This window comes from Streptomyces sp. NPDC012769 (genome assembly GCF_042901205.1).
Classification (GTDB): Bacteria; Actinomycetota; Actinomycetes; order Streptomycetales; family Streptomycetaceae; genus Streptomyces.
Genome location: NZ_JBIBCP010000005.1, coordinates 365,335 through 589,073, shown reverse-complemented (window position 1 = coordinate 589,073; position 223,739 = coordinate 365,335). Strand labels below are relative to the sequence as shown.

Here is a 223,739-nt window from a genome sequence, read left to right as displayed (position 1 = left end):
GCCGGTGCCGCCCGACCCGCCCCTCAGGGCCGCCGAGCCGAAGGCGCAGGACTCCCTCTTCGAGCCGGCCTCCGCCGCCGCGCCACTGCCCTTCGACGCGCTCCTGCAGGTGTACGAGGAGCAGCAGCGACGGCACGACCGCGCCGAGCACCCGGGCCGGATGCGGCTGCTGACCGCCGCCGAGTCGGCCGGGATGCTGGTCGCGGCCGAGATGCACCGGGCCGGCGTGCCCTGGCGGGCCGACGTGCACCGGGAGGTGCTGCACGGGCTGCTGGGCGAGCGGTACGCGGGCGGGGGCGAGCCGCGCCGCCTCGCGGAGCTGGCGGACGAGGTGTCCGCGGCGTTCGGCCGCCGGGTGCGGCCCGATCTGCCCGCCGACGTGGTGAGGGCCTTCGCGCAGGCCGGGATCCGGGTGCGGTCCACCCGGCGCTGGGAGCTGGAGGAGATCGACCACCCGGCGGTCGCGCCCCTCGTGGCGTACAAGCAGCTGTACCGGATCTGGACCGCGCACGGCTGGTCCTGGCTCCAGGACTGGGTGCGGGACGGCCGCTTCCGTCCCGAGTATCTGCCCGGCGGCACGGTGAGCGGCCGCTGGACCACCAACGGCGGCGGGGCGCTGCAGATCCCCAAGGTCATACGACAGGCCGTGGTCGCCGACGAGGGCTGGCGGCTGGTCGTCGCCGACGCCGACCAGATGGAGCCCCGGGTGCTGGCCGCGATCTCCCGCGACCCGGGCCTGATGGAGGTCGCCGGACACCCCGACGACCTCTACACCCGTCTGTCCGACCGGGCGTTCTCGGGCGACCGCGCACACGCCAAGCTCGCGCTGCTCGGCGCGATCTACGGGCAGACCAGCGGCGACGGCCTGAAGAACCTGGCCGCGCTGCGCCGCCGCTTCCCGCGCGCGGTGGCGTACGTGGACGACGCGGCCAGGGCCGGTGAGGAGGGCCGGCTCGTCCGCACCTGGCTCGGCCGGACCAGCCCACGGGCGGCGGGCGCGGACGAGGACGGGGAGGCGGGCATCCCGCAGGGCCCCGGCCCGGCGCCGGGGGACGGCTCCGGCCGCTCCGGCGGCCTGGAGGGTTCCGCGCAGGACGGCGCGGAGTACGTGCCGGGGTACGCGTCGACCGACGCCCGTGCCCGGGGCCGCTTCACCCGTAACTTCGTCGTCCAGGGCAGCGCCGCCGACTGGGCCCTGCTGATGCTCGCCTCGCTGCGCCGCGCCACCGCCGGCATGCGGGCCGAGCTGGTCTTCTTCCAGCACGACGAGGTGATCGTGCACTGCCCCGCCGAGGAGGCCGAGGCGGTCGCGGAGGCGATCCGCGCGGCGGGCGACGAGGCCGGGCGGATCGTGTTCGGGGAGACGCCGGTGAGGTTCCCCTTCACGACGGCGACGGTGGAGCGCTACTCGGACGCGAAATGAGCGCTGCTCGGACGCGAAGGAGGAGCCGGAGGGCGGGTTACGGGAGCGGCCCGGGCCCCCGCCGGGGTCCGGACCGCCGTTCACGGGGCGTGACTACCTCGTGGGCAGCGCACGCCACTTCGGGCTGAGCGCGATCGTCTTCAGCTGCTCGGTGGTGAGCGCCGGTTCGGCGCGGGTGGCCGCCTCGTGCTGCGCGCCGGTGTTGAAGGCGGAGACGACGACGCGGAAGCCGTCCGCGGCCAGCGTGTCGGCGGTCCACCAGACGACGCCCTCGCCGCCCTTCTCGCCGGGCCGCTTCGACAGCTTCACCAGCGTGTTGTCGGCCGTGGTCTCGACGTCGCCGCCGCTGAAGAGATCGCCGCGGACGTCGCCCATGCCGTGCTGCACGTTGATCTGGACGAAGCTGCGGCCCTTGCCGTCGTCGACGACGAGGTAGGCGTATTCGCCGCCGCCGCCCTTGTCGACGACCTTCAGGTCCTGCCCCTTGGGCAGCAGTGAGCGGAGGGTGGCCTGGATGTCGGCGGCGTTCGGCTCGGGCGGCGGGGTGACGCGGGAGCCCTTGGGCTTCCCCTTCGGCGGCACGGGCTGCGGGAGCCGCTGCAGCAGCGGACGCCAGCCGTCCGCCGTGACCAGGGCCTTGAGCTGCGCCGGGTCGAAGGGCGGGGTGTCCCGGCTGATCGGGGAGTCCTTCTGGCTCGCCGCGTTCCACTCGCTCGCGTCGATGAGGAAGCCGTCCCCGGTGAGCAGCACGGCCCGCCAGCTCTTGGTCTCGACCCGCTTGTCCGGGTACTCGTACCCCTGGAAGACCATGAGCCGCCCGCCGCCGGCCACCCGCACGCTGCTGCAGTCGTCGTACGGGACGAACACCTTGTCCGGGCAGGTCACCTGCGCCAGGCTCGCCTCGCCGGTCCCGCCCGCGCGGGAGAGGCCGACGGAGACGGCGGCCTTGCCCTTGCCGTCGTCGTAGACGGCGGTGACGGACTCGCCCGTGCCCTCGGCGTTGTCGATCTGCCAGGTCCCGGCCGGTGTGTTGGCCTTCAGGACGGCGGCGATGTCGGCGACCATGAGCGCGGCCGTCTGGCGGCCGCTCTTGCCGGGAACCGGCTTCGGGCCCGCGACGGACACGTGCTCGACCCCGCCGTCGGCGCCGAGCAGGGAGCCGCCGTACACCCCGCCGACACCGATCGCGGCGAGGGCGAGGGCGCCGCCGACGGCGGCGAAGCGACGGCGCCGGACCCGGCGGCGCCCCCGGGCGAGGCCGCCGGTGACGAGCTCGCGGCGGTCGTCGGTCTCGAAACCTTCTCCGGTGCGGCGCAGAACGGCGCCCAGCTCCTCCTCGAATCGTCCGTCGGACGGGTCGTGCTCTTCGTGCTGAGGCATGGCGGATCACGTCTCCGGTCGTCACGTCGGGAAAGAAAGTCGGGAAAGAAAGATCAGGGGTGGGTGCCGGGACGGCAGGGGGCGGACCCGTCAGCGGGCGGCGAACTCGGTGATGCTGCCGCCGAGCCGCTCCCGCAGCTTCGCCAGGGCACGCACCGACCGGGTGCGGACGGCCGCGGAGCTGACGTGCAGCACGTCGGCGGTCTGCTCGACGCTGCGGTCCTCCCAGTACCGCAGCACCACGACCGCCCGGTCCTTGGGCGCGAGCCCGGCGAGGGCGTCGAGCAGGGCGATGCGCAGGGCCGGGTCGTCGCCGGTCTCGGGGAGCCGGTCCGGCAGCTCGCCGAGGGGGCGCTCGGTGGCCGAGCGGCGCCTCTGGTGGCTGAGGAAGGTCCGTACGAGCACGGTCTGGGCGTAGGCGGCCGGGTTGCCGATGCGGGCCACGCGGCCCCACAGGGCGTACATCCGGCCGAGCGTCTCCTGCACCAGGTCCTCGGCGAGATGGGTGTCACCGCTGGTCAACAGGCATGCCGAGCGGAACAGGTGCCCCGATCGGGCGGAGGCGAACTCCAGGAACTCGTCCACGCGGGACGTTCTCATGTCCCTTCCCTCCGTCGCTGTCACCCGTTCGCTCGCGTCGCTTCGCTCCCCTGGCGTGCGGCGCGCTTACACCTCACTGACGCGACGGCCCGCGCGAAATGTTTCAGACCCCTTCGGCCTCTTCGGCTCCGTGAGGCTTCTTCGGCTCGCTTCGGTTTCTTCGGCTCCGTTCGGCTCCCCCTCGGCCCGGGATTTTCCCCGGTCCGGTGGCGCGGGCCCCGATCGGCGGCGGCCCACAGGAACAAACGGTCGGAAACGGGGTAATCCTGGAGTATGAACACTTTCCTTGTGGATTCCGCTCAGGTCACCACGGCGGCCGGTGTCTGGCAGTCCGGGCTTGCCCAGGTCGTCGGCGGTCTGGTCGTGGTGGCCGTCCTCATCGGTGCCTTCGCGCTCGGGATCAGGATCAAGAACAAGGAACTTCCCCCACCCGACCCCGAGTCCCAGCCGCACCGGCCCGACACCGACCAGCTGCCCGGCGAGGTCTCGGAGTACCGCCGGCCCGCGGAGATGCCCCAGACCGACGGCGAGCACCGGCTCATGCCGTACCAGCTGAAGGACGGCGGCACCTCGGGCACCGAGACCTCCCCCGACCCGCCGAGCGAGGAGAAGCGCAAGTGGGGCGGCATCTCCAGCGGCGGCTTCGGCAGCGGCGGCCCCGGCCACGGCGACTGAATGAGCGATCCCGCCGTGCTCACCACGAGCGCCGAAGAGCACCGGACGCGGCTGAAGGCGGTCGCGTACCGGTTGCTCGGCGTGTACGACGAGCCGAATGAGGCGAACGAGCCGAACAAGGCCGATGAGGCGGAGGAGGCCCTGCGGGCGGCGGCGCCCCGGCTGACCGGAACGGCGGGCGACCGGGACGTGGTCGCCCGCGTCTGCCTGGAACGGCTGCGCGCCCGCGAGGTCCGGCGCGGCCGGCGTGACCGGGGTGACCGGGGTGACCGGCACCCGTACCGGTCCGTCACGGAGCGGCCGCGGGCCGAGGAGGCGGAGGAGGCCGCCCTCGACGCGCTGACCCCGTCGGAGCGGCTCGCCTTCGTGCTGCACGACGCCTTCGCCGTGCCGTACGAGGAGATCGCCCCGGTCGTGGAGCGCACCCCCGCCGCCACCCGGCACCTGGTCGCACGGGCCAGGCGCCGGGTGGAGGGCACGGAGGAGATGCCGGAACCGGACCGGGCGCAGCAGCGGGAGGTCGTCACGGCGCTCCTGGCCGCCGCTCGGGACGGCGACGCGGAGGCGCTGCGGGCGCTGCTCGACCCGGACGTGGTGCTGCGGACCGGGACCGGGGCGCCCGCTCGCGTGCCCGCCCACGGGGCGACGGCGGTGGCGCGCGCCCTCGCGGGCGCGGTGAGCGGGGCCCGGCCGGTCCTGGTGGACGGCGCGCCGGGCCTGGCGCGCCCGGGCCCGGACGGGAAGCCGAAGGAGGTCCTCGACTTCACCGTCCTCGACGGCCGGGTCACGGCCGTGGACCTGCTGGACGCCGACCACGACGACCTCGGCCGACTGGACCTGCGGCCGCCGGAGGACTGGGAGGTCCAGGAGGACTAGGACGGCGGCCAGGAGGACAGGAGGGCGCCGCCCGGAAGCCAGGCAGCCCGGGGAGCCAGGCAGCGCGGAAGCCCCTCGGTCTACTCGGCGGTCGCCCGCAGGCCGATCATGTTGCCGTCCGCGTCCTTCACGGTGGCGATCTGCAGGCCGCCACCGACGTCCTGCACGTCCTGCACGATCTCCGCCCCCGCGGCGAGGAGCGCCTGCAGCGCGCCGCGCAGGTCGTCCACGTCCCAGTAGGCCACGGCCCCGGTCAGCCCCTTGCCGTGCCCGTTGGGGTCGAGACCGAAGTGCTGCCCGTCGACGTCGAATCCGACGTAGTACGGCGCGTCCACGCTGGGCCCGGTCCCGAGCAGAGCGGTGAACAGGGCCTTGGCCCGCTCCAGGTCCTTCACCGGGTAGATCACCGTGTTCATGGTCATGACGTGCTCCTTCGGGGAGGGAGGGACGGGAGGTCTTCCCAGTCATGCCCCGCGGCCCGCCCGGAGCGCGGCGATCCGCGCCGAACGTGCTCCGTCCGGGCGAACCGCCGCGTCCCCGAGGTCCCTAGACGCGCACCTCGCCCACGCCCCCGGCCTCCGACTCCGGCTGCCCCACGGCCCGCCCCGCCCGCTCCGCGATGTGCGCGGGCGGCTCGATCCCGGCCGGCAGCAGCGGGTCGGCGACCGGCTGCCCGAACCGGGTGACGAGCGGCAGGACCCCGGCCCAGAGGCCCAGTTCGGCGTCCGGCCCCTCCCCGTCGTCCGGCGGCCCGCTCGCGATCTTCACCGAGGCCTCGGTGAGGTCGAGGGCCACGAGCGACGTCGCCGCCAGCTCCTTGCGGCTCGGCTGCCGCACGTAGTCCCACTGCCCCGGCGAGGACTGCTCGGTGAGCGCCCGCAGCCCGCGCAGCTTCTCCTCCGGATCGGTCACGATCCGCGGGACGCCGTAGATCATCGCGCTGCGGTAGTTCACGCCGTGCTCGAACACGGACCGCGCGAGCACCAGCGCGTCGACGTGCGTCACGCTGAGGCACACCACGCCGTCGGGCGCCCGCACGAGGCTGCGGCTCGCGACCGAGCCGTGCACGTAGATCCGGTCCCCCTCGACGCCGTACACGGTCGGCACCACCATCGGCGCCCCGTCCACGACCACCCCGAGGTGACACAGGAAGCCCGCCGCGAGCACGGCGTCCAGGTCCGCCCGCCGGTGGCTCCCCTTGTGTCGCATCCGCCTCAGTCGCGTCCGCTCGGTGACCACGAGCTCGTCGCCCATGTCGTCCCTCCCCCTTCTCAGCACGTATGTCGCGCGCAGACGCATCCTAAGAACCCCTCCTTCCGCTCAGGCGCCCCGGGCGACCCGCCGAGACACCCCGAGGCTCCATGAGGCGTCATGAGGCGTTCCGGGCCCCCGGCGGAGGTCACTCGTACGTGCGGCAGAGCCGGCGACAGGCACCGCCCGGGCGCCTTCGGGCCATAGGGTCGATGCACACGGCAGGAGTTCGACGAAGCCAGGGGCAGAGGACAGGGACATGGGCAACTCGGTGATCGACGCGCGATCCGACGGGCAGGGACCGGACGACGCTCCCTCCGACGAGGCGAACACCACCTCCGGGAAGCCGCCGAAGCCGCGGCGGCCGTTCTGGGTGGAGCTTCCGATCCTCGCGGGTGTCGCGCTGGGCCTGGCCTTCCTGATCAAGACCTTCCTGCTCCAGGCCTTCCTGATCCCCTCCGGCTCGATGCAGAACGCCCTCCAGGAGGACGACCGCGTCCTGGTCGACAAGCTCACCCCGTGGTTCGGCTCGGAACCCGCCCGGGGCGAGGTCGTGGTCTTCAAGGACCCCGCCGGCTGGCTCGCGGGGAACCCGGTGCAGGAACCCAACGTGGCGCAGAAGTTCCTGAGCTTCGTCGGCCTGATGCCCGCGGCCGGCGAGCAGCACCTGATCAAGCGGGTGATCGGCGTGGCCGGTGACACGGTCGAGTGCGCCGGCGCGGGCCCGCTGAAGGTGAACGGCAAGCCGCTCACCGAGCCGTACGTCTACCCCGGCAACACCGCGTGCAGCACGGACCCGAGCGGCCAGTTCAAGGTCACGGTGCCCAGCGGCAGCCTCTGGGTGATGGGCGACCACCGCCAGAGCTCGCTCGACTCCCGCTACCACCAGAACGACACCCACGGCGGCATGGTCCCCACCGCGGACATCGTGGGCCGCGCCGTCGTCGTCGCCTGGCCGATCGGCCACTGGGCGACCCTCCCCGTCCCGGACACCTTCGAGCAGCCGGGCCTCGCCCCGACGCGGTGACTCAGCAACTCCCCGTCTCCACCTGCCTCTGCTCCTCCCGCCCCTCCTGCTCCTGCTCCTGCGGCGCACGGCCCGGTCGGATGGTCACGCTGACCGGCCGGACGGGTGTACGCGAGCAGGAACGAAGCCATGACTTCCAGGCCGCGGCGATCGCCCGGCGGCCGTACAGCGGCGCGGGTTCCGGCTTCGGTTCCCCGCCGAACCGCCGCGCGAACTTCCGGTCCGCCCACATGACGGTCGCCACGAGCAGAACGACGTCGAGCAGCGGTGCGCACAGCAGCAGCGCCCCGCCCACTCCGCGCCACCCGGTGACGTTGCTCCAGGCACAGAGAAAGCCAGGTCAGACGAGGTCTGACCTGGCTTTCGACTGAGCCGCCTTCGGGATTCGAACCCGAGACCTACGCATTACGAGTGCGTTGCTCTGGCCAACTGAGCTAAGGCGGCATGCCGTGCGGTCCCATGGTGGGTGCAGCAGCGTCGCCAAGTCTACACAGTTTCCGGGGGTGCTCCGACCACCCCCGGAACGGGGCCGTCCGAGGGCTATGAGCAGCGCTTTCCGTCCTTCGGGACGGTGCCCTGGAGGAGGTAGGTGTTGATCGCCGTGTCGACGCAGTCGCTGCCGCGGCCGTACGCGGTGTGGCCGTCGCCCTCGTAGGTGAGGAGGACGCCGGAGGAGAGCTGGTCGGCGAGGGCGCGGGCCCACTTGTAGGGGGTGGCGGGGTCGCGGGTGGTGCCGACGACGACGATCGGAGGGGCGCCCTCGGCGGTGATGCGGTGGGGGCGGCCGGTGGCCGGAGTGGGCCAGTAGGTGCAGTTCAGGGCGGCCCACGCGAGGTTGCGGCCGAAGACCGGAGATGCCTCCTCGAAGGACGGCACCGCCTTCTCGACGGCCGCGGGGCCGGAGAACGCGGGCGGGAGGTCCAGACAGTTCACGGCCGCGTTCGCGGACATCAGGTTGGCGTACGAGCCGTCCGCCTCCCGCTCGTAGTAGGTGTCGGCCAGGGCGAGCAGCGCCGTCCCCTCGCCGCCCATCGCCCGGGTGAGCGCCTCCCGCAGCTGGGGCCAGGCGGCCTCGTCGTACATGGCCGTGATCACCCCGGTCGTGGCGAGGGACTCGCCCAGCTGACGGCTCCCGTCCGTCGGCACCGGCTTGGCGTCGGTCTCGCGGAAGAAGCGCTGCAGGGCGGCGAGGGCCGCCGGAACGGATTCCGTGCCCAGCGGGCAGTCGGTCTTCTTCACGCAGTCCGCCGCGAAGGCGTTGACCGCGGTCTGGAAGCCGGCGGTCTGCTCCCGGTTCAGCTCCTCGGCCGACAGGGACGGGTCCATCGCCCCGTCGAGGACGAGCCGCCCGGCCCGCTCGGGGAACAGCTCGGCGTACGTCGCGCCGAGGAAGGTGCCGTACGAGGCACCCACGTACGTCAGCTTCTCGTCACCGAGCACCGCCCGCACGATGTCCATGTCACGTGCCGCCTCCACGGTGGAGACGTGCGGCAGCACCTTGCCCGAGCGCTTCTCGCACGCCGCCGCGAACGTCTTGAACGAGCTCTCGAGGTCGGCCCGCTCGGCGGCGCTGTCCGGCGTCACGTCGACCTGTGTGTACGCGTCCATCTGCGGGCCGGTGAGGCACTCGACCGGCGCACTGCGGGCCACGCCCCGCGGGTCGACGCCCACGACGTCGTAGCGCGCCCGGACCGGGGCCGGGTAGCCGATGCCCGCGAAGCCCTGGACGTAACCGACCGCGGAGCCGCCGGGGCCGCCCGGGTTCACCAGGAGGGAGCCGAGCCGCTTGCCGGGGCCGGTGGCCCGGGACCGGGACACGGCGAGCTCGACCTCGTCGCCGCCGGGCTTGGCGTAGTCGAGCGGGACCCTCACGGTGCCGCACTGGAAGTCGGCGACACCGCAGTCCCGCCAGGTCACCTTCTGCGCGTAGTACGTCGCCAGGGCGGCGGACGGCGCCCCCGAGGCGGCGGGCGGGCTCTGGCTCCGCGAGGGCGCGGCGGCGCCGCTCCCGTCCGTACAGCCGGAGAGGACGAGGCCGCCGACCGCGAGGGCGGTGGCGGAGATGCGGAGGAGGCGCCTGGAGTCCATTCCCGGAGCGTATCGAAACGGGTACGGAACGTGTCCAATCGCCCCTGGGGACAACCGGGCTCGTGACGGTGGCGGTGCCGGCCGAGAGAGTCAGTCCCGCAGGGCCATCGCCATCGCCTCCACCGCCAGCAGCGGCGCCACGTTCCGGTCGAGGGCCTCGCGGCACGCCAGCACGGCCTCGATCCGGCGCAGGGTGCGCTCCGGGGTGGTGTCGCGGGCGATCTGCTCCAGGGAGTCGCGTACGTCCTCGTTGGCGAGAGGGGTCGTCGCGCGCAGCTGGAGGGCGAGCACATCGCGGTAGAAGCCGGTGAGGTCGGTGAGGGCGAGGTCGAGGCTGTCGCGCTGGGTGCGCGTGCGGCGGCGCTTCTGCCGCTCCTCCAGCTCCTTCATCGCCCCGGCCGTGCCCCGCGGCATCCGGCCGCCCTGGGCCGCGCCGAGCGCCGCCTTCAGCTCCTCGGTCTCCTTGGTGTCGATCTCCTCCGCGGCCTGCCGTGAGTCCTCGGCCGCCGCGTCGATCAGTTCCTGGGCCGCCCGCAGCCCGGCGCCGACGTCCCCCACCCGCAGCGGCAGCTTCAGCACCACGGAACGGCGGGCCCGCGCCCGCTCGTCGGTGGCGAGCCGCCGGGCACGGTCGATGTGCCCCTGGGTGGCCCGGGCCGCCGCGTGCGCCACCTCCGGCTCGATGCCGTCGCGGCGGATCAGCACGTCGGCGACGGCCTCCACGGACGGGGTGGTGAGCGTCAGGTGCCGGCAACGGGAACGGATCGTCGGCAGCACGTCCTCCAGGGACGGGGCGCACAGCAGCCAGACGGTGCGCGGAGCGGGCTCCTCCACCGCCTTCAGGAGCACGTTCGCCGCGCCCTCGGTCAGCCGGTCGGCGTCCTCCAGGACGATGACCTGCCACCGGCCGACGGCCGGCGACAGCTGGGCCCGCCGGACCAGGTCGCGGGTCTCCTTCACACCGATGGAGAGCAGGTCCGTGCGGATCACCTCGACGTCGGCGTGCGTCCCGACGAGGGCCGTGTGGCAGCCGTCACAGAAGCCGCAGCCCGGCACGCCGCCGAGGGCCCGGTCGGGGCTCACGCACTGCAGCGCCGCCGCGAACGCCCGCGCCGCCGTGTCCCGCCCGGCCCCCGGGGGGCCGGTGAACAGCCAGGCGTGCGTCATCTTCGACGCCTCGGGAGCGGGCTCGCCCGCGGCCTGCGCGGTCACGAGCGCGTCGGCGTCGCGCGCGGCGGCGGCCAGCTGCTCCTCGACCCGCGGCTGCCCCACGAGGTCGTCCCATACGGCCATGTCTGCTGCCCCTCCTCAGGTACGCCTCCCATTGTGGGGCACCCCACCGACAGTCCCGTCGACGGCGATGAGCAGGGCAGGCACGGGAGGGGACGGGCGCCGGCCGTCAGCGACGGCGGCGGCGGTCGTCCTCCTCGTCGTCGCCGAACGAGCCGAGCAGCTCGTCCGCGAGGGTCGGCAGATCGTCCAGCGGGGTCTCCTCGGCCCAGTCGGACCGGCGCCGCGGCCTGCCGTTCTCGTCGACCTGGGGCAGCTCGCGAGTGCGGTCGTTGCCGCCCTCCGATGCCGCGCCCTCCGATCCCGCGCCCTCGGATCCCGCCCCCCGGTCGCGCTCGTCGCGGAAGAAGCCCCGCGGCACCCGGTCGGCGGGGTCGGTGCTTCGTACGGGCGGGAGAACGGCGGTCTCGTCGGCGTCCCGGACGGGCGGCAGCACGGCCGTCTCGTCGACGTCCCGGATCCGCGGGATGACGGTGGTCTCCTCGTCGAGCCTGACGACCGGGGTGGGGACGGTGACCTCGTTCGGGGACACGGTGGGCGTGTCCTCCGAGGCCGAGGCGCCGGCCTTCCGGGGGTCCGTCCGCCCGGTCTCCGTACGGCCGGTCTCCGTACGGCCGGAGCCCGACTTCGCCGCGTCCGGCTGCACGATCGGCGTCTCGACCGTGACCTCGTTGGCGCCATCCGGCTGCACGATCGGCGTCGCCACCGTGATCTCGTTCGCCGACTGCTCCAAGGTCCTCGCCTCGGTGGCCCCGCGCCGGGCCTCCGCCTGCTCGGCCGCGGCCCTCTCCGCCGCGGCCTTCTCGGCGGCGGCCTTCTCCATCGCGGCCTTCTCGGCAGCCTTGCGGGCAGCCGCCTCCGCCGCCTCCGCCGCGGCCTTCCGCGCGGCTTCCTCCGACGCCTTGCGGGCAGCCTCCTCGGCCGCCTTCGCCGCCGCGGCCTCCGCGAGCCGACGGGCCTCCTCGGCGCGGATCAGCGCCTCCTCGGCCTTGCGCTGCTTCTCGCGGCGGCGCTCCTCGGCCTCGGCCCGCAGCCGGGCCTCCTCCTCGGCCTGCTTGCGGCGCCGTTCCTCCTCCGCGCGGCGGGCCTTCTCCTCGGCCTCGCGGCGCCTGCGCTCCTCCTCGGCGGCGATCCGGACCTCCTCGGCGCGCTGCCGGGCCTCCTCCGCCTGGCGCTCGGCCTCCAAGCGACGGGCCTCTTCCTCCTCGCGCCGCTTGCGCTCCTCCTCCTCGGCGCGGAGCTTGGCGAGCTGCTCCTGGCGCTCCCGCTCCAGGCGCTCCTCCTCGGCCTTGCGGGCGGCCTCGGCCTCGGCCCGCAGCCGGGCCTCCTCCTCGGCCTGCTTCCGTGCCTCCTCCTGGGCCTTCACCTCGGCCTCGGAGAGCGGCAGCATCCGGTCGAGCCGGTGGCGTACGACGGTGGTGACGGCCTCCGGCTCCTGGCCGGCGTCGACGACCAGGTAGCGGCCGGGGTCACCGGCGGCGAGGGCGAGGAAACCGGCCCGCACGCGCGCGTGGAACTCGGGCGGCTCGGACTCCAGCCGGTCCGGCGCCTCGGTGAAGCGCTCGCGGGCGGTCTCCGGGGAGACGTCGAGCAGCACGGTCAGGTGCGGTACGAGTCCGCCGGTCGCCCAGCGGTTGATGCGGGCGATCTCGGTCGGGGACAGATCGCGGCCGGCGCCCTGGTAGGCGACGGACGAGTCGATGTACCGGTCGGAGATCACGACCGCCCCGCGCTCCAGCGCGGGCCGGACCAGGGAGTCGACGTGCTCGGCGCGGTCGGCCGCGTACAGCAGCGCCTCGGCCCGGTTGGACAGGCCGGCGCTGGAGACGTCGAGCAGGATCGAGCGGAGCCGCTTGCCGATCGGGGTGGCGCCGGGCTCGCGGGTGACGACCACCTCGTGACCCTTGGCGCGGATCCACTCGGCGAGCGCCTGCACCTGGGTGGACTTGCCGGCGCCGTCGCCGCCCTCCAGGGCGATGAAGAAGCCGGTCGCGGACGGCGCCTGGGCCGGGTCGGCGCCGCGCAGCGCGTCGCGCAGGTCGCGGCGGAGCGGGACACCGGCCCGGTCGTCGGTCTTGGCGAGGACGAGCGCGGCGACCGGCAGCAGCAGCGCGCCGACCAGCATCAGGGTGAAGGCGGCGCCGCCGTGGGCGAAGACGAAGCTGCCGGAGGCGAGCCGGTGCGGGCCGATGGCGGCGGCGAGCAGCGGGGCGCCGAGCGCGCCGATGCCGATGCCGACGCGGACGACGGCCTGAAGGTGGTCGGTGACGCGGGGCCGGCGGGCCTCCTCGGTCTCCTGGTCGACCAGGCCGTGGCCGGTGCGCGCGGCGACGCCGGCCGCGTAACCGGCGAGTGCGGCGAGCGCGAGGACGGTCGCGGTGTCCGGCACGAGGCCCATGGCGAGCAGCGCGACGCCGGTGACGGCGAGCGCGAGCGCGAGCAGCCGGCGCCGGGAGAGCACGGTGAGGACGGATCCGGCGGTGCGGATGCCGACGGCGGTGGCGCCGCTGAGCGCGAGGATCAGCAGGGCGTACGTGACGGGCCCGCCGTCCAGGTCGTGGGCGTGGAGCACGGCGACGGCCGCGGCCGCGGCGATGGCGGCGGCGACGGTGGCGCACGCCAGGACGAGCAGCCCGAGCGCGCCGGTGCGGCCCTTGTCCCCGGGAAGTCGCAGACCCTCCAGGGGCGAGCGGGGCCGCGGGGTCTGGGCGCCGGGCAGTTCGAGGAACCACAGGACGGAGACGGAGGCGGCGAGGAGCCCGGCGGCGACGTAGGAGCCGAGGGCGGCCTGGTGCCGGCCGAACCAGTCGATGCCGCTGCCGAGCAGGTTGCCGACCAGCGTCGCGAGCAGCAGCACGCCGGCCGCGGCGGGCACCGCCAGGAACGCGGTGCGCAGGCTGAGCGTGCGCAGCGCGCCCAGGTGATCGGGCAGCGGCCTGACGGCGGCGCCCTCCAGGGGCGGGGCGGGCAGCAGCGCAGGGGCGGCGCCCTCCCTGGCGATGGTCCACACGCGCTCGGCGGCGCCGGTGACGAAGGCGGTGCCGAGCAGGAACCAGAGGGCGTCGTCGGGGGTCCAGTCGATCCACAGCGGGGCGACGACGAGCAGCGCGACCCGCAGTCCGTCGGCGCCGATCATGGTCCAGCGGCGGTCGAGCGGGCCGCCGGGCGCGGTCAGCGCGGTGAGCGGGCCGAGCAGGACGGCGCCGAAGAGGACCGCGGCGAACATCCGGGCGGCGATCACGGCGGCCACGGCGAACGCGGCACCCCGGTATCCGCCGCCGAGGGCGCCGGCGGCCACGGCCGTCTGATAGCCGAGCAGGATCAGGACGAGGAGGGCGAGTGCGTCGCCCGTGCCGCCGACGAGCTGGGCGCTCCACAGCCTCCGTAGAGGCTGATGGCGCAACAGGGCCCGTACGGCACGCTCCCGGGAATCGGCGACGAGTGCGGCGTCGGTGTCTGGCTGCTCTGCTCGCGTCATCCGTCCACCCTATCCGGACCCCCTTGCTCCCTGTGGCCGTCACCCGAACAAACAGACGGGGGGTGCGGGACCGGTGACGGCCCGCACCCCCCTTCTGTCGGGAAGGTCACCCTCGGCTCGACGGCCGCCGGGTCACTCCGGCTCGACGGCCGCGGTCACTCCGACGGCGCGGCCGTCGTCTTCTTCGCGGCGGTCGTCTTCTTGGCGGCCGTCTTCGCCGCGGTGGTCTTGGCCGCCGTGGTCTTCTTCGCGGCCGTCTTCTTGGCGGTGGCGGAGGCGGTGGTCTTCTTGGCCGCCGTCTTCTTGGTGGCGGTCTTCTTCGCCGGCGCCTTCTTGGCCGTCTTCTTCGCGGGGCCCTTGGCCCGCTTCTCGGCGAGCAGCTCGTAGCCGCGCTCGGGCGTGATCGTCTCGACGCTGTCGCCGGTGCGCAGGGTGGCGTTGGTCTCGCCGTCCGTCACGTACGGGCCGAAGCGGCCGTCCTTGACGACCACGGGCTTCTCGCTGACGGGGTCGGTGCCGAGCTCCTTGAGCGGGGGCTTGGCGGCGGCCCGGCCACGCTGCTTGGGCTGGGCGTAGATCGCCAGCGCCTCCTCCAGCGTGATCGTGAACAGCTGGTCCTCGCTGGTGAGCGAGCGCGAGTCCGTGCCCTTCTTCAGGTACGGGCCGTAGCGGCCGTTCTGCGCGGTGATCTCGACGCCCTCGGGGTCGGTGCCGACGACCCGGGGCAGCGACATCAGCTTGAGCGCCTCCTCCAGGGTGACGCTGTCGATCGACATCGACTTGAAGAGGGAGGCGGTGCGCGGCTTGACCGCGTTCTTGCCGGTCTTCGGGGTGTCCTCGGGAAGGATCTCCGTCACGTACGGGCCGTAACGGCCGTCCTTGGCGACGATCATGTTGCCGCTGACGGGGTCCTTGCCCAGCTCGAAGTCGCCGCTCGGCTTGGCGAGCAGCTCCTCCGCGTACTCCACGGTCAGCTCGTCGGGCGCCAGGTCCTCGGGGACGTCGGCGCGCTGGTGGCCTTCCTGGTCCTTCTCGCCGCGCTCGACGTACGGGCCGTAACGGCCGACGCGGAGCACGATGTCGTTGCCGACCGGGAAGGAGGAGATCTCCCGGGCGTCGATGGCCCCGAGGTCGGTGACCAGTTCCTTCAGTCCGCCGAGGTGGTCGCCGTCGCCGTTGCCGGCGTCCGCCGCACCGCCCTGCGCCTCCGCGGAGCCGCCCTCGCCGAAGTAGAAACGCTTCAGCCACGGCACCGCCTGGGCCTCACCGCGCGCGATGCGGTCGAGGTCGTCCTCCATCCTGGCGGTGAAGTCGTAGTCGACGAGCCGCCCGAAGTGCTTCTCCAGGAGGTTGACGACGGCGAAGGAGAGGAACGACGGCACGAGCGCCGTCCCCTTCTTGAAGACGTAGCCGCGGTCGAGGATGGTGCCGATGATCGAGGCGTACGTCGACGGGCGGCCGATCTCGCGCTCTTCCAGCTCCTTGACCAGGCTGGCCTCGGTGTAGCGGGCCGGGGGCTTGGTGGAGTGGCCGTCGGCGGTGATCTCCTCGGCGGAGAGCGCGTCGCCCTCGGCGACCTGCGGCAGGCGCCGCTCGCGGTCGTCGAGCTCGGCGTTCGGGTCGTCGGCGCCCTCCACGTAGGCCTTCATGAAGCCGTGGAAGGTGATCGTCTTGCCGGAGGCCGAGAACTCGGCGTCGCGGCCGTCGGCGGCGGTGCCGCCGATCTTCACGGTGACCGAGTTTCCGGTCGCGTCCTTCATCTGGGAGGCGACGGTCCGCTTCCAGATGAGCTCGTACAGCTTGAACTGGTCGCCGGTCAGACCGGTCTCCGCCGGGGTGCGGAAACGATCACCCGAAGGGCGAATCGCCTCGTGCGCCTCCTGGGCGTTCTTGACCTTGCCGGCGTAGACGCGCGGCTGCTCCGGCAGGTACTCGGCGCCGTACAGCTGCGTGACCTGCGCCCGGGCCGCCGCGACGGCGGTCTCGGACAGCACCGTGGAGTCCGTACGCATGTAGGTGATGAAGCCGTTCTCGTACAGCTTCTGCGCCACCTGCATGGTCGCCTTCGCACCGAAGCCGAGCTTCCGGCTGGCCTCCTGCTGGAGGGTGGTGGTGCGGAAGGGGGCGTACGGGGAGCGGCGGTACGGCTTCGACTCGACCGAGCGGACGCTGAAGCGGGTGTCGGCGAGGGAGGCGGCCAGCGCGCGGGCCTTCTCCTCGTCGAGGTGGAGCACGTTCTGCGTCTTCAGCTGTCCGTCGGCGCCGAAGTCACGGCCCTGCGCGACACGCTTGCCGTCGACCGCCGCGAGCCGCGCGACCAGGGACGACGGGTCGGACGGGTCGCCGGCGCGGCCGGTGGAGAAGGTGCCGGTGAGGTCCCAGTACTCGGCGGAGCGGAAGGCGATGCGCTCGCGCTCGCGCTCGACGACGAGCCGGGTGGCGACGGACTGGACGCGGCCGGCGGACAGGCCGCGCATGACCTTCTTCCACAGGACCGGCGAGACCTCGTAGCCGTAGAGACGGTCGAGGATGCGGCGGGTCTCCTGGGCGTCGACCATCCGCTTGTTCAGCTCGCGGGGGTTGGCGACGGCGGCCTGGATCGCGTCCTTGGTGATCTCGTGGAAGACCATCCGGTGGACCGGGACCTTGGGCTTCAGGACCTCCTGGAGGTGCCACGCGATGGCCTCGCCCTCGCGGTCCTCATCGGTGGCGAGGAAGAGCTCGTCGGACTCGGCGAGCAGCTCCTTCAGCTTCCTGACCTGTGCCTTCTTGTCGGCGTTGACGACATAGATGGGCTGGAAGTCATGATCGACGTCGACGCCGAGCCGCCGCACCTCGCCGGTGTACTTCTCCGGCACCTCGGCGGCGCCGCTCGGGAGGTCGCGGATGTGCCCGACGCTCGCCTCGACGACATAGCCGGGGCCGAGGTAGCCCTTGATCGTCTTCGCCTTGGCAGGCGACTCGACGATGACGAGTCGGCGGCCGCCCTGTGCGGTCTCGCTGGTCGGGGACAACTTCGCTCTTCTCTCCGGTCGACGCTCTCTGGCACGTACTGACTGCGATACGTACGGCGCAGCGTACGTACGGCGCTGGCACGCACGGCAGCGGCACGTACGGTGACACTGTCGTCGCTGCGGAGTGTGACGGTACAACCCGCCCCCGTGTCAAACGGCGAAAGCCCGCAACGGCCACTCGAACGGTAACCCGACTTCTGCCCTTCCTGCCGCCCGGACTCCCGGACCGGCGGGGCGTCCCTCCGGCCGGGCCCGCGTCACAGCCGTCCGAAGCACCAGATCCCGAGGAGGAGGAAGGCGGCCCCGAAGAGGGTGGTGAGCGCGGCGGCGGTGCGCGGTGCGACGCCGAGCGCGACGGGCTCGCCGTGCCGCACCCGGACGCCGGTCCAGAGCAGCAGCGCGGCTCCGAACAGCGTGAACGCCGCTCCCGCGAAGATCGCCGGCCCGCTCTCCATGCCCGTACCCCGTTCCGTCGCCCGTGGCTCTTCGGCCCCGCAGCCGAGGCTGGCACCTCGCGGCGTCGTAGGGGCGAATTCCCGGTGAACGGCACGGAGGGTCCCGAACGGTTTCACGAGGATGGCCGGTACTGCTGCTTCCTCCTCTCTTCTTTCGTCACGTCGCACACATCACGTCTCACACATCACGTTCGCGCCCGTCTCATCGCCCCGTCACGCCGCTCCCGCCCGGCGCTCACATGACGTCGAGCGTGGCGCGGCGCCTGCTGCCCCGCTCGAAGAGGGCGAGCAGCGCCACCGCGAGGACCGCGTAGCCGACGCCCACCAGGAGCTCGGCACCGAGCAGCCACCCGTCGAGGCCGCCGCCCGCGGTCAGCCGGCGTGCCGCGTCCGCCGCGTGGGTCAGCGGCAGCAGCTCGCCAGCGGTGCGCATCCACTCCGGCAGGGTGTCCCGGGGCACGGCGGCGCCCGTCAGCAGGAGCAGCATCGAACTCGCCACGTTCGACACCAGGAACACGTCACGGAAGCGCAGGCCGAGCGCCCCGAGCGCGAGACCGAACGCCGAGCAGGCGCCGGCCCCGGTGAGCAGGACCAGACCGAGCCCGGGCAGGGCGCCGGCCGGCACGGGCAGGTCGAGCACGGTCGCGGCGGCGGTGAGCACGAACGCGCTGACGAGCAGCCCGTTGAGGACATACGGCAGAGCGCGACCCGCCCACAGCGGGACCCGGTGCCGGGGCGAGAGCAGGACGGCTCCGAGGGTGCCGAACCGGCGCTCGTTGGCGACGGCCATCGTCCCGCCGTACACGCAGGAGGCGGAAGCTGCGAGCACGGCGTTGCCGACAAGATGGAAACGGTCGTCGGCGACCCCGAGTTCCCGCCCGAGGAAGACGAAGAAGAAAACCTGAAGGAGCGGCCCCACCAGCAGAGTTCCGATGAACATGGGCGGGGTCGTCCAGTTGAACAGGGCACGGTAGGACAGGGCCCCGCCGACCAGGAGCAGCCGGGCGGAGGCGAGGAAGCGGAACATCTCTGTCGGCCTTTCAGGCGAGGGCGAGGGTCGCGGCGGCGCGGGCCCGGCGCTCCACCCGGCCGAGGACGAGGACGGCGGCCAGGGCGTAACCGGCCCCGAGCGCCACGGCGCCGAGCAGCGGTCCGAGCACCTCCCCGCCGGAGGTCGCCGCGTGCACCGCCCGCGCGCCCCAGGTGGTGGGCAGCGCCCAGGACAGCGGGTGCGTCCAGGCAGGCAGCACGGTGACCGGCACGAGCAGCCCGGACAGCAGCCAGACCGGCGTGTCGAGCGGATTGGCCAGGGCGTTGGCGTTGCGCAGCAGGACGAAGGTGGCGGCGAGCAGCAGCCCCATCATCCCGAGGGAGAGCACGCAGACCGGCACGGCGACGAGGAACAGCAGCGGGTGCGCGAAGTCCAGGGGCACCCCGAAGAGGACCACGCCCCACAGCACGGTCGCGCCCATCGCGTACGTGCCGATGACGGCCGTGGCCAGCGTGATCGGCAGCAGCACCAGGGCGAGCGGGGTCGGGGCGACGACCAGGGTCTCCAGGGTGCCGAGCCAGCGCTGGTTCTGCACGGCGCCGCCCGAACCGAAGAGCACCGAGCCCCAGATGCCCATGAGCCCGGCGCCCACGGACGCGGTGAGCAGACGGTCCGGGTCGCCGGCGGCGCGGAAGAGGTAGACGGCGAGCGTCGCGTACACGAGGGGGACGAGGACGGCGAAGGTGATCTCGATCGGGGAGCGCGACATGTACGAGACATGGATGCGCACCCCGACGGCGATCAGCCGCAGCGCGCGGATCACGCCGTCACCTCCCGCCCGGCCGTCTCCGGGTCAGGTCGGCCCGCCGCTTCCGGGTCGGGCCGCTCCGCCGCATCCGCATCGGGTCTCGCCGCATCCGGATCGGGTTGGGTCGCCGCCTCCTCCACGATGGCGATGTAGGCGTCCTCCAGGGAGGGTTCGCGGCTGACGACCCGTCCGACGCGGATGCCGTCGAGCGCCGACAGGACCGGGGCGTGCAGCTCCGCCCCCCGATCGGTCTGGACGGTCAGCGCCTGCGCGGTGCCGCGCTCCTCCACGGCCGCGCCCCGCACCCCGGGGAGCCGCCGGATCCGTTCGAGCCGGTCCGCGTCCACGCCGTACGCCTCGATCTCCAGGACGTCCCGTTCCCCCACCCGGGACTTGAGGCTCTCGGGCGTGCCGAGGGCGCGGATCCGACCGGCCGCGACGACGGCGATGCGGTCGCACAGCTCGTCCGCCTCCGCCATGTAGTGGGTGGTGAGCAGCACGGTGGTGCCGGCGGCGGCGAGGCCGGCGACCGTGCGGCGCAGGTCACGGGCGGCGACCGGGTCGACGCCGATGGACGGCTCGTCGAGGAACAGCACATCGGGGCGGTGCAGCAGCCCGCGGGCGATGTGCAGCCGCTGCCGCATGCCGCGCGAGTAGCCCTCGACGCGCTCCCGCTCGCGGCCCGCCAGGCCCACCAGGTCGAGGAGTTCGGCGATCCTCCGCTTCTGGGCGCGGGCCTCGACCCCGTACAGCTCGGCGAAGTACCGCAGGTTGTCCAGCGCGCTGAGCCGGTCGTAGAGACCGCGGTCGCCGCCGAAGACGTAACCGATCCTCCTCCGTACGGCGACGGGGTCGCGGGCCACGTCGTGCCCGAACACCCGCGCCGTGCCGGAGGTCGGCAGGAGCAGGGTGTTGAGCATCTTGATGGTGGTGGTCTTCCCGGCGCCGTTCGGCCCGAGCAGCCCGAACAGCTCGCCGGGCGTCACGTCGAACGTGACGCCGCGCACGGCCTCGGTCTCGGTCCTGCGCGGCCGGAGCCACCCGGTCCTGCTGGTGTAGGTGCGGCGCAGCGCGTCCGCCTCGATCGCAAGCATGGCCGGAGTCTGGCCGTGGGCCATGGGGCGGGCCATCGATTCGGGAGCACCCGAATCATCAGGCGTCGTCAGGCGTCGTCAGGCGTCATCCGGCGTCCTTCGTGTCCGGCGGTCCGGCGTCGTCAGGCGACGGCGCCCAGCACTCCTTCGCCCGCGAGCAGGGCCAGGAGCGAACGCCCGGTGTCGGTCAGCTGGTAGTAGACGGAGCGGCCCACCCGGTGCCGGGTGACGACGCCCGCCCCGGTGAGCAGCGACAGGTGCTCGGAGACGGTGCTGGGCGCGAGGTGGAGCCGGTCGGCGAGCCCGGCCGTGGTCAGCGGACCCGCGAGCTCCCGCAGGACGGCCGCCCGGCCCCGCCCGAGCAGCAGGCCGAGCCGGTCCTCGGCGGCGGGCTCGGCCGGTTCGCGCAGCGCGGCGGCCCCCCGGGCCTGGAAGGAGACGGCCAGGACGTCGGGGTCGTCGGTCGAGTAGAGCCGGCAGCCCTCCGCGAAGACCAGCGGCACCAGCACGAGCCGCCGCTCCCCCGCCGCGTACTCCGCGTCCAGGTACTTGGTCAGTTCGAGCACCGGCCGCTCCCAGCGCGCCCGGCCCTCCAGGCCGCTGAAGAGCGCGTCGACGCCCTCGGTGGCGAAGGTCCTGGCCCGGACGAGGACCTCGTCCTCGACGAGCCGGCGCATCACCGGCCAGCACGGGGCGATGGCCTCCTCCCACCAAACGGCGTACGCGTCGGCCAGCGCCGCGCACGCGGCCTGCGGGTCCGTCAGATACGGCCGCAAGAAGGGCTCGTCGGCCATGCCCGGGTAGCAGACGGCCGCCTGCGCGCGGACGAACGCGGGGTCGGTGGCCCGCAGCAGGTCCAGCTCCTCGTGCACGTCGGGGGTGCCGACGGGCCGGGGCAGCAGGAAGTCGGAGACCTCGTACCGCCCGTCCGCGAACAGGTCCCACAGCGGTCGCAGCCGGTCGTCCTCGCGCCACACCTCACGCGCGCGCCCCACCCACTCCTGGTACGGCCAGGACGGGGAGCGGGCCGGCAGTTGGAGGTGCAGGGCGCAGAAGGCGTCCCGCAGCGGACTCATCGCGATCCGGGTCGCGCCGAGCGCGGCCTCGTCGAGCTCGATCCGTATCAAGCGGCGCCGCCCTCCCGCTCCCCGGCCGGCAGCAGGAAGCCCTCCTCGACAAGCAGCCTGATGGCCTGCGGGGTGCGGTCCCGCAGCATGACCGGGTCCTCGCCGGTGAGCTGCCCGATGGCGTCGAGGATCCGGCCGGCGCTCAGCGAGCCGTCGCACACGCCCGCGAAGCCGGCGGCGACGTGGTCGACGCGGGTGGCGCGGCGCATCCCGCGGTTCTGCCGGAGCAGCACGTGCTCGGGGTCCTCGGCGCCGGGCAGGCCGACCTGCTCCTGCACCACCTCGGGCGCGAGGACGAAGCGGTCGGCGAGGAGCGCCGCGTCGTCATGGGTGCGCAGGTAGTCCTGGCGCTCGAAGTGGGCCCGGACGGTGTCGCCGAGCGGCTGCTCGACGGGGTGCGGCCACTCCTCGAGGACGATCGACGGCTCGAGCGCGCCGGAGGCGACGGCCGCGTTCTTGCGCAGGGTGATCCAGCCGAAGCCGATGCCCTTGGTCCCGCGGGCCTCGAACTCGTCGAGCCACCGCCCGTACGCCCGGCGGTACTCCTCCGGGTCGCCGCGGTGCTCGCCGCTGTCGCGCAGCCACAGCTCGGTGTACTGCGTGACGTCCTGGACCTCGCGCTGCACGATCCAGGCGTCACAGCCGCGCGGCACCCAGGAACGCAGCCGGTCCTGCCACTCCTCGCCGTCGACGTGCTGCCAGTTGGCGAGGAACTGGGCGTATCCGCCGTCGTTCAGCCGGTCTCCGGCCTGCTGCACGAGCGTGCGGCACAGGTCGTCGCCGCCCATCCCGCCGTCCCGGTAGGTGAGCCCGGCGCCGGGGGAGATCACGAACGGCGGGTTGGAGACGATGAGGTCGTAGGTGTCTCCGTCGACCGGCTCGAAGAGCGAGCCCTGCAGCAGCTCGGCGCCTCGGGCGCCGGAGAGGGCGAGGGTGAGCCGGGTGAAGTCCAAGGCCCGCGGGTTGAGATCGGTGGCGGTGACCAGGGTGGCGTGCTGGGCGGCGTGCAGCGCCTGGATGCCGGAGCCGGTGCCGAGGTCGAGGGCGGTGGCGACGGGGGTGCGGACGGTGATGCCGGCGAGGGTGGTGGACGCCCCTCCGACGCCGAGGACGACCCCTTCGTCCTTCTTGCCGATGCCGCCGGCCCCGCCGACGGCGCAGCCGAGGTCGGAGACGATGAACCAGTCCTCGCCGTCCGGGCCGCCGTACGGCCGGACGTCGACCGTGGCGAGGACGCTGTCGTCCTCGCGGACCAGCCAGCCGTCGGCGAGCGCCTCCTCCAGAGGCAGCGCGGCGGCGGCCCGCTCGTGCTCGACCGGCTGCTGGAGCAGGAAGAGGCGGACGAGGGTCTCCAGCGGGGAGTCCCCGCGGGTGGCGCGGAGCGCGGGCACGGTCTCGCTGCGCGCGAGGGCCGCGTAGGCCTGCGCGCCGAGCAGGTCGAGCAGGCCGTCGGCGGTGAAGTCGGCGGCGAGCAGGGCCTCGCGCAGTCGGGCGGCGTGCGTGGGCACCGGAAGGCTGGGGGGCGTGCTGGTCGTACTCACGTGCCCCATTGTGACGGCCACCACCGACAACGCCCGCCACCGACGGGGCCAGGGCCGGGCGTGCCGGATGCACCGGGCTCGCCAGCTGCGCCGGACCGTCCCGGGCCGAACCGCCCGGACCGGACCGGACCGGGCTGGACCGGGGCGAGGTGCCGCCGCCGGGCTACTCCTCGCTCTTGGCCGAGGCGCTGGGCTTGCCGGACGGGGCGGTGGCAGGCTTGTCCGCCGGGCCGCCCGCCTTCGGGGAAGCGGTCGGCGGGGTGGACGCCTTGGGGGTCTGGCAGCCCGGCTGCTTGGCCATGGCCTGGCCGAGCTCGCCCGCCTGGAGCTTGGCGACGGCGTCCTGGTCCATGTTCTGGATCTTCGCCAGGTTGTCGGAGACGACCTTGAGCCCGTCGGCGAACTTCTGCTGGTTCGTCGTGTCGAGCGCGTCCACCTGCTTCTTCAGCCCGTCGTACGCGACGGCCGTGGCGTTGAGCTCTTTGATGGCGTCCTGCTGGATCTTCTCGCCGTTGTCGACGGGCGGCACCCCGGCGCTCTCGACGGCCTTCGCGAGGGCCCGGTCGGCGTCGGCGATGTCCTGGAAGGCCTTCGAGTCGGCCGCCTGGATCGTGGCGGGCTTGCTGTCGGCCGCCGTGGAGATGATCAGTTGGTTGGCGTTGGCCCGCTTCTGGATCTGCGGCTGCGCCTGGTCGCAGAACGTCTTGGCCCAGTCGTTGACCTTGTCGCCCTCGTCGTCGCCGCAGCCGGACAGCACGAGCACCAGTACCGCGCCGCCGGACAGTGCGGCCGCAAGCTTCTTGTTCACCGGATCGGTCCCTTCGAAGGCTCTCGGCCCCGGAACATACACGTCGTACGAGCGACTTCCATCGATCGTGCGACCGATTCATCCGATATTGAAGCCGTTTGCACCAAGGAGACAGGGGCGGACGTCACGTCAGAACGTGTCGTCCGCCCCCGTCATGACGGCGCGTCATCAAGCGCTACGGAGTGACCGCGGCGCCCGTCGAGGAGTCGTCCCGGTCGGTCGAGTCCGCCCCGACCGCCACCGACCGCCGCTTGGAGACCCGCACCGCAGCCACGATGACGCCGATCGCCACGACGGCGACCAGGGCCCGCAGCCAGGCGCTGGCGTCTTCCCCGTAACTGAACTGCACCACGGCGGGCGCGATCAGCAGCGCGACCAGGTTCATCACCTTCAGGAGCGGGTTGATGGCCGGTCCCGCGGTGTCCTTGAAGGGATCGCCGACCGTGTCGCCGATGACGGTCGCGGCATGGGCGTCACTGCCCTTGCCGCCGTGGTGACCGTCCTCGACCAGCTTCTTGGCGTTGTCCCAGGCGCCGCCGGAGTTGGCGAGGAAGACGGCCATCAGGGCGCCGGTGCCGATCGCCCCGGCGAGATACGAGCCGAGCGCGCCGACGCCGAGGGCGAAGCCGACCGCGATGGGGGCCATCACGGCGAGCAGCCCGGGCGTGGCGAGTTCGCGCAGCGCGTCCTTGGTGCAGATGTCGACGACCCGCCCGTACTCGGGCTTCTCCGTGTAATCCATGATCCCGGGGTGCTCGCGGAACTGCCGCCGCACCTCGAACACGACGGCGCCGGCCGACCGGGACACGGCGTTGATGGCCAGGCCGGAGAACAGGAAGACGACCGCGGCTCCGAGGATCATCCCGAAGAGGTTGTTGGGCTGGGAGATGTTCATGGAGAGGTTCGTCTCGCTCGCCCTCGCCCCGACGTCGGCGACGGAGGTCGCGATGGCGTCCCGGTAGGAGCCGAAGAGCGCGGCCGCGGCGAGCACGGCGGTGGCGATCGCGATGCCCTTGGTGATCGCCTTGGTGGTGTTGCCGACGGCGTCGAGGTCGGTGAGGACCTGCGCGCCGGCGCCCTGCACGTCGCCGGACATCTCGGCGATGCCCTGGGCGTTGTCGGAGACCGGGCCGAAGGTGTCCATGGCGACGATCACGCCGACCGTGGTGAGCAGCCCGGTGCCGGCGAGGGCGACCGCGAACAGCGCCAGCATGATGGAGGCGCCGCCCAGCAGGAACGCCCCGTAGACGGCGAGGCCGATCAGCAGGGCCGTGTAGACGGCCGACTCCAGGCCGATGGAGACCCCGGCGAGGACGACGGTGGCGGGGCCGGTCAGCGAGGACTTGCCGATGTCGCGGACGGGACGCCTGCTGGTCTCCGTGAAGTAGCCGGTGAGCTGCTGGATCAGGGCGGCGAGCACGATGCCGATGGCGACCGCGACCAGTGCCAGCACCCGCGGGTCGCCGCTGTGGGTGAGGATGCCGGGCTCGGTGACGCCCTTGAGGTCGGCGTAGGAGGACGGGAGGTAGGCGAAGACGGCGACGGCGACGAGGGCGAGCGAGATCAGCGCGGAGAGGAAGAAGCCCCGGTTGATGGCGGTCATCCCGCTGCGGTCGGCGCGCCGCGGGGCGACCGCGAAGATGCCGATCATCGCGGTGACCACGCCGATCGCCGGCACGATCAGGGGGAAGGCGAGACCGAGGTCGCCGAAGGCGGCCTTGCCGAGGATGAGCGCGGCGACGAGCGTCACGGCGTACGACTCGAAGAGGTCGGCGGCCATGCCCGCGCAGTCGCCGACGTTGTCGCCCACGTTGTCCGCGATGGTGGCGGCGTTGCGTGGGTCGTCCTCGGGGATCCCCTGCTCGACCTTGCCGACGAGGTCGGCGCCCACGTCGGCGGCCTTGGTGAAGATGCCGCCGCCGACCCTCATGAACATCGCGATGAGCGCGGCGCCGAGGCCGAAGCCCTCCAGGACCTTGGGCGCGTCGGCGGCGTAGACGAGCACCACGCAGGACGCGCCGAGCAGACCGAGTCCGACGGTGAACATGCCGACCACGCCCCCGGTACGGAAGGCGATCTTCATGGCCCGGTGCGACACCGTGGCCAGGTCCTTCTCCGGTTCCCCCTCGGCGGGTGTGGCCTCCCTGGCCGCCGCGGCGACCCGGACGTTCGCGCGGACGGCGAGCCGCATGCCGACATATCCGGTGACCGCCGAGAAAAGCGCGCCGACCAGGAAGAACAGCGAGCGCCCGGCCCGCTGGGACCAGTTGTCGGCCGGCAGCAGGAAGAGCAGGAAGAAGACGACGACGGCGAAGACGCCGAGGGTGCGCAGCTGCCGGGCGAGATAGGCGTTCGCGCCCTCCTGCACGGCGGCCGCGATCTTCTTCATGGTTTCCGTGCCCTCGCCGGCCGCCAGCACCTGGCGGACGAGGACCTGCGCCACGACCAGCGCCGCGAGGGCGACGGCCGCGATGACGACCACGATCACACGGTTCTCCTGAGTGAGCACCGCGGCTGCGAGACCCGCCATTCCGTCCTCCTTGACGTCGCGTGGTCAAGACAAGGCGGATTGTAAGGAGAGAAACCCGATCAAAACAGGTCGCCGCAATCGGAATTCACGAATAGCTCGCAAGTACCGCCGAATGCGGTAATGGCCCTAAAGCATTCGATGACGCCCGGGAACGGAAAAAGAGGCCCTGCGTCGCAGGGCCTCTTTTCGTACTGCTCGGCTCGCCGCGCGGCGTCCGCGCCCGCTGCGGAGCCGGTCGACGGGCGGCGCGCGGGCTGGGTCGTGGCCGACCCGCGGCTCACTCCTCGCCGACTCGTGGTCGGCGCTTCGTCGTGGCCGTCCGGTCGTGGCCGTCCGAGGGGTCCGGGGCGGGCATCGATGCGGTCCATGGGTCTGCGGGACCGCCTGAGGGCCCGTACGGCGTTCACGGGCTGACCAGCGCCTACGGGCCTGCCTGGCGCGTCTGCGGGTACGGCAGGCCGTCTGCGCGCGTGCGCAGGCGGCCGTCGCCCGCACGGCGGTCGTCCGCGGCCGGTCCGTAGCGGTCCGCGGGCGATCGCCGACGAGGTCGGGCCGCGAGGTCAGGCCGGCGCGGCGTCCGGGTGGGCGGGCCAGCTCATCCTGATGGTGCCGCCGTCCTCTCCGGCCCTCACCTCGACGTCGTCGACGAGCCCGCGGATCACCGCGAGACCCATCTCGTCCTCGCCGTCCGCGTCGTCGAACTCCTCGGCCGGCGCCGCGTCACGGGCACCGGGCACTCCGACGGCGTCCGCAGCCGCCACGCCCGCGCCCGGGACCTCGTCGCCGACCTCGATGGAGAAGGTCTTCTCCTCCTCGGTCAGCACGACTCTGACCGGCGTGGTGACGCCGTTGCTGCGATGCAGCCCCACCGCGCGCGAACATGCCTCGCCGACGGCGAGCCGGACCTCGTCGAGGACCGCCTCGTCGACCCCGGCCCTGCGCGCCACCGCGGCCGCCACCAGGCGGGCCGTGCGGACGTGCTCGGGCTGGGCGCTGAAGAGGAGTTCAACGGTGGCCATGCGATCGATCCCCCTGGGGTTCTCGGCGGCTGCGCGAAGCGAGGCGGGCGGAGCGACGGCTCCGCGTGGCCTCAGTCGGCGGCGTTGATGGCCTCGTCGACCGAGGTGTGGATCGGGAACACCTTGGTCAGGCCCGTGATCCGGAAGATCTTGAGAATGCGCTCCTGGTTGCAGACCAGACGCAGCGATCCCTCATGCGCGCGCACGCGCTTCAGACCGCCCACCAGCACGCCGAGGCCGGTCGAGTCGAGGAAGTCCACGCCTTCCATGTCGACAACCAGGTGGTAGCTGCCGTCGTTCACCAACTCGACCAACTGCTCGCGCAGCTTGGGCGCGGTATACACATCAATCTCGCCACCGACCTCGACGACCGTACGGTCGCCATTGGGGCCGGGCACAGTGCGAGTCGACAGAGACAGGTCCACGGGTCCTCCAGCACCTAGCTATCGAGCGGCCGTCCCTCGGGGTCTCCCGTGCGGAGCCACGGGACGGATCGCCGGCCGCGATGGCATTCAATCACTTACCGGCAGCCATGCACGACGCCTTGGGAGCATTGTCCGTCACGCCGGTGACACACTCGGTGCCGATGGCAAAGAATCACCGCCCCAGCCGACCCGCCGGAGAGACGGGCAGCCGCCCCTCTCCCGGCGAGATCCTCGACCGGCTCTCCCGAGGCGAGAGCCGGGCCGCGCGCATCACCCATACGGAGCATCTGCCCGCCCGTGCGGGCCGTCATGCCGTCTGGCCGCACCGCATCCGCGCGGAAGTGATCGCCGCCATCGAGAAGGCCGGCATCGAGCACCCCTGGGCCCACCAGGCCGAAGCCGCCGAGCACGCCCTGGACGGCACCTCGGTGGTGATCTCCACGGGAACCGCCTCGGGCAAGTCGCTCGCCTATCTCACCCCCGTCCTGTCCACCCTCCTGGACGGCGCCGAGGCCGCCAACGGGCGCGGCGCCACCGCCCTGTACCTGGCCCCCACCAAGGCACTCGCCGCCGACCAGCGGCGTGCCGTACGCGAACTGGCCGCGCCGCTGGGCAACCGGATCCGGGCCGCCGTCTACGACGGCGACACGCCGGTCGAGGAGCGCGAGTGGGTCCGCCAGTACGCCAACTACGTGCTCACCAACCCCGACATGCTGCACCGGGGCATACTTCCCTCCCACCCCCGCTGGTCCTCCTTCCTGCGCTCCCTCCGCTACGTCGTGATCGACGAGTGCCACACCTACCGGGGCGTCTTCGGCTCCCACGTCGCCCAGGTGCTGCGCCGGCTGCGCCGCGTCTGTGCCCGTTACGGCTCCGAGCCCGTCTTCCTCCTCGCCTCGGCCACCTCCGCCGAACCCGCCCTCGCCGCCGGCCGGCTCACCGGCCTGCCCGTCACGGAGGTCTCCGACGACGCCTCCCCGCGCGGTGACCTGGTCTTCGCCCTGTGGGAGCCGCCGCTGACCGAGCTGCACGGCGAGCAGGGCGCCCCGGTCCGCCGCACCGCCACCGCCGAGACCGCCGACCTGCTGACCGACCTGACGGTGCAGGGCGTCCGCTCGGTCGCCTTCGTCCGCTCCCGGCGCGGCGCCGAACTGATCTCGGTGATCGCCCAGGAACGCCTCGCCGAGGTCGACCGCTCCCTCGCCCGGCGGGTCGCCGCCTACCGGGGCGGCTACCTCCCCGAGGAGCGCCGCGCCCTGGAGCGGGCCCTGCACTCCGGCGAACTCCTCGGCCTGGCCGCCACGACCGCCCTGGAGCTGGGCGTGGACGTCTCCGGCCTGGACGCCGTCGTGATCGCCGGCTATCCCGGGACGCGCGCCTCCCTGTGGCAGCAGGCCGGCCGCGCGGGGCGCACCGGCGGGGGCGCGCTCGCGATCCTGGTGGCCCGTGACGACCCGCTGGACACCTTCCTGGTGCACCACCCCGAGGCGATCTTCCGGCAGCCGGTCGAGTCGACCGTCCTGGACCCCGACAACCCGTACGTCCTCGCCCCCCATCTGTGCGCCGCCGCCGCGGAGCTGCCGCTGACCGAGTCCGACCTGACGCTGTTCGGCCCGGCCGTGCCCGACCTGCTGCCCCAGCTGGAGGCCGCCGGGCTGCTGCGCCGCCGGTCCACCGGCTGGTACTGGACCCGCCGGGAGCGGGCCGCCGACCTGACCGACATCCGGGGCGGCGGCGGCAGTCCCGTCCGGATCGTCGAGTCCGGCACCGGCCGGCTGCTCGGCACGGTCGACGAGGCCGCCTCCCACGCCTCCGTGCACGAGGGCGCCGTCCACCTCCACCAGGGCCGCACCTATCTGGTCCGCGAGCTCGACCTCAAGGACTCGGTGGCCCTCGTCGAGGAGGCGAACCCTCCGTACTCGACCACCGCCCGCGACACCACCTCCATCTCCGTCCTGTCCACCGACACCGAGATCCCGTGGGGAGCCGGCCGCCTCTGCTACGGCTCCGTCGAGGTCACCAACCAGGTCGTCTCCTTCCTCCGCCGCCGTCTGATCACCGGCGAGGTGCTCGGCGAGACCAGGCTCGACCTGCCGCCCCGCACCCTGCGCACCCGGGCCGTGTGGTGGACGGTCACCGAGGACCAGCTGGACGCCGCCCGGATCAACCCGGAGATCCTCGGCGGTGCCCTGCACGCCGCCGAACACGCCTCCATCGGCATGCTGCCGCTCTTCGCCACCTGCGACCGCTGGGACATCGGCGGCGTCTCCGTCCCGCTCCACCCCGACACGCTGCTGCCGACCGTGTTCGTCTACGACGGCCACCCGGGCGGCGCGGGCTTCGCCGAGCGCGCCTTCCACACCGCCCGCTCCTGGCTCGCCGCCACCCGCGAGGCCATCGCCTCCTGCGAATGCGACGCGGGCTGCCCCTCCTGCATCCAGTCCCCCAAATGCGGCAACGGCAACGACCCCCTCCACAAGCGAGGCGCGGTCCGTCTCCTGACCGAGCTCCTCCGCGGAGCCCCCGAGGAGCAGGCCGGCCACAACGAGAACGGGCAGGACCACGGGAGCGAGGACGCCGAGAGGGAGTAGCCCTCGGCGAGTCGCCCTCTCAGGGCCGGAGGCCCTGCGGGACGGGTACGTGCCGGCGCCGTCCGTGGCGGCTCCGGACCGGGCTCCGGGCCGGGCTCGGGGCCGGGCTCCGGGCCGGCGACCGGGCGACCCTCCGGTCGCGGGGCTCGGATCAGCCGTACGGAGCGGTCGGCCCCGCCGGCGGGCCCTGAAGGGGTGAGGAGAGGGGTGGGCCCGCGCGGGATCTGATCGCGGTCGTCCAGGGGCCGAGGGTGACCTGAGCGGTGACGTCCGCGACGTCCTCTCGGACGTCACAGCGCACCAGCGTGGCGCCCTGGGCCATGGCCACGCGGCTCGCGGCCGCGCAGGCGTCCTCCTCGCCCCACAGCGCGCGGTCGGCGGCGGCGAGGGCGGCCAGGTCCGCCGCGCCGCCCGCGCGATGGCGGGCGGTGACGGCCTGACCGAGCGCGAGCACGGCACCGAACACCACACACAGGGCGCAGGCCGCGATCGCGGTCCACACCGTCGCCGCTCCCCGGTCGGCCCGGCCGGCGCCGCTCACACCGTCTCCTCGGCGAGCGCCACCGCGGCGGCCCGCAGGGTCAGCCCCAGTCCGCCGGGCCCGGGTGCCGTCGCCTCCACGGTGACGCGCCAGAGGTCGCCCTCCCGCGCGACGCCGACCCTGGCGCCCTCGGGGGCGGCGGCCCTGGCCGCGGCCTCGGCGGCCGGCGGCGGCTCGGAGCGGGCCACCGCCCGCGCCCCGGCCCTGGCCGCGTCGACGCACTGGATCTGCGCGGCGGCCGCGGCCAGCGCCCACAGCAAGGTCGCTGTGAACACGACCAGGGCGGGCAGCACGACCGCCGCCTCGGCGGTCACCGAACCCCGGTCAGAACGGCGCATCGAGGGCCTTCCCGATCACCGACTCCAGCGCGCTCGTGACCGCGCCGCTGGTGACGACCTTGTACAGCACGGCGGCGAAGCCCGCCGCTGCGATGGTGCCCATCGCGTACTCCGTCGTGCTCATTCCCGCGTCCCGCCGCGCCGCGGCCTTCCGCGTCCGCCACCACCCGCTCAGGCGGTTCCTGATCTCCATGTCCCGACTCCCGTTCTCGCTCGTGTCGTCGTCGTGTCGTGCCGTCGTGCCGTCGTGCCGTCGTGTCGGCGTGTTCGTGTCGCGTGTCGATGTCTTCGGTGCCTTCGGGCCTTCGGGCCTTCGGGGGCTTGGGGCTCGTCGAGCCGCGTGTGTCACCGGCCGCCGAGGAGCCCGCTCGCCAGACCGATCACCACCGGCGCCACGCCCACCGCCAGGAAGGCGGGCAGGAAGCAGAGCCCGACCGGCGCCGTGATCAGCACCTGTGCCCGCTGCGCGCGGGTCGTCGCGGCGCGGGCGCGGGCGGCCCGGAGACCCTCGGCGTGCCGCGCCACGGCCTCGGCCGCGGGCGCCCCGGAGGAGGCCGCGCGCTCCAGGCAGCGGGCGAGGCCCTCCGCACCGGGTATCGCCCCGAACCTCCGCCAGACCTCGGCCGGTTCGGCCCCGAGCCTCAGCTCGGCGGCGGTGCGGATCAGCCGCTCGCCGACCGGGCCGCCCAGTGACCGGCCGACCGCCTCGGCGGACTCGCCCGGTCCGGCTCCGGCGGAGGCGCAGGCGGCCAGCAGGTCGGCGGCGAGCGGCAGCTGCCGCTCCGCCTCCGTGTCGTCCACGCCACTGGCGCCCGCGCCTCGCGGTCGCCGCGCCCGCCAGTGCTTCAGTCCCCAGGCGGCGGCGATCCCGGCGAGGAGTCCGACGAGCCCGCCGATCAGGACGTACACGCCGAGACCCGCCAGGCAGGGCGCGCCCCAGGCCCGCAGCGGGGCCGGGAGTCCGCGCCGCCGTCTGCGGACCGGTGCCGGTCCCCCTCCGGGCTCCGGGCCTGCCGCGAGGAGTTCGCTGATCCGCCGGCGTGCCCGCCGGCAGCGGCGCCGGTCCGCCAGGGCCGTGCCCACCGCCGCCACGGCGCACAGCGCCGCGAGGAGCACCGTCATGGCCGCTCACCCGCCCGCACGATCCTGGCCGCCCACCACAGCCCCAGCGCCTCCAGAACGCCGCCGACGAGCAGACAGCCCAGGCCCGCGGGTGTGTGGAGCAGCACCCACAGCGGGCGGGCGCCGAGTGCCGCACCGAGGCCGAGTCCGGCGACCGGCAGGACGGCGAGGACCGCCACCGTGGCCCAGGCTCCGGCCATCTGGGCCCGCAGCCGCTCCCGCTGGTCCCGTTGGGCACGGACCGCGGCCTCCAGCCGGTCGAGGCCGGCGGCGAGGCCCGCGCCGCCGTCCACGGCGACCTGCCAGCAGGCGGCCAGTCCGGCGAGACCGTCGGCGCCGTCCCGCCGGGCCGCCCGGCGCAGCGCCTCGGGTACGTCCCCACCGAACCGGGCGGCGGCGAGGACCGCGGCCTCCTCCCCATCGAGCGCCCCGGTCGTCCGTGCCGCGAACGCGAGCGCCTGCGCGGGCTGCCGGCCCGCTCTGAGCTCGCCCGCGACCGCCCCGCACAGCGCCACCACCCGGTCGGCGCGCGCTTCCCGTTCCCGTCCGGCGCGGGCCGCCCGCAGCCTGCGCCCGACCAGTGGCACCGCGGCCGCCCCGGCGAGCAGGGGAAGGGGCGAGGAGCCGAGGAGCGCGAGCGCTCCCGCCACCGGCAGACACAGCCACTCCCGTCGGCCGCGCACCGCCGTCCACCACCGTCCGGCGGCCTCCGTCCACGGCGCCGCGCCGGAGCTTCCCGGCAGGGCCAGGACCGCCCGGGCCCTGCGGACCGCCCGCTCTCGCTGGGCCGTCCACCACAGCGCCATGACCGCGCACAGCGCCGCCGCGCCCTGCGCCGGAAGTCCGCCCAGCACCGTCATCACCGTCACCGCTCCCCTCCGATCAGCGACCGCAGCCGCCCCCAGCCCCGCTCCCGCTCGAACCCGTCCGCCGCCCAGCGCAGCGCGGGCACCGTCACCACCAGTCCCTCCCGGTTCCTTTCGAGGACGTGCACCTCGGCGATCCGCCGCCGCCCGGACCGGTCCCGCACCAGGTGCAGCACCGCCGAGAGACCGGCGCCCAACTGGCTGTGCAGGGCCGCCCTGTCGAGCCCGGCCGCCGTTCCCAGGGCTTCGAGACGGGCGGGGACGTCCGCCGCCGTGTTGGCGTGGACCGTCCCGCAGCCTCCTTCGTGGCCCGTGTTCAGGGCGGCCAGGAGATCGACCGCCTCGGCCCCTCGGACCTCGCCGACGACCAGCCGGTCCGGCCGCATCCTCAGCGCCTGCCGCACCAGGTCCCGGAGGGTCACGAGTCCGGCGCCCTCCTGGTTGGGCGGGCGCGCCTCCAGGCGCACCACATGGGGGTGGTCGGGGCGCAGTTCGGCCGAGTCCTCGGCGATGACGATCCGCTCCCGCGCGCCGACGAGGCCGAGCAGCGTGGACAGCAGGGTCGTCTTGCCCGATCCGGTGCCGCCGCTGACGAGGAAGGAGACCCGGGCCTCGACGAGCGCCTTCAGCACCGGCTCACCGCCCGGCGGGACGGTGCCCGCGTCGGTCAACTCCCCCACGGAGAAGGCCCTCGGCCGGACCACCCGCAGCGACAGACAGGTCGAGCCGACCGCGACCGGCGGCAGGACGGCGTGCATCCGGGTGCCGTCCGGCAGCCGGGCGTCCACCCAGGGGCGGGCGTCGTCGAGGCGTCGTCCTGCCACGGCCGCGAGCCGCTGCGCCAGCCTCCGTACCGCCGCCGCGTCGGGGAACGTCACGCCGGTCGGTTCGAGCCCCGCACCGCGGTCCACCCAGACGCGGTCGGGTGCGGAGACCAGGACGTCGGTGACCCGGGGGTCGGCGAGCAGGGGCTCCAGCGGTCCGGTGCCGACCAGTTCGGAACGCAGTTCCTCCGCGGCGCCGAGCACTTCGGCGTCTCCGAGCAGCCGTCCCTGGGCGCGCAGCGCCGCCGCGACCCGCGCCGGAGTGGGCTCGGCGCCGCTCTCCGCGAGCCGCTGGCGCACGGCGTCGAGCAGTCCCGTGCCGCTCATCCCGCACGCTCCGGGGTGAGGACGCGCTCCCAGAACGCGGTGCAGAACCGGGCGAGTCCGCCGCGCGTGTCGGCGCCGGGCGGTGCCCCGCCGTCTCCGGCCGTCGTCAGTTCGGGTTCGTAGGGGAGTTCGCCGGCGAGGGGCAGTCGCAGGGCATCGGCGATCCACCGCTCGTCGAGCCCGGGCGCGTAGGGCCCGCGCACCACCGCACGGAGGTCCCCGAGCACCGTGCCGACGGCCATGGCCACACGGTGGGCGGCGGCGACGGCCCGGAGTTCGCCGGGGACGAGCAGCAGGCCGAGGTCGAGCTGGGCCAGGGCCTCGGTGGCGGCGGCGTCGATCGTGCGCGGCAGGTCGACCACGACCACCCCGTCACGTCTGCGGGCGGCGGCGAGCACCGAGCGCATGGCCTCGGGCGGCACGCTGACCGGATCACCCCGGTCCCAGCTGAGGATCCGCAGTCCCCGTACCGAGGGCAGTGACTCCTCCAGGGCCCCGCCGGCGACGCGTCCCTTCGAGGCGGCGAAGTCGGGCCAGCGCCGCCCTTCGGTCCGCTCCCCGCCGAGCAGGACGTCGAGTCCGCCGCCGAGCGGGTCGCCGTCGACGAGGAGGGTGCGCTGCCCGGCGCGCGCCGCGGCGAGGGCCAGGGCGCAGGCGAGGGTGGAGGCTCCGGCGCCGCCGCGTCCGCCGATGACGCCGACGGTCAGCGCCTGCCCGTCGGCTCCTTCGACGGCGTCGGCGATCAGGTCGACGAGCCGGCCTTCGGCGTCAGGCAGGATCAGGACGCCCTCCGCGCCGATCTCGACGGCGTGCCGCCATACGCCCGGATCGTCCGGCGTGCGGCCGACGAGCAGGACACCGGGCCTGCGGGTGGCGTCGCGGCAGCGGGCGGCCGCGTCGTCGCCGACGAGGACGAGCGGCGGGTCGGTCCAGGCCGTCCGGTGCTCGGGCACGGTGTGGTGCACCTCGGGCTCGGCGCCGGCGGCGGCGCACAGCCGCAGGAGGTCGTCGAGGAGCACGAGGTCCTCGGTCACGATCAGCGGCCGGACCGGCCGCACCCCCACGTCCTCCGCCTCCGCGTCCTCCGCCCTCGTCTCCCCCGTACGCGCACCCGCGCTCCCGCCCGGGCCGACGCCCACGCCCCTGCCCGGGCCCGTGCCCCGGCCCGCGAGCGGGCCCCCGGCGGATCCGTCTCGCGGCCACGTCGCGGAAGCCTTCGTTCCCTCCACAGCACACACCCCTCACGTGATTCCTGCGGTCCGCGGACTTCGCGGCCGGAATCACCGTGCAGGCGTCTCGGAAATCTTGTGGATCTTGCTCGAAAACTGTGGATAACCCCCCGCCTGTGAATAACTTCGCCACCCAAACCGGTACCGCCCGGAGAGCAGTGCGTCGACTACGCTGAGTGACGAAACGGCGGAGCTCGCGGCCTCGTGCCGGACGTCGGCCACGACGCGGAGGGAGGGAGAAAAATGGTGGAACGATGGACGAAAACGCGTCCGGACATGCGACGACCCCCGCCGGGGGGGAGAGCGGGGGTCGTCTCTCCGGCCGACTCGGGGGGGGAGGAGCCGGTCCGGGTTAGCACGGTCGCGAACGATCCGTGACTTCCATGGTGTACCCGAGAGCCTTCTCAGGCAAACCCACACGCCCGAGCGTACGCCGAATGGCGGGCACCTATGCTCAGGCTCGTGGAAAACCACTCGATGCCGCGCGCAGCCGCCTTCTTTGACCTGGACAAGACGGTCATTGCGAAGTCCTCGACGCTGACCTTCAGCAAGTCCTTCTACCGGGGCGGACTGATCAGCCGCCGTGCCGCGCTGCGGACGGCGTACATCCAGTTCGTCTACCTGGTGGGCGGAGCAGATCACGACCAGATGGAGCGGATGCGCGAATATCTTTCCGCGCTCTGCAAAGGCTGGAACGTCGCTCAGGTCAAGGAGCTCGTGGCCGAGACCCTGCACGACCTGATCGACCCGCTCATCTACGACGAGGCGGCCTCGCTCATCGAGGACCATCACGCCGCCGGGCGCGATGTCGTGATCGTCTCGACGTCCGGGGCCGAGGTCGTCGAGCCCATCGGCGAGATGCTCGGCGCCGACCGGGTGGTCGCCACCCGGATGGTGGTCGGCGAGGACGGCTGCTTCACGGGCGAGGTGGAGTACTACGCGTACGGCCCGACCAAGGCGGAGGCGGTCCGGGAGCTCGCCGAGTCCGAGGGCTACGACCTGGCGCGCTGCTACGCGTACAGCGACTCCGCGACCGATCTGCCGATGCTGGAGGCCGTGGGTCATCCCTACGCCGTGAACCCCGACCGGACGCTGCGCCGGGAGGCGACCGCGCGGGACTGGCCGGTGCTGTCCTTCGACAAGCCGGTCCGGCTCAAGCAGCGGCTGCCGGAGTTCCGGATGCCGCCCCGCCCGGCCCTCGTCGCCGCCGCGGCCGTGGGAGCGGCCGCCGCCACCGCCGGTCTCGTCTGGTACGCCAGCCGCCGCCGGCAGGCCGCGCTGACACGGGCGGCCCTGGGCGCCTAGGCCGCCCCTCTTGCCGATCGCTTTGCCCGGATTTGAGAAGAAAGCAAAGAAGCGGGGTCAGGACTTTCGCTTCCTTCCGGACAGGAGTAGAAAGGAATCAGGCCCGCGAGACCTGGGACATCCGAGAGGATCACCTGTTGAGCAAGAAGGCCCCACGGACCTAAGCACGGAAACCTGGCACCCACGCGACGTCGACCCTTCGATTAAGGGCCAGCCGCACCAGGCGAAGGGCAAAGTTCCCCGCCTGATGGGCACATATCGAGGACGCTTGGTAACTGGGCGGACGTGCCAGCGGCGGTACCGAAGTCTGGTACCGCCGCAACCCTTTGTCGACAGGCGCCCAGCCCGAGGGGTCGGGACGTTCCCGGCCCCAGACCCCAGAGCCCGGACCTCAGGCCGCGCCGCGCTGCAGCGCCTCGCAGACCGCCGTCGACTCCCGCACCCCGAGTTCCACCGCGCGACCGCAGTGCGCGATCCAGGCGGCCATACCCTCCGGGGTCCCCGACAGATAGCCCTCGAAGGCGGCCAGATAGGCCGCCCGACCCAGCTCCGCGTGGCCGACCTCGGCCGGGCAGATCGCCTTCGGGTCGAGACCGCTGCCGATCAGCACGATCCGCTCCGCCGCCCGCGCGACCAGACCGTTGTGGGAGGTGAAGGGCCGCAGGGCGAGCAGCTCGCCGTGCACCACGGCGGCCGTGACCAGGGCCGGGGCGTCGCCGCCCGCGATGATCAGGTCGGCCAGCCCGTCGAGCCGGCCCGACACCTCCGCCGGGTCCGGCAGCGGCACCTCGATCAGTGGCTCGTCCACCGCCTCGCCCGCCTGGCGCGGCCGGCCCGTCGAGTCGCGCGGCTCGCCCTCGGCGACCAGGTGCAGCCGGGCGAGCACCCGCAGCGGCGACTGCCGCCAGATGGAGAGCAGCTGGCCGCACTCCGCGGTCAACCGCAGGGCCGCGCCGACCGTGCGGGCCTCCGCGTCCGCGCTGAAGTCGGTACGCCGGCGAACCTCCTCCAGGGCCCAGTCGGCACCCGAGAGGGCGGCCGAGCCGCGCGCCCCGCGCAGCGCCGCCTCGGCGGTGATCTCGTTGCTGCGGCGGCGCATCACGCGGTGGCCGTAGACCCGGTCGACGGCCTTGCGTACGGAGTCCACCGAATCGGCGACGCCCGGCAGGGAGCCGAGGGCGGCCAGGGGGTCAGAGGCGTGCGTACTCATAAGTAGGGAGGCTACGCGCCCGGGACCGCCACCCCACCTTGGAGTGGTCTTCTTCACGCAGCTTGACCACAGACCGCGAGCATGCCGCTACGCTAGGTGAACATGAAGATCGCTTTCGTTGGGAAGGGCGGCAGCGGCAAGACCACGCTGTCCTCGCTCTTCATTCGACACCTCGCCGCCGCCGGGGCTCCGGTCGTCGCGGTCGACGCCGACATCAACCAGCACCTCGGGGCGGCGCTCGGCCTCTCCGACGAGGAGGCCGCGGCGCTGCCCGCGATGGGCGCGCACCTGCCGCTGATCAAGGAGTATCTGCGCGGCTCCAACCCGCGGATCACCTCCGCCGACACGATGATCAAGACCACACCTCCCGGCGAGGGCTCGCGGCTCCTCCGCGTCCGCGAGGACAACCCGGTCTACGAGGCGTGCGCCCGGCCCGTACCGCTGGACGACGGCGGGATCCGGCTGATGGCCACGGGCCCGTTCACCGAGTCGGACCTCGGCGTGGCCTGCTACCACTCGAAGGTCGGCGCGGTGGAGCTGTGCCTGAACCACCTGGTGGACGGGCCGGACGAGTACGTGGTGGTCGACATGACCGCCGGCTCCGACTCCTTCGCCTCCGGCATGTTCACCCGCTTCGACATGACCTTCCTGGTCGCCGAGCCGACCCGCAAGGGCATCTCCGTCTACCGCCAGTACAAGGAGTACGCGCGGGACTTCGGGGTCGCCCTGAAGGTCGTCGGCAACAAGGTCCAGGGCACGGACGACGTCGAGTTCCTGCGCGCGGAGGTCGGCGACGACCTCCTGGTGACGGTCGGCCACTCCGACTGGGTGCGCGCCATGGAGAAGGGCCGCCCGCCCCGCTTCGAGCTCCTGGAGGCCGCCAACCGCACGGCCCTCCAGGCCCTCCAGGACGCCGCGGACGACTCGTACGCCCACCGCGACTGGGAGCGCTACACGCGCCAGATGGTGCACTTCCACCTGAGGAACGCGGAGAGCTGGGGCAACGCCAAGACGGGGGCCGACCTGGCGGCGCAGGTCGACCCCGGGTTCGTGCTCGGCGAGAGCCTGGCGGTGCCCCAGCCGAGCTGACGCCCGGCGCCGGCGGCGGACAACCGAAGAACCGGGGCCGGACCTCATGACGAGGTCCGGCCCCGGGCCGTGGCGGGAGGTGCCTCAGTGGCGCGTCCGGCGGGTCAGTGCCCGGCGGCGGCCGGCTTGGCCGCCGGGGCCGGGGGGCCCGCCGGTGCGGCGGGCGCGGGCGCCAGGAAGTTCTGCCAGCCGCCCGGAGGGGCCTGGCCGACCTTCAGGGTGCGCAGCTTGGCGATGACGTCCGGGTCCTGTGCGTCGAGCCAGTCGGCGAGCTGGCGGAAGGAGACGCACTTGACGTCCTTCTGCACACACACCGTCGCGATGGTCTCCTCGATGGCACGCATGTAGGTGCCGCCGTTCCAGGACTCGAAGTGGTTGCCGATGATCAGCGGCGCCCGGTTGCCCCGGTACGAGCGCTCGAAGGCCTGCACGAGGCCGTCGCGCATCTGGTTGCCCCAGTAGCGGTGCATCGACGGGTCGCCCTTGGTCGTCCCGGACTGGTTGACCAGGAAGTTGTAGTCCATCGAGAGCGTCTGGAAGGCGCGGCCCGGCACGGGGACGAGCTGCATCGACAGGTCCCACAGGCCCAGGTCCTTCTTGGGCCAGATCTGGTCGTTGACGCCGCTGGTGTCGTAGCGGAAGCCCATCTGCGCCGCCGCCCGGACGAAGTTCTTCCGGCCCTCGAGGCACGGTGTGCGGGCGCCGACCAGCTCCTTGTCGTAGTCGAACGGGAGCGGCTTCTCCGCCTTCAGGCCGGCGTTGGTCTTCCAGTTCTTGACGAAGGACTTGGCCTGGTTGATCTCGCTCTTCCACTCCTCGACCGACCAGGTGCCCACGCCCCCGTCCTTGCCGCAGAAGTGGCCGTTGAAGTGGGTGCCGATCTCGTTGCCCTCCTGCCACGCGGCGCGCAGTTCGCGCACGGTGTCGCGGATGCCCTCGACATCGTTGAAGCCGATGTCGGAGCGGCCCGGGGAGTGCCGCGGCGGGTCGTACAGCTCGCGCTTCTCCTGCGGCAGGAGGTAGACGCCGCTGAGGAAGTAGGTCATCGTCGCGCCGTACTTCCTGCCCACCCCGCGGAAGTGCGAGAACAGCTTCTGACTGTCCTCGCCGGCGCCGTCCCAGGAGAACACGACGAACTGCGGCGGCTGCTGACCGGGCTTCAGGCGCTCCCAGACCGGCTGGTGGGGCTGGGCGCCGGTGAAGGCTGTGGAGCCGTCGCCGATCAGCCGCATCGCGCTCTGCGGGGCGGCGGCGGGTCCCTTCTTGGCTCCGGCCGCGGCGCCCGGGGCGGAACCGCCGGAGCCCGAACAGCCGGCCAGGCCGGTGGTGAGCGCGACGGCGAGCGCGCCGACGGCGAGCGCCCTCTTCTGGACTGTGGTCCCTCTCGCGGCGGCTGACATCCGCACACCTCTCCTCGGATCCTCGGATTTCCGTACGAGCGGCGTCAAGGTCGCACCACGACGGCCGGGGAACGTCGACGACAAGCGGCATGCGCACGTTCTGTCACCGGAACCGGTGAATCATTGCCCTGTTTGCCCTGAAAATAATGCCGGAGTCTTTACTCTCCATTACTGTTCATTTACCGAGCGTTGATCGGTATCCCGCCGCTGCACCCCGCACGAGCCGCGACCGCGCTGCCCCCGGAGGAGACGGGAAGATGACTCTCTGCACCCCCGACCGCACGACCAGCCGACCCCGCGTCCAGCGCCCCCACAGCCCGCCGGACGGCGGGAAGGGCCACCGCCGCTTCCGCATCGCCGGCGCGGACCTGTCCGCGTCCATGACCGTCTTCCTGATCGCCCTGCCGCTCTCGCTGGGCATCGCCCTCGCCACCGGCGCCCCGCTCCAGGCCGGCCTGGTGGCCGCCGCCGTCGGCGGCATCGTCGCCGGCCGCCTCGGCGGCTCCCCGCTCCAGGTCAGCGGCCCCGCCGCCGGACTGACCGTGGTCACCGCGGAGCTGATCCAGCGCTACGGCTGGCGCACCACCTGCGCGATCACCGTCCTGGCCGGGCTCGCCCAACTCGGACTCGCCGCCCTGAGGGTGGCCCGCTCCGCCCTCGTCGTGTCCCCGGCGATCGTGCACGGGATGGTGGCGGGCATCGGCGTCACCATCGCCCTCGCCCAACTGCACATCGTGCTCGGGGGCAACCCCCAGAGTTCCGCCGTGGACAACGCCCTCGGCCTGCCCGCCCAACTGGCGGACGTCTCCCCCGCCGCACTCGCCGTCAGCGCCCTCACCGTCGGCCTGCTGCTGGTCTGGCCACGGCTGCCCGGCCGTACGGGACGGCTGCTGCGCCTGGTGCCCGCGGCGCTGGTCGCCGTGGCCGCCGCCACGGTGCTCGCCACGCTCGCCGGACTCGGTGTGCCGCGGGTCGATCTGCCGTCCTGGAGCAGCCACGCCCTGCCCGGCCTTCCGGACGGGCCGGTCCTCGGGATCGCGGCCGGTGTGCTCACGATCACGCTGGTCACCAGCGTGCAGTCGCTGCTGTCCGCCGTCGCCGTCGACAAGCTGGCGGCGAAGCGTGCCGCCGACACGGGCACCGCCGCCGTCCCCCGCTCCCGGCTCGACCGCGAGCTGGCGGGGCAGGGCGCGGCGAACATGGTCTCCGGGGCGCTCGGCGGTCTACCGGTCGCCGGGGTCGCGGTCCGCAGCGTCGCGAACGTCTCGGCCGGCGCGGTGAGCCGCCACTCGACGATGCTGCACGGCCTGTGGATCGTGCTCGCGGCCCTCTTCCTGGTCCCGCTGCTCGAGCTGATCCCGCTGCCCGCGCTCGCCGCCCTCGTGATGGTCGTCGGCGTCCAGATGGTCAGCATCACGCACATCCGCACGGTCACCCGCCACCGCGAGGTCCTGGTGTACGCGGTGACGGTGACGGGTGTGGTCTTCGTCGGCATCCTGGAGGGCGTGGCCCTCGGCATCGCGGTGGCGGTCGCCGTCGCGATGCACCGCCTCGCCCGCACCCGGATCACCCGGGAGGAGCGGGACGGGCGCCAGCTGGTGCGGATCCGCGGCCAGTTGACCTTCCTCGCGGTGCCCCGGCTGAGCCGGGCCCTGCACCAGCTCCCGCCGGGCTCCGACGTCGTCGTGGAGCTGGACGGCTCGTTCATGGACCACGCGGCGTACGAGACGCTGCACGACTGGCAGGCCGCGCATCTGTCCCGTGGTGGCAGCGTGGACATGACCGGCCCCTCGGGCCGCCGGATCACCGAGCCCACCCAGGGCCACGGACCGGTCGACGGCTTCGGCTCCGACGGCGACTACGAGGCGGGCGGCCACTCCTGCTGCCGCCCGTGGACGCCGTGGCGCAACCACCAGTGCCAGGAGCAGCCGGCCGATGCCGAAGAGGCGCCGAGCCCCACGGCGCACCGGCTGGCGAGCGGCATCGGCGCGTTCCAGCGGGACACCGCCCCACTGGTCAGGGACGAGCTGGCCCGCCTCGCCCGGGAGGGCCAGCAGCCCTCGCAGCTCTTCCTGACCTGCGCCGATTCCCGGCTGGTCACCAGCATGATCACGTCCAGTGGTCCGGGAGACCTGTTCACCGTGCGCAATGTGGGCAATCTGGTGCCGCTGCCGGGCGAGGAGAGCGGGGACGACTCGGTGGCGGCGGCGATCGAGTACGCGGTGGAGGTGCTGCGGGTCGAGTCGATCACGGTGTGCGGCCACTCCGGCTGCAGCGCGATGCAGGCCCTGCTGAACAGCGGCCCCGACGACCCGCCGAGCCCGCTGCGCCGCTGGTTGCGGCACGGCCGGCCGAGCCTGGAGCGGATGGCGAGCCGCCGGCACGCCTGGGCGAGGATCTCCGGGCGGCTGCCCGCCGACGCGGTCGAGCAACTGTGTCTGACCAACGTGGTGCAGCAGTTGGAGCACCTGCGCGCGTACGAGTCGGTGGCGCGGCGGCTCGCCGACGGCACGCTGACCCTGCACGGGATGTACTTCCACGTGGGCGAGGCGCAGGCCTACCTGCTGGCCGACACGGACGAGGTGCACAGCTACGACGACGTCTTCAACCACGTGCCGCCGACGGCGGCCGGGAGCGGCGGCCGGACCGGGGGCATGCCGGCGGCCGGGACGGGGACCGGCGACCGGGAGACCGCCCGCGCGTCCTGAACCTTCCGCTCCGTTCGTCCGTGAAAGTGTGTGGCCCCCGCTCCCCTCCGCTCGGGAAGCGGGGGCCACCTCCGCGTGTCGCTCACAGGTCTAAACCAATTGGCCGGAGGCTCTTGTCACCCGGGCCTCTGCCTGGTGAGCTATGACGCGGGACACACAGGCACGTAGGACGCCCTGGGAATGGGAGATGTCGTGAGCAACGAATCCTTGGCCAATCTGCTCAAGGAAGAGCGCCGCTTCGCGCCGCCGGCCGAGCTGGCCGCGCGCGCCAACGTCACGGCGGACGCGTATGAGCAGGCCAAGGCGGACAGGCTGGGTTTCTGGGCCGAGCAGGCCAGGCGGCTCACCTGGGCCACCGAGCCGACCGAGACCCTGGACTGGTCGAACCCGCCCTTCGCCAAGTGGTTCGCCGACGGCGAGCTGAACGTCGCGTACAACTGCGTGGACCGGCACGTCGAGGCCGGCAACGGCGACCGGGTCGCCATCCACTTCGAGGGCGAGCCCGGCGACAGCCGCGCGATCACGTACGCCGAGCTCAAGGACGAGGTGTCCAGGGCGGCCAACGCCCTGACCGAGCTGGGTGTCCGCAAGGGCGACCGGGTCGCCGTCTACATGCCGATGATCCCCGAGGCCGCCATCACCATGCTGGCCTGCGCCCGGATCGGCGCCGCCCACTCCGTGGTCTTCGGCGGCTTCTCGGCCGACGCCGTCGCCTCCCGCATCCAGGACGCCGACGCCAAGCTGGTCGTCACCGCCGACGGCGGCTACCGCCGCGGCAAGCCGTCCGCGCTCAAGCCCGCCATCGACGAGGCCGTCTCCCGCTGCCCGCAGGTCGAGCACGTCCTCGTGGTCCGCCGCACCGGCCAGGAGACCGCCTTCACCGAGGGCCGGGACGTCTGGTGGGACGACATCGTCGGCCGCCAGTCGGCCGAGCACACCCCGGAGGCCTTCGAGGCCGAGCACCCGCTCTTCATCCTCTACACCTCCGGCACGACGGGTAAGCCGAAGGGCATCCTGCACACCTCCGGCGGCTACCTGACCCAGGCCGCGTACACCCACCACGCCGTCTTCGACCTCAAGCCGGAGACCGACGTCTACTGGTGCACCGCCGACATCGGCTGGGTCACCGGCCACTCGTACATCGTGTACGGGCCGCTGGCCAACGGTGCGACCCAGGTCATGTACGAGGGCACCCCCGACACCCCGCACCAGGGCCGGTTCTGGGAGATCGTGCAGAAGTACGGCGTCACGATCCTCTACACGGCGCCGACCGCGATCCGCACGTTCATGAAGTGGGGCGACGACATCCCCGCGAAGTTCGACCTGTCGTCGCTGCGCGTCCTCGGCTCGGTCGGCGAGCCGATCAACCCCGAGGCGTGGATCTGGTACCGCGAGCACATCGGCGGCGGCACCTGCCCGATCGTGGACACCTGGTGGCAGACCGAGACCGGCGCGATGATGATCTCGCCGCTGCCCGGCGTCACCGAGACCAAGCCCGGCTCCGCCCAGCGCCCGCTGCCCGGCATCTCCGCCACCGTCGTCGACGACGAGGCCAACGAGGTCCCGAACGGGGGCGGCGGCTACCTGGTCCTCACCGAGCCGTGGCCGTCGATGCTCCGCACCATCTGGGGTGACGACCAGCGCTTCCTCGACACCTACTGGTCCCGCTTCGAGGGCAGGTACTTCGCCGGCGACGGCGCGAAGAAGGACGACGACGGGGACATCTGGCTGCTCGGCCGGGTCGACGACGTCATGCTCGTCTCGGGCCACAACATCTCCACCACCGAGGTCGAGTCCGCGCTCGTCTCCCACCCGGCCGTCGCCGAGGCGGCCGTGGTCGGCGCCGCCGACGAGACGACCGGGCAGGCGATCGTCGCCTTCGTGATCCTGCGCGGCACGGCGAGCGAGGACGAGAGCCTCGTCGGCGACCTGCGCAACCACGTCGGCGCGACCCTCGGCCCGATCGCCAAGCCGAAGCGGATCCTGCCGGTGGCCGAGCTGCCCAAGACCCGCTCCGGCAAGATCATGCGGCGTCTGCTGCGGGACGTCGCCGAGAACCGCGAGCTGGGGGACGTCACCACGCTGACGGACTCGTCGGTCATGGACCTCATCCAGACGAAGCTGCCGGCCGCGTCCAGCGAGGACTGAGCACCTGAAAGCGCAGGTCGGCGCCCGTCCCGGACCTCCGGGGCGGGCGCCTTCGCGTTGCCCACAGGCGGTTGTCCACAGGGAGTGCCGCTGTCCTCGTATGCACTTAAAGTGAAGATCGCCGGACGCCACCGAGCATCTTTAGGTAAAGTAAGGACCGCGTCAGTGACGCGACAAACGAACCCAGGTGCGCCGGGAAGTCTGGTCGGCATGTGCTTCGCGCTGCCCACCGACCGGAGGTTCTCACCGTGCCCGCGCCCACGACCACGCCCACCCCCACCCCCGACCGCCGCAGCTTCCTCGGTCGTCTCTCGCTGCCCGAGCGCCGGTTCGTCGCCGACGCGCTGCGCACCGAGACCGTCGGCGGTGTGCTGCTGCTCGTGGCCGCGATCGCCGCGCTCGTGTGGGCCAACACGCCCCTGAAGGACAGCTACGCGTCCCTCCGCGACTTCCACATCGGCCCCGCCGCCCTCGGGCTCGACCTGTCGATCCAGCACTGGGCCGCCGACGGCCTGCTGGCGATCTTCTTCTTCGTCGCCGGCATCGAGCTCAAGCGTGAGCTCGTCGCGGGCGAGCTGCGCGACCCCAGGGCCGCCGCCCTTCCCGTCATCGCCGCCATCTGCGGCATGGCCGTGCCCGCCCTGGTCTACACGCTGGTCAACACGATCGGCGACGGCAGACTCGACGGCTGGGCGGTGCCCACCGCCACCGACATCGCCTTCGCGCTCGCCGTCCTCGCCGTGATCGGCACCTCCCTGCCCTCGGCCCTGCGGGCCTTCCTGCTCACCCTCGCCGTGGTCGACGACCTGTTCGCCATCCTGATCATCGCGGTCTTCTTCACCGGCGACCTGAACTTCGCCGCCCTCGGCGGCGCCTTCGCCGGCCTCGCCGTCTTCTGGCTGCTGCTGCGCAAGGGAGTCCGCGGCTGGTACGTGTACGTGCCGCTCGCCCTGGTCATCTGGGGCCTGATGTACAACAGCGGGGTGCACGCCACCATCGCCGGCGTCGCCATGGGTCTGATGCTGCGCTGCACCACCCGGGAGGGCGAGAAGCACTCTCCCGGCGAGCACATCGAGCATCTGATACGTCCCGTCTCGGCGGGCCTCGCCGTGCCGCTGTTCGCGCTGTTCTCGGCCGGGGTCGCGGTCTCCGGCGGTGCCATCGGGAAGGTCTTCACGCAGCCCGTCACCCTGGGCGTGGTGCTCGGTCTCGTGGTGGGCAAGGCCCTCGGCATCTTCGGCGGCACCTGGCTCGCCGCCCGCTTCACCAGGGCCGAGCTCAACCCCGAGCTGGCCTGGCCGGACGTCTTCGCCGTCGCCTCGCTCGCCGGCATCGGCTTCACGGTCTCGCTGCTCATCGGCGAGCTCGCCTTCGCCGGCGACACCGCCCTGACCGACGAGGTGAAGGCCGCCGTCCTCATGGGCTCGCTCATCGCCGCCCTCCTCGCCTCGGTGCTGCTGAAGCTCCGGGTCCGCAGGTACCAGGCCCTGTGCGCGGAGGAGGAGCGCGACGACGACCAGGACGGCATCCCCGACATCTATGAGGAACACGACCCGGGGTACCACCTGAGGATGGCCGAGATCCACGAACGGAAGGCCGCCGAGCACCGCGAGCGCGCCCGACTCGCGGGGGCATCGCGCGATGAGGCCGACCGTCCGGCATGATCTGAGGTCGGACCGTACGGACCGTAGAAGAGGAGAGGGAACAGCCATGAGCGACCCGTTCGACGGAGCCGAGCGCAGCCTCGGCCAGCTGGTCGCCTCGGCGACCGCCGAGATGTCCGCACTGGTGCACGACGAGATCGCCCTGGCCAAGGCCGAGATCCGCCAGGACGTCAAGCGCGGCGCGATGGGCAGCGCCGCCGGGATGGCGGCGGGCGCGGTGCTGCTGTTCTCGCTGCCGATGCTCAGCTTCGCCCTCGCCTACGGCATCAACACCTGGACCGGCGGGCACAACGGCGACGGCGGCTGGAACCTCGCCTGGTGCTTCCTGCTGTCCTTCGCGGCGAACGTGCTGCTCGCCGGACTGCTCGGCCTGTTCGCCGTGGCGAAGTTCAAGAAGGTCAAGAAGCCGGAGAAGACCATCTCCTCGGCCAAGCAGACGGCGGCGATCATGCAGAACGTCAAGCCGCATCCCCGTCCGTCGGCCGACGCGCCCCAGCTCGCTCTGGACAAGGCCCCGTCTGTGGCACGCTCGTCTGCATGACCGTCCCTGAGAGCAGCAGCACCAACGGCGGAAGCCCCGTCCGCATCGACGGGCCGTGGACCCACCGCGACGTGGCGGCCAACGGCGCCCGCTTCCACATCGCCGAGATGGGCGACGGCCCGCTGGTGCTCCTGCTGCACGGCTTCCCGCAGTTCTGGTGGACCTGGCGCCACCAGCTGCCCGCCCTCGCCGAGGCCGGGTTCCGGGCCGTGGCGATGGACCTGCGCGGCGTGGGCGGCAGCGACCGCACGCCCCGGGGTTACGACCCCGCGAACCTGGCCCTCGACATCACCGGCGTGGTCCGCTCGCTCGGCGAGCCGGACGCGGCGCTCGTCGGGCACGACCTGGGCGGCTACCTCGCCTGGACGGCCGCCGTGATGCGGCCCAAGCTGGTGCGCCGGCTCGTGGTCTCCTCGATGCCGCACCCGCGCCGCTGGCGCTCGGCGATGCTCTCCGACTTCTCCCAGACGCGGGCCGGTTCCTACGTATGGGGGTTCCAGCGGCCGTGGCTGCCGGAGCGTCAACTCGTCGCGGACGAGGGTGCGCTCGTGGGAAGGCTGATCGACGACTGGTCGGGGCCGAACCCGCGGTCGGCCGCCGACGAGGAGGCCCTGGACGTCTACCGGCGGGCCATGTGCATCCCGTCGACGGCGCACTGCTCCATCGAGCCGTACCGCTGGATGGTGCGCTCGCTGGCCCGGCCGGACGGCATCCAGTTCAACCGGCGCATGAAGCGGCCCGTGCGGGTGCCCACCCTGCATCTGCACGGCTCGCTCGACCCGGTCATGCGGACCCGCAGCGCGGCCGGCTCCGGACAGTACGTGGAGGCGCCGTACCGCTGGCGGCTCTTCGACGGACTGGGACACTTCCCCCACGAGGAGGACCCGGTCGCGTTCACCACGGAGCTCGTCAACTGGCTCAAGGATCCCGAACCGGACCGCTGACACACCCGCGTCCTTCGAACTGCCATGTGCCCCGCGCATACGCCAATTGGCGGGCCCCGGGGAGGTTACCGACCTTGGGCCCCGGGCACACGTCCCGGTATGGGCTGGACGCACGACTACGGTGACACAGCACGCGACCGCCGCTCGATCGGCGGAACAGGCGCCCCGGAGCGGGGCGGTACGCGGGAGCAGAGCCATTCGCATCCCGAAGCGGCCATGGGGATCTCGCGCATCCTCCGGCGCCGGGCCCGCTGGGTCTCGGCGCGGCTGCGCCACACCCGTACATAGGGAGCGTCCGAGGGCGGGTCCCGCGGCCTTCAGGGCCTGTGGGACCCGCCCTCGGGCGCGGTTCGGGAGCCGGTCTCGGAGCCGGTTTCCGGGCCGCGGGTCCCAGGCGGTGTCTCGCCCCTCAGAGCGCGCAGCCCTGGCTGTCGACCTGCTGGTTGGCGGCGCGGCCCCGGTTGATGTCGTCCTGGATCTCGTCGACCGTCAGCGCGTAGCCCGTGTTGGCGTCGTCGAGGGAGCGGGCGAAGATCACGCCGTACACCTTGCCGTCCTCGGTCAGCAGCGGCCCGCCGGAGTTGCCCTGACGGACCGTCGCGTACAGCGAGTAGACGTCCCTGCGCACCTCGCCACGGCGGTAGATGTCGGGGCCGTCGGCGGTGATCCGGCCGCGCACCCGCGCCGAGCGGACGTCGTAGGCGCCGTTCTCCGGGAAGCCGGCCACGATGGCGTTGTCACCGCTGCGGGCGTCCCGGTCGGTGAACTGCAGCGGTGTGGCGTCCAGGTCGGGCACGTCGAGGACCGCGATGTCGCGCTCCCAGTCGTAGAGCACGACCTTGGCGTCGTAGAGCTTGCCCTCTCCGCCTATCTGCACGGTCGGCTCGTCGACGCCGCCGACGACATGGGCGTTGGTCATCACCCGACGCTCGGCGAAGACGAAGCCGGTGCCTTCGAGGACCTTTCCGCAGCTCGGGGCGGTGCCGACGACCTTCACGATGGAGCGCTTGGCGCGCGCGGCGACCGGGCTGCCGGCGAGCGCCGGGTCCGGCGGACGGACCTCGGTGATGGGCTCGTTGGCGAAGGGGTTGAAGACCTGCGGGAAGCCGTTCTGCGCGAGCGTGGAGGTGAAGTCGCTGAACCACCGGGAGGCCTGATCGGGCATCACCTGCTCGACGCCCAGCAGCACCTTGGAATTGCGGACCTGCTTGGCCCAGGTGGGCACGGCGGTGAGGGCGAGGGCGGAGCCGAGGAGCCAGGCGACCAGGAGCATCGCGACCACGTTGACCAGGGCGCCGCCGGTGGCGTCCAGGGCGCGCGCGGGGGTCCAGGTGATGTGCCGGCGCAGCTTGTTGCCGAGGTGGGTGGTGAAGGCCTGGCCGACGGAGGCGCAGACGATGACCACCATCACGAAGATGACCGTCGCGGTCGTGGTGACCTCGCTGTGGTCCGTCAGCTGGTTCCAGATGACCGGCAGCAGCAGGACGGCGACGAGACCGCCGCCGAGGAACCCGATCACCGAGAGGATGCCGACCACGAAACCCTGGCGGTAACCGATGATCGCGAACCACACGGCGGCGAGCAGCAACAGGATGTCCAGCACGTTCACCGTCAATAGCCTCGCACATTCGTCTTCGGTCGCCCCGGGGTCAGCCTGTCATGACCGCCAGTCGAGCGGGACCCGCTTCGACCGGTCCCAGGGGCGCTCCCAGCCCGCGTAATGCAGGATCCGGTCGATCACTCCGGCCGTGAAACCCCAGACCAGAGCCGATTCGACGAGGAACGCGGGGCCCTCGTGGCCCTTGGGGTGGATCGCGGTCGCGCGGTTCGCGGGGTCCGTGAGATCCGCCACGGGGACGGTGAAGACCCGGGCGGTCTCGGCGGGGTCGACGACGCCGACGGGGCTGGGGTCGCGCCACCAGCCGAGCACGGGCGTGACGACGAAGCCGCTGACCGGGATGTAGAGCCGCGGCAGCACGCCGAAGAGCTGGACGCCGGCCGGGTCGAGCCCGGTCTCCTCCTCGGCCTCGCGCAGCGCGGCCCGCAGCGGCCCGCCCTCGGCCGGGTCACCGTCCTCGGGATCCAGGGCGCCGCCGGGGAAGGAGGGCTGTCCGGCGTGCGAGCGGAGGCTGCCGGAGCGCTCCATCAGCAGCAGCTCGGGGCCGCGCGCGCCCTCGCCGAAGAGGACGAGCACGGCGGACTGCCGCCCCGCGCCGTCCTTGGGCGGCAGGAAGCGGCTCAGCTGCTCGGGTGCGACCGTGCGGGCGGCCCGGTCGACGGGCTCCAGCCAGTCGGGCAGCCCGCCCCGGTCGAGCAGGCCGCCCGCTCCGTGGATCTCTTCACCAGTGCGCGTCATAGGCACCCCCGTCGTTCACAACGCGGTCCGCGTGTGCGTTCGTTCCCCGCCCGGCCGTGTCCGGCGGCAGGGCCGGGCGGGGTCGGTCCTCATGAGCTCGCGCCCAGGGGCGGCGCCGGGCGGCCGGGGTAGTCCGGAGGCGGGTTGAGCCGCTGGCCCGGGAAGCCGCCCTTCTCGTACTTCAGCAGCTTCTTCGCCTTCTCCGGGTCGGTCTCGCCCTCCCCGTACGCCGGGCAGAGGTGGGTGATCGGGCAGGCGCCGCACGCGGGCTTGCGGGCGTGGCAGATGCGTCGGCCGTGGAAGATCACCCGGTGCGAGAGCATCGTCCACTCGCTCTTCGGGAAGATCTCGGCGATCTCCGCCTCGATCTTGACCGGGTCCTCCTGCTCGGTCCACTTCCAGCGGCGGACCAGGCGCATGAAGTGGGTGTCGACGGTGAGGCCGGGCACGCCGAAGGCGTTGCCGAGGACGACGAAGGCGGTCTTCCGGCCGACGCCGGGCAGCTTGACCAGGTCGTCCAGGCGTCCGGGGACCTCACCCCCGAAGTCGTCCCTGAGGGCGGTGGCGAGCCCCATGATCGACTTGGTCTTGGCGCGGAAGAACCCGGTCGGCCGGATCAGCTCCTCGACCTCCTCGGGGACGGCGGCGGCCAGGTCCTCGGGAGTCGGGTACTTCGCGAAGAGCGCGGGGGTGGTCTGGTTGACCCGCAGATCGGTGGTCTGGGCGGAGAGGACCGTGGCGACCAGGAGCTCGAAGGCGTTGCGGAAGTCGAGCTCGGGATGGGCGTACGGATAGACCTCGGCGAGCTCCCGGTTGATCTTCCTGGCCCGCCGCACCATGGCGAGGCGCGACTCGGGCCTGCCTTTGGCCGCGGGCTTGAGCACGGCCTTGGCGGCGGGCTCGGCCGCGGGCCGGGCAGCGGGCTTCTTCGCCGAGGTGGTCGCCGAAGGAGCCTTCGTCGTCCCGGCCGCCCCTTTCGGTGCGCGTTTCGTCGCTTTCGTCTGTTTCGACACGTCGTGTTCGCCCACAGCGGAATTACCCTCGACCCGCACTCTTCCAGCCCCCTTGGCCTGTGCTCTCACCGGCGAGTTGGACACCCGGCCAGCCTAGGCGTCGCCACCGACATCCGCCCCGCGCGCACCGGATCACGACCCAATCGGGCCCCTGACGTACGGAAAGGCCGTCCGGTGAGTCAAACTTGTTGTGATTGATCGCACTGAGGTCGACATAGGAGAGAACTCGTGGACGACGTTCTGCGACGTGCCCCGCTGTTCGCGGCGCTCGACGACGAGCAGGCCGCTGAGCTGCGTGCCTCGATGAGTGAGGCGACGCTTGCCCGTGGCGACGCGCTGTTCCACGAGGGCGACCCGGGCGACCGGCTCTACGTGGTCACCGAGGGCAAGGTGAAGCTGCACCGGACCTCGCCCGACGGCCGCGAGAACATGCTGGCGGTCCTCGGCCCCGGCGAGCTCATCGGCGAGCTGTCCCTCTTCGACCCGGGCCCGCGCACCGCCACCGCCACCGCGCTGACCGAGGTCAAGCTGCTCGGCCTCGGCCACGGCGACCTCCAGCCCTGGCTGAACGCCCGCCCCGAGGTGGCCAGCGCCCTGCTGCGCGCCGTCGCCCGCCGCCTGCGCAAGACCAACGACCAGATGTCCGACCTGGTCTTCTCCGACGTCCCGGGCCGTGTCGCCCGCGCGCTCCTCGACCTGTCGCGCCGCTTCGGCGTGCAGTCGGAGGAGGGCATCCACGTCGTCCACGACCTCACCCAGGAGGAGCTGGCCCAGCTCGTCGGCGCCTCCCGCGAGACGGTCAACAAGGCGCTCGCCGACTTCGCCCAGCGCGGCTGGCTGCGCCTGGAGGCCCGCGCCGTGATCCTGCTGGACGTGGAGCGCCTCGCGAAGCGCTCGCGCTGAGCACCACCTCGTACGTAGCTGAGCATCACCTCGTACGTCCGTGAAGGCCGTACGTAAGTGAAGGGGCCGCCCGGTTCGACCGGGCGGCCCCTTTCCTTGTCCGCTGCCGTCGCGGCTAGCGCTTCGTGCCGTCCACGATCAGCGGGTTCGAGCCGCCGCCACCGCAGGGCACCGCGTAGACCGGGTTCTTCGCGGCGGCCTCCTTGTAGGCGTCGATGCACTGGTTCATCAGGACCTTGTCGGTCAGCGAGGCGTTGAGGATCTTGTTGGCCCGGGCGATGCCCTCGGCCTCGATCCGGCGGCGGTCGGACTCCGCCTTGGCCGTACGGGCCGCCTCAAGGGCGCGCTCGGTGGCCTGCTGCTGCTGGATCTTGCGGTCGATCTGGTCCTGCAGGGCCTCGGAGGGCTTCACGTTGCGCAGGTTGACCGTGGTGACGTCGATGCCACGCGGGGCGAGGCGCTCCTTGATGAGGCCGGCGATCTCCGCGTTGATCTTCTCGCGGTCGGAGGCGTAGCCCTGCTCGCTCGTGTGGCGGGCGAAGACGTTGCGGACGATCTCACGGCTGTCCGGGTAGACGAGCCGCTGCTGGATGGCGTCCTCGCTGCCGGCGAGCTTGTAGAGCTCGATCGCCTTGGACGGCTGCACCGCCCACTTCACGGTGACCTCGGCGTACATCACACCGCCCTGCGAGGAGCGGACCTCGACCACGTCCTTGTCGGAGAGGTTGAGGTCCACGGGCCGGGTGGAGAACGTGGTGACGTTGGTGAACGGCGACTTCAGGTGCATGCCGGAGGACATCGGCGTACCGACCTTGCCGAAGGCGACCGGCACACCGACCTCGTACGCGCTGATCACGTACGTCATGCTCACGATCAGCGAGAACAGGCCGGCGAGCAGGGCGCCCACGGCGCCCAGCTTGAGGCCGCGGGTGTCGTTCGCGCGGCCGACGAAGTAGAGCACCACTGCGGCGATGACCAGCAGGATGGCTATGACGAACACGGGCTTCCCCCCGAGAGCTACGGCCAGATGTAAGCGGAGCGTAAGACACACCCCGGGGCGGGAAGGTTCCCGGGTCCGTCTAGAAGCCTCGCGGCCCGGCTCTGAAGCCTGCGTTCAGATCAGGCCGTGCTCCCTCAGGTAGTCCAACTGCGCCCGTACGGAGAGCTCGGCGGCCGGCCACAGCGAGCGGTCCACGTCCGCGTACACATGGGCCACGACCTCCGACGGCGTCCGGAGGCCGCTCTCGACCGCCGTCTCCACCTGGGCGAGCCGGCTGGCGCGGTGCGCCAGATAGAACTCCACGGCGCCCTGCGCGTCCTCCAGGACGGGACCGTGGCCGGGCAGGACCGTGTGGACCCCGTCGTCGAGGGTGAGCGACCGCAGTCGCCGCAGCGAGTCGAGGTAGTCGCCGAGCCGCCCGTCGGGATGGGCCACGATCGTCGTGCCGCGCCCCAGGATGGTGTCCCCGGTCAGCACCGCGCGGTCGGCCGGCAGGTGGAAGGAGAGCGAGTCCGAGGTGTGCCCGGGTGTGGGGACGACCCGGAGTTCGAGCCCGCCGGTGGTGATCACGTCCCTGGCCCCGAGGCCTTCGTCGCCGAGCCGCAGCGCCGGGTCGAGCGCCCGCACCTTGGTGCGGGTCAGCTCCGCGAACCGCACCGCCCCTTCGGCGTGGTCCGGGTGGCCGTGGGTGAGCAGGGTGAGGCCGACCCTCTTGCCGAGCCGCTCGGCGGTCTCCACGACGCGCCGCAGATGCCCTTCGTCGAGCGGACCGGGGTCGACCACGACGGCGAGGTCGGAGTCCGGCTCGGCCACGATCCAGGTGTTGGTGCCGTCCAGGGTCATCGCGGACGGGTTCGGGGCCAGGACGTTGACGGCGCGGGCGGTCGCGGGTCCGGAGACCGCGGCTCCGCGCGGCTGCCCGGGGAGGGCGGCGGCGTCGCTCATGAGGCACCTCCCGGGGTCTCGGGGGCCTTGGGGGTCTCGGGAGCGTCCAGGGTCTCCGGGGTCTCGGGAGCGTCCAGGGTCTCCGGGGTCTCGGGAGCGTCCAGGGTCTCCGGGGTCTCGGCAGCCGCGGGAACGTGCTTGGTGAACTCGTCGTGCCCCGGCCAGCTCAGGATCACCGCGTCGCCGTCCAGGCGCGCCTGGGCCAGGACGGGGGTCATGTCCTGGTCGACGGCCGCGGCCAGGGCCTCCTCGGCGCTGCGGAACCGCTGGAGGCCGCGCAGGGTCGAGATGGTCGGCGGCATCATCGTCAGCTCGCCGCGGTCGTAGCCGGCCGCCGCGTCCGCCGGGCGGATCCACACGGTGCGGTCGGCCTCCGTGGAGGCGTTCCGGGTGCGCTGGCCGGCCGGGAGGGCCGCCACGAAGAACCAGGTGTCGTAGCGCCGCGGCTCGAACTCGGGGGTGATCCAGCGGGCCCAGGCCCCGAGCAGGTCCGAGCGCAGCACCAGCCCGCGCCGGTCGAGGAAGTCGGCGAAGGACAGCTCGCGGGCGACCAGCGCCTCCCGGTCCTTCTCCCAGTCGTCGCCGGTGGTGTCGCCGACGACCGTGTCCGCAGTCTCCCCGGCGAGCAGGACGCCCGCCTCCTCGTATGTCTCGCGCACGGCGGCGCAGACGACGGCCTGCGCGTGCGCCGGGTCCGTGAGGCCGAGACGGTCGGCCCACTCCTCACGGGCGGGGCCCGCCCAGCGCACGGGATGTTCGTCGCGGGGATCGACCCCGCCGCCAGGGTAGGCGTACGCGCCGCCCGCGAACGCCATGGAGGCGCGGCGGCGCAGCATGTGGACGAGGGGGCCGCCGCCGTCCGTCCCGCCGGAGCCGTTCTTCAGGAGGAGCACGGTGGCGGCCCGCTTGGGTGTCGCGGGGACCAGCTCACCGGCGGTGAGGGCACGGATGCGGTCGGGCCACTCCGGTGGGTACCACTGACCGTTCGACTGACCATTGGGCATGGCCGGATGCTATGCGCAAGCATCGGAATGTACGAGGGCCGGTTTTCCCGCCTGTGGAAAACCGGCCCTGCGTGGGGCGCGCGTGATGCGCGTGGTGCTTGCAAAGCGTGTGGTGCGTGAGGTGCGTGTGGTGCGTGTGGTGCTGGACGGCCGGATCAGGCCTCGAGTTCCACCTGGACCTCGAGCTCGACGGGCGCGTCGAGCGGAAGGACCGTGACGCCGACGGCGCTGCGGGCGTGCACGCCCTTGTCGCCGAGGACGGCGCCGAGCAGCTCGCTGGCGCCGTTGATGACGCCCGGCTGTCCGGTGAAGTCGGGGGCGGAGGCGACGAAGCCGACCACCTTCACGACCCGCTTGACGCGGTCCAGGTCACCGGCGATCGACTTCACGGCGGCGAGCGCGTTGAGCGCGCAGGTCGCGGCGAGCTCCTTGGCCTCCTCGGCCGTCACCTCGGCGCCGACCTTGCCGGTCACCGGCAGCTTGCCGGCCACCATCGGGAGCTGGCCCGAGGTGTACACGTACACGCCCGACCGCACCGCCGGCTGGTAGGCGGCGATCGGCGGCACGACCTCCGGAAGGGTCAGGCCCAGCTCGGCGAGCTTCGCCTCGACGGCTCCGGCCCCGCTCACGAGGACTTCTCCCGCTTCAGGTAGGCCACGAGCTGCTCGGGGTTGTTCGGCCCGGGCACGACCTGGACGAGCTCCCAGCCGTCCTCGCCCCAGGTGTCAAGAATCTGCTTCGTCGCGTGCACCAGCAGCGGCACAGTCGCGTACTCCCACTTGGTCATGAGGCGACTGTAGCCGCTGCCGGAGGGCGGTCCTCCGAGGTGACCACCGAGGCGGCCTCCGGGGTACCCCCTAGGTGACGGTGGGGGCGCATTGGGGGGCGCGTCCGGGGCGGCCCTCTGATTGGGCCGGGCCGGCAGTGGTTAGGCTCGAAGGCGTGAGCAGGCTCCAGGTCGTCAGCGGCAAGGGCGGTACCGGTAAGACGACGGTCGCCGCCGCACTCGCGCTCGCCCTCGCGACCGAGGGCAAGCGGACCCTCCTCGTCGAGGTGGAGGGCAGGCAGGGCATCGCCCAGTTGTTCGAGACGGAGGCGTTGCCGTACGAGGAGCGCAAGATCGCCGTCGCGCCGGGCGGCGGCGAGGTGTTCGCGCTCGCCATCGACGCCGAGCGCGCGCTTCTCGACTACCTCCAGATGTTCTACAAGCTGGGCAGCGCCGGCCGGGCCCTGAAGAAGCTCGGCGCGATCGACTTCGCGACGACGATAGCCCCGGGCGTCCGTGACGTGCTGCTGACCGGCAAGGCGTGCGAGGCGGTCCGCCGCCGCGAGAAGCACGGCGGCTTCACCTACGACTACGTGGTGATGGACGCCCCGCCGACCGGCCGGATCACCCGCTTCCTGAACGTCAACGACGAGGTGGCGGGTCTGGCGAGGATCGGCCCGATACACAATCAGGCCCAGGCGGTCATGCGCTTCCTGAAGTCCCCGGACACGGCGGTGCACCTGGTGACGCTCCTGGAGGAGATGCCGGTCCAGGAGACCGCGGACGGCATCGCCGAGCTGCGGGAGGCCGAACTGCCCGTCGGCCGCGCCATCGTGAACATGGTCCGCCCGCACGTCCTCGACGAGGCGGCGGTACGGGCCGCCTCCGGCGACCACCGGGAGGCCATCGCCGGGACCCTGGCGTCCGTCGGCATCAAGGGGGGAACGAGGCTGGTCGAGCCACTGCTCGACCAGGCCGCGGAGCACGCCCAGCGGGTGGAGCTGGAGCGCGCCCAGCGGGAGGTGCTGAACGGCATCGGGGTGCCGACGTACGAGCTTCCCTTCCTGGGCGACGGGGCCGACATCGCCGGGCTGTATCGGCTGGCGAAGGAGCTGCGGAGGCAAGGGGTGGGCGAGGCGTGACGGAGAAGACGGCGGCGGCGGTCGAGGGGGCGGGGGCGATCGGTGAGGGAGCGATCGGTGAGGGAGCGATCGGCGGGGCAGGGGCCTCGAACGGGCTCGACACGGTGCCCGTGCTGGAGCTGGACCCGCTGATCGACGACCCGGGCACCCGCATCATCGTGTGCTGCGGCGCGGGCGGGGTCGGCAAGACGACGACCGCGGCGGCCCTCGGCGTACGGGCGGCGGAGCGCGGGCGTCGCGTGGTGGTCCTCACCATCGACCCGGCGCGCCGGCTCGCCCAGTCGATGGGCATCGACTCGCTGGACAACGTGCCGCGCAAGGTGGAGGGCATCAAGGGCTCCGACGGCGGTGAGCTGCACGCGATGATGCTCGACATGAAGCGGACCTTCGACGAGATCGTCGAGGCACACGCGGACGCCGACCGGGCCCGGGCGATCCTGGAGAACCCGTTCTACCAGTCCCTGTCGGCCGGCTTCGCCGGCACGCAGGAGTACATGGCGATGGAGAAGCTGGGCCAGCTGCGGGCCAGGGACGAGTGGGACCTCATCGTGGTCGACACGCCGCCGTCCCGCTCGGCGCTGGACTTCCTGGACGCGCCGAAGCGGCTGGGGTCGTTCCTGGACGGCACGTTCATCAAGCTGCTGATGGCGCCGGCGAAGGTGGGCGGCCGGGCGGGGATGAAGTTCCTCAACGTCGGCATGTCGATGATGACCGGGACGCTGGGGAAGCTGCTGGGGGGTCAGTTCCTGAAGGACGTGCAGACCTTCGTGGCGGCGATGGACACGATGTTCGGCGGCTTCCGGACCCGCGCGGACGCCACGTACAGGCTGCTCCAGGCGCCGGGGACGGCCTTCCTCGTGGTCGCCACGCCGGAGCGGGACGCGCTGCGCGAGGCGGCGTATTTCGTGGAGCGGCTGGCCGCCGAGGAGATGCCGCTGGCCGGTCTCGTTCTCAATCGCGTCCATGACAGCGGCGCCGCCCGGCTGTCGGCCGAGCGGGCGCGGGCCGCCGCGGAAAATCTTGACGAGGGGCGCATTGTGGATCAGGGGGGCGGGAAAGCTGCTGGAGGTGGCTCCCGAGCCACTTCCTCCGAGCCGTCAGACCCCACTGCGGACGCCGCAGACGACCTCGCCACCGCCGCCGCACCAGCCGAGTCCGAGGCTGCCCCCACAGCCGAAGCGGACACGGACGTTCAGCAACTGACCGCAGGACTGCTCCGTCTCCATGCCGAGCGGATGCAGGTGCTCGCGCGTGAACAGCGCACGCGCGATCGCTTCACCGCGCTCCACCCCGAGGTGGCGGTCGCCGAAGTGGCCGCCCTGCCCGGCGATGTGCACGACCTCGCGGGGCTGCGAGCCATCGGTGACCGTCTGACACTCGGACGTCTGCCGTGACGCCCCGGCCGCCGCACCACACGTGACGAGCTCACCGTGCGCGACGGGCTCACCGTGCGCGACGGGCTCGACAGGCCCGACCGGCTCGCCGGGCGCACACCGGCGCGTCCCGGCCTAGCCCACCGCCGCGTACGTCTCGTACGTCGCGTCGTCGTCCATCGCCACGGGCAGCAGGCCCGCTCCCCGCTCGTACTCCGTGCGCGCGGTCTCCAGGAGCCGGCGCCACGAGGTGACGGTCGGCCGCCGGCGCAGCAGGGCGCGTCGCTCGCGCTCCGTCATGCCGCCCCACACGCCGAATTCCACGCGGTTGTCGAGGGCGTCGGCGAGACACTCGGTCCGCACCGGACATCCGGTGCACACCGCCTTGGCCCTGTTCTGCGCCGCGCCCTGCACGAAAAGTTCATCCGGATCGGTAGTGCGGCAGGCCGCCTGCGCACTCCAGTCAGCTACCCAGCCCATACCGGCGCCGTCCTCTCCCGAATCGAGGCTCCCCCACGGCGGTAGCGGCATATTCACCGCTGCCAGTTGGGACGTTACGGAAGGTGGGGACAGCGCAACACCCCCTTCGGGCCCAATCTTGAATGGCCCGAACGGACTATGCGTGCGCGGGAGATCACCCAGGGGAGTGACCCCAGGACATCACGCCCTTATCGGACATGAGCCGGATTCGGGCATGAAGTCACCGCGCTTCGGGGACGCGGGAATTCATACCGACGTCACGCACGGGTCTTGATGCGCGACCACACTGCTGTGACAGTTGGGAGCAGCTTAGGCCAAGGCATATACGTGTGTCCGGCGAATGAGAACGTAGGCTGCCCCCATGGCAAAGAAGCGCTCGGGCGGAGGTCTGACCGGGACCCAGCAGGCCGCCAAGTTCCTCGGGGTCAGTGTGCTCTCCGGAGCCGTGCTGGCGGGCATCGCCCTGCCCGCGGCCGGTGCGCTGGGGCTGGCCGCGAAGGGCACGGTCGAGGGGTTCGACGAAATCCCGTCCAACCTGAAGACACCGCCGCTGAGTCAGCGCACCACGATCCTCGATTCAGAGGGCGGCCACATCGCCACCGTGTACTCGCGGGACCGCAAGGTCGTACCGATCGAGAAGATCTCGCCGTACATGCAGAAGGCGATCGTCGCGATCGAGGACTCGCGCTTCTACGAGCACGGCGCGGTCGACCTCAAGGGCGTGCTGCGCGCGATCAACCGCAACGCGCAGTCGGGCGGGGTCGCGCAGGGCGCTTCGACGCTCACCCAGCAGTATGTGAAGAACGTCTTCGTCGAGGAGGCCGGTGACGACCCGGAGAAGGTCGCCCAGGCCACCCAGCAGACCCTGGGCCGCAAGGTGCGCGAGCTGAAGTTCGCGATCCAGGTCGAGGAGGAGCTGGGGAAGAAGAAGATCCTGGAGAACTACCTCAACATCACGTTCTTCGGGCAGCAGGCGTACGGCATCGAGGCCGCCTCCCAGCGCTACTTCTCCAAGCACGCCGCCGACCTCAACCTGGAGGAGGCGGCGATGATGGCCGGCCTCGTCCAGTCGCCGAGCCGCTACGACCCGGTCAACGACCTCCAGGAGGCCACCAAGCGCCGCAATGTCGTCCTCCAGCGCATGGCCGAGGTCAAGGACATCAGCCAGGCGGAGGCGGACGCGGCGAAGGCCAAGCCGATCAAGCTGAAGGTGAAGTCGCCGAAGAACGGCTGCATCACCGCCGTGGACGGCGCCGGCTTCTTCTGCGACTACGTCCGCAAGACGATCCTGAGCGACCCGGTCTTCGGCAAGACGGCCGAGGAGCGCCAGAAGCTGTGGAACCTGGGCGGTCTGACCATCCGGACCACCCTCGACCCGCGCGCCCAGGGCGCCGCCAACGAGGCCGCCGTCGCCAAGATCGACAAGGACGACAAGGTCGCCGCCGCGGTGGTCCAGGTCCAGCCCGGCAGCGGCAAGATCCTCTCGATGGGCCAGTCCCGCCCGTACGGCCTCGACCAGAAGCTGCACCAGACGACGCTGAACCTGTCCGTCGGCAAGAAGATGGGCGGAACGACGTACGGCTTCCAGGTCGGTTCGACGTTCAAGCCGATCACGGCCGCGGCGGCGCTGGAGAAGGGACTGAGCCCGGCGCAGTCCTTCACCACCGGGTACAAGATCTCGGTCCCGATGAGCTCCTACCGCACGTGCGCGGGCGGCCCGGCCGGCTCCGGCAACTGGGACCTGTCGAACGAGGTCGAGTCCGAGACCGGCACCTGGGACATGACCAGCGCGCTCGGCAAGTCCATCAACACCTACTTCGCTCAGTTGGAGCAGCTCGCCGGTCTGTGCGAGACGGTGACGATGGCGCAGAAGATGGGGTACGAGCGGGAGCTCGGCAAGAAGCTGCAGGAACTGCCCTCCATCACCCTCGGCGGCCAGGAGTCCACCCCGCTGGACATGGCGGCCGTCTACGCGACCTTCGCCAACCGCGGCACGTACTGCACCCCCGTCGCCATCGAGTCGATCACGACGGCCACCGGCCAGAAGCTCAAGGTCCCGCGGACCGAGTGCTCCCAGGCGATGAGCCAGCGGACCGCCGACACCGTCAACCAGATGCTGAAGGGCGTCGTCGAGGACGGCACGGGTACGAAGGCCGGTCTGAGCGACCGCGACAACGCGGGCAAGACGGGTACCACCAACGACCGCAAGGACGCCTGGTTCGTCGGCTACACGCCGAACCTGTCGACGGCGGTGTGGGTCGGTGACGACGTCGGCGAGAAGACCTCGATGTACGACATCACCATCGGCGGCCAGTACTACGACAAGGTCTGTGGTGGCTGCCTCCCGGGCCCGATCTGGAAGATCGCGATGACCGGGGCGCTCGACGCCTCCCAGACGCCGTCCTTCGTCCCGATCAGCGTGCCGCGCGGCGCGACGCCCGAGGACAAGGAGAAGAACAAGCGCCCGGGCGACGACGGCAAGCCGGGCGGGCCCCGGCCGGGCACCACCCTCCCCGGCGGGATCGTGATCCCGCCGGACCTGATCGGCGGGACGAACGGCCGCGGCAACGGAAACGGCGGCCGCAACGGCTAGGCCGTTTCCTTCGGATCATCTGATCGTTGGTTGATGTGTGTCGTTGACTGACGCCCAGTGGGCACGCATCGAGCCGTTGCTGCCGGACCGCACGCCGAAGCGGGGTGGCCGGTGGCGGGACCATCGGCAGGTGATCGACGCGATCGCGTTCAAGTACCGCACCGGCACGCCATGGATGGACCTGCCCGAGCACTTCGGCTCCTGGAAAGGCGCCCACAACCGGCTGCGGAAGTGGGCCGCCGACGGCACCTGGGAGAAGGTCTTCACCGCCCTGCTCGCCCAGGCTGACGCCGAGGGTGACCTCGACTGGGTCGTCGCGGTCGACTCCACCATCGTCCGAGCTCATCAGCACGCCGCCGGGGCCCGTCAAAAGGGGGGCCCCGGCCGACGAGCCGCACGATCATGCCCTGGGACGGTCCCGCGGCGGACTGACCACCAAGATCCACCTCGCCGCGGACAGCCGATGCCGGCCGCTCGCGTTCGTCCTCACGCCTGGGCAGGCCGGTGACGCACCCGCGTTTCCCGAGGTCATGGCCCGCTTACGCGTGCCGCGGCCGATCGGCCGGCCCAGGACGACACCGGACGTGGTCCTGGCCGACAAGGCCTACTCGTCCCGCGCCATCCGAACCCGTCTGCGTCAGCGCGGGATTCGGGCGGTGATCCCGCAGCCCTCCGACCAGGCCGCGAACCGCAAACGGCGCGGCCGGCTGGGCGGCCGTCCGCCCGCCTTCGACCGCGAGGCCTACAAGCAGCGGAACACCGTCGAGCGGTGCATCAACAGGCTCAAGCAGTGGCGCGGCCTCGCCACTCGTTACGACAAGACCGCCACCATCTACCTCGCCGGACTCCACATCGCCGCCATCTTCATCTGGTCGGCAAGGTGATCCGAAGGAAACGGCCTAGGCCGACGGCTCCCACCGGAACGGCTGATCCGTCGGCCCCCGCCGTGAAGACCGGGGCCGACGGCTCGTACGGGGCCGACGCCTCGGACGGGGCCGACGGCTCGTACGGGTCCGACCGCTCGCACGGGTGCGGGCCGTGACGCAGGAATGGCGAAGGCGCCCCTCCGGATCCACCGGAGGGGCGCCTTCCTCGTTCCTGGGGCGTTCCTGGGGCCGCGCCCGCGAGGTGCCGTGCGGCGGGCGCTCAGCCCGCGAGCAGCTTCTTCACGGTGGCGGCGACCCGGCCGCCGTCCGCCTGGCCGGCCACCTTCGGGTTGACGATCTTCATGACGGCGCCCATGGCCCGCGGCCCCTCCGCACCGGCGGCCCTGGCCTCCTCGACGGCGGCGGAGACGATGCCCTCCAGCTCCTCGTCGGTCAGCTGCTTGGGCAGGTACGCGTCGAGGATCACGCCCTCCGCGCGCTCACGGTCGGCCTGCTCGGTGCGACCGCCCTGGGCGAAGGCGTCCGCGGCCTCGCGGCGCTTCTTCGCCTCCTTGGCGATCACCTTCTGCACCTCGTCGTCGGAGAGCTCGCGCTTGGTCTTGCCCGCGACCTCCTCCTTCGTGATGGCGGCGATGGTCAGCCGCAGGGTCGAGGAGCGCAGCTCGTCGCGCTCCTTGATCGCGGCGTTGAGGTCGTCCTTGAGCTTGGCCTTGAGCGTGGTCATGGGAGCAAGTGTGTCAGGTGGCACGCCCGTACCGCCCGCGCATTTCCGTGTCCGGGGTCTGCGACGATAGAGCGATGCGCGCACGGTACGGGATCCCCCTGAAGATCACGGCAGGCCTCACCGCGACGGCGGCGGCCGGACTCGTCTACGCGGCGGGCTTCGAAGCCCGCTCGTTCCGACTGCGCCGGGTGATCGTCCCGGTGCTCCCCCGGGGCATGCGTGACCTGCGGGTCCTCCAGGTCTCCGACATCCACATGGTCAGCGGCCAGCGCAAGAAGCGCGCATGGCTCCAGTCCCTCGCCGGGCTGCGCCCCGACTTCGTCGTCAACACCGGCGACAACCTCTCCGACACGGACGCCGTGCCCGAGGTGCTCGACGCGCTCGGGCCGCTGATGGAGTTCCCGGGCGTGTACGTCTTCGGCTCCAACGACTACTACGGGCCGCGGCTGCGCAACCCCGCCCGCTATCTGAAGGAGAAGGTGCAGGGCCGGCACGGCCTCAACGGCAACCCGCCGGCGGTGGGCGTCGTCCACAACCCGTGGGAGGGCATGCGGGACGCCTTCGACGCGGCCGGCTGGGTGAACCTGACCAACGCCCGCGGCCGGCTGAAGCTGCCCGACCTGGACCTCGCCTTCACCGGCGTCGACGACCCGCACATCAAGCGGGACCGCTACGAGCGGGTCGCCGGCGGCCCCGACCCGGACGCCGACTTCACGGTGGGCGTGGTCCACGCGCCGTACCTGCGCGCCCTGGACGCGTTCACGGCGGACGGCTACGAGCTGATCCTGGCCGGCCACACCCACGGCGGGCAGCTGTGCATCCCCTTCTACGGGGCCCTGGTCACCAACTGCGACCTGGACACCGACCGCGTGAAGGGCCTGTCCACCCACACGGTCGCCGACCGCACCTCGTACCTGCACGTCTCGGCCGGCTGCGGCACCAACCGCTACACCCCGGTCCGTTTCGCGTGCCCGCCCGAGGCGACACTCCTCACGCTGACCGCCCGCGACTGATCACGCCGGCCGCGACCGGACCGTACGGTGAGCGCATGGCTCATCCCTTCGTGACCGCCGTCGTCCGCGGTCTGATCGCCCTGGCCGCGGCGACCGGCATCGTGATCGAGTGCGTCGAGGGCGACCCGCTCGTCGTCTTCAGCTTCTTCACCATCTGGTCGAACACCGCCGTCGCCGTCGTCCTGGGCCTCGGCGCCGTTCGCGCCCGGCGGCGGCAGCCGCCGCTGCCGGCGCTGTGGACGGGTGGGGTGCTGCTCTGCATCGCGGTGGTCGGACTCGTCTTCCATCTGGTCCTGGACAACAGGGCGAGCGAGTTCAACCAGGCCGCCGAGATCGCCCGCCTCAGCGGCGCCAGGGCCGTCGCCAACCAGCTCCTGCACACCGTCACCCCGATCGGCGTGCTCCTCGACTGGCTCCTCCTCACCCGCCCCGGCGCCCTCCGCCCGCGCCACGCCGCCCAATGGCTCGCCGCGCCCGGCACCTACCTCGTCTTCGCCCTGACCCGGGGCGCCCTCGCCTCCCCCGACACGCCCGCCCGCTACACGTACCCCTTCCTCGACGTCCCCGCCCACGGCTACCTCGACGTCCTCACCAACGCCCTCGTCCTGGGCCTGGCCTTCTACGCCCTGGGCCTCGCCCTCGTCACCGTCGACCGCTTCCGACCTGCGGTGGGACGCGACGAAAACCGGATTTCGTCTCTGGGCGCGGGTGGGCTAAAGTAATCGATGTCGCCGCGACGTGAAGACAGAGCAGCGACATCGGGGTGTAGCGCAGCTTGGCAGCGCGCTTCGTTCGGGACGAAGAGGTCGTGGGTTCAAATCCCGCCACCCCGACAGCCAGTAAGACCAGATCAGGGGCCTGATCCGCGAGAGCGGGTCGGGCCCCTGAGTGGTTTTCCGGGCGTCTGGGAGCCGCTGGGGAGCGGCGGCACGAAGTCGGCCCTGGCCTTCGCGGGCAGACACGGGATCCGGACCTGGCCCGAGACGACCTGGCGAAGTGGGCTGACGGGTCGCTCACTCTGGCCGAGATCCTTGGCGAGGTACCCGCCAACTTCTGACGGAGTCGTACGGGGGAACCGCCGTCGCGGGCGGCGCCCTCCCGGGGTGACGTGGACGGAGCGGGCCGAGACGGAGCCGGTCTCCGTCCGGCCTGCCGGCCGTCTCTCTTCCGATGCGCCGCATTTGGAAACATGAATACTGTGTTCGCGGCCTGAGATTTTAACGACCATCGCGGAGAGAGTTTTTACCAGCGCCGCACAGGGGGAAATATTTAACGCACACAGACTACAGCGACGTGCTACTGTCGAACCCAGTTGCAGTTTTGGTACCCAAAAACTTCGAGCGCTCCTGACGGCCCCGTGCCACACGGAAGCGCCATGTATTTCCGGTCTTTTCCGGGCAGGGCATCATCGCGGCGACACGGCGTCCGTACGGTACGGATGTCGGCGTACTGCCCAAAGGAGATATGACATGGCTGCCGGCACCGTGAAGTGGTTCAACGCGGAAAAGGGCTTCGGCTTCATCGAGCAGGAGGGTGGCGGCCCTGACGTGTTCGCCCACTTCTCGAACATCGCCGCCCAGGGCTTCCGTGAGCTCCAGGAGGGCCAGAAGGTCTCCTTCGACATCGCGCAGGGCCAGAAGGGCCCGACGGCCGAGAACATCGTTTCCGCCTGACACTGACGCGTCATACGTAGCTGGGGCCCGCATCCCTCGGGGTGCGGGCCCCAGCTGCATGCGTTTCGCAGGGCCCTCACGCACCTGCGTCTCTCGCATGTATTTCACGCCTGCTTGTGCCGACAATTCCTTGTCCTGAGCCAAGCCGCCTGCTTTCGCCATTCATTCCGGCTCGTTCCTGTGATTCACCGCGCTGTTTCCTCCGCTGCGGGAATTCCTCGACGCGTGCCGTATCGAGGAAGGTTCTGAATGAACCGCACACGCACGAACAGTCGTTCCTCCCGCACCCGCCGCAACGGCGGCCACGCGTACGACTCCTCCGCCGGAACAGGCCGGGGAGGTCGTTTCGGTTCATCCGCGTCGAGCCGTTCGGGCGGTCCGAGCCGTTCGGGCGGTTCCGGCCGACGGCCCGCCCCGGTGCAGGGCGAGTTCGCCCTGCCGAAGACGATCACTCCGGCGCTGCCCGCCGTCGAGGCGTTCGCCGATCTCGACATGCCGAAGCCCCTGCTGGCCGCGCTCACCGCGCAGGGCGTGTCCGTCCCGTTCCCGATCCAGGGCGCGACGCTGCCGAACTCCCTGGCGGGCCGTGACGTCCTGGGCCGCGGCCGGACCGGCTCCGGCAAGACCCTCGCCTTCGGCCTGACGCTCCTCGCCCGCACCGCCGGACAGCTCGCCGAGCCCCGTCAGCCGCTCGCGCTCGTCCTGGTGCCCACCCGGGAACTCGCGCAGCAGGTCACGGACGCCCTCACCCCCTACGCCCGCGCCGTGAAGCTGCGCCTGGCCGCCGTCGTCGGCGGCATGCCGATCGGCCGGCAGGCGAACGCGCTGCGGAGCGGCGTCGAGGTCGTCGTGGCCACCCCCGGCCGCCTCAAGGACCTCATCGACCGCGGCGACTGCCGGCTGGACCAGGTCGCGATCACCGCCCTGGACGAGGCCGACCAGATGGCCGACATGGGCTTCATGCCGCAGGTCACCGCGCTCCTGAACCAGGTACGCCCCGAGGGCCAGCGCATGCTGTTCTCCGCGACCCTGGACCGCAACGTCGACCTCCTGGTCCGCCGCTACCTGACCGACCCCGTCGTCCACTCCGTGGACCCCTCACAGGGCGCGGTCACCACGATGGAGCACCACGTCCTGCACGTGCAGGGTGCCGACAAGCAGCGGCTGACGACCGAGATCGCTGCGCGCGACGGCCGGGTGATCATGTTCCTGGACACCAAGCACGCCGTGGACCGCCTCACCGAGGACCTCCTCGACTCCGGCGTCCGGGCCGCCGCCCTGCACGGCGGGAAGTCGCAGCCGCAGCGCACCCGCACCCTCGCCCGCTTCAAGACCGGGCACGTCACCGTCCTGGTCGCGACGAACGTCGCCGCGCGCGGCATCCACGTCGACAACCTCGACCTCGTCGTCAACGTGGACCCGCCGACCGACCACAAGGACTACCTCCACCGCGGCGGCCGCACCGCGCGGGCCGGCGAGTCCGGCAGCGTCGTCACCCTGGTCACCGCCAACCAGCGCCGCGACATGAACCGCCTCATGGCCGCCGCCGGCATCGTGCCCGAGACCACCCAGGTCCGCTCCGGCGAGGAGGCACTGACCCGGATCACCGGCGCACGGACCCCCTCCGGCATCCCGGTGACGATCACCGCGCCGCCCGCCGAGCAGCGCAAGCGCGGCACGACCTCCCGCGGCCGTCGCGGCCCCGCCTCGGCTGCCCGGCGCGCGGGCGGCGGACGGCGCTCCGCCGTCGGCGCGGCAGCCTGAGCGCCACGTGGCCAGGCAGCCGACCCACCTCCTCAGGAGGCGCGTTGTGACGCTGGTCCAGACGGGAGTCCCGCCCGGCGCAGGCCACCCGCGTGCACGGGACGGGGGGCGACCCCGTAGGCACGGCCGGACCCCAGGTCAGCGACGACATGACCGTCGAGGTGGCCCTCGCCGTCATGGCCGGAGCCCGCACGGGACACCTGCTCATCCGCGACGACGACGGCCGGTGCACCGGCCTGGTCACCCTGGCCCGGCTCACCGGCGTCCGCGACAGCCCCGCCTCCACCGACCGGCTCCGGCTACGCGATCTCTCCGGCGACGGCGGGCCGCTCGTCCCGGCCACCGCTCCGACGACCGGGCGGACGGTACGTCCCCGGGTCGTCACCCCGCCCGTCATGGGCGAGCGGGACGACGCCCGGGACGCTCCCGCGCCCGTCCTCGTCCTCGTCATCGCGTGAACCGCCTCACCACGGCGGCTCCCTCCCCTTCCTCTCCCTGTGAGGCATCGTGCGCTGTGTCATCGCCCGTTTCCCGTTCGACCTGACCAAGAGCGGTGTCCTGGAGACCATGCGGGGCGTCAAGCCCGAGGAGGTCGTCGGCGATTCCGTGATCATCGGCCGTCGCACCTACCCCGTCATGCAGGTGGGCCAGGCCGTCACCCGCCAGGACCGGCGCGACTTCAGCGCCGGTGAAGTCGTCCGGGCCATGACCAAGCTCGGCTTCACCTGCCGGAGCCTCCCTCGGAACACCGCGCCCGTCCGCGGCCTCGTCCGTCTCCAGCACGCCTCCGCGCTGCCCGGCGCCCCGACGGCGGCCTGAACCACAGGGGCAGAACGCGCTACTGACACCCGGGCAGCCGAGAGGGCCCGACCGGCACCCGCCGGTCGGGCCCTCTCGGCTGTCGGTGGAGAGCTTCCCCCACCGAATGCCATGCAACGGTGGCTGATAATCGATCATGGTGGCGCACAACAGAACTATCGCTGCCTTTCCATAGAGCTTGGGGGGTCGTATGGAGGCGTCGGTGTTGTCAGCCGCTGACGTGCCGTTGGCGGACAGGTTCGAGTGGTTCTCGGAGACGGTGTCGAGCGATCTGATGCCTGTCACGCTCAGCACCCGGCACACCGCCGACTTCCGTGCGCGGATCACAGACCTCGATCTCGGCGCCGTGCGGTTGTCCTCGTTCGCCTTCTCTCCAGTGCTGTCACGACGCACTTCGGCCCATGTCCGGCGCGGTGATCCCGAGCAGTTCCAGCTGGCGCTGGTCAGCAGAGGTGCCTTCAGGATCGCCCAGCGGGGCCACGAGTCGGTGGTCGGGGGCGGCCTGGTGCTGACGGACACCTCACGTCCGATGGAGAACGAGGGAATTTCCGCAGACGGGCAGGTCGAGGCGATCGTCCTGCAAATACCCCGCTCCACTTTGTCTCTGCGCGCAGACAGGGTGGACCGCCTCCTGGCACAGGACATAGGCGCACGCGGGGGATCGGCAGCGATCCTCGCCGACTTTCTGCATTCGCTTATCGGTCACGGCCCGAACTGTGGTCCCGAGGAGCTCCCACAGATGGGGTCCGTCGCCTTGGACCTGGCCACCGCGTGCCTGGCGCGGCAACTCGGCAATCCCGACGAAGCGCCGGCCGAGGCACGCGCGCAGGAGATGCTGCAACGGATCACCCGCTTCATCGACAACAACCTTGGCGACCCGGACCTGACCCCGCAGGCAGTCGCCGATCGACACGGCATCTCCCTACGCACTCTCTACGGCCTCTTCCGGGGGCAGCCCGCAAGCGTGGCGGCGCACATCCGCCAAGCCAGGCTCAAGCACGCTCACGCAGACCTCGCGCGGCGGGAACTGAGCGGTCTGCCTGTCCAGACGATCGCGGTCCGGTGGGGCTTTGCCAGCGCCACCGCGTTCAGCCGCGCTTTCCGCGGCGCATACGGCACCTCCCCCACCGAACACCGCGCGGCCAGCCTTGCTGCACGCAGTGTTGAGAAAACCCGCACGCCATGCACACCACCGTGCACTCCCTGAGCCTAGATTCAGCGCTGGCTTCGACGTGTAGTGGGCCGGTTGTCACCGGCTGTGTGATGGGGAACTTCTCGTGACGTTAAGTGTCGGCAGGTCAGTTCGCCTGGCTGTCCCGGTAGGTGCGACGGACTAGCTCGTTTCGCTGCGTTCTCTCGGGTAGTCGGCGGCCGCGGATCGGTGGTCTTTGAGGGACCGCCTGAACGTCAGGGGACCTGCCGGGCCTGTCCGGCCGATCACGGTGGGCGGTGCGGCGCGTTTCCCAGGCGCGCGTAGCACGCCTTCTCCGAGCACCGCGGTCCTCCGCCCCACAGACCAGAACAACTCGACCTCGGGAGACATCGCCTTGTCCGAGCACGTCCACGTCGTTCCCCTCCACAGCATCTCGGTCACCGAAGCCGACGCATGGCACCGGGTCGTCGCCGCCTCGATGGCCCACGACGTGCCCGCCGTACCGCCTCCGAGCCCCGAGCGGATCCAGGCCCAGCTCACCAAGCCCAGCCTGAACAGCCACCGGCTGACCTGGCTGGCCACCGGGCCGGACGGCAGCCCGGTCGGAGTCGCGGGCCTGCGGCTGTTCACCTCCTCGGGCCGGGATCACCTGGCCGAGCTGGAACTCCACGTCGACCCCGCGTACCGGCGCCTGGGCACCGGCTCCCTTCTGCTGTCGAAGGTCGTGGCGGCCTGCCGCGCCGAGGACCGGCGCAGCCTGATCGTCGAAGTGGCGGCCGACAGCCCGGGCGAAGCCTTCTGCGAAAGGCGGAACTTCCGTCAGGCACTGGCCCTGAACCATCTGATCCTGCGCCTTGACCAGTCGGACGAGGCCACCGTTCTCCGGGTCGCCGAGGCCGAGCACCCCGGCTATCGGCTGACGGGCTGGACCGGGACGGTGCCCGACGACCTCGCCGCCGCCTTCGCCACCGCCAAGAACGCGATGAACGACATGCCTGTCGGAGACCTGGACTACGGCACCGAGGAGTGGGACGCCGACCGCGTACGGGCCATGGCCCAGGTGATCGCCGACCGCGGCGACACCCTGCTGACCCTCGCCGCCGTTCACGACGACGGCGCCATGGCCGGATACACCGAGATCCTCCTCCCGCAGGGAGCGGTGACCCGGGCGCAGCAGTACGACACCGCGGTCGTGCCCGCGCACCGCGGCCATGGCCTCGGGCTGTGGCTCAAGACGGCCATGGTGCGCCGGCTGCGCGCCGAGCATCCCCGTGTCGTCGAGATCGAGACGGACTGCGCCGAGGCCAACGTCCACATGCTGGCGGTGAACCACGCTCTGGGTTTCCGATCCTACCGGCGCACCCGCGAGTTCCAGCTCGACGTGCCCGTGGGCTGACCCCCGTATGCGCCCTACCCCCATGCACCCTAGGGGTGTCTCGCCGATCTTGCCGAGCTCGCGACTCCCCCACGTCTTCGCCCGGGAGGCGCCCCCACCGCGTGGGCCCTCCTCCGCCTTGCGATCGCACGCACCAGCGCCGCTCCCTGCTGCGGCCTGACAAGACACCCCCCACTCCCCACTCGCCCGCAGCGCCCACCTTCCCAGGAGCTGTCATGCACGTATCCGCCTCCACCCTCTCCCTGACCGTCGTCGACGTCGACGCCTCCCGTGACTTCTTTCGCACCCACCTCGGCTACGAGGTGGCCATGGCTGACGACGGCTTCTGCTCGCTCACCCGCGAGGACGCCGCCGTCGGCCTCGTACTGCTCCGCAAGGGGACCGACGTCCTTCCCGCCGAGCAGCGAGACCGGGAAGCGGGCGGGCTGATCGTCGCGCTCACGGTCACCGACCTCGCCGCGGAGGAGGCCCGTCTCCGCGCGGCGGGCGCCCCCATCACCATGCCCCTGCGGGAAGAGCCCTGGGGCGAGCGGCTGTTCCAGATGACGGACCCCAACGGGGTCGTCGTCCAGCTCGTCGAATGGGCCGCCCCCGACTCCGGCACGGCGGGAAGCGACAGCGGGGACGGGAACGAGAGCACCGCCGTACGGGTGGTCACCCCCTCGGCCGACGACGTCACCGTCTCCCCGAACGCCACCATGACCGGCCTCGCCGCCCCCAGCCGCGGCAGCGCCGAACTCAGCACCTGGACGGTCGTGATGGAAGCCGGCACGACCGGACCCGAGCATTCCATCAGCCGCGAGCAGGTCTGGACGGTCACAGCAGGCACCTTGGAAGTGACCTGCGGCGACCGTACCGAGAGGGCGCAGGCCGGCCAGAGCCTGATCCTGCCGCCGACCCTCGTCCGCCGGATCCACGCTCCGGAACGGGCCGAGGCCCACGTCTCGATGCGCTCCGACGGAGTCGCCTCCGTGCCCGGCACCGAAGGCACCCGCGAGCTTCCGTGGGCTCGGTGACCGCGAACCACGGCAACGCGAGAGCTCGTCCACCGGCGGCCCCCGGCACGAGCCGGAACCGCCCCGCACCACCGCCGGCCGAGGTCGGAATCCACAGAAACGGGAATGACGAAATGCGTGTGCTGATCACGGCCTATGGGTCACGCGGCGACATCATGCCGCCGACCGCCCTCGCGGCACAGCTGCGGAAGCTCGGCGCGGAGGTACGGGTGTGCGCCCCTCCCGACGAGGAGTTCGCCCAGCTGCTGGCCGGTGTCGGCGTGGAGCACGTGCCGCTCGGCCGACAGGTACGGCCGCTGGTGACCGGCGCGCCGCCATCGCCCGGCTTCGCCACCGAGTTCGCGGCCGAGCTGGTCGCCGGGCACTTCGACACCGTCGCCAAGGCTGCCGAGGGCTGCGACGTGCTGGTGGCGACCGGCCTGATGCCGGCGGGCGCCCGGTCGGTGGCCGAGAAGCTGGGCATCCGCTACGTCTACGCCTGCTTCCATCCGTTCGAGATGCCGTCGACGCACTACGCGCCGTCGTCCCGGCCGGGCCCGGCGATCGCGACCGACGGCATCGACATGACCGACACGCGGGCGCTGTGGGATCTGGACGTCCAGAAGGTGAACGCGCTGTACCTCGCGCCGCTCAACGCCCACCGGGCGGAGATCGGGCTGCCGCCGGTGGACAACGTCCGCGACCACGTCTTCGGCGACCGGCCCTGGCTGGCGGCGGACCCGGTCCTGGGGCCGTGGCAGGATCTGACGGACCTCGACCTCGTGCAGACCGGCGCGTGGATCCTGCCGGACGAGCGCCCGCTGCCGGCCGACCTGGAGGCGTTCCTGGACGCCGGCACGCCGCCGGTGTTCGTGGGCTTCGGCAGCATGCCGATGCGCGCCGCCACGGACGTCGCCCGGGTGACCGTCGAGGCGGTCCGCGCGCAGGGCCGGCGCGTACTCGTCTCGAGCGGCTGGGCCGAGCTGGGTCTGGTCGACGACGCGGACGACTGCTTCGCCGTCGGCGACGTCAACCACCAGGCACTCTTCCCACGGGTGGCCGCCGTCGTCCACCACGGTGGCGCGGGCACGACGACGACGGCCGCCCGGGCCGGCGCACCGCAGGTCGTGGTGCCGCAGTTCGTGGACCAGCCGCACTGGGCGGCCCGGGTGGCCGAACTGGGCATCGGCGCGGCTCACGACGGCCCGGTCCCGACCTTCGACTCCCTGTCAGCCGCGCTCAGCACGGCGCTGGCTCCCGAGACCGCGGCCCGGGCGAAGGCCATCGCGGGCACGGTCCGGGGCGACGGGACGGCAATCGCCGCGAAGCTGCTCCTCGACCCGGCGCCCGCCGCGCCGGTGAGCCGCGAACAGATCTCCGACATCGCGCACGTCCACCACCCGATCAAGTCCCCGCTCGACGACGAGTCGGTGGCCACGCTGCTCGAACGTGCCCTCCCGAGCGGCGACGAGCGCGTGCTCGACCTCGGATGCGGCACCGCGGAATGGCTTCTGCGCGCCCTGGCGACCCGCCCGCGCCTGCACGCCGAGGGCGTCGACGTCTCCGAGGTCGCGCTGACCCGGGCCCGTCGGGCAGCGAGCGAGTCCGGGGTCGAGGAGCGCCTGGTCCTCCATCACCAGGAAGCCGCGGACTTCGTCTCCGAGCAGCCGTTCGACCTGGTGATCAGCGTCGGCGCCACGCACGCCTTCGGCGGTCTCCTCCCCACCCTCGCGGCGGCCCGCAAGCACCTGGCCCCTGGCGGACGCGTCCTGATCGGTGAGTCGTTCTGGGACCGCGCCCCTTCACCGGCGGCCGTCGAGGCGTTCGGTGACCTCGACGACCTGGCGACCACGGTGGACCGCGTCGTCGCCGACGGATGGACGCCTGTCCACGGCCATGTCAGCACCCGCGGTGAGCTGGACGCCTACGAGTGGGCCTGCTGGGGCTCGCTGGCCGACTGGGGCCTTGACCATGCTGCCGATCCGGCCGGCGCCCAGGTGCTGGAGACGGCCGGCGCTCAGCGTTCGCAGTGGCTGCACGGGTACCGGGACAGCTTCGGATTCCTCTGCCTGGTCCTGCGTCAGACGCCCGTGACCCCCGGAAAGTGAGGACACAGATGCGACCCACGTTCGTTCTGGTCCACGGAGCCTTCGCGAACTCCTTCTCCTTCGCGCCCCTCCAGGCCGAACTCGGCCTCCTCGGGCACCGCTCGGTCGCCGTCGACCTGCCCGGCCACGGCTTCCAGGCGACCTTCACCCGCGCCTACCAGTCGCCGCAGGACCCCGAGGCGCTCGCCACCGCGCCCGGCTCGATCAAGGGCGTGACGCTCGCCGACAACGCCGCGCACCTGATCGGGATCCTCGAACGGGCCAAGCGGAACGGCCCGGTGATCCTCGTCGCCCACAGTCGCGGCGGCGTCACCGTCACGGCCGTGGCCAACGCGCGTCCGGATCTGATCGACCGCGTCGTCTACGTCTCGGCCTGGTGCCCGGTCGACCTCGACGTCAACGACTACTACGCCGAACCGGAGATGACCACGGTCGATCCCGCCGCCTTCGCCTCGGCGCTGGCCGGAAACCCCGCCGAGCTCGGCCTGCTCCGCGTCAACTTCCGCACCGCGGATCCGGACTCGCTCTCGGCGCTCAAGGCGGCCTTCCTCGCCGACGGCACGGACGAGCAGTTCCTCACCTTCCTCAACACCTTCCAGCCCGATGAGAACCTGGACGTGGGTGGCTCCGCCGACCGGGCGCAGGCCGCCACCTGGGGCCGCATCCCGAAGACCTACATACGCCTGGCCGACGACGCGAGCCTGCCCCTCGCCCTGCAGGACCGGCTGATCCGCGAAGGCAACGAGCTGACGCCGGACAACCCGTACGACGTCCGCACCCTCGAAGGCAGCCACCTGAAGTGGCTGGTCGACCCGGCGCCGGCCGCCCGAGTCCTGGCCGACCTCGCCACGCTTCCGGCTCCGTCCGCCCAGGCGTGATCGGACTGGCATGAGCGCCTCGGCAGTGACGGGAGGACGGACAAGGAGCGAGGACGCCCGACCAGGGCGCACCCACGACCGCCACCGGCGCTGAAACCGGACGCCGCTACCGGGTGACGGCCTTCGCCCAGGCCGTCACCCGGCCCCCGTGCCGGGCTTGGGGATCCGGTGCTTGGGGGCGGTCAGGCAGCGGCAGCGCCGTCCGCTGCGGTCGGGGGCCCGCTCCTGTCGTCGAGGACGATCAACGCGGGGCCGCTCTCCTTCTCGGCCCGATGCGTCACGCGGTCGACCGCATGTGCCGTCCTGTTGTAGACCGCCGCGGCCAGTGCCCACGTGGCCAGATCCTCGTATCCGTCATCGGGCGACGTTCCGCCGGCCTCGTGTTCCCGGGCCACCTTCCGCATGGTGGTCAGCACGGCGAGCAGAGACCTTCCCGACAGGTACGTCTCGATCCGGCCGTCATCCGCGTCGTCGATCCGCTCAGGGAGCCGGAAGTGAGTGTGTCCGCTGATCTGCTCGGCGATGAAGTCCCACGTCTCCCGGTGACAGATCAGCGTCGCGGACGCGATCGACGCAGCCGACAGGAGCCGCTGGAAATGCGCGCGCTGGTCCTCCTGGCCGGTACGAGCGGGCTCCTGGGACGGCTCCGCGACCGGCGTCAGGCGTGGCCCGGTGACCTGCTTCGCTGCCAGGGCCCCGTGACCGTGGGCGATGCGGATTTCTTCGAGCACGTGGGGTTCCTTCTCATCGGATCGTTCGGCCGGCTCGGCGGTCTCGGCCGGCTTGGCCGGCTCGGCGGGCTCGGCGGGCTCGGTCGGCTCGGCGGGCGCCTCGGGCTGGGCCGGGCCCGGTTCAGCGGGCCCCTGCGCAACGGGCTCGGCGGTGGCCGGGGCGCCGGCGGCCAGGGGCCCCACCGCCTGGGGCTGCACCAGCGGTACCGCCTGCGTGCTCTCTTCCAGCCGCCGACTCAGGGCGTCCAGACTGCCGCGTGTCTCCGCCAGGTCGGTGAGCATCCGCTCTTGCCGCCTCCGAAGCTCGCGATTCTCCTCGCGCAGTCCCATCGTCCCCTGCGCCACGGATTCAAGGACCTTCTGGCGCGTTTGGTCCACCGTCACGTACAGCGCGCTCAGACCCGTCGCAGGATCCTCAAGTGCGCCTCGCACGGCCTCGAGTTGGCTGAGCGCCTTGGCCACCTCGACCCTCCACCGCATGCAAACCCTCCCTTCACTGCCAGTGATGACCGCTCATCTCTCCCCGACGCAGAGTCAGCTAATGCGATGATTTCCGGCCGAATCATGATTCCGCTTGTGCAGAAAACGTATGCCCGATGCGCGAACACCGGCACGGTGCTGAACCCCTAGGGAGCCTTGGACGCTCTGCGGCAGAGTAGGAGCATGGCTACCTACGGGACGATGACGTACCACCTGGAGACCGAGCGGCTGATACTGCGGCCGTGGGACGAGTCGGACGCCGAAGATTTCTGTGCTCTTCTCGCCGAGCGTGGCAAGGGGAAGCCTCCGGTCGAGCGCATCCGGAAGGCCATCGCGGAGCTGCTCACGGCGACGGAGGACACGGGGATCGCCTTGCTGCCCATCCAGCGCAAGGAGGAGGGCGACTTCATCGGCTATTGCGGGCTGATCATCGGCCGCGCCACCTTGGAGGAGCCCGAGATCGCGTACGAGCTGTTCCAGCACGCGCACGGGCGCGGTTACGCCACGGAGGCGGCCGGCGCGGTGCTCGAAGCGGCCGGGGCCACGGGGCGGAAGAGGCTCTGGTCGACCGTCGGCACGTGGAACGGGCCGTCGCTCCGTGTTCTCGAGAAGCTCGGGTTCGAGCGGGATCGCGTGTCCATGGAGGAGAACGGTGAAGTGGCGTGGCTGACCCGCTCGTTGCCCTGAGGTGGGTGGGAAAAGCCGTGGCGGGGGTGGGGCGGGGTTGTTAGCGTCGGGTTGGGTCGACCGTCGGCCCTGGTGTTCGTGGGGCATGCGTGTCCCGATGGGAGTGTCTTGATGTTCCGGACCGCGCCGAGCGCGCCTCGTCCGCTCGCGTAGTCACGCGACCGCGTCCTCCGTCGAGGCCGCTCGGCCTGCTCTTGCCTTCGTGATCCGTCTTTCGGCTTCCGGCAAGGAGCACCGGGTGTCCCACACCACCAGCCACGACCCTCTTTCGAATCACCGCTACACCGACACCGAACCTTCAGCGGGCGACTTCGCCTGCGGCTGGTGCGGTGCGGTCGCGTCCGCGTACCCGCCCGACGGCGGCCGGCGCGGGCACTGTCCGTCCTGTCTGCACGCGCGGCACGACACTCCCTCGTGCGACGCGCGGATGACTCCGATCGCCGTCGCCGTGCCGAGGGACGGCGACTGGAGGGTGATCCATCGCTGCGTACGTTGTGACGCGCTGAGCGACCGTCCCGTGAACGGGGACGACAACCAGCTCGTGGTGATGCGCATGGCCGTACGGCCCCTGGCGCAGCCGCCGTTCCCGCTCGAAGCGTTCGCGTTCGCGGTCGGGGCGGTGTGAACATGCCCCGACGCACGGGACGACCGGACGAACGAGGGAACGAACGACGGCAGGAGCGGCGGCGGCAGCGGCAGAAGGACGTCCTGCACCAGGGCGACGGGCATCGGGAGCGGGCCTTCCGTTGTGTGGGGTGCCGACTCGACGTGTCCGTGGACGCCCCCGGCACCGCCCATCGCAACCACTGCCCCACCTGCCTCGCCAGCCGCCATGTCGACGGGCGCGTGCCCGGCGACCGCGCCTCGGAGTGCCGGGGGCGGATGGAGGCGTACGGCATGGCGGTGCGACCGGACGGCGAGTGGCTCATCATCCACCGGTGTCTGTCCTGCGAGGAACTCAGCGCCAACCGCATCGCCGGGGACGACAACCCGCTGGCCCTGGTGCGTCTCGCGCTGCGGCCGCTGAGCGACTCGGGGTTCGCCGGGCGTGCGGGGACGATCTCGCCGTAGCGGCGGAGAGCTTGTCCGGACGGAGGAGCCGAAGGCTTCTCCGTGCCAAGTGGGCGGGCCGCGGCGGGCCGGTCACCGCCCGGCCCGCCGCGATAACCCTTCAAAAACCGCTCTACGATGAGGCGTCCAAGGGAAGGGTGGGTCTTCAGGTGCTGGTCGCGGACCGATATCGGCTCCAAGTGTGTGTCGGGCGTGGCGGCATGGGCGAGGTGTGGCGGGCGACCGACGAGGTGCTCGGCCGCGACGTGGCCGTGAAGCTGATGCTGGGCCATGACCACGACCCCTCGGCGGCCGACCGGTTCCGGATGGAGGCGCAGACCGCGGCGCGGCTGAGCCACCCGCATGTGGTCGGCGTCTTCGACTTCGGCACGTGGGACGGAAAGCTGTACCTCGTCATGGAGTTGGTGGACGGGGACAGCCTGGCCGGCGACCGGACCCGTCCGACAGCACTGTCCGCCGAACAGGTCGCGACGGTGGCCGCGCACGCGGCGGCCGGCCTCGCCGCGGCCCACCGGCAGGGCGTGGTGCACCGGGACATCAAGCCGGGCAACCTGCTGATGGACGCCGACGGCACGGTCAAGCTCGCGGACTTCGGCATCGCCCGCTTCGTCGACGACCCCTCCGCCGGGCTCACCACCACCGGACAGATCGTGGGTACGGGGCTCTACCTCGCACCCGAGCGGGCCCTCGGACAGCCCGCCTCGCCCGCGTCCGACGTGTACTCGCTCGGCTGCGTGCTCTACCAACTGCTCACCGGGCAGCCGCCGTTCCGCGCCGACACCGCGACCGCGCTGCTGTACCAGCACATCGACACCCCGCCGGCGCCGCCGCGGCAGCTCGGGGTGCCGATACCGGCCGCGTTCGAGGGGTTCCTGCTCACACTGCTCGCCAAGCAGCCGGAGCAGCGGCCCGGAGCACAGACCATCGCCGACTGGTTCGCGTCCGGGGCCTGGCGGGACCGGCCCATGCCGCTGCCCCACGCCGTACCGCAGCCGGTGCACCAGGGGATTCCCCAGGCCCCCCACACCGCCCCGCACGCCGCTCCTCACGCCGGCGCGCACACCACCCCGCACGCCGCCCCGCCCGGCGTTTCCCAGGGCGGCATACCTCAGGGCATACCCCAGGGCAGACCGCAGGGCAGACCGTCGCGCGGGCCCGTGCCCGTGGGCGCGCCCGGGCCCGCCGCGTCGCGGGGCCGGCGAACCCAGCCGCCCGCCGAGAACCCGCTGGCCGCGATCTCGCGCCGCCGACCGCGCAGGACCGCCGCCGTCGCCGGGGCTGTCGCCTTCGTCGTCTTCCTCCTCATCGGGATGGCCTGGCTCAGCTGACCTCTCAATAGGCGCGGGGGGCCATCACATGGCCCTCCTGGTCCTCCGGGCCGATCAGCAGACAGCGCGGCATGCCCGGGCCCGGGGTCGCGCGGATGGTCACCGGAGTCGGCGGATCCGTCGGCAGCTCGACCTGGACGGTGGCCGGGCGGTCGGCGTGGGTCGTGGCGTGGCCCGTCTCCTTGCCGTCGACGAGGACCTCGACGACCGGTTTGTGGCCGGTCTGGATGGTGGCGCTGACCGAGTGGCCCCGGTAGTCGATATGGAAGTGGTGTCGCGCTCTCATGACGTCGCCTCCGGGCCTTCGGGCTGACCGGCCTCCGCACCTGCGCTCGCTGCCTGGCGCCGCCGCGCGGCGGCGCCTCTGTCCGGCTCCGCACGCCGTCCTCGTTCCGCGCCCGGCGTCTCCTTCAGCGTAGGGCGCCGCCGGATGTCCGACACGTGGGAGCACTCCGCGGTGGTACTCGGGGACGATCCGTCGGGGCGGTCGTCGGTGCGGTCCGTCGGTGCGGTCCCGTCACGCCAGGACGTACGCGAGGCAGCCCATCAGGACCAGGGCCAGGCAGATGCCCAGGTTCACCGCCCGGTACTCCAGGAAGACCGCCGCGAACTCGCGCATGGTCGCGCTCGGCCAGAAGTACGCGGCGGTGGGCGAGCCCACCACCTGGCCGTTCACGCCGGCCTTGCGAGCCATCAGGGCGGCTCGGAAGGCGTGGAAGTTGTTGGTGACGATCACGCACTCGGCGCCGGGCCGCTCCGCCTCCATGAGGGCCTTGCTGAAGAGCATGTTCTCCTCGGTGGTGCGCGAGCGGTCCTCCCGCACGATCCGGTCGGCCGGGAAACCGCGCTCCACCAGGTAGTCGGCCATCGCGTGCGACTCGGGTATCTCCTCGTCGGGGCCGCGACCGCCGGACGTGAGGAGCACCGGGATCCGGTCCACCTCCCGGCGCTCGGCCAGCGTCTCGTACACCTGGCGGCCCCGCTCCAGACGGCTCGCGAGCAGCGGCGGTACGCGGCGGCCGCCGATCAGGCCGGAGCCGAGGACGACCACGTAGTCGGCGTCACGGCGGATGCGCATCCGGCCGTAGAGGAAGGCGTAACCGATGAAGCAGAGGAAGAGGAAGGAGACGTACCCGAGGACCATGAGCAGGGTGCCGACGACGATGGCGAGCGTCTTCGAGTGGGAGACGACGGCGGCGGCCATCAGGCCCATGACGCCGAAGATGCCGAGTCCGGCGAGCAGCGACAGCAGGTTGGACGGGCGTCTGCCCTCCTTGCGGACCATCTTGACGCCGTTGGCACACAGCAGCCCGGCGAGGGCGACCGGGCCGAGGGCGAGCACGAGCAGCACGACGACCGTGGCCGTGACGGCGACACCGGGCGGGGCGTCGGCGAGACCGGCGAGCAGGCCGAGGCAGAGGAAGGTGACGGCCAGCCCGAGGTACACCGCGTTGCTGAAGCGCCGCCGGTCGCGCAGCACACCGGCCCCGAAGAGGGCGAGGAAGACGGCGGCCACGACGTAGGCGAACATGCCGTCATCGTAGACATCACCTCTGACAACCGGCCCTGGTTCGCGGGGAGCTGGGCGGCAAGGGGCCGGTGGCCGGGCGGTACGGAGTGAGGGTCACGGCTCGGCGGCTAGGGCGTGCAGGCCGCGCCGCGCACCCACCTCGTACGCCCGGCGCAGTGCGCCGTACGAGAGCTTCGCGCGCAGCACGGTCTCGGTGCGCGCACGCGCCGGGAAGCAGAAGGGGGCGAGTCGGTAGCCGTCGCCGAATGCGGTCGAGCGCAACGGGTCGACCGCGCGGAGGAGATGGGCGGCGGGTGCGGTCCGGCGCGCAGGATCCTCCGCTGGGCGAGGACTTCGGCGGCGCGGGCGGCCCCGGTGACGCTGCCGAGCCGCAGCTGGAGGTGACGGCGACGGCCGCCGCCCTGGCCGGGCTGCGGCAGACCCGGCTGGTCACGTCGGTGACCGGCGGGCACAACCTGGCGATCGGGGCGTGGCTGCGCTCGGTCGGCGAGCTGCACGAGATCACGACGGGGATGGAGCGGGCGGCGCCGTCGATACGGATCACCGGGACGTCGCTGTCGCTGCGCATCCACAAGGCGGGCGCGCGGGTCCTCGGCCCGGACGGGCGGCGGATGCATCACGTACGGCCGGACATCCGGCGTCCGCTCCGCGTGCCGGATCGTTTCCGCTGAGCGGGTCCGCCGGGTCCGAAGGGTCCGCCGGGTCCGGGCACTGGCCGGGAGTTATCCACAGGTTGGGGGCGCGGCGGACGAATTGTCGGGCGCGCGGAGCATGATGGCTTCATGACTGAGAGCAAGGACGACCACACGGCGGACCGCGGCACGGCGGACGCGACGACGGGGGACGCGAGCACGGCGGCGGACGGCGACACGGCGGCGAGCAGCGGCACCGCGTTCGAGAAGTTCGCGGACGCGCCGCTCTGGGAGCAGCGGTTCCGCGCGCCGCGGATCTCGCTGCCGGAGTGGGCGGAGGAGGCCCCGGACCGCTCGCTGTTCGTGTCGAACGCGACGGGGACGTACGAGCTGTACGCGTGGGACCGGGCGACCGGCGGGCAGCGGCAGGTCACCGACCGGCCGAACGGGACGACGGACGGCACGCTGAGCCCGGACGGCCGGTGGATCTGGTGGTTCAACGACACCGACGGCGACGAGTTCGGCGTGTGGATGCGCCAGCCGTTCGAGGGCGGTGCGGACGAGGCCGCCGTGCCGGGGCTGGCGCCCTCCTATCCCGCGGGGCTCGCCATCGGCCGCGACGGCACGGTCGTGGTGGGCCGGTCGACGGACGAGGACGGGTCGACCGTGCACCTGCTGCGGTCGGGTGCCGACGCGCCGGTGGAGATCTACCGGCACCGGCAGTCGGCCGGGGTGGGCGACCTGTCGTTCGACTCGACCCTGATCGCCGTCGAGCACACCGAGCACGGCGACGCGATGCACTCGGCGATCCGGGTCCTGCGCGCGGCGGACGCCTCGGTGGTGGCGGAGCTCGACGACACCAAGGGCGGTACGGAGGAGCTGGGCCTGAGCGTCCTCGGCTTCGCCCCGGTGGCCGGGGACACGCTGCTCCTCGTGGGGCACCAGCGGCGCGGCCGCTGGGAGCCGATGCTGTGGGACGTGGCCACGGGCAAGGAGACCGACCTGCGGCTCGACCTGCCGGGCGACGTGTCGGCCGAGTGGTATCCGGACGGTTCGGGGCTGCTGATCGTGCACAGCTTCGAGGCCCGCAGCGAGCTGTGGCGGTACGAGATCGCCACCGGCGCCCTGGTCCGGGTGGAGACACCGGCCGGGTCGGTGTCGAGTGCGACGGCCCGGCCCGACGGCTCCGTGGAGTACCTGTGGTCGTCGGCCGCCCATCCGCCGGTGGTGCGGTCCACGGACGGCTCGGTCGTGCTCGACCCGCCGGGCCCGAAGGCGCCAGGATCCGTGCCGGTGGAGGACGTGTGGGTGGAGGGACCCGGCGGGCGGGTGCACGCGCTGGTGCAACGCCCGGCGGAGGGCGAGGGCCCGTTCCCGACCGTCTTCGAGGTGCACGGCGGCCCGGCATGGCATGACAGCGACGCCTTCGCCTCCGGCCCCGCCGCCTGGGTCGACCACGGCTATGCGGTGGTGCGGGTGAACTACCGCGGCTCCACCGGCTACGGCCGGGAGTGGACGGACGCGCTCAAGCACCGGGTCGGCCTGATCGAGCTGGAGGACATCGCCGCGGTCCGTGAGTGGGCGGTGGACAGCGGCCTCGCCGACCCGGAGCGGCTGGTCCTGGCCGGCGGCTCGTGGGGCGGCTATCTCACCCTGCTCGGCGTCGGCACCCAGCCGGACGCCTGGTCGGTCGGCCTCGCCGCCGTGCCGGTCGCCGACTACGTGACGGCGTACGAGGACGAGATGGAGGCCCTGAAGGCCCTCGACCGCACCCTGCTCGGCGGCTCGCCCGAGGAGGTCCCGGAGCGGTTCGCGGCCTCCTCGCCGCTGACGTACGTGGACGCGGTGAAGGCTCCGCTGCACATCTCGGCCGGAGTCAACGACCCGCGCTGCCCGATCCGCCAGATCGACAACTACGTGAACCGGCTCGCCGCCCGCGGCGCGGTGCACGAGGTGTACCGGTACGACGCGGGGCACGGCTCGCTGGTGGTCGACGAGCGGATCAAGCAGGTCGCCCTGGACCTGGACTTCGCCGCCCGTCACCTGGGGACGCGGGGCACCGGCGCGAGCGCGGGGACCAGGGGGACCAAGGGGACCCGGAAGGAGGTGGGCTGAGCGGCCTTGCGTACCGTGGGAGCGTGTACCGGTTCCTGAGAACGCCCCGCTGGTGGGGGATCAACGTCTTCGTCCTCCTCGCCATCCCGTTCTGCCTGTTCATGGGGACCTGGCAGATGGGCAAGTTCGAGGACCGCGTCGACTCCCACCGGGAGGCGGAGCGGCGGCCCGATCCGGCGACCCGGTCGGCGGAGGCGCTGGACGCGCTGCTGCCGGTGGACAAGGAGACCTCGGGCCGGATCGCGCGGGCGAGCGGGCGGTACGGGGAGCAGTTCCTGGTCCCGGACCGTGATCTGGACGGCCGCTCCGGCTCGTACGTGCTGACCCTCCTGAAGACGGACGGCGGCAAGGCGCTGCCCGTGGTCCGGGGCTGGCTGCCGTCGGGCGGCCGGGCTCCGGCCCCGCCGGTCGGCGACGTCACGGTGACGGGTGCGCTCCAAGCCTCGGAGAATCCGGGTACGAAGGGGGTCCGCGCGGCCGGCGGACTGCCGGAGGGTCAGCTCGGCATGATCAGCGCCGCGTCCCTGGTGAACGTGGTGTCGGACGACGTCTACGACGCCTGGATCACCCTGACGGACTCCCCCGCCGGGCTCACCCCGGTGCCGGCGACGGCCGCCGCGGGCACGGGCCTGGACGTGAAGGCGTTCCAGAACCTGGGCTACACGGCCGAGTGGTTCGTCTTCGCCGGCTTCGTGGTCTTCATGTGGTTCCGCCTGTTCCGCCGGGAGGCGGAGGCCTCCCGGGACGCAGCCCTCGGGCTCTAGGGGCTCCGCCCTGGCAAAGCTCCAGGGTCGCAACGCCGTCAGCGCCTCCCGGGCGGCCGGCCGGGGCGCCCGGACTCAGCGCCCGACCGCGTAGCCACCGACCGCTCAGGCGGCAGGAGGGGTCAGGAGGCGTCCAGGACCCCGGTCCGGTAGATCGTGCCCGCGCAGGCGTTGGGGATGGTCGCCGCCGCCACCGGGCCGCCCGGTTCGGCGGTGTGGGTCACCTCGACGCTGCCGTCCGCCGGGACGCCGTCCGTCGCGAGCTGGGTGGAGACCGTGTTCTCGTCCGGGCTCGTGCCGGTCGAGCCGGTGGCGCCGCCGCTCGACGACGAGCCGCCGTCCGGCGTCGGAGTCGGGGTCGGCGTCGGGTTGGGGCCCGTCGTGGGGCAGGTCTCGCTGGGGACCCAGGCGAAGCGCACCTCGTACGCGTTGTCCGGGGTCAGCAGCAGCGGGTGCGACTCCTGCGAGGGGTCGGGCAGGCCGCTGGCGGCGTCGCCGGAGGTGTGCTCGACGACCGCGATCTTCGACTGGTCGGCCGCGCCCCGGGCCGCGAAGCCGACCCGGCCGTCGCCGCCGACCAGACAGTCCCGGCCGGAGACGTTGGCGATGCGGAAGGTGCCGTAGACCTTCCCCGTGGAGTCGGGCGCGCCCGTGTGCACGGAGCTGACGGCGAGCTGGTCGGCCTCGCAGGCCGGCCGGGTGTCCGAGGAGCCGGAGGGGGCGGTGCTGTCGCCGTCCGCGCCGCCGCCGGGGTCCTCGGCCGACGCGGTCGGCTTGCCGGCCCCCTCGGCCCCGCCCTGGCTGGGCTGTGCGGTGCCGGACGGCGGGAGGGCGCTGTGCTGGCCGCCCTCGATGCCGGTCTCGGTGCCCGTGCCGCCCTGGGCCTGCTCGCCGTGGCCGGCGTTGACCGGCTGGTCGGCGGAGATCCCGCCGGACGAGGCCACGTGCACGAGGGCCGGTACGGCGGTGCCGACGAGGACGATCGCGGCCGCCATGCCGACCACCGCCTGCCGCTTGCGGGCACGGCGGGCGGGCACGGCACGGCGGAGGTGGTCGAGCGCGCCCTCCGTGGGTTCGAGACCGGCCACCGCGCCCTGGAGCAGCCGCCGCAGCGCCAGCTCGTCGGGCGTGCCGTTCTCCGGCGCTTCGTTCACCATCCCGCGTCCACTCAGGTCGTCCCGGTCGTCGCCGTGCCGAACGCGCTGATCGCGCCGATCGCCCCGGCCGTGCTCGTCGTGCTCGTCCCGCGCCGCAGGCCCGTCCTGCCCGCCTTGTGCCTCCCGCGCGTCCCGCACGGCAGGCTCCACGCCCCCCGCGTCCGGCTCGTCGCGCTCGCCCAGTGGCCCGCTCATGACGTGGCCTCCATGGCGATCCGCAGGGCCGCGATGCCGCGCGAGCCGTAGGCCTTGACCGAGCCGAGCGAGATCCCGAGGGTCTCGGCGACCTGCGCCTCGGTCATGTCCGCGAAGTATCGCAGCACCAGGACCTCGCGCTGCCGCCGCTGGAGCCCGCGCATGGCCTTGATCAGCGCGTCCCGCTCCAGCTGGTCGTACGCGCCTTCCTCGGCGCTGGCCATGTCGGGCATGGGCTTGGAGAGCAGCTTGAGGCCGAGGATGCGCCGACGCAGCGCCGAGCGCGAGAGGTTGACGACGGTCTGCCGCAGATAGGCCAGGGTCTTCTCGGGGTCGCGCACCCGGTTGCGCGCCGAGTGGACGCGGATGAAGGCCTCCTGCACGACGTCCTCGCAGGAGGCGGTGTCGTCGAGGAGCAGCGCGGCGAGGCCGAGCAGCGAGCGGTAGTGGGCGCGGTAGGTCTCGGTGAGGTGGTCGACGGTGGTACCGGCAGCCATCGCGTCGTCAGCGCCCTCGCGGGGCGCCGGAATGCCGCTCACGGCGGTCGGACGGGTCCTGATGGGCATCGGCGCGATCACCGGCATGCCGCTGACCGGGCGCGGCCGCCTGAGCGGGCGCACCGCGGTGCTGTGCAACGGGATGACCGCCGCGATGTCGAGTACCTCTGCCACGCCTGTTGGACACGCTTCCCCCCGTCAGGGTTGTACGCGTACGCCACCGTTTTTGACGGTGCGTGGTTTGCCCTCATGCGTACCCGTTCTCCCCCGATGCCCCGCTGGTGCGGCGTGCTCCACGTCACATGCTCCTGGGTGCCCGCGAAGACGCTCCCGCCCGACCGCTGGTTGCAGAGGGAGGGAAGAGCATCGTCGTCCAGGACATCTGACCTGATCAAGAGGCATCCGACGCCGATTTGCTCACAAGGCCTTCACAGAGCCTACAAAGATGACCGGTGCGGCGTGGCCGATTTCCGGACACCCGGGGGAACTACGGACGAAGGGCCTGCCCCAAGCCGTCCCCCACACCCGACCCCGCGCTCTGTCCCACGATGCGCTCGGCGATCTGTACGGCGTTCAGCGCGGCGCCCTTGCGCAGGTTGTCCCCGCACACGAAGAACTCCAGGGCCCGCTCGTCGTCCATCGACCGCCGCACCCGCCCGACCCACGTCGGGTCGGTGCCCACCACGTCCGCCGGCGTCGGGAAGTCACCCGTGCCGGGATCGTCGTACAGCACCACACCCGGCGAGGTCGCCAGGATCTCGTGGGCGCGCGCCACGGTGACCGGCCGCTCGAAGCGGGCGTGCACGGAGGCGGAGTGCCCGGTCACGACGGGGACCCGGACACAGGTGGCCGCGACCCGGAGTCCCGGCAGGTCCAGGATCCTGCGGGTCTCGTCACGGATGCCCAGCTCCTCCGAGGACCAGCCGTCCGCCGCGAGCGCGCCCGACCAGGGCAGCACGTTGAGGGCGAGCGGTCCGGGGAAGGGGCCGGTGTGGTCGCCGACCGCCCGCCGTACGTCTCCGGGGTGGGTGCCGAGCTCGCTGCCGGCGACCAGGGCCAGCTGCCGGCGCAGGGCCTCCGTGCCCGGGCTTCCGGCGGCGCTGGCGGCCTGCTGGGCGGTGACGACGAGCTCGGTGAGCCCGAACTCGGCGTGCAGGGCTCCCACGGCGACGATCAGCGCCAGGGTGGAGCAGCCGGGGCTCGCGACGATGCCGCGCGGCCGTACCCGTACGGCGTGCGGATTGATCTCGGGCACCACCAGCGGCACGTCCGGGTCGGCCCGGAACGCCGTCGAGGTGTCCACGACCACCGCGCCCTTGGCGGCGGCGATCGGCGCCCACCGCGCCGCCACGGCCTCGGGCACGAGGAAGAGGGCCAGGTCGACGCCGTCGAGGGCTTCCTCGGTGAGGGCGAGGACCTCGCACTCCTCCCCCCGTACGGCGAGCTTGCGGCCGGCCGAGCGGGGGGAGGCGAGGAGACGGATCTCGCCCCAGACGTCCGCGTGGTGCGTGAGCGTCTGGAGCAGCACCGCGCCGACGGCCCCGGTCGCTCCCACGACCGCGAGCGTCGGCTTGGCGCTCGTCAAGGTGTCACCCGTGTCATGACGAGGTCAGCGACCGGTGCCGCCGTAGACGACGGCCTCGTCGGAGTCGCTGTCCAGACCGAAGGCGGTGTGGACGGCGCGCACGGCCTCGTTGACGTCGTCGGCGCGGGTGACGACCGAGATGCGGATCTCGGACGTGGAGATCAGCTCGATGTTGACGCCCGCGTCGGACAGCGCGCGGAAGAAGTCCGCGGTGACGCCCGGGTTGGTCTTCATACCGGCGCCGACCAGGGAGATCTTGCCGATCTGGTCGTCGTAGCGCAGCGAGTCGAAGCCGATCGCGCCCTTCGCCTTCTCCAGGGCGTCGATGGCCTTGCGGCCCTCGGCCTTGGGGAGGGTGAAGGAGATGTCCGTCAGACCGGTGGAGGCCGCCGACACGTTCTGCACGATCATGTCGATGTTGATCTCGGCGTCCGCGACGGCCCGGAAGATCGCCGCGGCCTCGCCCGGCTTGTCCGGCACGCCGACGACGGTGATCTTCGCCTCGGAGGTGTCGTGGGCGACACCGGAGATGATGGCCTGCTCCACCTTGGAGTCCCCTGTCGGTTCGTTGCTGACCCACGTGCCCTGGAGCCCCGAGAAGGAGGAGCGGACGTGGATCGGGATGTTGTAGCGGCGTGCGTACTCGACGCACCGGTGCAGCAGCACCTTGGAGCCGGAGGCGGCGAGCTCCAGCATGTCCTCGAAGGAGATCCAGTCGATCTTCTTCGCCTTCTTCACCACGCGCGGGTCGGCGGTGAAGACGCCGTCGACGTCCGTGTAGATCTCGCAGACCTCGGCGTCGAGCGCGGCGGCCAGGGCGACGGCGGTCGTGTCGGAGCCGCCGCGGCCGAGCGTGGTGATGTCCTTCTTGTCCTGCGACACACCCTGGAAGCCGGCGACGATGGCGATGTTGCCCTCGTCGAGCGCGGTGCGGATGCGGCCCGGCGTGACATCGATGATGCGCGCTTTGTTGTGGACGGAGTCGGTGATGACACCCGCCTGGCTGCCCGTGAACGACTGGGCCTCGTGGCCCAGGTTTTTGATCGCCATGGCCAGCAGGGCCATGGAGATCCGCTCTCCGGCGGTCAGCAGCATGTCGAATTCACGCCCGGCAGGGATCGGGGATACCTGCTCGGCGAGATCGATCAACTCGTCCGTCGTGTCGCCCATCGCGGAAACCACGACGACCACCTGGTGGCCGTTCCTCTTGGCATCCACGATCCGCTTGGCGACGCGCTTGATGCCTTCGGCATCGGCAACGGAGGAGCCTCCGTACTTCTGCACGACAAGGCCCACGTGCGCTCCTCGCTCAGTCCTTGCCACAGCTGGCACTGCGGTCGGTTCAGTCTAACGAGCGACTGAAAAACACCACCGTGATATCGCATGGTGAGATTCACTGCTCGCAGATCGGATACGCGGAGGGGGCGGCGACCCGTCCGACCAGGACCGGGCACCCCGGCCGACCAGCACCGGAGGGGCGAAACACGCCCTTCACAAACGTCCGCCATCCGAGACCACACGCGCGTGACCTGGACACCTTCCCTTCCCGGGTGCGAATCTCCCGCCATGCGTCATCCGTCTCCCCTCGCCGCCACAGCCGCGGCCTCCGCGCTCGTCGCCCTCGCCGTGTCCGGCTGCGCGCCGCAGCCCGAGAACGGCGGCGGCTCCGGCCCCTCCGGGGCCGCGTCCGGATCCGCCTCGGCCGCCGGCAAGCCCGCGTCCTGCGCAGCGGACACGCTCGCCACCAAGGCCCGGGGGAAGCTGACCGTCGGCACCGACACGCCCGCCTACGCCCCCTGGTTCCAGGACGACGACCCGGCCAACGGCAAGGGCTACGAGTCCGCCGTCGCGTACGCGGTCGCCCAGAAGCTCGGCTTCGCCAAGGGAGACGTCGTCTGGCAGAAGGTCGCCTTCAACAACGCCTTCGCCCCCGGCGAGAAGACCTTCGACTTCGACATCAACCAGGTCTCCATCAACGAGGACCGCCGCAAGGCTGTGGACCTGTCCTCCGGCTACTACGACGTCCGCCAGGCCGTCATCGCGCTCAAGGACTCCAAGGCGGCCGAGGCGACCACCCTCGCCGAGCTCAAGGGCGCCAAGCTGGGCGCGCAGGTCGGCACGACCAGCCTGGACGTGATCAAGGACCAGATCAGGCCACAGCAGCAGCCGTCGGTCTTCCAGAAGAACGACCTCGCCAAGGCCGCCCTGAAGAACGGCCAGGTCGACGCGATCGTCGTGGACCTGCCCACCGCGTTCTACATCACCGGCGCCGAGGTCCCCGAGGCCAAGGTCGTCGGCCAGTTCGAGACCGCGGGCGGCGCCGCCAAGGAGCAGTTCGGGCTCGTCCTCGACAAGGGCTCCTCGCTGACCACCTGCGTCTCGCAGGCCGTGGACGCCCTGCGCGCGGACGGCACCCTCGCCGCCATCGAGAAGCGGTGGCTGTCCGACGCGGCGGGCGCGCCGGTGCTGAAGTGACGACCCTCGCCAAGGAGGCCACGCCACCGGAGCCCGGGAAGCCCGGGGAACCCGGGGGCCCGACGAGCACGCCGGGCGAGGACGACGACGCCTACCGGCCGTCCGCGCGGCGGATCGAGCGCGAGCGCTACAAGCGCTCCCGCACCCGCCGCGCGACGGCCGTGGCCGCCCTCAGCACCCTCGCCACCCTGGCCGTCCTCTACCTCGTCGTCACGGGCTCCCCCGGCTGGCCGCGCACCAAGGAGACCTTCTTCGACGGGGAGTACGCGCGCCAAGCGCTCCCCCTGGTCCTCGACGGGCTGTGGCTCAACCTCCGCCTGCTCCTCGTCTGCGGCGCCGTCACCCTCGTCCTCGGCCTGCTCCTCGCCGTCGCCCGCACCCTGCGCGGCCCGGCGCTCTTCCCGCTGCGCGCCCTGGCCACCGCGTACGTCGACTTCTTCCGCGGCCTGCCGCTCATCATCTGCCTGCTCGCGGTGATCTTCGGCCTGCCCGCGCTGCGCCTCCAGGGCGTGCCCACCGATCCGGTCGTCCTCGGCGGCATCGCGCTGTCGCTGACCTACTCGGCGTACATGGCCGAGGTGTTCCGGGCCGGCATCGAGAGCGTCCACCCCAGCCAGCGGGCAGCCGCCCGCTCGCTCGGCCTGTCGAGCGCGCAGACCATGCGCTTCGTGGTGCTGCCGCAGGCCGTACGACGCGTGGTGCCGCCACTCCTCAACGACCTGGTCTCGCTCCAGAAGGACACCGGCCTGGTCTCCATCGCGGGCGCGGTCGACGCCGTGTACGCGGCGCAGATCCTGGCCGGCAAGACCTTCAACTACACGCCGTACGTCGTCGCGGGCCTGGTGTTCGTCCTGCTCACCATCCCCATGACCCGGTTCACCGACTGGGTGACGGCACGCATGAACCGGCGCCAGTCGCAGGGAGGCACGGTATGACGCAGACCTACGACACGACGGCGCCGGTGCTCCGCCTGGAGTCGGTCCGCAAGACGTACGGCAAGGCGCACGGATCCCGATCCGGCTCCGGCTCCGGCTCCGGCTCCGGCTCCGGCTCCGGCGCCACCGTCGTCCTGCGGGACGTCGACCTGGAGGTCCCGCAGCACACCGTCACCGTGCTCATCGGCGCCTCCGGCTCCGGCAAGTCGACGCTGCTGCGCTGCTCCAACCTCCTGGAGGAGATCGACGACGGCGCGATCTTCCTCGACGGCGAGGAGATCACCGACCCGCGCACGGACCCCGATGCCGTACGGCGCCGGATCGGCGTCGTCTTCCAGGCGTACAACCTCTTCCCGCACATGAGCGTGCTCGACAACATCACGCTCGCCCCGCGCCGCGTCCACCGCACCGAGCGCCGGGAGGCCGAGGAGCGGGCCCGCGAGCTGCTCGACCGGCTCGGGCTCGCCGACAAGGCGGGCGAGTACCCGGACCGGCTCAGCGGCGGCCAGCAGCAGCGCGTCGCCATCGCCCGCGCCCTCGCGAGCCGGCCGCGCCTGCTGCTGCTCGACGAGGTGACGGCGGCCCTCGACCCGGAGCTGGTCGGCGAGGTCCTGAACGTGGTGCGGGACCTCAAGGAGGAGGGGATGACGATGGTCATCGCCACCCACGAGATGGGCTTCGCGCGGGAGGTCGCCGACCAGGTCTGCTTCCTGGAGAACGGCGTGATCCTGGAGCGCGGCACCTCGGCCGACGTCTTCGGCGCGCCCGCCCACGAGCGGACGCGCCGGTTCCTGAGCCGCATCGTGGAGGCGGGACGGCTGTAGGGGACGACGACTGTCCCCCTGGACCGAGACCGAGACCTGGACAGAGACCGAGATCTAGACCTGGGCCTGGGCCTGGGCCTGGACCTAGACCTTGCGGCGCACCAGCCCCAGCGGTCCCGCGATCTCCTGGGCCATCACGCGCCCCGCCTCCTCCGCGAGGTCCTCCTCCGTGAGGTCCTCGTCCGTGTCCAGGCCGTCGAGCTCGGCGAGCGGCTGGTCGAGGCGGATGTGGGCGATCAGGGACTGCAGCGCGCGCAGGGTGGCGGAGGCGGTGGGGCCCCAGTTGGAGAAGTAGGAGAACTGCCACCACCACAGCGCCTCGCTCGTCCGGCCCGCCCGGTAGTGGGCGAGGCCGTGCCGCAGGTCCGTGATGACGTCGGCGAGGTTGTCGGAGATCCGGGCCGGGACCGGCGCCTTGCGCGGCTCGTACGGGTCGAAGACCTCCGAGAAGACGTCCACCGGCTCCAGGAGTGCCGCGAACCGCTCGCGCAGGTCGTCCACGTCCATGTCGGGCCCGGTGTCGGTCTCGTACTGCTCCTCGGGGACGAAGTCCTCGTGCGCGCCGAGCCGCCCGCCCGCCAGCAGCAGCTGCGAGAGCTCCAGGAGCAGGAAGGGCACGGCGCTGCCCGGCTCGTCGCCCTTGGCGACCTCGGTCGTCGCGACGATGAAGCTCTCGATCGAGTCCGCGATCTGGACGGCGAAGTCGTCCGGATCCTGCGTGATGGAGTGCAGCGTGGGATCAGACATCGAGGAGCCTCCCTGCGAGTGCGCCGTCGCGCGCACGGACCCGGTCGTTGTCATACATCTAGCAGCCGCCGCCCCTCGAAGGCACGTCCCAGGGTGACCTCGTCGGCGTACTCCAGGTCACCGCCGACCGGCAGACCGCTGGCCAGACGGGTCACCTTCAGACCCATGGGCTTGATCATCCGCGCCAGGTACGTCGCGGTGGCCTCGCCCTCCAGGTTGGGGTCGGTGGCGAGGATCAGCTCCGTGACCGTGCCGTCCGCGAGGCGCGCGAGGAGCTCGCGGATGCGCAGGTCGTCCGGGCCGACGCCCTCGATGGGGCTGATCGCTCCGCCGAGCACGTGGTAGCGCCCGCGGAACTCCCGGGTCCGCTCGATCGCCACGACGTCCTTCGGCTCTTCGACCACGCAGATGACCGTCAGGTCCCGGCGCGGGTCGCGGCAGATGTTGCACTGCTCCTGCTGGGCCACGTTCCCGCAGACCGCGCAGAACCTGACCTTCTCCTTGACCTCCAGGAGCGCCTGCGCGAGCCGCCGCACGTCGGTCGGCTCGGCCTGGAGGACGTGGAAGGCGATCCGCTGGGCGCTCTTGGGACCGACGCCGGGCAGCCTGCCCAGTTCGTCGATGAGGTCCTGAACCACGCCTTCGTACAACGGAACGCCCTTCGCGAGTGCTTGATTCTTACGGTAGTGGCTGGAAACCAGCCGCAGAAGGTGTGCGGGTCAGAAGACGGTGTACGGGTCGGAAGACGGCGTACGGGTCAGAAGCCCAGGCCCGGCATGCCGCCGAGGCCCTGCGCCAGCGGGCCCAGCTTGGCCTGCTGCAGCTGCTGCGCGTTGTCGTTGGCGGCCTGGACGGCGGCCACGATCAGATCGGCCAGCGTCTCGGTGTCCTCCGGGTCGACCGCCTTGGGGTCGATCACCAGGCCGCGCAGCTCGCCGGAGCCGGTGACGGTCGCCCTGACCAGGCCGCCGCCCGCCTGCCCCTCGACCTCGGTCGCCGCGAGCTCCTCCTGGGCGCGGGCGAGGTCCTGCTGCATCTTCTGGGCCTGCTGGAGGAGCTGCTGCATGTTGGGCTGGCCACCACCGGGGATCACGGTCACTCCAAACGTTCGGTGTCTCGGTAAACCGAGCCTACGTGCTCGCGGACCGGGGTGCCGACACAACTCTTTCGAGTGAGAAACTGCGTGCTCCTCTACCTGATCAACACCCTCTTGCGGGCGGAAATCCCGGGATTCCGGGCCCACAGCCCACCATTCGGCGGTAGGAAGGGCAGGCACCACGTGCACCGCACGTCACAGAAGGACACGAGCGCTGAGCTGAACAGAGGAGTTCCCCGGTGAGCCAGCAGCCGGACATGCAGCCGCAGCCGGGGAACCCCGAAGGCCCGGGAACGCCCGGGCGCGCGGGGGAGCCCGGCGGCCCGGGGAAGCCCGGACGTCCGGCCGCCCACCGCGACCTGACCGGGTCGCCCTTCCCGCTGGGCGACTGGGGCGAGCCCGCCGAACGCCTCGACGAGCTCTACCGCTGGGTCGAGTCGAACGCCCTGCGCACCGCCGAGTGGTATCTGTCCGACCGCGTCTGGAAGCGCCGCTGCGCCCGCATCCTGCGCGTCGGCACGGCCCTCGGGGTGATCGCCGGTGCCGCGCTGCCGCTGCTCGACCTCACCGGGGCCGCCGAGGGGACGGCCGGCTGGGGCTACCTCTCGCTGCTCCTCGGCGCCGCCTGCCTCGCCTGCGACCGCTACTTCGGCCTGACCTCCGGCTGGATCAGGGACATGGCCACCGCCCAGGCGGTGCAGCGGCGACTCCAGGCGCTCCAGTTCGACTGGGCGTCGGAGAGCGTGCGCGAGGTCCTCGGGCCCACCGAGGGCACGGCCAGCGAGGCCGCCGAGCGCTGTCTGGGCGTGCTGCGCCGCTTCTCGGAGGACGTGACCGAGCTCGTACGGGCGGAGACCGCGGACTGGATGGTCGAGTTCCGCTCGGGGCCGGCGCCACTGGCCCTGCAGTCGGTCGGCACGACGCCGGCCCGGCCCGAGAGCGGCCACCCCTCGGGCCGCTTCCCGCTGCCGCCGGGCACCCGGCCCAACATGCCGCGCCAACGCCCGCCGGAGCCGCGCTGACGGCCATGCTGACAGCCGCGCTGACGGCCGTGCGGGGCCGTCGGGGCGGTAGAGGCGAGTGGGGCGGGCTGGGCGGGCTGGGCGGGCTGGGCGGGCTGGGCGGGCTGGGCGGGCTGGGCGGGCTGGGCGGGCTGGGCTAGCTCAGGATGATCATGGAGCCCTGGCCGAGGCTCCGGGTCGCCGCCGCGTGCAGGCCCAGCCACACGTGGCGCTCCCGGGCGAAGGGGCTGTCGTCCTGGTACGGGACCGGGGCGGCGGGTTCCTCCAGGGCGGTGGGCCGGTCCGGGGGCCGCGGGGCGGCGGGCGGGTTGGCCGGGTCGATGCCGATCGAAGGCGCCACGAACTCCAGCTCGCGCAGCAGCCCGTGCGAGGAGCCGAGCGGACCGCCGCCCTCCAGGAGCTGGTCGTTGGACAGCGGCACGGGGAAGTCGACCGGCACGTAGGCACCGGCGTGGTCGTAGTGCCAGACCAGGTGGGACTGCTGGGCGGTCGCCTCGAACATCTCCAGGAGCTGCTCGTAGTCCCCGCCGAGCTCGCCGACCGGCTCCACGGGCAGCCCGCACATCTGGAGCAGGTAGGCGCGGCGCAGGAAGTGCAGGGCCTCGTAGTCGAAGCCGGCGACGGGGGCGACGTCCCCGGAGAGCCCTGGCATGTACGCGTAGACCGGCACGGTGGGCAGACCGGCCGCGGTCAGGGCGTGGTCGTAGGAGGCGATCTCTTCGGCGAAGGGGTTGTCGGGGCTGTGGCACAGCACGTCGACGAGGGGGACCAGCCACAGGTCACAGGCCAAGGGACGCTCGCTCTCCGTCAGTTGCGCGGGTCGGCCGCGGGATCATCGTTCGTGGGGACGGCCAGATTAGTCCGGCCGCGCCGTCCGGGGGGACGGGTACGAGGGGACTGCCCCCGGAAGGGCCGCCTCAACCCGCCCTCGCGCCTGGCTCGACCCGGCTCAACCCGCGCGGGCGTCCAGCCGGTCCGCCCACTCCAGCGACCGCGCGTTGTACTCCCGTACGACCGCGACGGCGCCCTCCGCGTCGCCGCGGGTGATCGCGTCCACCAGATCGACGTGGCCGCTCCAGAGCCAGCCGAGCAGATCGCGGTCGGAGCGCAGGTAGGGAACGGAGAACACCCAGGCCTGGACCCGCAGCCGGTGCAGGAAGTCGGCGATGTAGTCGTTGGCGGAGACCAGCCGGCCGAGCTCGCGCCAGTAGCGGATGTCGTAGCCGATGAGGATGTCCAGATCGCCGGCCCGGGCCGCGCGGGCGGCCGCCTCGCCCCGGCGCCGTATCGACACCAGCGCGACCCCGACGGAGACGTCGGGATCGGCGGGATCGGCGCCCGGCGGGGCCTGCGGGGGCGGTGGCGTGGTGCGCGGGGCGTGGTGGCGGAAGATGCCGTCCACGACGAGCATGCGGGCCTCGACCATGCCCCGGTAGTCGTCGACCGAGAACTGGTGGACGCGGAAGCCGCGGTGCTGGTCGGAGTCGAGGAGTCCTTGGGCGCAGAGGTCGACGAGGGCCTCGCGCACGGGTGTCGCGGACACCCCGTACTGCTCGGCGATCTGCTTGACGGTGAATTCCTCGCCGGGCTGGAGACGCCCCGCGAGGACCTCGTCACGGAGCGCGTCCGCGATCTGCCGGCGCAGGGTGTTGCGGGTGACAGCTCCGCTCGCGGGCATGTGTTCGACCCCCTCCGTCCGGTTCCCGGACACCCTAGTCGAGACCACGGAGAGGGCCGATCACGTCACCCGCCGCACAGGAACGCCGTACAGGGCCGCCGTACGGGCCCCCGTGCAGGGTGTGGGTGTGGACGGCGGGCGTCAGACCGTGTGCCGGTCCGCCACCGTGAGCGCCGCGTCGAGGGCGGCGAGGCCCTCCTTGGCCTCCGCCTCGCTGACGTTGCAGGCGGGGACGGCGTGGGTGCGGTTCATGTTCACGAAGGGCCACAGGCCGTTCTTCTTCGCCTCGGCGGCGAAGGCCGCCATGGGCGCGTTGGCCTCGCCCGCCGCGTTGTACGGGACGAGCGGCTCGCGGGTCTCCTTGTTCCTGACCAGGTCGAGTGCCCAGAAGACCCCGAGGCCGCGCACCTCCCCGACCGACGGGTGGCGCTCGGCGAGCTCGCGCAGGCCGGGCCCGAGGACGGTCTCGCCGATGTGGGCGGCGTGCTCGACGACCTTCTCGTCCTCCATCACCTGGATGGTGGCGACGGCGGCGGCGCAGGCCAGCGGGTGACCGGAGTAGGTCAGTCCGCCCGGGTAGGGCCGCTTGTCGAAGGTGGCGGCGATCTCCTCGCTGATGGCGACGCCGCCGAGCGGCACGTAACCGGAGTTGACGCCCTTGGCGAAGGTCATCAGGTCGGGCACGACGTCGAAGTGCTCGGAGGCGAACCACCTGCCGGTGCGTCCGAAGCCCGCCATGACCTCGTCGAGGATGAAGACGATGCCGTACTTGTCGCAGATCTCGCGCACGCCGGCGAGGTAGCCGGGCGGCGGGGTCATGATGCCGGCGGTGCCGGGGACGGTCTCCAGGATGATCGCGGCGATCGTCTGCGGGCCCTCGAAGGCGATGGTGTCCTCGAGGTGCTGGAGGGCCCGGGCGCTCTCCTCCGCCTCGGTGGTGGCGTAGAACGGCGAGCGGTAGAGGAACGGCGCCCAGAAGTGCACGACGCCGGCGGAGGCGGTGTCGGAGGCCCAGCGGCGCGGGTCGCCGGTGAGGTTGATCGCGGTGGAGGTGGCGCCGTGGTACGAGCGGTAGGCGGAGAGCAGCTTCGTACGGCCCGTGTGCAGCCGGGCCATGCGGACGGCGTTCTCGACGGCCTCGGCACCGCCGTTGGTGAAGAAGATCTTGTTCAGGTCGCCGGGGGTCCGCTCGGCGATGAGGCGTGCGGCCTCGGAGCGGACGTCCACGGCGAAGGCGGGCGCGAAGGTCGCGAGCTTCCCGGCCTGCTCCTGGATGGCGGCGACGACCTTGGGGTGCTGGTAGCCGATGTTGGTGTAGACGAGGCCGCTGGTGAAGTCGAGGTAGCGGTTCCCGTCGTAGTCCCAGAAGTACGAACCCTCGGCGCCGGCGACGGCGAGCGGGTCGATCAGGCCCTGGGCGGACCAGGAGTGGAAGACGTGCGCACGGTCTGCGGCTTTGACGGCCGCACCGGCCTGGGGGTCGGGCTCGACATGAGGGGTCATGCGTCGAGCGTAGGTATGCGCAGGTGGGAGCGGCCATGACCATCTTGTCCACCGAGACGGCGGCGGACCCGACATCTTGCACTCCCCCGCCGCATTCCCGGAACTATTGACAGCATGCTGTCGACATGACAGCCTTCTGTCATAGGGGCGAGGTCCCCGTCCCCCCGGAGCCTGGGAGGCCGCCATGACCAGCACCGCCCGCACCACCGACACCCGCACCACCGACGCCCGTACGACCGTCCATCTCGCCGTCTACGACACCCTCGCCGACTGGGAGACGGGCCACGCCACCGCCTGGCTCGCCCGCGCCGGCTACACCGTCCGGACCGTCGGCCCGGCCGCCGGGGAGCCCGTCACGACCATCGCCGGCATCCGGATCGTCCCGGACCTCTCCCTCGCCGAGCTCGACCCCGAGGACAGCGCGCTGCTGATCCTCCCCGGCGCCGAGAAGTACGACGAGGGCGACGAGCTCGCGCCCTTCACCGCCAAGGCCCGCGCCTTCCTCGACGCCGGCGTCCCCGTCGCCGCGATCTGCGGCGCCACCGCGGGACTCGCCAAGGAGGGCCTGCTCGACGACCGCCCCCACACGAGCGCCGCCTCCTTCTACCTGGCCGCCACCGGCTACAAGGGCGGCGAGCGGTACGCGGAGGCCGACGCCGTCAGGGACGGCGACCTGATCACCGCCGGCCCGACCGAGCCGGTCGCCTTCGCCCGCGAGATCTTCGCCCGTCTCGGCGCGTACGAGGGCAAGCGGGACGCCTGGTACCGCCTCTTCCACGACTCCGATCCGGCGGCCTTCGCCGAGCTCGACGCGGACGAGGAGTGACCGCATGAGCCGCGAGCAGCAGGAGGCGCTGTCCCGGACCGCGCTGGGTGTCTTCCGCCTGGGCGGTCAGTTCCTCGCCGTCTCCGAGAGGCTGGCCGGGCCGGCCGGCCTGACCGCCGCCCGGTGGCAGGTCCTGGGTGCGGTGCTGCGCGAGCCGCTGCCGGTCGCCGGGATCGCCCGCGTCATGGGCATCACCCGCCAGAGCGTCCAGCGCGTCGCCGACCTGCTCGTACGGGACGGGCTGGCCGTCTACGAGCCGAACCCGGCCCACCGCCGCGCCAAGCTCCTCGCCCCGACCGAGGCCGGCCGCGCCGCGATCGGGCGGATCGACCCGGGCCACGCGGAACTGGCCGCCCGCCTCATGCGGGAACTCGGCGGCCAGGACGCCTTCGACGAGACCGTACGGGTGCTGGAACGGCTCTCGGAGGCGATGGACGCGCTGGAGGAAAGGGACACGCTGAAGGAAAGGGACACGCTGGAGGCGACGGAGGCGCTGGAGGCGATCGGCGAGGAACGACCGCCGGCCCCCTGAGGGGCTTTGGCCAAAGCTGGCCGGATCCGTCGCTGTCCGCCCGGCGGCGAGCGCCTAGTCTGCCCGTCTGCCCTACCGTACGGACACCCCGGGGGAGGCCGGATGGCAGGCGACGACGACGGGGCGACCCGGCGGGAGCGGACCTGCGTGGGCTTCGCGGTGGACGAGGCGTACGCGCTGCCGATGGCCGTCGCGGGCCGGTCGCTCATCGACCACTACGCCGGTACCGCACCCCTGGAGATCGTGGTCCTCGACCTCGGCATCACCGCGCCCACCCGCGCCCGCGTCCTCGCCTCCTGGCCGCCGGGCACGCGGGTCCGCTTCGTCCCGCTCCCCCGCGAGAACCTCGACGGACTCCCCCTCTCGGACCACGAGTTCGTGCTCCACCTCAACCGCAACGTCTACGGCCGCTGGTTCCTCCCCGAGCTCCTCCCCTCCTCCTACCGGCGCCTGATCTACCTCGACGCCGACATCCTCGTGCTCCGTGACCTGTCCCCGCTGTGGCGGATCGGCCTCGGAGGGCAGCCGTTCGCCGCCGCGCAGGACAAGGGAATCCCTTACGTCTCCTCGGAACTGGGCGTGCCGGACTACCGCGACCTCGGACTCCCGGCGAGCACCAAGTACTTCAACGCCGGCGTCATGGTCATCGACCTCGACCGCTGGCGGACCGCGCGCATCCGCGAGCGCGCCCTGCACTACGCGCGGAGCCACCCCGCCATGCGCTTCGCCGACCAGGAAGCGCTCAACGCGGTCAGCGGCGGCGCCTGGACCGAGTTCCCGAGGGAATGGAACTGCCCGGTCGAGGAGGAGCTCCTCGCCGCCCATCACAAGGCCGACCCCCGGATCATCCACTTCCTCGGCCCCGACAAGCCCTGGGTCACCGACGTCACCTGGGCACCGCACTGCCAGGCCGCCTATGCGACGTACCTGCGCCGGACGGCCTGGGCGACGGAACTCCCTGCCTGACGACCGTCAAGGCAGCAGCTCCCTCACGGCACTGCGCAGCAGCAGCGGATGGACGAAGCGGTCAGGGGCGGTCGGAGGGAAGCGCCAGGCGAGCGGCCAGGTCTTGCCCGTCAGCGCGGGCACCGGCACGTAACTCACATGGGCGGGACCGGCATTGAACCGGGTCACCCCACGGGGCCACGACCGGTGCGCCGTCGTACCGGGCGGGAGGAGGAAGTAGACCCCCCGCCGCCCGTTCTCCTCCACGACGACGGGCCCGGGCTCGCCCCCGGTCAGAACCGACATCCACTCGGCGAGGCGGCGGCCGTCGTCTCCGTCGACGCGGATGGCGTCGAATTGCACTCCGGCCTTGCGGAGCTGGAAACCGGAATGGGGAATCCAATCACACGAGGACGCATTCCGCTCAGGTTTTGAGGCATTCACAGGGACATGTTCCCGCGTCGACGCTAGCGTTTTCCACGACTGCGGGGGCGCGTCGGCAACCCGTTGACCTGCGTCAATGCGCCTGGCACGCGGTCGAATTCGGCGGGGAGCAGTTGAGACCGGTTGAGATCGGTTGAGTCCGAATGGGGACGCGAATGGCGCGATCGGAAAACAAGGAAACGGCAGGCCCTGCGGCGCGCATGGCAGCGGTGCTGGCAAAACGAATGCGCCAGCGCGCAGGGCTCACTCAGGAGCAGTTGGGGGCGCGCATGGGTTACAGCGGCGCGGCGGTGAGCGCGATGGAGACGCTGGCGCAGCCGGTGAGCGACGAGATGCTGGTGAAGCTGGAGGAGGTGCTGGGGGACGGGACGGGCGTGTTCGAGGAGCTGCGGGAGCTCGTACGACTGGAGAGGCTGCCGGAACAGTTCCGGAAGTACGCGCCGATCGAGCAGAAGGCGGTGGCGCTGTGGTTGTACGCCACGCACGTCGTCCACGGCCTGTTCCAGACGGAGGAGTACGCGCGGGCGTTGATCGCGGGCGGCTATCCGGAGCCGACGCCGGAGCGGGTCGAGGAGCTGGTCGTAGGCCGGATGGCGCGGAAGAAGCTGTTCGACCGGAAGCCGACGTGCGAGGTCGAGCTCGTACTCGATGAGTCCGTTCTTCTGCGGCCGATCGCAAGTGAGGAGCTCATGCGTGAGCAGCTGATGTACTTGGCAGACTGCGCACGGCGGAGGAACGTAAACCTGCAAGTGCTGCCCCTGAGGGCAGCACTGGGTGGCGAGTACGCGGGTGACCGAGGCAACCTGACCGTCATCGAGACACACGAGCACGACCTCGTGACCTACCTGGAGATCCAGGGTGAGAGCGTGCTCGTCACCGACCGTACGAAGGTCAGTGCACATGTACAGCGGTATGCGAAGATCCGGGCACAGGCCCTGAGTCCGCGCGAGTCACTGGGTCTCATCGAACGGTTGGCGGGAGTACAGAGATGAGCGACACCCTGCACTGGTTCAAGTCCAGCTACAGCGACAGTGGCGGCGGCGAATGTGTCGAGGTCGCCTTCGCCCGGCACAAGTCCTTGAAGAGCGGCGACGCCGTCCACGTCCGTGACTCCAAGGTGCAGGACGGCCCGACGTTCGTCGTCGAGCCGTCCGCGTGGTCCTCGTTCGTCGCCTGGCAGGGCTGACCGGCCCGGTCTAGCAGTAGAGGTTCGAACCGGTGGGGACGCCCAGGATCTGGGTGAACTGCTGGTACTTGGTGACCCGGCTCTGCACCTGGGCCGGGTTGCCGCCGTTGCATTCCAGGGCGCCGTTGATCGAGCGGATGGTCTCGCCGAAGCCGGCGCCGTTGACCATGGCGTTGTGGGCGGTCATGGTGCCGGGGCCGTTCTGGGTGTTCCAGTACCAGAGGCCGGTCTTCCAGGCGACGGCCGGCTCGCGCTCGACGCGGTAGGGGTCGTTCAGCAGGTTGATGCCGAGGGCGTCGCCCGCCGCCTTGTAGTTGAAGTTCCAGGAGAGCTGGATGGGCCCGCGGCCGTAGTAGGCGGCCTGGCCGGCGGGGCAGCCGTAGGGCTGGGTGGCGTCGCAGTAGTGCGGGTAGTTGGCGGTGTTCTGCTCGACGACGTGGACGAGGCCGCCGGTCTCGTGGTGGACGTTGGCGAGGAAGGCGGCGGCCTCCTGCTTCTTCACGGTGTCGCTGCCGGTGGTGGCGAAGCCGGGGTACGCGCCGAGGGCGGCGGTGAGGCCGGCGTACGTGTAGAAGGAGTTCCGGCTCGGGAACATCTGGTTGAACTGGGCCTCGGAGACGACGAATCCGGACGGCGTGGGCGGCGGGGTGGTGCCGCCACCGCCGCAGGCGCCCTCGTCGCGCCAGACGTCGGCGGAGCCGGGGCGCTCGTTCTGGGTCCACCACTTGGCGTACCAGTTGCGGCCGTTGTACGAGGCGGTCATGCCGCCGGTGTAGACGCTGGAGGAGTTCCAGGCGGCGACACAGGCGGGGGCGGCGCCCGCCTGTGCGGTGGGGAGGAGTACGGCGAGGCCGACGACCGTACAGATCGCGGCGAGGACTGTGAGCAGACGTCGCAGCATGCGCTCGTCCTTCCGGTGGGGGAAGGCCAGCGAAGCGCGATTGGTCTGAACCTGTCAATGGTCTGGACCGGACGGAATCCGTCCGGACCGCTCCGGACCTCTTCCGCTCAGCGGGTCAGCACACGCTCCAACAGGCCGACGAGCAGGGCCCGTTCGGCGACCGAGAGCGGCTCCATCAGGTCGTTCTGCGCGTCGGCGAGGACCTTGTCGAGGCGCTTGAGGCGCTTGCGGCCCTGTGGGGTGAGGGTGACGACATTGCGACGCCGGTCGTCGGGGTCAGGGGTGCGGGCGACATGGCCCCGCTCCTCCAGCTCGTTGATGACCGACACGAGGTCGCTGCGGTAGATGCCGGTGCTGCGGCTGAGGCCGGCCTGGCTCGCGGGGCCGTGCTCGTCGAGGGACACCAGCACCGCGTAGTGCCACTTGCGGGCGTCCTCGGCGGCGAGGCGCTCGCTCACCATGCGGTCGGCACGGGCGGAGGCCAGGGCGAGCAGACGGCTGGGCAGACCGCGGAGGCGGTCGGGGGCCTGCCGCTCGTCCGCGTCGTGCGTCGCGGGGCGCTCGGGCCGGTCGGAGGTCTCGCTCATGCCGTGCAGATTACCTCTTGCGTTAGTGGCCCGAACGATCTAACGTCGTTAGTGCCACGAACGTTAGGCGAGTGAACGTTAGAGGAGTGAACGAGCATGTCCGAGATCAGCACCCTCGCCCCGACCGCCACCGCTTCCGCCCCCACGCCCACGCCCGCGCTCGCGCCCTCGCCCGCTTCCACCCTCCCTTCCGGCCCCGCGTCCGCGCCCCGCGCCGACTCGCGCCTCCTGGGGCTGGCCCACTACGCGGCCCGGGGCGTGCTCGAACGGGTCCTGGCGCGGCACGGCCTCACCTTCCAGCAGCAGCTGACCCTGCGCGCCGCCGTCACCGCCGACGCCCCGCAGACGGAGGAGGAGCTCGTCGCCCAGCTCCGGGCGTCCCTCAAGGCGGATCCGGCCGCTGTCCGCACCACGCTCGACGAGCTGCTGACCAGGCGGCTGCTCGTGGCGGACGGCACCCACGTTCGCGCCACGGAGGCGGGACGAGAGCTGACCGCCGCCGTCGGGGCGGAGATCGCTCCCGTCACGGCCCGGGTCTGGGGCGGGATACCGGAGGAGGACCTGGCCGCCGCCGGCCGCGTCCTCGCCCTCGTCACCGAGCGCGCCGACGCGGAGCTCGCGGCGCAGACGGGTCTCAGATCATCAGGATGATCCGGCCGGGGCGGCGCCCCGCCTCCGCGCGGCGGTGGGCCTCGGCGACCTCTTCCAGGGGCATGACGTCGGCCACCCGGGTGATGAGCTCCCGGTCCGCGACCTTCTGGAGGATGTCCTTCAGGGCGCGGGGGTCGGGCTCGGCGAGGACGGTCTCGACGCGGATGTCCCGCTCGGGGGTGGGGGCGCGGTCCGGGGCGAGGGCGACGAAGACGCCGCCGTCCTTCACCGAGGCCAGCATCGGCGGGCCGATCAGGGCCCCGTCGAAGACGCCGTCCACCCGTTGCGGGGCGTGTTCGAGGATGTTCGCGAGCACCTCGGCCGGTTCGCCGCGGGTGACGCAGTGCTTGGCGCCGAGGACCTTCAGCTCGCTCTCGTCGCCCTCGTAGGCGACGGCCACCACGTCCAGGCCTGCCGCCGCCGCGAACTGGACCGCGAAGCGGCCCACGACGCCGCTGGCGCCGGTGACGAGCAGCGTCGACCCGGCGGGCAGCAACAGCCGGTCCAGGGCCTGGCGGGCGGTGACGGCGGCGAGGGGGACGGAGGCGGCCGCGGTGAAGTCCACGTCGTCCGGGATCGGTGCCAGCCACTCGGGGTCGACCTGGGCGACCTCGGTGTAGGTGCCGTGGCCGGTCAGCTCCCGGAGCCAGGGGATGAAGCCCGCCACCCGGGTGCCGGCGGGGAGGCTGCCCTCGGGGCCGGGGGCAGGGTCGAGGAGCCGGCCGGCGAAGTCCGTGCCCAGGACGAAGGGGGGTCGCAGATCGCCGGTCTCGTGGACGTACAGGCCGGCGCGGATCCTGAGGTCCGCGATGGTGACACCGGCCGCGTTCAGCCTCACCCGGACACGGCCCGGCATGTCCCCGGCCTCGGGCTCGGGGCGGCGGGCCATCCTCAGCACCTCGGGTCCGCCGTAGGCGGTCACTTCGACGACACGCATGGGGTTCTCCTCCTGCGGCAGCCCCCTCGGGGCCATTACACCCAGGCCCGCGACCCCCGGCAACAGATGACGGAAGACGGAACTCCAGGTGGCGGTGTGCCGGCTCCCGCACCGGACCGCACACACGTCCGTACGGTGGCGATCGTGGACTGGGTCAGCCCCGAGAACGTCATCGCCGTCCTCACCGCGCTGCTCGGTGTGGCCGTCACCCTCGCCGTGCTCGTGATCGAGCGCCGGATACCGCGCCGCAAGCGGATCGGTTACCGGATCCAGCTGGACACCCCGGTGGGTGAACGGGACGACGCCCGCCTGGGGCTGTTCAACGAGCAACCGAACATGGCGGACGCCACCCTCGTCCTGCTGCGGATCGAGAACGACGGCGGCGTCTCGATCGGCCGGGAGGACTACAACGGGGAGAGCCACGGCCTGACGGTCGCCTTCGCCGGCCGGACCGTACGGGCCGCGGCCGTCACCCACGCCCCCTTCGGCACCGCCACGCCCAGCCAGCACGGCTCCGAGATCCGGCTGCCCAAGGTGCCGCTCAACCGCGGCCAGTACTTCAAACTGCTGGCCCTGCTCACCGGCGGCCCGGTCGGCAGCCCGGTCACCGTCACCGGCGAGATCCGCGACGGCGACATCCACGTCAACCACAGCACGACCTTCGACGACAAGCCGCCCACCTTCAGCCGCGCCGCCCGCGCCGTCACCGTCGCCCTCACCGCCTGCGTCATCGCCCTCGCCTCGATCATCGTGGCCGGCGACGACGCCCCGCCGCCCATGGGCTGCGCCCAGGGCACCCTGACCGTCACCGGATCGACCGCGTTCGCCCCCGTCGTCCGCGACCTCGCCCGGCAGTACGAGAAGGACTGCGAGGGCGCCACCGTCGTCGTCGACGCCCACGGCTCCGCCGCCGGCATACGGGAGCTCGCCGCGCGGGGTGCCGAGACCGCCCACGGCTCCCCCGCCCTCATCGCCCTCTCCGACGGCCGCAAGCCCGGCGGCCACCCGCAGCTGCGGGAGAACATGGTCGCCGTCTCCCTGTACACCCTCGTGCTCAACGACGCCGTCCCGCTGGAGAACCTCACCCTGGAGCAGGTCCGCCGCCTCTACTCCGGCGACATCACCAACTGGCGTGCCCTCGGCGGCCCCGACCTGCCCGTCCGGCTGGTCAGCCGCGACGCCAACTCCGGCACCCGCGAGGTCTTCCAGCGCCGGGTCCTCGGCCGCAACGAACCCGCCCACTCCTCCCGCGACTGCGCCCACAAGGACGACCCCGGGGCCCGGGTGGTGCGCTGCGAACTCGACAGCACCGAACAGGTCCTGTCCATGGTCGCCGCCCTGCCCGGCGCCCTCGGCTACACCGAACTGCGCTCCGGCACCGGCCTCGCGGGCCTGCACCGGATCGCCGTCGACGGCCGCCGGCCAAATCTCGACGAGATCGGCGCCTCCCCCTACCCGTACCGGGAGATCGAGTACGCCTACACCTGGGGTCAGCCGCCCGCCGACTCACTGACCTCCAGCTTCCTCACCTACCTCAGTCGGGGCGCCGGCCAGGCCGTCATCTCCACCCACGGCCATCTGCCCTGCTCCACCCCCAGAGGGCTGAGGATCTGCGGCGAGGGATGAGGCCCGGTCACCGGACGGCCGGCCTCCGGTCGATCGGTCGCCGGACGCCCGGTCCCCTCGGACAGCGCGTCTGGCATCCTCTTGCGACGTGGATCCCTTGAACGCGGAAGACCCGGTCACCATCGGTCCGTTCCGGCTGCTCGGCCGGCTCGGCGTGGGCGGCATGGGCCGGGTGTACCTGGCCCGGTCGGCGGGCGGCCGTGCCGTCGCCGTGAAGGTCGTGCACCCGGAGCTGGCCGCCCAGGACGAGTTCCGGCGCCGGTTCGCCCGCGAGGTGGCCGCGCTGGAGCGGGTCGGCGGCACCGGCACCGCGCCGGTGCTCGGCGCGGACACCGACGCCGAACTCCCCTGGGTCGCCGTCGGATACGTCCCCGGGCCGTCCCTGCGCACCGTCGTCAACGACGAGTACGGGCCGCTGCCGCCCGCCAGCGTGCGCACCCTCGCCTCCGGCCTCGCCCGCGCGCTCACCCACATCCACAGCTCGGGCCTGGTCCACCGCGACCTGAAGCCGTCCAACGTGCTGCTGACCGTCGACGGCCCGCAGATCATCGACTTCGGCATCGCCCGCGCCGTCGACACCGTCACCGACGGCGGTCTCACCAGCACCGGGGCGGTCGTCGGCTCGCCCGGCTTCATGTCCCCCGAGCAGGTGCGCGGCGAGAAGCTGACGCCCGCGTCGGACGTGTTCTGCCTGGGTTCGGTCCTGGCGTACGCGGCGACCGGACGTTCCCCGTTCGGCGGGTCCGACAGCGGTGTCCACGCCACGATGTTCCGCATCGCCCACGACGAGCCCGACCTGACCGGGCTCGCGCCCGAACTGGCCGGTCTCATCCGGGCCTGCCTCGCCAAGGACCCGGCGGCGCGGCCCTCGGCCACCGAGCTGGTCGACACCCTCCAGGTCACCGACCCGTGGCTGCCCGCCGATGTCCTCGCCCGGCTCGGCCGCCATGCCGCCCGGCTCCTGGAGGCCGAGAACGGCGCGCCCGACCAGGCCGGCGACCCCACGCCGGCGACCCCCCTGCCGGCGACCCGCGAGAGCGGGCCGCGGCGCCGCCGTACGGGCCTGGTGGCCGCCGTCACGGCCCTCGCCGTGGCCGCCGCGGCGGGCCTCGCGTACACCGTGTGGCCCGGCTGGTTCGGAGGCTCCGGCGGCGGCGCCGACGGGCAGCAGGACAAGGGGCGCGGCACCACCGGCTCCACCTCCGCCCGGCCGGCTCCGGGAATCGTCCCCGACGCGTTCCTCGGCGCCTGGGAAGGCGTCCTGCGCGGCACGGCGAACCACCCGTACGAGACCAGCCGGATCGAGATCTCCCAGGGCGCGGCGGGCGCCAGGACGGCCGTCTACACCCACGTCACCGGCGAGCGGATGTGCATCGGCCGGGCCGTGCTGCTCTCCGCCACCGACAGCGAACTGGTCCTCGGCGAGGCCGAGATCACCGAGTCCGTCCCCGCCCAGCGCTGCACCCCGGCCGCCCGGCAGACCCTCCGGCTGCGGTCCACCGATGTCGTCGAATGGACCTCGGGCGTCGCCAAGAGCACTTTCCAGCGGGTCAAGGCAGGCGCGAACGTCGTCCCCGCCGCGCTCGTCGGCTCCTGGAAGCAGACCCCGCTGCACGCGATCCCGCCGGACATGGTCGACCGCTACGTCTACCGGGTCACCATCAACCAGGGCCCGATCGGCGCGCCCCTGGTCCGCTTCGAGCAGTCCTACCCGCGTACGGACAACGAGGGCAATCCGACGTCCGAGGACATCAGCTGCGCCTCCACCGCCGTCGTCGCCGGCGCGGGCTCCCTCCTCGTCATCGGCCCGGAGACCCGCGACCCGGACGTCTGGGACCCGGACTGCGCCGAGAACGGCTCCGGCAACTTCCGCATCGTCCGCTACAAGGGCAAGGAACTGCTCCACCTGTACGGCATGTCGGCGGACGGGGAGCCGGGCGAGTACGTCCGGGACTAGGGGGATGTCGTCAGGATCACGGGGGCCGGGGCGCCGGGCCCCGGCCCTCCGTGATCCGCCGTCTCGATCCTCGTCTCACTCCTCGTCGCGAAGCCGGGCCGCCAGGGCGGTCAGCGGCTCGGACTCCTCGGTGCGGCCCAGGGCGGTCAGGCGGGAGACCGCCGCGTCGAGGCGGGCCAGGGCGGGGGCGGTGCGTTCCAGGTAGATGCCCTCCATGGCGGCCGCGAGACGGACGCACTCGGCCCACTCGCCGGCGCGGTCGTCCTCCGGTCCGGGCTCGCCGAGCAGCGCGAGGGCCTTCTCCAGGGCGGTCAGGGCGTCCTCGTACGCGCCGGCGTGGGCGTTCACCCGCCCGTACTCGTACGCCAGGGCGGTGTCCAGGGAGCGGCCGTGGGCCTCGTAACCGGCGGCGCGGGCCTCGTCGGCGACCTTGCCCGCGTCGGCGAGGAAGGCGAGGGCCTGCGGCAGGCCGTCGGCGCCCTGCTGCTGGGCCTGGAGGCGGGCGAGTTCGCGCAGGCAGCCGCTGAGCTGCTCGTAGCGCGGGGCCCGGGCGTGGGCGGCGATCGCCTGGTCGGCGGCCTCGCGGGCCCGGTCGAAGTCACCGGACTCGCCGAGGAGGACGGCCGTCTCACCGGCGATCATGGCGTGGCTGCCCGGGTCGTCGTCCCAGCCGGCCGACTCGGCCGCGAGGGCGACGAACTCCGCCGTGGCCGCCTTCAGGTCCTCCCCCGCGTTCAGCGCGCGGGCGCGGATCAGACGCAGCTGGGCGACGAGCCGGTCGTCCAGTTCGCCGGCGGCGACGTCCGGCTCGGCCAGCAGGGAGTCGAGCAGGGCGATGCAGTCCTCGACGCGGCCGAGGTCCAGGCTGAGCTGGGCCGCGTTGCTGTAGGTGCAGAACGCGTCCGTACGGCTGCCGCGGCGAAGGTCCGCCTCCGCCGAGCGCGTCAGGTGCCGCAGTGCCTCCTCGGGGCGGCCCAGGTGTATGCAGGCCTCGGCCAGATCGCCGTGGAGGCGGCCGGTGTCCATCGCGTCGGCCGGCCAGTCGGCGGCCAGGCGCAGGGCCTCGGCCAGGTCCGCGTACGCGGCCTGCGCGTCCCGCAGGCCGAGCTGGAGCCGGCCGCGCAGTCCGAGCGCGTGCGGCAGGTGCCAGGCGGGCCCGTGCTCCCTGAGCCGGTCGAGGAGTGCGTCGATCTCGGTGACCGCGGCGGGCAGGTCACCGGAGAGGGCGTACGTGCTGGCGCGCATCCGCAGGGCGCTGGAGATCTGCCCGACGACGTCGTGCCGGGTGGCGAAGGCGTGCATCAGGTCCACCTCGGCGAAGACCGGCGCGACGTCCTCCTCACGGCGCGAGGTCTGCAGGCGCAGGGCGAGCGCGGTCACCCGCAGCCGCAGCAGGCGGGCCTCCTGGTACGGGGTGAGGCCGGAGGTCTCCTCCTGGAGGCGGACGATGGCCTCGTGGGCGGCGGTCATCGCGGCGGCCTTGGCCGCGTCCGCGTCCTCGGCGCCCTCCGCTCGGAGCTCGGCGGAGGCCACCAGGGCGCAGGCGCGGGCGAGCGCCGCGTGTCCCGGCAGGCCGGCGTCGTCGTACAGGGCCGCGGCGTCCTCGTGGAGGGCGGCGGCCTCGGCGTACTCCTCCTTCTCCCCCGCCAGGCCGGCCTCGTCGTCGAGCAGGTCGGCACGCAGCCGTACGAGCGGGCCCACGGCCGGGTCGTCGGGATGGGCGTAGTCGCGTGCGGCGGCGAGCGTCCGCAGCCGCGTCCAGCAGGCGTGCGCGTCCGGGTGTCCCTGCTCGTCCAGTTCCCGCGCCCGCACGATGAGCTCGGGCAGCGACTCGGGGACGGCGGCAGCCGCACGGGAGGCGGGGGAGGCGACCGGGGCGGCCGGGGCCACCTCGTCGAGGCCGCGGGTGCGCAGGGTCAGTTCCAGCGCGTCCAGGAGCGGGGCGCGGTCGAGACGGGCACGGCGGCGGTCGGCGTGGGCCGTGGTGCCGTTGCGGGCGTCGAAGCGGGCGGCGAGGTCGTCGGCGCGGCCGCGCACCTCGGCGCGCAGGCCGGCCACCGTCCAGGTGCGGCCCGCGTATCCGGCGGCGGGCAGTTCGCCGTGGCCGAGGGACTCGACGCGCCGGAGGAGGACCTCCACGCCGGTGAGGAAGTCGAGCTGGTCCAGCGGCGAGTCGACCTCGTCGAAGAGGCTCCGGTTCTCGGCGAGCAGTTCCAGGCCGCGTGCCTCGTTGCCGGTCAGCGCGCAGAACTCCAGGTGCCGGCCGACCTCCCCGGACATCGAGGGGTTGCGGCGGCAGGCGCGGTAGCCGGCGAGGTGCATCTCGCGGGCCTGGTCGGTGCGGCCGGTGCGCAGCAGCGGCAGCAGCGCGTACGAGACGGAGCGGGCGGGCTCCTCCTGGCAGGACTCCTTGCCGGCCAGCACGGGCTCCCAGGTGCGCAGCGCCCGTTCGTCGTCGCCCGCCGCGAGGTGGTGGCGGGCGCGCTCGCAGATCTCGCAGGCCTCGCAGTCGCTCAGCCGGGTGCGGGTGCGGCCCGCCCACAGCTCGTAGGCGGGCGTGGTGTCCTCGCCCGTGTGGGCGGCGAGCTGGTACGCCTGGCCGTAGTAGGGCTGGAGGCCGAGCCCGGCCTTCTCGTAGCGCTCGCGCATCTCCGTCAGCCACTGGCGCAGGCTGGTCAGCGGGATCTCGGGCAGCGCCCGCAGGGCGTTGGCGACCCACTTGAAGCGCCAGAACAGCAGGTGGCGCAGCCGCTCGTCGAAGGCGTCGGGCTGCTCGTCGAAGAGGGTGAGCAGGCGGGCGAAGACGACGGGCGACTTCCGGGGCTCGGAGCCGTAGGTGTACGCCTCCTGGAGTTCGAGGAGCGCGTGGACGAGCGGGACGGTCTCCTCGAACTGCTCGGCGGCCTCGACGAGTTCCTCGGCGGTGATGGTGCGGGTGCGGCCGTAGGGGCGCTGGTCGTTCTCGTGGAGCGCCTGGTACAGCTCGTCCGTGCTCTGGGGGTGGGGTGCGGTGGGCATCGTCAGCTGTCCTTGCGGAGGGCGTGGGCGAGGAGGTCGAGGAAGGAGCGGTTGATGAGGCTCGACTCGGCGGGCCTGAGCGGGCGCCGGGACAGCAGCGCGGCCTGGCCGTAGAGGGCTTCGGCGCTGGTGCGGGCCAGCTCGGGCTCGTCGATGGCGACGGCGGTGCGGACCAGCGGGTTGAGCTGGTTGAGGATCAGCTGGGCCCGCGGGGCCTCCTGGCGCAGGGCGCCGAGGATGTCGCCCCACAGGCCGCCCTCCTGCTCGCGGGCGAGCTGGGAGCGGGTGCGCTCGTGCCGGGCCTCGCGGCTGTCGACGAGGAGGGCGGGGGCGGAGGCGGGCTGGAAGGTGCGCAGCGCGACGTCGCAGTCGAAGACGGCGAGGGCGTCGCGGGCCTGGGCGAGGTAGGCCGCGGCGGCCAGTTCCGTCTCCCGGTCGACGGGGTCGAGGTGGGCGGTGAGGGTGGCCGGGTCGAGGTCGGCGACCGTGACCTCGGGCCTGATCTCGGGCAGCCGGTGGACCAGTTCGCGGTCGTAGGTGTAGCCGCCGTTGACGACGCCGAGCCCCGCGGCCGAGGCGATGGCCGCGACCTGCCGGAACTCCTCCACGCTGGACGTCACGAGCACCGTGCGGTGGGTGCGGGCGAACTCGTCGAGGGTGGTGTGCCCGTCGGTGGTCTCGAACGGCAGCCACGGCAGCAGCATCCGCAGGATCTCGTCGTCGTGCACGGCGAGCGACTTCACGGCCAGGTGGTGGGTCTGCAGGAAGCGGGCGAGCAGGTCGGGGTCGCTGGCCGCGGCCCGGGCGATCCAGGCGCGCAGCCGCTCGGCGAGGGCGTCGCGGACGGCGGCGAGCGTGTCGTCCTCGTACAGGGACTCGCGGGACGCGGTCGGGCGCAGGCTCTCGGCGTCGACGACGCAGCGGACGAAGAACGCCCAGTCGGGCAGGATCTCCTCCGCCTGCTCCGACAGCAGCATGCCCTTGACGTGCACGCGGTGGCCGTGGCGGCGCCCGGCCGGCACCGCCTCGGGCAGCACGCACGCGATGCCCTTGAGGCCCACGGCCGGCAGGTCGAGCTCGATGGTGTCCAGCGGCGTGAAGCCGAAGACCTCCTCGCCGTACGCGGCCAGCGCGCGGGAGCGGGATCCCGGGGTGGGGTACGTACGGGCCCAGGGCGCGGGCTCGGGGTTGACGGGAGCACCGGGGCCGCCGGTGCCGTCGTCGAAGGTCACCGGGTGGCGCAGCAGGGACCCGAAGTGGCGGGCCAGCGCGTGCACCCGCGCCGGGCGGGTCCACTCGCCGGCGTCGACGCGCGGGGTGAGGGTGACGGTGGTGCCGGGCCGGGGGCGGGCGGAGGCGGGCAGGGTGCGGACGGTGTAGCTGCCGTCGCCGCGGCCCCGCCACTCCACGGCGGGCGCGTCGGGGGTGCGGGCGGAGCGGCTCAGGACGTGGATCTCGTCCGCGACCAGGAAGCAGGAGAGCAGGCCGATGCCGAACTGGCCGATGAAGTCGCCGCGCTGCTCGGCGATCCGGTCCGCGCGCTTGCTGCTGCGGCCGATGGTGGCGAGGAAGGTGTGCACGTCGGCCTCGGTGAGGCCGACGCCGTCGTCCTCGACGCGTACGACCGAGCCGTCGGCGAAGAGGCGGATGCCGAAGGCGTCGGCGGGGGCGGCCGGTTCGAGGCCGTGCCGGGCGGTCAGCGCGTCCACCGCGTTCTGCAGGAGTTCGCGCAGGTAGACGCGCGGGCTGGAGTAGAGGTGGTGGGAGAGGAGGTCGACGAGGCCGCGCAGATCGACCTGGAAGGTGCGGTCGGCGCCGGCCGGGTTCGCGGCGGAATCGATGTCGGGCACAGTCATCGGGCAGTCCGGGGTGGTGAGGGCGGTGGGTGCGGGGCGGGCCGGGCGCGCCGGCCTGGGCGGAGGCGCCGGCCTGGGCGGAGGCGCCGGCCTGGGTGGGGGCGCCGGCCGGATCAGGCGAGCCGCCAGGTCCGGACGGGCCGGGTGGGCCGGCCGGCTCGGGGCGCGTCGCCGGATCGAGCGAGTCGCCCGGTCCGGCCGACGGGCCGGTGTCGGGCTCGGGCCCGGCGGCGCGCACGGGCACGGGCACGGCGGTCGACTCGGACAGGGCAGCGTCGACGCGAACGCGCCGGTGGCGGGTCAGGCGCGGCGCTGGCGGCGGGCGAATTCCTTCTCGGGCTCCGCGAAGTACGTCCACGGCCAATTGGTGTAGGCGCCGTCGAGGGCCTGGAACACCCGGCGGATCGTGTGCCGCTCGCCCGCCAGCGACAGGGCCATGGCGAACATGTTGAAGTCGTTCTGCCAGCCCAGGCGCCGCACATAGGCGGGGTGGAGGATGCTGTGGTCGGCCGCGGCCCGCAGCTCGGCCTGGATCGCCGGATCCACGAGGCAGTCCCCGTCGTCCGACTCCACCCAGTCCTCGATGTGCGCCATGGCGATCACACAGCCGAGCGGGTGCCCCTGCGGGGCGCGGGCGAGCGCCTCACGGGCGAACGCCATGGCCTCGCCGGCCTCGCCGCCCCAGCGGGGCTGGAGCTGCGAGAGCCACTCCAGGTGGGTCTCCAGGTCCAGCGGGTCGCGGCGCAGGGCGGCGTCGCGCCGGGTCTCGTTGACGGCGGCGCCCAGCGACATGCCGCGCCCGGAGGTGAGCAGGCGGCGCCACGGCGTGACCCAGTCCGGCCGCAGCTCGGCGGCCTCCAGGAGCTGCTCCTCGGCGATGTGGAGCCGCTCGTGGAAGATCCGCCACTGCTCCTGCGTGACATCGGCGGCCCACGCGGAGGTACGCGCCTCCCAGCCCCAGATGATGTGGCGCGCGCCGGATATCAGCAGGGCGATCGCCCGGTGCTCCTTGTCCTCCTCGACGGCCCGGCCGATCCACTCCTCCACGCCGTCCACGTCCGCGACCACACCGAGGACATCGTGCTCGTGGCCGAGGTCGAAGGGGGCGAGCGCCGCCTTGACCTCCTCCCAGTCACCCGCGTCGGCCGCCTCCACCAGCGCGAGCACCCGGGTGTCCCCGAGGGCGCGCAAGGCGTACATGCCGTTCTTGCGCTTGCGCGGGGCCGGGAGGGCGTACGGATCCGCCGCCGGTCTCTCCGTATCCCTGCCGAACAGCTTGCCGAGCATGGCCGCGCCCTCCCCTGGTTCCGCGTGCGAGTCCGTGCAGCATAGGCGGGACCACCGACACCGCTGCCACCGGGTTTCCGCCGGTGCTTCACATGACATCCCCTGCCCGTCCGGACGCCGTGGCGCGCGTCACGCGGGCCGCCGCGCGGGCGTAGTCGCGGACCTCGGGGCGGGTGTCGTCGGCGCGCCAGGCGAGGGCGAGGCGGGACGGCGGGACGCCGTCGACGGGGCGGGTGACGACACCGCCACGGGTGAGCAGCGGGGCGTTGCCGGTGGCGACCAGGCAGATGCCGAGACCGTCGACGAGGGCTTCGTAGGTCTCGTCGGCGGAGGCGATCTCCGCGCCGATACGGGGCGGGCGGCCGTCCCGCGCGTCCAGGGCCAGCCAGTGGTCGCGCAGCTCGGGGGCGGCGGCGGGCAGGGCGAGGAAGGGTTCGTCGAGGAGCTCGGCGAAGGCGATCCGGTCGCGGACGGCCAGCGGGTGGGATTCGGGCAGGGCGATCAGGCGGGGCTCGGTGGCGACGACGACCCAGCGGTAGCGCTCGGCGCCGGCCAGGGGCAGCCAGACGAAGGCGAGGTCGCAGGCCCCGTCGGCGAGCCCGGCGGTCGGGTCCTCCCAGCCGACCTGGCGCAGCCGGAGCCGGACGCCGGGGTGGTGCTCGGTGAAGCGGGAGCGGATCGCGGGGAGCATTCCGCCGCGGCCGGGGCTGGTGGACATGCCGATGACGAGGGTGGCGTCCTGCGCGGCGCGGGCGGCCCGGACCGCGTCCTCCGCGTCCGCCCAGGCCGCGAGCACGGCGCGGGCGTGCGGGAGCAGGGCGGTGCCGACGGGGGTGAGGCGGACGCCGTGCCGGTCGCGGTCGAAGAGGGGGGCGCCGAGCTGCTGTTCCAGGGCCCGTATCCGCTTGCTGAGCGCGGGCTGGGAGACGTACAGCCGCTCGGCGGCGCGGGTGAAGTGCAGTTCCTCGGCGACGGCGAGGAAGTACCCGAGATCCCGTCCGCGCACATCCGTGACTGTCATTCCCCCTGGTTATCACGACGGATCTTGGACGCCCAACCTGCTTTGCGGGCAAGGTTGTTGGCGCGAGGAACACGAGGGACCGAGAACGAACCGAACGAGGGAGACAGGGACGATGAGCAAGGTCTGGCTGATCACCGGTGCCAACAGCGGCTTCGGGCGCGCCTTCACCGAGGCGGCGGTCGCCGCCGGTGACGTCGTGGTCGCCGCGGCCCGCCGAGCGGGCACCCTGGACGAGCTGGTCGCCGCCCACCCCGACCAGGTGGAGGCCGTGACGCTGGACGTCACCGACCTCGCCGCCGTCGAGCGGGTGGTCGGCGAGGTCGCCGAGCGGCACGGCCGCATCGACGTCCTGGTCAACAACGCGGGCCGCACCCACGTCGGTTCGGTGGAGGAGACCGGCGACGCCGAGCTGCGCTCGCTCTTCGACGTGCACGTCTTCGGGCCCGCGGCGCTGACCCGGGCCGTGCTGCCCCACATGCGGGCCCGCCGCTCCGGCGCGATCGTCCAGCTCAGCAGCGTCGGCGGCCAGATGTCGATGGCCGGCTTCGGTGCGTACAGCGCGACGAAGTTCGCCCTGGAGGGCATGTCGGAGGCCCTGGCCGCGGAGGTGGGCCCGCTCGGCATCCGGGTCCTGATCGTGGAGCCCGGAGCCTTCCGCACCAGCCTCTTCGGCAACCACAGCCTCAGCGAGGGCGCCATCGCCGACTACGCGGACACCGTCGGCGCCACCCGCACCTATGTGGAGACCGGCGGCGGCACCCAGGTCGGCGACCCGGCGAAGGCCGCCGCCGCCGTCCTGGCCGCGCTCGACGCCGACGAGCCCCCGCTGCGGCTCGCCCTCGGCGAGGACGCCATCGACACGATCCACGGCCACCTGGACCAGGTCCGCGCGGACCTGGCCGCCTGGGACAAGGTCGGGCGGGACACGAAGCTGGACGCCTGAGAGCGAAAAGGCAGGGGGCGGGGGCTCCCCCGCCACCTGCCCTCCGGTCAGTTGCCGATGAGGCCGAGGATGCCCCGGACCGCCTCGGCCACCGGCTGGCCCAGCGTCGCCGCGAGCGAGGCGACGCCCAGGACCGTCATCAGGGCCTGCCGGCGCTCCTGCGGCTCGGCCTCCGCCTCGCCGGTGATGACCGGCAGGCTGGCGTCCACGGCCTCGGCGTCCTGCGGCGAGAGCTGCGGGCGCAACTCGGCGAGCAGCCGGACGAGTTCCTGTACGGCGCGGGTCAGCTCCTCGCCTCCCGCGCCGGACTCGTCGGCGGCCCCGGACCGCTGGAACACCATGCCGGTGTTGCCGGTGCCGCCGTGCATGTTCACCGTGTTGCCGTAGAAGTGGTTGGTGTTGGTGTCGCCGCTCATGCCTGCATCCCCACGTTGCCCGTACCGCCGTACATGTTGACGGTGTCGCCGAAGTAGTAGTTGCTCGGGCTGCCGATCATCAGCCGCTCGACCCGCACCTGGAGCTCGGTCTCCGGGTGCTCGATGGCGTGCGCGATCGAGCCGACGAGCTGGTTCAGCGTCCCCGGATCGGGGGCGGTGACCAGCGCCGTCGACCGGCCGTTGGACTCGACGGCCAGGACGAAGTGGGACTTCGCGGTGAGCACGATGAGCAGGTCGACCAGGAACCAGACGAGACAGCCGACCGCGATCCACCAGATCAGCGCCAGCAGCCCGCCCAGATCCCCCTGGGCACCGAAGGAGGCGAGGCCCGCGAAGAAGGTGAAGGCCATCGCCGCGCCCAGGGTGATCACCAGCCGCTTCAGGAAGATCCGTACGGCCTCGCCCCGGCGCGGGTGGAGCATGAAGGTGTAGACGCGGGCGATGTTGTGCAGCGGATAGGCCGCTCCGGCGACCCACAGCAGCCGCTTGCTGATGACGAGGTCCACGGCGTTGAACGTCGTCGTGGCGGGCACGGGGGCCGAGCGCTGCGGCGGGACGGACGGCGGAGGCGGCGCCGCCGGCGCCGGCGGCGGTGATCCGGACGGGGCCGCGGACGGTGATCCGGATGGTGGCGCGGACGGTGGCGCGGACGGCTTGTCGGGTGTGGTCATCGGTGTCCCCCTGAGGCCACGGGAAAGGAAAGGACGAGACAAGCGAACTTCCCGGTGGCCCCACAAGGCGTGATCAAGCCGTTCTGGCAGGCGGGGACGGCGAAGGGCCCGCGCCCCGGCGAACCGGGGGCGCGGGCCCTTCACACGAAAGGGGTACCGCCTGGCGCCTGGCGCCCAGCGCCTAGAGGAAGGAGTTGATCTCGATCGTCTCGGTGCGGCCCGGGCCCACGCCGATCGCGGAGATCGGGGCGCCGGACATCTCCTCCAGGGCCTTCACGTAGGCCTGGGCGTTCTTCGGGAGGTCGCCGAAGGTCTTGGCCTTGGTGATGTCCTCGGACCAGCCCGGGAGCATCTCGTAGATCGGCTTCGCGTGGTGGAAGTCGGTCTGCGAGTAGGGCAGCTCCTCGACGCGCTTGCCGTCGATCTCGTACGCGACGCAGACCGGGATCTGCTCCCAGCCGGTCAGCACGTCGAGCTTGGTGAGGAAGAAGTCGGTCAGGCCGTTGACGCGGGTCGCGTAGCGGGCGATGACCGCGTCGAACCAGCCGCAGCGGCGGTCACGGCCGGTGGTCACACCGCGCTCGCCGCCGATGCGGCGGAGGTCCTCGCCGTCCTGGTCGAACAGCTCGGTCGGGAACGGGCCGGCGCCGACACGGGTGGTGTACGCCTTGAGGATGCCGATGACCCGGCTGATCTTCGTCGGGCCGACGCCCGTACCGGTGCAGGCGCCGCCGGCGGTCGGGTTCGAGGAGGTGACGAAGGGGTACGTGCCGTGGTCGACGTCCAGGAGGGTGCCCTGGCCGCCCTCGAAGAGCACGACCTTGTCCTCGTCGAGCGCGTTGTTGAGGATCAGGGTGGTGTCGGCGACGAAGGGCTTGATCTGCTCCGCGTACTGGAGCATCTCCTCGACGATCTGCGCGGCGTCGATCGCGCGCCGGTTGTACAGCTTGGCGAGGAGCTGGTTCTTGCCCTCGAGCGCCGCCTCGACCTTCTGGGTGAGGATCGACTCGTCGTAGAGGTCCTGGACCCGGATGCCGACGCGGTTGATCTTGTCGGCGTAGGTCGGGCCGATGCCGCGGCCGGTGGTGCCGATCTTGCGCTTGCCGAGGAACCGTTCCGTCACCTTGTCGAGGGTGACGTTGTACGGCGTGATCAGGTGGGCGTTGCCGCTGATCAGCAGCTTCGAGGTGTCGACGCCGCGCTCGTTGAGTCCGCTCAGCTCGGAGAGCAGGACCGCCGGGTCGACGACGACGCCGTTTCCGATGACCGGGGTGCACCCCGGCGAGAGGATTCCGGAAGGGAGCAGGTGCAGCGCGTACTTCTGGTCGCCTACGACGACCGTGTGGCCGGCGTTGTTGCCGCCCTGGTAACGCACCACATAGTCAACGGACCCACCGAGCAGGTCGGTGGCCTTTCCCTTGCCCTCGTCACCCCACTGAGCACCGAGCAGCACAAGTGCGGGCACAGGCGTACACCCCTTCCGGGCGGGGCATGTCCAAGGTCAGGGGGCCGACGCCGCCTCACCGGTGTGCCCCGGAATAGACGAAGCCCCTGGCGCAATAGCGCAAGGGGCTCTTGCACAAAGAGACTACCCGAGGAAGGACCGAGGTGTCGGATCACGACCAGCTGCTGGTCATCATCGACCCGGTCGCCCGCCGAATGGACGGCGAGTCCGTGCGAATCGCGAAAGATGTGCTGTCCGCGGGTGCGGAGACGAAGATCTGTCTTCCGGAGGGTCCCGAGGAATTCGCCCGTGCCCTGGCCCGGCGTGGCGCCCGGCGCCCCGTCGTCCTCGGCGACGACCGCGCGCTGCTGCGCACGGTGACCCTGTTGCAGCGGGAGCGGGAGGCCGTCGGCGGGGCGTTCGCCGTCGTCCCGATCGGCGCCCCCGACCGCCTGCGGACGGCCCGCGCGCTCGGCGTGCCGACGGGCACGGTCGCCGCGGCCCGGGCGGTCCTGGACGGGGCGGTGCGCCGGCTCGACCTGCTGGTCGACGACAGCGACGGCGTGGTCCTCGACCGTCTCGACGTGCCCGCCTCCCGCGTCCTCGCCCCCGTGGCGCCCACCGTCTGGGACACCTGCCGCTCCCTGGTGCGCACCCTGGTCCGCCCGGACCCGACGGCGCTCGCGGACCGCGCGCACCGGCTGCGGGTGGAGGCGGACGGGGTGCTGCTCACGGACGTGGACGTGCCGGTGGAGGGCATGACGGTCCGCGCCCTCGGCGGCGCGGCGGCGCTCACCCTGATTCCCGCGGGCGCCCCACCCGTACGGGTCACCGCCCAGACCCTCACGGTGACCGGCCCCGACTTCCGCTACCGCGCCGACACGACGGTCTCCGGCCCGGTGCGACGGCGGACCTGGACGGTCCGGGCGGGAGTGTGGGGGCTGACGCTGCCGGTGAGCACCCTCTAGACGCCCGCCCGACCCTGGAACAGCCCCGGGCATCCCCTAGGCTCGGCGCGGGGCTTCGAGGGGGGATTTCTCGTGGGTGGGGAGAGCGGCACCGCCGCGTTCGACGTGCCGGCGTCGCCGGAGACGCGAGGGGCGCTGGGGCGCTATCAGGAGCGGGCGCGTGGTCTGGTGATCGGCGGGGTGTTCGCGCTCCTGGTGGCGGCCTGGCAGCTGACGCACCGGTGGGACACCGCCTGGGCGCCGGTCGTGGCGCCCGCGTTCCTGCTGCTCGGTCTGGCCGCCGGCGCCGTGGGGCTGCGCTCGCTGTCCCTCGCCCGCCGGATGGGCCGGGCCCTGGCGTGGGGGTCGTGGTCGGCGCACCCGGCCGTCCTCGTGCCGCTCGGACCGTTCACGACCGGTGCGGTCCTGACGGACCCCGTCTCGGGCGAGGCCCGGCCCCTGCTCGTCCGGGCGCTGCCGTGGCGCCGGCGGCTGGCGCGGCCGGGGACCGGCGGCGAGCTGTGGTGGTGCGGTGGCCCGGCCGGGGGCGGGGTGCTGACCGCGCAACGCGGCGGCGGGCTGCTCTGGGCGGAGTCCGTACGGGACGGGGGGACCCGGGACCGGTTGGCGGCTCGGGCGGGCGCCCCCGGGCGGGATGTCCCGGAGCCGCGGTCGACGGAACCCCGGACGACGGAGGCGGGTCCGCTCGGTCCGGTGCGGGCCCCGCGCCGCAAGGGGCGGTGGCGGTGGGTCGCCCTGGTGGGGGTGCTGGCTCTCGGCTTCGCGTTCCTGTGCGCGGAGTCGGCGAAGGAGGACCCGCGGGTCGACGTCACCGTCCTCGGCCGGGGGCCCGGCGACAGCTGCACGGTGGCCTGGACGGACCCGTCCGACGGCAGCCACAAGACGGGGCCGTTCCGGTGCGCTCCGGCCCCGAAGCCGGAGCCGGAGTGGAGCCTGTGGCCCGAGCCGCCCGAGGAGCGGCCGCAGACCGGTTACGTCGTCTCGTACGGGCCCTGGGAGGGCGAGCTGTACAACGCCGAGCGGGAGGGGACGAGCGCCTTCCGTGACGCCGAGGCCATCCGCGTCCTCGGCGTCGTCGCCCTCCTGGCCGGGCTCGCCGGCGGCGCGGCCGGCCTGCTGACGCGCCGGCGGCGCGCCGGGCGCGGCGCCGTGGAGGACTAGGAGGACTCCGCCCCGCCTTCCTTGCGGGCCCGCCAGCGGTCCATGATTCCGGCCATCTCGCCGTGGAGGAAGGCGAAGAAGTCGGCGGTCTCGGCGGTGCGGCGGCCGGCGGGCGTCTGCGGGCCGAGGGTGGCGGCGCCCTCGCGGAGCATCTTCTCCCAGCGGGTGAGGATCTGGTCGCGGCGGGTGAAGGTCTCGTACCAGAGCTCGTTGTGGAGCACATAGCGGTCCCGGCGGGTGCCGGGGTCGCGCTCGCGGCTGACCATGCTCACCTGACTGAGGTAGCTGATCGCGCCGGAGACCGCGGCCGGGCTGATCCGCAGCTGCTCGGCGAGTTCGGCCGAGGTCATGGAGCCGGTCTCGGAGGCGAGCAGGGCCGCGAAGACACGGCTCGCCATGCGCTGCATGCCCGCGGCGGTCATCTCGGCCGCGAAGCGTTCCACGAAGCGGGAGACGGCCTCATCGTCGCCCTTGCCGCTGCCGTTGCCGCCGTCCTCGTCGTTCGTCGTCATCTCACTCACCCCTCGACTTTATACGCTTCCTTAACTTCACAAATTTGTGAAACTAGCGTAGGTTCTGAAACATGACGAAGGCAATCAGCATCGCCGGGCTCCACAAGACGTTCGGCCGCACCCAGGCGCTGGACGGCCTCGACCTCGCCGTCGAGACCGGCGAGGTCCACGGCTTCCTCGGCCCCAACGGCGCCGGGAAGTCGACCACCATCCGGGTCCTCCTCGGCCTCCTCCGTGCCGACTCCGGCGCCGCGCGGCTGCTCGGCGGGGACCCGTGGGCCGACGCGGTCGCGCTGCACCGGCGGCTCGCCTACGTCCCCGGCGACGTCACCCTGTGGCGCAACCTCTCCGGCGGCGAGGTCATCGACCTCTACGGTCGCCTCCGCGGCGGCCTCGACAGGACCCGCAGGGCCGAGCTGATCGAGCGCTTCGAGCTCGACCCGACCAAGAAGGGCCGGACCTACTCCAAGGGCAACCGGCAGAAGGTGGCGCTCGTCGCCGCCTTCGCCTCCGACGTCGACCTGCTCGTCCTCGACGAGCCCACCAGCGGCCTCGACCCGCTGATGGAGGAGGTCTTCCAGGACTGCGTCGGCCAGGCCCGCGACCGCGGCACCACCGTGCTCCTGTCCAGCCACATCCTCAGCGAGGTCGAGACCCTCTGCGACCGGGTCAGCATCATCCGCAAGGGCCGCACGGTCGAGTCCGGCTCCCTCGCCGAGCTGCGCCACCTCACCCGTACCAGCGTCACCGCCGAGCTGGCCGGCCCGCCGAACGGCCTCGCCCACCTCCCCGGCGTCCACGACCTCGAACTCCGGGCGACCGAAGGGGGGCGGGGCCACCGGGTCCGGCTCCAGGTCGACACCGACAAGCTCGACGCCGTGCTCCGGTCGCTCACCGCGTCCGGCGTACGGAGCCTCACCTCCACCCCGCCCACCCTGGAGGAGCTCTTCCTCCGTCACTACGCCGAGGAAGTGGCCGCGTCATGAGCAGCGCCGGCCTCACCGCCACCGGAGCCCTCACCCGGCTCGCCCTGCGGCGCGACCGGCTGATGCTGCCGGTCTGGGCCCTGGTCACCGGCGGCATGGTCGCCAGTGGCGCCGGATCGCTCGAGGGCCTGTACGGCACCACCGCCCAGCGCGCCGAACTCGCCGCCTCCATGAACGCCAACAGCTCCATGCGCTCGCTCTACGGGCCCGTCTTCGACGACTCCCTCGGCGGGCTCGTCGCCTGGCGCTTCGGCACCTTCGCCGCCGTCCTCGCCGCTGTCATGAGCCTGATCATCGTGGTCCGGCACACCCGCGAGGAGGAGGAGACCGGCCGCCAGGAGATGCTGTCGGCCGCCGCGGTGGGCCGCCGGGCCCCGCTGACCGCCGCCCTCCTCACCGCGCTCACCGCCAACGCCGCCGTCGTCCTGATCGTCACCGCCGGGCTCGCCGGTCAGGGCGCGGCCGGGGCGCTCGCGCTCGGCCTCGCGATCGGCGGGACCGGCATGGTCTTCGCCACCCTGGCGGCGATCGTCGCCCAGCTCACCGAGAGCGCCCGGCTCGCCAAGGGCCTGACGGCGGGCGTCCTCGGCCTCGCGTTCGTCCTGCGGGCGGCGGGCGACTCCGGCGGCGCGGACGGCGGCTCACCGCTCACCTGGCTCTCCCCCGTCGGCTGGGCCGAGAACGTCCGCGCCTTCGCCGGCGAACGCTGGTGGGTGCTCCTGCTGCCCGCCGCCGCCGCACTGGTCCAGACGGCCCTGGCGTACCGCCTCACCGCGCGCCGCGACCTCGGCATGAGCTTCCTGCCGACCCGGCCCGGGCCCGCCACCGGCCGGCTCGCGACGGCGGGCGCGCTCGCCCTGCGGCTCCAGCGCGGCACGCTGCTCGGCTGGTCGGCCGGCTTCCTGCTCGGCGGCCTCGTCTTCGGCGGCATGGCCGAAGGCGCGGCCGACATCGTCGGCGACAACGAGCAGGCCCGGCGGATCTTCGAGCGGATGGGCGGCCAGAGCGCCCTCACCGACGCCTTCCTCGCCACCATGGTCGGCCTCTTCGGCATGGTCGCCGCCCTCTTCGCGGTCGGCTCCGTGCTGCGGCTGCACGGCGAGGAGACCTCCCAGCGGGCCGAACCGCTGCTCGCGGGGCCGGTCGGCCGGCTGCGCTGGGCGGCCGGGCACCTGGCGGTCGCGTTCGCCGGGCCGGTGCTGATCATGCTGCTCGCCGGGCTGGGCCTCTACGGCGGACACGGCGAGGACCTCGGCCCGCTCCTGGGCGCCTCCCTCGTCCAGCTCCCCGCGATCTGGACCCTGGCGGGCCTCGCGGTCCTCCTGTGGGGTGCCTTCCCGAAGGCCGCCGTGGCCGGCTGGGGGGTCGCGGGCACCTGTCTGGCCCTCGGCTGGATCGGCCCCGCGCTCGACCTGCCGCGGGCGGTGCTGAACCTCTCGCCCTTCGGCCACCTGCCCAGGCTCCCCGGCCAGGAGATGGCCTGGACCCCGGTCCTCGCCCTCACCGCCCTCGCAGCCGCCCTGGTCGCGGCCGGGCTTGCGGGGCTGCGCCGCCGGGACATGCCGAGCTGAACCGGGAGCCCAGGCCGAGGCCCGCGGCCCCGTCACACCTCCACCATCAGCGCCTCGAAGCCCCGGATCACATAGCCCGGCTTGCGGACCGGTTCCGCCGCGAGCCGCAGGTCCGGGGCCTGGCGCAGCAACTCGCCGAAGACTGCCGTCAGTTCGAGTCGGGCGAGCGGGGCGCCGAGGCAGTAGTGGACGCCGGCGCCGAAGGAGAGGTGGGGGTTGTCGGCGCGGGTGAGGTCGAGCCGGTCGGCGGTGGGGCCGAAGCGGGCGGGGTCGCGGTTGGCGGAGCCGAAGAGCAGGGCGACCTCGGAACCGCGCGGGATGACCTGGCCGCCGATCTCGATGTCGTCGAGGACCCAGCGTTCGAACATCTGGAGCGGGGTGTCGTGGCGCAGAAGTTCTTCCACAGCTGTGGACAACTTTTCGGGATCGGGGCGCACCTCGTGCCGCAGGAGCGTCCACCAGCCGTTGACGGTGGTGTTCACCGTCGCCTCGTGGCCGGCGTTCAGGAGCAGCACACAGGTGGAGATCATCTCCTGTTCCGTCAGCTCCTCGACGCCGATCAGCGCCGAGATCAGATCCGCTCCCGGGTCCCTGCGCCGCCGGACGATCAGCTCCCGCAGATAGTCGGAGAACTCGATCGAGGCACGCACCGCCCGGCGGGCCGTCTCCTCCGGGGGATTCAGCTCGAACATCCCGCAGATGTCCGCCGACCAGGGCCGCAGCCGCCCCCGCTCCTCCTCGTCCTCCGGGATCCCGAGCATCTCGGCGATCACCGCCACGGGCAGGGGCTCCGCGACGGCGGAGAGCAGATCGCCGCCGCCCGCCGCCACCAGCTCCCCCACCAGACCGGCGGCGAGCCGCCGTACCGTCGGCGCCAGCTCCTCCACCGTGCGCGGGGTGAACGCCTTCGACACCAGCCGCCGAATCCGGGTGTGGTCGGCGCCCTCCAGATCGAGCAGCCCGTGGTCGTTGAGCGTGTGGAAGGGCTCGTGGGCGGCCGGCGGGGCCTGACGGCCGAACTCCTCGTGGGTGAAGCGGTGGGTGTACGTACGGCCCAGGCGGCGGTCCCTGAGCAGCGCCGACACGTCCTCGTAGTGCGGGATCAGCCACTGGCGGGTCGGCGCGAACCAGTGCGCGCGGCCGGTGGCCCGCAGCCGCTCGTACGCGGGACAGGGGTCGGCGACGAACTCCGCGGACCAGGGGTCGAAAGCAGCGTCCATGGACGGACGCTACCCCCGCGGCCGGGCCGGTGACCGGGTCATCCGCCGACCCGCACCAGCCGCGCCTCGTACGCGAAGACCGCCGCCTGCGTCCGGTCGCGCAGGCCCAGCTTCACCAGGATCCGGCTCACATGCGTCTTGATGGTCGACTCGGCGACGACGAGGTGGTCGGCGATCTCCGCGTTGGACAGGCCCTGGGCGATCAGCACCAGCACCTCCGTCTCGCGCTCGGTCAGGTCGCCGATCCGCGCCAGCGCGGGCGGTCGCGGCGAGACGGCCGAGGACTTGGCGAACTCGGTGATGAGCCGCCGGGTGACGGTGGGGGCGAGCAGCGCCTCACCGGCCGCTACCACCCGGACGCCCTCCGCGAGCTGCCGGGCCGAGGCGTCCTTGAGGAGGAAGCCGGAGGCCCCGGCGCGCAGCGCCTGGTAGACGTACTCGTCCAGGTCGAAGGTGGTCAGCACCAGCACCTTCGCGTCGGCGTCGGCGGCGACGATCTCGCGGGTGGCGTCGATGCCGTTCAGCTCCGGCATGCGGATGTCCATCAGGACCACGTCGGGGCGGAGGGCGGCGACCTGGGCGACGGCCTCGCGGCCGTTGACCGCCTCGCCGACGACCTCGATGTCCGGCATGGCGCCGAGGAGCACGGAGAAGCCTTCGCGGACCATCATCTGGTCGTCGACGATCAGGACCCGGATCACGGCCGCGTCTCCTCTCGGACCTCGCCACGGGCCGCGTCATGGGCCTCGTCACGGACCTGCTCCCGGGCCACCGGGACGAAGACGGTGACCTCGTAGCCGCCGTCGGCGGTCGCCTCGGCGGTCATCTCGCCGCCCAGCATCGTGACCCGCTCGCGCATCCCGGTGAGGCCGTGCCCGGCGCCCGGCGAGGCCTTGACCAGACCGCGGGCCGGGCCGTTCGCGATGCGCAGGCCGAGGCCGCCGAGGACATGGCTGACCTCCACCTGCGCCGGGGCGCCGGGCGCGTGCCGCAGCACGTTCGACAGCGCCTCCTGGACGATCCGGTACGCCGACAGCTCCACGCCCTGCGGCAGCTCCCGCACCGAGCCCGTCACCGTGAGGCCGACCTCGAGACCGGCCTCCCGGACGTTCGCGATCAGGCCGTCCAGGTCGGCGAGCGTGGGCTGCGGCGCGTCGGGCGCCTCGTAGTCCTCGGCCCGTACGACCCCGAGGATGCGGCGCAGCTCGGTCAGCGCGGCCACCGCGTTCTCGCGGATGGTGGCGAAGGCCTGCTCCAGCTCCGGCGGCGGGTTCTCCACCCGGTAGGGGGCCGCCTCGGCCTGGATGGCGACCACCGACATGTGGTGGGCCACCACGTCGTGCAGCTCGCGGGCGATGGTGGTGCGCTCCTCGAGCTGGGTGCGCCGGGAGCGCTCGACGGCGGTCACCGACTGCTGGACGCTGACCTCGCGGGCGGCGTCGCGGCGGACCTGGCGGAAGGCGACGACCAGCAGGAACAGTGCGGAGAAGAACATCATCTGCGGCGCGTCCGTGCCGTAGCCGCCGAAGACGATGGTGGCGAAGAGGGCGTAGCAGCCCGTGACCAGCCACATCCAGCCGGCGGTACGGGGCCGGGTGCGGGCCGCGACGACGACCAGCACCACGAGGTGCGCGGCGAACGAGTTCGGCGGCCAGGGCCAGCCGTCGCCGTATCCGCCCGCGTACGCGAGGAAGGGCGTGGTGGCCAGCGAGGCCCAGAACGCGAGGACCGGGCGGACGAGGGTGAGCAGCACGACGACGGTCGGCACCGACGCGTACACCAGCACCAGGGGGGCGAACTGGCCGTGCACGGTCTCGTAGCCCATGAAGAAGACGATCAGCGCCAGGAAGGCGACGACGGCGTGCGGCAGCAGGCCGGCGTGCGCGCGTATCCGCTCCGGCAGGAAGCGGGTCGGGCCCTTCTCCACGTCCATGCGTGGTAGCGGGCGGTAGGCGAAGGCGTCGTCGAAGAGGTCCGCGCGCAGACCGCCGAGCGCCTTCAGCGTCAGGCGGAGCTCGGGGCTGCGGCTCGATCCGGTGGTCTGGGTCTCGGTCACGCATGCCACCGTACGGGGAGCGGAGGACGGGGGCGTCCGGCTGGATGCGGATCCTTCCCCGTCCCCCCTGAGGACTACGCGCCCCCCGCCGGACCACGCGCCCGTCGGCCTCGGCGGCCCGCTCGCCGGTCAGGCCCGGAAGGCGTCCGCGTGCTCGGCGGCCCACTGGGCGAAGGTCCGCGCCGGGCGGCCGGTGACCCGTTCGACGGTGTCGCTGACCGTACGGCCGACCTCGGGGGTGTCCCCGTACGCCCCCAGCAGGAACCCGATGACCTCGTCGGGCAGGCCGGCCGACCGCCACTGCGCCTCGGCCTGCTCCTGGGACAGCTCGACGAGCCGGATCGTCCTGCCGCTCGCGGCGGCCAGGGTGTCGACCTTGTCCCGCAGGGTGAGCACCTCGGGCCCGGTGACGACGTACGACCGGCCCGCGTGGCCGGCCTCGGTGAGGGCGACGGCGGCGACCGCGCCGATGTCGCCCTCGTGCACCATCGCGCTGAGCCGGTCGGTGAACGGCTCGCGGACCTCGCCGTCGGCGAGGACGCCCGGCGCCCACTCCAGGGCGTTGGACATGAACTCGACGGGCATGACCACCGTCCAGTCCAGGCCCTCGCTCTCCCGCACGGCCCGCTCCAGCGGGGTGTCCTCGCCGCCGTGCAGCACGGTCACCCGGCGCACACCGGCCTTCCGCGCCAGTTCGACGATCCGGGGCCCGGTCTCCAGCGGGCTGAAGGCGGCCCCGCCGAAGGTGATGAGGTGCAGGCCGGTGACGCCGTCGAGGGCGCCGGTGAGCGCGTCGGGGTCGGTGAGGTCGCCGACCGCGATCTCCACCTCGGCGGGGAGCACGGCGCGGGCCCGGTCCGCGTCCCGGGTGAGGGCGCGGACCGCGTGGCCGCGGGCGAGGAGCTCGGCGACGACCTGGCGGCCGACCGTTCCGGTGGCGCCGCTGACGAGGATCTTCGTGGTGTCTGTCATGTGGTCGACGTTAGGAGGGATCGCGGTCAGCCTCTGTCCTCGATTCCCGTCCCCGCGGGCGGATTTCGTCCGCGTCCTCAGAAGGCCAGTTGGGCGATCTCCTCGGCGACCACCGCGCAGGCGTCGGCCGCCGGGTCGATCAGCGGGAAGTGGCCGACGTCCTCCAGGAGCGTCAGGCCGACCGTCTCGCCCGCCTTGGCCGCCGCCTCCACATAGGCGTCCGCGACGGCGGCCGGGACGTCGACGTCCTCGCGGCCCTGGACGACGGTCGTGGCGATGCCCGTGGGGAGGAGGAGGGACGGGTCGGCGAGGGCGGAGCGCGCCGCGAACTGGTCGGCGCCGCCGAGCAGTTGGGTCACGGCGCCGCCGCACACGTCCAGCTCCACGGCCCGGTCGAAGTGGGCGATCGGGGCCAGTGCCACGACGCCCCGCAGCGCCGGCGCCTGGGGCAGGCGCCACGGCGAGCCGGCGGGCAGGACGTGGCGGGCGGCGGCCCACAGGGCGAGGTGGCCGCCGGCGGAGTGGCCGGTGAGGACGATCCGGCGCGGGTCGGCCTGCGGAAGGTGCTCCGCGGCGAGGCCGGCCACGGCGTCCAGCGCCGCCGCCACGTCGTCGAAGGTCTCGGGCCAGCGGCCGGCGACCGGGCCCGTCCCGCCCTGGCGGGGGATGTCACCGCCGCGCCGGTACTCGACGTTCGCCACGGCGAAGCCGCGCCGGGCCAGGAAGTCCACGAAAGGGGTCAGATGCTGCCGGTCGTACGGCGCCCGCCACGCTCCGCCGTGCAGGGCGACGACCAGCGGCGCGGACGGACGGCCGTCGCGCGGGGCGTAGAAGTCGACGACCTGGTCGGGGTGCGCGCCGTAGGCGGCGGAGGCGTCCGGGGCGACGGCCGGGTGCGAGAAGGCCGACGCTTCTTCGGCGGCGTCGCGCGCGGCGGGGTCCGGCATGCTGCTTCCAACCTCCTCGAACGGGGCCGACTTTGACGAACTCATCGGCCTGACCTGCGGGGACCGTACCAGGAGTACGGCACCCGCAGATCACGCGATCAGGAGATGATCCGACCTATGCCGGAGGGATGTCCCGCAGCACCTCGCCCAGCACCCGCGCCGCCCGCTCCGCGTCCGCGAAACCGACGTACAGCGGGGTGAAGCCGAACCGCAGGACGTCCGGACGGCGCAGGTCGCCCACCACCCTGCGCCGGATCAGCTCGGCCATCACCGCGGGCGCCTCGTCGCAGCGCAGGGCGACCTGGCTGCCGCGTTCCCCGTGCGCCTCGGGGGTCACGGAGACCACCCGGCCCTCGGGGGCGTAGGCCCGTACGCACTCCAGGAAGAAGTCGGTGAGGGCGAGGGACTTGGCCCGCACGTCCTCGATCCGGACCCCGTCCCAGACGTCGAGCGCCGCCTCCAGGGCCAGCATCGACAGGATGTCGGGCGTGCCGACCCGGCCCCGGAGCGCGCCCTCGGCGGCCCGGTAGCCCGGGGTCATGCCGAACGGGTCGGCGTGCGAGTTCCAGCCGGGCAGCGGCGAGTCGAAGCGGCCCTGGTGGTGCTCGGCGACGTACAGGTACGCGGGCGCGCCGGGGCCGCCGTTGAGGTACTTGTACGTGCAGCCGACGGCCAGGTCGACGCCGTGCTCGTCCAGGCCGACCGGCAGGGCGCCGGCGCTGTGGCACAGGTCCCAGACGGCCAGCGCGCCGGCCGCGTGGAGGGCGGCCGTGAGGCCGGGCAGGTCCTGGAGCCGGCCGGTGCGGTAGTCGACGTGGTTGACGAGGGCGAGGGCGGTGCGGCCGCTCACCGCGCCGGGTATCTCGGCCGGGTCGAGCGGCACGATCCGGTGACCCGTCATGCGGGCCGCCGACTGGGCGATGTACCCGTCCGTGGGAAAGGTCGTCGCGTCGACGAGGATCTCGTCCCGTCCCTCGCCCGCGAGGCGGGTGCCCGCGACGACCGCCTTGAAGACGTTGACGCTGGTCGAGTCGCCGACCACAATCCGCCCCGGGGCGGCGCCGACGAGGGGCGCGATCCGGTCGCCGATCCGCTCGGGCGCGGTCCACCAGCCGGACTCGTCCCAGGAGCGGATGCGCAGCTCGCCCCACTCGCGGGCGATGACGTCGGCCATGCGGGCGGGGACGTGGGCGGGCAGCGCGCCGAGCGAGTTGCCGTCGAGGTACGTCGTGTCGTCGAGGGCGAACTTCTCGCGGTGCTTGCCCAGTTCGTCGGCCGCGTCGAGCCGTGCGGCCCGCTCCATGAGGCCGTCGGTGACGCGGGAGGTGTCAGACATGGCTGCGCGCCGTCCACAGCTCGGGGAACACGTTCTTCTGGGCCCGCTTCTCCAGCCAGGCCACGCCCGCCGAGCCGCCGGTGCCGGTCTTGGCGCCCATGGCGCGCCGGGTGGCCACCAGGTGGTCGTTGCGCCAGCGCCAGACCAGCTCGGCGACGTCGCTCAACGCCTCGCCAAGGCGGACGAGTTCGCCGTTCTGGTCGGGGTCGGCGTAGATCCCGGCCCAGATCCGCTCGACCTCGGCGTTCGGCTCGTAGCGCAGCGCCAGGTCACGGCCGAGGACCTCGGCGGGCACCGGCAGGCCGCGCCGGGCGAGCAGGCGCAGCGTCTCGTCGTAGAGGCTGGGCTCCTGGAGCGCCTTCTCCAGCTCGGCGTGGACGCGGGGCGCGCCGCGGTGCGGCACCAGCATGGACGCCGCCTTCTCGCCGAGCAGGAACTCCATGCGCCGGTACATCGCCGACTGGAAGCCCGAGCCCTCGCCGAGCGCGCCGCGGTAGGCGTTGAACTGGGCCGGGGTGAGCTGGGCGAGCGGCCGCCAGGAGTGGTTCAGGGCCTCCAGCTCGCGCACGGACCGCTTGAGCGCGTCCATGGCGACGGGCACGTCGTCGCGGCGCAGGGCGTGGCTCGCCGTCTCCCACTCGTGGACGATCACCGTGAACCACAGTTCCATGACCTGGGTGGTGACCAGGAAGACCATCTCGCCCGGGTCGTCCGAGCGCAGGTGCTGGAGGTGGGTGAGGACGTCCGCCTGGACATAGTCCTCGTACGGCGTGGTGCCCGCGAAGTCGAGGTTCGGCGCGTCGACCGCACCGGCTCCGGAGGCATCGGGGAAGGCTGACATTTCTGTCTCCTCGATACGTACTTCCGGGTAGCGGTCCGCTCCTTCCGTGTGACGACGGAGCCCCGGTCCCCTCGGGAGGCGGGCGTCGTCGCGCGCACTCCCACGCGCATCATGACACGATCGGCCCGGTGATGTAGATCCCGTCTTCGTCATACGGATACGCGTTCGAACGGCAGCCGTGCAGGCCCTTGATCTGCTGCATCATCACGGGTGCGAGCCTGCCGGGCCCCGGGCAGCCCATGTGCTGCCGGATGCCGATCTCGTGCCCGACCTCGTGGTTGATGATCAGGTGCCGGTATTCGGCGGCCGGGCCCGCGAAGGTCGGCGAGCCGAGCAGCCAGCGCTTGAGGTTCACCACGACGCCGGAGGTGGTCTCGCAGTTCAGCTCGCCGCGGGTGTTCATGCCGTTGGCGGCGCACAGCCGGTCCGCGGTGTCCGGGGTGGCGATCCGGATGACGAAGTCGGCGTTCTCGGTGACCAGCTGGAACCGGCCGCGGCCGTGCGCGGCCCAGCCGCGCGGATGGGCGAGGATCCGCTGGATCTCCTCGGCGGCCTCGCCGGCGGAGACGTCGATGCCGTCCTCGACCTGCACGCGGTAGCGGCGCAGCGAGCCGCCGGTGCCCACGGCGTCGCCGGTGGCACGGGCCGTGGTGAAGGTGCCGGCGCCCGCCCTGGGCACATCGGTCTTCTTCGGCGTGGGCTTCGGGGTCGGCGTGGGCTTGGGCGTCGGGGTGGGAGTGGGCCTCGGTGACGGCGGGGGCGCCGTGGTGGTCTGCGTGCTCGGCCCGGCGGCCGGCGGACCGGGCGCGGGAGCGGCGACGTCGGCCCGGCCGTTGTAGTGGGCGAGCGCGGCCCCGCCGCCGAGCGACACCAGCGCGAGGGCGAGCACGGGAAGGACCAGCCGTCTCTTCGACCGCCGTGCGCTCCGCTGTCTCCCTCTCCGGCGACTCCCCGTCGCGGCCCGCTTCCCCAAGACAGTTCCCCCCTGCGTGCGGTCCGAAGGATCGTACCGGCCGTTTCGAACACGCTCGAACGCCGCGAGGAGGTTCTGTCCGGAATGCCCCCACCCCGAGGACGGGGCGGGGGCATTCCGTGAAGGGTGCCCGGAGGGCTCGAGCGCGTCAGCCCAGCGTGTCCGCCGCCGTCTGCGACGAGTCCCGCAGGAAGGTCGAGCAGCGCTCGTGCTCGTCCTTCTCGCCGATCTCACCGGCCGCACGGGCCAGCGCGTGCAGGGCGCGCAGGAAGCCGCGGTTCGGCTCGTGCTCCCACGGCACCGGGCCGTGGCCCTTCCAGCCGTTGCGGCGCAGGGCGTCGAGGCCCCGGTGGTAGCCGGTACGGGCGTAGGCGTACGACTCGATCACGCGACCGCCCTCGTACGCGTCGTCGGCGAGCTGCGCCCAGGCGAGCGAGGAGGTCGGGTACTTCGCCGCGACGTCGGCCGGCGCGGTCCCGGCGGCCAGGAGCTCACGCGGCTCCGGGTCGTCCGGCAGGTGGGTGGGGGGCGGTCCCCCCAGCAGGTTCTCGTGGATGGCCATGCGCCCCAGTCTGCCTCAGCCCGCGCCGCCCTGGCCGCCGGGCGGGCCGGGCCGCTCCTGGGACGCCCCGGGCGGGCCCTTCTCCCCCGCACGGCCCGGGTCGAGTGGCGGGGCCGTCACCCCGCAGTGCACCCGGCACTCCGGGTGGCAGCCGGGCCGGGCCGGGACGCGCAGGGTGAACCAGGCGAGCACCGCGCCCGCCACCAGGACCCCGGCGCAGATCGGCATGGCCCGCCGGAAGGTGGCACCGAACTCGGCCGCCGAGCGGTACGCCTCCGGGCCCATGCCCGCGAGCAGCGGCAGCGCCGCGACCGCGACCAGGCCCGCCGCCCGCGCCGCCGCGTTGTTGATGCCGCTCGCCAGGCCCGCCCGGGAGACGTCCACGGAGCCGAGCACGGTCGCGGTCAGCGGCGCCACCAGCGTGGTCATGCCCAGACCGAGGACGAGCAGGGCGGGCAGCACGTCCGCCACGTACGAGGGGGCCTCCCCCGCCCGCAGCATCAGCAGCATGCCCGCCGCGCACAGCAGCGACCCCACCGTGAGCGGCAGCCGCGGCCCGGTCCGCTCGCCCAGCTCGCCGGACTTCGCGGACAGCAGCAGCATCAGGACCGTCGTCGGCAGCAGCGCCGTGCCGGCGCCCAGCGCCGAATAGCCGGACACCACCTGGAGCTGGAGGGCCGCCAGGAAGAAGAAGCCGCCGAACGCCGCGTACACGCACAGCGTCACCAGGTTCACCGCGGTGAACAGCCGGGACCGGAAGATCGAGGCCGGCACCATCGCGTCCTCGCCGCGCCGCCGCTCCACGGCCACGAACCAGGCGCCGACCACCGTCCCGGCCACGCCCGCCCACCACGCCTCGCCGATCAGCGCGTAGGTCACCAGCGCCAGCGCCGAGGCACCGAGGACCGCGCCGAGCACGTCGAACCGGCCGTGCGCCGTCTCGTCCCGCGACTCGGGCACGTGCCGGACCGCCACCGGCACGCAGACCAGGGCGAGCGGCACGTTCAGCAGGAAGACCCACCGCCAGCCGGGACCGTCCACCAGCCAGCCGCCGACGAACGGCCCGACCGCCGCCCCCACCCCGCCGAACCCGGACCACAGACCGACCGCCCGCGCCCGGTCGTCCTCGTGGAAGCTCGCCTGGATGAGCGCCAGCGAGCCGGGCGTGAGCAGCGCCCCGCCGACGCCCTGGAGGGCGCGGGCGGCGATCAGCACGCCCGCGTTCGGGGCGAGCCCGCACAGCAGCGAGGCGGCCGCGAACCACACGGTGCCGATCACGAAGACCCGCCGCCGCCCGTACCGGTCGCCGAGCGCCCCGCCGAGCAGGATCAGGCCCGCGAGGGTGAGCATGTAGGCGTTGACGGTCCACTGCAGGGCGGCCAGATCGGCGCCCAGGTCCTCGCCGATGTGCGGCAGCGCGACATTGACGACGGTGGAGTCGAGCAGCGCCATCCCCGAGCCGAGGACGGTCGTGAACACGATCCACCGCCCGGTTCCCGAGGCGAGCCGGATGTCCATGCCTGCATGGTCCCGCGCGCGAGAGGGCCCCGCCCGCCGGAACGGCGGACGGGGCCCTCGGGTCGGAGCGGTGATCAGCGCGTGAAGTTGAAGTGCTTCCACGGGCCGTAGACCGTGGCGTTCACGTTGTCACCGGAGGCGCCGTCGATGTACGCCGAGCGGACGCGGAAGCGGTATCCGGCCGCGCCGTCGCCGTCGAGCGACACGTACGACTTGCCGTACCGGTCGAGCCCGAAGAAGTCGGACGCGACCGGGTGCCAGGCGCCCGCGTACCAGAACTGCAGGTCGAGCCTGGTGTGCCGGCCCGGGTAGGCGTTGTGCCAGGTGGTGATCTGCGGGTCGGCGGTCTGGCGGAAGGTCTGGTACCAGGTGTTGCCGATCTTGGTCCACTTGTAGTGGCGCTGCAGCGAGGTGGAGACACCGGCCTTGGTGTACACGCCGGACTTGGCCCCGGCGACGTCGCTGCGCGAGTCACCCGCGAAGACCGCGGTGACGGTGGTGTCGCGGTTCATCCACATCGACGCCGACAGCTTGCCGACCGAGTTGACCGTGCCGCGCTTGAGCAGCCGCTTCGGCTCCGGCCCCCACGGGTCGGCCCAGATCTCCACCGTCCGGTTCTTGTACGTCGGGCCGAGCGTGGCCGTGTACGTGACGGTGGTGCCGTAGTTGACGAGCGTGCCGTTGCGGTCGAGCGTCAGGGCGGTCCGGTTGCGGGACACCTTGACGACACCGGTGCCGGCGGCGGCCGTGTGCTCCGCGTCGCCCGCGTACGCGACCTTGTACGTGACGGTGCCGCCGGCCTGCGGGACGTCGGTGAACGAGAACGCCCCGTTCGCCCCGAGGGTGACGGGCGCGAGCGCCTTGCCCTGCGGCGACTCCAGGTCGTAGCGGGTCACGGAGACCTGCGCGCCGGCGGGCAGCGCGACCGACGACGTGACGGTGCCGGTGACGGTGAGCGCCTTGGCGCGGACCGCGGTGGCGGGCGCCTTGACGGTGACGACCGGCGCGGAGAGCGCGGGACCGTCGTAGACGCGCAGCGTGCGCACGCCCGGGTAGTTCTCCGAGACGGCGAACAGCTTGCTCTTGTCCGGCGCCCAGGCCAGGGCGCTGTTCGAGAGGGTGTCCCCGCCGGTCGTGCCGCCCGTGTTCGGGAAGTCGTACTGGCGGACCGCCTTGGTGTCGCCCTGACGGTAGATGTGCAGGTCCGGGCCGTACCAGGAGCTCGTGCCCGCGGCCACCGTGCCGTCGGCGGCGATGTCCACCGCCCGGCCGGAGTCGTTGCTCGGGTAGCGCAGGGCCAGGGAGAGGTCCTGCGTCGAGAACACCGGGTGGTCGTGCGGGGAGCCGCTCGCCGTCACGACGTGCTTGCCGTCGGGCGTCACGTCGAGCTCGTCCAGGTAGCTCATGATCTCGCTGCCACCGCCACCGGTGGCTCCCCGCTTGGCAGTACCGGTCGACACGTCGTACACGGCGAGGGTCACCGGGCTGACGCCAGCGGACCCCACGACGAGGACGTTGGGCGCGGCCGGGTTGGAGCCCAGTCGGGACGAGGTGAAGCTCATGCCGTCGCCCTGGGCGAGCGTGACGACCGGCTCGGCGCCGCTCAGGTCGAGCGAGCCGATGTCGCCGTGGTAGCCGAACCAGATCTTGCCACCGGCGATGGCCAGGTCGGCCGGCTTCTCCGCCTCGCCGAGGTCGTAGGCGACGAACTCGGACGGCGTCTGGGTGTTCACCGCGACGATCGTGCCGTTGCCCGCCACGGCCGCGTAGACGCGCGACGAGTCGGCCGAGATCTCCAGGCCCTCGACGCCGGGCAGGCCGGGAACGGTCGCCAGGACCGTGCCGGCGTAGTCCGTGACGACCAGCTGACCACCGACCGGGTCGCTGATGAAGACCTTCTGGTGGACGCCGTCCACCACGATGTCGCCCGTGGACGACACCGGCAGCACCTTCGCGGTGTCGGCGGACGCCGTGCCCGCCGTGCCCGCGACCAGTGCCACGGAGCTGAAGAGGACCGCGAAAGCCGTCGCGGTCGAGAGAGTGCGCTTGCGCACGATGATGTGACCCCCCACATGATCCTTCGCACCCCGAGAGCGGGGCACGGTGAGCGCAGCCTAGATCACGCCTCTGACGGCGCGCCTCCCGGTATCCGTTCACGCGTCAAGTTCAGGAAAGTCGATAAATCAGCCAGGTCGTCGCTTCATGTCCGCAGCCGCGCCGCCGCCCGCCCCAGCGCGTCGACGCCCCGCTCGGCCTTGGCCCGGGGGCAGCCGAGGTTGAGCCGGACGAAGCCCGGGGTGCCGTAGACGCCGCCCGGCATGATCGCGACCCGCTCGGTCGTCACCAGCTCCTCCTGGAGCGCGGACTCCTCGACGCCCAGCGGGCAGGTCGATCCAGGCGAGGTAGCCGGCCTGCGGCGGGGTCCGGTCGTCCTCCGGCAGGCCGTCGGCGAGCCGTTCGCGGACCAGCTCCATGGTTCCGGCGACATACGCCCGGAGCGCGTCCAGCCAGGGCGCGCCGTGCCGGTAGGCGGCGATGTGGGCGGTGAGGGACAGCACGGCCGGGGGGGGCCAGGCCCTCGCCGGTCTCCATGCGGCGGACGAAGGCGGCGCGCTCGTCGGGGTCGCCGAGGAAGCCGTACGAGCCGGAGAGCGCGGGAAAGTTGTAGCCGAACACCCCGTGGTCGACCCGCGCGCGCAGGGCGTCGAGGACGGCCGGCGGGGAGGCGAAGTCCATGTCGGAGATGGTGAAGGGCAGCAGGTCGGGGACGCCGAAGCGGTCGGACAGGCCTTACCCTTCCCCTACCTTCGGTGGGGAGACCCCAAGCACCGACCAGGTCCCGCGCCGGTCCGTCTCGCGGTCGAAGTCGAAGTCGAAATCGACGTCGAAGCCGAGGGATTCCACGTCCGGCACCACGCCTCACTTCCGGATACGACGACGGGCCCGGCACCACCTTCGTGGCGCCGGACCCGTTCGCACAAGCGGGCGGCTACTTCAGCTTGGTGCCGGCCGAGCGCAGCGCGACACACGCCTCGGCGACCCGCTGGGCCATGCCGGCCTCGGCGAGCTTGCCCCAGGTGCGCGGGTCGTAGGTGGACTTCTTGCCGACCTCGCCGTCGACCTTCAGGACACCGTCGTAGTTCTTGAACATGTGGTCCGCCACCGGACGCGTGAAGGCGTACTGGGTGTCGGTGTCGAGGTTCATCTTCACCACGCCGTTCTCCAGGGCGGTGGCGATCTCCTCGGCGGTGGAGCCGGAGCCGCCGTGGAAGACGAAGTCGAACGGGGAGGCCTTGCCGAACTTCTCCGAGACGCCCGCCTGGAGGTCCTTGAGCAGCTCGGGGCGGAGCACGACGTTGCCCGGCTTGTAGACGCCGTGGACGTTGCCGAAGGACGCGGCCAGCAGGTAGCGACCCTTCTCGCCCAGGCCCAGGGCCTCGGCGGTGCGGATGGCGTCGTCGACGGAGGTGTAGAGCTCGTCGTTGATCTCGTGGCTGACGCCGTCCTCCTCGCCACCGGTCGGGGTGATCTCGACCTCGAGGATGATCTTGGCGGCCGCGGCCTTGGCGAGCAGCTCCTGGCCGATGGCCAGGTTGTCGGCGAGGGTCTCGGCGGAGCCGTCCCACATGTGCGACTGGAAGAGCGGGTTCACGCCGCGGGACACGCGCTCGGCGGAGATCTCCAGCAGCGGGCGGACATAGCCGTCCAGCTTGTCCTTCGGGCAGTGGTCGGTGTGCAGCGCCACCGTGATGTCGTACTTCGCGGCGACGATGTGCGCGAACTCGGCCAGGGCGACGGCGCCCGTGACCATGTCCTTGTTGTGCTGGCCGCCCAGGAACTCGGCACCACCGGTCGAGATCTGGATGATGCCGTCGCTCTCGGCCTCCGCGAAACCGCGCAGGGCCGCGTGGAGCGTCTGGGACGAGGTGACGTTGATGGCCGGGTAGGCGAACTTGCCTGCCTTCGCCCGGTCGAGCATCTCGTTGTAGACCTCGGGGGTTGCGATGGGCATTCGTCCGCTCCTTGTGATGTGCGGGGGTGTGCGTTGCTTGTCCCTGACCATGGGGGCGACGTCATCGTCGCCCCCATCCTTCCAGACTCTTCCCCGGGGTCCCACAGGCAGGACGCGGCGAGGGGTGGAGTGTTTCACGTGAAACACTCCACCCCTCGGCAAAACAGCAGGTCGGACAAGGTTCGGGCCCGCTCGGGGGCCCAGGTCACGACTTCGTGGCGGCTACGCCAGTCCGAGATCCGACAGCTCGTAACCGGTGAGGTACGGAAGGCCCGCCTCCGCGATGGCACCGGCGGCGCCGCGGTCCACGATCGTGGCCACCGCGACGACCTCGCCGCCGGCCTCGCGCACGGCCTCGACGGCGGTCAGCGGCGAGCCGCCGGTGGTCGAGGTGTCCTCGACCACCAGGCAGCGACGGCCCTTGACGTCCGTTCCCTCGATCCGGCGCTGCATGCCGTGGGCCTTCTGCGCCTTGCGGACGACGAAGGCGTCGAGGCGCTGCCCGCGCGCGGCGGAGGCGTGCAGCATCGACGTGGCGACCGGGTCGGCGCCCAGGGTGAGGCCGCCCACGCAGTCGAAGTCCAGGTCGGCGGTGAGGTCCAGCATCACCTGGCCCACCATCGGCGCGGCCTCGCCGTCCAGCGTGATCCGGCGCAGGTCGATGTAGTAGTCGGCCTCACGACCCGACGAGAGGGTCACCTTGCCGTGCACCACGGCCTTGTCCTTGATCTGCTGGAGCAGCTCAGCGCGTACGTCAGTCATGCGCACGAGCTTAAAGCCGCCCGCTCAGAGCCGCCGCCAGGTCCAGGTCGTCTCGACCTCCAGCGGGTCGATCGCGGTGACCAGGCGCGGAAGGGTGTTGAGGCCGTTCGGAGGCCCGGACTGCGGCTCGACGCAGACGGCGTCCTCCGGCTCGTCGTAGATCACGACCCACTCGGCCCGGCTGGTGAGCCGCAGTTCCAGCTCGCCCGGCCAGGTGAGCGTGACGTCCACGCCGCCCGGCATGCCGAAGCAGTCGTCCCAGGGCCGGGGCGTCGGATCGATCCGGCGCCCGGTGGGCAGGTGGTTATCGCCGCGCTCCTCCTGCCAGGCGGGGCTGAAGTCGATCTCCACCTCCGCGCCGCCGAGGCTGCGGCGGAACCACGGGTGCCAGCCGGCCTGCGCCGGGAAGGAGGCCCCGGCCGTCTCGACGCCGAGCCGGAGGGTGAGCGCGTCCTCGGTGAGCTCGAAGACCTGAGTGACCGTGCCCTCGTACGGCCAGGGGTCGGTGAGCTCGGTGGTGAAGGCGGCCGTCGTCCCGGTGACCTCGGCGGTCTTCCAGGCCACGTCCCGGACGGTGCCGTGCAGGGCGTGCGGAGCGGCGTTCTCGCTGACGGGCAGCCGGTGGACGGTGGCGCCGTCGCGGAAGCGTCCGTTCTCGGTCCGGCCGGCCCAGGGGGCCATCACGAAGGACCCGTAGCGCGCTCCCTGGAGGAGCAGTTCGGTACCACCGATGCGGAGGCTGTCGATGCGGCAGCCGCGCTCCGGGTCGATGGTCAACTCGGCATCACCGGCCGTCAGTCGCGTCAGATTGCTCACGCCTCGACCTTAGGGGATCTCGGCCTCGGGGGGCCGTGCCGATGCCGTGGCGGGCCGTCAGCGACGGCGGCGCAGGGCGCGCCCGACGACGACGGCGGAGGCGATCGCGAGCGCGGCGGCGGGGGCGATCCAGCGCAGGGTGGCCGTGGCGCTGGAGGTCTCGGCGGCGGGGACGGGCGCGTAGCGGCCGCGCGGCGGGGCGTGGTCGACCTCCTCCGCGCTCCGGCCGATCATGGTCCGCCGGGCGTGCGCGGCCTCGGCGGGCGGGCCGCCGCGCCGGAGACCCGCGTCGTCCTCGTCCTCGCCCGCGCCGAGGGGCCCGCCGACCGACCCGTCCACCGGTCCGTCGAGGGGTGCGTCCAGCGGGCCGTCGAGCGGCTCGGCGGCCGCGTCGAAGGACTCGTCGGCGAGCGGGTCCAGGGACGGCGGCGGGACCGGGGTGTCGAAGACCGAGGGACGGCCGGGTTCGTCCACCCCGTCGTCGACCCCGTCGTCGTCGCTCGCGGCCTCCGTCTCCGCCTCCGCCTCGCGCGCCTCGGCCGCCATCTCGGCCTCCACGTCCGCGACCGCGACCAGGGCCTCCGCGAACCGGTCGAGCAGCCGGGCTCCCGCGGCGGCCCGCGCCTCGGTGTCGGTCTCCGCCAGTCGGCCGGTGGCCGCCACCTCTCCGGTGAAGCCGAGCGTGGTGCCCTCGGCCACCGGGGTGAGCGCGACGGTGAGCGTGAGCGCGGCCGTGCCCTTGCCGCGGACCTCGGTGCCCTCGCCCTCGACGGCGAAGCGCCCGTCCTTCTCGGCGATCCGCAGCGACCCGCGGTAGGTGATGGTGTGGCCGCCGACCCGGACCTTCAGCCGGCCCGTCGGCGGACCGTCCCCGAGGCCCTTCGGGGCGGGTGCGCCCGCCTCGTCGACGTCCTGCTGGAACCCGGGGACGCAGCGCGCGACCCGGGCCGGGTCGGTCAGTGTGGCGCGCAGGACCTCGGCCGGGACCGGAACGAACACCTCATGCTCCATGGGAGTCGAGCCTACTCAGCCGGGGCCCGCCCGTCGCGTGTTCGAGCACTCAGTACCGCGGGTGCACCAGTGTCGAGGGCGGCAGCCCGGCGGACCCGCCCGTGCGGGTGCGCTCGACGCGGGTCCCGGCCGCGGTCAGGGCGGCGGGGGTGAGCGAGCGCAGCCGGGGGGCCCGCGGCGCCAGGCCGAGGGCGGGCGGCCGGTCACCGGGGGCGGCGAGCAGGAAGCCCCACTCCCCCGCCGCCCGGTCCATGCCGGCCGAGGCACGGGCGGCCCGGTCGGGTCCGCCGGCGAAGCCGGAGCCTTCCCCTCGGGCTCCCCCCGGGGTGGATCCCCCGCCGGCTCCGTACGGGCGGGTGGCGAAGCCCGCCGCGCGCAGGGTCGCGTCCACCGTCCAGTACGTACGGGGCCGGGCGGCGGCGGATCCGGCGTGGACCACGAGCCGGCCGCCGTCGGCGAGGACACCGGCCGTGAGCCCGTAGAACTCCGCCGAGTAGAGCTTGGCGCTGGCGGTGATGCCAGGGTCGGGGAGGTCGGAGATCACCACGTCGTACCGTTCCCGCTCGGGCAGGGAGCCGCGCAGCCGGCGGAAGGCGTCCCCGTGGACGACCCTCACCCTGGGGTCCCGGAAGGCGTGCGCGTTGAGCGCGGCCAGGTCGGGGTCGGTGCGGGCGAGCCGGACGACGCCGGGGTCGAGCTCGACGACGGTGACCGCGCGGACGTCCGGATAGCGCAGCACCTCGCGGGCGGCGAGGCCGTCGCCGCCGCCGAGGATCAGGACGCGGGCGTGCCGGCCGTTCATCGCCGGGTGCACCAGGGCCTCGTGGTACCGGTGCTCGTCATGGCCGCCGACCCGCAGCCGGCCGTTCAGGAACAGGTAGGGCGGGCCGCCCCGCTCGCCGGTGACCACCACCTCCTGGAGCCCGGTCTGGACGGCGACCCGGATGCTGTCCCCGTACACCGCCCGCCGCGCGGCCCGCTCGAAGTCGTCGACGAGCACGGTCGCGGTGGCGAGCACGGCGAGCACCACGAGGTTCGCGCCGATCAGCAGCGCCCGCGAACGGGCCGACAGGTCGTGCCGGAACAGCCACAGGACGAGACCGCCGCCCGCCACCGCGTTGACCGCGCCGGTGACGAGCGCGCCGGTGAGCTGCCCGAGCCACGGCAGGAGCAGGAACGGGAAGGCGAGTCCGCCGACCAGCGCGCCCACGTAGTCGGCGGCGAACAGGTCGGCGACCGTCCCGGCCGCGTCCTGCTGCTCCGGCCGGTCCCGCCGGTCCGACCCGTCCTGCCCGTCCTGCCCGGCATGCCCGTCCTGCCCGGCATGCCCATCAGACTGATCCCCCCGCTCCCGCCGCTCGTGCCCGGCCCGCTGGATGAGCGACATCAGGAGCGGGATCTCCGCCCCGATCAGCACGCCGATGGCCAGCGAGAACGCCACCAGGACGTACCGCGACTCGCCCAGCCAGGCGAAGGCCGCGTACAGCACCATCGCCGAGCAGCCGCCGATCAGCGCCAGGCCGCACTCGACCAGACCGAAGCCGACCGCGGCTCGGCAGCGCAGCCGCTTGGCCAGCAGCGAGCCGACGCCCATCGCGAAGACCATGACGGACAGCACGACAGACGCCTGGGTGACCGAGTCGCCGATCAAGTAGGAGGCGAGGGCGACCAGTTCGAGCTCGTAGACCAGACCGCAGGCGGCGCAGACGAAGACCACCGCAAGGACCGGATACCGCACCGCACCCGGCCGCGCCGGCAGCCGCGCCGCCCGCTCGGTCGGCAGGGGCATGGGCACGGGCGGGTCGGTCATGCCGTAACGCTACGTCACACACGTATCGCGCCCTGTCGCCCGAACGAGTGCACCTGAGGCATGTGTGCGTCCGGCGGCGGCCGGAGGGTCAGAGCGTCGCGGGCATCCGCGCGCCGATCCGGGTCCGGGTCACCACCAACTGCCCTTCCTGCGGGTACGCGTGCCAGGTGCGCCAGCGCACCTGCCCCTCGTGGCACTGCGCCAGCATCGCCGTGAAGGCGTGCGGCGAACCGGGGAACGTCCCCGCGAGCCCGTGGGGATGGTCGGCGACGAGGGCGAGGAGCTCCTGGGCGCGGCCCGCGAACGAGCCCTGCGTCAGGGTCTCGACGCGCGCCGCGAATTCGTACTCCCACTCGCCCACCCGCTTGGACACGCCCAGCGGCAGCGGGGTGCTGCTGCCGGGCATGCAGGCGACGGTCTCCGAGCAACTGCGGTCCTCCTCCTCCAGGAGCACCTGGTGGGAGGCCCCGAGCAGCCGCAACTGCAGCTTTGCTCCGGCGAGTTCGAGGTCGAGCACGGCGAGCGCGGGCAGCGGGTCGCGCCCCAGCGCCCAGGCCAGATCGGCCGCGCGCGTATCGGTGTAGGTGGTTTTCAGGGTCGTGAGCATGGGTCGGCTCCGCAAACACGGTTTGACGGGTGGGCCGGGGCGTCCCGGTGAAGGGTTTCGACCGGGAGTGGGGATCGCCGGCTCGGTTCCACACACGGTCCGAGGGCTGGATGTTCTCGACAGCGAGGGAACCATGAACCGTGGGCAGCTCGCTCTGTTTTTACCCAACTTGACGTGGTTTCCATCCCCTCGGGGGCTCTTGGGTTCAACTGTTCAGTAAGAAACGCTCGCGTGGTGCCCACCATCGCCAACGGAAAGGTGCCCGGCGGGCGTTGCGCCACCCGCCGGGCCACCCCACCGCCTCCGCGGGGCTCGCTCAGTCCCCGCCGCCACCTCCGCCGCCGCAGCCCCCGCCGCCACCTCCGCACGAGGACGACCCGCAGCCGCTGCCGCCGCTGTCGCCGCCGCCCGACCATCCGCCCCGCCGGTTCCGCCGGCGGGACCCGCCGCCCGACACCGCCGCCGTGAAGCCGATCACCACGATCGCGAATGCCACGATCAGAAACGCTTCCATGGATTCCCCCGTGAGTTCGTCCGCGTACGTCCCGTACGCCGGTTCTCGTCGTGCGAGGGGGATTCCCGCCCCGTCACGGGCCCAAAGCGCACTTGAGGAAGTCCAGAGCTTCACCCGAGGATGACCGGCATGACACGACCGCTGCTCAATCGCCGGCTCGCGGAGTTCGGGACGACGATCTTCGCCGAGATGTCCGCGCTGGCGGCCCGGACCGGTTCGATCAACCTGGGCCAGGGCTTCCCCGACACCGACGGCCCCGAGGAGATCCGCGAGGCCGCCGTCCGGGCCCTGCGCGACGGCCGGGGCAACCAGTACCCGCCGGGCCCCGGCGTCCCGGAGCTGCGCACGGCCGTCGCCGAGCACCAGCGGCGCTTCCACGGCCTGAGCTTCGACCCGGACACGGAGGTCCTGGTCACGGCGGGCGCGACCGAGGCGATCGCGGCGACCCTGCTCGCCCTGCTGGAGCCCGGTGACGAGGTGATCGCCTTCGAGCCGTACTACGACTCGTACGCGGCCTGCGTCGCGATGGCCGGCGGCCGGCGCGTCCCCCTGACGCTGCGCGCCCCGGACTTCCGTCCCGACCTGGACGCCCTGCGCGACGCGGTCACCGACCGCACCCGGCTGCTGCTCCTGAACTCGCCGCACAACCCCACGGGCATGGTCCTGACCCGCGAGGAGCTGACGGCGATCGCGGAGCTCGCGGTGGAACGGGACCTGCTCGTCGTCACGGACGAGGTCTACGAGCACCTCGTGTTCGACGGCGAGCACGTGCCGCTGATCTCGCTGCCCGGCATGCGGGAGCGCACGGTCTCCATCTCCTCGGCGGGCAAGACCTTCTCCTTCACCGGCTGGAAGGTCGGCTGGGTCACCGCGGCCGCTCCGCTGCTCGCGGCCGTCCGCTCGGCGAAGCAGTTCCTGACGTACGTCTCGTCCGGGCCGTTCCAGTACGCGGTGGCCGAGGCGCTGGCCCTGCCCGACGCCTACTTCACCGCGTTCCGCGCCGACCTGGCCGCGAAGCGGGAGATCCTCTCGGCCGGTCTGACGGAGGCGGGCTTCGAGGTCTACCGCCCGCAGGGCACGTACTTCATCACCACGGACGTCGCCGTGCTCGGCGAGAAGGACGCCCTCGCCTTCTGCCGCTCCCTCCCCGAGCGCTGCGGTGTCGTCGCGGTCCCCAACTCGGTCTTCTACGACGCCGAGGACGCCGGCCGCACCCAGGTCCGCTTCGCGTTCTGCAAGCGGGAGGAGGTCCTGCGGGAGGCCGCGTCCCGGCTCAGGCGGCTGTAAGGGCCGGGGGCCGGAGCCCCCTCCCCGGCCGTCGGGGCGCCGCGGCGGGTGCGGGTAGGGTCCCCCTCGCCCGGTCGCACGACCGGCGCGTTCTTCGCCCATGGGGGGTCCCGCATGTCCGCACCGCTGTCCCGGCCGAGCCGCAGAACGGCCCTGATCGCCCTCGTCGGCGCGGCGGCCGGCGGCGCGCTGCCGGTGGCCGCCGCGCCGACCGCCGCGGCGGCCACGACCGCGGAGACGACCGCGGAGACGACCGCCGGAACGACCGCGGGGGCGGTGCCGGCGGGCCCCGGAGGGCGGCTGCCGATGCTGGTGGACCCGACCGACGCCTGGCACTTCGCCCCGCACCCGGCCGGCGCCCTGATCACCCGCACCGTCACCGGCGGTCTGGAGGTCTCCGACGACCGGGGCGTCCTCGCCACCCTCACCACCGGGGCGCGGACGGTGACGCTGCGCGGACCGAAGCGCTGGTTCACGGAGCAGAAGAAGCCCGTCGCGGACGCCTTCGACCGGGTCCCGCCGACCGGAGGCTGGGGCATGTCGCCCGGCGGCGGCACCTGGTCGCACCACAACGGCGTCGCCGGGGACTACTTCGTGGAGAGCGGCCGGGCCGTCATCACCCTCGCCGCCGGCAAGAGCCGCTACTCCCTGCTGCCCGACGAGGCGATCGGCGACGTGTACGCGTCCGCCCGCTTCTCCTTCGACCGGCTGCCCGCCGGCGCGCCCGTCTCGCTCGCCCTGGTCTTCGCCGCCCAGGACGTCAACAACCACTACCGCGCGCGGCTGATCGTCACCCCCGCCGGAGAGGTCCAGCTCGCGCTGGAGAAGGAGCTGGCCGACACGCCGGTCACCCTGGGCGCGCCCGTCACGGTCGGCACCGGCTTCGCCGCCTACGACCACTGGTGGGTCCGGATCGAGAAGACCGGCGACCTGCTGCGGGCCCGCGCCTGGAAGCACGGCACCGGCGTGGCGGAGCCCGGCACCTGGCACCACAGCGTGTACGACCCCGAGAAGGACCCGTCGAAGGTCTTCCGTACGGGCGCGGTCGGGGTCCGGGGGCTGGCCTCCACCGGCGCCGCCGTGATCCCGCAGGCCCGGATCTACGACGTCACGATCGACTCGGCCACCTGGGCCGAACCGCCGCTGATCACCCACGACACCTGGGTACGGGTCCTCCCGGAGCCCTTCGCCGGCACCTGGACCCCCGAGGTCGAGCAGCGGATCCGCGCCTGGGCGGGCGACACCTCCCCCGACGTCCTCGCGTACTCCTCCATGTACCGGCCCTTCGCGCCCGCGATCACCGACCCCGCCCGGCAGGGCGCCCGGGTCCTCGGCCAGTCGGGCTACAGCAAGCCGGACCCGACGACCGGTCTGCGCAAGGTCGGGGCCGACTTCCACCAGTACATGGGGCTCGACTGGGACTTCACCGCGAGCGGCGAACAGGCCGTCGCGAACCCGGACTTCCAGGGCCAGCTGGACTGCTCGGGCTTCGTCCGGATGGTCTACGGCCACCACATGGGCATCCCGATGGTCCGCTACCGGCAGTTCGACGGCCGCAACCTGCCGCGCGAGTCCAAGGACCTGGCGGCCTCCGGCCCCGGCGTGAAGATCGCCGACGGCGGCACCGGCCAGGTCCCGCCGCTCGACGGCCTGCGGATCGGCGACACCGTCTTCTTCGACACCGACGAGGACTCGGACCTGGGCGGCCACATCGGCATCTACATGGGCCGGGACCAGCACGGCAAGCGGCGCTTCGTCTCCAGCCGCAAGACGCCGGACGGGCCGACCCTCGCGGACCTCGGCGGCCGGTCGATCCTCGACGGCGCGCCGAGGACCGAGACCAGCAACGGCGACCTGTACACCAACACGCTGCGGGTGATCCGCCGCTTCTGATCCGCGCGCCCCCTCCGCGCCCCGCCTCTTGTCCGGTAAACCGATTTGTCGGATAGATACCGGATTCCCGCGCACGGAGGTGCCCCCTGTCCGCCGAGACGCTCGACCGCCCGGCGTCCACCGCCGCCCCCACCCGGCGGCTGCCCCGCTGGCGGGCCTCGCTGCACCGGGCGGCGCCCGCCCTCGGGCTGTTCGCCGCCGCGCGGGTCACCGGGATGCTGGTGCTCGCGCTGTGGGCCTGGCACACCGGGCGGTCGCCGCGCGCGCTGCTCGCGAAGTCCTGGGACTCGGACTGGTACCTCCGGATCGCCGCCCACGGCTACGGACGCACGCTGACCTGGCCCGACGGGGCGGTCCAGTCGGACCTGGCGTTCTTCCCGCTGTACCCGGGGCTCGTCCGGGCCGTCACCACCGTGCTGCCCGTCGCGGGCGGCACGGCCGGGCTGCTGCTGTCCTGGCTCGCCGCCGGCGCCGCCGCCTGGGGGATCTACCTGGTCGCGGAGCGGCTGGGCGGGCGGCCCGTCGCCGTCCTGACGGTGCTGCTGTGGGGGCTGCTCCCGCACTCGATCGTGCTGTCGATGGCGTACACCGAGCCGCTGATGACGGCCTTCGCCGCCTGGGCCCTGTACGCCGTGCTGACCCGCCGCTGGCTTTGGGCGGGCGCCTTCGCCGCGCTCGCCGGGCTCTCCCGGCCGAACGGGGTCGCCGTCGCCGCGGCCGTGCTCGCCGCCGTCGCCTTCGAGCTGTGGCGGCGGCGCGGCCGGGTCGGGTGGCCGGTGTGGGCGGGGGCCGTCCTCGCGCCCACGGGCTGGCTCTCGTACGTGTTGTGGGTCGGCGCCCGCCGCGGTGACCTCCTCGGCGGCTACTTCGCCGTCCAGGAGGGCTGGACCTCCCGCTTCGACTTCGGGCGGGGCGCTCTGGTCTTCGTACGGGACATGCTGACCGGCCCGACCCAGTTCGGCTACGCGATGGCGCTGGTCATCACGGCGGCCGGGGTGCTGCTCTTCGCGCTGCTCGCGCTGTTCGAGCGCCCGCCGCTGCCGGTCCTCGTCTACACCGCCGTCCTGGTGCTCATCACCGTCGGCGGCTCGGGCTTCTTCGAGTCCAAGCCGCGCTTCCTGCTGCCGGCCTTCCCGTTGCTGCTGCCGCTCGCCCGTGCCATGACGAGAGCCCGGCCGGGCGCCGCGGTCGTGGTGATCGCGGGCCTGGCCGGGCTCTCGTTCGCCTACGGGGTCTATGTGCTGGCGTTCGCCCGCATGGCCCTGTGAGGCGGAGGACTCCTCGGCGGAGGACTACTCGGCGGAGTCGCCGGGCTCCTTGTCCTCGGGGGTCTCCAGACCGAACTGCTCGACGATCCACTTGTCGAACTCGATCGAGGCGCGGACCCAGCTGACGGTGGAGGACACGAAGTGCTCCAGCGCCACACCGGTGCCGATCAGCATCTGGGCCTCGCCGATGAGACGGAGGGTGGCGGAGCCGTCCTCCTCCTCGTGCAGGTGGGTGTAGACCTTGGGCCACAGGGTGCGACGGTTCCAGTCGTCGATCGCGTCGAGGATCCTCGCGCGGTCGTCCGCCGCGTGCGGGCGGTCGTAGAACGTGCGGACGGAGAAGACCTGCTGCTCGTCCTCGCCGCGGAACATGAAGTACGTGCGGAATTCCTCCCACGGCGCCGCGAGGTCACCCTCGTCGTCGACGACGTACTTCAGCTCCATCTGGTCGAGGAGCTGCTTGACCAGGTCCTGGTCGGGGACGACGGGGCCCGCCGGTCCTGCTGCCTGAGGCTGGGGCTGGGCCCCGAAATTCGGAATCGAGGACGGGTCGATGCTCACCGGGTTCTTCCCTTCGTACGGATGCCCGCCATCCTCCCCCATGCCAGGCGGTATGTGGCAAGTCCCCACGGCGCGGATCCGCTGCGGGCTGACAGGATCCCGCCCGTCGGGGTCATCCGGAGGACCGGCCGACGATCCGCCTACCCCGGACGAGGGCGGGGACACCGCCCTCGTCGGGGTCGTCGGCTTCTGGGGCCGGGGCCGGGGGCTATTCGGCCCGGCCCACGAGGAGGCCGTCCTCGAAGCGGTCCACCCGGACCGTGTCGCCGTCGCGGACGTCGCCCGCCAGGATCTCCTTGGCGAGCCGGTCGCCGATGGAGGTCTGGATCAGACGGCGCAGCGGCCGGGCGCCGTACGCCGGGTCGTTGCCCCGGTCGGCGAGCCAGGCCAGCGCCTCGGGCGTGACCTCCAGGGTGAGCCGGCGGTCGGCCAGGCGGCGGGCCAGGCGGTCGATCTGGAGCCGGGCGATGCGGGCCAGCTCGCCCTGGTCCAGGGCGGAGAAGACCACGATCTCGTCCAGCCGGTTCAGGAACTCCGGCTTGAAGCTGGCGCGCACGACCTCCAGGACCTGCTCCCGCTTCTCCTCCGGGCTCGTCAGCGGCTCCACCAGGAACTGGCTGCCCAGGTTGGAGGTGAGGATCAGGATCGTGTTGCGGAAGTCCACCGTGCGGCCCTGGCCGTCGGTGAGCCGGCCGTCGTCGAGGACCTGGAGCAGGATGTCGAAGACCTCCGGGTGGGCCTTCTCCACCTCGTCGAGGAGGACGACGCTGTACGGCCGGCGGCGGACGGCCTCGGTGAGCTGGCCGCCCTCCTCGTAACCGACGTAGCCGGGAGGCGCGCCGACGAGCCGGGCCACGGAGTGCTTCTCGCCGTACTCCGACATGTCGATGCGGACCATGGCCCGCTCGTCGTCGAAGAGGAAGTCGGCGAGCGCCTTCGCCAGCTCGGTCTTGCCGACGCCGGTCGGGCCGAGGAAGAGGAAGGAGCCGGTGGGCCGGTCGGGGTCGGCGATCCCGGCGCGGGTGCGGCGCACGGCATCGGAGACGGCCCGCACCGCCTCGCCCTGGCCGATCAGCCGCTTGCCGAGCTCGTCCTCCATGCGGAGCAGCTTCTGCGTCTCGCCCTCCAGGAGGCGGCCGGCGGGGATGCCGGTCCAGGCGCCGACCACATCGGCGATGTCGTCCGGGCCCACCTCCTCCTTGACCATGGTGTCCTTGGCGGCCTCCTGCTGCGCCTCGGCCTCGCTGGCCTCCTCCAGCTCCCGCTCCAGGGCCGGGATCTCCCCGTACAGCAGCTTGGAGGCGGTGTCGAAGTCGCCGTCGCGCTGGGCGCGCTCGGCCCGGCCGCGGAGCTCGTCGAGCTGTTCCTTGAGCTCGCCGACCCGGTTGAGGGACTCCTTCTCCTTCTCCCAGCGGGCGGTCAGGCCGCGCAGCTCCTCCTCGCGGTCGGCGAGGTCGCGGCGCAGCTTCTCCAGACGCTGCTTGCTGGCCTCGTCGGTCTCGTTCCTGAGCGCCAGCTCCTCCATGCGCAGCCGGTCGACGGAGCGCTGGAGCTCGTCGATCTCGACCGGCGAGGAGTCGATCTCCATGCGGAGCCGGGAGGCGGCCTCGTCGACCAGGTCGATGGCCTTGTCGGGCAGGAAGCGGGAGGTGATGTAACGGTCGGAGAGGGTCGCGGCGGCCACCAGGGCGGAGTCGTTGATCTGCACCTTGTGGTGGGCCTCGTAGCGGCCCTTGAGACCGCGCAGGATGGCGACGGTGTCCTCGACGCTCGGCTCGGCGACCAGGACCTGCTGGAAGCGGCGCTCCAGGGCGGGGTCCTTCTCGATCCGCTCGCGGTACTCGTCGAGCGTGGTGGCGCCGACCATGCGCAGCTCGCCGCGGGCCAGCATCGGCTTGAGCATGTTGCCGGCGTCCATGGCGGAGTCGCCTCCGGCGCCCGCGCCGACGACGGTGTGCAGCTCGTCGATGAAGGTGATGATCCGGCCGTCGCTCTCCTTGATCTCGGACAGGACGGTCTTCAGGCGCTCCTCGAACTCGCCGCGGTACTTCGCTCCGGCCACCATGGCGCCGAGGTCGAGCGCCACCAGGCGCTTGTCGCGCAGCGACTCGGGGACGTCGCCCTTCACGATCCGCTGGGCCAGGCCCTCCACGACGGCGGTCTTGCCGACGCCGGGCTCGCCGATGAGCACCGGGTTGTTCTTCGTGCGGCGGGAGAGGACCTGGACGACGCGCCGGATCTCGTGGTCGCGGCCGATGACCGGGTCGAGCTTGCCCTCGCGGGCGGCGGCGGTGAAGTCGGTGCCGAACTTCTCCAGGGCCTTGTACGAGCCCTCGGGGTCGGGGGTGGTCACCCGGCGGGTGCCCCGGGTCTGCTCGAAGGCGTCCTGGAGCCGGCGGGCGGTGGCGCCCTGCCGGTCGAGGACCTCGCCGGCCCGGCCGCCCTTGGCGGCGATGCCGATGAGCAGGTGCTCGGTGGACAGGTACTCGTCGCCGAGCTTCTTCGCGCGCTCGGCTGCGTCGGCGATGACGGCGAGCAGCTCGCGGTTGGGCTGCGGGGGCGCGACCGTGGATCCGGTGACGCTGGGCAGGGCGGCGAGCAGCCGCTCCGCACCGTTGCGCACGGCGGCCTGGTCGGCCTCGACGGCGGCGAGCAGGTCCGTGATGTTCGCGTTCTCCTGACCCTCCAGCAGCGCGAGCAGAAGATGCGCGGGGGTCAGATCGGCGTGCCCCTGGGACACGGCGCGGCTGCTGGCCGCGTTCAGCGCGTCCCGGCTCCTGTTGGTCAGTTCGGCGTCCACGACCGGGGTCTCCTCCTGAAGCTCGACTCACTTGCTCTTCGGACCGAGTCTTACGACTCCATGACTCTTCCAGCGTACACAAAGTTGAGTCTATTCCGCTCAATGTATCGAAGGCGGTGCTCCCGGGAGTAGTTTCCGGGGCATGGCCATCGACCCGAGCAAGCCGAGCGACTCGTATCTCGCCTTCTGGCGCGAGTACCACATGTGCACGCTGACCACACCCCGCGCCGACGGAACCCCGCACGTGGTGGCGGTCGGCGTGACGTACGACCCGGAGGGCGGCGAGCGGGGCATCGCCCGCGTCATCACCAACAAGCACAGCCGCAAGGTCGCCAACGTCCTGGCGGCCGGCGCGGACGGCGCGCGGGTCGCGGTCTGCCAGGTGGACAAGGGGCGCTGGGCCACGCTCGAGGGCGTGGCGCGGATCCGTACCGAGGCGGAGGTCGTCGCGGACGCGGTGGACCGCTACGCGGCCCGCTACAACCGGGTCCCGGCGCCGAACCCGGACCGGGTGGTCATCGAGATCGCGCTCACCCGCGCGATGGGCCGGGCCTGAGCCGGCCGGCCCTGAACCGGCCGGAAAAGCACAGCGGCGCCATCGCGTTTCAGGTCCGCGATGGCGCCGCTGTGTGGGGGAAGCACCTGAACGATCTACAACGACGGGGGAATCGTTCAGGCACTGCGGGGGGTGGCGGTGATGGTCTCGGGTTCGACCAGCTGGGGTTCGACCAGCTGATGGTCGCGCTGGTCGAGATTGACGAAGATCATGCCGTACCGGATGGCACAGCGGACGGGTTGCGGGGCGCCGCGCGGGCGGCGAAGGCACCGGTAGGCGCGAATGTCCTCGTCGTCTTCGCGGACGACGACGATCGGCTCCCCGAAGAGGGTGACCATCAACGACTCGCCACGGCGCGGCACCGCGGTGACGAGATCGATGAAGTGCCACCCGGACCGGTAGGCGCTCGCCATCTCGCGACGGAAACGAGGATCTTCGGGAACCGTCATGCCCCCTCGGACTCCCATCCAGGGTCGGAGGCAGGTCCGACCTCCCAGCCGGGATCACCGACCGCGGCCGGAGCCACGCCCCAGCCCGGGTCGCCGTTGAGCACCGGCGACAGTCCCCAGCCCGGGTCGGCGTTCACGACCCTCGTCTGCGAACCCCACCCCGGGTCCTCGGTTGCCGTGACCGCTCCCACAGCGGCAGCAGCCATCAGTGCGACACCGGCTACGGTGCGTATGAGCTTCTTGGACATGACCGAGCAACCTCACTTGAAGGTGTGTAACAACCTGCTCCCCCGCAAGTCACGACGATGGCTCACTCATCCCGTTTCCACCACTCGCTCAATGCATCATGTTCCTGTAATGCAAAAGCCTGGGGGTGTACGTATGCGAATAGAACCTGAAGAAACGGGACATTCTCACACGCACGCAGACCTGTGCGAAGCGGGCACCCGGCTCTACACCGAGGCGCTTCGATCAGGTCGCATCGCCCGATCCGAGATCGGGCCGGCCCCCTGCCTGATGGACCTCGACCTGCTGCGTCCCGACCCCGACGACGCCGAATGGCTCCGCCCGGTCGCCCCTTCGGCCGCGCTCGCCCGGCTGCTCCTGCCCATCGAGAAGGAGATACAGGAGCGGCGACGGCTGACCCTGACCCTTTCCGACGCGTTCGAGCCGTTCATGACCCTCGGCGCACGCGACCCCTCGATGACCCACGCCATCACCGTCCTCGAAGGCCTGGAACGGATCAACGCCAACCTCGACCGCGCCGTCGCCGAGTGCACCTCCGAACTGCTCACCGTACAACCGGGGAAGGGCCGCAGCGCCCACACCTTCGGCGAAGCACTCCGCCGGGTCCGCCCCCTGCTCGGCAAGGGCATCAAGATGCGCACCCTCTACCAGCACACGGCGCGCCACCAGCCCATCACCCTGGCCTATCTGGAACGCATAGGGCCCGAGGTCGAGGTCCGCACCCTCGAAGAGATCATCGACCGGCTCATCATCGTCGACCGCAAGGTCGCCTTCGTGCCGGCCAGCCGCGACCGCACCATCGCACTCGAACTGCGCCACCAGGGGCTCGTCGAGTATCTCGGCGGCGTCTTCGACCAGTTCTGGCTCCAGGCCACCCCCCTCGACGCCCCCGTCGCCTACCAGCCGCTCCAGAACGGCATCAGCGGCGTCCAGCGCTCCATCGCCAAACTCCTCGTCGAAGGACACGTCGACGAGGCCATCGCCCGCCGCCTCGGCATGAACGTCCGCACCTGCCGCGCCCACATCGCCAAGCTCGCCGCCGCCCTCGGCAGCGGCAGCCGCGCCCAGCTCGGCTACCTCATCGCCCAGTCCGGCATCCTCGGACGGGACAACTGACCCGCGTGTACGTCCACATCGACCTCGACGGCCCCGCCGGCACCCTGCGCGTCTCCGGTCACGGGCTGCCCACCGTGGAGCTCCGGCGGGACCCCGGAGCCGCCACCGACCGGCTCGTCCCCATCGGGACCCGCGACCCCGCGCGGCTCACCCTCACCGTGGCCGGCGAACCCGCCCTCGTCCGGCCCGCCAAGGGCCGCCTCTCCCGCCGCTCCTACCGCGTCGACGCGGTCCTGACCGGGACGCGCTCCGAGACCCGCTACCGGCTCGTGCCCTGCTCGTACGGCGAGAGCCGGCTCAGCCGCGACGGACGCCCCCTCGGCACCCTGGAATCGGCCGGAGACGGCCGCGTGGACGCCGACTGGACCTGCGGCGTCACCCCGCGGGACCAGGCCGTCGGCACCGCCCTCGCGGCCGCCTTCGGGACCGGCGCACAGCCCTGGTGGCAGACCGCCGCCGACATCGTGGCCGAGCTCATCCCGTGACGCGGCCCCGGTCCCGCACACGCGAAGGACCCCCTCCGAAGAGGGGGTCCCGGAAGCTCCGTGCGAAGGGCTACTCGCCGCGCTTGTGACCCGGCCGCCACACCACCAGGGCGCTCGCCTGCTGCACGTCCTGGTACGGGACCAGATCGCGCCGGTACGAGGCGTGCACCTGGGCCTCGCGCTGGCGCATCGCCGCCGCCGCGCCCTCGACCGCCGACGAGAGCTCGGCGATCCGCTGCTGCAGCGCCGCCACCTGGTTCTCCAGCTCGATGATGCGCTTGATGCCGGCCAGGTTGATGCCCTCGTCCTGCGACAGCTGCTGCACCTGACGGAGCAGCTCGATGTCACGGGCCGAATAGCGGCGCCCGCGGCCCGCCGTGCGGTCCGGGGACACCAGGCCCAGACGGTCGTACTGACGCAGGGTCTGCGGATGCAGACCGGAGAGCTGGGCCGCCACCGAGATGACGTACACCGGCGTCTCGTCGGTCAGTTCATAAGGATTGCGGCGACGGCCGTCCATCTCCTCAAGCTCCCTTCGCGGCCTGGAACAGCTCTGCCCTGGGGTCCTCGCCCGCCGTGGCCTGACGGTAGGTCTCCAGGGCCTCGCGGGCCTTGTCGTCCAGCTCCTTCGGCACCGCGACCTCCACCGTCACCAGCAGGTCGCCGCGCGTGCCGTCCTTGCGGACCGCGCCCTTGCCCCGGGCGCGCATGGTGCGGCCGTTGGGGGTGCCCGCGGGAAGCTTGAGCGTGACCGCGGGGCCGCCCAGCGTCGGCACCTTGATCTCCCCGCCGAGCGCCGCCTCGTCGAACGCGACGGGCACCGTGACGGTGAGGTTGTCGTCCTTGCGGCCGAACACCGGATGGGCGTCGACGTGCACGACCACGTACAGGTCGCCGTTCGGCCCGCCGCGCTCGCCGGGGGCTCCCTTGCCGCGCAGCCGGATCTTCTGGTTGTCGCTCACGCCCGCCGGGATGCGGACCTGCATGGTGCGGGAGGACTTGGCGCGTCCGCTGCCCTTGCAGACCTCGCAGGGCGTCTCGGCGATCAGGCCGCGCCCCTTGCAGTCCACGCACGGGTCGGTCAGCGAGAAGCCGCCGCCGCTGCCGCGCGAGATCTGCCCGGTGCCGACGCAGGTCGGGCACACCCGGGGGGTGCCGTTCTTGTCGCCGGTGCCCGAACAGGCCTTGCAGGGCTGCTGGCTGGACATCCGCAGCGGGACGGTCGCGCCCTCGATGGCCTCGGTGAAGCTGAGCGTCACCTCGGACTCGATGTCCTGGCCGCGACGCGGCTGCGTGCGGGTGCCCGCACCGCCGCCCCGGTTGAACAGGCCGCCGAAGACGTCCCCGAGACCGCCGCCGAAGCCGCCGGCCCCACCGGGACCGCCCTGGGCGCCGCCGAAGAGGTCGCCCAGGTCGAAGTTGAACGAGCCGCCGCCCGGACCGGCGGCCCGGAAGCCGCCGTTGCCGAAGAGGGCGCGGGCGTCGTCGTACTCCTTGCGCTTCTTCGGGTCGCCGAGGACGTCGTTCGCCTCGGAGATCTCCTTGAAGCGCGCCTCGGCGCCGGCGTCGTTCTTGTTGGCGTCCGGGTGGTACTCGCGGGCGAGCTTCCGGTACGCCTTCTTGATCTCCGCGTCGGTGGCGTCCTTGGGGACGCCGAGAACCTTGTAGTAGTCCTTCTCGACGAAGTCCTTCGTGCTCATCGACGTCCCTCCTCTCGGACGATCACAGCGCTAGCCCTCTTCGGGGCCACCGCTCTCCTCGTCGGCCTTCTTGTCTTCCTTGCCGGCCGGGGCCGCGCCCGGCTGGGGCTCGGCGACGGCCACGCGGGCGGGCCTGATGGTCCGCTCGCCGATCCGGTACCCCGGCTGCAGAATCGCCACGCAGGTCGTCTCGGTGACGTCCGGCGCGTAACTGTGCATCAGGGCCTCGTGCACGGTCGGGTCGAAGGGCTCGCCCTCCTTGCCGAACTGCTGCAGACCCATCTTGGCGGCGACCGTCTCCAGCGACTCGGCGACCGACTTGAAGCCGCCCACGAGCTCACCGTGCTCCCGGGCACGGCCGATGTCGTCGAGCACGGGCAGCAGCTCGGTCAGGAGGCTCGCGACGGCGATCTCCTTGACCGTGACCCGGTCCCGCTCCACGCGGCGGCGGTAGTTCTGGTACTCGGCCTGGAGCCGCTGGAGGTCCGCGGTGCGCTCGGAGAGCGCGGTGCGGGCCTGGTCCAGCTGCGCCAGCAGGGCTACGTCCGTAGCGTCCCCGGCCGGGGCCGCCCCCTCCGCCTGGTCGGCGGAGTCGGCGGCCTTCGGCTCCTCGGGCGTGCCGTCGGCGGGGACGTCGGGCTTCTCCTCGAAGCCCGGGGTCTCCTCCGACATCAGGCAGCGCCGCCCTTCGGCTTGTCCTCGTCGACGATCTCGGCGTCGACGACGTCGTCGTCCTGGCCGGCCTGGGCCTGGCCGGCGTCGCCGCCAGCGGCCTGGGCGCCCTGGGCGTCGGCGTACAGCGCCTGGCCGAGCTTCTGGGAGACGGCCGCGACCTTCTCGGTGGCGGTGCGGATCTCCGCGGTGTCCTCGCCCTTGAGCTTCTCCTTCAGCTCGGTGAGCGCGGTCTCGACCTCGGTCTTGACGTCACCGGGGACCTTGTCCTCGTTGTCCTTGAGGAACTTCTCCGTCTGGTAGACGAGCTGCTCGCCCTGGTTGCGGGTCTCGGCGGCCTCGCGGCGGCGGTGGTCCTCCTCCGCGTACTGCTCGGCCTCCTGGCGCATCCGGTCGACCTCGTCCTTCGGCAGCGAGGAGCCGCCGGTGACGGTCATCTTCTGCTCCTTGCCCGTGCCCAGGTCCTTCGCGGTCACGTGCATGATGCCGTTGGCGTCGATGTCGAAGGCGACCTCGATCTGCGGGACGCCGCGCGGGGCCGGCGGGAGGCCGGTCAGCTCGAACATGCCGAGCTTCTTGTTGTACGCCGCGATCTCGCGCTCGCCCTGGTAGACCTGGATCTGGACGGACGGCTGGTTGTCCTCGGCCGTCGTGAAGATCTCGGACCGCTTGGTCGGGATCGTGGTGTTGCGCTCGATGAGCTTGGTCATGATGCCGCCCTTGGTCTCGATGCCGAGGGACAGCGGGGTGACGTCGAGGAGCAGGACGTCCTTGACCTCGCCCTTGAGGACACCGGCCTGCAGGGCGGCGCCGATGGCGACGACCTCGTCCGGGTTCACGCCCTTGTTGGCCTCGTTGCCGCCGGTCAGCTCCTTGACGAGCTCGGCGACGGCCGGCATGCGGGTCGAGCCGCCGACGAGGACGACGTGGTCGATCTCGGAGAGCTGGATGCCCGCGTCCTTGATGACGTTGTGGAACGGGGTCTTGCAGCGCTCGAGCAGGTCCGCGGTGAGCTGCTGGAACTGGGCGCGGGTGAGCTTCTCGTCCAGGTGCAGCGGGCCCTCGGCGGAGGCCGTGATGTAGGGAAGGTTGATCGTGGTCTCCGTGGAGGAGGACAGCTCGATCTTGGCCTTCTCGGCGGCCTCGCGCAGACGCTGCAGCGCCATCTTGTCCTTGGACAGGTCGACGCCGTGGCCGTTGGCGAACTGCTTCACCAGGTAGTCGACGACGCGCTGGTCCCAGTCGTCACCACCGAGGTGGTTGTCACCGTTGGTGGCCTTCACCTCGACGACGCCGTCGCCGATCTCCAGGAGGGACACGTCGAAGGTGCCGCCACCGAGGTCGAAGACGAGGATGGTCTGGTCGTCCTTGTCGAGGCCGTACGCCAGGGCGGCGGCGGTCGGCTCGTTGACGATGCGCAGGACGTTGAGGCCCGCGATCTCGCCGGCCTCCTTGGTGGCCTGACGCTCGGAGTCGTTGAAGTACGCCGGGACGGTGATGACCGCGTCGGTCACCTTCTCGCCCAGGTAGGCCTCGGCGTCGCGCTTCAGCTTCTGGAGGATGAAGGCGGAGATCTGCTGCGGGTTGAAGTTCTTCCCGTCGAGCTCGATCTTCCAGTCGGTGCCCATGTGGCGCTTCACGGACCGGATGGTCCGGTCGACGTTGGTGACCGCCTGGCGCTTGGCGACCTCGCCGACGAGCACCTCACCGTTCTTCGCGAAGGCGACGACGGACGGCGTGGTCCTGGCGCCCTCGGCGTTGGTGATGACGGTGGGCTCGCCGCCTTCCAGAACGCTGACGACGGAGTTAGTCGTGCCCAGGTCGATGCCGACCGCACGTGCCATTTCGATTCCTCCAGCTGACTGACTTGAGTGGAACTGACTCAAGGATGCACGAGGGTCGGGCGAGAGTCAAAGGACCTGAGTCGGGGTGACTCAACTCTTCGCCGCCATGCCTGCTCAAAGGGCGCGTCGCTACGGCACGAAAGCGCGCCTCCGTGAGAAGGTCCGGACATATCCCATGATTCCCGCCGGAAGGTGTGAACGCATGACGGCCAAGCGCGCGCTGGACGTGATCGGCGGACTGGTGCTCGCCGTCCTGCTCTCCCCGCTGATCGCCGTCGTCGCCCTGCGGGGTTCGGCGGGCGGGGCCGGGCTGCTGCGCCGCCGGCCGGTCGCGGGCCTGGACGGCCGCGTCTTCGGGATGCTGACCTTCCGCACGAAGAGCCCGCTGGCCGCCCTGCCGCAGCTGTTGCACGTCGTACGGGGCGAGATGTCGCTCGTGGGGCCGTGCCCGCTGGCGCCGGGACACCGGGAGTCCACCGGGGACGGGCGGCGCCGGCTCTCCGTACGTCCGGGGATGACCGGGCCGTGGCAGATCAGCGGGCGCTCGGAGCTGCCGTGGGAGGAGCGCGCGCTCCTCGACCTCCACTATGTGGACCACCACTGGCTCGGCATGGATCTGGCGATCCTGGCGCGTACGCTTCCAGCAGTCCGTAAACGTCGCCAGGCGACTCGCACCGCAGGCCGGACTCCGGGACACACGGGCGACGCAGGCCGCGCGGCAAGGGTTGCCTGAGCGACACAGATCACCGTGAGCCCCGCTACAAGAGCGGCGCTCCCACCGGTAATCTCGGCACGGACTGAATAAGTTACCGCTTAGTAGGCGTCCAGCTTAGTAGGCCCGCCCGAGGAGCCCCTCATGCAACTCGCCGCGATCATTGTGTCGCTGACCCTGACCGTGGTCGGCGTTGCGCTGCTCGCCCGCGCCATCGGCCAGTTCGTCCGGTACTTCAAGCTCGGCCAGCCGGTGCCCGCCGGCACCCGCACCGACAACCCGTACCAGCGCAGCGTCACCCTGGTGCGGGAATTCCTCGGCCACACCCGGATGAACCGGTGGGGCATCGTCGGTTTCGCGCACTGGTTCGTGGCCGTCGGCTTCCTGACCCTGCCGCCGACGATCGTCACCGCGTACGGCCAGCTGTTCCAGGCCGACTGGACGCTGCCGGTGATCGGCGGCTTCCTGCCGTACGAGCTGTACATCGAGTTCATCGGCGCGATGACCACCCTCGGCATCGCCACCCTGATGGTCATCCGGCTGCTCAACCTGCCCTCGCGCCCCGGCCGCAAGTCCCGGTTCGCCGGATCGAAGATGGGCCAGGCGTACTTCGTCGAGTACGTCATCCTCACCATCGGCCTCGCCATCTACGTGCTGCGCGGCCTCGAGGGCGCGATCCACCACGTCGAGCACTACGAGGCCGCGTACTTCGCCTCGTACCCGCTGGTCCTGGCCTTCAAGGGCCTGAGCGTCGCGACCCTCCAGAACCTGGTCTACGTCTTCGCCATGATCAAGCTGAGCACCACCATGATCTGGATGATCACGGTGTCGCTCAACACCAACATGGGCGTCGCCTGGCACCGCTTCCTCGGCTTCCCGAACATCTGGTTCAAGCGCAACGCGACCGGCGAGACCGCCCTCGGCGCGCTCCAGCCGATGACCTCCGGCGGCAAGCCGATCGACTTCGAGGACCCGGGCGAGGACGACGTCTACGGCGTCTCCCAGGTCGAGCAGTTCTCCTGGAAGGGCCTCCTCGACTTCTCCACCTGCACCGAGTGCGGCCGCTGCCAGTCGCAGTGCCCCGCCTGGAACACCGGCAAGCCGCTCTCGCCGAAGCTCCTCATCATGTCGCTGCGCGACCACGCGCACGCCAAGGCGCCGTACCTGCTGGCCGGCGGCGGCAAGACCATGGAGGGCGAGGAGAAGGCGTCGGCCGAGGCGCTCGCCGGTGTCCCCGCCGCGGCTCTCGCGGAGGCCGAGCGCCCGCTCATCGGCACCGTCGAGGAGAACGGCGTCATCGACCCGGACGTCCTGTGGTCCTGCACCACCTGCGGCGCCTGCGTCGAGCAGTGCCCGGTCGACATCGAGCACATCGACCACATCGTCGACATGCGCCGCTACCAGGTCATGATCGAGAGCGCGTTCCCGTCCGAGGCGGGCACGATGCTCAAGAACCTGGAGAAGAAGGGCAACCCCTGGGGTCTGGCCAAGAAGCAGCGCGTCGAGTGGACCAAGGAGGTCGACTTCGAGGTCCCGATCGTCGGCAAGGACGTCGAGGACCTCACCGAGGTCGACTACCTCTACTGGGTCGGCTGCGCCGGCGCCCTGGAGGACCGCGCCAAGAAGACCACCAAGGCCTTCGCCGAGCTGCTGCACATCGCGGGCGTCAAGTTCGCGATCATGGGCGGCGAGGAGAAGTGCACCGGTGACTCGCCGCGCCGCCTGGGCAACGAGCCGCTGTTCCAGCAGCTGGGCCAGGAGAACGTCGCGATGCTGAACATGGCGTTCGGCGAGGACGACGAGGACGAGTCGACCAAGAAGCCGAAGTCGGCGAAGAAGATCGTCTCCACCTGCCCGCACTGCTTCAACACCATCGCCAACGAGTACCCGCAGCTCGGCGGCGAGTACGAGGTCATCCACCACACCCAGCTGCTCCAGCACCTCATCGACGAGGGCAAGCTGATCCCGGTGACCCCGGTGGACGGCCTGATCACCTACCACGACCCGTGCTACCTGGGCCGCCACAACAAGGTCTACACGCCGCCGCGCGAGATCATGTCGGCCGTCCCGGGCCTGCGCCAGCAGGAGATGCACCGCCACAAGGAGCGGGGCTTCTGCTGCGGCGCCGGTGGTGCCCGGATGTGGATGGAGGAGCGGATCGGCAAGCGCATCAACACCGAGCGCGTCGACGAGGCCCTGTCCCTCAACCCGGACATCGTCTCCACCGCCTGCCCGTTCTGCCTCGTCATGCTCACGGACTCCGTGAACGGCAAGAAGAACGACGGCAAGGCGAAGGAGAGCCTCCAGGTCGTGGACGTCGCCCAGCTGCTGCTCGACTCGGTGAAGACGCCGGTCGACCCGGAGCCGGAGGAGACGGCGGTCGAGCCGGAGCCGGAGCCGGCTTCCTGACCCCGGTCATGAGCACGTGCCGGAGGGCCGCCCCGCGGATGACGCGGGGCGGCCCTTCGCCGTCGTGGCGTGTGGCCGGGTGACCCAGCGCTGGACGGGGTTCCTTCCTGCCGGACCTTCCGGGCTCTCTGGGACCCGTCCCGGACTCGTCCCGGACCCGTACCGGACCCTTCCCGGGCCCCTAGGGGATGTCACAGCTCTGCCCCACTCTCCCGCCGAGGCGCGAGCGGGGGGCGGGACCGGGTACGTTCATTGACGTGGCTGGATTCAGGAACGGACGCGGCCGGGCCGGCGGCCCCCCGCGACAACAACCGCAGCAGGCGCCGTACGGGTACAACGCGCCCCCGCCGGCATACCCGCAACAGCAGCAGCAGTGGTCGCAGCAGCAACATCAGCAGCAGCCACAGGCGCAGGCGCACGGGGAGCCGGAGTACTTCGGCGACCCCTACGCCCCGCAGGCGCCGCACCCGCAGCAGCACTACGCGGCCAACAACCCGGGCCACACTCAGGTCTTCAGCGTCCATGACGACCCGTACGGGGACGGCGCGACGTACCAGGCCGGAGCCGCCCCGGTCCCCACGGGCCCGCGGCTGCCCTGGAAGGCCCTCCTGAGCGGCATCGTGCTGCGCCCGGCGGACACGTTCCTGCGGATGCGGGACCACGCCGTGTGGGGCCCGGCGCTGGTCGTCACCTTCCTCTACGGGCTCCTCGCGATCTTCGGCTTCGACAAGGCGCGCGACGAGGCCATCAACGCCACCCTGTCCAACGCCGTCCCGTACGTCGTGCTGACCGGCGTCGGCTTCGTCATCGGCGGCCTGGTCCTCGGCGCCGTCACCCACACCCTTGCCCGTCAGCTCGGCGGCAACGGCTCCTGGCAGCCCACCGTCGGCCTGTCCATGCTGATCATGTCCCTCACGGACGCCCCGCGCCTGCTCTTCGCCGTCTTCCTGGGCGGCGAGAACGGCCTGGTCCAGGTCGTCGGCTGGCTGACCTGGCTGGCCGCCGGAGCACTCTTCACCGTGATGGTGAGCCGCTCCCACGACCTGCCCTGGCCGAAGGCCCTGGGCGCGTCGGCGATCCAGCTGGTGGCGCTGCTGAGCCTGATCAAGCTGGGAACGCTGTAGTAGCCGCAGTCGCACGAGAAAGGCCCCCGCCGACGATTCGGCGGGGGCCTTTCCGATGAGAATTCCGGCGTCTCGGGCGGACGTCACAGGGGTCCTGAGGGCCGAGTAGCCGAATTTGCAGCCTATTGCTCATTCTCGGCGACTTTTTGGCGAGGGTGACACTCTTCCGCATTTCACTCTGCCAATACTCGGGATCGATCAGGCCCGGGCGTCGAAGGAGAGCCGGGTCCGGCACCGAAAAGGTGGAGCATCTTCATGGCACTAATCGCGAGACGCCCGAGGCGGGCCGCGCGCAGGGCGTCACTCATCGGCCTCGGGCTGGCGACGGCACTGGCCGCGCCCTTCGCCGGTCTGGCATCCGCCGCCCAGGCGGTTCATCCCGGACCGCCGAGTGGGGACGGCGTGCAGCCCACACTCCGGGCGGGCAACCCGGACTGCGACGAGCTCCTGCCCGGCTCGTTCGAGTTCCGCTACGAGCCGGTCCAGGACGGGACGAACGTCCCGCTCAGCCCGCTCAGCCCGCCCGCCCCGAACGGACTGTCCGGAAACCTGGACATCGATGTCCGGAACACCAACCAGGGGCCGGTGTTCGACTTCAACCTCGACGGCGACTTCGTCGCCGCCGGTGTCATCGTCAAGGGCGGCCCGGACGCCAACTTCTACGACTACGGGCCCACCGGCAACCGGAACGACACCAATCTCCACGCGCCGGTCAACCACAACAACAACCGGTTCTTCGGTCTCAGCCACATCTCGTTCTGCCTCATCGAGGCACCGCGGGTCGGCGCGCTGAAGATCGTGAAGAACAGCGTCAAGGGCGGGCTCGTCACCCGCGACGGTGCCGTGTTCTCGGTGAGCGGCCCGAACGGCTTCAACACCAGCGTGACGGACGACACGACCATGGCGGCCCCCGACGAGGACGCGACCACGGGCGAGGTCTGCATCTCGGGGCTGGTGCCAGGCGTGTACACGGTCAACGAGACCACGCCTCCGCCCGGATACGGCGCTGCCACCCAGACCAACGTGCAGGCGACCGTGGTCGGCGGCACGACCTGCGCGACCGTCGGCACCGGCGCCACCGCCACGTTCACGAACGCGCCGCTCGCCGACCTCCTGGTGCGGGTGGACGACCAGGGATCGGGCGAGACCCAGTCCGAGATCACCTGCAACGGCAACCACACCGGTCCGTCGAACCCGGCCATCCTGAACGTCAACAACCTGCCGCCGGGCACCTACAACTGCCAGATCATCATCGACCCGTGACGCGCTGAGCGCGCCCGGAACGACCCCTGACCGATCTACCCGGTCAGGGGTCGTTCCCCACCTCGGGCGAGATCGCCCCTCGTCAGAGCGCTTCCCCGTTCTCCCGGGCGCCTCAGGCGTCGAGGACCTGGCCCTCGCGGCGGACGACGGGCGGCTCGACGGACCAGGGGAAGTTGATCCACTCGTCGGTCTTCTTCCAGACGTACTCGCACTTCACGAGGGAGTGCGACTTCTCGTAGACGACCGCGGAGCGGACCTCGGCGACGTGGTCGACGCAGAAGTCGTGGACGAGCTTGAGGGTCTTGCCGGTGTCGGCGACGTCGTCGGCGATCAGGACCTTCTTGTCGGAGAAGTCGATCGCATTCGGGACGGGCGCGAGCATGACGGGCATTTCGAGCGTAGTGCCCACACCGGTATAAAATTCGACATTTACCAGGTGGATGTTCTTGCAGTCCAGGGCGTAGGCCAGACCGCCGGCGACGAAGACGCCGCCGCGGGCGATGGACAGGACGATGTCCGGCTCGTAGCCGTCGTCGGCGATGGTCTGGGCGAGCTCGCGGACCGCGCGCCCGAAGCCCTCGTACGTCAGGTTCTCGCGTACTTCACTCATGCCGGCTACCGCCTCACACCTGGGTCCGATGGAAGTTCATGTACGAGCGGGAGGCCGTCGGCCCCCGCTGGCCCTGGTACCGGGAGCCGTACCGCTCGCTCCCGTACGGGTACTCGGCCGGCGAGCTGAGACGGAACATGCACAGCTGCCCGATCTTCATGCCCGGCCACAGCTTGATCGGCAGGGTGGCGAGGTTCGACAGCTCCAGGGTCACGTGCCCGGAGAAACCGGGGTCGATGAAGCCGGCGGTCGAGTGCGTCACCAGACCGAGCCGCCCCAGGGAGCTCTTCCCCTCCAGTCGGGAGGCGATGTCGTCCGGCAGGGTGATGACCTCGTAGGTCGAGGCGAGCACGAACTCACCCGGGTGCAGGATGAACGCCTCGTCCCCCTCCGGCTCGACTTCGCGCGTCAGGTCGAGCTGCTCGACGGCGGGGTCGATGTGGGGGTACCGGTGGTTCTCGAACACCCGGAAGAAGCGGTCAAGCCTCACGTCGATGCTCGAGGGCTGCACCATGGATTCGTCGTACGGGTCGATGCGCACCCGCCCGGCATCGATCTCGGCCCGGATGTCCTTGTCTGAGAGAAGCACGCTCCCACGATACGCAGAGGGCGCGGAGCTCCCCCAATCGGGAAGACCCACGCCCCCGCCACGCCATCAGCGCCGATCGAGCTCCACGGGCACCGCGTGCCGCAACCGCGCACACCGTGGACACCGAACGAGCCGCCCGGGCCCGATCCGCCCGGCCCCGAGCTGCTGCAGCGGGAACGAAGCGGTGCTGAATACGTGCCCCTCGGCACAACGGACGACGGTGCGCTCCATCGAACCCATCAAGTCCCTTCCCCGACAAGTGGTGGACGAGACAGCCACATTAAGGGATCAAGAGGGCGCCACCCCACGCGGCACTCCGCAGGACGCGCTTCGTCTGAAGTGCCGGATGGGGTACAGTGTGCAACGATGCCGCATCGATCTTCGGGCGGCACTGCGGATGTAGTTTAATGGTAGAACATGAGCTTCCCAAGCTTATAGCGCGGGTTCGATTCCCGTCATCCGCTCCATCACAAAGCCCCAGGTCAACGACCTGGGGCTTTGTCGTTGTCCAGACCGGGCCAGGTCCGGCCCGCGGTCGTACGATGGAAACTGGATCGAACACGCTCACGTGTGTCGATCCGGAAGGGCGGCCCCGGCGGAGTGAATGCGCTGGGGCCGTTGCGAGCACCGCCGCCATGAGGCGCATGCGCTTCGACGACGCCGACGCCCCGCACCGCGACGACCGACCGCGTCGCCGGGAGCGTCACGCATGGCGCGCTCCCCAGGTCCTCTTCGCGTGAACCGGAAGCCACCGCCAGGGCGGAGGTCACCGGAGCGGGCGGTGGCGGGCGGAGTGGCGGGTGCGCAGGGCCATGTAGATGAGGTCCGCCACGAGTACCGCGATGCCGATGAAGAGCAGGAAGAGGAGTCCGTCGACGACGACGCCGATGAGGCCCAGGATGATCGCGACGATGATCAGGGCGAGGAAGAGTGTCATGGGGGCCGCCTCCCCGGCGGTCGGGGGCTCAGCGTCGGGCGAGTTGGCGTTCGCCGTTCGCACCGGGTTCGTAGGCGAGGCCGTAGTGGCGGAAGACGGCTTCCTCGTCCTCGAAGGGCAGGACGTCGTCGGGACCGATGGAGGGGCTCTGCTTCACCAGTTTCCTGTCGTGGGCGACCCGCACGTACCCCGGCCCCACCGTCGCCCCCTCCAGGGGGACGAACACCAGGCGGTGCCGGGTGGGCAGGCCGACGCGGACCGTGGCCATGGCCGGTTCGTCGGTGCTGGTGTCGACGTAGACGGATTCCAGTTCGCCGATCTTGTGGCCGTCGGGATCCACCACGTCCTGGTCGCGCCACTCGCGGATGTCCGCTGTCTGGATCATGCCGCTCCTCCCTGCTCGGTCGTCGGTGCGGGAAGCGTGGCGACGAGGAGCTCGGCGGCCTGCGTGATGTTGTCGGCGTGGACCGCGCGGGCCATGGCCGTGCGGGCGGCATCGGCCTCCGTGTCCGGCGGCACCACCATCAGCGCGAAGTGGTCCTTGTCGCCACGGGTGATCAGGACGGTGTCGTCGCCGACGGGGAAGGAGTCGAGGTGGACGACCCGGTCGTCGATGATCAGCCGGGTCGGAATCTCGTCCCAGGCGGTGGCGTCCAGGCCGACCCGGGTGATGGGTCCGAGGTGTTCGGCCAGCACGGACACCAGCGCGGGAACCTCCTGCTCCGCGTCGCGGGTGCGCGGCCACCATGCCCCGTCGAGGACGCCCTGCCGGGAGTGCGTCGTCTCCAGCCGGAGCAGCGCCGTACCAGGTCGTACCGCCTGGTGGATCTCGTCCGGCAGGAGCAGCGGGGCCGGGATGTCGGAGTCGGCCATGATGGATCCGCTCGTCTACGAGTGAGGTGCCGCGGCCCGTCCCTGCCGCGCCCGAGGGGGCGACAGGCGCCGGCGGGGCGACTGTGCCGTCATCTCACGGTACCCCCGGCTCCTGTACGTCCGCCCGTCGCGGCACACGCGTTCGCGCGACCCGGAAGTCTCTCCTCGTATCGGACCGTAAACGGACTGATCAGACGTACGCTGGAAGTACCGGAAGTACTTCGAGCACCAGCTTCCACGCAGGTGTCATTTCCGGGGAACACGAAAAACCGGGCTGCCGACGGGCAGCCCGGGGGCAGGTCCGTTATGACCACCCGCCTCGACAGGACAGCGAACCGCGCCCTCTCCCCAGGACTTCCGGCCCGCTTCTCACTTACTCCGAAGACCACCCTTGCCGGTCGGCTCGACGGTGCCTGGTGGCCCCGTTCACGCGACCTGGCAGCCGAGCTGCCGGCGCTGACCGACGCCCTCGCAGGACGCTGGGGCCGCATCACCCGTGTGCTGGTGCACCCCGGTCACTGGCTTGTCGTTCCGCGCAAGGTGGCCATCACCGGCCACGTCCTGCACGTGGGCTGGTTCACCGAGCAGGACCCGGACAAGGTCATCCTGCTGTCCTACAGGACCGGCCGCTGCGACCTGCTCGTGATTCCGCCCGAGACCGAACCCGCCTCCGCGGCCCGGTTGATGACCGCCGCCGCACTCCCCGGCAGCATCCTCACGGCGGGCTCGCTGATGTCCGGCGAGGCCGCGACCAGCCGCCGCACGCGGGAGGCACGGAGCGGCGAAGACACGTGGGAGAGTGAGGGTGGGGCCGGCCCGACGCCCCAGCCGTACCCAGCGGCGCACCCCGTCGTCGGCGCGCGGATGATCCCCCTGCCGGGGTACATGCGGGTGACGACATGGAGACCGTGATCGCGCTCGGCACCCGCCTGATCCACCGGCTCAACGCCCAGCACGACGCACGCATGGCGGCCCACCACTTCGGCGACCCCTACCCCTTCAGGGCCAGGTGCCCGTAGGCCGGCGAACGGCTCCACCTCCCCTCTACACGGCCACCGAAGGCAACCGCCTGCTCGGCGTCACCGGCGCCGTGCTCAACCACGACCTGCGCATCCCGAAGCAGGACCTCGCCGCCGCCTGCTCCAGCCGAAGGGCTGACGGGCGGCGAGCCGCTGTCCACCGCCACTCTCGTCCTGGTCGAGTGGCGCGGCTGGTCTGCCGCCGTGCACAACGTGCCAGCAGGGGCGGTCATCAGCGGACACCAAGGGGGCCGAGGGGGCGGCGAAGAAGCGGCGCCAGGCCTACGTATCCGCAGGTCGGAACCTATTTGCGGGCCCAAGTGCCGGGTGATTCCCAAGCTTATAGCGCGGGTTCGATATCCCGTCATCCGCTCCATGACAAAGCCCCAGGTCAGCGACCTGGAGCTCTTGTGTTGTCCGGTCGGGGAAAGATTTTGACCTCTGAGTCAAAAACGCTGCTACGGTGGGGCCATGGGCAGGCCGAAGCAGTTCGATCCGGACGTCGCGGTGGAGCGCGCGATGGGCGTGTTCTGGCGTAAGGGGTACGCGGCGACGACGCCCCAGGACCTCGTGGACGAGATCGGCATCGGCAAGGGCAGCCTGTACAACGCCTTCGGCAGCAAGCACGCGCTGTTCGAGCGGGCGCTGGCACGGTACCGCGACTCTCAGGCCGCGTGGCTGGAGGCGCTTCTCGATCACCCCGGATCGGCGAGGGACCGGCTGCGGGGAGCCCTGGAGGCCCTGATCCACCTCGACCTGGGCGATCCGGACCGGCGCGGCTGCATGGCGGTGAACACCGCCGCCGAGCTGGCCGCATCGGACGCCGGAACCGCTGACGCGGTGCGCAGGATGTTCGCGCGTACCGAGAGCGCGTTCAGGGCCACCGTCGAGGAAGGCCAGCGGGCCGGCGAGATCGCCGGCGACCGCGACGCGGCGGCGGTGGCCAGCTGGTTGCTCGCGACAGTCATCGGGATGCGCGTGCTGGCGAAGACCGCCGAGGACGCCACACAGTTGAGGCGAGTCGTGGACGCGGCGATGAGATCGCTGTAGCGGGAGCCGGCGACGGCAGCCCTATTTTTTCGGGCTCATTTTGTACCTCTGATTCAAGAATACGTGGGGAGTGGGACATGGAACTCGATCTCGCCGGCAAGACCGCGATCGTCACGGGGGCCAGTCGGGGTGTCGGCCTCGCGATCGCCCGGCAGCTCGTCGCCGAGGGCGCCCGGGTGGTCGGGGCAGCCCGGACGATCACGCCCGAGCTGAAGGAGATCGGCGCCCACCCGGTCGCGGCCGACCTGAGCACGCCGGAAGGTGCCGAGGAGTTGGGGGCACAGGCGCTGGCCGCGCTGGGTGGTGTGGACATTCTGGTCAACAACCTCGGCGGTGGCGACGAGTTCACCCTGAACGGGTTCCTCGCGACCAGCGACGCCCTGTGGGCGCAGAGCTTCGAGGTCAATCTGTTCGGCACGGTCCGGGTCACCCGCAGGCTGCTGCCGAGCATTCTGGAACGCCGCGGCTGCGTGGTGAACGTCTCGTCGATGAGCGCGCGCCTGCCCGGCACGGGCCCCATCGAGTACGCCGCCGCGAAGGCGGCTCTCAACGCGTTCGGCAAGGCACTGTCCGAGGAGTTCGGACCGCAGGGCGTACGCGTGAACACCGTCTCCCCCGGACCGACGCGCACCGGCATGTGGGAAGACGCCGACGGCTTCGGGGCCCGGCTGGCGCAGGCCAACGGCGTCGACCACCGCGACTTCCTGGCCTCGGTGCCCGCGGCGATGGGCATGAGCACCGGGCGCATGGTCGAACCCGAGGAAGTCGCGGCCGTCGTCGCGTTCCTCGCCTCGGACCGCGCGGCAAGCGTGACCGGCGCCGACTACGTGGTCGAGGGAGGCGGCATCAAGACGGTGTGAGACGTACTGCCTGGCACCGGCAGGGGCTCGTGGATCCGGTCAGAACTCCAGCACCTCGCGGTCGAGCGGATACCGCGCACGGTGGAGTCCGTCGTACGGCGAGGGCGTGATCGGGAGGACGCCGGTCGGCTGGGTGCCCAGGTTGTCGTCCCAGAGGCGGGGTTCGACCTGTCCGACGACGCGGAACTTCCGGAAGGTGAACGGCGGGCTGTCGGTCGGGAAGAACTCGGGCGTGGTCATCACCTGGAAGTGCAGGTGCGGCGTGGTCGAGTTGCCGCTGTTGCCGATCAGCCCGAGGACGCGGCCGGGTTCCACGTGGTCGCCCTCCCGGACCTTGAGCGAGCCGGGCGTCAGGTGGGCGTAGAGCAGGTAGCGGCCGGGCGCGACCTCCACGGTGACGTGGTTGCCGACGGTCTCCTCGATCGGCGGGACCGGGGGCGTGACGGGCGGCGTGTTGTCCGGGATCCCGTCCTGGACCTCCACCACCCTGCCGCCGGCCGCCGCCACGACGGGCTGCCGGTAGCTCAGGTAGCTGGTGAGCCGCGTGGGGTCGCCCTCCCAGGTCTGTCCCTGCTCGCCGACCCGGTACCAGTCGATCGCGAAGCGCTGCGGCACGTAGAAGCGGCCGTTGATCGGACCGAGGCCGCGCCGGTGGTGGGTGTTGCCGCAGCACGACTCGCTGGAGTACCAGGTGCCGGGACGGACCGGCGCGTCCAGGTTCAGCGGCGCGGTGCGGTCGGTCGGGGTGATCTGGACCGTCTCCTCGAACAGGGAGGAGCCGGAGGCGGTGAGGACGGCACCCGAGAGGTGGTGCTCGAGGACCTTGGGCACCCGCTGACCGCGGTCGAGGACCAGGTCGAGCCAGACGACCCACTGCTGGGAGCCCGGGATGACGGTCGGCGTCGGTCCCGGAGGCGCCGGCGTGTACCCGTCCGCCCCCGGCAGGGGGTCGCCCACCGGGTTGGCGGCGTCGGCCAGCGCCTGCCCGCTCAGTGAGCCCACCACACGGTGAGTGCGGGCGTCCCGGACCTCGACACGGTCCAGCCGCACCCGTGCGCTGCTGGGCAGCGCGTTCGTGGTGAGCAGTTCGTACGAGAGGTGCGTCTTGCCGTCCGTGGCGTCGAACGGCGCCGGTTCGGTCAGCACGGCCGCCGTCAACGGCGTGAACTGCGGGCCGGGCGCCGGCGTGGTCGGGCCGGTGCCGTATCCGGGTGCGGTCGAAGCCGTCAGCATGCCGACCGCGAGCACGGCGGCGGCGAGCCCGCGACGTAGCGGGCCGCGGCCGGTGCGGTTGCGAGGGTGGCGCTCTGCCATGGTGCTCTTCCAGTCGTCGGGTCCGGGACCGTGAAGGACACCGGCACGCCCCGCGCCGAGGCGCAGGCCCATGTAATCCGGCCGAGCGGCGCACCCGGCGGACGGCGCCGGAGTCGGATACCGAACTACACCCGTCCAGCCGCACCGGACCGCCGGGCGGGAGCCGGCACGTGCCCCAACCGTGTCCTCCAGGGCGGTGAACAGCGGTCAGCTCGGGTGTGAGCAGAGCCTCCCGGGAGGTCCCGTGACGAACGAAGCCCCAGGTCAGCGACCTGGGGCTTCGTCCTTGCCCAGTCCTCACCCGGCGTCAGGGCCGAGGTGGCGGGCTTCCGCGCGATCAGCGAGCCAGGAAGGCCAGGATGCGCTGGTTGACCTCCTCCGGCTTCTCGGAGAGGAGGAAATGGCCGGCGCCCTCGATCATCGCCCCGTCCGAACCCGGCGGCAGCATGGCGACGATGTCGGCGAGCGTCTCCGTGTCGACCACGGGGTCCTCGGTCCCGTGGAGGTACAGGGTGGGCTGGGACGGCAACGTGTCCAACACCCGGGCCATCTCCCATTCCGGGGTGCCGAAGGTCGCAGCCGGGAAGTTCTGCCGGTAGAGCTCGAGGCCGAGGTGGAGCCGCTCCGGCGTGTTGAGTCCCTCCTTCATCGCCTTGCGGTCCTCGGTGGAGTCGTAGCCGGGGACGGTTCCCGTCCAGTGCTCCCAGAGCCAGTCGAGGTACGCGAGGTCGTCGGCCGCGACGAGGCGGTCGGCTATGGCCATCTGGAAGAAGTAGAAGTGGACGTATCGCTCGATCCTGCCGGGGTCCGCGCTGTTGCGGTCGTAGAACTTCAACGGCGGTACGTCGTTGACGACCACCTTGGCCCACCGCTCGGGTGCGGCCGCGGCGGCGCCCCAGGTGGCGAAGCCGCCCCAGTCGTGCCCGATCAGGACCGCGTCGGAGCCGCCGCCGAGTGCCTCGTGCAGGCCGTTGGCGTCAGCGATCAGATCGGCAAGACGCATGCTGCCGTCCGGCGGCACCTGGGACGGGGCGAACCCCCGCATGGTGGGGGCCACGGCGTGGTAGCCCGCCTCGGCCAGCGCGGGCAGGAGGTACCGGTACAGGTGAGGCGTGTCGAAGCCGTGCAGCATCAGCGCGAGCGGCCCTTCTCCCGCCTCGACGTAGGCCAGGTCCAGGCCGTTGACGGTGATTCGCTTGTGCTTCATTTCCCGCTCCTTGGCATCCGAGAGTAGCTAGAAAGAACGTTCTAACTAGTCGGAAGCTAGCACGATGATCACGGCATCCACAAGCTAGAACGAACGCTCTATCCAGCGGATTGCGCAAGGAGGAGTGGGGCGTGGCCGCGGTCCAGCGGCCGAGTCAGGAGTGTTCGGAGTGACAGTGGCCCTCCGGATCCCGGCGGCGTGGCGGGCTCAGCCGGTCTCGAGGGAGTCGATCCAGGCAATCAGGCGAGCGCCTTCCCGCTCCATGACCGCCGGGTCTCGCAGGGCGTTGGCCAGCAAGGACATGCCCTGGTACGCGCCCACCAAGGTGAGGGCCAGGCCCTCGGGCTCCGGCTGGCCGAGCTCACGGAACTGACTCTCCACCCAGGTCAGCAGGAGCCGGACGACCCTGCCCGCCTCGACGTCCAGGCCACCCTGGTCACGCTTTCCCAGCTCCGCGGCGAGGGTGCCGGTCGGGCAGCCGTAGCGGACGGCGAGGTCACGCTGAGCCACCCAGCCCTCGACAAGGCCTTTGAGGCGCTCGCGAGGACCGGGGAGCCGGCTCAGGTCGCCGACGAGCAGGTCCAGGTGCCGCTCGTGCTCCGACAGTGCGGCCGCGACGAGCTCGTCCTTCGTCTTGAAGTAGTAGTAGACGTTCCCCACGGGCACCTCGGCCGCGCGCGCGATGTCGGCGATGGTGGTGCGCTCGGCGCCCTGCCGGTGCACGACGTCGGCCGCGGCTTCCACGAGCCGCTGCCGCTTCGCACCGGCGGCTCGGGCACGGGCGGGCCCCTTTGAGTGAGTCACCCGACTGACTATACGACCTCGACGTGCTACGCTCCCCAAAATTAGTCAGCTGACTAACTAACTAACCTGATGCGAGGACCGCTCATGATCGTTGTCACCGGTGCCACCGGAAATGTCGGCCGTACGCTCGTCCGCCTGCTGACCGATCAGGGACACGAGGTGACCGCGGTCTCGCGCCGCATCACCCGGGCCGATGTCCCGCCCGGCGTGCGCGCCGTCACCGCCGACCTCTCCCGGCCGGTCGCCGACCTGCCCGCCACCGCGGATGCGGTCTTCCTGCTCGTCGCCGGGGACCTCATGATGACCGGCGACCCCACCGCCGTCGTCGCTCCGTTCGCGAACTACGGCAGGATCGTCCTGCTGTCCTCCCAGGGTGTGGTCACCCGCCCGGACTCCCTGTCCCACGGACGGGCCTTCGCCGCCTACGAAAAGGCCGTCATGGACTCCGGCGCCGACTGGACCATCCTGCGCCCGGGCGGTTTCGCCTCCAACGCCTACGCGTGGGCGCCTTCGGTCCGGGCGAGCCGGACGGTCGCCGCGCCCTTCGGCGACGTCGGCCTCCCGGCCGTCGACCCCGACGACATCGCCGCCGTGGCCGCCACCGTCCTGACCCGGCCCGGCCACACCAAGGCCGGCTACGAACTCACCGGTCCCGCCTCGACCACCCCGCTCCAGCGCGCTGCCGCCATCGGCGCTGCCATCGGCGAACAGGTCACCTTCATCGACCAGACCCGGGAGGAGGCCTACGCCCAGCTGCTCACCTTCATGCCCGCGCCGGTCGCCGACACCACCCTCGACATCATCGGCACCCCTACCCCGCGCGAGCAGACCGTCAGCCCCGACATCGAGAAGATCCTCGGCCGCCCCGCCACCACCTTCGCCGACTGGGCCAAGCGCAACGCCGCCGCCTTCGCATGACCGAGCCGTGACGGCGCCCAGCGGTGCCCTCCGGGGCGGTGAACCGCGGAGGGCCACTCGTCGCCTTCCGCTCTCCTAGAGCGGTGGCTTCCTGGCGACCGGCGGCAGGGGCCAGCTGACGCAGGCCACCAGCGCGCCGCCGTCCTCGGTAAGGAAGAGCAGGGTGAGCCGCGTCCGATTGTCGGGATCTATCAATGCACTGCGCACGGGCCGGCCATACTCCCTGATGAGCCGCACTGCTCGTTCCAGCCCAAGAGGTTCGAATCCGTGCATCCGCATACGCCGAAGTCGGCGACTGAACACTCCGGCATGCGCACCAGTGGGTTGCGCCCGCTCTTCCACCGAGTAGGGGACGCCGCGACGGAGGGCGGCCAGAGCTATCACGGACGCCTCGTCATCGCCGGTCAACAGCGATTCCAGCACATGCCGTTCCATGGTCACCCCCGTTTGAATCGTGGGATACAGCACCCAGGTACCGCAACCCTGACCGGGACAACGACCGCGAAGCCCAAACCAGAGACCGGGGGCTGTCGTTGTCTCCCGATGTCGGTGTCCCGGGCCGGCTGGATGTCGAAGAATGAGCGCATGGCTGATGCTGGGCAGTTCCGGGAAGGGCTCGCCGCGCGCATCGCGCGGTTCGATCGGGAGGGGGCGCGACGGGCCGCCGGGCTGGCGGAGGAGGAGCGGCAGCGGGTGCTGGCGTCGTTTCCGCTGTCGGACTGGGGGGACCTGGACCTGGAGCGGTATGCGTTGGGGCCCGACAGCCGCCGGAACGGACTCTCCTTCTGCCGGCTGATGGAATACGGCACCGACCATTTCGGCAGCATCCGCGGCGGCAGCGCGGCGAAGCACATCGTCTACCAGCACCGGTCGGGTCAGTGGCGAGTCGTGCCCAGCGCATTGCGCGGGCTCGAGGTGAAAGCGGCCTGGGCCCAGGTGCGCTCCGAGTTCGTGACGGCATTCGACGCGGCGGGCCGGGGGGCCTACGAACGGCTGGACGACCTGGAGTCGCTGTCGTACGGCCAGGCGCTGACCACCAAGGCACTGGCGGTCTACTTCCCCGGGGAGTTCCTGCCCGTCTTCTCGGCCGCTCACGTCCGCCACTTCACCGCCTTGCTGGGCGGCGAGCCACGTGCGTACTCCTCGGGCGTACGTACGTGGCGGGCGAACCGCGAGCTGCTCGGACTCCTACGTGAGCACGAGGAGCTCGAGGGGTGGAGTCCGCACGAGGTGGTGGACTTCCTGTACGCCTTCCACGATCCGCGCCCGCAGGACCGAGTGGTCTGGAAGATCGCGCCCGGAGAACGGGCCGGCCTCTGGGACGACTGCCTCCAGAACCGTCGCATCCGGATCGGCTGGGACGAGGTCGGCAGTCTGGGGCAGTACGAGAGCGACCAGGAGCTCAAGGCCGCACTGGACCAGCACTGGCCGCGCAGCACCGGCGGAAACCTGCGGCTCGCACGGCAGATGCTGGCCTTCCGCGACCTGGAGCGCGGCGATCTCGTCGTCGCCAACCGGGGAAAGTCCGAGGTGCTGGCCGTGGGCACCGTCGTGGGCGGCTACGCGTACGAACCAGGTGTACCGACGCACCGCCACACCGTCGGCGTGGACTGGGACACCTCGTACGCCCAGAGCTTCGATGCGCCCCGGCACGCCTGGCAACAGACGCTCGCAAAGGTGCCCGCCACGCTGATGCGGGAGATCCGGAACGGGCGGGGGCGGCGCGGCACCGCCGCAGCTCTCGGCCCGGCGCCTGAGGCCGAGGGAGTCGACGAGACCGGCGCCCTGCCGAGCGGCTCGGTGAAGGGAGCCGTGCTGCTCGATGACGAGCTTCCCGACGACGTGCGGAACGTACGCGATCTGCTGGAGCACAAGGGACAGGTCGTGCTCCAGGGCCCGCCCGGCACCGGAAAGACCCGGCTGGCCCTCAACGTCGCCCTGGCCCTCGCGGGACGCGCGGACCTGATCGAGGCGACTCCGGCAGAGCGGGCCGCGGTTCTCGCGGAACTGTCCGCGGTACCCGAGGATGCGAATGAGCCCGAGGAGGAGCGGGCCGCACGGCTCACGATGGTGACCTTCCATCCCTCCTACGGTTACGAGGACTTCGTCGAGGGGTTCCGGCCGGACACGGCGGCGGACGGGGCCGGCCTTCACCTGAAGATGAAGAAGGGTGTCTTCCTCCGGGTCTGCGCGGCCGCCGAGAAGTCGCCGGACGAGATCTTCCTGATAGTCGTGGACGAGATCAATCGTGGTGATCTACCCCGCATTCTCGGTGAGTTGATCACCCTCTTGGAACTCGACAAGCGGGGATCGGTCTCCATCACCCTGCCGACCAGCGGGCGACAGCAGACCGTTCCGCCGAACATCCGCATCATCGGGACCATGAACTCCGCCGACCGCAGTGTGAGCCACATCGACTCCGCTATCCGGCGCCGATTCGCCTTCCTCGACGTGCCACCGGACCTGGACGCTCTGGACGGCGAGGTGGAAGGGCTCGGGCTGGCCTCCTTGCTGGAGGGCCTGAATGAACGGCTCGACACGCATTTCGGCCCGGACCATCTGCTCGGCCAGGCGTACCTCCTCTCCGACGACCGGCCGCTCGCCACCGTCGAGCAGTTGTCCCACGCCTTCCACCACGAGATCGTGCCGCTCGTGACGGACTACTGCCTCGGCCGCCCCGAGATGCTGCGGGCCGTACTGGGCGAGCTGGTGGACGACAAGACGGGGCGGGTCGTGCAGACGAACCCGCAGGACCTTCCGGGAATGCTGGCGAAGGTCTTCGTCACCGCCGGGATCGCCGACGAGGACGGCGTGTCGGTCGAGCCCGAATGGAACGAGGAGTAGCCGGTGGCATCGGGAGCCGCGCGGAGGGAGGTGACGCTCGACGAGTACGCGTCCGGGAGAGTGCCGAAATCCGATCTGACCTCGTCCGATCTCCACAGACTCCGTGCCCTCAAGTCCGTCGGACTGACGGAGAAGCAGGACCACTACGTACTCACGGCACGGACGGTCACCGGAGTCCTGGAGCTCAGTCGCATCCGGCTGGTGCTCCGCCCCAAGTTGCCGATCGCGGGCAACCGACTGATCGACTGGCTCTCGTACGCCAACGGACAGAACAGCACCATCGACGAGGCGCTGCGCAATTGGCCTCTCGGCAAGGACGGCTACGCGGGACTGGTGCCCGCCGCCCTGCTGTACGAGTGCCGCCTGCTGTTGCGCCGCGGCCTGCGCCGAGACTACGTACGCCGACAGCGCGTGGACACCACGCTGCGGGGCCGGCTGAACGTGGAAGCACAGGCCACCAGGTGTTTCGGCGCGGTCGACCAGTTGCACGTCAGCACCTTCGAGTACGAGGACGGGGGCTGGGAGAACCTCGTATGCGGAGCCGCCCTGACCGCCGCGGCCGCACAGGCGACCTCTCCGCTCCTCAGGCACCAACTGGCCTCCGCGGCAGCGGACTTCCCGAACGCGCTGCGATCCCGTGATGTGCTGCCGGTGCTGGCCCGTGCGCAGTACTCCGCGTTGAACGCCCACTACCGGCCCGCCCACGCGTGGGCGCGCATGGTGCTCGGCGGCGGCGGACCGAACGATCTGCTGAATCCGTACGGCTTCGGGGCTCAAGGGCTGCTGCTCAAGCTGGACGGTCTCTGGGAGAGCGTGGTCCAGCGGATGGCGGCAGAGGCAGCGGCTGCTGTCGGTGGCCGGTGGGCCCGGGATGCGGACGACCACATCCGGACACACGGGAGGCACGGAAGCAGCACCCCGCCCTTCGTGCCCGACGCACTGCTGTCCTTCGCCCCGCCCGGCGCGTCCTCCGCGACCTACCTGGCCGTGGACGCGAAGTACAAGAACTATGCGAAGAAGAACGTCTCCCGCGAGGACCGCCACCAGCTCCTCACCTACATCGCCGGCTACACCGACCCCGCGAACCCCCTCGCCCTCGTGGTCCACCCCGACCCTCAAGGGCCGTCCAGCCACCAGCTGGAATTCCGGGGACCGCGCGGCCTGGTGGGCCGCATCCTGGTCCTCGGTCTGGACACCCGCTCCGATCCGAGGACCGCGGCCGAACCGCTGCGGAAGGCGATCGCCGACTTCGCCGCAACCGTGGCCGCGATCTGACCGTGGGAGTGCGGGGGCGAATCTGGCTGCTAGAGCGCCGCCGTTGTCCTGGTGTAGGTCCGGGTGGGCAGCTCTTGGGACGTAGGGGGAGTTTGGCCGCGCGCGGCGGCATCGGCGGCGGCATCGCAGGCGGCCCCCAGCACGCCCCGGACGAAGCGCACGGCGTAGAGGGCGACGAAGCAGGCGGCGGCGCACAGGCAGACGCCGAGGATCCATTTGATCAGGAGGGTGCCGTCCGCGGAGACGACCATGACGAGGAGGGTGGCGAGCTGGCCGAAGACGCCGGCCAGGGTGGTGGAGGCGGAGGCGACGAGTCCCCAGCCGTGGCCGACGGCTTTGAATTGCCGCTCGACCGGCTTCGGCGGGGTGGTGGGCGCATCCGGACACCCGAGGTGCCACCAACGCCGGCGCTTGCTCTCGTCCTTGTCCTTGTCCTTCTCCGTGTCCGCGGTCGGCTCAGGCTCGAGCGGCGACATGCGCCAGGAACACGATGTCGCGTAGATGACGGGGGCGAAGAGGATCAGCGCCCCGAAGAACAGGTTGAGCCCGAGGAACCGGGCGGTCGAGATCCCTGGCAGCCACTCCGTGAGCACATGGGAGGCTCCCAGGACCGTGCCGAGGAGGGTGCCGACGGAGGCGACCGTCGTCAGCCAGCTGTCCTTGACCCCGAACGGCGCCTCGATCGGCAGTTCGACGGACAGCCAGCCGCGTCGGACGTCGCCGAACCAGCTGCCCCGCACGACCATCAGGGGGAAAGCGAGAAGGGTGGCCCAGAACGCGGCGAGCAGCGCGTTTTCGTATTCGGGGGTGTTCTCCACACCGCGGACCAGGGTGAATCGCAGGGTGGCCGGGGTGCTGCCCTGCGTCGAGAAAACAAGCGTTCCGGCCCGGTCCACGCACTCCTTCGCGAGGTTCAGGTCGACGACCGCCCCCGCGGCGACGTTGCTCGTCAGGCTCACGGGTGCGGCCAAGGACGCCTGCACCGCACCGGGCTTCGTGCACGCGTCCGAGGCGTCGCCGTCGGCGTCGAGGAATGCGCCGACGGCGAGCGGTGAGCCCGTGGACCCGGTCGCGCCGGCCTTACCGGCCTCCCCGGCGGAGACCACGACGTGCACGCGGCCGCGGAACCGGCCCGGCCGTGCGCTGTCCGCATCGAGCTCCACCGTCGCCGATTTCTCCGGCCCCGTGACCGTCACCTTCCCTTCCGCCGCCGCAGGGGAGGCAGTCAGGCCCGCCCATACGAGCAGGAGTGCGGCGGCCAGGCACCGTACGGCGAGGGTCCGCGACGGCGAAGGAGTCATGTCTCGCAGTCAAACAGCGGCACGGCGGTATCCGTGGACAGCACGCTCCCGTCGGTCGCGACGCCAGCCGGAAGGACTACGCGGGGCGGCCGCCCGGGTGGGCGGGAGGTCAGAGGGTGGTGGAGAAGGTGCGCTCGAAGTGGTGGAAGGCGGTCTCCTGGCGCCATTGGACGGCGGCCTTCGGGCTGGAGGTCAGGAGGCGGCGGCACTCCGCGGTGGGTTCGGTGAGGCCGGGGTGGAGGCCGCGGCAGACGGGGGTCATGCGGTAGCCGTCGCGGGTGGGGTTGCCGCGCCAGAGGCTGGTGCCGGGGAGGAAGGCGTATTCCAGGGAGGCGCGGGCCAGGTCCTTCAGCTCCGGGTAGGACAGGCCGTAGGTGCGGGCTGCGTACTCGTACTCGTGGCTGATGTCGATCCGGCTGATGCCGGGGTCGTCGGTGGCCAGGACGACGGGCACGCCGTGGGCGCGGTACGTCTCGAAGGGGTGGTCGTCACCGCGTACGCCGAGGATCTGGGCGTTGCTGGTGAAGGGCACCTCGACGGCGATCTCGCGGGCGGCCATCGTACGGGCGGTCCGCTGCCAGTCGTCCTCGTGGACCAGGTCGACGCCGTGGCCGATGCGCTCGGCGCCGGCGATGTCCACGGCCTCCTTGATGTGGAACTTCAGGTCGGCGGGCTTGACCAGACCGGGCCACAGCTCGCCCGCGTGGAGCGTCACGCGGGCCTTGGGATAGACGCCCCGCAGGTACTTCACCATGCGCATCTGCAGGCTGTAGTTGTCGAGCGAGCTGTCCCAGTCCTCGGGCTGTACGAGGTTGATCGCGACGAACCGGGGGTCGCGTTCGGCCAGGCGCATGCCGAGCGCCATCTGCGTGAAGACCCGCTCCGGTGAACTGCCGCGCGAGACCTGGGAGATCCAGCGCACCGGGAGCCGGCAGCCGGGCCGGGGACGGTTGGTGCCGCACCGCGCGGCGGTACGGAACTCGGTGTCCGCGTCGTCGGCCTCGGCGCGGGCCTCGGTGACCAGCTCGTCCAGCTTGCCGCCGGCGGTCAGCCTGCCGTGCAGCCTGGCGAGGTCGGCGTCCCAGCCGACCTCGGCGGCGAGCTTCCTGGCGCCGTCGGAGGCCGGGCTGACCATGGTCTCCAGAAAGAACTGGTTCTGCGCGGCCACGTCGTCCGCGACCTCGGCGAGGAGCTTGCCGCGGTGGCGCCAGGTCACTTCGCCGAACTTGCCGAAGGCGTCGAAGAAGTGGTCGTGGCCGTTGCCGCCGGGCGGGAAGTCCTGCATGGACCAGGCGCGTACGAGCGCGTCGTGGAAGGCGCGGTCGGTGCGGGCGTCGGCGGCCGGCCGGGTGCCGGCACCGCAGGGCGGGGCGACGGCGGTCATCGTGGCGGTGTCGACGCACATCCCGTCCTCGGCGGCGAGCTCGATGAGGTACTCGGTGGAGACCGCGCCGGAGAGGTGGTTGTGCAGTTCCCCGCCCTTGGGCAGGTGGCGGAAGAAGCCGCGCAGCAGGCGGGGATCGTCACGGAGGGCGTCCAGGTAGGCGGCCGTGCCCGCCTCCAGGGCGGTCATCGGACGCGCCGGAGGCGCGGCCCGGCCGTTCCCGTCCTGGGCGGCGGGAGGGGCGGGAGAGAGGGGAACGGCGTGGGCTTGCGCACCGGACGCCGAGAGCGACGACAGCAGGGTCAGGGCGCTCAGGCCCACGGCGAACGGGGAGCGGCACCGGCGCCGGCGGCCGGGAGGAGAAGCAGTCACCCCGCATGATCACCGGCGGGGCGGCCGATGTACGGGACCGCGGCGGCGTGTGCGGCGGCGACCACTCGCGTGGGTGACCTCACCCGTACGCGGTGGGCGACTTCACCCGTACGCGGTGGGCGACTTCATCCGTGAGCGGTGGGCGACTTCACCCGTACGCGGTGGGCGACTTCACCCGTGAACGCGCGTGGTCGCCGCTTCCGAGGGCGGTCGGCCGTCGGCGCGCGTCAGGCGGGCCTGGAGGCCGTCGAGGAGGGACTGGAGGCCGAAGTCGAAGGTGTCGTCGGAGGCTTCGGCGTAACCGGTCCCGGTGGCGGAGGCGATCCGGGAGCGCAGGCGGGGGAAGTGCGACGCGGCCTCGGCGGCCTCCTTCAGCACGGCGCCGAACGCCTCCTCGACGTCACCGCCCTCGCGCTCGATGCGGCGGGTGAGGGAGGTGCGCGTCGGAGTCATCACCGCGGGCCAGGTCTTCGCCACCGCCTACACCCGCGCCGCCTTCGCCCGCTCGGCCGACCCCGCCCTGCGGACCGTCGACGCCTCCGCCCTCGTCCTGGTCCTGCTCCGGACCTGAACCGCCGCCGCCCGCCCAAGGCCGTCACACAGACCTCCCGTCACGACAAAGCCCCAGGTCGGAGACCTGGGGCTGTCGTGTGTCCGGACGCGGGCCTACGAGGCGCCGCTGCGCAGTTGCTCGTTGATGCGGCGGGCCTCCTCGAGCTGGTCCTCGAGGATGACGATGCGGCAGGCGGCCTCGATGGGCGTGCCCTGGTCGACGAGCTCACGGGCACGGGCGGCGACGCGCAGCTGATAGCGGGAGTAGCGGCGATGACCGCCTTCGGAGCGCAGGGGGGTGATCAGGCGGTGTTCGCCGAGGGCGCGGAGGAAGGCGGGGGTGGTGGCCAGCATCTCGGCGGCCCGGCCCATCGTGTAGGCGGGGTAGTCGTCGTCGTCGAGATTGTCGGCGGGGCGGGGACTGCCAGGGGGCATAGACCTCTTCTTTCGGGAACGCGTCGGGGGGCCCGGGTGCCGTGACGGCACCCGGGCCCCGAGCTTTTCAACACCATCTGCCGGCCGACTGCGCCGGCCTCCTCATGTCCGCAGGTCGCGCCCGGAAGGGCGGGACTGCGGGGATCGCGGATGCGTGACCGGGGACCACCTTCCCATCGGGGCCTGCGGTACCCGGGCGGACTGCTTCCTCGCCCGGGCGATCCTGACGGTGTCAGCTCCTTACCTTCGGTTACTTGTACGGGACTGCAACTAGGGGTACTGCTCGCGCGGCAGTTCGTCTCTGCCGCGCCCACCTGACTTCTTGGGTACGGCAGCAACAGTAGGGCAGCTGTCGGCGAATGTCTACCTTCGCCGCGACAGCTTTTCTGGAAGACCGACTAGCGGCTTTCTGTCGCACACGCATCCGCAGGCCCCCGGCCGGGGGACGCCGGGCGCACCGGCGACGCCCCGCGACCCGGACCCCGGCCGCGCCACCCGCCGCGGCCGACGACCGCGCCCGGGCGGTATCTGCGTCGGCGAAATGAGGATTTGCGGGGCCGCTCGGTAAGGCTTTTTGCCGCCGAAAAAGAGCGGCGCAATTGGCCCGGCACCGGGCCCCGCGGCGTGCTAGCCTCGGTTTCAGTTGCAGTTGTGGTTCCCGAAAAACTTAGGTCCGGTATTGCCGGCGGGGTAATCATCACGCGACGCGGTATCCGCGCAGTGCGGACGCCGATGAGCCCCGAAGGGATATGACATGGCTACTGGCACCGTGAAGTGGTTCAACGCGGAAAAGGGTTTCGGCTTCATCGAGCAGGACGGTGGCGGCCCCGACGTGTTCGCCCACTACTCGAACATCGCCGCCCAGGGCTTCCGTGAGCTGCAGGAGGGCCAGAAGGTGAGCTTCGACATCGCTCAGGGCCAGAAGGGCCCGACGGCGGAGAACATCACCCCCGCCTGATCTGACGCGTACGACGTAGCTGGGGCCCGCATCCTTCGGGGTGCGGGCCTCAGCTGCACGTGTTTTACGTCTCCACTTCCCCGCACGCGACCGGCTCCCACGCACGTCCGGCGAATCGGCTTTCATGCACCATTCGACGACGTCCAGGAATTCACCACGCCACTCGGCCGCCGCGGGAATTCCTTGATGCGCGCCGTATCAAGGAAGGATCCGCATGAACAGCACGCCCATGACCGGGACCGACGCCTCCGACGAGGCCGGACCACACGTCTGGGACGACATGACCGTCGAGGTGGCGCTGGCGGTCATGAGAAGCGCCCGCGCCGGCCACCTGGTCGTCCGTGACGGCGACGACCGGCGCACCGGCCTGGTCACCCGGGCCCAGCTCGCCGGTTTCCGCGCCAGTGCCGCGTACACCGATCGGGTGAGACTGCGCGCCCTTCTCACCACTCCGCCCAATCCGCTCTCCGTCTTCCCTCTGGAGGTCCCATGCGCTGCGTCATCGCCCGTTTCCCGTTCGAGCTGACGAAGAACGGTGTCCTGGAGACGATGAAGGGCGTCAAGCCCGAACCGCTCACCGGCGAGACGGTGATCATCGGACGCCGTGAGTACCCCGCCAAGCAGGTCGGCGCGGTCATCACCCGCCAGGACCGCCGTGACTTCAGCGCCGGCGAGGTCGTCCGGGCCATGACCCGGCTCGGCTTCACCTGCCGTACCGCGGAGGAGCCCCGCGCGGCCGCCGCCGACCTCAGCCCGGTCGAGCGGGCGTCCGCCCTGCTCGGCACGTACGGCACGTCGACGGCCGTCTGACCACCGACCGGCGGCCTCTGACCGCCGTACGTGACGCACGTGACCGCACGTGAAAGGAAGGGCCCGACCGGTGCGCACCGGTCGGGCCCTTCTCATGCTCGTCTCTCGTTCCGGCTCACTGGTCGGAGTAGCTGAAGTCCCCCACTGTCCAGGCGCTGACGTCCGCGATCGACACGCGGTACATCCCGCCCGTCTCCGGGATGCCCACCGTGCCCTGGATGATCCGGGCGACGTGGAAGTGCAGATGCGTGGGCGGCCCGTCGCTCCCGGACGGCTTCTCGAAGACACCGGCGAACTCGCGCAGCCGGGACGAGTCCGTCAGGACCTCCGTCACCCGCTGCCGCCACACCGCTTCGGGGGCCAGGCGCCCCGTGATGACGGCCCCGCCCGTGATCACGGTCAGGGACATCTGATTGCTCTGCCCGGACTCGACCTTGGCGGCGATGTCCACGAGCAGTTCGTCAGGATTCGACATGAGAGTCGATTGTATTCACCTCACCCTCCGCCCGTCATGGCCCGGGCACGGGCACCCTCGCCGGCGACACGGCGCCCGGCCCGGTGTCCGCCCCGCTACCACCCGTGCCGCCCGGCGCATTACCCTCGGTGAGTGCGCCGGGACCGCCGGCGCCCGCACCGGAAGGTTCGATGGAGAGGTCCCGAGCCGGATCAGGCACAGCGAGGGCGACGGGGCCGCTACCGGCGCGTGGCGCCGTGCCGAGGCCGCCAGCAGTGCGCAGCACCTCTTCGGGGCCCCGCGACGCGTCCTTGGACGCGTCCTCCAGAGAGGTGAGAATGACAGCAGACGATCCGCTCGGCCGTCTCGAAGACGACGACTACCCCGCCTACACCATGGGCCGGGCCGCCGAGATGCTCGGTACGACCCCCGGGTTCCTCCGCGCCCTCGGCGAGGCCCGGCTGATCACCCCGCTCCGCTCGCAGGGCGGTCATCGCCGCTACTCCCGCTATCAGCTGCGCGTCGCCGCCCGCGCCCGTGAACTCGTCGACCAGGGCACGCCCATCGAGGCCGCCTGCCGCATCATCATCCTCGAGGACCAACTCCAGGAAGCCCAGCGCATCAACGCCGAATACCGCCGCACGGTGGGCGAACCACAGCCACCGGCCGCGGACTGAGCACGGGGCCCGGCCCCCGCCGCCGCGGTCACCGCCGCGCGGGGCCGGCCGGGCCCCACGCTCAGTCGGAGGCGGCGGGGGCGGAGGCGGAGGTCACGGCCCATTCCGGGCTGTACGGGCCGTAGGAGGGGCTCTCCGGGCCGTCCTCGGCTCGTGGCCCGGGCACGTCGGTGAGCCAGTACCGGTCGGCCTCGCCGTCGGCGCCCCAGAGCCCCTCGAAGGCGTCCGGGCCGGTGATACGCGTACGGGCGGACGGCGCCCAGTCGTCCCCCTTCGCCTTCCACAGCTGGAACCGCACCGGCCGGCCGAAGTCCGCCGGCACGGGGATCGTGTACGTGGCGGTGCCGCCCGCCTCGAAGTCGTCGTGGTCGGGGGTGTCGAGGACCGTCCACGCCGAGGTGCGCCCCTGAGCGTCCGTCAGGCGGCCCTGGACCTCGCTGTCCGTGCCCGCGCCGTCCTCGTCCGAGGTCTCGACGGTGATCCGGTAGCTCGTCTCCGGCGCCCCGGACCGCCCGGTCGGCCCGGGGCCGGCCTGAGCCCCCGTCGTGCCGTCCCGCCCGGCCTCCTCCCGCCCGGTGTCCTCCCGGCCGACGAGTCCGCCGAGGAACAGACCCGCGCCCGCGCACGCCAGCAGCACGGCGCCGCCGACCACCGCGCGGGGCGCAACGCGGCGCGGGCGGGCGGCCGGTGGACGGTCCTGGTCGATTCGCGGCAGGGGCCGGGTCGTCGTGACCTCGTCGGGAAGAACGGCGGACGCCTCGGGCACCGGGCGGGTGACGCGGGGAAGGACCTCGGTGACCTCCGGGTCACCCCACCGCGCGCCCGCCCCCGGCCCGTGCCCGTACCCCTCCCCCGGCCCCTGACCCGCCCCGTACCGATGCTCCACCACCGAACCCCCGCATCCGGATCACGTCAAAAACGCCGAGGAGCGTAACCGACGGTCACACCGCACCGGTCTTCGTGACCACCCTTCGGACGCCTCCCGCGCACCGGCCTCGGCACGGGCCCGACCTGACGGGCGATACGATGCGCCATCGCGACCGACCTTTCACAAGATCTGCATGGGGGATTCCGAAAGATGAACGTCCCGCGTACGCCCTCGGTCTCACTCGTCATCCCCGTCTACAACTCGATGCCGTACCTGGAGCTGACCCTCCAGTCGATCGAGCAGCAGACCATCGGCATGGACGCGCTCGAGATCGTCGCCGTGGACGACGGCAGCACCGACGGCAGCGGTGAGCTGCTCGACGCGTGGGCCGCGCGGTACCCCGAGGTCGTGAAGGTCGTGCACCAGGAGGCGTCCGGCGGGCCCAGCAGGCCGCGGAACGTCGGCATCGAGAACGCCACCGGCACCTACGTCTTCTTCGTCGACGGCGACGACTGCCTCGGGCCCGAGGCCCTGGAGCGGCTGGTCGCGATGGCCGAGAAGAACGGCTCCGACACCGTCCTCGCCAAGCTGATCGGTGTCGGACGCCGGGTGCCGAAGCAGGTCTTCGCCAAGAACGTGGACAAGGTCGACCTGTCCAAGGGCGACGCCTACTACACCCTCATGCCGTTCAAGCTGTTCCGGCGCTCGATGATCGAGAAGCACGCCATCCGCTTCCCCGAGCACATGCGGATCAGCGAGGACCAGTACTTCGTCGCCCAGGCGTATCTGCACAGCAAGGTCATCTCGATCGTCGGCGACTACGACTGCTACTACGTCGTCAAGCGGGGCGACGAGGGCAACATCACCGCGAACGGCATCGACTTCACCGTGGCCGTCGAGCAGGCCGACGAGATGGTCACGCTGGTCACCGGCCTGACCGAACCCGGCCCGCTGCGGGACCACCTGGTCGGCCGTCACGTCAACGTCGAGATGATCCGCCGCTTCGACCAGCGCTTCCTCGACGCCGACGGCGACGAGCGCAAGCGCATGGTGGAGCTGGCCAGCCCGTACGCGCGGAAGTGGGTCAACCCGGCGATCCTCGCCAAGATGCCGGTGAACGAGAAGCTCGTCGCCCACTGCCTGCGCGAGGGCCTCGTCGACGAGCTCGCCGAGGTCGTGGCGTGGCAGCTCGCCGGCCGCCCCGGCAAGGCGCTGGTCCGTGACGGAAGGCTGTACGCCACGCCGCCGTTCCCGGCCGCCGACTCCCCCGTGTTCGAGGAGCTGTGCGACATCACGGCGGCGGCGATCGGCGTCAGCCCGCGCCGTCGCGTCGACCGGCTCGCCTGGCGCGGCACGGTCCTGGAGATGGCCGGTTACGCCTATCTCGACCAGGTCGACACCGACGACCTGGTCACCGAGGTGGTCCTCACACACGCCGGCACCGGCCGCGAGATCGCCGTCACCGCCGAGCAGGCGCCCTCGCCGCACCTGACCGTCAGCCGCGGCAAGGAGACCTACGACTACGGGCGTGCCTGCTTCCGCGCCTCCGTCGACCTCGCCGCCGTCGACGACGGCGCCGCCCTCCCCAAGGGCGACTGGCACCTCTCGCTGCGCTGCTCGGCCCACGGCCTGACCGCGAGCGGCGGCCTCGGCACCGCCCTCGGCGGCAAGGTCAGCAAGCGGGCCGACGAACACGCCGTGTCCCTGCCGGGGGCCGGGAAGAAGCTGCACACCGTGCGCGTCGGGCCCCGTGACGGCAAGCTGCTGCTCCAGCTGAAGCCGGCGCCCTCGGCGGTCTCCGCGTACGCCGTCAGCTTCGGCTGGAAGGCGGCCCGCGCGGTCAAGGCCCGCATCAGCTGGAAGTAGCCCCCCAGCGGCCGCCGTGCCGGCCGCGTGCGCGATCATGCGGTGCATGAACTCTGCCGCACCGGCGCTGCGTTGCGCGATCCTCGACGACTACCAGGGCGTCGCCCTCTCCTCCGCCGACTGGAGCCGGCTCGACGGCGCGGGCGATGGCGCGGGCGACGGTGGGGGGCCGGGCGGGGTCGAGGTGCGGGTGCTGCGCGAGCACCTCACCGACCGGGACGCGCTGGTCGCCGCCGTCGAGGACTGCGAGATCCTCGTCGTGATGCGCGAGCGCACCCCGGTCGACGCCGAGCTCCTCGGACGGCTGCCGCGGCTCCGGCTGATCGTCACCTCCGGGATGCGCAACGCGTCCATCGACGTGGCGGCGGCCCGCGCGCGGGGCGTCACCGTCTGCGGTACGGAGAGCAGTTCGGTGCCGCCGACCGAGCTGACCTGGGCCCTGATCCTGGGGCTCGCCCGGCAGGTGCACGTCGAGAGCCGGGCGATGCGGGAGGGCGGGCCGTGGCAGTCGACGGTCGGCATGGACCTCGCGAGCCGCACGCTGGGGCTCGTCGGGCTCGGAAAGATCGGCAGCGCGGTCAGCCGGATCGGGCAGGCCTTCGGCATGGACGTGATCGCCTGGAGCCCGAACCTGACCGACGAGCGGGCCGCCCGCTGCGCCGTACGGAGGGCCGGGTCGCTGCGCGAACTCCTGGGCGCCAGTGACGTGGTGTCCCTGCACCTGGTGCTCTCCGACCGCACCCGCGGCCTGATCGGGGAGCCGGAACTGCGGGCGATGCGCCCGCACGCGCATCTGGTCAACACCTCCCGTGCCGGGCTCGTCGACGGGCCGGCGCTGCTGCGGGCGCTGCGCGAGGGGTGGATCGCGGGGGCGGGCCTGGACGTCTACGAGACGGAGCCGCTGCCGGCCGACGACCCGCTGCGGACGCTGCCGAACGTGCTCGCGCTGCCGCACCTGGGGTACGTGACCGAGGCGAACTACGCCCGCTACTTCGGGCAGGCCGTCGAGGACATCGAGGCGTTCCTGGCCGGGGCGCCGGTCCGCGAGCTCCAGCCGCCCTCCTGAACGCCGTCGGCCCCGTACACCGCAGGGGGTGTACGGGGCCGATGGCGCGTCACGGAGGACCGGGCGGCGAGATCAGGCGGCGGCCGTCGCCCCGACCGCCTGGGCCGAGGCGGGCCCCGGCGCGAGCAGCCGCTGGGCGAGCAGCCCGAAGGCGAGTGCGAAGACCACCCACAGGGCCGCCTGGATGCCCAGCGTCGCGAGCCGGAAGTCCCACAGCACGGCGGCCGGGAAGTCCGCGGCGACCGCGTCCTCGTTGCCGGGCAGGAACAGACAGGCGATCGCGACCGCGGCGACGAAGCCCGCGCCCGCGACGACGGTCGCGTTCCAGTTGCCGAGCTTCGGGGCGAGACGGCGGCCGAGGACGACCGCCGCGACGCCGAGCAGCACGCTGAGCAGGATCATCAGGAAGAAGAGCGTGGTGCGCTTCCCGATGGTGTCCGGGTTGCCGACGGCCGGAGGGGTCGCCGGGTACTTGAGGAACGGCACCAGATAGACCGTGGTGAAGGCCGCCGCCGCGACGAGCGCCGCGGTGGCCTTCGGGGTGAACCGGCCGAGCCGTCCCAGGACGAAACAGAACGCCAGGGACGCGATGCCGCCGAGCGCGACGCCGTAGACGAGGACACCGGTGGCGAGGCCCGCCGTGGACTGGAGGTCCCGGCTGACGAGCTCCTCCTCGGCCTCCTCGGCCGCCCCGGCGCCGGCCTCGTGGCCGCCGCCGTGGGTGTGACCGGGCGCGGAGGCGTGCTCCGCCTTGGCGGCGGCCTCCTCGACGGCGATCGAGGCGTTGACGGACGGCTCACCGACGACGTACGCGACGGCGAAGGCGAACAGTCCGGCGATCAGGCCCGCGAGCATGCCGCGGACCAGGAGCTTTCCGACGAGCGAACCCGTGGGAGCGGAGGGAGTGCTTGGAGCGGTTGGAGCTGACACGGTGCGGTGGCCCCTCAGTGGCAGGGGAAACCGAGCAGGTGGCGACCGTCGTGCACCCACTCGTGCACGCCCTCGCCCGCGAAGAGCGAGGTCGCCCCCTGCTCGGCACCGACGAAGTAGAGCGCGACGAGCGCCAGGATGCCGACGAAAGCCGCCCACGGGAGGACCGCGCGGACCGGCAGCGAGACCGGAGCGACGGACGGGGTGGACGTGACGGCGGGCGACGCAATGGCCTCGGCCATGGTGGAACCTCCTCGGGAACGCGCGTCCCATACGGTGGTGCGCGACGACGGTCGTCGGGTCTGACTCGCCCTCCCCGGCGTACCGTTGGGCTCCGGGGGCGGGCTCACAGTGGCGCGACCGTGCCGGACTTGCACCGGACTTCCGTCTCGCCGTCGTCGTTCTGTGGAAATGTCGACTGACCGTACCGCGCCGGCCACTCCCCGCCAAGACCGGCCGGATCGCGGACTTGTGAAGTGAGGGATGTATCACCCATGCCGGAGTCCATGACCGTGCACCTGACGTTGATCGCCCCGGCCATGAACGCGGCGCTGCGGGAGGCCCGGTTCGACGACGACGGGCCGCTGGAGCCGGTGCGCGACGGGCGGGTGAGCCCGCTGTGCCCCGCGCGCTGGGTGCGGACGGTCCGGTCGCCCTCCACGCGCTGCCGGGAGACGGCCGAACTCCTCGGCCTCGCGGGCGTGGCGGCCGAAGCGGCCCTCGCGGGCTGCGCGATGGGGCGGTGGCGGGGCCGCGGCCTCGACGAACTGACCGCCGAGGAGCCGGAGTCGGTGGCTTCCTGGCTGTCCGACCCGGACGCGGCCCCGCACGGCGGGGAGTCGCTGCGGGAGCTGCGCGAGCGGGTGGCGGCCTGGATGGAGGCCCAGGAGCCGGGCACCGTCTTCGCCTTCGCCGAGCCCGACGTGATCCGCGCGGCGGTCGCCCACGCCCTCGGCGCGCCGGAGGCCGCCTTCTGGCGCCTGGACGTGCGCCCCCTGCACGGCGTCGAACTGTCCGGCCGGGCCGGCCGCTGGAACGTACGGCTCGGGGCCCCGCTCGGATGACGGGCGGGAGGCCGGCCGCCCCGGCCCCTCAGGGCCCCTGACCCCGCCCCCGTCAGCCCAGGCCCGCCCGTGCCAGGTCCAGGAACTCCTCGTCGGTCAGGCCCAGTCGGCGGGCGTCGGCGACGAGGGCGCGGAGGCCCTCGACGAGGTGGGCGCGGTCGGGGGTCCGGGCGCCCGGGACGATGACGGCGCCGCGGCCGCGGCGCAATTCGATCAGGCCCTCCTCGCGCAGCCGCTGGTAGCCGCGCAGGACGGTGTGGACGTTCACCCCGAGCGAGTCGGCGAGCTCGCGGGCGGCCGGCAGGCGTTCGCCGGGCGCGGCGCTGCCGTCGGCGAGCGCCCCTCGGACGCAGGAGGCGATCTGGTCGCCGAGCGGCACGGAGGAGGCGGGGTCGACGCGGAAGAGCACGGTCAGATCCTCTCACCGGGCGCGGCGGCCGCCCGGGCCCGTTCCGCGAGGGTGTTCAGGAGGGCCGTGGCCGTCTCCGCGCCGGGGACGGTCACGGCGAACTCGCGGCCGTTCTCCCGACGTACGAGGAGCGCTTCGCCGGAGCGGAGGACGAGGCCGGTGCGGTGGGCGCGGACGCGGTAGCCCCAGCCGCCGAAGTCGGCCACCGGGTCGACGCGCAGGACCGAGGCCGAGGCCACGTCGTCGAGCGGGATCCGGACGCGGGGGCGGGGCAGCAGGGCCGGCGTGACGGTCAGCCCGCGGCGGTCGACGGCCACCCGGATCCGGGACAGGGCGAGGCCGGGCACGCCGACGAGCAGGCCGACGAGGGCGATCGGCCCGTACGGCAGGAGGCCGAGGAACAGCGCGAGCACGCCCGCGGTGGCGCCGACCAGCAGGAGGACGGCGGCGATCGCGGTCAGCGGACGGGAGCCGGTGGCAGCGGACCAGCCGGCGACCTCGTGCGCGCCGAGGGCGAGGCGGGGTTCGCGCGCCTCGACGGGGGCGGGCGGCGCGGCCGGCCGCGCCGGTACGAGCCGGGTGAGCGCCAGTCCGGCGAGGGCGGCGAGCCCGGCGGCGCCGGCGGCCAGGGAGAGGACGGCGAGCGGGTACAGCACCTCGGGTGCGTCCGCCGCGTCGAGGTTGCTCCTCAGGAGCAGGACGAGGAGGCCGGCAAGCAGGCCCGCGGTGGCCCAGGCGCCCCAGAGCGTGGTGCGCCGGACGAGCAGGGTCCAGCCGGTGCCGAGGGCCAGGAGCAGGCCGGAGGCGAGGGCGGCGTAGGCGCCGAGCCCGGTGAAGCCGTCCGCCTTGCCGCCGTCGTCGGGGGCGAAGTGCGTGGCGAGGGGGTCGGGCAGGCGGTCGTGCCAGAGGGCGAGCAGCAGGAGGTGGACGGCGAGCGCGAGGACGAACGGTGCCGCGGCGAGCGCGCGGAGACGGTTCACAGGACCCTCCCTTGGTTCTAGTTGTTAGCACTCTAATAGAACAATCCTCGGGATGCGGGGCTCCGCGACCAACGGTTGACTGGGGCGAACACGCCTGAATGGGGAGAAATACATGCGTCGTCGGCCCGCCACCGCCACCCTCGCCGCACTCACGGCCCTCACCGCCCTCACCGCCGCCGTGACCACCGGATGCGGCAGCGACGCCGACGACAAGCCCGACCCCCTGCGCGGACAGCAGTGGGCCCTCGACGCGTTGAAGCTGCCGGAGGCCTGGGACACCGCCGAGGCGGACGACACGGTCATCGCCGTCGTCGACACCGGAGTCGACCCCGATCACCCGGATCTGAAGGGCCGTCTCGTCGACGGCCACGACTTCGTCGAGAACGACGACGACCCCCGGGACCTCAACGGCCACGGCACCCATGTCGCCGGCATCGCCGCCGCGCACACGGACAACGGCATCGGCGTCGCGGGCGGCGCGCCGGGCGCCAAGATCATGCCGGTGCGGGTGCTCGGCGCGGACGGCAGCGGCACCAACGAGAACATCACCAAGGGAATCGTCTGGGCCGCGCAGCACGGCGCCGACGTCATCAACCTCTCCCTCGGCGAGTCCGGCCTGATGGCACGGCTGCTCAAGGGCGGTGTCCTCAACCAGGCCATCGCCACGGCCAACGGCAGGGGCGCGGTCGTGGTCGCCGCCGCCGGCAACGACTCCACGATCCTCCAGCCCTACAAGCTGGACACCCCGGTGCTGGTGGTCAACGCGGCCGGCGAGAACGGCGCGCCCGCCTCCTTCACCAACTTCGGCGCCCAGAACGCCGTCGCCGCGCCGGGCGTGGACATCCTGAGCACCTTGCCGACGTACCGGACGAAGGAGACCGCGAAGAACACCTCGGGCTACGGCACCCTGTCCGGCACCTCGATGGCCTCGCCGTACGTCGCCGCCGTCGCCGCGCTCCTCCACCAGCAGGGCCTGGACCCCGCGGCGATCATGAAGACGATCCGCGACACGGCGGCCAACCCGCAGAACCTCCCGAAGCTGGGCCTCGGGAACGTGGACGCGGCGGCCGCCGTCAAGGCCGCGAAGGGGTCCTCGTGACGACGGGGGCGGCCGCCGTCACGACTTCTTCGGCGGGAGCGTCTTCTTCTGCCAGGTGGGCCTGCCGGGCTTCACGCCCTGGCTGGACGGCACGGTCGTCGGCGTGGCCTCGTCCGGTGCCGAGCTCGGCGCCGGCGCGCTCGGCGTACCGGACGGGCCCGGGGTGTCCGGCGCGCTCGACGTCGCGCTCGGCTTCGGGGCCTTGCCGCCGTCGCCCGCGTCGCCGCCCGAGCAGGCCGCCAGGGCCAGGGTCAGCCCCAGCACCGCCGCCGCCATCACCGTTCCACGGGCCCGCACGCCCACCACCCCACCCCAGGTCACGCCCGGATCGTAACTCAGCCGTCCGAACCGTCCGCGCCGTCCGTGCCGCCTTCGAGGTCGCCCTCCGTCTCCAGGAAGACCTGCCGCAGCGCGGCGAGGGTCTCCGGGTCCGGCTTCTCCCACATGCCTCGGGACTCGGCCTCCAGGAGCCGCTCGGCGATGCCGTGCAGCGCCCACGGGTTGGCCTCCTTCAGGAAGGCCTGGTTCTCCGGGTCGAGGACGTACGCCTCGGTCAGCTTGTCGTACATCCAGTCGGCGACCACGCCGGTCGTGGCGTCGTAGCCGAAGAGGTAGTCGACCGTCGCCGCCAGCTCGAACGCGCCCTTGTAGCCGTGGCGGCGCATCGCCTCGATCCAGCGCGGGTTCACCACGCGGGCGCGGAAGACGCGCGAGGTCTCCTCGACGAGCGTGCGGGTGCGGACCGTCTCCGGGCGGGTCGAGTCGCCGATGTACGCCTCCGGGGCCGTGCCCCGCAGCGCGCGCACGGTCGCCACCATGCCGCCGTGGTACTGGAAGTAGTCGTCCGAGTCGGCGATGTCGTGCTCGCGGGTGTCGGTGTTCTTCGCCGCGACCGCGATCCGCTTGTACGCCGTCTCCATCTCCTCGCGCGCCGGCCGGCCCTCCAGGCCGCGGCCGTACGCGTAACCGCCCCACACCGTGTACACCTCGGCCAGGTCGGCGTCGGTGCGCCAGTCGCGCGAGTCGATCAGCTGGAGCAGACCCGCGCCGTACGTCCCCGGCCGCGAGCCGAAGATGCGGGTGGTGGCCCGTCGCTCGTCACCGTGCTCGGCCAGGTCGGCCTGGGCGTGGGCCCGGACGAAGTTCTGCTCGGCCGGCTCGTCCTCCAGACCCGCCACCAGCCGGACCGCGTCGTCGAGCAGTCCGATGACGTGCGGGAACGCGTCCCGGAAGAAGCCGGAGATGCGCAGCGTCACATCGACGCGCGGGCGGCCCAGCTCGGCGAGCGGGATCGGCTCCAGGCCGTTGACGCGGCGGGAGGCGTCGTCCCACAGCGGGCGGACGCCCAGCAGGGCGAGCGCCTCGGCGACGTCGTCGCCCGCGGTGCGCATCGCGCTGGTGCCCCACAGGGACAGGCCGACGGACGTCGGCCACTCGCCGTTGTCCGCGCGGTAGCGCTCCAGGAGCGAGTCGGCGAGGGCCTGGCCGGTCTCCCACGCGAGGCGGGACGGCACGGCCTTGGGGTCGACCGAGTAGAAGTTGCGGCCGGTCGGCAGCACGTTGACCAGGCCGCGGAGCGGCGAGCCGGAGGGGCCGGCCGGGACGAAGCCGCCGTTCAGCGCGTGCACGGCGTGGGTGAGTTCGTCGGTGGTGGCGGCGAGGCGCGGCACGACCTGCTCGCAGGCGAAGCGCAGCACGGCGGCCACGTCGGGGCCGTGGGCGGCGGCGACCGACTCCACCGCGTCCACGGACCAGTCCGCCGCCTCCATCGCCTCGACCAGCGCGCGCGCCGTCGCCTCCGCCTCGTCGGCGCCTGAGCGGGTCGCGGCCGACTCGTCCAGGCCCAGGGCCTCGCGCAGGCCCGGCAGCGCCTGCGTACCGCCCCAGATCTGACGGGCGCGCAGGATCGACAGGACCAGGTTGACCCGCTCGGGGCCGGTCGGGGCGCCGCCGAGGACGTGCAGACCGTCACGGATCTGGGCGTCCTTGACCTCGCACAGCCAGCCGTCGACGTGCAGCAGGAAGTCGTCGAAGCCGTCATCGTCCGGGCGGTCCTCCAGGCCCAGGTCGTGGTCGAGCTTCGCGGCCTGGATCAGCGTCCAGATCTGGGCGCGGATCGCCGGCAGCTTCGACGGGTCCATGGAGCTGATCTGCGCGTACTCGTCGAGCAGCTGCTCCAGGCGCGTGATGTCGCCGTACGACTCGGCGCGGGCCATCGGCGGCACGAGGTGGTCGACGAGGGTGGCGTGGACCCGGCGCTTGGCCTGGGTGCCCTCGCCCGGGTCGTTGACCAGGAACGGGTAGACCAGCGGCAGGTCGCCGAGGGCCGCGTCGGGGCCGCAGGCGGCGGACAGGCCCGCGTTCTTGCCAGGCAGCCACTCCAGGTTGCCGTGCTTGCCCAGGTGCACCATGGCGTCGGCGCCGAAGCCGCCGTCCTCGGTGCGGGCGGCGATCCAGCGGTAGGCCGCCAGGTAGTGGTGGGACGGCGGCAGATCGGGGTCGTGGTAGATCGCGATCGGGTTCTCGCCGAAGCCGCGCGGCGGCTGGATGAGGATCAGGAGGTTCCCGCGCCGCAGGGCGGCGAGGACGATGTCGCCCTCCGGGTTGCGGGAGCGGTCCAGGAACATCTCGCCCGGCGGCGGACCCCAGTGCTCCTCGACCTCGTCGCGGAGCTCCTGCGGGAGGCCGGCGTACCACCGCTTGTAGTCGGCGGCGGGGATGCGGACCGGGTTGCGGGCCAGCTGCTCCTCGGTGAGCCAGTCCTGGTCGTGGCCGCCGGCCTCGATCAGGGCGTAGATCAGCTCGTCGCCGTCACCGGACACCAGGCCGGGGATCTCGTCCTCGGGCCCGAAGTCGTAGCCCTCGGCGACGAGGCGCCGGAGCAGGGCGACGGCGGAGGCGGGGGTGTCGAGGCCGACGGCGTTGCCGATGCGGGAGTGCTTGGTCGGGTACGCGGAGAGGACGAGCGCCAGCTTCTTCTCGGCGTTCGGGATGTGCCGGAGGCGGGCGTGGCGGACGGCGATGCCGGCGACGCGGGCGGCGCGCTCGGCGTCCGCCACGTACGCCGGGAGGCCGTCCTCGTCGATCTCCTTGAAGGAGAACGGGACGGTGATGAGCCGGCCGTCGAACTCGGGGACCGCGACCTGGCTGGCGGCGTCCAGCGGCGACAGGCCCTCGTCGTTCTCCTCCCAGGCGGACCGGGATCCGGTCAGGCACAGCGCCTGGAGGATCGGCACGTCGAGCGCGGCGAGCGCGCCGGCGTCCCAGGCCTCCTCGTCGCCGCCGGCCTGCGCCTCGGCGGGCTTGGTGCCGCCGGCGGCCAGGACGGTGGTGACGATCGCGTCGGCGCCGCGCAGCTCGTCGAGCAGCTCCGCCTCGGGGGCGCGCAGGGACGCCACGTACAGGGCCTTCGCCCGGCCGCCGGCCTCCTCGATCGCGTCGCAGAGGGCGCCGACGAAGGCGGTGTTGCCGCTCATGTGGTGGGCGCGGTAGTAGAGCACGGCGACGGCCGGGCCCTCGGTGGCCTTGGGCGTGCGCTCCAGCGGGCCCCAGGTGGGGGCGGGCGCGGGGGCCTCGAAGCCGTGGCCGGTGAGCAGCACGGTGTCGGAGAGGAACCGGGCCAGCTGCTCCAGGTTGGCCGGGCCGCCGTGGGCGAGGTAGGCGTGGGCCTCGGTGGCGACGCCGATGGGGACGGTGGAGGTCTCCATCAGCTGGGCGTCGGGGGCCTGTTCGCCGCTGAGCACGACCACCGGCTTTCCGGCGGCGAGGACCGCGTCGAGGCCCTCCTGCCAGGAACGCAGGCCCCCGAGGAGGCGTACGACGACGAGGTCGGCGCCGTCGAGGAGGCCGGGGAGGTCGGCGAGGGGGAGCCGGGCGGGGTTCGCGAACCGGTACGGGACCGGGCCATCGGCCGCGCGGGCGCTGAGCAGGTCGGTGTCGGAGTGCGACAGCAGCAGGAGCATGGCGAGCTCGGGCCCTTCCTCGGGGTTGTCCGCGCCCCGGGTGGTCGTATGGACGGCGGGAGTTCCTGGCTCACCGGTCGCGGGTCGCGCTGGGCGCGCGGCCGGACCGGCTCACAGTGGCGGGACCGCGCCGGATTCTCACCGGGCTTCCTCCCCGGGGCCCTGGGACCCCATGCCGGTCTGCATCCTAGATCGTGCGGTCGGCGGGCCGGAGGGGGCCGGAGAGTCGGCCGGATCACACCCGGTGGTCGGCCGGTTCCCCGTGGGTATGCTCGCCGCCATGCCGCCCACCCCACCCTCGACGCCCGAACCGGGCGAAGCTCGCATACGGGACCGTGGCGACGCCTGCCCGGGGGCGCTGCGCCTGCACCCGGCCGATGACGGCCGGCTGGCCCGACTGCGGCTGCCCGGTGGCCTTCTGACGGCTCGTCAGGCCGAGCTGCTCGCCACGGCGGCGGAGTCCCTGGGCGACGGGCGGATCAGCATCACCTCGCGCGGCAACGCCGAACTGCGCGGCCTCGCCGACGACTGCGGCGCCCGCCTCGCCGCCCTCCTCGACGACGCGGGCCTGCTGCCCTCTCCCGGCCACGAACGCGTCCGCAACATCGTCGCCTCCCCGGCCGCCGACCTCACCGGACTCGGCCACGCGACGGCCCAGTTGTGGGCCCGCGACCTGGACTCCCTGCTCTGCGCGGAACCCTGGACGACGGCGCTTTCCGGCCGTTTCCTCTTCGTCCTGGACGCCGGCCGGGGGGACGTGGCGGGGCTCGGCGGGGATGTGACCTTGATCGCAGTGGGGGCGGAGGCCCTGCCCGGCGGTGACGCGGCGGGACCGGCCACCGGGGCTGCCGGTGGCGCGGCGGGCGGCGAGGGCGCCGCCGGAGGCGACGCGAGCGATGCCGACGCGGCCGCCAGGGGCGCCCTCGGCTCCGCCGGAGCGCACGCCCCGGCGGGCGGCAGCCCGGCTGCCGCCGGAGGCGGAGCGGGGCCGGGCGCTGGGCGCGTGCCCGCGCCTCAGGCGCAGGGCTGCCCGGTGTCGTACGCCGACGGCGCGGCCGGACCGCATACCGGGCGCGGTCACGAGCCCGCACCCGAGGCGCTGCTGTACGTCGGAGGGCAGTTCTTCCGGGTCGCGGGCGAGGACGCGGCGCGTGCCGCGCTGGCCGGGGCCGAGGCGTTCCTCGCGGCGGCGCGGGAGGCCGGGAACGGGGCCTGGCGGGTACGGGAGCTGCCCCCGGGAACGGTGCTCGACGTGGCCGGCGCGCTCGCGCGCGCCGCGATCGCGGCGGAGCCCGTACCGGACGCGCGGCTCCCGCACAGGGATCCGCCCGAGCCCGGGGTGCTGGGCGCGACCGGCCTGTACGTGCTCGCGCCCCTCGGCCGCCTCACCGCCGCCCAGCTGCGGGCCCTGGCCGACGGGGCCGAGGAGCTGCGGTTCACGCCGTGGCGCGGGGTGGTCGTGGTCGGCGCCGCGCACCGGCCGGCCGACGCCGGGGGCGGGTCCGGCATGCCCGGCACCGCCCCGTACGGGAACACCAACCAGCCCGTCGGCGCGGGGGACATGCCCCACCACCGGTACGACCCGTCCGCCCGGCTCCGCGCCCTCGACGCGCTCGGGCTCGTCACCTCCGCCCGCGCCCCCCTCGCCGGGGTCTCCGCCTGTACCGGGCGGCCCGGTTGCGGCAAGGCACTGGCGGACGTCCGGGCGGACGCCGAGGAGGCGCCGGCCGGGGGGCTGCCCGTGCACTACTCCGGGTGCGAGCGCCGCTGCGGGCACCCGCACGGCGCCTGGGTCGACGTCCTCGCCGTCGCGGACGGCGGCTACCTGGTGGACGGCGCCCCCACCCCCCGTACCTCCCTGACCGAAGCAGTGGCCACGTCCCGCACCACGAGATGAGCGAGAGCAACAGGATGTTCGAGTACGAGAAGGACGGCGCGGAGATCTACCGCCGGTCCTTTGCCACGATCCGCTCCGAGGCGGATCTCGCCGGCCTGCCCGCCGACGTCGCCCAGGTCGCGGTGCGGATGATCCACGCCTGCGGCATGACCGACCTCGTCAAGGACGTCGCCCACTCCCCCGGTGTCGTGACCGCCGCCCGCGCCGCGCTGCGCGCCGGCGCCCCGATCCTGTGCGACGCGCAGATGGTCGCCAGCGGCGTCACCCGCAAGCGGCTGCCCGCCGACAACGACGTGCTCTGCACCCTGTCCGACCCGTCCGTGCCCGCTCTCGCCGCCGAGCTCGGCACCACCCGCTCGGCCGCGGCCCTGGAGCTGTGGCGGGACCGGCTGGAAGGCTCCGTGGTCGCCATCGGCAACGCGCCCACCGCGCTGTTCCACCTCCTGGAGATGATCCGGAAGGGCGCCGGCCGGCCGGCCGCCGTCCTCGGCATACCGGTCGGCTTCATCGGCGCGGCCGAGTCCAAGGACGCCCTCGCGGAGAACGCCCTCGGCCTCGAGTACCTCGTCGTCCGGGGCAGGCGCGGCGGCAGCGCGATGACCGCCGCCGCGATCAACGCGATAGCGCACGAAGCGGAGATCCAGGCATGAGCGGCACGTCGACCGACACCAGCACCACGACCGGGGCCCCGGCCGGAAAGCTCTACGGCGTCGGGCTCGGCCCCGGCGACCCGAACCTCATGACCGTGGCGGCCGTCAAGGCCATCGCCGGGGCCGACGTGATCGCGTACCACTCGGCCCGCCACGGCCGTTCCATCGCCCGGTCCATCGCCGCCGAGCACATCCGCGAGGACCACATCGAGGAGCGGCTGATGTACCCGCTCACCGTGGAGACCACCGATCACCCCGGCGGCTACCGGGGCGCGCTCGACGACTTCTACGAGGAGGCCGCGGCCCGCCTCGCCGCCCACCTGGACGCCGGCCGCACCGTCGCCGTCCTCGCCGAGGGCGACCCGCTCTTCTACGGCTCGTACCAGCACATGCACAAGCGGCTCGCGGACCGCTACGACACGACCGTCATCCCCGGCGTCACCTCGGTGAGCGCCGCCGCGGCCCGCCTCGGGGAGCCGCTGTGCGAGGCCGAGGAAGTGCTCACGATCATCCCCGGCACCCTGCCGGAGGACGAGCTCACCGCCCGTCTCGCCGCCACCGACTCGGCCGTCGTGATGAAGCTCGGCCGCACCTTCCCGACCGTGCGGCGTGCCCTGGAGCGGGCCGGCCGGCTGGACGACGCCCGGTACGTGGAGCGGGCGTTCATGCCGGGCGAGCGGACGGACGCGCTGTCCGACGTGGACCCGTCGACCGTCCCGTACTTCTCCGTCGCCGTCCTCCCCTCCCGTATCGACGCCGTCGCACCCGAGTCCCGGGAGACCGGCGGCGAGGTCGTGGTCGTCGGCACCGGACCGGCCGGGGCGCCCTGGCTGACCCCCGAGTCGCGCGGCGCGCTCGTCAACGCCGACGACCTGGTCGGCTACACCACCTACCTGGACCGGGTCCCGGTGCTGCGGGCCGGACAGCGGCGGCACGGCTCCGACAACAAGGTCGAGTCGGAGCGGGCCGAGTTCGCCCTCGACCTGGCCCGGCGCGGCCGGCGCGTCGCCGTCGTGTCCGGCGGCGACCCGGGCGTCTTCGCCATGGCCACCGCGGTCCTGGAGGTCGCCTCGGAGGAGCGGTACGCCGACGTGCCCGTACGGGTCCTGCCGGGCGTGACCGCCGCCAACGCGGCGGCGGCCGCCGCGGGCGCGCCGCTGGGCCACGACTACGCGACGATCTCGCTCTCGGACCGGCTCAAGCCCTGGGACGTCATCGCCCGCCGGCTGCGCGCCGCCGCCGAGGCCGACCTGGTCCTCGCGCTCTACAACCCCGGCTCCCGGTCCCGCACCCACCAGGTGGCCGCCGCCCGCGACCTGCTCCTGGAGGTCCGCTCCCCCGACACCCCGGTGGTCGTCGCCCGTGACGTCGGCGGCCCCGAGCAGTCGGTCCGCGTCCTCACCCTGAAGACCCTGGACCCCTCCGAGGTCGACATGCGCACCCTGCTCCTCATCGGCTCCTCGCAGACCCGGGCGGTCGAGCGCGCCGACGGGAAGACGATCACCTGGACGCCGCGCCGCTACGGGTGAAGGTCCCCAGGCCCTCCTTGTCCAGGTACTCGACGGTGAAGGACTTCCCGTCCGGGGTGAAGGTGACCCCGGTGCGGCCGACGGCGTTCTCGCCGGCGGTCTCGAAGCTGAAGGTGTCGCCGTCGTAGTGCGTGAGCGGGTACGTCTGGGGCTTCGGCCCCAGACGGAGGGCCAGGGCGCCGTCCGGGCCGGCGACGACCTGCGCGCGGCCGTAGTAGGCGTTGTCGAAGGTGCCGGTGTAGCTGTCGGTGGCCTTCGCGGGGGTGGCGTCGGCCGGCGGGCGGGCGTAGTCGGTCTTCGACCGGTCCGCGTCGGCCTGTTGCTGGTAGAGCCCGTCAACGAGGGGGATCCAGTCGCGGCTGACCGCTCCGGTCTCGGCGATGTCGAAGAAGTCGAGGGCGACGGCGTCGGCGACGCCGACCGGTGAGGTGTTGGTGAGGACGACGATGCCGAGCTGCTCGCCGGGCAGCATCGTGACGTTGGTGTGCGCGCCTTGTGCGAAGGCTCCGGTGTGGGAGACCTTGAGCCGGCCCGCGTCGTCGTAACTCACGTTCCAGCCGAGGCCGTAGAAACCGGTCCGGCCGGCCGGGGCGCGGGCGGGACTCGAGACCGACTCGGGGTGGTGGGTCAGCTGGAGCGCCTCGGCGTCGACGATCTTCCTGCCGTCGAGCGTGCCGTTCGCGAGCTGCAGCCGCATCCAGGTCGCCATGTCACGGGCGGTGGAGCTGACGCCGCCGGCGGGGGACTGGGCGTCCGGGTCCCGGACGAACCGCGCCTTCCAGGCGCCGCCGACCTTCACATGGCCCCAGGCACGGTCCGGCGCCTTCACGAAGTCCTCGAAGCGCGAGCTGGTGGAGTCCATGCCGGCCGGCTTGTAGAGGACGTCCTCGGCGAGCTTCTCCCAGGGCACGCCCTTCTCGTCGGCGACGGCCTCGGCGGCCGCCGTCAGGCCGAAGTTGGTGTACGCGTAGCTGGCGCGGAACGGGGTCAACGGCTCGTGGCGCAGGTGGGACAGGATGTACGCCCGGTCGTAGCCGAGGTCCTCGAGCAGGTCACCTGCGTGGTCGGGCAGACCACTGCGGTGCGAGAACAGGTCGGCGGCCGTCACATGGGAACTCACCCACGGGTCCTTGAGGCCGAAGCCCGGCACGTTCGGCGCGACCGGCTTCGTCCAGCCCTCGGCGCCGACGGCGCCGGAGACGACCGTGGAGGCGATCGGCTTCGACACGGAGGCGAGCTGGAAGACGGTGTCGGCGTCGACGGCGGCGCGCTCGCCGGCCTTCCGCACGCCGTATCCCTTGAGGTGGAGCACCTTGCCGTCGTGCACGACGGCGACGGCCACGCCGGGCGCTCCGGTGCGTTTCATGGCCGCCTGCACCACCCCGTCGAGCCGGTCGACGGCCCGCCGGACCTCCGCGTCGTCGAGCTCGGGCGGCGGCTGGGCCGGTGGCGGCGTGGGCCCGGGGGTGGCGGCCGGGGGGACGGCGGGGGCGATCGCCGTGGCGCCCAGCAGCGCCGACAGTCCCGCCGCGGCAAGCCATCGAACGGTACTCATTCCTCCATTGAACGGGCCCTGAGGGCGTCTGTCGCGCGCAGCCAGGCGGCGGCCTCCTCGGGGGTCGCCGCCGTCGGCACGCCCTCCGGTACGGGCGGGCGGCGGACGATCACGACCGGGACGCCGGCCTCGCGGGCGGCGGCGAGCTTGGGGGCGGTGGCGGCGGCGCCGCTGTCCTTCGTCACCAGGACGTCGATGCGGTGACGGCCCATCAGCTCGCGCTCTCCGGCCAGCGTGAAGGGGCCCCGGTCCAGGAGGACTTCGGTCCGGGCGGGCATCGGTCCCTCCGGGGCGTCCACGGAGCGGACCAGGAACCACTCGGGGCGCCCGGCGAAGGCCGCGAGGCCCATCCGGCCGGTGGTGAGGAAGACCCGGTCGCCGAAGGCGTCGAGCGCGGCCGCGGCCTCGTCGAGGGACGTCACCTCGTGCCAGTCGTCGCCCTCGACCGGGACCCAGCCGGGGCGGCGCAGTGCCAGCAGGGGAACATGGGCGGTGGCGGCCGCCCGGGCCGCGTTGAAACTGATCCGCTCCGCGAAGGGATGGGTGGCGTCGATGACCGCGTCCACGGCGTGCTCCCGCAGCCACGCGGCGAGCCCCTCCGCGCCGCCGAAGCCGCCGATCCGCACCTCGCCCACCGGCAGCCGGGGCGCGGCGACCCGCCCCGCGAGCGAGCTGGTGACGCGGGCCCCCGGGTGGAGCAGCCCGGCCAGGGCGCGGGCCTCGGTCGTCCCGCCGAGGATGAGTATGTGCATGGGAATCCTGGGAGTCCGTTCATGAGTTCCGGCATGAGTTCCGGCGGGCGTGCGGCCCAACTCAAGCACACCGGTCTGCGGCCCGGCTGGACGACCGGTGCCTGCGCGACGGCGGCGACGACCGCCGCGTACACCGCGCTGCTCACCGGCGACTTCCCGGACCCCGTGACGATCACCCTGCCGAAGGGCCAGACGCCGTCCTTCGCGCTGGCCGCCGAGTCCCTGACGGGCGGGGCGGCCATGGCCGGGGTGGTGAAGGACGCGGGCGACGACCCCGACGTCACCCACGGGGCACTGATCCGGTCGACGGTACGGCTCCTGCCGGCCGGCTCCGGCGTGGTGTTCCGGGCCGGCGAGGGCGTCGGCACGGTCACCCTGCCCGGCCTGCCGCTGGAGGTCGGCGAACCGGCGATCAACCCCGTGCCCCGGCAGATGATGCGCGCGCAGGTGGCGGAGGTCGCGGCGGCCCACGGCGCGACCGGCGACGTGGAGATCACGATCTCCGTCGACCACGGCGCCGAGATCGCCCGCTCCACCTGGAACCCGCGGATCGGCATCCTCGGCGGCCTGTCCATCCTCGGCACTACCGGCGTCGTCGTGCCCTACTCCTGCTCCGCCTGGATCGACTCCATCCGGCGCGGGGTCGACGTGGCCCGCGCGGGCGGCCTCACCCACGTCGCCGGCTGCACCGGCTCCACCTCCGAGCGCACGGTCACCGAGTTGTACGACCTGCCGGAGATCGCCCTGCTCGACATGGGCGACTTCGCGGGCGCCGTCCTCAAGTACATCCGCCGCCACCCCGTGGACCGGCTCACGATCTGCGGCGGCTTCGCGAAGCTCTCCAAGCTGGCCGTCGGGCATCTGGACCTGCACTCCGCCCGCTCCCAGGTCGACAAGGTCTTCCTCGCCGAGCTGGCCCGCACGGGCGGCGCGTCCGACGCCCTCGCCGACGAGATCACCGCCGCGAACACCGGCCTCGCCGCCCTCCGCCTCTGCGAGGCCGCCGGCGTCCCCCTGGGCGACCTGGTCGCCGCCCGCGCCCGCGACGAGGCCCTGGCGGTGCTCCGCGGCGCGCCGGTGACCGTAGACGTGGTGTGCATCGACCGGGCGGGCGTCGTGGTGGGCCGGTCGGCACCGGCGGGCCCGGGGCACTGAAGAACGGCACCAGCGGGCCGGTCGGCGGCGTGAACCCTGCCCTCGCTGCCTGTCGAGGCCCAGCCCGCACCTGGCAGACCGCGTGAGCCTCCGTGGGGCCCGTCGTGGCCTCAGCCCACGAAAGCACGCCACGGCGGCGGGATAGCCGGGCGGTCGTCCGCCACGTATGCCTCCATCAGCCACCCCCGACACCGGCCACGCCTCCTTGGAGCGACGGCCCTTACGGCGGCCCCCTTTACGTATTAAGACGGACCGACCACGGCGCGCCGCTGACCTGCGAAGACATGGCCGCCGCCATGCACCAGTGCGAGATGCTTATGCGAAATCGCATGCAACGTTACCTTCTAGCTTCCCCGCAATGCTGAACTGCATAGAATGATTCGCAGAACCGGGGTCTTCCATGCGGCCCCGGATCGCCTCATCCAGCCACGGAGGTAACCTGTGCGTGCGGCCCGACGAGTGACCAAGATCGAGACGGTCAACCGCAGCACGGGCGAGGTTCAGGACCTCACCGTGCACTCGTCGGTCAGCGCAGGGTCCGGGCTCTGGTTCCGAGGAGGTGGCTACACCACGATGGGTTACGAGGCGCACAACGCCCTCGCTGAGGCCGACCTCAGCGGAGCGGCGTACAAGCTGTTCCACAAAATGTGCGCTCTGCAGAACCGTAAGGACCACGGTCTGGTCCGCGTCGAGACGCAGGCAAAGTTCGCGGCGCAGGTGGGGATGCAGCAGCCGACCGTGTCGCGCGCGCTGAAGCAGCTCTCCGAGCACGGCTTCATCTACCCCGACGGACGGGACTGGCGGCTGCGTGCCGACTTCGTCTTCAACGGCAACGGGACTGCCCAGGGGCAGGCCATCCAGAGCATCCCCGACGGCGCCCCCGACCCGTACGCCAGCGCCAAGAACGTCGGAGGACTCACCGTCATCGACGGCGGCGACCAAGAGCGGCCCGACAACCGGACATAACGCGCCAGTCCGCGCCCGTCCCCACGGCCCGCCCCCCATGCTGGGGCCCGGACCACCGTCGCAGCCTGGGCCGTTCACCTCATGCCGACGAGTCAGGTGCGGTTGTCAGGGTGAGGTCCGTCATGAGGGACTTCTCGATGGCCTCGAAGATGTCCGCGTCCGTTTCCTGCTGCCAGGACGGGAGGTCAGGCCAGTCAGCGACGTAGCCCGGCTTCGGTTCCTCGAAGTGCTTGAACATCTGGGCTGTCCAACAGACCGCGACGAAGCGACTCTTCTGTTCACGGGTCAGCCTGGACGTGGTGCCGCCGCTGAGCTCGATGAATTGGCGGACCTGCTCGTACACGGAGCCCGCCGCCTCCCGCTCCCACTCCGGCGTGTCCGCCCAGGGGGTCACGTAGCCGGCCTTCGGCTCGCCGGGGAAGTGCTGGCGCACGCCCGCGATCCAGGCTTCCCGGAACAGTCGTGCACCTTCGGTCTGCGACATGCCAACCCCTCTCGTCACGGCGTCCTCAGCATGGCGATCTCCGCCCCCAGCTCCGCTACACGGCGGTCCCGACTCAGGGGGCCGAACTCGTCGCTCAGACTTTGGAGTCTACGGGCGACATACCCGGACGAAGACGCGTGAGCCAGGTCCAGTGCTTCGCGGGCGTACATCACAACCTGCTCGGCGTCACGACGCTTCGTCCCGACTATGGCCAGATCGGCGAGGACGGCTCCTCTCCGGCGATATGAGCAACCGGGAGCAAGGGAGATCTGATCCAGGGCCCGTCTCAGCACCTCCTCGGCCAGGTCGAGGCGTCCGAGCTGCACGTACCGTGCCCCGCGCTCCTCTGCCAGCCGAGTGCCGTCGAAACGGAGCCACCCGCCGTTCGTGCTGCCATCGGGCAGGTTCTGTACCGACTCGGCCTGAATGAGTGCACGCTCGCACCCATGCAAGTCCCCCATGCCAGCGTGCACTTCAGCTTGCACCGACGCCACCCACTGTCGGGTGGACAGACTTCTGTCCCCCCGTGCGGCAATGCGTTCCGCCGCCCCGAGGATCTCGGCTGCCTGCCGGTACCGCCGTTCGGACATCTCCACGTAGGCATGGCGCACAAGTGCACAGGCCCACAGATCGAATGCTCCCGCCTCCTTGCTCATCGACGCCGCAAGCGCGTATGAGGCTGCCGAGTCGGTGTACCGGTTGGCGTCGTATGCGACTTCGCCGGCGAGCTGGAAAAGGTCGGCTGCCGCGTGGAGCAGAGGGAGCGAGTTACCCCGGCTGCCACCGGCAAGAGCCTCGTCTTCGCGGACACCCTTCGAGCGGCCCACACCGGAGACTTCCTGCCCTACGACAAGGACCGGCGCTGGGGCGGCAAGAAGGACGAGAAGGTCCTCCGCGAGGACGTGGTGCACCAGCCCGAGCACACCCTCATCCCCACGCTGACCCGGCGGGGACGCGGCACTGTGAAGGTCTTCGCCTACGGGCTCCGTGACAGCGTCGTGGATGAAGCCGCCGAACTGGCCGCGAAGCTCGCCGCCGCACACGACGTGGCGGGCGCAAGGGTCGTACGCCCCCTCAGCCCCGCCACCGCACACCCGCGCGGCACCCGCATCCAGCTGAAGGACTTCACCACCGGCCCCTGCCCCGCGCCCGACGGCCCCGTCCGTCCCTTCACCGCCTGGCCGGCCGCCGTACAGGAGACCTTCGTCCCCTTCGCCGAGGCGATGGCCGCCGACGGCCTGGCCTTCCTCCACACCCGGATGCAGACCGACCGCTGCGGCCCGGTCCTCGCCGCCGCCGCCGAGAACAGCATTGTGGGCGCGATCGGCCCCATGGAAGTACGACCTGACGCACACGGACGCCCCCAGCTCATGCCCCAGTACTTCGCCGTCCTGCCCGAGGTCCGGGGGCAGGGTCTCGGACGGCTCCTGTGGCGCGCCGCCATGCACTGGGGCCAGGACCACGGCGCCGCCTACCAGCTCCTCCAGACCGAGGTCGACGGCCCCTCCGACCGGCTGTGCCAGTCCGAAGGACTGGCTTCCCTCGGCTTCACCCACACCACGCTCGCCCCCATGGGGTGCCATCCCTAGGAAAAACGCGCGACAGTCGGCGGGCAACGGCAGACAATCCCCGGATGGCCGACTTCTCGATCAAGCCCACGCTCACCGGCGACCTCGTCGTCCTCCGCCCCGTCACCGAGGACGACGTCCCCGCGCTGCTGCCGATGTTCGACGACCCCGAGATCGCCCGCCTGACCGGCGCCCACACCGACTTCGACGAGCCCGCCCTCCGCCGGTGGTACGGCTCCCGGGGCGCCCAGGACGACCGGCTCGACCTGGCGGTGGTCGAGCGGGCCACGGGCCGGGTGGTGGGCGAGGCGGTGCTCAACGAGTGGGACCGCGACAACGAGAGCTGCGCCTTCCGGATCTGCTTCACCCCGTCCGGCATCGGCCGCGGCCTGGGCACGGAGGCGACCCGCCTGATCGTCTCCCACGCCTTCGAGGCGCTCGGCCTCCACCGCGTCTGGCTGGAGGTCTACGCCTTCAACCCGCGCGCCCGCCGCGCCTACGAGAAGGCCGGCTTCCGCGTGGAGGGCACCCTGCGGGGTGCGCTGCTGTGGGAGGGCGAGCGGGTGGACGCGACGGTGATGGCGGCGCTGGCGCCGGAGTGGGGGGCGTCTGGGGCGGCCGTCACACCTTGACGACGAGGATCCGGTCGGGAACCAGCTTCTCCAGGTCGTCCACGTCCGACGTGAACACCACGACCTCGCCCGCCTGTCGGCGTGCGACGACGGCGAGAACGGCGTCGATGGCGTACTCGTGCCCGCTCAGGCCCGCGTCGGCCAGGAGTCGACGGGCCTGCCGGGCTTCCTCTTGGCCGATGTCCGCCACACGGACGCGGGACAGGACCCAGTCCCATCGCCGCTCGGTCGTCCTGCCGTCGTACGCCTCGACGAGAGTCATGGGGGACGTCACCACGTCGGCCTCCCCACGGGCGGCCCGGGCGAGGCGGGCCATCATGGCGCGATCGCCCCGCACCGCGAGCGACAGCGCCTCACTGTCCAGGACGAAGACCTGGAGTGGTCGGTCCGCCCGCGGCGTCACGCGGCCTCACCCGCGTGCGCCTCCCGCGCCCGCCGACGACGTTCGTGTTCGGCGTGGAATTCGTCCATCTCCGCGCCGGCGGCAGCCAGCTCGTCCTCCGTGACCGGGCCGTACTCCTCCTCCAGCCAGTCGACGAGCTCCCTGAGCCGATCGCGGTCCCGCCGGAGACGCAGCGCCTCGGCGATGTACGCCGACAGACCCTGTTCGGCCGCCTCGGCGCGGACCTCCTCCAGGAGGTCCTCCGGGATCGTCACCGTCACCTTCTTCGTGGCCATACCTTCGACCATACTCCCCGTACCCACCGCCGTATCGTTTCTCCCCAGACCCGATCCGGATGCGGCCTCCCGCACCCGAATCTAGGCTGGCGCCACGGCAGAACCTCCTACCGAGAGGGTGACCCATGGCGAAGCGCGGCAACAAGAAGCGGGCCCGCAAGAAGAAGAAGGCCAACCACGGCAAGCGGCCCAACGCGTGAACCAGTGCCCGGGACCGAGCGCCTCAGCAGGTGTGGCGGTCCCGGGCCGGGTCGTAGAGGTGGCTGTCGCGGAACTCCGAGGCGGCCAGCGTGCGGCCCACGACGATGACGGCGGTCTTGGTGATGCCGGCCGCCTTCACCTGCTCCGCGATGTCCTCCAGGGTGCCGCGCAGCACGACCTCGTCGGGCCGGCTGGCCATCGCGACGACGGCGGCCGGACAGTCGGTGCCGTAGTGGGGGACCAGCTCGGAGACGATCCGGTCGACGTAACGGGCGCCGAGGTGGAGGACGAGCAGGGCGCCGCTGCGGCCGAGGGTGGCGAGGTCCTCGCCCTCCGGCATGGGGGTGGCCTGCTGGGCGATGCGGGTGAGGATGACGGTCTGGCCGACGGTCGGCACGGTCAGCTCCCGCTTCAGCGCCGCGGCCGCGGCCGCGAAGGCCGGGACGCCGGGCACGACCTCGTACGGGATGCCGGCCGCGTCCAGGCGCCGCATCTGCTCGGCCATGGCGCTGAAGACGGACGGGTCGCCGGAGTGCAGCCGGGCCACGTCCTGGCCGGCCTCGTGGGCGGCGGCGATCTCGGCGACGATCTGGTCGAGGTCCATCCGCGCCGTGTCCACCAGCTTCGCGTCCGGCGGGCACTCGGCGAGCAGTTCGCGCGGGACGAGGGAGCCGGCGTAGAGGCAGACCCCGCACTTCGCCAGGGTCCGCGCGCCGCGCACGGTGATCAGGTCGGCCGCGCCGGGGCCCGCGCCGATGAAGTAGACGGTCATGCTTCTCCAGAACCTTTCGTTACGGACCACTGCGTGACCGGCATCGCCTGGCGCCAGCCGGTGAAGCCGCCCACGGGCACGGCGGCCGCGACCGCGAGCCGGATCAGCTCGCCGCCGTGACGCCGGTGGCGCTCGGCGAGCACCGCCTCCGACTCCAGGGTCACCGTGTTGGCGACGAGCCGGCCGCCCGGCGGAAGCGCGTCCCAGCAGGCGTCGAGCAGACCGGGCGCGGTCAGGCCGCCGCCGATGAAGATCGCGTCGGGCGTCTCCAGGCCGGTCAGCGCCTCGGGCGCGCCGCCCGTGACGACCTTCAGGCCCGGCACACCCAGGGCGGCCGCGTTGCGCGCGATGCGGGCGGCCCGCTCGGGCGACTTCTCGACGGCGATCGCCCGGCAGGCGCGGTGGGCCCGCATCCATTCGACGCCGATGGAGCCGGAGCCGCCGCCGACGTCCCAGAGCAGTTCGCCGGGGGCGGGGGCGAGCGCGGCGAGGGTGGCGGCGCGGACGTAGCGCTTGGTGAGCTGCCCGTCGTGCTCGTACGCCTCGTCGGGCAGGCCGGGGGTGGTGCCGAGCCGCAGGGTGTCCGGGTCGCGTACGCAGTCGAGCGCGAGGACGTGCAGGGCGTCGGCCCGCTCGTGGGGCCAGTCGGCGGCGGTGCCGTCGAGGAGCCGCTCGCGGGGGCCGCCGAGCTGTTCGAGGACCCGGATCCGGGTCCGGCCCCAGCCGCGTTCGCGCAGCAGGGCGGCGACCCGCGCGGGCGACTCGGGGCCCTCGCCGAGCAGCAGCAGGCGGCGGCCGTCGTGGAGGGCGGCGGTGAGCGCGTCGAGGGGCCGGGCGACGAGGGAGACCGTCTCGGTGGCCTCCAGGGGCCAGCCGAGCCGGGCGCAGGCGTACGAGACGGAGGACGGGTGCGGCCGGACGTCCAGCCGGTCGGGGCCGACGAACTCGGCGAGGGTGCGGCCGATCCCGTAGAAGAGGGGGTCGCCGCTGGCCAGGACGGCGATGCGGCGGCCCTCGTGGGCGGCGAGCAGGCCGGGCACGGCGGGGCGCAGCGGGCTCGGCCAGGGGACCCGGGTGCCGGGGCAGGCCCCGGCGGGCAGCAGGTCGAGCTGGCGGGGGCCGCCGATCAGCACCTCGGCGGCGCGCAGGGTCCGGCGGGAGGCCTCGGGCAGTCCGTCCCAGCCGTCGGCACCGATCCCGACGACCGACACCACCGGCTCGGGCGCCTGCCCCTGCTCCGGCTGCACCGGCTCCTCCGATATCGCGGCGTTCACATCGGCCGACTCTACGGGAGGCCGGAAACCGGCCGCTCACGGGCTACTTCCGGGCGTTCTGCCCGATGTGGAAGAGCACCAGGAATAGGGAGGGAAGTGGCACCGTTGGACGTGGTGATTTAAGATTCAACCAAAACCAGGAAGGCGAGAGGTGAGCACGATGCAGTTCGGGATCTTCACCGTCGGTGACGTGACGACCGACCCCACCACCGGCCGCACCCCCACCGAGCACGAGCGGATCAAGAACACCGTCGCCATCGCGCTCAAGGCCGAGGAGGTCGGCCTGGACGTCTTCGCGACCGGCGAGCACCACAACCCGCCGTTCGTGCCGTCCTCCCCGACCACCCTCCTCGGGCACATCGCCGCCCGCACGGAGAAGCTGATCCTCTCCACCTCCACGACCCTCATCACCACCAACGACCCGGTGAAGATCGCCGAGGACTACGCGACCCTCCAGCACCTCTCCGACGGCCGCGTCGACCTGATGACGGGCCGGGGCAACACCGGCCCGGTCTACCCGTGGTTCGGCCAGGACATCCGCCAGGGCATCCCGCTCGCCATCGAGAACTACGCGCTCCTCCACAGGCTGTGGAGGGAGGACGTCGTCGACTGGGAGGGGAAGTTCCGCACCGCGCTCCAGGGCTTCACCGCCACCCCGCGCCCGCTGGACGGCGTCCCGCCCTTCGTCTGGCACGGCTCCATCCGCTCCCCCGAGATCGCCGAACAGGCCGCGTACTACGGCGACGGCTTCTTCGCCAACCACATCTTCTGGCCCAAGCAGCACACCGAGAAGATGGTCCGCCTCTACCGCCGACGGTACGCGCACTACGGCCACGGGACGGAGGAGCAGGCGATCGTCGGCCTCGGCGGCCAGGTCTTCATGAGGAAGAACTCCCAGGACGCGGTACGGGAGTTCCGCCCGTACTTCGACAACGCGCCCGTCTACGGCCACGGACCCTCCCTGGAGGAGTTCAGCAGCCAGACCCCGCTGACCGTCGGCTCGCCGCAGGAGGTCATCGAACGCACCCTGTCCTTCCGCGAGTACGTCGGCGACTACCAGCGCCAGCTCTTCCTGATCGACCACGCGGGCCTGCCGCTGAAGACGGTCCTGGAACAGCTCGACCTGCTCGGCGAGGAGGTCGTCCCGGTCCTGCGCAAGGAGTTCGCGAACCTGCGGCCGGCCGGCGTGCCGGAGACCGCCCCGCTCCACCCCGCCGTGCAGAAGAAGCGGGAGGCGTGAGCCATGCGCACCCTCAAGCTGGTCGCCGTCTCGGCCGGACTCAGCAGCCCCTCCTCCACCCGGCTGCTCGCCGACCGGCTGCTCCAGGCCGCCCGCCACCGGCTCGCCGAGCAGGAGTACGCCGTCGACGTCGAGGTCGTCGAACTGCGCGACCTCGCCGTCGACATCGCGAACAACCTCGTCACCGGCTTCCCCTCCGAAAAGCTTCGGGCGGCGATCGACGCGGTGACCGGCGCGGACGGGGTCATCGCCGTGACCCCCGTCTTCACGGCCTCGTACAGCGGTCTGTTCAAGTCGTTCTTCGACCTGATCGACCCGGCCGCGCTCACCGGCACGCCCGTCCTCGTCGGCGCGACCGGCGGCACCGCCCGGCACTCGCTCGTGCTCGACCACGCCCTGCGCCCGCTCTTCGCCTACCTGCGGGCCCTCGTCACCCCGACCGCCGTCTACGCGGCCACCGAGGACTGGGGCTCCGGCGGCGACGAGTACACCGAGGGCCTCCCGGCCCGCATCACCCGGGCCGGGAACGAGTTCGCGGACATGGTCGCGGCCCGGCCGGGCAGAAGGGCGGAAGAGGACGAAATCGTCCCCTTCGAGAAGCAATTGGCCGGAGGTCCGTGATGAGCGGCAGGATCGTGGTGGGCGTGGACGGTTCGGCGCCCTCCCTGAAGGCGCTGAAGTGGGCGGCGCGGCAGGCCGCCCTGACCGGGGACTCCCTGCACGCGGTGATCAGCTGGGAGTACCCGGCCTCCTGGGCGACCGTCATGCCCGGCGTGCCGGCGGGGTTCGACCCCGAGGAGCTCGCCAAGCAGATCCTGGACGAGTCCCTCGCCAAGGCCCTCGCCCCCGAGGTGGCCGCCACGGTCACCCGCACGGTGGCCGCCGGCAACCCGGTCCAGACCCTGGTCGACCAGTCGGAGGGCGCCGAACTGCTCGTGGTCGGAGACCGCGGCCACAGCGGCTTCAAGGCCGCCTTCCTGGGCTCCGTCTCGACGAACGTCGCCCAGCACGCCCCCTGCCCCGTGGTGGTCGTACGGGGCAAGGTCGCCGAGCAGTAGGCCCCTGGGGGCGGGGGCGGGCGCGGCCCTCTCTACGAGGCGGCCGGCACCACGTCCGCCACCACGCACGCCACGTTGTCCGGGCCGCCCAGGTCCCGCGCGAGCGCGACCAGCGCCTCGGCCGTGGCGTCGGGGCCGTCGCCCCGCGCGAGCCCGCGCTCGACGTCCTCGGCGGGGAGCAGGGCCGAGAGGCCGTCGGTGCACAGCAGCAGCCGGTCCCCCGGCCGCGCCTCGCGCACGGCGAGCTCCGGCTCCGGCGGCACGTCCCCGCCGTCGAGGGCCTTCAGCAGCAGCGCCCGGTCGGGGCGGTCGGCCGCCTCGGCCGGGTCCAGCTCGCCCGCGTCGACGAGCGCCTGCACCACGGTGTGGTCACGGGTGAGCCGCACCAGGACGCCGTCGCGCAGCAGATACGCCCGCGAGTCGCCCACATGGGCCAGCGCGAGGCGGTTCCCGGCGAGCAGCGCGACGGTCAGCGTGGTGCCGGACCCGGAGAGGCCGGCCACGGCGTCGTTCGCGCCGCGCACCCCGTCCTCCAGGGCGTTGAGGACATCACCCGCCCGGGCGGCACCGGAGGAACCGGCAGACCGGGGCACGGCCTCCAGCGCGGTGAGCGCCGAGGTCGCGGCCCGCTCGCCCTCGGGGCCGTAACCGTCGGCGACGGCCAGCAGCTGCGGTCCGGCGTGGGCGGCGTCCTGCTGGACGGCGCGCACCAGGCCGGTGTCGAGCCGTACGGCGGCGCGCAGGACGAACGGGGAGGGAGAGGAGGGAGAAACAGGAGGGGGCGTCGTCATGTCAGTGGGGCCCTTCAGTCGGTCCACCAGGGAGGACGCCAGGTCCCGCCGCGCCGCCGTCTCCGACTCGACGCCCACCCAGTACGCACGGATCGCCCGGGCCGCGCCCGCCGCGTCGTCCGCCTCGTACAGCGCGCACACCCGCCCGACCTCGGCGAGCGGCATCCCGATCCGCCGCAGCCAGCCCACCAGCCGGGCCCGCTCCACCTGTTCCTCGGCGTAGTAGCGGTAGCCGGTGAACGGGTCGACGCGGGCGGGCGGCAGCAGGCCCAGCTCGTCGTAGCGGCGCAGCGCCTTGGCCGTGAGCCGGGAAACGCGGGCGAAGTCCCCGATGGTCAGCACGTGTCCTGTCCTCCCCGTGCCGGGCTCCCTGCCCGGCCCGACCGATGCTGGGCCTTCCCCGCGCGGGAAGGTCAACCGCGGCGGTCGAGAACGCTACTTGCGGTTGTACAGGCGCATCGTGACCGCGCCGAAGACCATCACGAACAGCGCCGACCAGCCCAGCGACCAGGCGATGTCCGCCGCGGGCCAGTTTCCCGCCATCAACTCCCGTACGGCCGTCGCCAGATGCGTCACCGGACTGTTGTTGACGAAGGCCTGGAGCCAGCCGGGCATGGTCCTCGGGTCGACGAAGACGTTCGACAGGAAGGTCAGCGGGAAGATCACCATCATGCTGACGCCCATGACCGACTTCTCGCTGCGCAGCATCAGTCCGAACATGGTCCAGATCCACGAGAACGCGAACGAGAAGACCAGCAGCAGCGCGACCCCGAGCAGCACGCCAGCCGCCCCGCCGTCCGGCCGGTAGCCGATGACGATGCCGACCGTGAGCATCACGGCGGAGGCGATCAGATAGCGCACCACGTCGCCGAGCAGGTAGCCCACCATCGGCGCGGGCCGCCAGATCGGCAGCGTACGGAAGCGGTCGAAGACGCCCTTCTCGATGTCCGTGTTGACCGAGACACCCGTGTACATGGTGATCATCACGACGCTCATCACCAGGATCCCCGGCAGCAGGAACTGGATGTACGCCGAGACCGAGCCGGCCAGCGCGCCTCCGAAGAGGTACGTGTACATCAGCACCATCATGATCGGGAAAGCCGTCACGTCGAACAGCTGCTCCGGCACGTGCTTGATCTTGAGCATGGCCCGCCAGCCGAAGGTCAGCGAGGCGGAGAGCGCGCTCGGCCGCGGCGGGCGGGTGTGTCCCACGAGCAGCGCGGCGAGCTCGTCGGCCTTGGGGGCGACGAAGTCCAGGGTGTCGGTGTTCTGCGGGTCCTGCGCGTCCTTGCCGGTGGTGACGGTGGTCATGCCGTCGTTCCCTTCCGGTCGGGGTTCGCCGTGCGGGGAGCACGGTCCGTCAGGGCGAGGAACACCTCGTCCAGGCTGGGCTGCCCGAGCCCGAAGTTGTCGACCGTGATCCCGGCCCTGGCCAGTGCGGTGAGCGCCCGCGCGGCCTGTTCGGCGGCGCCGAGATCGGTTCCGTGGCCGCCGACGGTGGCCGTGAGCGCGACCGGGTCCGGGTCGAGCTGGACGGTGGCGTCGAGGGCGGTGGTGAGGATCCGCTCGGCCTCCCCGCGCTGCTCGGGGTCCCGGAGGCGTACGTGCACGGAGCCGGCGCCCACCGAGGCCTTGAGCTCACCCTTGGTGCCCTCCGCGATGACCTTGCCGTGGTCGATGACGGCGATCCGGGCCGCCAGCTGGTCCGCCTCGTCCAGGTACTGGGTGGTGAGCAGGACGGTGGTGCCCTGCGCGACGACGGCGCGGACGATGTCCCAGACCTGGTTGCGGCTGCGCGGGTCGAGACCGGTGGTCGGCTCGTCGAGGAACAGCAGGTCGGGAACGTTGAGGATGGACGCGGCGATGTCGATGCGGCGCCGCATGCCGCCCGAGTAGTTCTTGACCTGCCGGTCCGCCGCCTCCGCGAGACCGAACGCCTCCAGGAGCTGCGCGGCACGCTCGCGCGCGGCGGCGCGGCCGTGGCCGAGGAGCCGGCCGAGCAGCACCAGGTTCTCGGTGCCGGTGAGGTCCTCGTCGACGGAGGCGTACTGGCCAGTGAGGCTGACCCGGCCGCGTACGGTGTCGGCGTCCTCGACGACGTCCTTGCCGAAGACCCGGGCCCGGCCGCCGTCGGGGCGGAGGAGGGTGGCGAGCATCTTGACGGCGGTGGTCTTCCCGGCGCCGTTGGGACCGAGGACGCCGTAGACGGTGCCGGCGGGGACGCGCAGGTCGATGCCGTCGACGGCGCGGTTCGTGCCGAAGACCTTGACCAGGCCTTCGGTCTCGATGGCGAGGTCGGTCATACGCCTGTCCTCCCTGAGGGCACGGGTCCCGGCGGTCGTCGGTCGGCCGTCATCGGTCGGCGGTCGGTTGCGGGCCCGTCCTGGAGGGCCGGGGTTGGGGTCCGCTTCAACCAGTTTCCGACGGGGGCGCCGTGCGTGCCAGGGGACCAGCCCGGCGAGGCCTCTCCGCCGGGCGGCGGAGGCGATCGGCCCCTCGGGAGGACGTGCGGGGCGGGCCACGGGCGGACGCTGAGGTCATGGTCATGCTGAAGATCGTCGCGCTGCCGGAGGTGCCCCGCTGGGCCGCCGTGGCCGCCCATGCCGTCCCTCTGGTCGTCCTCCCCTCGGGACTGTGGCGGCTCGCGCTCGTCGCCGGGCTCCCGGTCACCCAGGACGCCGGCGACGGCTCGCTGGGCCTCGGGGAGTCCGCCTACGTCGTCTCCCTCAGCGTCGTCTCCGAGCTGCTCGCGTTCCTGACGCTCGGGCTCGTCCGCTCCTGGGGCGAGGTGTTCCCGCGCCGGCTGCCCTTCCTGGGCGGGCGCCGGGTGAACCCGGCCGCCGCGACCGGGGCCGCCCTCGCCGGAGTCGCCGCGCTGTGCGCGATCGCCGGCTGGGGCTTCTACGCCGCGCACGCCGGTCTCGGCCCGGGCATCCCGGCCTCACCCGCCCAGGACGCCCTGCTCCTCGTCTGTTACGCGCCCCTGCTGGCCTGGCCGCCGCTGCTCGCGGCGGTGGCGGTGGCGTACCACCGGCGTCGGGCCGGCGGGGGCCTGGCCTCGCGGGCCTGTCAGTAGGGCGCGGGGCGGCCGGCCGCGTCCTCGTGTGTGTAGAAGAGGTAGAAGGCGGCGGCGAAGACGGCGCCCGCGACCACCAGGCCGAGCACGGTCGCCGCGTAGACGCTGGCGTCGGAGAGGCTGAAGAGGAAGCCGATCGCGATGCCGGCGAGACCGCCCCAGGCGACCGCGCGCAGCTCGCGCGGCAGGACGCGGCCGTAGCGCCGGAGTCCGTAGACGGCGACGGCGAGGACGAGCCCGCTGACGACGCCGAGCCAGAACTGGCCCCAGCTCGGTTCGCCACCGCGTCGGACGACGGTCGGGGCGTACAGGCCGTAGACGATGCCGAGGGTCACGGGCAGCCCCCAGCCGTGGGTCATCGTCTGCTGCTGCCCGCGCTGACCGCGCAGTTCACGGTGTCTGCGTCGGTCGGGTATCGCTGCGTGTGCGGCCATGGCGGAGGCTCCTTCCGGGCGCCTTTCCTGCACCCTCCAGAGCACACCCGTGCCGTACGGCCCGCAAGTGGATCAGCCGGCCGTGGCGCTCTTCGCGGGCCGCACCGCCACCGCGTCGATCTCGAAGAGCATGCCGGGCAGGGCGAGGGAGGCGACGCCGCTGAGGGTCTGGGCCGGCAGCCGCTCTCCGAAGGCGGCGTGCAGGGCCTTGCCGAGGACCTCCAGCTTGGCGAGGTCGTGGTCGACGACGTACGAGCCGAGGCGGACCACGTGGGGGAGGCCGAGGCCCACGCCCTCCAGGGCGAGCCGGAGGTTGGTCAGGGCGAGCTCGACCTGGGCGGTGAAGTCGCCGGGAACCGGGGCGCCGGTGGCGTCCGAGGCGTACTGGCCCGCGATGAAGACGAGTTCGCCGGGCGCGGAGGCGGCGTGGCTGTAGCCGAAGGGGGTCGGGTCGTGGAGGGTGGCGGGGTTGGTGAGGGTGCGCTGGTCGTGGTGGCGGTCGGGGTCGATGCTCATGAGGTACGTCCTCCGAGGGAATTTGGGGGCGGTCAGGTGTTCGCGAACCAGCGGCGGATGCGGTCGGGCGCGTCCGGCGCCTGCCGTTCCGCCTGGAGGCGCACGTCGTCGAGGGTCCGGGCCGCCAGCTCGCGGCGCCAGGCCAGTTCCGCCCGGCCCATCGCACCGGCGATGGCGCACTCGACGGCCGGTCCGCGGCCGTTCTCGGCCGCGCCGGGGCCCTGGGCGCGGATCTCGGTGCAGCGGAAGGCCTCGTCGGGGCCCTCGATCGCCGTGACCACGTCCATGAGGGTGATCCGGTCCAGCGACCGTGCCAGCCGGAAGCCGCCCTTGGGGCCGGAGACCGAGCTCAGGATGGCGGCCCGGACGAGGGCCTGGAGCTGCTTGTTGAGGTAGGGGGCGGGCAGTTCGTGGTAGGCGGCGAGCCGGGCCGCCGTGACCGCCCGGTCCCCGCCGAGCCAGGCCAGGTTGAGGCAGCTGTGCAGTGCCCACTCCACGCCCTCGTTCATCCTCATATCCTGGATACTAGATATCCAGGATAGGTTCCGGCAACCCCCCGAACGGAGCAGCAAAAGGTTCGCGATCGAACAACCGCTCCCACGATGAGGCCATGAGCCAGAACAAGACAACGACACGGGACAAGACGTCGACCCGGGGCGCGTGGGCCGCCGGCGGAACCCTCTTCGCCGGTGTCCTCATGCTGGTCACCGGCGTCATGGACGTCCTCCAGGGCATCGCGGGCATCGCCGAGGACGACATCTACGCCCGCGTCGGCGACTACGTCTTCGAGTTCAACCTGACCACCTGGGGCTGGATCCACCTCTGCCTCGGCATCGTCGTCGCGATCGCCGGTTACGGCATCCTCACCGGCGCCGAGTGGGGCCGGGTCGCCGGCATCGCGCTGGCCGCGCTGAACCTCGTCGCCCACTTCCTGTTCCTGCCGTACCAGCCGTGGTGGGCGCTGTTCTCCATGGCCGTGTCGGTCTTCGTCATCTGGGCGCTCGCCGTGGACGAGTCGTACGGCGGCGAGCGGCGGTGAGCCGGGGTCGTACCGCCCGTGGGGCCGCCGCCGCGCTCGCGCTGGGCGGCCTGGCCTGCGTGGCCCTGACCGGCTGCGAGCAGGTGCAGCAGCAGGCCGGGGAGATCGTCTCCTCCGCGACGGGAGCGGTGGCCTCGGCGGCCCAGGAGAAGATGAACGAGGTCAAGGACGGCGTGAACGCGGCGCGGGACGTCCGGGCCGGGCCGACCTCCACGGACGGCGACCGCACGGTCGCCGAGGTCACCGCGACCAACCCCGACGACAAGGACGCCGACTACACGATCTGGGTCAATTTCCGTGACGACCAGGGCAATCTGCTGGACGCGGTCGTCGTGAGCGTCAACGGGGTCGGGCCCGGCGCGTCCAAGAGCGGGACCGCCCGCAGCAACCGGAGTCTCTCCGGCGCCACGAAGGCGGAGATCGCCCAGGCCCTGCGGCACTGACGGCTCCGCTCGACCTGCAGGGCGGGCGGGGATCGGCCACGCTGAGGGCATGGACAACGACGAGATCCTCGAGAACATCGGCGCGCTCGTCGAGGAGGAACGGGCCCTGCGGCAGCGCACCGGCGGCCTCCTGGACGAGGAACGCACCCGGCTCGCCGAGCTGGAGGTCCAGCTCGACCAGTGCTGGGACCTGCTGCGCCAGCGGCGCGCGAAGGCCGAGTTCGGCGAGGACCCGGACACGGCGGCCCTCCGCCCGGCGGCCGAGGTCGAGGGCTACCGCAGCTAGCCCCTGGGCGGGTGCGGCCGGATCGGTGCCGGGCCTGGCCCCCGTGGGCCCACCGCCCATGCGGGCCTCCACGCCGCCGGGGCCTGCGCCCCGCCCGTACAGCCCGTCGCCCCTCGCCCCGGCTGGCGCGCCCGGCCCCGTGCGGCCCGCCGCCCATGCGGGCCCACGCTCGTGAGGGCCCGCGCCCGCCCACCCATGTGGGCTTTCGCCCCGCTGGAGCCGCCGGCCGGCACGGGCCGGCACCGCACCACCGAAATCAAGGCCCACCGGCGCGGCCCGCACGGGCTCGGGGCGACGGGCCCACGACGGCCCCGCACCCGGCGGCGGGCGGGCGGTGGGGCGGCCTACCGTGGGCGGATGGGAAACGCCGCACGGTTGTCACCGCCCGCCTGGCTCACCGCCGGTCTCCGCCCCCAGCCCACCCCCGTCCCGTGGGCCGCCGTCGCCCGTGCCTCCGTCGCGCTCGGCGCGCCGCTCGCCGTGGGGATGGCCGCCGGACAGCCGGCGTACGGCGCGCTCGTGTCGATGGGCGCCCTCTCCGGCGTCATCGGCGACACCGCCGACGCCTACCGCATGCGGATCTTCAACATCGCCGTGCCCCAGCTCTTCGGCGCCCTCGGCGTCACCCTCGGCACCCTCGTCTTCGGCCAGGGCTGGCCCGCCGTCGCCGCGCTCACCCTCATCGCGCTCGTCTCCGGGATGATCTCCTCGATCGGCGCCGTCGCCTCCGTCTCCGGCCTGCTGCTCCTCCTCAACGCCGTCGTCGGTGCCGGCCTGCCGATGCCCGACCCCTGGTGGAAGGCCCCCCTCCTGCTGACCCTCGGCGGGGTCGTCGTCCTCGTGCTCACGCTGCTCGGCTGGCCCCTGCGCGGCGGGCAGCCGGAGCGGAGGGCGGTCGCCGGGACGTACCGGGCGCTGGCTGAGCTGTTCGAGGCCGCCGGCACCGACGCGTACGACGAGAAGCGGCAGGCGGTCACCGCCTCGCTCAACCAGAGTTACGACCTCGTGCTCGCCCGCCGCGCCCGCCAGCACGGCCGCGCACCGACCCTCGTGCGGCTGCTCGCCCAGCTCAACGTGCTGATCCCGCTCCTGGAGGCCGCGCCCGCCGCCCACTTCGCGGCCCGCCGGTTCCACCGGGCGCTGCCGCCGGAGATCCCCGCCGCCGTGCGCACCCTCGCCGAAGCGGTCGAGGAGGGCCGCACCGGCACCCCCGAGCTGGCCCTCCCCGAGGCCCGCCGGCCCTCGGAGAAGGCCGTCGACGAGGCCCTTCGCTACGCGGCGACCGTCGTCCACAAGGCCGAGCCGCGCCCGTACAACGTCGACGACCGGCTCGGCCGGCCCGCCGCCCTGCGCGTACGGATCCGCCGCACCGCCCGGAGCGTGCTGCTGTCCGGCGCGTCCTGGCGCTACGGTCTGCGGCTCGCCCTGTGCATCGGCCTCTCCCAGGCCCTGGTCTCGTTGATCGCCGTACCCCGCTCGTACTGGGTCGCCCTCACCGTCACGTTCGTGCTGAAGCCGGACTTCGGCTCGGTGTTCTCCCGGGCGGTGCTGCGCGCCTTCGGCACCGCCGCCGGGCTGCTCGTGGCCGCGCCCCTGCTCGCCGCGGTGCCGCGCGGGTGGTGGGACGTGCCGGTGATGCTGGCGCTGGCCGCGCTGATCCCG

215 protein-coding genes, 3 tRNA genes, 3 pseudogenes and 2 riboswitches (2 of these 223 only partly in view) are annotated in these 223,739 nt (G+C 72.4%); of the genes and pseudogenes, 97 read left to right on the top strand and 124 right to left on the bottom strand.

Translation table 11 applies throughout. The annotated features are described in order from the left end of the window. A protein-coding gene (locus ACFY7C_RS27945; protein ID WP_389655459.1) for a bifunctional 3'-5' exonuclease/DNA polymerase crosses the window boundary here: on the top strand, nt 1–1,423 show its 3' portion. Its footprint begins 314 nt before the window's first position; the window shows 1,423 of its 1,737 coding nt (coding positions 315–1,737); the start codon falls outside the window, past its left edge; its stop codon occupies nt 1,421–1,423. A 93-nt stretch (nt 1,424–1,516) separates the two neighbouring features. Here ACFY7C_RS27945 and ACFY7C_RS27940 read toward each other — a convergent pair whose 3' ends face one another. Then, a complete protein-coding gene (locus ACFY7C_RS27940) occupies nt 1,517–2,803 on the bottom strand; it encodes a hypothetical protein (RefSeq protein WP_389655457.1) in 1,287 nt (428 codons plus the stop codon). Nucleotides 2,804–2,893: 90 nt separating this feature from the next. Then, on the bottom strand, nt 2,894–3,403 hold the full coding sequence (locus tag ACFY7C_RS27935; RefSeq protein ID WP_389655455.1) for a SigE family RNA polymerase sigma factor: 510 nt from the start codon (nt 3,401–3,403) through the stop codon (nt 2,894–2,896). A gap of 273 nt (nt 3,404–3,676) precedes the next feature. Here ACFY7C_RS27935 and ACFY7C_RS27930 point away from each other — a divergent pair, with 273 nt between their 5' ends. Both ACFY7C_RS27930 and ACFY7C_RS27925 read left to right on the top strand, forming a co-directional pair. Beyond that, nucleotides 3,677–4,078 (top strand): DUF6479 family protein, encoded by a 402-nt coding sequence (locus ACFY7C_RS27930; RefSeq protein ID WP_389655453.1) that lies wholly within the window; start codon nt 3,677–3,679, stop codon nt 4,076–4,078. Then, on the top strand, nt 4,079–4,954 hold the full coding sequence (locus ACFY7C_RS27925; RefSeq protein ID WP_389655451.1) for a sigma factor-like helix-turn-helix DNA-binding protein: 876 nt from the start codon (nt 4,079–4,081) through the stop codon (nt 4,952–4,954). A gap of 80 nt (nt 4,955–5,034) precedes the next feature. Here ACFY7C_RS27925 and ACFY7C_RS27920 read toward each other — a convergent pair whose 3' ends face one another. Both ACFY7C_RS27920 and ACFY7C_RS27915 read right to left on the bottom strand, forming a co-directional pair. After that, nucleotides 5,035–5,376, bottom strand: coding sequence for a VOC family protein (locus tag ACFY7C_RS27920; protein ID WP_389655449.1), 342 nt, complete (start codon nt 5,374–5,376; stop codon nt 5,035–5,037). Between the two features lie 124 nt (nt 5,377–5,500). Further along, nucleotides 5,501–6,208: a pyridoxamine 5'-phosphate oxidase family protein gene (locus ACFY7C_RS27915; RefSeq protein ID WP_389655448.1), complete on the bottom strand. Its 708-nt coding sequence runs from the start codon at nt 6,206–6,208 to the stop codon at nt 5,501–5,503. Between the two features lie 256 nt (nt 6,209–6,464). Here ACFY7C_RS27915 and lepB point away from each other — a divergent pair, with 256 nt between their 5' ends. Continuing rightward, nucleotides 6,465–7,232, top strand: coding sequence for a signal peptidase I (lepB, locus tag ACFY7C_RS27910; RefSeq protein WP_389655446.1), 768 nt, complete (start codon nt 6,465–6,467; stop codon nt 7,230–7,232). Nucleotide 7,233: 1 nt separating this feature from the next. Here the strand turns inward: lepB and ACFY7C_RS27905 are convergent, their stop codons facing one another. From ACFY7C_RS27905 to ACFY7C_RS27830, 16 genes are all read right to left on the bottom strand, one after another. Beyond that, nucleotides 7,234–7,527 (bottom strand): hypothetical protein, encoded by a 294-nt coding sequence (locus ACFY7C_RS27905; RefSeq protein WP_389655444.1) that lies wholly within the window; start codon nt 7,525–7,527, stop codon nt 7,234–7,236. Nucleotides 7,528–7,602: 75 nt separating this feature from the next. After that, nucleotides 7,603–7,676: transfer RNA gene (locus ACFY7C_RS27900), tRNA-Thr, on the bottom strand. Nucleotides 7,677–7,772: 96 nt separating this feature from the next. After that, nucleotides 7,773–9,320 (bottom strand): alpha/beta hydrolase, encoded by a 1,548-nt coding sequence (locus ACFY7C_RS27895; protein ID WP_389655442.1) that lies wholly within the window; start codon nt 9,318–9,320, stop codon nt 7,773–7,775. A 90-nt stretch (nt 9,321–9,410) separates the two neighbouring features. After that, a complete protein-coding gene (locus ACFY7C_RS27890) occupies nt 9,411–10,613 on the bottom strand; it encodes a DNA polymerase III subunit delta' (RefSeq protein WP_389655440.1) in 1,203 nt (400 codons plus the stop codon). Between the two features lie 106 nt (nt 10,614–10,719). Further along, the gene (gene tmk, locus ACFY7C_RS27885) at nt 10,720–14,088 is read right to left on the bottom strand and encodes a dTMP kinase (protein ID WP_389655438.1); all 3,369 of its coding nucleotides are present in this window, start codon (nt 14,086–14,088) and stop codon (nt 10,720–10,722) included. Between the two features lie 155 nt (nt 14,089–14,243). Then, on the bottom strand, nt 14,244–17,102 hold the full coding sequence (topA, locus tag ACFY7C_RS27880; protein WP_389655436.1) for a type I DNA topoisomerase: 2,859 nt from the start codon (nt 17,100–17,102) through the stop codon (nt 14,244–14,246). A gap of 257 nt (nt 17,103–17,359) precedes the next feature. Then, nucleotides 17,360–17,557, bottom strand: coding sequence for a hypothetical protein (locus tag ACFY7C_RS27875; protein ID WP_389655434.1), 198 nt, complete (start codon nt 17,555–17,557; stop codon nt 17,360–17,362). Between the two features lie 235 nt (nt 17,558–17,792). Then, nucleotides 17,793–18,584: an ABC transporter permease gene (locus tag ACFY7C_RS27870; protein WP_389655432.1), complete on the bottom strand. Its 792-nt coding sequence runs from the start codon at nt 18,582–18,584 to the stop codon at nt 17,793–17,795. A 13-nt stretch (nt 18,585–18,597) separates the two neighbouring features. Continuing rightward, nucleotides 18,598–19,371, bottom strand: coding sequence for an ABC transporter permease (locus ACFY7C_RS27865; protein WP_389655430.1), 774 nt, complete (start codon nt 19,369–19,371; stop codon nt 18,598–18,600). Next, entirely contained in the window at nt 19,368–20,450 is a 1,083-nt protein-coding gene (locus ACFY7C_RS27860) for an ATP-binding cassette domain-containing protein (protein WP_389655428.1), read from the bottom strand. Before ACFY7C_RS27860 ends, ACFY7C_RS27865 begins: the two co-directional genes overlap by 4 nt. 122 nt (nt 20,451–20,572) lie before the next feature. After that, a complete protein-coding gene (locus tag ACFY7C_RS27855; RefSeq protein WP_389655426.1) occupies nt 20,573–21,577 on the bottom strand; it encodes an ArsR/SmtB family transcription factor in 1,005 nt (334 codons plus the stop codon). Continuing rightward, nucleotides 21,574–23,127 (bottom strand): methyltransferase, encoded by a 1,554-nt coding sequence (locus tag ACFY7C_RS27850; protein WP_389655424.1) that lies wholly within the window; start codon nt 23,125–23,127, stop codon nt 21,574–21,576. Before ACFY7C_RS27850 ends, ACFY7C_RS27855 begins: the two co-directional genes overlap by 4 nt. 154 nt (nt 23,128–23,281) lie before the next feature. Next, on the bottom strand, nt 23,282–23,926 hold the full coding sequence (locus ACFY7C_RS27845) for a small secreted protein (protein ID WP_389655422.1): 645 nt from the start codon (nt 23,924–23,926) through the stop codon (nt 23,282–23,284). A gap of 175 nt (nt 23,927–24,101) precedes the next feature. Further along, nucleotides 24,102–26,456 carry a sodium-translocating pyrophosphatase gene (locus ACFY7C_RS27840; protein WP_389655420.1) on the bottom strand — a complete coding sequence of 785 codons (2,355 nt, stop codon included), beginning with the start codon at nt 26,454–26,456 and terminating at the stop codon, nt 24,102–24,104. A gap of 560 nt (nt 26,457–27,016) precedes the next feature. After that, on the bottom strand, nt 27,017–27,475 hold the full coding sequence (locus ACFY7C_RS27835; protein ID WP_389655418.1) for an ATP-binding protein: 459 nt from the start codon (nt 27,473–27,475) through the stop codon (nt 27,017–27,019). A gap of 71 nt (nt 27,476–27,546) precedes the next feature. Then, a complete protein-coding gene (locus ACFY7C_RS27830) occupies nt 27,547–27,900 on the bottom strand; it encodes an STAS domain-containing protein (RefSeq protein WP_345487142.1) in 354 nt (117 codons plus the stop codon). A gap of 80 nt (nt 27,901–27,980) precedes the next feature. Here ACFY7C_RS27830 and ACFY7C_RS27825 point away from each other — a divergent pair, with 80 nt between their 5' ends. Then, nucleotides 27,981–30,491 (top strand): DEAD/DEAH box helicase, encoded by a 2,511-nt coding sequence (locus tag ACFY7C_RS27825; RefSeq protein ID WP_389655416.1) that lies wholly within the window; start codon nt 27,981–27,983, stop codon nt 30,489–30,491. Between the two features lie 151 nt (nt 30,492–30,642). Here ACFY7C_RS27825 and ACFY7C_RS27820 read toward each other — a convergent pair whose 3' ends face one another. From ACFY7C_RS27820 to ssd, 7 genes are all read right to left on the bottom strand, one after another. Then, nucleotides 30,643–31,032: an Rv3654c family TadE-like protein gene (locus tag ACFY7C_RS27820; RefSeq protein ID WP_389655414.1), complete on the bottom strand. Its 390-nt coding sequence runs from the start codon at nt 31,030–31,032 to the stop codon at nt 30,643–30,645. Beyond that, on the bottom strand, nt 31,029–31,370 hold the full coding sequence (locus ACFY7C_RS27815) for a TadE family type IV pilus minor pilin (RefSeq protein ID WP_389655412.1): 342 nt from the start codon (nt 31,368–31,370) through the stop codon (nt 31,029–31,031). The genes ACFY7C_RS27820 and ACFY7C_RS27815 overlap by 4 nt, the downstream gene beginning before the upstream one ends. Beyond that, a complete protein-coding gene (locus ACFY7C_RS27810; RefSeq protein ID WP_389655410.1) occupies nt 31,357–31,494 on the bottom strand; it encodes a DUF4244 domain-containing protein in 138 nt (45 codons plus the stop codon). The genes ACFY7C_RS27815 and ACFY7C_RS27810 overlap by 14 nt, the downstream gene beginning before the upstream one ends. A 221-nt stretch (nt 31,495–31,715) precedes the next feature. Next, nucleotides 31,716–32,492: a type II secretion system F family protein gene (locus ACFY7C_RS27805; protein WP_389655408.1), complete on the bottom strand. Its 777-nt coding sequence runs from the start codon at nt 32,490–32,492 to the stop codon at nt 31,716–31,718. Further along, nucleotides 32,489–33,352, bottom strand: coding sequence for a type II secretion system F family protein (locus tag ACFY7C_RS27800; protein ID WP_389655683.1), 864 nt, complete (start codon nt 33,350–33,352; stop codon nt 32,489–32,491). The genes ACFY7C_RS27805 and ACFY7C_RS27800 overlap by 4 nt, the downstream gene beginning before the upstream one ends. Before the next feature lie 5 nt (nt 33,353–33,357). Beyond that, nucleotides 33,358–34,509, bottom strand: a complete 1,152-nt coding sequence (locus ACFY7C_RS27795; RefSeq protein WP_389655406.1) for a TadA family conjugal transfer-associated ATPase — start codon at nt 34,507–34,509, stop codon at nt 33,358–33,360. Beyond that, nucleotides 34,506–35,573, bottom strand: a complete 1,068-nt coding sequence (gene ssd / locus ACFY7C_RS27790) for a septum site-determining protein Ssd (protein WP_389655404.1) — start codon at nt 35,571–35,573, stop codon at nt 34,506–34,508. Before ssd ends, ACFY7C_RS27795 begins: the two co-directional genes overlap by 4 nt. A gap of 615 nt (nt 35,574–36,188) precedes the next feature. Between ssd and ACFY7C_RS27785 the strand changes: the two genes are divergently transcribed. Next, nucleotides 36,189–37,043 (top strand): HAD family hydrolase, encoded by an 855-nt coding sequence (locus ACFY7C_RS27785; protein WP_389655402.1) that lies wholly within the window; start codon nt 36,189–36,191, stop codon nt 37,041–37,043. 391 nt (nt 37,044–37,434) lie between these two features. Here ACFY7C_RS27785 and ACFY7C_RS27780 read toward each other — a convergent pair whose 3' ends face one another. Then, nucleotides 37,435–38,253 (bottom strand): oxidoreductase, encoded by an 819-nt coding sequence (locus tag ACFY7C_RS27780; RefSeq protein WP_389655400.1) that lies wholly within the window; start codon nt 38,251–38,253, stop codon nt 37,435–37,437. Nucleotides 38,254–38,355: 102 nt separating this feature from the next. Here ACFY7C_RS27780 and ACFY7C_RS27775 point away from each other — a divergent pair, with 102 nt between their 5' ends. Then, entirely contained in the window at nt 38,356–39,342 is a 987-nt protein-coding gene (locus ACFY7C_RS27775) for an ATP-binding protein (protein ID WP_389655398.1), read from the top strand. Between the two features lie 104 nt (nt 39,343–39,446). On the opposite strand, the gene ACFY7C_RS27770 is transcribed toward ACFY7C_RS27775, so the two are convergent. Next, the gene (locus ACFY7C_RS27770; RefSeq protein ID WP_389655396.1) at nt 39,447–40,742 is read right to left on the bottom strand and encodes a hypothetical protein; all 1,296 of its coding nucleotides are present in this window, start codon (nt 40,740–40,742) and stop codon (nt 39,447–39,449) included. Between the two features lie 257 nt (nt 40,743–40,999). Between ACFY7C_RS27770 and ACFY7C_RS27765 the strand changes: the two genes are divergently transcribed. From ACFY7C_RS27765 to ACFY7C_RS27740, 6 genes are all read left to right on the top strand, one after another. Beyond that, complete coding sequence (locus ACFY7C_RS27765; RefSeq protein WP_389655394.1) at nt 41,000–43,450, top strand: SulP family inorganic anion transporter; 2,451 nt, start codon at nt 41,000–41,002, stop codon at nt 43,448–43,450. Between the two features lie 192 nt (nt 43,451–43,642). After that, the gene (acs, locus tag ACFY7C_RS27760) at nt 43,643–45,598 is read left to right on the top strand and encodes an acetate--CoA ligase (RefSeq protein WP_389655392.1); all 1,956 of its coding nucleotides are present in this window, start codon (nt 43,643–43,645) and stop codon (nt 45,596–45,598) included. A gap of 248 nt (nt 45,599–45,846) precedes the next feature. Beyond that, a complete protein-coding gene (nhaA, locus tag ACFY7C_RS27755; protein ID WP_389655390.1) occupies nt 45,847–47,262 on the top strand; it encodes a Na+/H+ antiporter NhaA in 1,416 nt (471 codons plus the stop codon). 46 nt (nt 47,263–47,308) lie between these two features. Then, a complete protein-coding gene (locus tag ACFY7C_RS27750) occupies nt 47,309–47,803 on the top strand; it encodes a phage holin family protein (RefSeq protein WP_389655388.1) in 495 nt (164 codons plus the stop codon). After that, nucleotides 47,800–48,747: an alpha/beta fold hydrolase gene (locus tag ACFY7C_RS27745; RefSeq protein WP_389655386.1), complete on the top strand. Its 948-nt coding sequence runs from the start codon at nt 47,800–47,802 to the stop codon at nt 48,745–48,747. The genes ACFY7C_RS27750 and ACFY7C_RS27745 overlap by 4 nt, the downstream gene beginning before the upstream one ends. A gap of 99 nt (nt 48,748–48,846) precedes the next feature. Beyond that, on the top strand, nt 48,847–49,035 hold the full coding sequence (locus tag ACFY7C_RS27740; RefSeq protein ID WP_389655384.1) for a hypothetical protein: 189 nt from the start codon (nt 48,847–48,849) through the stop codon (nt 49,033–49,035). Nucleotides 49,036–49,156: 121 nt separating this feature from the next. On the opposite strand, the gene ACFY7C_RS27735 is transcribed toward ACFY7C_RS27740, so the two are convergent. The 3 genes from ACFY7C_RS27735 to nth all read right to left on the bottom strand — a co-directional run bounded on the left by ACFY7C_RS27735 (nt 49,157) and on the right by nth (nt 52,200). Next, the gene (locus ACFY7C_RS27735) at nt 49,157–50,356 is read right to left on the bottom strand and encodes a MarP family serine protease (RefSeq protein ID WP_389655382.1); all 1,200 of its coding nucleotides are present in this window, start codon (nt 50,354–50,356) and stop codon (nt 49,157–49,159) included. 48 nt (nt 50,357–50,404) lie between these two features. Continuing rightward, nucleotides 50,405–51,103: an NUDIX hydrolase gene (locus ACFY7C_RS27730; protein ID WP_389655380.1), complete on the bottom strand. Its 699-nt coding sequence runs from the start codon at nt 51,101–51,103 to the stop codon at nt 50,405–50,407. 89 nt (nt 51,104–51,192) lie between these two features. Beyond that, the gene (gene nth / locus ACFY7C_RS27725) at nt 51,193–52,200 is read right to left on the bottom strand and encodes an endonuclease III (RefSeq protein ID WP_389655378.1); all 1,008 of its coding nucleotides are present in this window, start codon (nt 52,198–52,200) and stop codon (nt 51,193–51,195) included. Between the two features lie 144 nt (nt 52,201–52,344). Between nth and ACFY7C_RS27720 the strand changes: the two genes are divergently transcribed. Next, nucleotides 52,345–53,019 carry a Crp/Fnr family transcriptional regulator gene (locus ACFY7C_RS27720; protein WP_046910193.1) on the top strand — a complete coding sequence of 225 codons (675 nt, stop codon included), beginning with the start codon at nt 52,345–52,347 and terminating at the stop codon, nt 53,017–53,019. A gap of 115 nt (nt 53,020–53,134) precedes the next feature. On the opposite strand, the gene ACFY7C_RS27715 is transcribed toward ACFY7C_RS27720, so the two are convergent. The 5 genes from ACFY7C_RS27715 to ACFY7C_RS27695 all read right to left on the bottom strand — a co-directional run bounded on the left by ACFY7C_RS27715 (nt 53,135) and on the right by ACFY7C_RS27695 (nt 56,755). Beyond that, nucleotides 53,135–54,019, bottom strand: a complete 885-nt coding sequence (locus tag ACFY7C_RS27715; RefSeq protein WP_389655375.1) for a prohibitin family protein — start codon at nt 54,017–54,019, stop codon at nt 53,135–53,137. Nucleotides 54,020–54,133: 114 nt separating this feature from the next. Then, a complete protein-coding gene (locus ACFY7C_RS27710; RefSeq protein WP_389655373.1) occupies nt 54,134–54,964 on the bottom strand; it encodes an MBL fold metallo-hydrolase in 831 nt (276 codons plus the stop codon). Further along, entirely contained in the window at nt 54,961–55,968 is a 1,008-nt protein-coding gene (locus ACFY7C_RS27705; protein ID WP_389655371.1) for an NUDIX hydrolase, read from the bottom strand. Before ACFY7C_RS27705 ends, ACFY7C_RS27710 begins: the two co-directional genes overlap by 4 nt. Before the next feature lie 155 nt (nt 55,969–56,123). Beyond that, on the bottom strand, nt 56,124–56,597 hold the full coding sequence (locus ACFY7C_RS27700; RefSeq protein WP_389655369.1) for a RidA family protein: 474 nt from the start codon (nt 56,595–56,597) through the stop codon (nt 56,124–56,126). After that, nucleotides 56,594–56,755 (bottom strand): DUF4177 domain-containing protein, encoded by a 162-nt coding sequence (locus ACFY7C_RS27695; protein WP_005314434.1) that lies wholly within the window; start codon nt 56,753–56,755, stop codon nt 56,594–56,596. Before ACFY7C_RS27695 ends, ACFY7C_RS27700 begins: the two co-directional genes overlap by 4 nt. A gap of 155 nt (nt 56,756–56,910) precedes the next feature. On the opposite strand from ACFY7C_RS27695, the gene ACFY7C_RS27690 reads away from it, so the two are divergent. After that, the gene (locus ACFY7C_RS27690) at nt 56,911–57,876 is read left to right on the top strand and encodes an ArsA family ATPase (RefSeq protein ID WP_389655367.1); all 966 of its coding nucleotides are present in this window, start codon (nt 56,911–56,913) and stop codon (nt 57,874–57,876) included. A gap of 53 nt (nt 57,877–57,929) precedes the next feature. After that, the gene (locus ACFY7C_RS27685; RefSeq protein WP_389655682.1) at nt 57,930–59,270 is read left to right on the top strand and encodes an ArsA family ATPase; all 1,341 of its coding nucleotides are present in this window, start codon (nt 57,930–57,932) and stop codon (nt 59,268–59,270) included. Nucleotides 59,271–59,384: 114 nt separating this feature from the next. Here ACFY7C_RS27685 and ACFY7C_RS27680 read toward each other — a convergent pair whose 3' ends face one another. Next, on the bottom strand, nt 59,385–59,729 hold the full coding sequence (locus ACFY7C_RS27680) for a WhiB family transcriptional regulator (RefSeq protein ID WP_046910200.1): 345 nt from the start codon (nt 59,727–59,729) through the stop codon (nt 59,385–59,387). 361 nt (nt 59,730–60,090) lie between these two features. Between ACFY7C_RS27680 and ACFY7C_RS27675 the strand changes: the two genes are divergently transcribed. Together ACFY7C_RS27675 and ACFY7C_RS27670 are read left to right on the top strand one after the other, a co-directional pair. Continuing rightward, complete coding sequence (locus ACFY7C_RS27675; RefSeq protein ID WP_389655365.1) at nt 60,091–62,322, top strand: transglycosylase domain-containing protein; 2,232 nt, start codon at nt 60,091–60,093, stop codon at nt 62,320–62,322. Nucleotides 62,323–62,359: 37 nt separating this feature from the next. Further along, nucleotides 62,360–63,206 (top strand): IS5 family transposase gene (locus tag ACFY7C_RS27670; RefSeq protein WP_389655363.1). Its coding sequence is split into 2 segments (ribosomal slippage): nt 62,360–62,689 and nt 62,691–63,206, totalling 846 coding nucleotides; the frame shifts between segments, so codons are not numbered across the junction. A gap of 262 nt (nt 63,207–63,468) precedes the next feature. Here the strand turns inward: ACFY7C_RS27670 and ACFY7C_RS27665 are convergent. Further along, on the bottom strand, nt 63,469–63,933 hold the full coding sequence (locus ACFY7C_RS27665) for a GatB/YqeY domain-containing protein (protein ID WP_389655361.1): 465 nt from the start codon (nt 63,931–63,933) through the stop codon (nt 63,469–63,471). A 74-nt stretch (nt 63,934–64,007) separates the two neighbouring features. Here ACFY7C_RS27665 and ACFY7C_RS27660 point away from each other — a divergent pair, with 74 nt between their 5' ends. The 13 genes and pseudogenes from ACFY7C_RS27660 to ACFY7C_RS27600 all read left to right on the top strand — a co-directional run bounded on the left by ACFY7C_RS27660 (nt 64,008) and on the right by ACFY7C_RS27600 (nt 75,732). Then, complete coding sequence (locus ACFY7C_RS27660; protein ID WP_389655359.1) at nt 64,008–64,946, top strand: metallophosphoesterase; 939 nt, start codon at nt 64,008–64,010, stop codon at nt 64,944–64,946. 35 nt (nt 64,947–64,981) lie between these two features. Continuing rightward, on the top strand, nt 64,982–65,668 hold the full coding sequence (locus ACFY7C_RS27655; RefSeq protein WP_389655357.1) for a Pr6Pr family membrane protein: 687 nt from the start codon (nt 64,982–64,984) through the stop codon (nt 65,666–65,668). Nucleotides 65,669–65,705: 37 nt separating this feature from the next. After that, nucleotides 65,706–65,779, top strand: a tRNA-Pro gene (locus ACFY7C_RS27650). Nucleotides 65,780–66,415: 636 nt separating this feature from the next. Next, on the top strand, nt 66,416–66,619 hold the full coding sequence (locus ACFY7C_RS27645; RefSeq protein WP_389655355.1) for a cold-shock protein: 204 nt from the start codon (nt 66,416–66,418) through the stop codon (nt 66,617–66,619). 249 nt (nt 66,620–66,868) lie between these two features. Beyond that, nucleotides 66,869–68,383 carry a DEAD/DEAH box helicase gene (locus ACFY7C_RS27640; protein WP_389655353.1) on the top strand — a complete coding sequence of 505 codons (1,515 nt, stop codon included), beginning with the start codon at nt 66,869–66,871 and terminating at the stop codon, nt 68,381–68,383. Between the two features lie 149 nt (nt 68,384–68,532). Then, nucleotides 68,533–68,841 carry a CBS domain-containing protein gene (locus tag ACFY7C_RS27635; RefSeq protein WP_389655351.1) on the top strand — a complete coding sequence of 103 codons (309 nt, stop codon included), beginning with the start codon at nt 68,533–68,535 and terminating at the stop codon, nt 68,839–68,841. 49 nt (nt 68,842–68,890) lie between these two features. Continuing rightward, nucleotides 68,891–69,202 carry an SCO5918 family protein gene (locus tag ACFY7C_RS27630; protein WP_389655349.1) on the top strand — a complete coding sequence of 104 codons (312 nt, stop codon included), beginning with the start codon at nt 68,891–68,893 and terminating at the stop codon, nt 69,200–69,202. A gap of 190 nt (nt 69,203–69,392) precedes the next feature. Beyond that, nucleotides 69,393–70,409, top strand: coding sequence for a helix-turn-helix domain-containing protein (locus ACFY7C_RS27625; RefSeq protein ID WP_389655347.1), 1,017 nt, complete (start codon nt 69,393–69,395; stop codon nt 70,407–70,409). 340 nt (nt 70,410–70,749) lie between these two features. Beyond that, nucleotides 70,750–71,751: a GNAT family N-acetyltransferase gene (locus ACFY7C_RS27620; RefSeq protein WP_389655345.1), complete on the top strand. Its 1,002-nt coding sequence runs from the start codon at nt 70,750–70,752 to the stop codon at nt 71,749–71,751. Between the two features lie 215 nt (nt 71,752–71,966). Further along, complete coding sequence (locus tag ACFY7C_RS27615) at nt 71,967–72,767, top strand: VOC family protein (RefSeq protein ID WP_389655343.1); 801 nt, start codon at nt 71,967–71,969, stop codon at nt 72,765–72,767. 113 nt (nt 72,768–72,880) lie between these two features. After that, nucleotides 72,881–74,092 (top strand): annotated as a pseudogene (locus ACFY7C_RS27610) (glycosyltransferase); the annotation flags it as partial. A 12-nt stretch (nt 74,093–74,104) separates the two neighbouring features. After that, nucleotides 74,105–74,854: an SAM-dependent methyltransferase gene (locus tag ACFY7C_RS27605; protein WP_389655681.1), complete on the top strand. Its 750-nt coding sequence runs from the start codon at nt 74,105–74,107 to the stop codon at nt 74,852–74,854. Between the two features lie 8 nt (nt 74,855–74,862). Further along, nucleotides 74,863–75,732 (top strand): alpha/beta fold hydrolase, encoded by an 870-nt coding sequence (locus ACFY7C_RS27600; protein WP_389655341.1) that lies wholly within the window; start codon nt 74,863–74,865, stop codon nt 75,730–75,732. A 182-nt stretch (nt 75,733–75,914) separates the two neighbouring features. Here the strand turns inward: ACFY7C_RS27600 and ACFY7C_RS27595 are convergent, their stop codons facing one another. After that, nucleotides 75,915–76,925, bottom strand: coding sequence for a hypothetical protein (locus ACFY7C_RS27595; protein ID WP_389655339.1), 1,011 nt, complete (start codon nt 76,923–76,925; stop codon nt 75,915–75,917). A gap of 201 nt (nt 76,926–77,126) precedes the next feature. Between ACFY7C_RS27595 and ACFY7C_RS27590 the strand changes: the two genes are divergently transcribed. From ACFY7C_RS27590 to ACFY7C_RS27575, 4 genes are all read left to right on the top strand, one after another. After that, nucleotides 77,127–77,630 carry a GNAT family N-acetyltransferase gene (locus ACFY7C_RS27590; RefSeq protein WP_389655337.1) on the top strand — a complete coding sequence of 168 codons (504 nt, stop codon included), beginning with the start codon at nt 77,127–77,129 and terminating at the stop codon, nt 77,628–77,630. 238 nt (nt 77,631–77,868) lie between these two features. Continuing rightward, nucleotides 77,869–78,255 (top strand): RNHCP domain-containing protein, encoded by a 387-nt coding sequence (locus ACFY7C_RS27585; RefSeq protein ID WP_389655335.1) that lies wholly within the window; start codon nt 77,869–77,871, stop codon nt 78,253–78,255. A 2-nt stretch (nt 78,256–78,257) separates the two neighbouring features. Continuing rightward, complete coding sequence (locus ACFY7C_RS27580) at nt 78,258–78,701, top strand: RNHCP domain-containing protein (RefSeq protein ID WP_389655333.1); 444 nt, start codon at nt 78,258–78,260, stop codon at nt 78,699–78,701. Between the two features lie 149 nt (nt 78,702–78,850). Then, the gene (locus ACFY7C_RS27575) at nt 78,851–80,029 is read left to right on the top strand and encodes a protein kinase (RefSeq protein WP_389655331.1); all 1,179 of its coding nucleotides are present in this window, start codon (nt 78,851–78,853) and stop codon (nt 80,027–80,029) included. A 4-nt stretch (nt 80,030–80,033) separates the two neighbouring features. Here the strand turns inward: ACFY7C_RS27575 and ACFY7C_RS27570 are convergent, their stop codons facing one another. From ACFY7C_RS27570 to ACFY7C_RS27560, 3 genes are all read right to left on the bottom strand, one after another. Then, nucleotides 80,034–80,315 carry a hypothetical protein gene (locus ACFY7C_RS27570; RefSeq protein WP_389655329.1) on the bottom strand — a complete coding sequence of 94 codons (282 nt, stop codon included), beginning with the start codon at nt 80,313–80,315 and terminating at the stop codon, nt 80,034–80,036. 231 nt (nt 80,316–80,546) lie between these two features. Continuing rightward, the gene (locus ACFY7C_RS27565) at nt 80,547–81,560 is read right to left on the bottom strand and encodes a YdcF family protein (RefSeq protein ID WP_389655327.1); all 1,014 of its coding nucleotides are present in this window, start codon (nt 81,558–81,560) and stop codon (nt 80,547–80,549) included. 93 nt (nt 81,561–81,653) lie between these two features. Then, the gene (locus tag ACFY7C_RS27560; RefSeq protein WP_389655325.1) at nt 81,654–81,821 is read right to left on the bottom strand and encodes a hypothetical protein; all 168 of its coding nucleotides are present in this window, start codon (nt 81,819–81,821) and stop codon (nt 81,654–81,656) included. Nucleotides 81,822–81,853: 32 nt separating this feature from the next. Here ACFY7C_RS27560 and ACFY7C_RS27555 point away from each other — a divergent pair, with 32 nt between their 5' ends. The 3 genes from ACFY7C_RS27555 to ACFY7C_RS27545 all read left to right on the top strand — a co-directional run bounded on the left by ACFY7C_RS27555 (nt 81,854) and on the right by ACFY7C_RS27545 (nt 85,071). Then, nucleotides 81,854–82,231, top strand: a complete 378-nt coding sequence (locus ACFY7C_RS27555; RefSeq protein WP_389655323.1) for a hypothetical protein — start codon at nt 81,854–81,856, stop codon at nt 82,229–82,231. Nucleotides 82,232–82,342: 111 nt separating this feature from the next. Beyond that, nucleotides 82,343–84,307, top strand: a complete 1,965-nt coding sequence (locus ACFY7C_RS27550) for a prolyl oligopeptidase family serine peptidase (protein WP_389655321.1) — start codon at nt 82,343–82,345, stop codon at nt 84,305–84,307. A 23-nt stretch (nt 84,308–84,330) separates the two neighbouring features. Continuing rightward, on the top strand, nt 84,331–85,071 hold the full coding sequence (locus ACFY7C_RS27545) for an SURF1 family protein (protein ID WP_389655319.1): 741 nt from the start codon (nt 84,331–84,333) through the stop codon (nt 85,069–85,071). A gap of 122 nt (nt 85,072–85,193) precedes the next feature. Here the strand turns inward: ACFY7C_RS27545 and ACFY7C_RS27540 are convergent, their stop codons facing one another. From ACFY7C_RS27540 to ACFY7C_RS27525, 4 genes are all read right to left on the bottom strand, one after another. Further along, complete coding sequence (locus tag ACFY7C_RS27540; RefSeq protein WP_389655317.1) at nt 85,194–86,423, bottom strand: hypothetical protein; 1,230 nt, start codon at nt 86,421–86,423, stop codon at nt 85,194–85,196. Further along, on the bottom strand, nt 86,420–87,007 hold the full coding sequence (locus tag ACFY7C_RS27535) for a SigE family RNA polymerase sigma factor (protein ID WP_389655680.1): 588 nt from the start codon (nt 87,005–87,007) through the stop codon (nt 86,420–86,422). Before ACFY7C_RS27535 ends, ACFY7C_RS27540 begins: the two co-directional genes overlap by 4 nt. Nucleotides 87,008–87,407: 400 nt before the next feature. After that, a complete protein-coding gene (locus ACFY7C_RS27530) occupies nt 87,408–88,505 on the bottom strand; it encodes an aspartate-semialdehyde dehydrogenase (protein WP_389655315.1) in 1,098 nt (365 codons plus the stop codon). A 24-nt stretch (nt 88,506–88,529) separates the two neighbouring features. Beyond that, nucleotides 88,530–89,801, bottom strand: a complete 1,272-nt coding sequence (locus ACFY7C_RS27525; RefSeq protein ID WP_389655313.1) for an aspartate kinase — start codon at nt 89,799–89,801, stop codon at nt 88,530–88,532. A gap of 270 nt (nt 89,802–90,071) precedes the next feature. Between ACFY7C_RS27525 and ACFY7C_RS27520 the strand changes: the two genes are divergently transcribed. The 3 genes from ACFY7C_RS27520 (at nt 90,072) to ACFY7C_RS27510 (ending at nt 92,739) form a co-directional block, all read left to right on the top strand. Further along, nucleotides 90,072–90,980: an ABC transporter substrate-binding protein gene (locus tag ACFY7C_RS27520; protein ID WP_389655311.1), complete on the top strand. Its 909-nt coding sequence runs from the start codon at nt 90,072–90,074 to the stop codon at nt 90,978–90,980. Between the two features lie 113 nt (nt 90,981–91,093). Next, nucleotides 91,094–91,915 carry an amino acid ABC transporter permease gene (locus tag ACFY7C_RS27515; RefSeq protein WP_389655679.1) on the top strand — a complete coding sequence of 274 codons (822 nt, stop codon included), beginning with the start codon at nt 91,094–91,096 and terminating at the stop codon, nt 91,913–91,915. Beyond that, nucleotides 91,912–92,739 carry an amino acid ABC transporter ATP-binding protein gene (locus ACFY7C_RS27510; RefSeq protein WP_389655309.1) on the top strand — a complete coding sequence of 276 codons (828 nt, stop codon included), beginning with the start codon at nt 91,912–91,914 and terminating at the stop codon, nt 92,737–92,739. Before ACFY7C_RS27515 ends, ACFY7C_RS27510 begins: the two co-directional genes overlap by 4 nt. An 84-nt stretch (nt 92,740–92,823) precedes the next feature. On the opposite strand, the gene ACFY7C_RS27505 is transcribed toward ACFY7C_RS27510, so the two are convergent. The 3 genes from ACFY7C_RS27505 to ACFY7C_RS27495 form a co-directional block, all read right to left on the bottom strand. After that, nucleotides 92,824–93,486 carry a DUF5063 domain-containing protein gene (locus ACFY7C_RS27505; protein ID WP_389655307.1) on the bottom strand — a complete coding sequence of 221 codons (663 nt, stop codon included), beginning with the start codon at nt 93,484–93,486 and terminating at the stop codon, nt 92,824–92,826. Nucleotides 93,487–93,536: 50 nt separating this feature from the next. Beyond that, nucleotides 93,537–94,136 (bottom strand): recombination mediator RecR, encoded by a 600-nt coding sequence (recR, locus tag ACFY7C_RS27500; RefSeq protein ID WP_132915978.1) that lies wholly within the window; start codon nt 94,134–94,136, stop codon nt 93,537–93,539. A 107-nt stretch (nt 94,137–94,243) separates the two neighbouring features. Next, nucleotides 94,244–94,579 (bottom strand): YbaB/EbfC family nucleoid-associated protein, encoded by a 336-nt coding sequence (locus tag ACFY7C_RS27495; protein WP_389655305.1) that lies wholly within the window; start codon nt 94,577–94,579, stop codon nt 94,244–94,246. Between the two features lie 260 nt (nt 94,580–94,839). Here ACFY7C_RS27495 and ACFY7C_RS27490 point away from each other — a divergent pair, with 260 nt between their 5' ends. After that, on the top strand, nt 94,840–95,604 hold the full coding sequence (locus tag ACFY7C_RS27490) for an SLATT domain-containing protein (protein ID WP_389655678.1): 765 nt from the start codon (nt 94,840–94,842) through the stop codon (nt 95,602–95,604). A gap of 136 nt (nt 95,605–95,740) precedes the next feature. Here ACFY7C_RS27490 and ACFY7C_RS27485 read toward each other — a convergent pair whose 3' ends face one another. From ACFY7C_RS27485 to ACFY7C_RS27475, 3 genes are all read right to left on the bottom strand, one after another. Beyond that, on the bottom strand, nt 95,741–96,394 hold the full coding sequence (locus ACFY7C_RS27485; protein ID WP_389655303.1) for a hypothetical protein: 654 nt from the start codon (nt 96,392–96,394) through the stop codon (nt 95,741–95,743). 159 nt (nt 96,395–96,553) lie between these two features. Then, the gene (locus ACFY7C_RS27480) at nt 96,554–97,282 is read right to left on the bottom strand and encodes a GntR family transcriptional regulator (protein WP_389655301.1); all 729 of its coding nucleotides are present in this window, start codon (nt 97,280–97,282) and stop codon (nt 96,554–96,556) included. Between the two features lie 141 nt (nt 97,283–97,423). Then, complete coding sequence (locus ACFY7C_RS27475; protein ID WP_389655299.1) at nt 97,424–98,785, bottom strand: aspartate aminotransferase family protein; 1,362 nt, start codon at nt 98,783–98,785, stop codon at nt 97,424–97,426. A gap of 184 nt (nt 98,786–98,969) precedes the next feature. Here ACFY7C_RS27475 and ACFY7C_RS27470 point away from each other — a divergent pair, with 184 nt between their 5' ends. The 3 genes from ACFY7C_RS27470 (at nt 98,970) to ACFY7C_RS27460 (ending at nt 101,109) form a co-directional block, all read left to right on the top strand. Next, complete coding sequence (locus tag ACFY7C_RS27470) at nt 98,970–99,611, top strand: DJ-1/PfpI family protein (protein ID WP_389655297.1); 642 nt, start codon at nt 98,970–98,972, stop codon at nt 99,609–99,611. Nucleotides 99,612–99,615: 4 nt separating this feature from the next. Next, the gene (locus tag ACFY7C_RS27465; RefSeq protein ID WP_389655295.1) at nt 99,616–100,143 is read left to right on the top strand and encodes a MarR family winged helix-turn-helix transcriptional regulator; all 528 of its coding nucleotides are present in this window, start codon (nt 99,616–99,618) and stop codon (nt 100,141–100,143) included. A gap of 102 nt (nt 100,144–100,245) precedes the next feature. Further along, the gene (locus ACFY7C_RS27460; RefSeq protein WP_389655293.1) at nt 100,246–101,109 is read left to right on the top strand and encodes a glycosyltransferase family 8 protein; all 864 of its coding nucleotides are present in this window, start codon (nt 100,246–100,248) and stop codon (nt 101,107–101,109) included. Between the two features lie 6 nt (nt 101,110–101,115). On the opposite strand, the gene ACFY7C_RS27455 is transcribed toward ACFY7C_RS27460, so the two are convergent. Then, nucleotides 101,116–101,451: a hypothetical protein gene (locus ACFY7C_RS27455; RefSeq protein ID WP_389655291.1), complete on the bottom strand. Its 336-nt coding sequence runs from the start codon at nt 101,449–101,451 to the stop codon at nt 101,116–101,118. A gap of 236 nt (nt 101,452–101,687) precedes the next feature. Between ACFY7C_RS27455 and ACFY7C_RS27450 the strand changes: the two genes are divergently transcribed. Continuing rightward, nucleotides 101,688–102,524 carry a helix-turn-helix transcriptional regulator gene (locus ACFY7C_RS27450; RefSeq protein ID WP_389655289.1) on the top strand — a complete coding sequence of 279 codons (837 nt, stop codon included), beginning with the start codon at nt 101,688–101,690 and terminating at the stop codon, nt 102,522–102,524. Beyond that, nucleotides 102,521–102,718, top strand: coding sequence for a DUF397 domain-containing protein (locus ACFY7C_RS27445; protein ID WP_389655287.1), 198 nt, complete (start codon nt 102,521–102,523; stop codon nt 102,716–102,718). The genes ACFY7C_RS27450 and ACFY7C_RS27445 overlap by 4 nt, the downstream gene beginning before the upstream one ends. A 10-nt stretch (nt 102,719–102,728) precedes the next feature. Here the strand turns inward: ACFY7C_RS27445 and ACFY7C_RS27440 are convergent, their stop codons facing one another. Continuing rightward, on the bottom strand, nt 102,729–103,619 hold the full coding sequence (locus ACFY7C_RS27440) for a glycoside hydrolase family 19 protein (protein WP_389655285.1): 891 nt from the start codon (nt 103,617–103,619) through the stop codon (nt 102,729–102,731). 107 nt (nt 103,620–103,726) lie between these two features. Beyond that, nucleotides 103,727–104,206: a MarR family winged helix-turn-helix transcriptional regulator gene (locus tag ACFY7C_RS27435; protein WP_389655283.1), complete on the bottom strand. Its 480-nt coding sequence runs from the start codon at nt 104,204–104,206 to the stop codon at nt 103,727–103,729. Between the two features lie 96 nt (nt 104,207–104,302). On the opposite strand from ACFY7C_RS27435, the gene ACFY7C_RS27430 reads away from it, so the two are divergent. Next, nucleotides 104,303–104,857: a MarR family transcriptional regulator gene (locus tag ACFY7C_RS27430; RefSeq protein ID WP_389655281.1), complete on the top strand. Its 555-nt coding sequence runs from the start codon at nt 104,303–104,305 to the stop codon at nt 104,855–104,857. On the opposite strand, the gene ACFY7C_RS27425 is transcribed toward ACFY7C_RS27430, so the two are convergent. Next, nucleotides 104,841–105,794, bottom strand: coding sequence for an NADP-dependent oxidoreductase (locus ACFY7C_RS27425; RefSeq protein WP_389655279.1), 954 nt, complete (start codon nt 105,792–105,794; stop codon nt 104,841–104,843). The genes ACFY7C_RS27430 and ACFY7C_RS27425 overlap by 17 nt on opposite strands. A 144-nt stretch (nt 105,795–105,938) precedes the next feature. Between ACFY7C_RS27425 and ACFY7C_RS27420 the strand changes: the two genes are divergently transcribed. After that, nucleotides 105,939–107,420, top strand: coding sequence for a substrate-binding domain-containing protein (locus ACFY7C_RS27420; protein WP_389655277.1), 1,482 nt, complete (start codon nt 105,939–105,941; stop codon nt 107,418–107,420). 88 nt (nt 107,421–107,508) lie between these two features. Beyond that, nucleotides 107,509–109,377 carry a serine/threonine-protein kinase gene (locus ACFY7C_RS27415; RefSeq protein ID WP_389655275.1) on the top strand — a complete coding sequence of 623 codons (1,869 nt, stop codon included), beginning with the start codon at nt 107,509–107,511 and terminating at the stop codon, nt 109,375–109,377. Between the two features lie 75 nt (nt 109,378–109,452). On the opposite strand, the gene ACFY7C_RS27410 is transcribed toward ACFY7C_RS27415, so the two are convergent. The 4 genes from ACFY7C_RS27410 to ACFY7C_RS27395 form a co-directional block, all read right to left on the bottom strand. Then, nucleotides 109,453–112,395, bottom strand: coding sequence for a hypothetical protein (locus ACFY7C_RS27410; RefSeq protein ID WP_389655273.1), 2,943 nt, complete (start codon nt 112,393–112,395; stop codon nt 109,453–109,455). Between the two features lie 2 nt (nt 112,396–112,397). After that, the gene (locus ACFY7C_RS27405; RefSeq protein WP_389655271.1) at nt 112,398–114,251 is read right to left on the bottom strand and encodes an HSP90 family protein; all 1,854 of its coding nucleotides are present in this window, start codon (nt 114,249–114,251) and stop codon (nt 112,398–112,400) included. 300 nt (nt 114,252–114,551) lie between these two features. Continuing rightward, the gene (locus ACFY7C_RS27400) at nt 114,552–115,538 is read right to left on the bottom strand and encodes a hypothetical protein (RefSeq protein WP_389655269.1); all 987 of its coding nucleotides are present in this window, start codon (nt 115,536–115,538) and stop codon (nt 114,552–114,554) included. Between the two features lie 88 nt (nt 115,539–115,626). Then, on the bottom strand, nt 115,627–116,559 hold the full coding sequence (locus ACFY7C_RS27395; protein WP_389655267.1) for a LysR family transcriptional regulator: 933 nt from the start codon (nt 116,557–116,559) through the stop codon (nt 115,627–115,629). A gap of 112 nt (nt 116,560–116,671) precedes the next feature. On the opposite strand from ACFY7C_RS27395, the gene ACFY7C_RS27390 reads away from it, so the two are divergent. Further along, nucleotides 116,672–117,502 (top strand): oxidoreductase, encoded by an 831-nt coding sequence (locus ACFY7C_RS27390; RefSeq protein ID WP_389655265.1) that lies wholly within the window; start codon nt 116,672–116,674, stop codon nt 117,500–117,502. Between the two features lie 47 nt (nt 117,503–117,549). On the opposite strand, the gene ACFY7C_RS27385 is transcribed toward ACFY7C_RS27390, so the two are convergent. The 3 genes from ACFY7C_RS27385 to ACFY7C_RS27375 form a co-directional block, all read right to left on the bottom strand. Then, entirely contained in the window at nt 117,550–117,918 is a 369-nt protein-coding gene (locus tag ACFY7C_RS27385; protein WP_389655263.1) for a hypothetical protein, read from the bottom strand. Continuing rightward, on the bottom strand, nt 117,915–118,472 hold the full coding sequence (locus ACFY7C_RS27380; RefSeq protein WP_389655261.1) for a DUF6232 family protein: 558 nt from the start codon (nt 118,470–118,472) through the stop codon (nt 117,915–117,917). Before ACFY7C_RS27380 ends, ACFY7C_RS27385 begins: the two co-directional genes overlap by 4 nt. A 319-nt stretch (nt 118,473–118,791) precedes the next feature. Continuing rightward, nucleotides 118,792–120,075, bottom strand: a complete 1,284-nt coding sequence (locus tag ACFY7C_RS27375) for an adenylosuccinate synthase (protein WP_345487077.1) — start codon at nt 120,073–120,075, stop codon at nt 118,792–118,794. Between the two features lie 194 nt (nt 120,076–120,269). Between ACFY7C_RS27375 and ACFY7C_RS27370 the strand changes: the two genes are divergently transcribed. Beyond that, nucleotides 120,270–121,022, top strand: a complete 753-nt coding sequence (locus ACFY7C_RS27370; protein WP_389655677.1) for a diacylglycerol kinase — start codon at nt 120,270–120,272, stop codon at nt 121,020–121,022. A gap of 72 nt (nt 121,023–121,094) precedes the next feature. Further along, nucleotides 121,095–122,183, top strand: a complete 1,089-nt coding sequence (locus ACFY7C_RS27365) for a hypothetical protein (protein ID WP_389655259.1) — start codon at nt 121,095–121,097, stop codon at nt 122,181–122,183. Here the strand turns inward: ACFY7C_RS27365 and ACFY7C_RS27360 are convergent. After that, nucleotides 122,180–122,695 (bottom strand): GbsR/MarR family transcriptional regulator, encoded by a 516-nt coding sequence (locus tag ACFY7C_RS27360; RefSeq protein ID WP_389655676.1) that lies wholly within the window; start codon nt 122,693–122,695, stop codon nt 122,180–122,182. The two genes, ACFY7C_RS27365 and ACFY7C_RS27360, sit on opposite strands and share 4 nt — an antisense overlap. 71 nt (nt 122,696–122,766) lie before the next feature. On the opposite strand from ACFY7C_RS27360, the gene ACFY7C_RS27355 reads away from it, so the two are divergent. Together ACFY7C_RS27355 and ACFY7C_RS27350 are read left to right on the top strand one after the other, a co-directional pair. After that, nucleotides 122,767–123,681: an ATP-binding cassette domain-containing protein gene (locus tag ACFY7C_RS27355; protein ID WP_389655257.1), complete on the top strand. Its 915-nt coding sequence runs from the start codon at nt 122,767–122,769 to the stop codon at nt 123,679–123,681. Next, nucleotides 123,678–125,252 carry an ABC transporter permease gene (locus ACFY7C_RS27350; RefSeq protein WP_389655255.1) on the top strand — a complete coding sequence of 525 codons (1,575 nt, stop codon included), beginning with the start codon at nt 123,678–123,680 and terminating at the stop codon, nt 125,250–125,252. The genes ACFY7C_RS27355 and ACFY7C_RS27350 overlap by 4 nt, the downstream gene beginning before the upstream one ends. A 32-nt stretch (nt 125,253–125,284) precedes the next feature. Here ACFY7C_RS27350 and ACFY7C_RS27345 read toward each other — a convergent pair whose 3' ends face one another. From ACFY7C_RS27345 to ACFY7C_RS27260, 18 genes and pseudogenes are all read right to left on the bottom strand, one after another. Then, nucleotides 125,285–126,472 carry a cytochrome P450 gene (locus tag ACFY7C_RS27345; RefSeq protein ID WP_389655253.1) on the bottom strand — a complete coding sequence of 396 codons (1,188 nt, stop codon included), beginning with the start codon at nt 126,470–126,472 and terminating at the stop codon, nt 125,285–125,287. A 38-nt stretch (nt 126,473–126,510) separates the two neighbouring features. After that, complete coding sequence (locus ACFY7C_RS27340) at nt 126,511–127,173, bottom strand: response regulator (protein WP_389655251.1); 663 nt, start codon at nt 127,171–127,173, stop codon at nt 126,511–126,513. Continuing rightward, on the bottom strand, nt 127,170–128,537 hold the full coding sequence (locus tag ACFY7C_RS27335; RefSeq protein WP_389655249.1) for a sensor histidine kinase: 1,368 nt from the start codon (nt 128,535–128,537) through the stop codon (nt 127,170–127,172). Before ACFY7C_RS27335 ends, ACFY7C_RS27340 begins: the two co-directional genes overlap by 4 nt. Before the next feature lie 120 nt (nt 128,538–128,657). Continuing rightward, nucleotides 128,658–129,500, bottom strand: a complete 843-nt coding sequence (locus tag ACFY7C_RS27330; protein ID WP_389655247.1) for an NAD(P)H-binding protein — start codon at nt 129,498–129,500, stop codon at nt 128,658–128,660. 77 nt (nt 129,501–129,577) lie between these two features. Beyond that, nucleotides 129,578–130,447 carry an alpha/beta hydrolase family protein gene (locus ACFY7C_RS27325; RefSeq protein WP_389655245.1) on the bottom strand — a complete coding sequence of 290 codons (870 nt, stop codon included), beginning with the start codon at nt 130,445–130,447 and terminating at the stop codon, nt 129,578–129,580. 115 nt (nt 130,448–130,562) lie between these two features. Next, entirely contained in the window at nt 130,563–131,783 is a 1,221-nt protein-coding gene (gene kynU, locus ACFY7C_RS27320; protein ID WP_389655243.1) for a kynureninase, read from the bottom strand. Then, nucleotides 131,776–132,624 carry a tryptophan 2,3-dioxygenase family protein gene (locus ACFY7C_RS27315; RefSeq protein WP_389655241.1) on the bottom strand — a complete coding sequence of 283 codons (849 nt, stop codon included), beginning with the start codon at nt 132,622–132,624 and terminating at the stop codon, nt 131,776–131,778. Before ACFY7C_RS27315 ends, kynU begins: the two co-directional genes overlap by 8 nt. Nucleotides 132,625–132,733: 109 nt before the next feature. After that, complete coding sequence (locus ACFY7C_RS27310) at nt 132,734–133,597, bottom strand: DUF3152 domain-containing protein (protein ID WP_389655239.1); 864 nt, start codon at nt 133,595–133,597, stop codon at nt 132,734–132,736. A 148-nt stretch (nt 133,598–133,745) separates the two neighbouring features. Next, nucleotides 133,746–134,159, bottom strand: coding sequence for a DUF3151 domain-containing protein (locus ACFY7C_RS27305; RefSeq protein WP_389655237.1), 414 nt, complete (start codon nt 134,157–134,159; stop codon nt 133,746–133,748). A gap of 15 nt (nt 134,160–134,174) precedes the next feature. Further along, the gene (locus ACFY7C_RS27300; RefSeq protein WP_389655235.1) at nt 134,175–135,677 is read right to left on the bottom strand and encodes an MFS transporter; all 1,503 of its coding nucleotides are present in this window, start codon (nt 135,675–135,677) and stop codon (nt 134,175–134,177) included. A gap of 74 nt (nt 135,678–135,751) precedes the next feature. Beyond that, complete coding sequence (locus ACFY7C_RS27295) at nt 135,752–137,731, bottom strand: YncE family protein (RefSeq protein ID WP_389655233.1); 1,980 nt, start codon at nt 137,729–137,731, stop codon at nt 135,752–135,754. A gap of 146 nt (nt 137,732–137,877) precedes the next feature. Then, a pseudogene (locus ACFY7C_RS27290) lies at nt 137,878–138,347 on the bottom strand (aminotransferase class I/II-fold pyridoxal phosphate-dependent enzyme); the annotation flags it as partial. 319 nt (nt 138,348–138,666) lie between these two features. Further along, nucleotides 138,667–139,689 carry a class II fructose-bisphosphate aldolase gene (fbaA, locus tag ACFY7C_RS27285; RefSeq protein WP_389655231.1) on the bottom strand — a complete coding sequence of 341 codons (1,023 nt, stop codon included), beginning with the start codon at nt 139,687–139,689 and terminating at the stop codon, nt 138,667–138,669. Nucleotides 139,690–139,911: 222 nt separating this feature from the next. Then, a complete protein-coding gene (gene pyrE, locus ACFY7C_RS27280) occupies nt 139,912–140,451 on the bottom strand; it encodes an orotate phosphoribosyltransferase (RefSeq protein ID WP_345487061.1) in 540 nt (179 codons plus the stop codon). A 24-nt stretch (nt 140,452–140,475) separates the two neighbouring features. After that, entirely contained in the window at nt 140,476–141,267 is a 792-nt protein-coding gene (locus tag ACFY7C_RS27275) for an aldose 1-epimerase (protein WP_389655229.1), read from the bottom strand. Between the two features lie 57 nt (nt 141,268–141,324). After that, the gene (locus ACFY7C_RS27270; protein WP_389655227.1) at nt 141,325–142,278 is read right to left on the bottom strand and encodes an SRPBCC family protein; all 954 of its coding nucleotides are present in this window, start codon (nt 142,276–142,278) and stop codon (nt 141,325–141,327) included. A 49-nt stretch (nt 142,279–142,327) separates the two neighbouring features. Continuing rightward, nucleotides 142,328–144,067, bottom strand: a complete 1,740-nt coding sequence (locus ACFY7C_RS27265; protein ID WP_389655675.1) for a spermidine synthase — start codon at nt 144,065–144,067, stop codon at nt 142,328–142,330. A gap of 109 nt (nt 144,068–144,176) precedes the next feature. Continuing rightward, nucleotides 144,177–144,695, bottom strand: coding sequence for a DUF2617 family protein (locus tag ACFY7C_RS27260; RefSeq protein WP_389655225.1), 519 nt, complete (start codon nt 144,693–144,695; stop codon nt 144,177–144,179). Nucleotides 144,696–145,338: 643 nt separating this feature from the next. On the opposite strand from ACFY7C_RS27260, the gene ACFY7C_RS27255 reads away from it, so the two are divergent. From ACFY7C_RS27255 to ACFY7C_RS27245, 3 genes are all read left to right on the top strand, one after another. Then, nucleotides 145,339–146,496: a pyridoxal phosphate-dependent aminotransferase gene (locus tag ACFY7C_RS27255; RefSeq protein WP_389655223.1), complete on the top strand. Its 1,158-nt coding sequence runs from the start codon at nt 145,339–145,341 to the stop codon at nt 146,494–146,496. Between the two features lie 114 nt (nt 146,497–146,610). Continuing rightward, the gene (locus ACFY7C_RS27250; protein WP_389655221.1) at nt 146,611–148,389 is read left to right on the top strand and encodes an NlpC/P60 family protein; all 1,779 of its coding nucleotides are present in this window, start codon (nt 146,611–146,613) and stop codon (nt 148,387–148,389) included. A 140-nt stretch (nt 148,390–148,529) separates the two neighbouring features. Then, complete coding sequence (locus ACFY7C_RS27245) at nt 148,530–149,657, top strand: glycosyltransferase family 39 protein (RefSeq protein WP_389655674.1); 1,128 nt, start codon at nt 148,530–148,532, stop codon at nt 149,655–149,657. Nucleotides 149,658–149,681: 24 nt separating this feature from the next. Here the strand turns inward: ACFY7C_RS27245 and ACFY7C_RS27240 are convergent, their stop codons facing one another. Then, nucleotides 149,682–150,218 (bottom strand): YbjN domain-containing protein, encoded by a 537-nt coding sequence (locus ACFY7C_RS27240; RefSeq protein ID WP_389655219.1) that lies wholly within the window; start codon nt 150,216–150,218, stop codon nt 149,682–149,684. 208 nt (nt 150,219–150,426) lie between these two features. Next, nucleotides 150,427–153,018, bottom strand: coding sequence for an ATP-dependent chaperone ClpB (gene clpB, locus ACFY7C_RS27235; RefSeq protein ID WP_389655217.1), 2,592 nt, complete (start codon nt 153,016–153,018; stop codon nt 150,427–150,429). 142 nt (nt 153,019–153,160) lie between these two features. Here clpB and ACFY7C_RS27230 point away from each other — a divergent pair, with 142 nt between their 5' ends. Further along, a complete protein-coding gene (locus ACFY7C_RS27230) occupies nt 153,161–153,574 on the top strand; it encodes a pyridoxamine 5'-phosphate oxidase family protein (RefSeq protein ID WP_389655215.1) in 414 nt (137 codons plus the stop codon). Nucleotides 153,575–153,690: 116 nt separating this feature from the next. On the opposite strand, the gene ACFY7C_RS27225 is transcribed toward ACFY7C_RS27230, so the two are convergent. Further along, nucleotides 153,691–154,023 (bottom strand): (2Fe-2S)-binding protein, encoded by a 333-nt coding sequence (locus tag ACFY7C_RS27225; RefSeq protein ID WP_389655213.1) that lies wholly within the window; start codon nt 154,021–154,023, stop codon nt 153,691–153,693. Between the two features lie 381 nt (nt 154,024–154,404). Between ACFY7C_RS27225 and ACFY7C_RS27220 the strand changes: the two genes are divergently transcribed. Beyond that, the gene (locus tag ACFY7C_RS27220) at nt 154,405–155,385 is read left to right on the top strand and encodes a helix-turn-helix transcriptional regulator (RefSeq protein ID WP_389655211.1); all 981 of its coding nucleotides are present in this window, start codon (nt 154,405–154,407) and stop codon (nt 155,383–155,385) included. A gap of 5 nt (nt 155,386–155,390) precedes the next feature. Beyond that, nucleotides 155,391–155,870, top strand: a complete 480-nt coding sequence (locus ACFY7C_RS27215; protein ID WP_389655209.1) for a hypothetical protein — start codon at nt 155,391–155,393, stop codon at nt 155,868–155,870. A 70-nt stretch (nt 155,871–155,940) separates the two neighbouring features. Here the strand turns inward: ACFY7C_RS27215 and ACFY7C_RS27210 are convergent, their stop codons facing one another. Genes ACFY7C_RS27210 through dnaK form a run of 4 tightly spaced genes read right to left on the bottom strand, consistent with a single transcriptional unit; the run spans nt 155,941 to nt 160,086 of the window. After that, on the bottom strand, nt 155,941–156,390 hold the full coding sequence (locus ACFY7C_RS27210; RefSeq protein ID WP_389655207.1) for a heat shock protein transcriptional repressor HspR: 450 nt from the start codon (nt 156,388–156,390) through the stop codon (nt 155,941–155,943). A gap of 4 nt (nt 156,391–156,394) precedes the next feature. Next, nucleotides 156,395–157,570, bottom strand: a complete 1,176-nt coding sequence (gene dnaJ / locus ACFY7C_RS27205; protein WP_389655205.1) for a molecular chaperone DnaJ — start codon at nt 157,568–157,570, stop codon at nt 156,395–156,397. Nucleotides 157,571–157,600: 30 nt separating this feature from the next. Beyond that, the gene (grpE, locus tag ACFY7C_RS27200) at nt 157,601–158,242 is read right to left on the bottom strand and encodes a nucleotide exchange factor GrpE (RefSeq protein ID WP_389655203.1); all 642 of its coding nucleotides are present in this window, start codon (nt 158,240–158,242) and stop codon (nt 157,601–157,603) included. Beyond that, nucleotides 158,242–160,086, bottom strand: a complete 1,845-nt coding sequence (gene dnaK / locus ACFY7C_RS27195) for a molecular chaperone DnaK (RefSeq protein ID WP_389655201.1) — start codon at nt 160,084–160,086, stop codon at nt 158,242–158,244. Before dnaK ends, grpE begins: the two co-directional genes overlap by 1 nt. A gap of 202 nt (nt 160,087–160,288) precedes the next feature. Between dnaK and ACFY7C_RS27190 the strand changes: the two genes are divergently transcribed. From ACFY7C_RS27190 to ACFY7C_RS27175, 4 genes are all read left to right on the top strand, one after another. Then, nucleotides 160,289–160,819, top strand: a complete 531-nt coding sequence (locus ACFY7C_RS27190; protein WP_389655199.1) for a sugar transferase — start codon at nt 160,289–160,291, stop codon at nt 160,817–160,819. Between the two features lie 123 nt (nt 160,820–160,942). Beyond that, nucleotides 160,943–163,207, top strand: coding sequence for a (Fe-S)-binding protein (locus ACFY7C_RS27185; RefSeq protein WP_389655197.1), 2,265 nt, complete (start codon nt 160,943–160,945; stop codon nt 163,205–163,207). 257 nt (nt 163,208–163,464) lie between these two features. Next, nucleotides 163,465–164,331, top strand: coding sequence for a Yip1 family protein (locus tag ACFY7C_RS27180; protein ID WP_389655195.1), 867 nt, complete (start codon nt 163,465–163,467; stop codon nt 164,329–164,331). Nucleotides 164,332–164,733: 402 nt separating this feature from the next. After that, entirely contained in the window at nt 164,734–165,594 is an 861-nt protein-coding gene (locus ACFY7C_RS27175) for a prealbumin-like fold domain-containing protein (RefSeq protein ID WP_389655193.1), read from the top strand. Nucleotides 165,595–165,706: 112 nt separating this feature from the next. On the opposite strand, the gene ACFY7C_RS27170 is transcribed toward ACFY7C_RS27175, so the two are convergent. Both ACFY7C_RS27170 and dcd read right to left on the bottom strand, forming a co-directional pair. Next, on the bottom strand, nt 165,707–166,204 hold the full coding sequence (locus ACFY7C_RS27170; protein WP_345487037.1) for a phosphoribosyltransferase: 498 nt from the start codon (nt 166,202–166,204) through the stop codon (nt 165,707–165,709). Nucleotides 166,205–166,217: 13 nt separating this feature from the next. Next, nucleotides 166,218–166,793 carry a dCTP deaminase gene (gene dcd / locus ACFY7C_RS27165; protein WP_125656191.1) on the bottom strand — a complete coding sequence of 192 codons (576 nt, stop codon included), beginning with the start codon at nt 166,791–166,793 and terminating at the stop codon, nt 166,218–166,220. A 393-nt stretch (nt 166,794–167,186) separates the two neighbouring features. Between dcd and ACFY7C_RS27160 the strand changes: the two genes are divergently transcribed. Beyond that, nucleotides 167,187–167,260 (top strand) — tRNA-Gly (locus tag ACFY7C_RS27160). Nucleotides 167,261–167,559: 299 nt separating this feature from the next. On the opposite strand, the gene ACFY7C_RS27155 is transcribed toward ACFY7C_RS27160, so the two are convergent. The 3 genes from ACFY7C_RS27155 to ACFY7C_RS27145 are packed head-to-tail and all read right to left on the bottom strand — an operon-like array spanning nt 167,560 to nt 168,603. Further along, a complete protein-coding gene (locus ACFY7C_RS27155) occupies nt 167,560–167,730 on the bottom strand; it encodes a hypothetical protein (protein WP_389655191.1) in 171 nt (56 codons plus the stop codon). Nucleotides 167,731–167,758: 28 nt separating this feature from the next. Beyond that, the gene (locus ACFY7C_RS27150) at nt 167,759–168,115 is read right to left on the bottom strand and encodes a PRC-barrel domain-containing protein (protein WP_389655189.1); all 357 of its coding nucleotides are present in this window, start codon (nt 168,113–168,115) and stop codon (nt 167,759–167,761) included. Continuing rightward, nucleotides 168,112–168,603: a DUF5994 family protein gene (locus ACFY7C_RS27145; protein ID WP_389655188.1), complete on the bottom strand. Its 492-nt coding sequence runs from the start codon at nt 168,601–168,603 to the stop codon at nt 168,112–168,114. Before ACFY7C_RS27145 ends, ACFY7C_RS27150 begins: the two co-directional genes overlap by 4 nt. A 306-nt stretch (nt 168,604–168,909) precedes the next feature. On the opposite strand from ACFY7C_RS27145, the gene ACFY7C_RS27140 reads away from it, so the two are divergent. The 3 genes from ACFY7C_RS27140 (at nt 168,910) to ACFY7C_RS27130 (ending at nt 171,532) form a co-directional block, all read left to right on the top strand. After that, complete coding sequence (locus ACFY7C_RS27140; RefSeq protein WP_389655186.1) at nt 168,910–169,515, top strand: DUF5994 family protein; 606 nt, start codon at nt 168,910–168,912, stop codon at nt 169,513–169,515. 578 nt (nt 169,516–170,093) lie between these two features. Beyond that, nucleotides 170,094–170,672, top strand: a complete 579-nt coding sequence (locus ACFY7C_RS27135; protein WP_389655184.1) for a TetR/AcrR family transcriptional regulator — start codon at nt 170,094–170,096, stop codon at nt 170,670–170,672. A gap of 77 nt (nt 170,673–170,749) precedes the next feature. Next, on the top strand, nt 170,750–171,532 hold the full coding sequence (locus ACFY7C_RS27130; protein WP_389655182.1) for an oxidoreductase: 783 nt from the start codon (nt 170,750–170,752) through the stop codon (nt 171,530–171,532). Nucleotides 171,533–171,571: 39 nt separating this feature from the next. Here the strand turns inward: ACFY7C_RS27130 and ACFY7C_RS27125 are convergent, their stop codons facing one another. From ACFY7C_RS27125 to ACFY7C_RS27115, 3 genes are all read right to left on the bottom strand, one after another. Beyond that, entirely contained in the window at nt 171,572–172,846 is a 1,275-nt protein-coding gene (locus tag ACFY7C_RS27125; protein WP_389655180.1) for a M23 family metallopeptidase, read from the bottom strand. A 337-nt stretch (nt 172,847–173,183) separates the two neighbouring features. Then, nucleotides 173,184–174,053 (bottom strand): alpha/beta fold hydrolase, encoded by an 870-nt coding sequence (locus ACFY7C_RS27120; protein ID WP_389655178.1) that lies wholly within the window; start codon nt 174,051–174,053, stop codon nt 173,184–173,186. A gap of 207 nt (nt 174,054–174,260) precedes the next feature. Continuing rightward, nucleotides 174,261–174,857 (bottom strand): TetR/AcrR family transcriptional regulator, encoded by a 597-nt coding sequence (locus ACFY7C_RS27115; protein WP_389655176.1) that lies wholly within the window; start codon nt 174,855–174,857, stop codon nt 174,261–174,263. Between the two features lie 84 nt (nt 174,858–174,941). Between ACFY7C_RS27115 and ACFY7C_RS27110 the strand changes: the two genes are divergently transcribed. The 3 genes from ACFY7C_RS27110 (at nt 174,942) to ACFY7C_RS27100 (ending at nt 179,894) form a co-directional block, all read left to right on the top strand. Next, on the top strand, nt 174,942–175,775 hold the full coding sequence (locus ACFY7C_RS27110; protein ID WP_389655174.1) for an SDR family oxidoreductase: 834 nt from the start codon (nt 174,942–174,944) through the stop codon (nt 175,773–175,775). Between the two features lie 267 nt (nt 175,776–176,042). Continuing rightward, nucleotides 176,043–178,619, top strand: coding sequence for an McrB family protein (locus ACFY7C_RS27105; protein ID WP_389655172.1), 2,577 nt, complete (start codon nt 176,043–176,045; stop codon nt 178,617–178,619). 3 nt (nt 178,620–178,622) lie between these two features. Next, nucleotides 178,623–179,894, top strand: a complete 1,272-nt coding sequence (locus tag ACFY7C_RS27100; protein ID WP_389655170.1) for a PE-PGRS family protein — start codon at nt 178,623–178,625, stop codon at nt 179,892–179,894. A gap of 29 nt (nt 179,895–179,923) precedes the next feature. On the opposite strand, the gene ACFY7C_RS27095 is transcribed toward ACFY7C_RS27100, so the two are convergent. From ACFY7C_RS27095 to ACFY7C_RS27085, 3 genes are all read right to left on the bottom strand, one after another. After that, a complete protein-coding gene (locus ACFY7C_RS27095) occupies nt 179,924–181,195 on the bottom strand; it encodes a hypothetical protein (protein WP_389655168.1) in 1,272 nt (423 codons plus the stop codon). 109 nt (nt 181,196–181,304) lie between these two features. After that, nucleotides 181,305–182,768 (bottom strand): adenosine deaminase, encoded by a 1,464-nt coding sequence (locus ACFY7C_RS27090; RefSeq protein ID WP_389655166.1) that lies wholly within the window; start codon nt 182,766–182,768, stop codon nt 181,305–181,307. Between the two features lie 354 nt (nt 182,769–183,122). Then, a complete protein-coding gene (locus ACFY7C_RS27085; RefSeq protein WP_389655164.1) occupies nt 183,123–183,404 on the bottom strand; it encodes a TetR/AcrR family transcriptional regulator C-terminal domain-containing protein in 282 nt (93 codons plus the stop codon). Between ACFY7C_RS27085 and ACFY7C_RS27080 the strand changes: the two genes are divergently transcribed. Continuing rightward, nucleotides 183,388–183,522, top strand: a complete 135-nt coding sequence (locus tag ACFY7C_RS27080) for a hypothetical protein (RefSeq protein ID WP_389655162.1) — start codon at nt 183,388–183,390, stop codon at nt 183,520–183,522. The genes ACFY7C_RS27085 and ACFY7C_RS27080 overlap by 17 nt on opposite strands. A gap of 95 nt (nt 183,523–183,617) precedes the next feature. On the opposite strand, the gene ACFY7C_RS27075 is transcribed toward ACFY7C_RS27080, so the two are convergent. Next, a complete protein-coding gene (locus ACFY7C_RS27075; protein ID WP_389655160.1) occupies nt 183,618–183,938 on the bottom strand; it encodes a MerR family transcriptional regulator in 321 nt (106 codons plus the stop codon). Nucleotides 183,939–184,692: 754 nt separating this feature from the next. Here ACFY7C_RS27075 and ACFY7C_RS27070 point away from each other — a divergent pair. The 3 genes from ACFY7C_RS27070 to ACFY7C_RS27060 all read left to right on the top strand — a co-directional run bounded on the left by ACFY7C_RS27070 (nt 184,693) and on the right by ACFY7C_RS27060 (nt 185,706). Then, nucleotides 184,693–184,896, top strand: coding sequence for a cold-shock protein (locus ACFY7C_RS27070; protein WP_389655158.1), 204 nt, complete (start codon nt 184,693–184,695; stop codon nt 184,894–184,896). 214 nt (nt 184,897–185,110) lie between these two features. Then, nucleotides 185,111–185,422, top strand: coding sequence for a CBS domain-containing protein (locus tag ACFY7C_RS27065; protein WP_389655156.1), 312 nt, complete (start codon nt 185,111–185,113; stop codon nt 185,420–185,422). After that, a complete protein-coding gene (locus tag ACFY7C_RS27060) occupies nt 185,386–185,706 on the top strand; it encodes an SCO5918 family protein (RefSeq protein WP_389655154.1) in 321 nt (106 codons plus the stop codon). Before ACFY7C_RS27065 ends, ACFY7C_RS27060 begins: the two co-directional genes overlap by 37 nt. 115 nt (nt 185,707–185,821) lie before the next feature. Here ACFY7C_RS27060 and ACFY7C_RS27055 read toward each other — a convergent pair whose 3' ends face one another. Continuing rightward, complete coding sequence (locus ACFY7C_RS27055) at nt 185,822–186,181, bottom strand: hypothetical protein (protein WP_389655152.1); 360 nt, start codon at nt 186,179–186,181, stop codon at nt 185,822–185,824. Nucleotides 186,182–186,498: 317 nt separating this feature from the next. On the opposite strand from ACFY7C_RS27055, the gene ACFY7C_RS27050 reads away from it, so the two are divergent. Further along, a complete protein-coding gene (locus ACFY7C_RS27050; RefSeq protein ID WP_389655150.1) occupies nt 186,499–186,837 on the top strand; it encodes a MerR family transcriptional regulator in 339 nt (112 codons plus the stop codon). 61 nt (nt 186,838–186,898) lie between these two features. Here ACFY7C_RS27050 and ACFY7C_RS27045 read toward each other — a convergent pair whose 3' ends face one another. Then, nucleotides 186,899–187,726, bottom strand: coding sequence for a PLAT/LH2 domain-containing protein (locus ACFY7C_RS27045; protein ID WP_389655148.1), 828 nt, complete (start codon nt 187,724–187,726; stop codon nt 186,899–186,901). Between the two features lie 189 nt (nt 187,727–187,915). Here ACFY7C_RS27045 and ACFY7C_RS27040 point away from each other — a divergent pair, with 189 nt between their 5' ends. Beyond that, nucleotides 187,916–189,571 carry a glycosyltransferase family 2 protein gene (locus tag ACFY7C_RS27040; RefSeq protein ID WP_389655146.1) on the top strand — a complete coding sequence of 552 codons (1,656 nt, stop codon included), beginning with the start codon at nt 187,916–187,918 and terminating at the stop codon, nt 189,569–189,571. A gap of 46 nt (nt 189,572–189,617) precedes the next feature. Further along, complete coding sequence (locus ACFY7C_RS27035; RefSeq protein ID WP_389655144.1) at nt 189,618–190,637, top strand: D-2-hydroxyacid dehydrogenase family protein; 1,020 nt, start codon at nt 189,618–189,620, stop codon at nt 190,635–190,637. A gap of 72 nt (nt 190,638–190,709) precedes the next feature. Here ACFY7C_RS27035 and ACFY7C_RS27030 read toward each other — a convergent pair whose 3' ends face one another. Together ACFY7C_RS27030 and ACFY7C_RS27025 are read right to left on the bottom strand one after the other, a co-directional pair. Beyond that, the gene (locus ACFY7C_RS27030; RefSeq protein WP_389655142.1) at nt 190,710–191,567 is read right to left on the bottom strand and encodes a CbtA family protein; all 858 of its coding nucleotides are present in this window, start codon (nt 191,565–191,567) and stop codon (nt 190,710–190,712) included. 14 nt (nt 191,568–191,581) lie between these two features. Then, complete coding sequence (locus tag ACFY7C_RS27025) at nt 191,582–191,809, bottom strand: CbtB-domain containing protein (RefSeq protein WP_345487021.1); 228 nt, start codon at nt 191,807–191,809, stop codon at nt 191,582–191,584. Nucleotides 191,810–191,867: 58 nt separating this feature from the next. Further along, nucleotides 191,868–191,953: riboswitch (cobalamin riboswitch) on the bottom strand. Between the two features lie 120 nt (nt 191,954–192,073). Here ACFY7C_RS27025 and ACFY7C_RS27020 point away from each other — a divergent pair. Next, the gene (locus tag ACFY7C_RS27020; RefSeq protein ID WP_389655672.1) at nt 192,074–192,631 is read left to right on the top strand and encodes a histidine phosphatase family protein; all 558 of its coding nucleotides are present in this window, start codon (nt 192,074–192,076) and stop codon (nt 192,629–192,631) included. Between the two features lie 52 nt (nt 192,632–192,683). Here ACFY7C_RS27020 and ACFY7C_RS27015 read toward each other — a convergent pair whose 3' ends face one another. After that, a complete protein-coding gene (locus tag ACFY7C_RS27015; RefSeq protein WP_389655140.1) occupies nt 192,684–193,040 on the bottom strand; it encodes a GntR family transcriptional regulator in 357 nt (118 codons plus the stop codon). Between the two features lie 2 nt (nt 193,041–193,042). Continuing rightward, nucleotides 193,043–194,020 carry a hypothetical protein gene (locus ACFY7C_RS27010; RefSeq protein WP_389655138.1) on the bottom strand — a complete coding sequence of 326 codons (978 nt, stop codon included), beginning with the start codon at nt 194,018–194,020 and terminating at the stop codon, nt 193,043–193,045. A 112-nt stretch (nt 194,021–194,132) separates the two neighbouring features. Here ACFY7C_RS27010 and ACFY7C_RS27005 point away from each other — a divergent pair, with 112 nt between their 5' ends. Continuing rightward, nucleotides 194,133–195,119 carry a S8 family peptidase gene (locus ACFY7C_RS27005; RefSeq protein WP_389655136.1) on the top strand — a complete coding sequence of 329 codons (987 nt, stop codon included), beginning with the start codon at nt 194,133–194,135 and terminating at the stop codon, nt 195,117–195,119. 18 nt (nt 195,120–195,137) lie between these two features. On the opposite strand, the gene ACFY7C_RS27000 is transcribed toward ACFY7C_RS27005, so the two are convergent. Both ACFY7C_RS27000 and cobN read right to left on the bottom strand, forming a co-directional pair. Further along, the gene (locus tag ACFY7C_RS27000) at nt 195,138–195,440 is read right to left on the bottom strand and encodes a hypothetical protein (RefSeq protein ID WP_389655134.1); all 303 of its coding nucleotides are present in this window, start codon (nt 195,438–195,440) and stop codon (nt 195,138–195,140) included. Between the two features lie 14 nt (nt 195,441–195,454). Next, nucleotides 195,455–199,081: a cobaltochelatase subunit CobN gene (gene cobN / locus ACFY7C_RS26995; RefSeq protein ID WP_389655132.1), complete on the bottom strand. Its 3,627-nt coding sequence runs from the start codon at nt 199,079–199,081 to the stop codon at nt 195,455–195,457. A gap of 59 nt (nt 199,082–199,140) precedes the next feature. Beyond that, nucleotides 199,141–199,234, bottom strand: a riboswitch (cobalamin riboswitch). 127 nt (nt 199,235–199,361) lie between these two features. On the opposite strand from cobN, the gene ACFY7C_RS26990 reads away from it, so the two are divergent. The 3 genes from ACFY7C_RS26990 to cobJ are packed head-to-tail and all read left to right on the top strand — an operon-like array spanning nt 199,362 to nt 203,157. Further along, on the top strand, nt 199,362–200,978 hold the full coding sequence (locus tag ACFY7C_RS26990) for a cobalamin biosynthesis protein CobG (protein ID WP_389655130.1): 1,617 nt from the start codon (nt 199,362–199,364) through the stop codon (nt 200,976–200,978). After that, the gene (locus tag ACFY7C_RS26985) at nt 200,975–201,628 is read left to right on the top strand and encodes a precorrin-8X methylmutase (RefSeq protein ID WP_389655128.1); all 654 of its coding nucleotides are present in this window, start codon (nt 200,975–200,977) and stop codon (nt 201,626–201,628) included. The genes ACFY7C_RS26990 and ACFY7C_RS26985 overlap by 4 nt, the downstream gene beginning before the upstream one ends. After that, nucleotides 201,625–203,157, top strand: a complete 1,533-nt coding sequence (gene cobJ / locus ACFY7C_RS26980; RefSeq protein WP_389655126.1) for a precorrin-3B C(17)-methyltransferase — start codon at nt 201,625–201,627, stop codon at nt 203,155–203,157. Before ACFY7C_RS26985 ends, cobJ begins: the two co-directional genes overlap by 4 nt. Here the strand turns inward: cobJ and ACFY7C_RS26975 are convergent. Beyond that, complete coding sequence (locus ACFY7C_RS26975) at nt 203,129–204,712, bottom strand: serine hydrolase (RefSeq protein ID WP_389655124.1); 1,584 nt, start codon at nt 204,710–204,712, stop codon at nt 203,129–203,131. The two genes, cobJ and ACFY7C_RS26975, sit on opposite strands and share 29 nt — an antisense overlap. Then, a complete protein-coding gene (locus tag ACFY7C_RS26970; protein ID WP_389655122.1) occupies nt 204,709–205,464 on the bottom strand; it encodes a cobalt-precorrin-6A reductase in 756 nt (251 codons plus the stop codon). Before ACFY7C_RS26970 ends, ACFY7C_RS26975 begins: the two co-directional genes overlap by 4 nt. A gap of 21 nt (nt 205,465–205,485) precedes the next feature. On the opposite strand from ACFY7C_RS26970, the gene ACFY7C_RS26965 reads away from it, so the two are divergent. Both ACFY7C_RS26965 and ACFY7C_RS26960 read left to right on the top strand, forming a co-directional pair. Then, nucleotides 205,486–206,619, top strand: a complete 1,134-nt coding sequence (locus ACFY7C_RS26965) for a cobalt-precorrin-5B (C(1))-methyltransferase (protein WP_389655120.1) — start codon at nt 205,486–205,488, stop codon at nt 206,617–206,619. A gap of 459 nt (nt 206,620–207,078) precedes the next feature. Further along, nucleotides 207,079–207,585, top strand: a complete 507-nt coding sequence (locus ACFY7C_RS26960; protein WP_389655118.1) for a helix-turn-helix domain-containing protein — start codon at nt 207,079–207,081, stop codon at nt 207,583–207,585. A gap of 79 nt (nt 207,586–207,664) precedes the next feature. On the opposite strand, the gene ACFY7C_RS26955 is transcribed toward ACFY7C_RS26960, so the two are convergent. After that, the gene (locus tag ACFY7C_RS26955) at nt 207,665–208,069 is read right to left on the bottom strand and encodes a hypothetical protein (RefSeq protein WP_389655116.1); all 405 of its coding nucleotides are present in this window, start codon (nt 208,067–208,069) and stop codon (nt 207,665–207,667) included. Nucleotides 208,070–208,083: 14 nt separating this feature from the next. Further along, nucleotides 208,084–208,869: pseudogene (locus tag ACFY7C_RS26950) on the bottom strand (transcriptional regulator); the annotation flags it as partial. Here ACFY7C_RS26950 and ACFY7C_RS26945 point away from each other — a divergent pair. Both ACFY7C_RS26945 and ACFY7C_RS26940 read left to right on the top strand, forming a co-directional pair. Further along, nucleotides 208,819–209,658: a GNAT family N-acetyltransferase gene (locus tag ACFY7C_RS26945; protein ID WP_389655114.1), complete on the top strand. Its 840-nt coding sequence runs from the start codon at nt 208,819–208,821 to the stop codon at nt 209,656–209,658. The pseudogene ACFY7C_RS26950 and the gene ACFY7C_RS26945 overlap by 51 nt on opposite strands. Before the next feature lie 44 nt (nt 209,659–209,702). Continuing rightward, complete coding sequence (locus tag ACFY7C_RS26940) at nt 209,703–210,269, top strand: GNAT family N-acetyltransferase (protein ID WP_389655112.1); 567 nt, start codon at nt 209,703–209,705, stop codon at nt 210,267–210,269. Here the strand turns inward: ACFY7C_RS26940 and ACFY7C_RS26935 are convergent. Both ACFY7C_RS26935 and ACFY7C_RS26930 read right to left on the bottom strand, forming a co-directional pair. After that, complete coding sequence (locus ACFY7C_RS26935) at nt 210,259–210,672, bottom strand: PIN domain-containing protein (protein ID WP_389655110.1); 414 nt, start codon at nt 210,670–210,672, stop codon at nt 210,259–210,261. The two genes, ACFY7C_RS26940 and ACFY7C_RS26935, sit on opposite strands and share 11 nt — an antisense overlap. Continuing rightward, nucleotides 210,669–210,947 carry a CopG family transcriptional regulator gene (locus tag ACFY7C_RS26930; RefSeq protein ID WP_389655108.1) on the bottom strand — a complete coding sequence of 93 codons (279 nt, stop codon included), beginning with the start codon at nt 210,945–210,947 and terminating at the stop codon, nt 210,669–210,671. Before ACFY7C_RS26930 ends, ACFY7C_RS26935 begins: the two co-directional genes overlap by 4 nt. Nucleotides 210,948–211,072: 125 nt before the next feature. Between ACFY7C_RS26930 and ACFY7C_RS26925 the strand changes: the two genes are divergently transcribed. Further along, entirely contained in the window at nt 211,073–211,147 is a 75-nt protein-coding gene (locus ACFY7C_RS26925) for a 50S ribosomal protein bL37 (RefSeq protein WP_099895366.1), read from the top strand. Nucleotides 211,148–211,170: 23 nt separating this feature from the next. Here the strand turns inward: ACFY7C_RS26925 and cobM are convergent, their stop codons facing one another. Both cobM and cbiE read right to left on the bottom strand, forming a co-directional pair. Further along, nucleotides 211,171–211,920 carry a precorrin-4 C(11)-methyltransferase gene (cobM, locus tag ACFY7C_RS26920; protein ID WP_389655106.1) on the bottom strand — a complete coding sequence of 250 codons (750 nt, stop codon included), beginning with the start codon at nt 211,918–211,920 and terminating at the stop codon, nt 211,171–211,173. Beyond that, nucleotides 211,917–213,134, bottom strand: a complete 1,218-nt coding sequence (gene cbiE, locus ACFY7C_RS26915; RefSeq protein WP_389655671.1) for a precorrin-6y C5,15-methyltransferase (decarboxylating) subunit CbiE — start codon at nt 213,132–213,134, stop codon at nt 211,917–211,919. Before cbiE ends, cobM begins: the two co-directional genes overlap by 4 nt. A gap of 220 nt (nt 213,135–213,354) precedes the next feature. On the opposite strand from cbiE, the gene ACFY7C_RS26910 reads away from it, so the two are divergent. From ACFY7C_RS26910 to ACFY7C_RS26900, 3 genes are read left to right on the top strand one after another with little or no spacing between them, the layout of a single operon-like run. Beyond that, nucleotides 213,355–214,434, top strand: coding sequence for an LLM class flavin-dependent oxidoreductase (locus ACFY7C_RS26910; protein WP_389655669.1), 1,080 nt, complete (start codon nt 213,355–213,357; stop codon nt 214,432–214,434). A 3-nt stretch (nt 214,435–214,437) separates the two neighbouring features. Further along, nucleotides 214,438–215,055, top strand: a complete 618-nt coding sequence (locus ACFY7C_RS26905; RefSeq protein WP_389655104.1) for an FMN reductase — start codon at nt 214,438–214,440, stop codon at nt 215,053–215,055. Continuing rightward, a complete protein-coding gene (locus ACFY7C_RS26900; RefSeq protein ID WP_389655102.1) occupies nt 215,055–215,492 on the top strand; it encodes a universal stress protein in 438 nt (145 codons plus the stop codon). Before ACFY7C_RS26905 ends, ACFY7C_RS26900 begins: the two co-directional genes overlap by 1 nt. Nucleotides 215,493–215,524: 32 nt before the next feature. Here ACFY7C_RS26900 and ACFY7C_RS26895 read toward each other — a convergent pair whose 3' ends face one another. The 3 genes from ACFY7C_RS26895 to ACFY7C_RS26885 form a co-directional block, all read right to left on the bottom strand. Further along, nucleotides 215,525–216,625, bottom strand: a complete 1,101-nt coding sequence (locus ACFY7C_RS26895; protein ID WP_389655100.1) for a MerR family transcriptional regulator — start codon at nt 216,623–216,625, stop codon at nt 215,525–215,527. 93 nt (nt 216,626–216,718) lie between these two features. Beyond that, nucleotides 216,719–217,594, bottom strand: coding sequence for an ABC transporter permease (locus ACFY7C_RS26890; RefSeq protein ID WP_389655098.1), 876 nt, complete (start codon nt 217,592–217,594; stop codon nt 216,719–216,721). Further along, a complete protein-coding gene (locus tag ACFY7C_RS26885; protein WP_389655096.1) occupies nt 217,591–218,586 on the bottom strand; it encodes an ATP-binding cassette domain-containing protein in 996 nt (331 codons plus the stop codon). The genes ACFY7C_RS26890 and ACFY7C_RS26885 overlap by 4 nt, the downstream gene beginning before the upstream one ends. A gap of 236 nt (nt 218,587–218,822) precedes the next feature. On the opposite strand from ACFY7C_RS26885, the gene ACFY7C_RS26880 reads away from it, so the two are divergent. Further along, nucleotides 218,823–219,359, top strand: a complete 537-nt coding sequence (locus ACFY7C_RS26880; RefSeq protein ID WP_389655094.1) for a hypothetical protein — start codon at nt 218,823–218,825, stop codon at nt 219,357–219,359. Here ACFY7C_RS26880 and ACFY7C_RS26875 read toward each other — a convergent pair. The 3 genes from ACFY7C_RS26875 to ACFY7C_RS26865 all read right to left on the bottom strand — a co-directional run bounded on the left by ACFY7C_RS26875 (nt 219,353) and on the right by ACFY7C_RS26865 (nt 220,818). Then, nucleotides 219,353–219,793, bottom strand: coding sequence for a hypothetical protein (locus ACFY7C_RS26875; protein ID WP_389655092.1), 441 nt, complete (start codon nt 219,791–219,793; stop codon nt 219,353–219,355). The two genes, ACFY7C_RS26880 and ACFY7C_RS26875, sit on opposite strands and share 7 nt — an antisense overlap. A gap of 72 nt (nt 219,794–219,865) precedes the next feature. Further along, entirely contained in the window at nt 219,866–220,309 is a 444-nt protein-coding gene (locus ACFY7C_RS26870) for a RidA family protein (protein ID WP_389655090.1), read from the bottom strand. A 32-nt stretch (nt 220,310–220,341) separates the two neighbouring features. Beyond that, nucleotides 220,342–220,818 (bottom strand): RrF2 family transcriptional regulator, encoded by a 477-nt coding sequence (locus tag ACFY7C_RS26865; protein WP_389655667.1) that lies wholly within the window; start codon nt 220,816–220,818, stop codon nt 220,342–220,344. A gap of 101 nt (nt 220,819–220,919) precedes the next feature. On the opposite strand from ACFY7C_RS26865, the gene ACFY7C_RS26860 reads away from it, so the two are divergent. The 4 genes from ACFY7C_RS26860 to ACFY7C_RS26845 form a co-directional block, all read left to right on the top strand. Next, the gene (locus tag ACFY7C_RS26860; protein WP_389655088.1) at nt 220,920–221,348 is read left to right on the top strand and encodes a hypothetical protein; all 429 of its coding nucleotides are present in this window, start codon (nt 220,920–220,922) and stop codon (nt 221,346–221,348) included. Next, complete coding sequence (locus ACFY7C_RS26855; protein ID WP_389655086.1) at nt 221,345–221,791, top strand: FxLYD domain-containing protein; 447 nt, start codon at nt 221,345–221,347, stop codon at nt 221,789–221,791. Before ACFY7C_RS26860 ends, ACFY7C_RS26855 begins: the two co-directional genes overlap by 4 nt. Nucleotides 221,792–221,840: 49 nt before the next feature. Next, entirely contained in the window at nt 221,841–222,077 is a 237-nt protein-coding gene (locus ACFY7C_RS26850) for a DUF2630 family protein (RefSeq protein WP_389655084.1), read from the top strand. Between the two features lie 357 nt (nt 222,078–222,434). Further along, nucleotides 222,435–223,739 carry the 5' portion of an FUSC family protein gene (locus ACFY7C_RS26845; protein WP_389655082.1) on the top strand. The gene runs 789 nt beyond the window's last position, so the window shows 1,305 of its 2,094 coding nt (coding positions 1–1,305); it begins with the start codon at nt 222,435–222,437; its stop codon lies beyond the right edge, outside the window.

Bases quoted from the DNA above. Each gene is read 5' to 3' on its own strand.
- ACFY7C_RS27805 (WP_389655408.1), bottom strand. From the start codon at position 32,492: ATGACGGTGCTCCTCGCGGCGCTGTGCGCCGTGGCGGCGGTGGGCACG.
- tmk (WP_389655438.1), bottom strand. From the start codon at position 14,088: ATGACGCGAGCAGAGCAGCCAGACACCGACGCCGCACTCGTCGCCGAT.
- ACFY7C_RS27615 (WP_389655343.1), top strand. From the start codon at position 71,967: ATGCACGTATCCGCCTCCACCCTCTCCCTGACCGTCGTCGACGTCGAC.
- fbaA (WP_389655231.1), bottom strand. From the start codon at position 139,689: ATGCCCATCGCAACCCCCGAGGTCTACAACGAGATGCTCGACCGGGCG.
- ACFY7C_RS27675 (WP_389655365.1), top strand. From the start codon at position 60,091: ATGGCAAAGAAGCGCTCGGGCGGAGGTCTGACCGGGACCCAGCAGGCC.
- cobJ (WP_389655126.1), top strand. From the start codon at position 201,625: ATGAGCGGCACGTCGACCGACACCAGCACCACGACCGGGGCCCCGGCC.
- ACFY7C_RS27150 (WP_389655189.1), bottom strand. From the start codon at position 168,115: ATGATCCAGACAGCGGACATCCGCGAGTGGCGCGACCAGGACGTGGTG.
- ACFY7C_RS27125 (WP_389655180.1), bottom strand. From the start codon at position 172,846: ATGGCAGAGCGCCACCCTCGCAACCGCACCGGCCGCGGCCCGCTACGT.
- kynU (WP_389655243.1), bottom strand. From the start codon at position 131,783: ATGTCTGACACCTCCCGCGTCACCGACGGCCTCATGGAGCGGGCCGCA.
- ACFY7C_RS26930 (WP_389655108.1), bottom strand. From the start codon at position 210,947: ATGGCCACGAAGAAGGTGACGGTGACGATCCCGGAGGACCTCCTGGAG.
- ACFY7C_RS27095 (WP_389655168.1), bottom strand. From the start codon at position 181,195: ATGACTCCTTCGCCGTCGCGGACCCTCGCCGTACGGTGCCTGGCCGCC.
- ACFY7C_RS27875 (WP_389655434.1), bottom strand. From the start codon at position 17,557: ATGGAGAGCGGGCCGGCGATCTTCGCGGGAGCGGCGTTCACGCTGTTC.
- ACFY7C_RS27745 (WP_389655386.1), top strand. From the start codon at position 47,800: ATGACCGTCCCTGAGAGCAGCAGCACCAACGGCGGAAGCCCCGTCCGC.
- ACFY7C_RS26970 (WP_389655122.1), bottom strand. From the start codon at position 205,464: ATGCACATACTCATCCTCGGCGGGACGACCGAGGCCCGCGCCCTGGCC.
- ACFY7C_RS27860 (WP_389655428.1), bottom strand. From the start codon at position 20,450: ATGCTTGCGATCGAGGCGGACGCGCTGCGCCGCACCTACACCAGCAGG.
- ACFY7C_RS27070 (WP_389655158.1), top strand. From the start codon at position 184,693: ATGGCTACTGGCACCGTGAAGTGGTTCAACGCGGAAAAGGGTTTCGGC.
- ACFY7C_RS27710 (WP_389655373.1), bottom strand. From the start codon at position 54,964: ATGAGCGACGCCGCCGCCCTCCCCGGGCAGCCGCGCGGAGCCGCGGTC.
- ACFY7C_RS27250 (WP_389655221.1), top strand. From the start codon at position 146,611: ATGTCCGCACCGCTGTCCCGGCCGAGCCGCAGAACGGCCCTGATCGCC.
- ACFY7C_RS27655 (WP_389655357.1), top strand. From the start codon at position 64,982: ATGGCTCATCCCTTCGTGACCGCCGTCGTCCGCGGTCTGATCGCCCTG.
- ACFY7C_RS26910 (WP_389655669.1), top strand. From the start codon at position 213,355: ATGCAGTTCGGGATCTTCACCGTCGGTGACGTGACGACCGACCCCACC.
- ACFY7C_RS27315 (WP_389655241.1), bottom strand. From the start codon at position 132,624: ATGTCAGCCTTCCCCGATGCCTCCGGAGCCGGTGCGGTCGACGCGCCG.
- ACFY7C_RS27660 (WP_389655359.1), top strand. From the start codon at position 64,008: ATGCGCGCACGGTACGGGATCCCCCTGAAGATCACGGCAGGCCTCACC.
- ACFY7C_RS26880 (WP_389655094.1), top strand. From the start codon at position 218,823: ATGGTCATGCTGAAGATCGTCGCGCTGCCGGAGGTGCCCCGCTGGGCC.
- ACFY7C_RS27765 (WP_389655394.1), top strand. From the start codon at position 41,000: ATGACTCTCTGCACCCCCGACCGCACGACCAGCCGACCCCGCGTCCAG.
- ACFY7C_RS26885 (WP_389655096.1), bottom strand. From the start codon at position 218,586: ATGACCGACCTCGCCATCGAGACCGAAGGCCTGGTCAAGGTCTTCGGC.
- ACFY7C_RS27510 (WP_389655309.1), top strand. From the start codon at position 91,912: ATGACGCAGACCTACGACACGACGGCGCCGGTGCTCCGCCTGGAGTCG.
- dnaK (WP_389655201.1), bottom strand. From the start codon at position 160,086: ATGGCACGTGCGGTCGGCATCGACCTGGGCACGACTAACTCCGTCGTC.
- ACFY7C_RS27480 (WP_389655301.1), bottom strand. From the start codon at position 97,282: ATGCCCGCGAGCGGAGCTGTCACCCGCAACACCCTGCGCCGGCAGATC.
- ACFY7C_RS27915 (WP_389655448.1), bottom strand. From the start codon at position 6,208: ATGGGCGACGAGCTCGTGGTCACCGAGCGGACGCGACTGAGGCGGATG.
- ACFY7C_RS27505 (WP_389655307.1), bottom strand. From the start codon at position 93,486: ATGTCTGATCCCACGCTGCACTCCATCACGCAGGATCCGGACGACTTC.
- ACFY7C_RS26900 (WP_389655102.1), top strand. From the start codon at position 215,055: ATGAGCGGCAGGATCGTGGTGGGCGTGGACGGTTCGGCGCCCTCCCTG.
- ACFY7C_RS27665 (WP_389655361.1), bottom strand. From the start codon at position 63,933: ATGACCACGCTCAAGGCCAAGCTCAAGGACGACCTCAACGCCGCGATC.
- ACFY7C_RS27090 (WP_389655166.1), bottom strand. From the start codon at position 182,768: ATGACCGCCCTGGAGGCGGGCACGGCCGCCTACCTGGACGCCCTCCGT.
- ACFY7C_RS26940 (WP_389655112.1), top strand. From the start codon at position 209,703: ATGGCCGACTTCTCGATCAAGCCCACGCTCACCGGCGACCTCGTCGTC.
- cobN (WP_389655132.1), bottom strand. From the start codon at position 199,081: ATGCTCCTGCTGCTGTCGCACTCCGACACCGACCTGCTCAGCGCCCGC.
- ACFY7C_RS27435 (WP_389655283.1), bottom strand. From the start codon at position 104,206: ATGAGCGAGACCTCCGACCGGCCCGAGCGCCCCGCGACGCACGACGCG.
- pyrE (WP_345487061.1), bottom strand. From the start codon at position 140,451: ATGACTGACGTACGCGCTGAGCTGCTCCAGCAGATCAAGGACAAGGCC.
- ACFY7C_RS27230 (WP_389655215.1), top strand. From the start codon at position 153,161: ATGGCCATCGACCCGAGCAAGCCGAGCGACTCGTATCTCGCCTTCTGG.
- ACFY7C_RS27330 (WP_389655247.1), bottom strand. From the start codon at position 129,500: ATGACAGACACCACGAAGATCCTCGTCAGCGGCGCCACCGGAACGGTC.
- ACFY7C_RS26860 (WP_389655088.1), top strand. From the start codon at position 220,920: ATGAGCCAGAACAAGACAACGACACGGGACAAGACGTCGACCCGGGGC.
- ACFY7C_RS27410 (WP_389655273.1), bottom strand. From the start codon at position 112,395: ATGCCCACCGCACCCCACCCCCAGAGCACGGACGAGCTGTACCAGGCG.
- ACFY7C_RS27600 (WP_389655341.1), top strand. From the start codon at position 74,863: ATGCGACCCACGTTCGTTCTGGTCCACGGAGCCTTCGCGAACTCCTTC.
- ACFY7C_RS27055 (WP_389655152.1), bottom strand. From the start codon at position 186,181: ATGTCGAATCCTGACGAACTGCTCGTGGACATCGCCGCCAAGGTCGAG.
- ACFY7C_RS27120 (WP_389655178.1), bottom strand. From the start codon at position 174,053: ATGAAGCACAAGCGAATCACCGTCAACGGCCTGGACCTGGCCTACGTC.
- ACFY7C_RS27800 (WP_389655683.1), bottom strand. From the start codon at position 33,352: ATGACGGTGCTGGGCGGACTTCCGGCGCAGGGCGCGGCGGCGCTGTGC.
- ACFY7C_RS27635 (WP_389655351.1), top strand. From the start codon at position 68,533: ATGACCGTCGAGGTGGCCCTCGCCGTCATGGCCGGAGCCCGCACGGGA.
- ACFY7C_RS27440 (WP_389655285.1), bottom strand. From the start codon at position 103,619: ATGCTGCGACGTCTGCTCACAGTCCTCGCCGCGATCTGTACGGTCGTC.
- grpE (WP_389655203.1), bottom strand. From the start codon at position 158,242: ATGTCGGAGGAGACCCCGGGCTTCGAGGAGAAGCCCGACGTCCCCGCC.
- ACFY7C_RS27850 (WP_389655424.1), bottom strand. From the start codon at position 23,127: ATGGGGCACGTGAGTACGACCAGCACGCCCCCCAGCCTTCCGGTGCCC.
- ACFY7C_RS27780 (WP_389655400.1), bottom strand. From the start codon at position 38,253: ATGAGTACGCACGCCTCTGACCCCCTGGCCGCCCTCGGCTCCCTGCCG.
- ACFY7C_RS27225 (WP_389655213.1), bottom strand. From the start codon at position 154,023: ATGACGGTTCCCGAAGATCCTCGTTTCCGTCGCGAGATGGCGAGCGCC.
- ACFY7C_RS27540 (WP_389655317.1), bottom strand. From the start codon at position 86,423: ATGAGCGGGCCACTGGGCGAGCGCGACGAGCCGGACGCGGGGGGCGTG.
- ACFY7C_RS27460 (WP_389655293.1), top strand. From the start codon at position 100,246: ATGGCAGGCGACGACGACGGGGCGACCCGGCGGGAGCGGACCTGCGTG.
- ACFY7C_RS27135 (WP_389655184.1), top strand. From the start codon at position 170,094: ATGGGCAGGCCGAAGCAGTTCGATCCGGACGTCGCGGTGGAGCGCGCG.
- ACFY7C_RS27020 (WP_389655672.1), top strand. From the start codon at position 192,074: ATGACCGTGCACCTGACGTTGATCGCCCCGGCCATGAACGCGGCGCTG.
- ACFY7C_RS27835 (WP_389655418.1), bottom strand. From the start codon at position 27,475: ATGGCCACCGTTGAACTCCTCTTCAGCGCCCAGCCCGAGCACGTCCGC.
- ACFY7C_RS26975 (WP_389655124.1), bottom strand. From the start codon at position 204,712: ATGAGTACCGTTCGATGGCTTGCCGCGGCGGGACTGTCGGCGCTGCTG.
- ACFY7C_RS27085 (WP_389655164.1), bottom strand. From the start codon at position 183,404: ATGACTCCGACGCGCACCTCCCTCACCCGCCGCATCGAGCGCGAGGGC.
- ACFY7C_RS27565 (WP_389655327.1), bottom strand. From the start codon at position 81,560: ATGTTCGCCTACGTCGTGGCCGCCGTCTTCCTCGCCCTCTTCGGGGCC.
- ACFY7C_RS27580 (WP_389655333.1), top strand. From the start codon at position 78,258: ATGCCCCGACGCACGGGACGACCGGACGAACGAGGGAACGAACGACGG.
- ACFY7C_RS27680 (WP_046910200.1), bottom strand. From the start codon at position 59,729: ATGGGCTGGGTAGCTGACTGGAGTGCGCAGGCGGCCTGCCGCACTACC.
- ACFY7C_RS27795 (WP_389655406.1), bottom strand. From the start codon at position 34,509: ATGAGCGGCACGGGACTGCTCGACGCCGTGCGCCAGCGGCTCGCGGAG.
- ACFY7C_RS26890 (WP_389655098.1), bottom strand. From the start codon at position 217,594: ATGACCACCGTCACCACCGGCAAGGACGCGCAGGACCCGCAGAACACC.
- ACFY7C_RS27405 (WP_389655271.1), bottom strand. From the start codon at position 114,251: ATGACTGTGCCCGACATCGATTCCGCCGCGAACCCGGCCGGCGCCGAC.
- ACFY7C_RS27870 (WP_389655432.1), bottom strand. From the start codon at position 18,584: ATGTTCCGCTTCCTCGCCTCCGCCCGGCTGCTCCTGGTCGGCGGGGCC.
- ACFY7C_RS27300 (WP_389655235.1), bottom strand. From the start codon at position 135,677: ATGGACATCCGGCTCGCCTCGGGAACCGGGCGGTGGATCGTGTTCACG.
- ACFY7C_RS27815 (WP_389655412.1), bottom strand. From the start codon at position 31,370: ATGCGCCGTTCTGACCGGGGTTCGGTGACCGCCGAGGCGGCGGTCGTG.
- ACFY7C_RS27395 (WP_389655267.1), bottom strand. From the start codon at position 116,559: ATGACAGTCACGGATGTGCGCGGACGGGATCTCGGGTACTTCCTCGCC.
- ACFY7C_RS27705 (WP_389655371.1), bottom strand. From the start codon at position 55,968: ATGCCCAATGGTCAGTCGAACGGTCAGTGGTACCCACCGGAGTGGCCC.
- ACFY7C_RS26965 (WP_389655120.1), top strand. From the start codon at position 205,486: ATGAGTTCCGGCATGAGTTCCGGCGGGCGTGCGGCCCAACTCAAGCAC.
- ACFY7C_RS27265 (WP_389655675.1), bottom strand. From the start codon at position 144,067: ATGCCCCTGCCGACCGAGCGGGCGGCGCGGCTGCCGGCGCGGCCGGGT.
- ACFY7C_RS27430 (WP_389655281.1), top strand. From the start codon at position 104,303: ATGTCCGAGATCAGCACCCTCGCCCCGACCGCCACCGCTTCCGCCCCC.
- ACFY7C_RS27140 (WP_389655186.1), top strand. From the start codon at position 168,910: ATGACCACCCGCCTCGACAGGACAGCGAACCGCGCCCTCTCCCCAGGA.
- ACFY7C_RS27730 (WP_389655380.1), bottom strand. From the start codon at position 51,103: ATGACGCGCACTGGTGAAGAGATCCACGGAGCGGGCGGCCTGCTCGAC.
- ACFY7C_RS26870 (WP_389655090.1), bottom strand. From the start codon at position 220,309: ATGAGCATCGACCCCGACCGCCACCACGACCAGCGCACCCTCACCAAC.
- ACFY7C_RS27360 (WP_389655676.1), bottom strand. From the start codon at position 122,695: ATGACGACGAACGACGAGGACGGCGGCAACGGCAGCGGCAAGGGCGAC.
- ACFY7C_RS27895 (WP_389655442.1), bottom strand. From the start codon at position 9,320: ATGGACTCCAGGCGCCTCCTCCGCATCTCCGCCACCGCCCTCGCGGTC.
- ACFY7C_RS26955 (WP_389655116.1), bottom strand. From the start codon at position 208,069: ATGTCGCAGACCGAAGGTGCACGACTGTTCCGGGAAGCCTGGATCGCG.
- ACFY7C_RS27695 (WP_005314434.1), bottom strand. From the start codon at position 56,755: ATGACCAAGTGGGAGTACGCGACTGTGCCGCTGCTGGTGCACGCGACG.
- ACFY7C_RS27065 (WP_389655156.1), top strand. From the start codon at position 185,111: ATGAACAGCACGCCCATGACCGGGACCGACGCCTCCGACGAGGCCGGA.
- ACFY7C_RS27520 (WP_389655311.1), top strand. From the start codon at position 90,072: ATGCGTCATCCGTCTCCCCTCGCCGCCACAGCCGCGGCCTCCGCGCTC.
- ACFY7C_RS27355 (WP_389655257.1), top strand. From the start codon at position 122,767: ATGACGAAGGCAATCAGCATCGCCGGGCTCCACAAGACGTTCGGCCGC.
- ACFY7C_RS27060 (WP_389655154.1), top strand. From the start codon at position 185,386: ATGCGCTGCGTCATCGCCCGTTTCCCGTTCGAGCTGACGAAGAACGGT.
- ACFY7C_RS27270 (WP_389655227.1), bottom strand. From the start codon at position 142,278: ATGGAGCATGAGGTGTTCGTTCCGGTCCCGGCCGAGGTCCTGCGCGCC.
- ACFY7C_RS27170 (WP_345487037.1), bottom strand. From the start codon at position 166,204: ATGAGTGAAGTACGCGAGAACCTGACGTACGAGGGCTTCGGGCGCGCG.
- ACFY7C_RS27390 (WP_389655265.1), top strand. From the start codon at position 116,672: ATGAGCAAGGTCTGGCTGATCACCGGTGCCAACAGCGGCTTCGGGCGC.
- ACFY7C_RS27155 (WP_389655191.1), bottom strand. From the start codon at position 167,730: ATGACACTCTTCCTCGCCCTGATCATCGTCGCGATCATCCTGGGCCTC.
- ACFY7C_RS26865 (WP_389655667.1), bottom strand. From the start codon at position 220,818: ATGAACGAGGGCGTGGAGTGGGCACTGCACAGCTGCCTCAACCTGGCC.
- ACFY7C_RS27370 (WP_389655677.1), top strand. From the start codon at position 120,270: ATGGACGGCGAGTCCGTGCGAATCGCGAAAGATGTGCTGTCCGCGGGT.
- ACFY7C_RS27040 (WP_389655146.1), top strand. From the start codon at position 187,916: ATGAACGTCCCGCGTACGCCCTCGGTCTCACTCGTCATCCCCGTCTAC.
- ACFY7C_RS27035 (WP_389655144.1), top strand. From the start codon at position 189,618: ATGAACTCTGCCGCACCGGCGCTGCGTTGCGCGATCCTCGACGACTAC.
- ACFY7C_RS27210 (WP_389655207.1), bottom strand. From the start codon at position 156,390: ATGGACGGCCGTCGCCGCAATCCTTATGAACTGACCGACGAGACGCCG.
- ACFY7C_RS27190 (WP_389655199.1), top strand. From the start codon at position 160,289: ATGACGGCCAAGCGCGCGCTGGACGTGATCGGCGGACTGGTGCTCGCC.
- ACFY7C_RS26850 (WP_389655084.1), top strand. From the start codon at position 221,841: ATGGACAACGACGAGATCCTCGAGAACATCGGCGCGCTCGTCGAGGAG.
- ACFY7C_RS27025 (WP_345487021.1), bottom strand. From the start codon at position 191,809: ATGGCCGAGGCCATTGCGTCGCCCGCCGTCACGTCCACCCCGTCCGTC.
- ACFY7C_RS27005 (WP_389655136.1), top strand. From the start codon at position 194,133: ATGCGTCGTCGGCCCGCCACCGCCACCCTCGCCGCACTCACGGCCCTC.
- ACFY7C_RS27345 (WP_389655253.1), bottom strand. From the start codon at position 126,472: ATGGACGCTGCTTTCGACCCCTGGTCCGCGGAGTTCGTCGCCGACCCC.
- ACFY7C_RS27625 (WP_389655347.1), top strand. From the start codon at position 69,393: ATGGAGGCGTCGGTGTTGTCAGCCGCTGACGTGCCGTTGGCGGACAGG.
- ACFY7C_RS27145 (WP_389655188.1), bottom strand. From the start codon at position 168,603: ATGGCCGACTCCGACATCCCGGCCCCGCTGCTCCTGCCGGACGAGATC.
- ACFY7C_RS27445 (WP_389655287.1), top strand. From the start codon at position 102,521: ATGAGCGACACCCTGCACTGGTTCAAGTCCAGCTACAGCGACAGTGGC.
- ACFY7C_RS27050 (WP_389655150.1), top strand. From the start codon at position 186,499: ATGACAGCAGACGATCCGCTCGGCCGTCTCGAAGACGACGACTACCCC.
- ACFY7C_RS27930 (WP_389655453.1), top strand. From the start codon at position 3,677: ATGAACACTTTCCTTGTGGATTCCGCTCAGGTCACCACGGCGGCCGGT.
- ACFY7C_RS26905 (WP_389655104.1), top strand. From the start codon at position 214,438: ATGCGCACCCTCAAGCTGGTCGCCGTCTCGGCCGGACTCAGCAGCCCC.
- ACFY7C_RS27385 (WP_389655263.1), bottom strand. From the start codon at position 117,918: ATGAGCGGCGACACCAACACCAACCACTTCTACGGCAACACGGTGAAC.
- ACFY7C_RS27075 (WP_389655160.1), bottom strand. From the start codon at position 183,938: ATGCCCCCTGGCAGTCCCCGCCCCGCCGACAATCTCGACGACGACGAC.
- dnaJ (WP_389655205.1), bottom strand. From the start codon at position 157,570: ATGAGCACGAAGGACTTCGTCGAGAAGGACTACTACAAGGTTCTCGGC.
- ACFY7C_RS27775 (WP_389655398.1), top strand. From the start codon at position 38,356: ATGAAGATCGCTTTCGTTGGGAAGGGCGGCAGCGGCAAGACCACGCTG.
- ACFY7C_RS27325 (WP_389655245.1), bottom strand. From the start codon at position 130,447: ATGCCGGACCCCGCCGCGCGCGACGCCGCCGAAGAAGCGTCGGCCTTC.
- ACFY7C_RS27490 (WP_389655678.1), top strand. From the start codon at position 94,840: ATGCAGCCGCAGCCGGGGAACCCCGAAGGCCCGGGAACGCCCGGGCGC.
- ACFY7C_RS27350 (WP_389655255.1), top strand. From the start codon at position 123,678: ATGAGCAGCGCCGGCCTCACCGCCACCGGAGCCCTCACCCGGCTCGCC.
- ACFY7C_RS27840 (WP_389655420.1), bottom strand. From the start codon at position 26,456: ATGGCGGGTCTCGCAGCCGCGGTGCTCACTCAGGAGAACCGTGTGATC.
- ACFY7C_RS27550 (WP_389655321.1), top strand. From the start codon at position 82,343: ATGACTGAGAGCAAGGACGACCACACGGCGGACCGCGGCACGGCGGAC.
- ACFY7C_RS27260 (WP_389655225.1), bottom strand. From the start codon at position 144,695: ATGCTCACGACCCTGAAAACCACCTACACCGATACGCGCGCGGCCGAT.
- ACFY7C_RS27130 (WP_389655182.1), top strand. From the start codon at position 170,750: ATGGAACTCGATCTCGCCGGCAAGACCGCGATCGTCACGGGGGCCAGT.
- ACFY7C_RS27935 (WP_389655455.1), bottom strand. From the start codon at position 3,403: ATGAGAACGTCCCGCGTGGACGAGTTCCTGGAGTTCGCCTCCGCCCGA.
- ACFY7C_RS26990 (WP_389655130.1), top strand. From the start codon at position 199,362: ATGCCGCCCACCCCACCCTCGACGCCCGAACCGGGCGAAGCTCGCATA.
- ACFY7C_RS26875 (WP_389655092.1), bottom strand. From the start codon at position 219,793: ATGGCCGCACACGCAGCGATACCCGACCGACGCAGACACCGTGAACTG.
- ACFY7C_RS27305 (WP_389655237.1), bottom strand. From the start codon at position 134,159: ATGGCCATCCACGAGAACCTGCTGGGGGGACCGCCCCCCACCCACCTG.
- ACFY7C_RS27810 (WP_389655410.1), bottom strand. From the start codon at position 31,494: ATGAGCACGACGGAGTACGCGATGGGCACCATCGCAGCGGCGGGCTTC.
- cobM (WP_389655106.1), bottom strand. From the start codon at position 211,920: ATGACCGTCTACTTCATCGGCGCGGGCCCCGGCGCGGCCGACCTGATC.
- ACFY7C_RS27825 (WP_389655416.1), top strand. From the start codon at position 27,981: ATGGCATTCAATCACTTACCGGCAGCCATGCACGACGCCTTGGGAGCA.
- ACFY7C_RS27920 (WP_389655449.1), bottom strand. From the start codon at position 5,376: ATGACCATGAACACGGTGATCTACCCGGTGAAGGACCTGGAGCGGGCC.
- ACFY7C_RS27640 (WP_389655353.1), top strand. From the start codon at position 66,869: ATGAACCGCACACGCACGAACAGTCGTTCCTCCCGCACCCGCCGCAAC.
- ACFY7C_RS27110 (WP_389655174.1), top strand. From the start codon at position 174,942: ATGATCGTTGTCACCGGTGCCACCGGAAATGTCGGCCGTACGCTCGTC.
- ACFY7C_RS27255 (WP_389655223.1), top strand. From the start codon at position 145,339: ATGACACGACCGCTGCTCAATCGCCGGCTCGCGGAGTTCGGGACGACG.
- ACFY7C_RS27740 (WP_389655384.1), top strand. From the start codon at position 48,847: ATGGGCTGGACGCACGACTACGGTGACACAGCACGCGACCGCCGCTCG.
- ACFY7C_RS27940 (WP_389655457.1), bottom strand. From the start codon at position 2,803: ATGCCTCAGCACGAAGAGCACGACCCGTCCGACGGACGATTCGAGGAG.
- ACFY7C_RS27470 (WP_389655297.1), top strand. From the start codon at position 98,970: ATGACCAGCACCGCCCGCACCACCGACACCCGCACCACCGACGCCCGT.
- ACFY7C_RS27535 (WP_389655680.1), bottom strand. From the start codon at position 87,007: ATGCCGGTGATCGCGCCGATGCCCATCAGGACCCGTCCGACCGCCGTG.
- ACFY7C_RS27450 (WP_389655289.1), top strand. From the start codon at position 101,688: ATGGCGCGATCGGAAAACAAGGAAACGGCAGGCCCTGCGGCGCGCATG.
- ACFY7C_RS27425 (WP_389655279.1), bottom strand. From the start codon at position 105,794: ATGCGTGTCGTCGAAGTGACCGCCTACGGCGGACCCGAGGTGCTGAGG.
- ACFY7C_RS27785 (WP_389655402.1), top strand. From the start codon at position 36,189: ATGCTCAGGCTCGTGGAAAACCACTCGATGCCGCGCGCAGCCGCCTTC.
- ACFY7C_RS27890 (WP_389655440.1), bottom strand. From the start codon at position 10,613: ATGGCCGTATGGGACGACCTCGTGGGGCAGCCGCGGGTCGAGGAGCAG.
- ACFY7C_RS27400 (WP_389655269.1), bottom strand. From the start codon at position 115,538: ATGCTCGGCAAGCTGTTCGGCAGGGATACGGAGAGACCGGCGGCGGAT.
- lepB (WP_389655446.1), top strand. From the start codon at position 6,465: ATGGGCAACTCGGTGATCGACGCGCGATCCGACGGGCAGGGACCGGAC.
- ACFY7C_RS27220 (WP_389655211.1), top strand. From the start codon at position 154,405: ATGCGAATAGAACCTGAAGAAACGGGACATTCTCACACGCACGCAGAC.
- ACFY7C_RS27750 (WP_389655388.1), top strand. From the start codon at position 47,309: ATGAGCGACCCGTTCGACGGAGCCGAGCGCAGCCTCGGCCAGCTGGTC.
- ACFY7C_RS27925 (WP_389655451.1), top strand. From the start codon at position 4,079: ATGAGCGATCCCGCCGTGCTCACCACGAGCGCCGAAGAGCACCGGACG.
- ACFY7C_RS27770 (WP_389655396.1), bottom strand. From the start codon at position 40,742: ATGTCAGCCGCCGCGAGAGGGACCACAGTCCAGAAGAGGGCGCTCGCC.
- ACFY7C_RS26985 (WP_389655128.1), top strand. From the start codon at position 200,975: ATGAGCGAGAGCAACAGGATGTTCGAGTACGAGAAGGACGGCGCGGAG.
- ACFY7C_RS27465 (WP_389655295.1), top strand. From the start codon at position 99,616: ATGAGCCGCGAGCAGCAGGAGGCGCTGTCCCGGACCGCGCTGGGTGTC.
- ACFY7C_RS27645 (WP_389655355.1), top strand. From the start codon at position 66,416: ATGGCTGCCGGCACCGTGAAGTGGTTCAACGCGGAAAAGGGCTTCGGC.
- ACFY7C_RS27590 (WP_389655337.1), top strand. From the start codon at position 77,127: ATGGCTACCTACGGGACGATGACGTACCACCTGGAGACCGAGCGGCTG.
- ACFY7C_RS27185 (WP_389655197.1), top strand. From the start codon at position 160,943: ATGCAACTCGCCGCGATCATTGTGTCGCTGACCCTGACCGTGGTCGGC.
- ACFY7C_RS27475 (WP_389655299.1), bottom strand. From the start codon at position 98,785: ATGACCCCTCATGTCGAGCCCGACCCCCAGGCCGGTGCGGCCGTCAAA.
- ACFY7C_RS27570 (WP_389655329.1), bottom strand. From the start codon at position 80,315: ATGAGAGCGCGACACCACTTCCATATCGACTACCGGGGCCACTCGGTC.